Here is a 224,076-nt window from a genome sequence, read left to right as displayed (position 1 = left end):
AGCTCGGCCGGGTAGCGGTCGAGGTCGGCCGCCCAGGCCGGCAGCGCGGCTCGGACGGGGGCGACCCCGGCGCGCAGGGCCCCGCCGGCGACGACCACCCCGCTGACCGTGAGCGCCACCGCCGAGGCGAGCTGCGGGCCGCGCCGGGCGGCCTCCGGCACCGCCCGCACGGCGATCCCGGTGACGGTGATGACCGCCGCGATGAGCAGCAGCGCCCGGCCGGGTAGCGCCACCGAGGCGATCCGGCTCAGCGCGCCGATCACGGCCAGGGTGAAGATTCCGGCGCCGAGGTCGGGCAACGGCGGCCGGCGCAGCACCAGCGTCCCGGCCAGGCCCACGGCGGCGGCCAGCAACAGCGCCAGCCCCGCTCCGGTCGCGGCCGGCACGGTGGTCGCCCGCAGCAGGGCGGAGACGGCGTACGCGAGGGCGACGGCGACCGCCACCCCGTGCAGCGTCCAGGTCAGCTCGCGCAGCCACGGCACCGCCCGGGCGGCCCGGGTCGGTGTCGCCTGCTCCGGCGGGTCACCGTCGAGCACCTCGCCGGCCTCCTCCGGGGCACCCTCCGGCCGGCCCTCGGCGCGACGTTGGCGGGGCGTTGCCGGTGCCGCCGACGCGGCGGGGGCGGCCGGCGGCTCGGGCAGGTCCCGGCGTACCGGCCGCTCCACGGTGACCGGTGACCGGGCCAGCCAGAGGTCGAGCACGGCCACCGCGGTCAGCACCAGCGCCCAGCCGCCGGGGCCGGTGACCCGGTCGTACGCGAACAGCGGCAGCACCGGCTGGGCGGCCAGCACGGTGGCGAACCGGGGCGCGCGCAGCCCCGTCCAGCTCGCGTAGCCGAAGGCGACGCCGGCGGTGACAGCGAAGATCACCCCGGCGAAGACGGCACCCGAGGCGCCGCCGTTGCCGATCCGGTCCACCGCCCACAGCGCGTAGCCGGCGAGCGGCACCAGCAGCAGGCCGACGGCGGAGATGGTCTCGGCGGTCGAGGTGAGCCCGCGCCGTGCCAGCACGGGCGGGGCGAGCAGCATCAGCACGGTCGCGAGCAGCAGGACGCCCAGCCGGGCCAGTGCGTCCATCGAGCTGGTGGCCACCGCGGCGAAGACCACCGCGGCGACGGCGAGCAGCAGCGCGCCGAGCCCGAGGGGGATGTTCTGCACCTCGCGGGAGGACGCCTCCGGCGGATGCTCCGGGTCGTCGGCGTCGAGCCAGGTGGCGCCCGGCGGCGGGGGCGGATCCTCCGGGCCGGCCGGGGTGCCCTGCCGGGGCACCCGGGGCGGTGCGCCGGTGGCGGCGGTGGGCGGGCGGCGGCCGGGCCGGCGGCGCAGCACCCGGCGGGGGCGGGTGGCCTGCTTGAGACGTTCCTCACCGGCGTGCGCGAGGATGTCCCGCTGGAAGAGCGCGGCCTGCATCTTGGCGGCGATCTGCCGCTGCTCGCTGGCGATGGCGGCCTCGCGGGCCTTCATCTCCGCGATGGACCGCTCGATCTCCGCCAGGTGCTCGACCCACTGTGGCTGGTGCGCGCCGCAGTGCGGGCAGCTGACGGCCGGTTTGATCTCCTGGCCGCACGAGGAGCACTGAAAGCTCGCCACGACACCCCTCCACCCGCACTGTGGACTCCCACCTTGGCAGCATGCCGAATGCGGGCGCGGATTTCGACAGTTGTCGGCGGGTCCGGGGCAAAGATCGTCCACGCGGACGGCGAACGGCCGGTCGCGGAGCGTGCTCCACGGCCGGCCGTCTCAGCGGTCGATGGTCAGGGGCGGCCCATGCCGCGGTACTCCCAGCCGGCCTGCGTCCACAGTGCCGAGTCCAGGCAGTTGCGCCCGTCGACCACCCGGCGGCCGGCGGCCAGCTCGCCGAGGGCGACGGGGTCGGCGTTGCGGAAGTCGGCCCACTCGGTGAGTACGCAGACGAGGTCGGCGCCGGTCACGGCCTCGTTGATGCCGGGCTCGTAGACCAGCTCGGGAGCCACCGCGCGGGCCCGCTCCATGCCCTGCGGGTCGTAGACGTGCACGTCGGCGCCGGCCTTGCGCAGCAGCGACGCGACGGCGAGCGCCGGTGCGTCGCGTACGTCGTCGGTGTTGGGCTTGAAGGTCGCGCCGAGCACGGCGATCCGGGTGCCGGACAGGTCCGGCCCGGCCGGCCCGGACCGGCGGCCGAGCAGCTCGGCGGCGAGCTGGACGACCCGGGTCCGGCGGCGCATGTTGATCAGGTCGACCTCGTGCAGGAAGCGCAGCGCCTCCCCGGCGCCGAGCTCCTGGGCGCGGGCCTGGAAGGCCCGGATGTCCTTGGGCAGGCAGGCGCCGCCGAAGCCGAGCCCGGCCTGGAGGAAGCGGTTGCCGATGCGGGGGTCGAAGCCGATGGCCCGGGCGAGGTGGGTGACGTCGCCGCCGGCGGCCTCGCAGACCTCGGCCATCGCGTTGATGAAGGAGATCTTGGTGGCGAGGAAGGCGTTCGCGGCGACCTTGACCAGCTCGGCGGTCGCGAAGTCGGTGACCACCAGGGGCACCTCGCGGTCCTCCGTGGCGGCCAGGTCGAAGACGCCCTTGTGGGCGGCGTAGAGCATGCCGTTGGCCCACTCGCTCTTGACGCCGACCACGATCCGGTTGGGCCGCAGCACGTCGTCGACGGCGAAGCCCTCCTGGAGGAACTCGGGGCTCCACGCCACCTCGACGCCGAGGTCGGCGGGGGTGTGCTTGCTCACCAGCTGCTCGACCCACTCGGCGGTGCCGACCGGCACGGTGGACTTGCCGACGATCAGCGCCTTGCGGGTCAGGTGCTGGGCCAGGCTGGTGACCGACGCCTCGACGTACGACAGGTCGGCGCCCATGCCGTCGGCGATCTGCGGCGTGCCGACGCAGATGAAGTGCACGTCGCCGAATTCGGCGACCTCGGCGATGTCCGTGCTGAACCGCAGCCGCCCGGCCGCCAGGTTGCGCTTGAGCAGCTCGTCCAGGCCCGGCTCGTGGATCGGCACCTCGCCGGCGTTCAGCATGGCGATCTTGTCGGCGTCGACGTCGAAGCCGAGGACCTCGTAGCCCAGCTCGGCGTAGCAGATGGCGTACGTCGCACCGAGGTAGCCGGTGCCCAGGAAGGTCACCCGTGGCCGCTGCGCGCCCGAGGGGGGCGTCACCGCGGCGATGGCGGGCATCGGCTGGGTGTTCGGGTACGGGATCGTCACGCCTGTCTTCTCCGCTCGCGCTGGCGCCGCGTCGTCGCGTCGCGTTCTGCTGCGGCGCCTGGGCGGGCACCGGAGGGACTCTATGCCTGTCACTTCCATCATCGCCGGGCGGCGTCGACGCTCGTCGTGCCATAGCCTACGCGGCGGTAACATCGCCTGGGGTTGGTCGCTATCCTTCAGTCTGCGCCGTCGACGGTCACAAGACGCTACAGACTGCGCATGATAGCGGTGAAGGGGAGGGGCCGACATGGCCGCAGAGCAGTCGTTCGACGTCTACCGGTTGCCGGAGGAGCACGAGGCGATCCGGGAGGCGGTCCGTGAGGTCTGTGCGGCCAAGGTGGCCCCGCATGCGGCCGAGGCGGACGAGACCGGTGAGTTCCCGAAGGCGTCCTACGACGCGTTGCGCGCCGCGGACTTCCACGCCCCGCACATCCCCGTCGAGTACGGCGGCGCGGGCGCGGACGCCCTGGCCACGGCCATTGTGATCGAGGAGGTGGCGCGGGCCTGCGCGTCGTCCTCGCTGATCCCCGCGGTCAACAAGCTGGGCACCATGCCGCTGCTGCTGGCGGGCTCGGAGGACCTCAAGCGCCGCTACCTGAGCCGCGTCGCGTCGGGCGACGCGATGTTCTCGTACTGCCTCTCCGAGCCGGAGGCGGGCAGCGACGCGGCCTCGATGACCACCCGCGCCGTGCGTGACGGCGATCACTGGGTGCTCAACGGCGTCAAGCGCTGGATCACCAACGCCGGGGTCTCGGAGTTCTACACGGTCTTCGCGGTGACCGACCCGACGGCCCGGTCCCGGGGCATCTCCGCGTTCGTGGTGGAGAAGTCCGACGCCGGGGTCAGCTTCGGCGCCCCGGAGAAGAAGCTCGGCATCAAGGGCTCGCCGACCCGCGAGGTCTACCTGGACAACGTCCGGATCCCGGCGGACCGCATGATCGGCGCCGAGGGCACCGGTTTCGCCACCGCGATGCGGACCCTGGACCACACTCGGGTCACCATCGCCGCGCAGGCCCTCGGCATCGCCCAGGGCGCGCTCGACTACGCCAAGGGGTACGTGCAGGAGCGCAAGCAGTTCGGCAAGGCGGTCGCCGAGTTCCAGGGCGTCCAGTTCATGCTCGCCGACATGGGCATGAAGCTGGAGGCGGCCCGGCAGTTGACGTACGCCGCCGCCGGCAAGTCGGAGCGCGGCGACGCCGACCTGACCTACTTCGGCGCGGCGGCCAAGTGCTTCGCCTCGGACGCGGCCATGGAGATCACCACCGACGCGGTGCAGCTGCTCGGCGGCTACGGCTACACCCGGGACTACCCGGTCGAGCGGATGATGCGCGACGCCAAGATCACCCAGATCTACGAGGGCACCAACCAGGTGCAGCGCATCGTGATGGCCCGCCAGCTCCTCAAGGACTGACCGGCCGTCGGGCGGGCCGGTCTCCCGGCCCGCCCGACGTGTCACCGGATCTCGGTCGTGTCCTCCGGCCGGTTGCCGGTGCGCGGCGGCGCCGACCACGGCGACTCGCCGCCGGTGCGGCGGGGCAGCGGCTCGGTCGGCGTCGAGTCGTCCGGGTAGCCCAGGGTCAGCGGGGCGGTGTCCTGGTCGGCCGAGCCGGCCGGGGGCCAGTCGGTCAGGGTGAAGTCGTCCCGTTCCGGGCCGGTCGCGGGCTCCGGCGCCACCTCGGCGGCCGGGCGCGGCCACCGGCGCCAGCGCTGCCCGCTGAACGTCGCCATGATCAGCAGCAGGCCGATCAGGAAGAGGGTGCCGTTCTCCACCGGCGCGTGCAGCGGCAGGGGGTCACCGAAGACCTTCCAGCCGTCCGGGATGCGGTCCCGCACCTCGAAGGGCGCGGCGAACATCCCCACGTACGGGGCGGCGAGCAGCAGCCCGGCCACCAGCGGGCCGAGCGGTGAGATGCGCAGCGTGCCGAGCAGGCCGAGCAGGATCCCGCCGACGGCGAGGTAGACGGCAGGCTCGATGAGATTGGCCGAGTTGGACGTGCCGATCTCGACCCAACGGTCGACGGTGCCCGCCGACCCGTCCTGCCCGAGGGTGACCAGCACCCACGTGACGGGTGCCACCACCAGCCCGGCGAGGAAGCTCCAGAGATGTCGCATCCGCGCACCGTACCGTTTCCGACATGACCGAGCACCCCTCCACCGCGCCGGCCGGTAAGCCGACCTCGTACTCCCGGGTCACCCTGAGCCGGATCATGACCGCTGTCGACGTCAACCTCTACGGCACCGTGCACGGCGGGGTGCTGATGAAGTTCATCGACGACGTGGCGGGGGCGGCGGCCGCCCGGCACAGCGGCGGCACGGCGGTCACCGCGGCCATCGACGAGATCGTCTTCGCCGAGGCGGTCCGGGTCGGCGACCTGGTCCACGCACACGCCCAGGTGAACTGGACCGGGCAGACCTCGATGGAGGTGGGCGTCCGGGTGGAGGCCGAGCGGTGGGACTCGGCCGAGGACGAGCCGGTCGGGGTGGCCACCGCGTACCTCGTCTTCGTGGGCGTCGACGTCGGCGGCGCGCCCCGGGCGGTCCGGCCGGTGCTGCCCGAGACCGAGGAGGACGAACGGCGGTTCCGGGAGGCGGAGATCCGCCGGGCCCACCGCCTCGCCCGCCGCCGCGCCATCCAGGCCCACCGCGCCGGCTGAGACGTCGGGAAGGGCTCCTTCCGCCACCGCAGGCGTGCGGAAGGGGCCCTTCCTGGCACTTCCCACACAGGGTGGTGGTGGGGCATGTGGGTTCCGCACGTGCGCCGACGGGGGCCGGGTGCGGAGAATGGCGCTTCGAGGTAGGGCAAGATGGCGCCACGGCCCATTTCACAGTGTCGTGCGGGGCCAGGGGGAGGGTGGAGCAGTGGGTGACGTGCTGTGGACGCCGCCGGCGGACGTACGCGAGCGGTCCCGGATCGGGAACTACCTGCGCTGGCTGCGTGAGCACCGGGGCGTGGACTTCGCCGACTACGACGAGCTGTGGCGCTGGTCGGTCACCGACCTGGAGGCGTTCTGGCGGTCGGTCTGGGACCACTTCGAGGTGGTCGCCCACACCCCGCCGACCGCCACGCTGACCGACCGGGGGATGCCCGGCGCCCGCTGGTTCCCCGGCGCCACCCTGAACTACGCCGAGAACGTGCTGCGGATGCCCGGCCGGGCCGACGACGACCCGGTGGTGATCGCGCACGGCCAGACCCGGGCGCCGGTCACCCTCACCGCCGCCGGGCTGCGCGAGCAGGTCCGCCGGGTGGCGGCCGGGCTGCGCCGGCTCGGCGTCACCGCCGGCGACCGGGTGGCCGCGTACGCGCCGAACATCCCCGAGACGTACGTGCTGCTGCTGGCCACCAGCAGCCTGGGCGCGATCTTCTCCTCCTGCGCGCCCGAGTTCGGCACCCGCAGCGTCACCGACCGCTGGCAGCAGATCGAGCCGAAGGTCCTCGTCGCCGTGGACGGCTACCGGTACGGCGAGAAGCCGGTGGACCGGCGCGGCGAGGTGGCGGCGATCCGGGCCGCCCTGCCGTCGCTGGCGCACACCGTCGGCATCGCCTACCTCGACCCGGCCGGCCCGCCGCCCGAGGGCGCGCTCGCCTGGTCCGACCTGGCCGCCGAGACCGACGAGCCGCTGACCTTCACCCCGGTCGCCTTCGACCACCCGCTCTACGTGCTCTACTCCTCCGGCACGACCGGGCTGCCCAAGCCGATCGTGCACGGCCACGGCGGCATCCTGCTGGAGCATCTGAAGATGCTGGCCCTGCACCACGACCTGGGCCCGGCGGACCGGTTCTTCTGGTTCACCACCACCGGCTGGATGATGTGGAACTTCCTGGTCTCCGGGCCGGCGGTGGGCGCGGCGATCGTGCTGTTCGACGGCAACCCGGGCCACCCCGACCTGGGCGCGCTGTGGCGGCTGGCGGAGGAGACCGGCACCACGTACCTCGGCACGTCCGCGCCGTTCCTGCTGGCCTGCCGCAAGGCGGGGCTGGTGCCGAGGGAGATCGCCGACCTGACCGCGCTGCGCGGGGTCGGCTCGACCGGCGCCCCGCTGCCCGCCGAGGGCTTCACCTGGGTGTACGAGACCGTCGGCGACGACCTCCAGCTCCAGTCGCTCTCCGGCGGCACGGACGTCTGCACCGGCTTCGTGGGCGGGGTGCCGCTGCTGGCGGTGCACGCCGGGGAGATCACCTGTCGGGCGCTGGGCGCCAAGGTGGAGGCCCGCTCGGCCGACGGCACCCCGGTGATCGGCGAGCTGGGCGAGCTGGTGATCACCGAGCCGATGCCGAGCATGCCGGTGGGCTTCTGGAACGACCCGGACGGCGCCCGCTACCGGGAGGCGTACTTCGACCTCTACCCGGGCGTCTGGCGGCACGGCGACTGGATCACGATCAACGACCGGGGCGGCTGCGTGATCACGGGCCGCTCCGACGCCACCCTCAACCGGGGCGGCGTGCGGCTGGGCACCGCCGAGTTCTACTCGGTCGTCGAGGGGCTGGACGAGGTCGTCGACTCGGTGGTGGTGCACCTGGAGGACGACGAGGGCGGCGCCGGCGAGCTGCTGCTGTTCGTGGTGCTCGCCGAGGGCCTGGAGCTGGACGACACGCTGCGGAAGAAGATCTGCCGGGAGCTGCGTACCGCCCTGTCGCCGCGGCACGTCCCGGACGAGATCCACCAGGTCCGCGCCGTGCCGCGCACCCTCTCGGCGAAGAAGCTGGAGGTGCCGGTGAAGAAGATCCTCACCGGCACCCCGGTCGACTCGGCGGCGGCCAAGGGCGCCCTGGCCAACCCGGAGTCCCTGTCGGCGTTCGCCGCGCTCGCCCAGCGCCGCGCCACCCACCCGGAGTCCACCCCCGCCTGACCCGACCGCGTCCACCCTGCCGGGCCAGCGCCCCCGGCAGGGGCGGGGTCAGGCAAGGGCGCGGGTGACCTTCTCCGTGGTCGTGCGGGAGGCGACGCGGGACCGGTCGAGGTTGGCGCAGAGGACCGAGCTGGCACCGGCCGCCAGCGGGGCGAGCAGCCAGTCGACCGGGTCGGGGTGCGCCCCCGTGTCGACCAGGACGCGGTCGTCGCGGGCGATGCCCAGCTCGCCCGCGCGCCGCCGCGCGCGCTCCACCAGCTCCTCGCCGCCGCTGGCGTACGGGGTGAAGTGGTCCCCGTGCGCGCGCACCTCCAGGACGTAGTCGGCGAAGCCGGGCGGCACCTGCCGCATCGGCAGGGCGAACGGGTCGAGGGCGAGGACGTACCGCTCGCCGGCCGACCAGGTGTCCGCCTCGGCGAGCCGCGCGACGGCGGCGAAGAGCACCTCCACGTCGCCCGGCGTGTCGGCCACCCGCAGCCCGGCCGACCAGCATCCGAGCAGCACCGCCGCGGTCTGCCAGTGCGGCGGGAGCAGCACCCCGGCCGTGTCGCCGGGGCCCACGGCCACCTCGTCCACGAGCAGGTTGGCCGTCTTGGCCACCCAGTTCGCCAGCGTCGCGCCGGAGAGTTCGGTCCGCTCGCCGGTGGCGTCGTCGTACCAGGTCAGCAGCGGTCGGGTCGGGTCGGGCGCGATCGCGTCGGCGAACACCCGGGCAATGTTGTCGGCCATCGGCGCGAACGATACGCCCCCGCCGGCCGTACTCGAAGACAACGACAAGTCGGCGTACCGTCGGGTCGCAGTCAGCGTCCGACCCGGGCTCCGGCGTAGGCTTGCCCGGAGTGTTGTTCCCCACAGATCGCAGTGCAAGGAGTCGCCCCGTGACCGCCGGTCGCCCGCCCCGCGTGCTCATCGACGCCACGAGTGTCCCCGCCGACCGTGGCGGTGTCGGTCGATACGTCGACGGCCTGCTCGGCGCCCTCGGCAAGGTGTGCGGGTCGGGGGTGGAGCTGGCCGTGGTCAGCCTCCGCACCGACCTGGAGCGCTACACCCGGATGCTGCCCGGCGCGGAGATCATCCCCGCCCCGGCCGCCGTCGCGCACCGCCCCGCCCGGCTCGCCTGGGAGCAGACCGGCCTGCCGCTGCTCGCCCAGCAGGTTGGCGCGCAGGTGCTGCACTCGCCCTTCTACACCTGCCCGCTGCGCGCCGGCTGCCCGGTCACGGTGACCGTGCACGACGCGACGTTCTTCACCGAGCCGGAGCACTACGACAAGTCCCGGCGCACGTTCTTCCGCAGCGCCATCAAGACCTCCCTGCGCCGCGCCGACCGGGTGATCGTGCCGAGCAAGGCCACCCGCGACGAGCTGATCCGGCTGCTCGACGCCGACCCGACCCGGATCGACGTCGCCTACCACGGGGTCGACCACGCCGCCTTCCACGCGCCCAGCGAGGAGGAGAAGGCCCGGGTCCGCGCCCGGCTGGGGCTCGGGGACAGCAGCTACGTCGCCTTCCTCGGGGCCAAGGAGCCGCGCAAGAACGTGCCCAACCTGATCCGTGGCTGGGCCCGGGCGGTGGCCGACCGGGAGGACCCGCCGGCCCTGGTGGTCGCCGGCGGCCAGGGGCACGACGACGACATCGACCGCGCGGTGGCGGAGGTGCCGTCGCACCTGCGGCTGCTGCGCCCGGGTTACCTGCGCTACGCGGACCTGCCCGGCTTCCTCGGCGGGGCGCTGGTGGCCGCCTACCCGTCCTACGGGGAGGGTTTCGGCCTGCCGATCCTGGAGGCGATGGCGTGCGCCGCGCCGGTGCTCACCACGCCCCGGCTGTCGCTGCCGGAGGTGGGCGGCGACGCGGTGGCGTACACCAGCGAGGCCCCCGACCAGATCGCCGCCGACCTGGCGGCGCTGCTCGACGACGAGCAGCGGCGGTTGTCCCTGGCCAAGGCCGGTTTCGACCGGGCCAAGGAGTTCACCTGGGAGTCCAGCGCCGAGGTGCACATCGCCGCCTGGAGCCGGGCGCGTGCCTGACCCCGGAGCGGCGGGGTGGCAACCCGGCGTCCGGTCGGGCCCGGTTCGGGCATGATGTGCTGATGCTCTACGCCGTCATCCCGGCGGGTGGCAGCGGCACGAGGTTGTGGCCGCTGTCCCGTGCCGGCCACCCCAAGTTCCTCCACCCGCTGACCGGTTCCGCCGTCTCGCTGCTCCAGGCCACGGTCGAGCGGCTGGGCCCGCTGACCACCGCCGAGCGCACACTGGTGGTCACCGGGACCGCGCACGTCGCGGCGGTGGCGCGCCAGCTCACCGGGCTGCCGGAGGAGAACATCCTGGTCGAGCCGTCGCCCCGGGACTCCTGCGCGGCGATCGCCCTGGCCGCCGCCGTCATCGCGCGGCGCGACCCGGAGGCGGTGATGGGCTCCTTCGCGGCCGACCACCTGATCGGCGACCCGGAGCGGTGGCGGGAGGTCGTCCGGGAGGCGGTACGCGGCGCCGAGCAGGGCCTGCTGATGACGGTGGGCATCACCCCGACGCGGGCCGAGACCGGCTACGGCTACCTCCAGACCGGCGACCCGGTCGACGACGGCCCGCTGCGCCCGGTCGCCGAGTTCAAGGAGAAGCCGAGCGCCGAGGTGGCGGAGGCGTACCTGCGCTCCGGGCGGCACCTCTGGAACGCCAGCATGTTCGTCTGGCGGGTCGACGTGTTCCTCGCCGAGCTGGCCCGCCAGCAGCCCGCCCTGCACGCCGGGATCGTCGCGATCGCCGAGGCGTGGGGCACCGAGGGGCAGGACGACGTGCTCGGCACGGTCTGGCCGACGCTGCCGAAGATCTCCGTCGACTACGCGGTGATGGAGGGCGCGGCGACCGCCGGGCGGGTGGCCACGGTGCCGGGCGACTTCGGCTGGAACGACGTCGGCGACTTCCACACGCTGGGCGAGGTGCTGCCGGCCGACCCGGACGGCAACGTGGTGCTCGGCGGCGACGCCAAGCCGGGGGTGCTGCTGCGGGACACCTCCGGGCTGGTGGTGGTGCCGCACTCCGGGCGGCTGGTGGCCACCGTCGGAGTGCACGACCTGATCGTCGTCGACACCCCGGACGCGCTGCTGGTCTGCCCGCGCGACCGGGCGCAGGACGTCAAGAAGATCGTCGACGAGCTCAAGGAGCGGGGCGAAGAGGGGCTCGTGTGAGCGTCGCCAGGGCCGGGGCGACCAGTTTCGCCGTCCCGCCGGCCAGCGGCTCCGGCAGGTGGTCCGGCGGGAACCAGGCCAGCGCCTCGGACTCGTCGCTGACCCGTTCCGTCGCGGCGGGCGGGGCGAGGACGGCGAACCGGACGTCGTAGTGCAGGGAGCCGCCCTGGCAGTTCACCGGGTGGATGTCCACGTCGATCGGGACCGGGTCGATCCGCAGGCCCGCGATCCCGGACTCCTCGCCGGCCTCGCGCAGGGCGGCGCCGGCGAGGGTCCGGTCGGCCGGCTCGCAGTGCCCACCGAGCTGCACCCACTTCCGGAACTTGCCGTGCAGGCAGAGCAGCACCCGCGAGCCGGTGGCGTCGAGCACCAGCGCGCTCGCCGTGACGTGCCCGGCCCGGTGCGCCCGGCTCATCGCCACCGGCCCGGCGGCCAGCAGCCGTACGGTGCGGTCCCGGGCCTCGGCGGCGGCCGGGCCGGTCGGCTCCCAGCGCTCCAGCGTGGCGACGGCGTCGGCGTGCAGCGCCGCGTACGCCTCGGCGTCCGTCGGCGGCGACGTCCGGGGGTCGGCGGCGGCGGTGGGGGATTCGGGCATGGCGACACTGTACGAGCCGGCGCTTCGTACCCTGGCCAGGTGACCCTGCGACTGCTGGAATTCGTCGTGGCCGGCAACGAGGCCAGCGACCTGCTGCCGGTGCGCTCCGTGGCGTTGCTGCGCGCGCACGGCGCCCGGCGCGGCTTCTGGACGGTGCTCGACGAGGGGCCGGTGGAGCGCTGCCTGGCCCTGCTGCTGGAGCGCGACGACGGCGAGTGGGTCGCCCAACACGTGACCGCCGACGCCGGGGCCGAGAACGGCCGGACGGAGGACGGCGAGGCCCTGGCCCACCACGACGGCTGGGTCTACGTCTTCGGCTCGCACTTCGGCTCGAAGGGCGGCCCGCTGCGCCCGCGACGCGCCTTCGTGGCCCGGTTCCGGGAGGACGACGCGGCGGGTGGCGCGCTGCCGGTGCAGGTGGTGCGCAACCGGTTCCGGCTGCACCGGGCGGTCAACGACGCGCTGCTCAAGGCGCCGTTCACCCCGCTGCCGCCGGGCGCGCGGGTGCGGGCCCGGTTCATCGGGGAGACCGTCGCGCGCGGCACCGCCCGGTCGAAGGGCTGGGTCAGCCGACTCGTCCCCGACGACCTGCCGCTGAACGTCGAGGCTGCCGCCTTCACGCCGACCGGCAGCGTCCTGATCGGACTCCGCTTCCCGGTCACGGCCGACGGCGAGCCGATCCTGGTCGAGCTGACCGGCGTGCCGGGCATGTTCGACCCCGTGCCGGCCTGGCCGGAGGCCGTGGGCGCGTACGTGTTGACCGGGGTGACCCCGCCCGGCGCGCTCGCCGGATTCCGGGCGATCGCCCCCACCGACGACGGCTACGCGGCGGTCGTCGGGTCCATCGACGCGCTCGGCAAGGGCTCGGTGCTGCTCGACGAACACCCGACCGGCGGCGACGTCACCTCCCGGCACGTCCGGTTCCCGCCGCCCGGCGACGGGCATCTGGTCCCCGGCGAGCTGGTGGCCGACCTGGCGCCGTTCCACCACGTGGAGGGGCTGGCCGAGCTGGACGGGCGCAGCTTCTACGTCACCGACGAGGACCACCGCGTGGCGCTCTGGGTGGGGTGAACGGGCGGGCGCCGGCCGACGCGGGGAGCCACGGCGGGCCGGCGGCCGGGCGGCACCTCTGCGGAGCAGACCCCGCAGACCCTCGTGGTGCCGCCCGGCCCCGGCCCTCCCCGTCCCCCAGGGCGCCCCGGTCCGCGAGCGCGTCGCCGACGCGCCCGTCCCCGTGTGCGGGCAGTGGAAGCATGCCCAACCGCCACCATGGACGTCGAGGTTTTTCAGCTCAGGCTTAAAGACGGAGATAAGTGCCGCCCGGGTAGGCTGCAACGGTCACCCGGCATCCCCCCGGCCGGGCGACACGGGAGCACTCCATGCTGAAGATCTATTTCTCCGCCGAGGACATCCTCCGGACCCGGGTGGCTCCGGCTGCGGACCCGGTGTGGGAACTGGTCCTCAGTCTGCACCTGCTGCCGGGCCGCGGCCGGGACCCGCTGCTGGCGGGCTGGCGGCGCAGCGTGACCCGGGCACTGCGCCAGGGCGTCGGGTCCCCCGGCCTGAGGCTCCTCCTGTCGCTCAATCCGCCCCGCGGCTACTTCCCCGACTTCCTCACCCCCTACCAGAGCGTGTCCGGGTTCGAGGCCGGCATGGAGGCGGTCCGGAGCACTCCGGTGTCGCTGCTGCAACGCGACCTGTCGCTGCTCGCCACCGGCCACACCCTGCCGGCCGGCGCCGCCGCGGTGGCCCGGGGCGAGCCGGGCACGCTGCGCGACCTGACCGGCGCGATGGCGCAGTACCGCGACCTGGCGATCGACCCGTACTGGGCCCGGATCCAGGCGGCCGTGGAGGCCGACCGGTCCCGGCGGGCCCGGGCGCTGCTCGACGGCGGGGTGGAGGGGCTGCTGGCCAGCCTGCGGCCCGCCATGCACTGGGAGTCCGGGGTGCTCCAGGTCCGCGGCTACCCGCACAGCCGCGAGCTGCACCTGGACGGGCGCGGCCTGCTGCTGGTGCCTTCGTTCTTCTGCGCGCCCACCCCGGTGGCCCTGCTCGACCCGGCGCTGCCCCCGGTCCTGGTCTACCCGGTGGACCGGCTGGGCGGGCTGCTGCCGGCGCCCGCCGAGGGCGCCGGCCCGGGCACGCCGGACACCGGACGGGAGGCGCTGGCCGCGCTGCTCGGCCGCACCCGGGCCGCCGTGCTGGCGGTCAGCGACGACGGCTGCACCACCGGGGAGGTGGCCCGCCGGCTGAACATCTCACCGGCCGCCGCCAGCCAGCACACCACCGTGCTGCGCAATGCCGGCCTGCTGGTCAGCCACCGCGACCGCAACACCGTCCTGCACACCCTCACCCCGCTGGGGCGGGCGATGCTCAACTCCTGAGCGCCGAGCCCGCTCCCGCACCCCGCCCCGTCCACCTTGCGCCCGCCGCGCGGGCGGGGCGGGAAACCGGGGGCGGGAGGCCCGTCAGAGGGCCAGGCAGGCGGCGGCGGGGGCGCCGGCGGGCGGGGGGAGCGGCAGCGAGGCGACGCCCTCCGCCGCCAGGGCGGCGCGCAGGCGGTGCAGGTCGGCGCCGAAGCGGACCAGCTCGGCCGGGCCGGCCGGGGTGGCCGGGGAGCCGAGCACCAGCGCCGTCGCCTCCGCCGGCCAGCCGGGCACGGCGGTGACCATCCCGGCGCGTACGGACTCGTCGGTGACCAGGGTGAACTCCGTGCCGGGCGCGACCACGCCGGCGACCGCGGCGATCGCCCGCCGCACCGCGTCCCGGTCGGGCGGGGTCGGATTGGGGGCGTCCGGCAGGGTGGCGGCGGCGGCCAGCCCGGCCGCCTTCGCCTCGGCGGTGCCCAGCGAGAAGAGGTCCATCGCGGCGTCCCGGACCAGCGTCGCCGCGCCGGCGCCGTCGTCCGGCCGGGGCGCGGTGAGGTAGCCGCGCACCACGGCGACCGGCACCTGGTCGCACTTGCCCTTGATCAGCTCGCCCGCGCCGGCCAGCTCGTCCACGACCGCCATCTGGGTGAGCTGGAGTTCGTTGCCGTACGGGTCGACCTCGCCCCGGTGGTCGCGGATCGCGTCCATGCCGGCGACGCCGAGCGCCACGTCGGTGAGCCCGTTGCGCCAGGGCCGGCCCATCGTGTCGGTGATGATCACCGCGACGTCGACGTGGTGGCGGTCGCGCAGGGCGGCGCGCAGCGCCCGGGCCGAGGCGTCCGGGTCCGCCGGGAGCAGCACCAGCCGGGTCTTGTCGACGTTCGAGGCGTCGATCCCGGCCGAGGCCATCACGAAGCCGTGGTGGGTCTGCACGATCCGGGTCGCGCCCCGGGTCGCCACCACCCGCGCCGTCTCGGCGGCCAGCACCTCGTCCCGCGCGGCGAGCCGCTCCGGCCCGTCCGCCGGGACGTCCACCAGCCGCCCCTCCGACTTCGAGACGATCTTGCTGGTCACCACCAGCACGTCGCCGTCGCGCAGCCACGGCGCGGCGTTCGCGATCAGGGCGGCCAGGTCGTCGCCCTCGGACACGTGACCGATGCCCGGCACCGGCAGGATCTCCAGCCTCATGTCAGCTCCAGCGCGGCGCGGACCATGGCCGCCGTCGCCGTCTCGTCGGTCATCAGCAGCGGCACCGCGCGCACCGTCACCTCCGGCACCACGACGCCGGCGTCCTCCTCGGCGACCAGCCAGCCGTCGAGCAGCCCGCCGGCCGCCCGGCCGCCGTAGAGGCGGCCCACCCCGGCCGCGCTGCACTCGACCCCGAGCACCTCCAGGCAGCGGTCCGCCATGCCGCGTACCGGCGCGCCGCCGATGATCGGTGAGACGCCGACCACCGGGGCGGGGCCGTCGGCGACCGCCTCGCGCAGCCCGGGCACGGCCAGGATCGGGGCGATGCTCACCACGGGGTTGCTCGGCGCGATCAGCACCACGTCGGCCCCGGCGATCGCCGCGACGACGCCGGGCGCCGGCTTCGCCGTCTCCGCGCCGACGAAGACGAACCGGTGGGTGGGGACGTTTCCGCGGTGGCGCACCCACCACTCCTGGAAGTGGATCGCCCGTTGGCCGCCGTCGGGCCCGTCCGCGCCGGACTCGCCCGCGACCGCCGGCCCGCTCACCACCACGTGCGTCTCCAGGCGGTCGTCGGTCGCCGGCAGCAGGCGTACGCCGGGCTGCCAGCGGGTGGCGAGCGCCTCGGTGACCGCGTGGAGCGGGTAGCCGGCGTTGAGCATGGTCGTGCGCACCAGGTGGGTGGCGACGTCCCGGTCGCCGAGCCCGAACCAGGTCGGCTCGGCGCCGTACGCGGCCAGTTCCTGCTTGACCGTCCAGCTCTCGTCGACGCGGCCCCAGCCGCGCTCGGGGTCGGCGCCGCCGCCCAGCGTGTACATGACGCTGTCGAGGTCGGGGCAGACCTTGAGCCCGTGCAGGAACAGGTCGTCGCCGACGTTGACCACGGCGGTCACCTCGGCGCCGACCTCGCGGGCGTACGCCCGGACGCCGAGCAGGAAGCGGGCGCCCCCGATGCCGCCCGTCAGAACCACGATGCGCATGCCGAACATCCTCGCGCACGAGCCGCCTCGGATCCGTCGCTGGCCCGGGAGACTAGGCTCACGTCGGCAACTGTCCGCTTTCGCCCCGAGGGGGATCCCGTGACCAGCCCCGCCGAGCCCGCGTCCACCGACGCGACGCAGGCCAGCCAACTGACCAAGCCGCTGCGGGAACTCGCCGCGCTCGTGCTCCTCGGTGCGAACGCCGTGTTCCTCTTCGTCGGCCTGATCCGGTTGCTGACGCCGGCCGAGTACGTACCCTTCGCGGGCCGGGCGGGCAACGCCTTCCCCGCCTTCGTCGGCATCGAGACGGTGGCCCTGCCGCTGCTGGCCGTGCTGCTCGCCACGCACGTGCGCCCCCCGGCGCCGAAGGCGAAACTGATCACCCAGGTCGCCCTCGGTGAGTACGCGTTCAGCGCGCTGTTCGGCGTGCTGACCTTCCTGGTCTGGACGCTCGAACTGCTGTCCCAGGGCGAGGTCCTCGACGCCTTCCTCGGCCTGCTGTCCCGGGTGGCCTGGCTGGGGCTCCTCGCGCTCGCCGCGTTCGTCGTCTTCAAGATCTGGCGCACCCTGTACTACGTCCCGAAGCCGAAGGCCCAGCCCGGCGTGTACGGCCAGCCGCAGCCCGGTTGGCCGCAGCAGCAGGGCGGCTACCCGGCCCCGGGTCAGCCGGGCCAGCCTGGCCAGCAGATCCCCGGTCAGCCGGGCGCCTGGCCGGCCCCCGGCCCGTACGGCGCCCCGTACGGCCAGCAGCCGGCGCCGTTCGGTGGCCCGCAGGCGACCCCGCCGTTCAACCCGGTGCCGCAGCCGGGCCCGCCGGCCGCCACCGCGCCGCAGTCGGCGCCCCCGTTCGGGCCGTCGCCGACCGCCCCGCCGTTCGGGCCGCCGGCCTCGGCCGAACCGACCCAGGCGATCCCGCGCCAGTCCGTCGAGCCCACCCAGTCGATTCCGCGCCCCACGGACGGGGAGCCGGAGCACACCCAGCGCATCAACCCGGGCGACACCCCCGACGCCCCGCGCTGACCGGGCGGCACCACCGCATCCGAGCGCCCCGCACGACCCCGTGCGGGGCGCTCGCGTTTTCCCCGGACGCCCGGCCCCCAGCCCCCGGCCCCTGCGTCCGGTGCCCGCCTCCGGTGCCCGGTGCCCAGCGTCCGGCCCCCGGCCCCCGGCGTCCGGTGCCCGGCCCCCGGCGTCCGGCGTCCGGCTGGGCGGTCGGTTCGGGGCCGGCCCGGGGCGGGGCGAGGGGTGAGTGCCCATGTTCACGGTGTGGGCCGGGCGGGCGGGATGCGGCCGGCGAGCGCCTAGGCTGGGCGGATGGTTGATCGCATCGAGCCCGGCCCGAGTGACGCGAGCGTGCGGCGGGCGCTGCGCCGGGCGGCGACCGGGCGGGCGCTCGACGTCGACGAGGCCACCGCGCTGCTGAGCGCCCGGGGCGACGCGCTGGACGAACTGCTCGACGTCGCCGGCGCGGTCCGCGACGCCGGGCTGCGCGAGGCCGGGCGGCCGGGCGTGGTGACGTACTCGAAGAAGGTCTTCATCCCCCTCACCCGGCTGTGCCGGGACCGCTGCCACTACTGCACGTTCGCCACCGTGCCGCACCGCCTGCCGGCGGCGTTCCTCGACCGCGACGAGGTCCTCGCCATCGCGCGGGCGGGCGCGGCCCAGGGCTGCAAGGAGGCCCTGTTCACGCTCGGCGACCGGCCGGAGGAGCGCTGGCCGGCGGCCCGGCAGTGGCTGGACGAGCGCGGCTACGACTCCACCCTGGACTACCTGCGCGCCAGCGCGGTGGCGGTGCTGGAGGAGACCGGGCTGCTGCCCCACCTGAACCCGGGCGTGCTGTCCTGGTCGGAGTTGCAGCGGCTGAAGCCCGTCGCGCCCAGCATGGGGATGATGCTGGAGACCACGGCGACCCGGCTCTGGTCGGAGCCGGGCGGCCCGCACTTCGGCTCGCCGGACAAGGAGCCGGCGGTCCGGCTCCGGGTGCTCGACGACGCGGGCCGGGTCGGGGTGCCGTTCACCACCGGCATCCTGATCGGCATCGGCGAGACCCCCGCCGAGCGGGTCCACGCGATCTTCGCCATCCGGCGCGCCAACCGGGAGTACGGCCACCTCCAGGAGGTGATCGTGCAGAACTTCCGCGCCAAGCCGGACACGGCGATGCGCGGGATGCCCGACGCGGAGCTGCACGACCTGGCCGCCACGGTGGCGGTGACCCGGGTGCTGCTCGGGCCGAAGGCCCGCATCCAGGCCCCGCCGAACCTCATCGAGGGCGAGTACGACCTGCTGCTGCGGGCCGGCATCGACGACTGGGGCGGAGTCTCCCCGCTGACCCCGGACCACGTCAACCCCGAGCGTCCCTGGCCCCACCTGGACGAGCTGGCCCGGCAGACGGAGAAGGCCGGGTTCACCCTGCGCGAGCGGCTGACGATCTACCCCGAGTACGTGCGGGCCGGCGACCCGTGGCTCGACCCGCGCCTGCTGCCGCACGTCGGCGCGCTGGCCGACCCGGCGACCGGGTTGGCCGTCGAGGAGGCGCGGCCGGTGGGCCGGCCCTGGCAGGAGCCCGACGAGACGTACGGCGGCCGGACCGACCTGCACGCCACCATCGACACCACCGGGCGCACCGGCGACCGGCGCGGCGACTTCGACCACGTCTACGGCGACTGGTCGGAGGTGGCCGGCAAGGTCACCGCCGGGGGCGGGGGCGGGACCGACCGCGACCTGCGGGCCGGGCTGCGGCTGGCCGCCGACGACCCGGCGGCGCTGCTCGACCCACGGCACGCCGACGCCGCGCTGGCGCTGTTCGCCGCCGACGGGCCGGCGCTCGACGAGCTGTGCCGGCTCGCCGACGACGCCCGTCGGGCGGCAGTCGGCGACGACGTGACGTACGTGGTCAACCGCAACATCAACTTCAGCAACGTCTGCTACGTCGGGTGCCGGTTCTGCGCCTTCGCCCAGCGGGAGCGGGACGCCGACGCGTACCGGCTCTCGGTGGAGCAGGTCGCCGACCGGGCCGAGGAGGCGTGGGCGGCCGGCGCCAGCGAGGTCTGCCTCCAGGGCGGCATCGACCCGAAGCTGCCGGTGACCGTCTACGCCGACCTGGTCCGGGCGATCAAGGCGCGGGTGCCGGGGATGCACGTGCACGCATTCTCGCCGATGGAGATCGTCACCGCCGCCGCCAAGGCCGGCGTGTCCGTGCGGGAGTGGCTGACGGGGCTGCGCGACGCCGGGCTGGACACCATCCCGGGGACCGCCGCCGAGATCCTCGACGACGACGTGCGCTGGGTGCTCACGAAGGGCAAGTTGCCGGCCGCCGCCTGGGTCGAGGTGGTCGGCACGGCCCACGAGCTGGGCATCCGGTCCAGCTCCACGATGATGTACGGCCACGTGGACCACCCCGCGCAGTGGCTCGCGCACTTCCGGGTGCTGGCCGGGTTGCAGGACCGCACCGGCGGCTTCACCGAGTTCGTGGCGCTGCCGTTCGTGCACACCAACGCGCCGATCTACCTGGCCGGCATCGCCCGCCCCGGGCCGACCTGGCGGGAGAACCGGGTGGTGCACGCGATGGCCCGGCTGCTGCTGCACGGCCGGATCGACAACATCCAGTGCTCCTGGGTGAAGCTCGGCGACGAGGGCACGGCGGCGATGCTGCGGGGCGGCTGCAACGACCTCGGCGGCACGCTGATGGAGGAGACGATCTCCCGGATGGCCGGTTCCGGCAACGGTTCGGCGCGTACCGAGGAGCAGTTGATCGCCATCGCGGCGGCCGCCGGACGCCCGGCCCGCAAGCGCACGACCGCGTACGGCAGCCCTCGGCCGTAGGGCCTTCCCTGTTGCCGGCCGGGCGCGGGTTCCCGGGCGCCCGGCCGAGCCTCGATCCATTTCGCACGGTTGGCTTCTTCGAGTTCGGCGACGACGTGCGATACGGGATCCATATCGACAACGACGGTGACGGGCGGCCCGACGTCACCTACCGGTTCGAATTCACCACCGGGATCACGAATCCGAACGGCTTTCTCTGCCGCCGGGGCTGAGCGCCGCCGACGTGACGACGCCGTTCCTCCCCGGCTTGCCCCAAGCGGGTACGCCGGTTCACCAACCCGCCGGCGTCGTCCTCGATCTCGGCGGCGACATCGGCGCCCTGATCATCTCCCCGGGACGAAACCCGCACGGCCGGGAGATCGAGGTGAGCCGGGACGACGAGCCTCGGCGCCCGGGAGCGCCGGGTGCGGGACGGGGCGTTCCACAGTGCCGTACGCCCGGAGCCGCCCGCCGGCGTCCGTACCGTCTGGTGGGACGATCGGCCGCCGGCCGGCCGGGTCGGCGTCGCCGCCGGCGTGATCGCCGGGTTCACGTGGCCGACCAGCGTTCCTCCGGTCTCCGACCGAGCCGGCCGGCGCCGCCCGCGGCAGCGCTCCGTCCACATTGTGGAAGTGATGCCGTCGGTCGTTTCCGGCTCGACGGGCGGCCGACGCGAACTCGGGTTAACCTTGTCCCCCACCAAGATCAACGATGTGGTGGGTGGTCTTTCGGGGGTCTCCATCGGCCTGTCCGGTCGGGCCGGCGGGGAAGCGCCACGGGAGAAAACTCGGGCAACTCGCCGGAGAGGGCGTTACTCGGCCGGGGTCTGAATCGATAGGGCAGGTTGCGAGGCCGGGCGGCCGGGTGGTCGTCCGGAGTGTTGTCGGGAGGGCGACTCCATTATCAAGTTCGGCTTGACGGCGCACGCATTACACGCGTGTAATTTGAATGGGGTTGTTCGCACGGTACGCAACAAATCGGGACCGGACGGACACGCGCGCCTTTCGCGTGGGGGGTTGCAGCGGCGATGACGCCGGTGCGCGACAAGGAGGCATTTGATGGACGGCCAGCTTGAGGTGGCCGACCTGCTCGGAAACGCGCCGGAGTGGCAGGAGCGGGCGCTCTGCTCGCAGACCGATCCGGAGGCGTTCTTCCCCGAGAAGGGCGGCTCGACCCGCGAGGCGAAGCGGATCTGCTCGCGCTGCGAGGTCAAGACGGAATGCCTCGAATACGCTCTCGGGCACGACGAGCGGTTCGGGATCTGGGGTGGGCTCTCGGAGCGGGAGCGGCGCAAGCTCAAGCGGCGGGCCGCCTGAGCGTTGCCGGGCCGGGGCGGTGGGGGCCGCCCGGCTCAGGCGCAGTCCAACCGGTCGCCGTTCGCGGCGGCATCCGGCGGGGCGGCTCAGGCCAGCTCGTCCGGATCGACCCCGAGCAGGTTGGCCACCTGCTCGATGATCACGTCGTGCACGAGATCCGCGAGATCCTCGCGGTCCATGGCGCGGAACTCCAGCGGCCGGCGGTAGAGCACGATCCGCGGGGGCACCTCCTGCCGGCCCGGCCGGCCGGGCAGCAGCCGGGCGAGCGGCACCTCGCCGTCCTCCAGCACGTCGGAGTCGTAGACGTTCAGGTCCGGCGGGACGTCCTCCACCGCGAACTCGACCCCGGCCAGTTCCTTGGCGAACCGCCGTTCCAGGGTCTCGACGGTGTCCAGCACGAGGTCGTCGAAGATCTCCGCCTTCGTCCGCGCCAGCGGCACCGTCGCCGGCACCAGCCGCCCGCGCAGGCCGCGCCCGTGCCGGTCACGGTGGGCGCGCCGGCCGGGACCGGGGCGGCGGTGTTCCGGGCTCGTCATGAGGGACAGGTTAGCTCCCGTACCGACCTGGCCTGCGGCAGCGCGGCGGGTGTGGCGCGGCGCGGGTCGCGTCGGACCGAATTGTGATCACCGTGACGGGCGTGTCGCAACGCGAAGCAGTGCGCTGGACCCGGTAATGGGGATACCCTGCCGCCGTGAGGTCACCACGGCGCTGCTCCCGTAACGGCTGCCCCCGGCAAGCGGTCGCCACGCTGACCTATGTCTACAACGAGTCGACAGCCGTGGTGGGGCCGCTGGCCGCCTTCGCCGAGCCACACACCTACGACCTCTGCGAGCCGCACGCCCGCAGCCTGACCGCGCCACGCGGTTGGGACGTGGTCCGGCACGAGGGCGAGTTCGAGCCCCCGCCGCCCACCACCGACGACCTGGTCGCGCTCGCCGAGGCCGTCCGCGAGGCCGCCCGCCCGGTGGCCCCCCGCCCACCAGAGGGCGACGAGAGCCTCAACACGGCCCCCCAGACGGGCCGCCGCGGCCACCTCCGCGTCATCCCCCCCACCCACTAACCCCTCCCGGCCCCCCGGGCCCCGCCTCCGCGCGTTGATCATGAAGTTGTTGACACGAGCTTCGGGGGCGTGTCGCGGCAACAACCTCATGATCAACGGGTTCAGGGTGGGGTTGGGCGGGGGCAGGGGGTGGGGTTAGTGGGATAGGAGGCGGGTGAGGAGGGTGGCGCGGCGGGAGGGGCGGTCCGTGCGGTTCTCCGCCGCGTCGGCGGAGACCATCAGCCGCAGGGCCGCGTTCACGGCCAGCCAGCGCAGCGGCTCCGGCTCCCACTTCGGGGAGCGGTGGTTCACCCAGGGCAGGGCGGTCAGGTCCGTCCGTTCGCCCCGGATCAGGTCGGCCAGGGTCCGACCGGCGAGGTTGCTGCTGCCCACGCCGTCGCCGACGTAGCCGCCGGCCCAGGCCAGCCCGTCGGCCCGGTCGAAACCGACCGAGGCCGCCCAGTCCCGGGCCACCCCGAGCGGGCCGCCCCAGGTGTGGGTCACCGGCACGTCCGGGCCGAGCACCGGGAACAGTTCGCCGAGCGTACGGCGCAGTGCCGCGAAGACCGCCGGCTCCCGGTCGTGGCCGGGCAAGACCCGGGAACCGAAGTGGTAGGGCGCGCCCCGGCCGCCGAAGGCGAGCCGGCCGTCGGCGGTGCGCTGGCCGTAGACGATGACGTGCCGGTGGTCGGAGAAGGTCTCCCGCTCGGCGAGGCCGATCCGCGCCCAGGTCGCGGCGGGCAGCGGCGCGGTGGCGACCATCAGCGAGTAGACCGGCGCGACGGTGCGGCGCTGCCCCGGCAGGCCGGGCGTGTAGCCCTCGGTGGCCCGTACCACCACCGGCGCGCGCACCGTGCCGGCCGGGGTCACCGCCGCACCGGGCCGGATCCGGGTCACCCGCGTGCCCTCGTGGATCGTCACCCCTCGGCGCTCCACCGCCCGGGCCAGCCCGCGCGCCAGCCGGGCCGGGTGCACCGCCGCGCAGTGCGGGGTGTACGTGCCGCCGCGTACCCCCTCGGCGACGCAGCGGGCGGTGGCCTCGTCGGCGTCGAGCAGCGCCAGGTCCTCCGGCCCGAGCCCGTACGCCCGTGCCTCGGCGACGGCCGCGCGCGCCCGGTCGAGCTGGGGGGTGGTGCGGGCGAGCACCACCGTCCCGCCGTACGCCCAGTCGCAGTCGATGCCCTCGGCCGCGACGACCCGGCCGACCTCGGCGACGGTGGCGTGCATGGCGCGCTGCATGGCGATGGCGGCGTCCCGCCCGTGCCGGCGGGCCAGCGCGGGCAGCGAGGTGGGGAACAGTGCCGAGCACCAGCCCCCGTTGCGGCCGGACGCGCCGTAGCCGGCGACCTCTGCCTCCAGCACGGTGATCCGCAGCGTCGGGTCGGCGACGGCGAGGTAGTACGCCGTCCAGAGCCCGGTGTAGCCGGCCCCGACGATCACCACGTCCGCGTCGGCGTCGCCGGTCAGCGGCGGGCGCGGGGTCAGCGGCTCGTCCACGGTGGACAGCCAGTACGACAGGTCCTGGTAGCGCATCGGCCGCTCCGGGTGCGGAAACGGCCGGGTCGACCACGCGCCGCGGGGCGCGCGGCCGGCCCGGCCGGGTGGACGAGGGTTAGAGGCGCGCCCACGCCTCGGTGAGCACGGCGCGCAGGATCTGCTCGATCTCGTCGAACTGCTGCTGCTCGGCGATCAGCGGCGGCGCGAGCTGCACGACGGGGTCGCCCCGGTCGTCGGCGCGGCAGTAGAGCCCGGCGGAGAACAGCGCGGTGGAGAGGAAACCGCGCAGCAGCCGCTCGGACTCGGCCTCGTCGAAGGTCGCCCGGGTGGTCTTGTCCTTGACCAGCTCGATGCCGTAGAAATAGCCGTCGCCGCGCACGTCGCCGACGATCGGCAGGTCGTGCAGCTTCTCCAGGGTGGCGCGGAAGGCCGCCTCGTTGGCCCGGACGTGGCCGACCAGGTCCTCGCGGGCGAAGACCTCCAGGTTGGCGAGGGCCACCGCGCAGGAGACGGGGTGGCCGCCGAAGGTCACGCCGTGGGCGAACATGCCGGTCTCGGTCAGGAACGGCTCCATCAGCCGGTCGCTGGCGATCATCGCGCCGAGCGGGGCGTAGCCGGAGGTGATGCCCTTGGCGGTGGTGATGATGTCGGGCTGGTAGCCGTACCGGACGGCGCCGAAGTATTCGCCGAGCCGGCCCCAGGAGCAGATCACCTCGTCGGAGACGAGCAGCACGTCGTACGCGTCGCAGATCTCCCGGACCCGCTCGAAGTAGCCGGGCGGCGGCGGGAAGCAGCCGCCGGAGTTCTGCACCGGCTCCAGGAACACGGCGGCGACCGTGTCCGGCCCCTCCCGCTCGATGGCCCGGCCGATCTCCTCGGCGGCCCATCGGCCGAACGCCTCCGGGGAGTCGCCGTGCTCGGGGGCGCGGTAGAAGTTGGTGTTCGGCACCTTGATGCCGCCGGGGACCAGCGGCTCGAAGTCGCTCTTGATGCCGGGCAGGCCGGTGATCGACAGCGCGCCCATCGAGGTGCCGTGGTAGGCGATGTAGCGGCTGACCACCTTGTGCTTGTTCGGCCTGCCGGTGCGCTTGAAGTAGGCGCGGGCGAGCTTCCACGCCGCCTCGACCGCCTCGGAGCCGCCGGTGGTGAAGAAGACCCGGTTCAGGTCTCCGGGGGTGAGCGTGGCGATCCGCTCGGCCAGCTCGACGGCCTTCGGGTGGGCGTACGACCAGAGCGGGAAGTAGGCCAGCTCGCCCGCCTGTTTGGCGGCGGCCTCGGCCAGCTCGGTGCGCCCGTGGCCGGCGTTGACGACGAAGAGCCCCGCGAGGCCGTCCAGGTAGCGGCGGCCCTGGGCATCCCAGACGTACGCGCCCTCGCCGCGCACGATGGTCGGCACCTCGCCGGCGGAGTAGCTCGCCATCCGGGTGAAGTGCATCCAGAGGTGGTCGGTGGCGTCGGCCATGTCAGCCCCATCGGGTCTCGGGCCGGTCAGGGGTGACACCGGCCGCTCTGCCCACGGTTATCCCACAGTCCGGCGGCCAAAAGCAAGTGGGATCGGTGGTGTGTGGTCGATATGGCAACGGAATCAGCGAGTGGCCGCAGCGTGAACGACGGAATCCGTATCGCGAGGGTTGTGAGGTGAGCGGTCGGTGGGATCGCGTTGGACGGACGCTGTCGAGCTGCCCCGTCGGTGAGACCGCGTCGAGCTGCCCGTCGGTATGGCCGCGTCGAGCTGCCCCGTCGGTGTGGCCGCGTCGAGGGGGATCGCGGTGAGGTCGCGTCGAGGGCGTCGCGTTCGGGACACCTTCGGGGCACTTCGGCCGCGCTCGTGGCGCACCTGAGGTGGGCGGAACACATCCCACCGCGACACGCCGGTAGGCGGCGGACGCCGGCACTGAGCGTGGCTATCGTGCGCCGGAGCGTGAACCCGCGTGGAGGGAGGGTCCGATGGCCAACGAGGCGCTGCGGGTGGCGATGGCCGCCAAGGGGGAGACCGTCGAGTCGCTGGCGGAGAAGGTGCGCGTTGATCCGAAGACGGCGGGCCGGTGGCTCACGTCCGGCCGGATCCCGCACCCTAGGACCCGGCTGGCGGTGGCCGAGGTGCTCGACCGCGACGCCGCCGAACTGTGGCCCGATCCGTTCCGCCGCCGCGACCTGCCCTGGTTCCGCCCCTGGGCCGAGCTGGAACAGGACGCCACCTCGATCCGGTCCTACGAGCCGCTGCTGGTGCCGGGCCTGTTGCAGAGTGAGGGGTACGCCCGCGCGGTGCTGGGGACCGGCGGCCTGCTCCCGGCCGCCGAGGTGGACCAGATCGTGGCCGCTCGGCTGGAGCGTCAGGAGATCCTCTGTCGGGAGGAGTCTCCGCAGCTCGTCGTCGTGATCGACGAGGTGGTGCTTCGCCGGCCGGTCGGCGACCAGGCGGTGATGGCCGAGCAACTGACCCATCTCGCTGCGATGGCGCAGCGGGAGCACGTGCAGATCCGGGTGATCCCGGCCGAGAGCCCGTGGCACACGGGGTTGGCCGGGCCGTTCGTGCTGGCCCGACTCCGGGACGGAGCTGAAGTGGCCTATCTGGACAATCAGCTCCGTGGTCAGATGGTGACCGACGGCATCGATATTGCTAGCCTGGGTCGGAGGTGGGAGAGCGTCACCGGCGAGGCGCTTCCCTGCCGCCGGTCGATCGCACTGATCCGAGAGGTGGCGCAGACATGGACCTGACGGAAGCCCGCTGGCGCACCGCCACCCGCAGCAGCAACAACGGCGGCAACTGCGTCGAGGTGGCCGACAACCTGCCCGGCCGGGTGCTGGTCCGGGACAGCAAGGACCGTGCCGGCGGCACCCTCAGCTTCGCGCCCGACGTCTGGCGGGCGTTCGTCGCGTCGGTCGGGCGTGACCGGGGCGCGCGCTGATCAGGCGGTGCCCCAGGTGTACGTCTGCTTGCGCAGCTTGAGATAGACGAACGCCTCGGTGGAGAGCACGCCCTCGACCGACCGCAGCCGCTGGAGGATCTCCAGCAGGTGGTCGTCGTTGCGGCAGACCACCTCGGTCAGCAGGTCGAACGAGCCCGCCGTGATCACCACGTAGTCGACCTCGTCCAGTTCGGCGAGGCGGTCGGCCACGGCCTCCAGGTCGCCGTTCGTACGCAGGCCGATCATGGCCTGGCGGGGGAATCCGAGCTGGAGCGGGTCGGTCACCGCGACGATCTGCATCACCCCGGCGTCGAGCAGCCGCTGCACCCGCTGGCGCACCGCCGCCTCCGACAGCCCGACCGCCTTGCCGATGGTCGCGTACGGTCGGCGGCCGTCCTCCTGGAGCTGCTCGATGATCTGCTTCGCCACGTCGTCGAGCAGTGCGTGGCTGGCCCCCTCGCGGACGGTGACCCTGCGTCCGCCGTTGCCGTTGTCGTGCTGCCGGTTCGTCATCGACCGCTCCCCATGTCCGTGCCCGGGCTGAGCCTAGTGCCCCCGGGCAGTCTGGCGTATTTCGTCGTGCAGAGCTATTCCGGCAACGGAATCCCTTGTAAGGAAGGTCACCTCATGTCAGGATCAGTCGTCCACCGCACCTGACCCTCCCGCCGGCGCGCCACCCCCGTTCCCGCCGCCGACGATGACCCCTAGGAGTCGTCACATGCGTACTCCCTTTCGGCCCCTCACCCGGCGTGGACTCCTGACCGGCACCCTCGGCTCGGCCGCGCTGCTCGCCGCCGGCGGCTCGCTGGCCGGCTGCGGCACCAAGGCCGCCACCCAGACGGAGGCCGGCTGCGTCAGCGAGGACCTGTCCGCCACCGAGAAGAAGCTGGCCTTCTCCAACTGGCCGCAGTACATGGACGTGGACGAGAAGGACGAGTCCAAGCGGCCGACCCTCGACGCGTTCGTCGCCCAGAGCGGCATCCAGGTCGCCTACACCGAGGACGTCAACGACAACAACGAGTTCTTCGGCAAGGTGCAGAACCAGCTCGCGGGCTGTCAGGGCACCGGCCGGGACGTCATGGTCCTCACCGACTGGATGGCGGCGCGCATGATCCGCCTCGGCTGGGTCCAGAAGCTCGACAAGTCGAAGCTGCCCAACGTCGAGGCCAACCTGCTGCCGTCGCTGCGCAACCGGTCCTTCGACCCCGAGAACCAGCTCGCCATCCCGTGGCAGTCCGGCCTGGCCGGGCTGGCCTACAACGGCAAGGTGACCAAGGAGATCCGGACGGTCGACGAGCTGCTCACCCGCCCCGACCTCAAGGGCAAGGTGACGGCGTTGTCCGAGATGCGCGACACCATGGGCCTGCTGCTCCAGTCGAACGGCCACGACCCGGCGAACTTCACCGGCCCGCAGTTCGACGACGCGCTCAACAAGCTCAAGAAGGCCGTCGACTCCGGCCAGATCCGCCGGTTCACCGGCAACGACTACGCGCCGGACCTCGCCAAGGGCGACATCGCCGCGTGCATCGGCTGGTCCGGCGACGTCATCCAGCTCGGCTTCGAGGACGACAAGGTCAAGTTCGTGGTGCCCGAGTCGGGCGTGATGCTCTGGTCGGACAACGTCCTCGTGCCGAACAAGGCCACCCACAAGGGCAACGCCGAGCAGATCATCAACTACTACTACGACCCGGCGGTCGCCGCGAAGCTCGCCGCGTTCGTGAACTACATCTGCCCGGTCCAGGGCGCCAAGGCCGAGATGGAGAAGATCGACCCCGAGCTGGCCGCCAACCCGCTGATCTTCCCCGACGACACCATGCTGTCGAAGTCCAAGGTCTTCATGGCGCTGGACGAGAAGCAGGAACGCGAGTACGAGAGCAAGTTCCAGCAGGTCATTGGGGCGTGAGCGGCATGGGCGGGGCGACTGTGGGGCGCGAGACACCGGCCGGCGACCTGCGGCTGGCCAACCTCACCAAACGGTTCGGCATCTTCACCGCCGTGGACGACCTCAGCCTGACCATCCCGCAGGGCTCGTTCTTCGCCCTGCTCGGGGCGTCCGGCTGCGGCAAGACCACCACCCTGCGGATGATCGCCGGGCTGGAGGAGCCGACCAGCGGGCAGGTGCTGCTCGGCGACCGGGACATCGCCCGGCTGCGCCCGTACAAGCGGCCGGTGAACACCGTGTTCCAGAGCTACGCGCTCTTCCCGCACCTGAACGTCTTCGAGAACGTGGCCTTCGGGCTGCGGCGGCGCGGCATCCGATCGGTCGACGACCAGGTCAGGGGCATGCTCGCGCTGGTGCAGCTCGACGACTACGGCCACCGCCGTCCCGCCCAGCTCTCCGGCGGGCAGCAGCAGCGGGTCGCCCTGGCCCGCGCCCTGGTCAACCGTCCGCAGGTGCTGCTGCTCGACGAGCCGTTGGGCGCGCTCGACCTGAAGTTGCGCCGGCAGATGCAGATCGAGCTGAAGCGGATCCAGACCGAGGTCGGCATCACGTTCGTGCACGTCACCCACGACCAGGAGGAGGCCATGACGATGGCCGACACGGTCGCGGTGATGAACGCCGGGAAGATCGAGCAGCTCGGCGCACCCGCCGACATCTACGAGTTCCCGGCCACCGCGTTCGTGGCGAACTTCCTCGGCCAGTCCAACCTGCTCGCCGGCGAGGCCGCCGGTCCGGGCGGCGGCGAGGTGGCGGTCTCGGCGCACGGCAACCGCTTCTCGGTGCCGGCCGGCCGGGCCCGGGTCGACCGGGGGCCGGTCCACCTGGGCGTACGCCCGGAGAAGCTGCACCTGGTCGACTCCGTCGACCAGGTCCCCGCCGGGCACCAGCACGTCACCGGGTTGGTCACCGACGCCTCCTACGTCGGGGTCAGCACCCAGTACCTGCTGCGCACCGGCTGGGGCAGCGAGCTGTCGGTCTTCGTGGCCAACAGCGGCGTGACCGGCCCGCTGGCGGTGGGCAGCGAGGCGGTGGCGCACTGGGACCCGCGGCACGCCTTCCTGCTGCCCCGGGCGCCCGGCGAGCACGACCGGACCACGCCGGTCCTGGACGAGCCGGTGGGTGCGTCCTCGTGACCGCCCTCGCGCACATGCCCGGTTCGGGGCGGTCGGCGGCGCCCCCGCCGGCCCGCCGGTCCGGTCGGCACCGGTTCCTGCCGTACCTCCTCCTGCTGCCCGGCGCGGCGTGGCTGTTCCTCTTCTTCGCCGTGCCGCTGTTCCAGCTCGCCGCCGCCAGCCTCTACGACCCCGCCGGCTCGCTCGCCACCGGGTACGCGCTGACCTGGGCGGTCGGCAACTACCCGGACGCGCTCGCGGCGTACTGGCCGCAGTTCACCCGGTCCTTCGTCTACGCCGGCATCGCGCTGGTGCTGGCGCTGCTGATGGGCTACCCGCTGGCGTACGCGATCGCGCAGAAGGCCGGCCGGTGGAAGAACCTGCTGCTGGTCTGCGTGGTCGCGCCGATGTTCACCAGCTTCCTGGTGCGCACGCTGGCCTGGAAGACGATCCTGTCCGACAACGGCTGGGTCGTCGGGCTGCTGCGCGACGTGCACCTGCTCGCCCCCGACGGCCGGCTGCTGGCCACCCCGGTCGCGGTGGTGCTCGGCCTCACGTACAACTTCCTGCCCTTCCTGGTGCTGCCGCTGTACGCGAGCCTGGAGCGGCTGGACCACCGGCTGCTGGAGGCGGCGAGCGACCTCTACGCCAGCCCGCTGCGGGTGTTCCGCCGGGTCACGCTGCCGCTGTCCATGCCGGGCCTGGTCGCCGGCACGCTGCTGTTCTTCATCCCGGCCAGCGGCGACTACATCAACGCCGAACTGCTCGGCACCCCCAACGAGTACATGATCGGCAACGTCATCGACTCGGCGTTCCTGGTCCGGCTGGACTACCCGCAGGGCGCGGCGCTGTCCTTCCTGCTGATGGCGGCGATCCTCGCGGTCGTCTTCGTCTACCTGCGCCGGGCCGGCACGGAGGAGGTGCTGTGACCGTGGGACACCGCATCGGTCGCTGGCTCGCCGAGCGCTGGGTGATGGGCGTGGCGCTGCTGGTGCTCGGTTACCTCTTCCTGCCGATCGCCGTGGTCGCCGCCCTGTCCTTCAACCGCCCGTCCAGCCGCCTGTCGTACGACTTCAACGAGTTCACCCTCGACAACTGGCGCAACCCGTGCGCCACGTCCGACATGTGTGACGCGGTGGTGCGCAGCGTCCAGATCGGCTTCATCGCCACCGTGGTCGCCACGGTGCTCGGCACCCTGATGGCGTTCGCGCTGGTGCGGCACCGGTTCCGCGGCCGGTCCGGGATCAACGTGCTGATCTTCCTGCCGATGGCCACCCCCGAGCTGGTGATGGGCACCTCGCTGCTCGCCCTCTTCGTCTCCGCCGGGGTGCCGCAGGGCTTCTGGACCATCGGCATCGCGCACGTCATGTTCTGCGTGTCGTTCGTGGTGGTCACCGTCAAGGCGCGGCTGGCCGGGATGGACTCCCGACTGGAGGAGGCCGCGATGGACCTGTACGCCAGCGAGTGGCAGACCTTCCGGCTGGTCACCCTGCCGCTGGTGCTGCCCGGCATCGTGGCCGCCGCGCTGCTGGCGTTCTCGCTGTCGTTCGACGACTTCATCGTCACGAACTTCAACGCCGGCACCACCGTCACGTTCCCGATGTACGTCTGGGGCGCCGCCCAGCGGGGCATCCCGCCGCAGGTCAACGTCATCGGCACGGCGATGTTCGTGGTCGCGCTGCTGCTGGTGCTCGCCAGCACCCTGCGCGGCCGGCGGGCGAAGCGGCTGCCATGACGGCCCCGCCCACCGGCCGGGCGCTCGCCGACGCGGCGCCCGTGCCGTACTGGCTGGACCGCCCGGAACGCCCCGACCCGCTGTCGCCGCTGCACGGCGGCACCGACACCGACCTGCTGGTCGTCGGCGGCGGCTACAGCGGCCTCTGGACGGCGCTGTTCGCCAAGCAGGACGACCCCGGCCGGGACGTGCTGCTGGTGGAGGCGGGCACCTGCGGCTGGGCGGCGTCCGGGCGCAACGGCGGGTTCTGCGCCGCCTCGCTGACCCACGGCCTGGCCAACGGCGCCGAACGCTTCCCCGACGAGATCGACGTGCTGGACCGGCTCGGCCGGGACAACCTGGACGCCATCGCCGCCACCGTTTCCGCGTACGGCATCGACTGCGAGTTCGAGCGCACCGGCGAGCTGTCCGTGGCGGTCGAGCCCCACCAGCTCGGCGGGCTGGCCGCCGACGTCGACCTGGCCCGCCGGTTCGGCCACGACGTGCGGCTGCTCGACCGCGACGAGGTACGCGCCGAGGTGGACTCGCCGACGTACCTCGGCGGGCTGTGGGACCGCGACCGGGTGGCGATGCTGGACCCGGCGAAGCTGGCCTGGGGCCTGCGCCGCGCCTGCCTCGACCTCGGCGTGCGGATCCACGAGCACACCCGGGTCACCGGGCTGCGCCGCGACGGGGCCGCGCTGCGCGCCACCACCCGTGGCGGACCGTCCGGCGCCCCCGGGGCCGACGAGCCGGGGCCGGGCGGCCACGGCGCCCCCGGCTCGGTGCGTGCGCGGCGGGTCGTCCTCGCCACCAACGCGTTCCCGCCGCTGCTGCGCCGGCTGCGGGCCTGGCTGGTGCCGGTCTACGACTACGCGCTGACGACCGAGCCGTTGACCGCCGCGCAACGCGAATCGATCGGCTGGCGCAACCGGCAGGGGCTCGCCGACACCGGCAACCAGTTCCACTACTACCGGCTCACCGGCGACGGGCGGATCCTCTTCGGCGGCTACGACGCCGTCTACCACTACGGCAACCGGATGGCCCCCGAACTGGCCCAACGGCCGGCCACCTTCACCGCCCTCGCCCAGCACTTCTTCGCCACGTTCCCGCAGCTCGCCGACGTGCGCTTCAGCCACCGCTGGGGCGGCGTCATCGACACCTGCACCCGGTTCTGCCCGTTCTTCGGCACCGCGTACGACGGCCGGCTGGCGTACGCGGCCGGCTACACCGGCCTCGGCGTCGGCGCCACCCGGTTCGGCGCCCGCGTGGTGCTCGACCTGCTGGCCGGCGGGCAGACCCCGCTGACCCGGCTCGACCTGGTGCGCAGCAAGCCGCTGCCGTTCCCGCCGGAGCCGTTGCGGGCCACCGGCATCCACCTCACCCGCTGGTCCCTGGCCCGGGCCGACGCGCGAGCGGGACGGCGCAACCTCTGGCTCCGTACGCTCGATCGTCTTGGTTTGGGGTTTGATTCCTGATGCGGATCCTGCTCGTCGGCGCCGGTGGGGTCGGCTCCGCCGCCGTCGCCATCGCCGCCCGCCGCTCCTTCTTCGAGACCATGGTCGTCGCCGACCGCGACGCCGCCCGTGCGGCGCGGGCCGTGGCCGGCCACGGCGACCGGTTCGTTCCCGCCGCCGTCGACGCCTCCTCGGCGGACGCGGTCGCCGCACTGTGCCGCGAGCACCGGATCAGCCACGTGCTCAACGCGGTCGACCCGCGCTTCGTCATGCCGATCTTCGACGGGGCGTTCGCGGCCGGCGCGGACTACCTCGACATGGCCATGTCGCTGTCCCGGCCGCACCCCGACCGGCCGTACGCCGAGACCGGGGTCAAGCTCGGCGACGACCAGTTCGCCGCCGCCGACCGCTGGTCGGCCGCCGGCCGGCTGGCGCTGTGCGGCATCGGCGTCGAGCCGGGCCTGTCGGACGTCTTCGCCCGCTACGCCGCCGACGAGCTGTTCGCCGAGATCGACGAGATCGGGGTACGCGACGGCGGCAACCTCACCGTCGACGGCTACGACTTCGCGCCGTCGTTCTCCATCTGGACCACGATCGAGGAGTGCCTCAACCCGCCGGTGATCTGGGAGGCCGGCCGCGGCTGGTACACCACCCCGCCGTTCTCGGAGCCGGAGGTGTTCGACTTCCCCGAGGGCATCGGCCCGGTCGAGTGCGTCAACGTCGAGCACGAGGAGGTGCTGCTGATCCCGCGCTGGGTCGCGGCGAAGCGGGTCACCTTCAAGTACGGCCTCGGCAACGAGTTCATCGAGGTCCTCAGGACCCTGCACAAGCTCGGCCTCGACGCGGCGTCCCCGGTGCGGGTGAGCGGTGTGACCGTCGCGCCCCGCGACGTCGTGGCGGCCTGCCTGCCCGACCCGGCGACCCTGGGCGACCGGATGCGCGGCAGGACCTGCGCCGGCACCTGGGTGCGTGGCACGGCGCGCGGCGGCGGGCCGCGCGAGGTCTACCTCTACCACGTCGTCGACAACGAGTGGTCCATGGCGGAGTACGGCCACCAGGCCGTCGTCTGGCAGACCGCCGTGAACCCGGTCGTCGCCCTGGAACTGCTCGCCACCGGCGCGTGGTCCGGGTCGGGGGTGATCGGCCCGGAGGCGCTGCCCCCGCGCCCCTTCCTCGATCTGCTCACCGGTTACGGCTCACCCTGGGGGATGCAGGAGCGATGACCCGCTACGGCCCGATGTTCGGCCCCGACGTCACCTTCCTCGGCGTCGACCGCTGCGCCCTCGACGACCCGTCGTCCTTCGCCGACGCCGACATCGTGATCGTCGGCGCGCCCTTCGACGGCGGCACCTCGCACCGGCCGGGCACCCGGTTCGGCCCGTCCGCCATCCGGCAGGCCTGCTACCTGCCGCACGACGGCTCCCGCCCGTCTCTCGCGCTGCGCGTCGACGCGCTGCGCGACCTGCGGGTGTACGACGCCGGCGACGTCGAGATGTTCTCCGGCGACATCGAGCGGTCCCTGGCCGCCCTGGAGTCGGCGGTTTTCGCGGTCGCCTCGGCCGGGGCGATCCCCGTCGTGCTCGGCGGCGACCACTCCATCGCGCTGCCCGACGCGACCGGTGTCGCCCGTCACCACGGGCTGGGCCGGGTGTCGCTGGTGCACTTCGACGCGCACGCCGACACCGGGGACATCGAGTTCGGCAGCCTGCACGGGCACGGCCAGCCGATGCGCCGGCTCATCGAGTCCGGCGCCGTACGCGGCGACCGGTTCCTCCAGATCGGCCTGCGCGGTTACTGGCCCGGCCCTTCCGTGCTGTCCTGGATGGCGGAGCAGCGGATGCGGTCGTACGAGATGACCGAGCTGGTCGCCCGGGGCCTGGACGAGTGCCTGACGGAGGCGTTCGGGATCGCGGTGGACGAGTGCGAGGGGGTCTTCCTCTCCGTCGACGTGGACGTGGTCGACCCGGGCATGGCACCCGGCACGGGCACCCCGGAACCCGGCGGGCTGACCTCCCGGCAACTGCTCGACGCGGTGCGGCGCTGCTGCTACGAGCTGCCGGTCGTCGGCGTCGACGTGGTCGAGGTCGCCCCGCCGTACGACCACGCCGACATCACCGCGTACCTGGGCAACCGGGTGGTGCTGGAGGCGCTGTCGGCGATCGCCCGCCGCCGCCGCGACGCCGCCGGCCACCCGCCCTGGACCCCGACCCAACCCCTTCTCGACTCCCGCTGATCGCAGATCACCTCGTTCGGACGCCAGGGAGCCTGTTTAGTTCGAGCTATAGTTGCATCATGAGTGCTCTGGCCGGGGGGCATTGGCCCGTGCGGGTCACCGGCGAGGTCCGGCAGTGGCTCCGGGAGCTTCGGCGTACCGATCCGGAGACGTACCGGAGCGTGAGTGTGGCCGTCGACATGCTCGCGGAGGTCGGGCCCGGGCTGGGGCGTCCGCTGGTCGACACGCTGCGGGGTAGCGCCATCAGTAATCTCAAGGAGTTGCGTCCCAGGTCGGGACGGGACGTCGCGGTCCGGGTGCTGTTCGTCTTCGATCCCTGGTCCCAGGCCGTCCTGCTCGTGGCAGGCAACAAGGCGCACAACTGGACGCGCTGGTACCACGACCACATTCCACTGGCGGAGGTCGCTTACAAGGCTTGGCTCGACCACGAGCGCAGGCGAAGGGGGGAGTCGTGACCGAGTTCCACGACTGGGAAGACGTCCGTGACGAGCTTCGTGACGACGAGACGGAGCACGAGAGGGAGCGGGCGCGTACCGAAGCGTGGGTGAGCGCGTTCCACCTGGCTGAGGAGCGTAAGCGACTGGGGCTGACCCAGCGCCAGGTGGCCGAACTGATGGGCGTCACCCCGGGACGGGTCAGTCAGATCGAGAACGGTCACCTCGATGTCAACGAGGTCGCCACGCTGAGCCGTTACGCCACAGCCCTGGGCGCTCGGCTCCGCATCATCTTCGACTACGGCAACGACCTGCGGCAGATCGCCTGACCGCCCGCCTCCCGACCCGACCCGACGGCGCCGGATCCCCCGGGCGGATGACCCGGGGGACCGGTGTGCGTGTGACGTCGCCTCAGGATCAGGCGCCGCCACTGAGTCGTACCGGCTCGGTGGTTTCCGCGACGGCGGTGGTGTCGACGACGAGCCGGGCGCTGGCGGTGGCCTGGCCGCCACGGAACGCGCCGTTGCTGGCCGGGACCGTCGCCGTCCACGTGCCGGAGCTGGTGTCGTCGGTGCACTCCGGGATCTCGGTGAAGGCCGAGCCGGTCACCGTGGATACCCGACCGACGCGCTGACTGAGGTTGACCTCGATGAAGGCGAAGCCCCTCGCGTCACCGCAGTCGTAGGTGCCGCTGATGGTGGCGGTGCCCGACTGGGCGTCGAAGGTGCCGACCGGGTCGACCGTGATCGCCGCGCTCTGGGCGAGTGCGGCGCCCGGCGAGACGCCGAACGTCGCCGCGGTGGCGAGGCACGCAACGAGGGCGAGTCTCCCGAGTTGTCTGACGGATCGCATCTCCTGCCTCCTGTCCGTCTGCGCTGGTCAATGCCCCTTGCCGGCCCCTCCGCCAGCCATTGCACCACCGTTTGCAGATCAGGAGGTGGCCAGATTTCGGACACAGCGAGCGCCGTAGATGGATGACCATGCTTGCGGCGTTGTTCCCTGCCTCGTTGGGCGATATGCCGGTGAGGCGGGAATGTGCCTCACCGGCATATCGGCTCACGATGGTGTGCCGCGCCAGACATGGCGGGCGGTCAGCGGAAGGCCGCGGCGTGGGGGTGGGCCCAGGTGGCGAACGGGCGGGGCGGGCGGCCGGGCATCCGCTCGACGGTGTCGGTGACCGGTTGCGCCACCAGGGGTGGGTTGCCCTGCCAGGACGCGAGCAGGGTCGACCAGCTCGTCGTCGTAGCCCGCCTGCCGCCACCGGTCGCGGCCTGGCCGCTCGCCGTCGAGGGTGCAGGAGGGCCCCTCGCCGCGACGGCGAGGGGCCCTTGGGTGGCGGCCCGACGGGCCGTCCGTTCCGGAGACCCTAGAGGGTCAGCGTCCAGGTGTCGATGTAGCCGGTGTCGCCGGAGGCGGCGTCCTGGACGCGCAGGGTCCAGTTGCCGTTACGGGTCTCCGAGGAGAGGTTGACCGTGTAGGTCTGGTTGATGTTGTCGGTGGAGCTGCCGCTGCGGTTGTGCAGGGTGTAGGCGCTGCCGTCGGGAGCGACGAGGCTGACGACCAGGTCCCCGATGTACGTGTGCACGATCTGCACCGCGACCTTGCTGCTGGACGAGGCGGTGCCGGTGCAGCCGCTGATCGCGACGGTGCTGGTGGCCGTCGCGTTGTCACCGACGGTCACGTTGGTGCCGTTGGTGCCGGTGCACTGCTGCGTGCCGGAGCCACCCAGGTTGAGCGTCCAGCTGTTCAGGTAGCCGGTGTCGCCGGCGCCGGCGTCCTGGACGCGCAGCTTCCAGGTGCCGTTGGCGACCTCGGCGGACAGGTTGACGGTATAGGTCTGCTTGATGTTGTCGGCGGAGCCGCCACCGCGGTTGTGCAGGGTGTAGGCGCTGCCGTCCGGGGCGACGAGGCTGACGACGAGGTCACCGATGTAGGTGTGCACCAAGTCCACGGCGACCGTGCTGGTGGCGCCCGCGTTGCCCGTGCAGCCCGCGATGGTGATGGTGCTCTCCACCGTGGCGTTGTCCCGGATCGTCACGTCGGTGCCGTTGGTCTGGGTGCAGCCGGTGGTCGGCGGGGGCGTGGTGCCGCCGTCGCCGAGGTTGAGCAGCTTGTTGGGCGAGCCGGTGCCGGGGCTGGTCACCACGTTGCTGGTGGCGTCGGCGACGAGCTTGTCGCGCACCTGCTGCGGGGTGAACGTCGGGTTGGCGGCGAGCACGAGCGCGGCGGCGCCGACCACGTGCGGGGTGGCCATCGAGGTGCCGCTGATGGTGTTCGTGGCGGTGTTGCTGGTGTGCCACGCCGAGGTGATCGAGCTGCCGGGGGCGAAGATGTCCAGGCAGGTGCCGATGTTGGAGAACGACGAGCGGGCGTCGGTGTTGGTGGTCGAGCCGACGGTGATCCCGGCGGGGGTGCTGGCCGGGGAGCTGTTGCAGGCGTTCGCGCCGCTGTCGTTCCCGGCCGCGAGGCCGTAGCTGACGCCGTCGGCGATGGAGCGGGCCACCGCGTCGTTGAGGGCCTGGCTGAAACCGCCGCCGAGGCTCATGTTGGCCACCGCGAGCTGGCCGGCGGCGTGGTCGCCGGTCACCCAGTCGACGCCCTGGATGACGCCGGCGTCGGTGCCGCTGCCCTGGCAGTCGAGCACCCGGACGCCGACGAGGGTGACGCCCTTGGCCACGCCGTAGGCGCTGCCGCCGACCGTGCCGGCCACGTGGGTCCCGTGCCCGTTGCAGTCGTCGGCGCTGCCGCCGTCGATCGAGTCGAACCCGGTGACCGCCCGGCCGCCGAAGTCGCCGTGGCCGAACCGGATCCCGGTGTCGATGATGTACGCCTTCACGCCCGAGCCGGTGTTCGGGTAGGTGTACGAGTTGTTCAGCGGCAGCGCGCGCTGGTCGAGCCGGTCCAGGCCCCAGGACGGCGTGGGGCTCTGCGTACCGCTGATCCGCACGGTGTGGTTCTGCTGGACGTAGCTGATCGACGGGTCGGCGGCGAGCCGCTTGGCCTCGGCCTCGGACATCCGGGCCTCGAAACCGCGCAGCGCGTTCTGGTACGTCCGGTTGACCGCGCCGCCGTGCCGGCCGGCGAGGTCGCGCGCCCGCTTCGTGACGTCGGCCCGTCCCACGGTGGCGTCCTTGAACACGACGATGTACGACTCGTCGACGGCGGTGGGGCCGCCTGCCAGGAGGATCTGCCCCTCGGCGGGGGCGGCCGTCGCGGGTGCGCCGAACGCCACGGCGGTGGCGACGGCGGCGGTCATCACGCCGAGACGCCAGCGGCGCGCGGCAAGGTGGGGAAGTGTCATCCCTCGGGTGTTCCTCTCGCTCCACGACGGCGGGTCCCGCCATCGATCGCAGTTGATCAAAGTGAGCAAGAGCGTAGATCGTTTGCAGCGCGATGTGTAGATCTATCGATGTTTGGTTACTCGGGGGAAACAAAGATAGGGGGTGGGTGCGGCGCCGCCTCGCGCCCGCGCCGCTACGTGCCGAAAGCCTCGTCCAGGATGTCCAGCCCTCGACGCAACTCTGTGTCGGAGATCACCAGCGGCGGCAGGAAGCGCAGCACGTTGCCGTACGTGCCGCAGGTCAGGGTGAGCAGGCCGGCGGCGTGACAGGCCGCCGAGACCGCCGCCGTGGCGACCGGGTCGGGCGTCAGGGTGCCGGGCCGGACGATCTCCACGGCGAGCATCGCGCCCCGGCCACGTACCTCGGCGATGCGGGGATCGCGGTCCGCCACGGCCCGCAGGCGCGCCGTCATCGCCGCGTCGATCCGGCGGGCCGCCCCCGCCAGGTCCAGCTCGTGCATGGTCGCGATCGACGCGAGCGCCGCCGCGCAGGCGATCGGATTCCCGCCGTACGTGCCGCCGAGCCCGCCGACGTGCACCGCGTCCATCAGGTCGGCCCGGCCGGTGACCGCGGCCAGCGGCAGGCCGCCGGCGATGCCCTTGGCCAGGGTGACCAGGTCCGGTTCCACGCCCTCGTGCTGGCAGGCGAACCAGTCGCCGGTGCGGCAGAACCCGGTCTGGATCTCGTCGGCCACGAACACCACCCCGGCCGCCGTCGCCCACTCCCGCAGCGCCGGCAGGAATCCCGGCGCCGGTACGACGAACCCGCCCTCGCCCTGGATCGGCTCGATCAGCAGCGCGGCGACGTTCTCCGCGCCGACCTGCTTCTCGATCGTCTCGATCGCGCGGGCCGCGGCGGTCGACCCGTCCAGCCCGCCGTCGCGCAGCGGGTACGACATCGGCACCCGGTAGATCTCCCCGGCGAACGGCCCGAACCGGTGCTTGTACGGCATGTTCTTCGCGGTCAGCGCCATGGTCAGGTTGGTCCGGCCGTGGTACGCGTGGTCGAACACCACCACCGCCGGCCGCCCGGTGGCGTGCCGGGCGATCTTCACGGCGTTCTCCACCGCCTCGGCACCCGAGTTGAACAGCGCGGACCGCTTGTCGAACGCGCCCGGGGTGAGCGCGTTGAGCTGCTCGCAGACCGCCACGTACGACTCGTAGGGGGCGACCATGAAGCAGGTGTGCGTGAAGCGCTCGACCTGCGCCCGCACCGCCTCGACCACGCGCGGCGCGGAGTTGCCGACGTTGGTGACGGCGATGCCGGCGGCGAAGTCGATCCACTCCCGGCCGTCGACGTCGACGATGGTGCCGCCCGACGCGCGGTCCACGTAGGACGTCATGGTGCTGCCGACGCCGCGGGCCACCGCCGCGCCGCGCCGCTTGTGCAGTTCGTCCGAGGAGGCCATCGCGCTCAGCCCTCGATGTTGTGCATGACGTGCTTGATCCGGGTGTAGTCCTCCAGGCTGTAGACCGAGAGGTCCTTGCCGTGGCCGGAGTGCTTGAAACCGCCGTGCGGCATCTCCGAGACGAACGGGATGTGCGTGTTCACCCAGACACAGCCGAAGTCGAGCCGGCGGGTCATCCGCATCGCCCGGCCGTGGTCCTTCGTCCAGACCGAGGCCGACAGGCCGTATTCGACGCCGTTGGCCCAGCGCACGGCCTCGTCCTCGTCGGAGAACCGCTGCACGGTGATGACCGGCCCGAACACCTCGTCCTGGATGATCTCGTCGGACTGGCGCAGCCCGCTGACGACGGTCGGGGCGTAGAAGTAGCCCCGCTCGCCGACCTGCGAGCCACCGGTCTCGACCTTCGCGTGGTCGAGCAGCCGGTCCACGAAGCCCCGCACCCGGGCCAGCTGGTTGGCGTTGTTGAGCGGGCCGTAGAGCACGTCCGCGTCGTCCGGCGCGCCGGTCTTCGTGTTGCGGGCCTGCTCGGCCAGCGCCGCCACGAAGTCGTCGTGGACGCCGGGGCCGGCGAGCACCCGCGTCGCCGCCGTGCAGTCCTGCCCGGCGTTGAAGTAGCCGCCGACCGCGATCGCCTCGGCCGCCGCCGCCACGTCCGCGTCGTCGAAGACCACCACCGGGGCCTTGCCGCCCAACTCCAGGTGGGTCCGCTTGAGGTCGGGGGCCGCGGCGGAGGCGACCTCCATGCCCGCGCGGGTCGAGCCGGTGATCGACACGAGCTGCGGGGTCGGGTGCGACACGAGCGTACGACCGGTGTCCCGGTCGCCGCAGACCACGTTGAACACCCCCGGCGGGAAGAACTCCGACGCGATCTCGGCCAGCAGCAGCGTCGACACCGGCGTGGTGTCCGACGGCTTGAGCACCACCGTGTTGCCGGCGGCCAGGGCCGGGGCGATCTTCCAGACCGCCATCATCAGCGGGTAGTTCCACGGGGTGACCTGCGCGCAGACGCCGATCGGCTCGCGCCGCACGTACGACGTGTGCCCCGCCATGTACTCGCCGGCCGAGCGCCCCTCCAGCATCCGGGCCGCCCCGGCGAAGAAGCGGAACTGGTCGACCGCCGGCGGCAGCTCCTCCTCGGCGGTGAGCTGACGCGGCTTGCCGGTGTTGCGTACCTCGGCGTCGACCAGCTCGGCGGCGCGGGCCTCGACCGCGTCGGCGAGCCGGAGCAGCGCCTTCTGCCGCTCGGCCGGGGTCGTGTCCCGCCAGGTCTCGAAGGCGTCGGCGGCGGCCCGCATCGCCGCGTCCACGTCCCCGGGCCCGGACACCGGGGCCTGCGCGAAGACCTCTCCGGTGCACGGGTCGACCAGGTCGGCGTAGCCGCCGTCGGTCGGCTCGACGTAGTCGCCGTTGACGAAGTTGCGCAGCTGCTGCTGGTCACTCATGACGGGCTCACTCCGAGAGGGGGTGGTCTGCGGCGGTTATCGCAATCTGACTGCCATCTTGGCCACTGAATTCGCGGCAGACAAGGGTTGACGCGACTGTTTCCGTGGACGGGTTGGTCGTCTACGCTGCTCCACGTGGAGTCCGCAGCCTTCTATGTCGCCTCCCGCCCCGCCCACGGCGAGGGCGAGCTGACCGTCCACCACCCTTACGACGGGCGCGCCGTCGGTCGTACCACCCTCGCCACCGCCGCCCAGGTCGAAGCGGCCGTCGCGGCAGCCGCCGGGGTGGCCGCGACGGCCGCGGCCCTGCCCGCGCACGCCCGCGCGGCGGCCCTGGACCACGTGTCCCGGCGGCTCGCCGAGCGGGCCGACGAGATCGCGCGGCTCATCACCGCCGAGAACGGCAAGCCGCTCAAGTGGGCGCGGGCCGAGGTGGGCCGGGCCGTCTCCACCTTCCGTTGGGCGGCCGAGGAGGCGCGGCGGTTCTCCGGCGAGCTGCAACGCCTCGACACCGATCCCGCCGCCAGCGGGCGGATCGCCCTGGTCCGGCGGGTGCCGAAGGGGCCGGTGCTCGGCATCGCGCCGTTCAACTTCCCGCTCAACCTCGTCGCGCACAAGGTCGCCCCGGCGATCGCGGTCGGCGCCCCGATCGTCGTCAAGCCCGCCCCCGCCACCCCGCTGTCCGCGCTGCTGCTGGGCGAGCTGCTCGCCGAGACCGACCTGCCGGAGGGGATGTTCTCGGTGCTGCCGCTGCCCAACGAGCGCGCCGCCGAGCTGGTCGCCGACCCCCGGCTGCCGGTGGTGTCGTTCACCGGCTCCGGGCCGGTCGGCGCGGCGATCCGCCGGTCGGTGCCCGACAAGCACGTCACCCTGGAGCTGGGCGGCAACGCCGCCGCCGTGATCTGCGAGGACTGGAACACCGACGAGGACCTGACCTTCGCCGCGCACCGCACAGCGACGTTCTCCAACTACCAGGCCGGGCAGTCGTGCATCGCCGTGCAGCGGGTCTACGTGCACGAATGGCTCTACGACGCGTTCCTGCCCCGGCTGGTCGCGGCCGTGCAGAAGCTGCGCACGGGCGACCCGTCCGACGAGCTGACCGACGTCGGCCCGCTGGTGTCCGAGGAGGCCGCCCGCCGCGTCGAGGCGTGGGTGGACGAGGCGGTCACGGCCGGCGCCACCATCGAGGTGGGCGGCCGGCGCGAAGGCGCCACCTACCCACCGACCGTGCTCACCGGAGTGCCGGCGGACGCCAAGGTCTGCACCGAGGAGGTCTTCGGGCCGGTGCTGGTGGTCGCCCCCGTCGAGCACGACCAGGCCGCGTTCGCCGCCGTCAACGACTCGGCGTACGGGTTGCAGGCGGGCGTCTTCACCCATCGCCTGGACGTCGCCTTCGCCGCGCACCGCGCCCTGGAGGTCGGCGGGGTCATCGTCGGCGACGTGCCGTCGTACCGGGCCGACCAGATGCCGTACGGCGGGGTCAAGGGCAGCGGCGTCGGGCGCGAGGGACTGCGCAGCGCGATGGAGGACTACACCGACCCGCGCGTCATGGTGCTGACCGGGGTGACTTTGTAGCTCACCAGGTGCCGTCGTCGCGGACGCGGGCCGGGGCACGGCCGAGCAGCAGGGTGGTCAGCGCGGCGTCGACGTCCGCGCCGAGGAACCACTCGCCGGCCTGGTCCAACGCGAACACCCGACCCCGCTCGTCGACAGCGAGGATGCTGTCCTGCCGCTCGGTGCCGATGGGAAAGAGCCGCGCTCCGAGGACGGCGGCGAAGTCGGCCAGGGTGTCGGCGGTGTGGGCGACCTGACGTGGGCGGATGTCGAACCGGGAAATCCACACCTGCTCGCCAGGACCGCGCCGAGCGCCTACCAGGCTGGGGAAGGCGGTGAGCGTCGCGAGGGCGGCCGGGAAGCTGGCGTGGGTGGACGTCCTGCCCCGGACAGCGCTCACGTCCCTGATGGCGGACATGGCGACGACCTCGTCCCCGAAATGAGGCCGCCAACCGGCCGCGACGAGCGCCTGCGCGACCTCGGGCGGGAATCGGCCGGGGTCGGGATCCGGCTGCGGATCCGGCTGCCACGGCATCGTGAAGGCCCGGTCGGACCAGGGAAGAAGGTTGAACTCCACGAGCAGATCCACGCAGGAATCGCAGGGGCGGTCCGCAGGGCCGCCGTTGGGATCCCCCGGCTCGCGCACCCGGAAGACCTCGAATCGCGCGCTCTGCAGGAGATCCTTTGCGTCGGCCATGTTCAGTGGGGCGATGCCCTCGGCGGCACGGCGGTGGTCGAAGTCGTGCAGGGCGTCCGAGACGACGATCAGCTCGGCGTGCCGGTCGCCGCCGCGCGCCAGGTGGCCGGCGGGCAGCTCGTCCAGATAGGCGCGGACCAGTGGGTGGTGGTGCAGCTCGACGTCGCCCTTGGCCCCCTGCGCGCGGAACAGCCGGCCCTCGACGGTCAGGTGCGCCGCCGTGCCGGGGGTCGGTAGCCGGCGGATCTCGCGGAGCAGTTGGCTCGCCGGATCGACCGTGCGCGGCGCGCCGGGACCCTCCGTCCGGCTCGTGCGGTACATCTGCTCGACGATCTCCACCGGCACGCGTGGCCAGGTGGTCACCTCACCGGTCTGCTTGTCCACCACGGTGGTCGGCAGCTCGCCCGGCACCGTCCTCGCGTCGACGGACACAGTGGACGTGATCACGTAACCGAGGTCGAACTCGTCGACCGTCGGGCGGCACTCGTGTCCCAGGCGCTGCGACTCGCGGAGGGCCCACACGGCGGCGAGTTGCTCGGCCTGCTGGCGATCGATCACGGGCTCGAAACTACCGGACCCCACGGAATCGTGGCGGCCGGTATGGTTCGCCCTACTGACGGTGACCGGGGAGGGTGGCGTTGGGCGAGAGCGTGGACCGGGACGCCAATCGCGCGCTGCGGGCGCGGTTCGACGAGGTGTACGGGGACTACCGGCGACTTCGGTCCGGTTTGGACGAGCTGCGGGCCCGGCTCGCCGAGCTGCGGGTGACGGAGCGCTCCGATGACGGTCAGGTGACCGCGACGGTCGGGGCCCGCGGCGACCTGATCTCGGTGGAGCTGCACCCCTCCGTCTACCACGACCGGGACGCGAAGGCGTTGAGCCGGAAGATCACCACCACGATCCACCGGGCCGGTACGACCGCCGCCTCGGCCACCCAGGAACTGGTGGCCGGCTACCTGCCCGCCGGCTCCGGAGCGGTCGACTTCCTGCGTACGGGTGACTTCGGGTCGTTGCTGGCCCGGGCGGACTCGGCGCTGCGCCGGGGCGAATGATGGACGGCCAACTCTGGCTCGACCCGCAGCGTGCCCGGCGCGGCGGCACGGACCTCTCGCTCGCCGGCGAGGCCGTCGGCGCACGGCGCCGCGAGGTGGGCGGGGCCATAGCGGCGGCGAGCGCATCCCGGCCGTGGGGCAAGGACGACATCGGCGCGGCCTTCGAGCAGAAGTACCGGGGCTTCGAGGAGCTGGTGCTGCGCGTGTGGGAGGGCGTAGGGCGGCACCTGGAGGGCCTCGGCGCCGACGTGGTCCGGTCCGTCGACGCCAACCTCCGCACGGACGCGTCGAGCGCCGGCCGGCTCGACCGCGTCGGCGACCGGCACCAGCAGCGCTGATCCGCGGAGGAGACCGGGATGAGTCTGTTGCCGAGCCCCATCCCGCACCCGCTCGACTACTCGCCCTGGGACCTGCCGGGCTGGGTCTACGAGGCCCTCGACTGGGTGATCGGCGTCGAGTGGCCGGAGGGGAACGAGCGGGCGGTCTGGGAGCTGGCCGACCAGTGGTACGCGGTGGCTGCGGCGCTGGCCGGGCCGCACGCCGACGCCGTCACGGCCGCCGCTGAGGTGCGCGGCGGGTACGGCGGCGTCGGGGCGGTCGCCGCCGCCTTCGACACCGCCTGGCGCCGGGTCGCCGAGGGCGACGAGGCGCCGCTGCCCGTGCTGCTCGCCGTCAGCACCGAGCTGGGCCGGCTGGTGGAGGAGTGCGGCTGCGACATCGAGGGCGCCAAGCTCGAGGTCTGGATCGAGCTGGGCATCCTGGTGATCGAGCTGCTGTCGCTGGCGGTCGCCACCGTGCTCACCGCCGGCGCGGCCTCGCCCGCCGCCGGGGCGGCGATCACCGCCACCCGGCTGATCGTGCAGCAGATCTTCAAGCGGCTGATGGCGCAACTGGCCCGCAAGTCGCTCAAGCAGGGGCTCAAGGAGGCGGGCGAGCGGGCGGCGAAGGAGGTCACCAAGGGCGGCGTGCGGGGCCTCGCTCGGCGTGCGGCGCTGGGCGGGGCGTCCGAGGCGGCCGAGGAGAGCGGCATCAACCTCGCCACCCAGGCGTACCAGAACTCGACCGGCCGACGGCACGGGCTGGACATGACGGAGCTGGGCACGACGGCGGTCGGCGGCCTGGCCGGCGGAGCGGTGGCGCCGCTGGCCGGCCTCGGCCGCCATGCCACCGGGCGGGGCGCCCGCATCGGGGAGCACCTGGGCCGCGAGATGACCGGCGAGGTGATGGCCGAGCAGGCCGCGAGCCTCGCCACCGGCCAGGGCCTGACCTCCGTGGAGGACGCGGCCCGGGCGGCCGTGTCCGGTGCCCGTGGCTCCGCCACCGCGCAGGCCGACGCCGCGCTGCAGGCCCGGCTCGACGGCCAGATGAGCGCCCTGGCCGGAATGTCGCTGCCATCGACAGCAGTCAGCGGGCTTTCGGCCCCGCCCGGTGTGCAGCCAGTGGCTGAGTTCTCCGCTGCCGTGCCTGACGCGGCGGGGGTGGAGCCGTCGGCGCATGGTTCAGGGGCGGCGACCAGCGCGACAGGTGAGAGCCAACGAGGTGCGACCGTTGCCGAGGTGGTGCCGGCACCTCGGTCATCGCCCGATAGTCACACAGCACCGGCCGAGCCCGCGACCACGGTCGCCGCTCGTGCCGGAGACATGACCGAGCCTGTGACCACCGCCGGAACCGACCAGGCCGGCGGAACCCTCGCCGGTAGGTCGTCCGCGCCGGAGGCCGCACTCAGCCCGACGCTCTCGTCGGTCACGACCGCGGCGCCGACTCTGGTCAGCGGCGGCACGACCGGCGTGGAGGCTCCGGCGGCCGGTTCCGGGAACGTCCCCACCGGCGGTGGGCCGTCGAACGCACCGGCTACCTCGGCAAGCGGGCTCAGCGCGGGTGTGGGCACGGCGGCGGTCCCACCCGGTCCCGCCTCGCCGCCTGAGCCGAGAGCACCCGGTGCGCCCGTCCCTGGTGCGGGCCACGTTCCGCCGCTCGGCAACCCCGAGGCCGCCGCTCCACGAGGAACCGCAGGAGGGGCGCCCACACATCCGCATCCGGCACCGCCTACCCGGCTACCCCTGCCCGACGCGCCGGCGCCCACGCAGAATCCACATGTCCACGCCGAGACGCCCGCAGCGGCCCGCCGGGATGACGCGGCACTTCCCCCTGTCAGGACGCCAGAGTGGTACGCGGCCAAGTGGGCACTCGACGAGGAGGCGTTCGAGAGACGCCGCTATCGCGGCTACTACGAGTCGCAGCGGGCGTGGTTCGAGGACAACCGCCGCTTCGACGATGCTGCGAGACTCAGGGCTCGCGCCGAGGAGCACGACCAGAGGGCGCGTGACTTCGTCGCTCACGCGCGTCATCTGCGCCAGGCGGGTCAGGCGCGTCAGGCTGACGCGTGGCAGTGGGCAGCTGATGACGAGACGCGTGCATACGGGCAGTGCCTCGACTACGCGGATGCCGTACTGGCCGGCAGTCTCGTACCGTCGGTCATTGGCGTCGTCGACCCTGCGGACTTCCGGCGGATCAACGACGACGTCGGCGACCTGGCACTCGGTGCCGTGGAGACCGCGGACCGCTCGGCGCTGACGAGGGACGACTACCCGCCGCCGATCGACCGGTCGCGGAACTACGGCCAGCCCGGCGGTCTGCGTCCGCCGCTGGCGCTGCACCAGACCGACATCGAGCGGCAGGTGCCCCGCGAGCCCGACGGGAGCGTCAAGCGGACCGCTGATCCGCGACGCGGCGGCTGGTTCGGCTTGGTGAACGACGGCGGGCCGCGAGCCGACCCGACCCGCGCCATCAACTGCATCGACTGCACGCTCTCGCTGTTCGACACCTGGATGCACGGCCGGCCCCGGGTGGCCGCGCCCCGCACCTTCGACGCCTACCTGGCCGGTGACGTCACGCGCCCCATCAACGGTGAATTGGGCGGCATGGGGCGGATCGAGGACGTCACCGGGGGGCGCTTTCAGCGCCTCTGCCAGCCGACGGAGGACGTTCAGGGCGCCGAGCGGCGGCGGGCCGTCGACACCGGCTACGACAACCTTCACTACCAGCTCCGCCTCGGCGGCCACGGCAGCTTCGCCTTCGTCGTCAACAGCTGGGAGCAGGGCGGCTCCCACATCTGGGTCGCCCTCAACCAGCACGGCACGGTGCTCTACCTGGACCCGCAGACCGGAGCCGTGTCGGACGCGCCGCTGTACCGGCACCAGGGCACCCCGCACCCGTACAACGCTGTCGACACCGAGGTTCTGGTGCTGGGACCGGACGCCCGACCGATGCCGCTGGGCGGGCTGCGGCGCGGCCGGTTCAGCGAGCGTCCGGACCTGCCGGACCATCCGCCCGTCGAAACCGACCAGGGGTACGGCGAGCCTTACCTGAACCGCATGTACCTGCTCGACGGCCCCGGGTCGGCCGCCCCGCCCGATGGGCTGCCGTCAAGCCGGCCCGAACAGCCGGGCCCGGCACCCAATCGAGGCGACGCCCCGCCGGAAGATCTGCGGGCCGCACGGGAACGCGCACGGGCGGAACGGGTGGCGAACGGTGGACCCGTGAGCGCCGCCCTGGCCGACGAGCCGGACCTGGAGCGGGTGTTCGCCGCCGGCGTGACGCCGGTCGAGGTGGCCGCCGGGCTCGATGCGCCGGCCCTCCGGCGACTCGTACCGCACCTCGACGAGCCGGCCGCCCGGGACGTGGCGCGGCTGTTCGCGGAGCCGCGCGTGCAGCGAATGCTGGACGACACGTGGCGGACGCCGCCGAAGGACGAGCCGATGCTCGCCGAGACCCTCGTCCGGCAGTTGGTGGAACGTCCCGACCTGGCGCGGATGATCCTCGCTACGCCAGAACTGGCGAACTCGCTGACGGCGCGTCCGGTGACACTGCATCACCTGGCCATTCACCAACAGGCGATCGACGTCCTCGGCTCCGTTCTTGATGAGATTGCGGGTAGGGGTGCCGAGGCCGTTGCGCGCGGACCGTTGCCTACGCCTCAGCCAACGCCTCTCACCGACAATCAGCGAAGGATCAGCGCACTCTTTTCCTCAGGCCGGGAAAGGGCGACCCAGGCCGGGTTTGACGTAGCTCGCAAGAGCGATGCCGAGTATCAGACGAAGTACCTTGACCGGTTGTACACCGATGCGGTTGAGGCGCAGCAGGAGGTTGTCGCTCTCGCGCAGCGTCTGGCTGCCGAATCATCCGGGCCGGCCATGCCTGACGGCCGCCCAGGGCCGAAGGACAGGAAGCGGGCCGAGGACAAGGTTGCTAAGTATCGGGGGGACGTTTCGATGCTGACCGACCTTGCTGCTGCCAAGGTCGCCTTTCGTGAACTCTCAGATCTCTATGCAGCGCTTAAGGTGCTTCGTGGTTACATCGGCGTTGAGGTTGTCGAATTCGAAGACCGCTTCATTGCCCCTCAATCAAGTGGTTATCGGGATATTCAGATGTCGCTGCGAACGTCGAACGGGCACATTGCGGAATTCCGCCTGCACCTCCAGGCATTGGACGACGTGGCATCCTGGGAGCATGCCCTGTACGAAGTTCGGCGGGACCTCAAGGCGGTGGCCAAGGATCAGGGCCGTACGATGTCGCAGGTGGAGCGTGCCGTCTGGAACGGCGTCCTCAAGGAAGAACAGCGATATTTCTGGCAGGCGCTGCAGACAACGTTGGGCGGAGGCTCGTAGGGTGACCGAGATGCCTGGGTTGGTGCTGCCGGCCTACTTCAGCTATTACAAGTCGCCGGTCAAAATGGTCGGCACGCCTGAGGGTGGTATCAAGGCTTGGCGGCTGTCCCATGACACGGGCGGGTGGGAACCCGCCGATGACCTGATTGAGGAGATCCTGTTCGCTGTCGGTGGCGAGATCAGTTCCTTGACGGTGGACTCCTTTGTTGAGTGGACGGAGCATGACCGCGGTCGCTACCTGCGGGGAAGGGGGCCCGTTTTCGCGTTGTACGAAACGATCAGGGGCATCGTGGAAAATGCTCAGGCCGAGGGGCGCCAGTTGACCACAAAGGAACTGGCGTTGGTCCGGGGCATCAGGCGCCGGACTTTCGTGATGTTCGAGGAGGAGCTTCAGCGAGCGGGCGATCCTGCTGCCGATCCTTCGCTGGCTGAGCAGAGCAGCTGAGTCCGCGGCCACTGAGCCTGGTGCCCCGCGAGCTGGAAACCTGTTGCGACCCCGGTCCGGCGTCGGTCAGGGTCGCTCGTATGGCTGAATCCGCCGCCGACCGCCCCACCCAGAACTTCGCCTGGTCGAACATGTTCGTCCACCCGGACGACGACCCCCGCTCCGACGGCAACCACTACGACGAGCGCACGATCCTCGTCGAGTACCTGCGCGACCAGCGGCTCACCCTGGAACTCAAGTGCGCCGACCTGGACGCCGAGGCGCTGGCCCGGCGGGCCGTACCGCCATCGAAGTTGTCGCTGCTCGGCCTGGTCCGCCACCTGGCGGAGGTGGAGCGGGGCTGGTTCCGGCGGACGATGGCCGGTCAGGACGCGCCGAAGCTCTACTGCTCGAAGGCCGACCCGGACGGCGACTTCGACGGCGCGGTCGGCGACCCGGAGGTGGTGGCCGAGGCGTGGCGCACCTGGCGGGCGGAGGTGGAGTTCGCCGAGCGCTTCGTCGCCGAGTCCGACGACCTGGGGGTCACGGGCCGGCACGGCGACGGGGAGGTCTCGCTGCGGGAGCTGCTGGTGCACATGATCGAGGAGTACGCCCGGCACAACGGCCACGCCGACCTGCTCCGCGAGTTGATCGACGGCCGCGTCGGCCAGTAGGAGCGTCGCCGTTCACCGTGGACGGGATGGTTTGTGGGGCCGGAATAGCATGGCGAAATGGCTGAACCAGACACCGACCAGCGGTCCGCCGGCCAGCAGAGTGCCGGCAGGCAGGCCACCGGCCGGTTGTCGTGACGACGGACGGATCGGGGATCGCGCAGGTCGGCATGTCTGAGGTGTCCGGTGGGCCCGTTGCTGTGCCGGGCAGCGTGGCGGAGGCGTTGGCCGTACAGGAGCGGTTGCGGCCGCTGGTCGACCTGGTCGGGCCGGGGCCGGCCGAGCCGGCGACGGTGGCCGGCCTGGACGTCGCGTACGCCGAGAGTGGCGACCGCCTCGCGGCGGCCGTGACGGTGCTGGACGCACGGACGCTCGCGGTGGTCGACTCGGCGGTCAGCGTGGGCCGGCCCGCCTTCGACTACGTCCCGGGGCTGTTCGCGTTCCGCGAGCTGCCCGCCTTGCTCGACGCGCTCGACCGGCTGACCGTGCGGCCGGAGGTGCTGGTCTGCGACGGGCACGGGCTGGCCCACCCGCGCCGGTTCGGGCTGGCCTGCCACCTGGGCGTGGTGACCGGCCTGCCGGCGATCGGGGTGGGCAAGACGCCGCTGCTCGGCGAGTGGGCCCCGCCGGCCGACGAGCGCGGCGCGTGGACGCCGCTGCGCGACGGGGACGAGATCGTGGGCCGGGTGCTGCGTACCCGGGCCGGCGTGAAGCCGGTCTTCGTCAGCGTCGGCCACCGGATGAGCCTCGACAACGCGACGGCCCGGGTGCTCGCGTTGACGCCGCGCTACCGGCTGCCCGAGACCACCCGCACCGCCGACCGGCTCTGCCGCGACGCGCTGGCCGCCGCCGCATCGGGCTGACGCCCGCAGGCGCCCCGCCCGCCCGGGACGCGGTGCGCGCCACCGGAAGATGTCGACACCCGAGGTCCCGTCCGCCGACGAATGTCAGGTGCAGCGACGCGACCACGGGGGTAATACGGCGCACATCCGGAGCGCTCTATGACCGGGCCTCACCCGGCGGCGGTAGTAGCCTACCGGCGGACCCCCGTCGGGGGAGGAACGGCGAGGTGATCATGGCGGTACGTCGGCACGCGGCGCGGCTCGCGACGGTCTGCGCGTTGCTGGGTGGCCTGGTGGCGCTCGGCGCGACGCCGGCGCTCGCCGACGACGACTCGGTCCGGGTGCGGTCGGCCGGCAGCTTCACGGCCGGCGGTTCCGCCGAGGGCGTCTCGATCGAGGTGCGCAAGCGCAGCGACGGCTGCGTGCTGCTGCGTACCACTCTGGGGCTGCGCCTGGGCGGTCTGCGCGCCGACCAGGTCAGGGCGCAGGTCAACGTGGGCGGCCACTGGTTCCCGGTGTCGCTCTCCGGGGGCGGGGGCAGCGTGGCCACTCCGGCCACCTCGCCGGCGAACCCGCGGCTGTGCAAGGGCAAGGGCATCACGGTGCGCTACCGGGTGGCGTTCGTCCAGGGTGCCCCGGGCGGCCGGCTGACGGTCACCGGCGCGGCCAGCAACGCGCTCGGGCAGCTGCTGGGCCGGGGCGCCGAGGCGTCCCGGGTGGTCGGCGGCCGGGCCTCCGAGTCGCCGTCGCCGACGCCCTCGAAGAAGGCGTCGCCCACCCCGAGCGCGCTCGCCTCGCAGGCGGAGACCGCCGGGGAGTCGCCGGCCCTGGCGGCCGTCGCCGGGCAGGGCGCCGGCGCCACCGTCAACGCCGCCGAGGAGGAGTCCGGCGGCGGCTCGGTGGTCATGTTCTTCGGCATCGCCATGGTGGCCGTCGGGATCCTGCTCATTCTCCTGATCTTCCGCCGCTCCCGGGCGGACAAGGAACCCGCCGACGACCTGCCGCCCGTCCCGCTGCCCCGCAGCAACCCCGGCGGCACCACCTACCGCTCCGCGCAGGGCCCGGGCGCCGCCCCCGTCCCGCCCGGCCAGGTGTACGGCCAGCAGCCGCCCGTCCCCGGCGTGTACGGGGGCGCCCCGGCCCCGCGTCCGGCCGGCGCCGTGTACGGCAGCCGCCCGGCCCCGGAGGCCACCCAGGTGGTGCCCGGCGGGTCCACCCCGCCGCCGGTGTCCGCCCCGCCCGGGAACCCGACGTCGACGCCGCCCGCTCCTGGGCAGTACGGCCGGCCGGCGTCGGCTCCGCCCGCCACCGGGCGACCCGGTGACCCGCCCCCGGAGGCCGGCGGTGGCGACCACACCAGGTTCATGCCCCGGCTCCCTGGCTGAGCCGGGGCACCCCGCGCCCCTCCGATACGCTCAGGCCGTTGACGACCTGCGGCGCGAGGAGCGATACCGGTGTCTGATCTGTCCCAGATCGTGAAGGCCTACGACGTCCGTGGGACGGTGCCGGACCAGTGGGACGAGCGGGCCGCCGAGGCCCTCGGCGTGGCCTTCGCGCAGGTGCTGGACGCCTACGGCGAGGGCGGCGACGCGGTGCTCACCGCGCACGACATGCGTGCCACCGGTCCCGGTCTGGCCGCCGCCTTCGCCGCCGGAGTGCGTGCCGAGGGGCGCTCGGTGATCGAGCTGGGGCTCGGCTCGACGGACATGCTCTACTACGCCTCCGGCGCGTTGGGGCTGCCCGGCGCGATGTTCACCGCCAGCCACAACCCGGCGCAGTACAACGGCATCAAGATGTGCCGCTCCGGAGCCCGGCCGATCGGGCAGGACAGCGGGCTGGCCGAGATCCGCCAGCGGGCGCAGGCCCTGCTGGACAAGGACGAGGCCCGTCCGGCCGGCGAGCCGACCGCGCCGGCCGAGCGCCGCGACCTGCTGGCCGGCTACGCGGCGTACCTGCGCGAGCTGGTGGACCTCTCCACCATCCGCCCGCTGAAGGTCGTCGTCGACGCCGGCAACGGCATGGGCGGCTACACCGTCCCGGCCGTGCTCGGCGACGCCGTCCTGCCGGCGCTGCCGCTGGAGATCGTGCCGCTCTACTTCGAGCTGGACGGCACGTTCCCCAACCACGAGGCCAATCCGCTGGACCCGGCCAACCTGGTCGACCTCCAGCGCGCGGTGGTCGAGCACGGCGCCGAGATCGGCCTGGCGTTCGACGGCGACGCCGACCGCTGCTTCGTGGTCGACGAGCGCGGCGAGCCGGTCTCCCCGTCGGCGATCACCGCTCTGGTGGCGGCCCGAGAGCTGGCCAAGCACCCCGGCTCGACGGTGATCCACAACCTGATCACCTCCAGCGCCGTGCCGGAGATCATCCGCGAGCACGGCGGCGACCCGGTCGTCGCCCGGGTCGGGCACTCCTTCATCAAGGCGGAGATGGCCCGCACCAACGCGATCTTCGGCGGTGAGCACTCCGCCCACTACTACTTCCGGGACTTCTGGTTCGCCGACACCGGCATGCTCGCCGCGTTGCACACCCTGGCCGCCCTGGGCGAGCAGTCGCTGCCGATGTCCGTGCTGGCCGGCGAGTACGAGCGGTACGTCGCCTCCGGCGAGATCAACTCGACCGTGGCCGACCAGGCCGCCAAGGTGGCCGAGGTGCGGGCCGCGTACCCGCAGGCCGAGGCCGACGAGCTGGACGGCCTCACGCTGCGCTTCCCGGACGGCGCGTGGTTCAACCTCCGCGCCTCCAACACCGAGCCGTTGCTGCGGCTCAACGTCGAGGCCCCGACCCGGGAGCGGATGACCTCGCTCCGCGACGAGGTGCTCGACCGGGTTCGCCGATAAGATCGCCTGCGCCGGTCGGCACCGCCGATCGGTGAAACCGCATACGTGGAAGGAGCCGCGCCGTGGCCCTGGACCCGCAGTTGCTGGAAATCCTCGCCTGTCCGGACACGCATCACGCCCCGCTCGACTACGACGCGGAGGCGCAGACGCTGACCTGCACCGAGTGCGGTCGGATCTTCGAGGTCCGCGACGACGTGCCCGTGCTGCTGCTGGACGAGGCGCGCGGCGGCCCCGCGGAGCGGTCGTGATCGAGGGTACGGCCGGGGTCAGCGGCCGCCGCGATCCCGACGAGGCCCTGCTCGACGACCAGGACGCGCTCGCCGAGCACGACCCGGGCGGCATGCTGCGGCACACCGCCTCCGCCGGGGCGCAGGTCCGCGAGTCGGCCGCCCTGGCCGCCGAGGCGAACCTCCAGGTGCTCGCCGACGAGGGCCGGCCCCGCGCGGTCGTCATCGCCGGCATCGGCACCGCCGGCCGTACGGGTGACGTGCTGGCCACCGTCGCCGGGCCGCGCTGCCCGGTGCCGGTCATCCCGCACCGCAGCGCCGGCGTGCCCGGCTGGGTGGGGGCTGCCGACGTGGTCATCGCCGTGAGCGCCTCCGGCCGCAGCCCCGAGGCGCTGGGCGCCGCCGAGGCCGCGCACCGGCGGGGCGCCCGGCTGGTCGCCGTCGGCGCGCCCGACTCGCAGTTGCAGTCGGTGGCCGAGCGGGCCCGGGCGCCGTTCATCCCGGTGCCCCGGCGCGCCCCGGCCCGGGCCAGCCTCTGGGCGCTCACCGTGCCGGTCCTGCTCGCCGCCCGTACGCTCGGCCTGGTGAAGGTCAACGAGGCGGACCTGGCGGAGACCGCGGCCCGGCTCGACGCGGACGCCGACCGGTGCCGCCCGACGGCCGAGTCCTTCGTCAACCCGGCGAAGTCGCTCGCCCTGGGCCTGGCCGGCTCGGTGCCGATCGTCTGGGGCTCGTCGCCGCTCGCCACCGTGGCGGCCCGCCGGTTCGGCGACACCCTGTCCGCCAACGCCCGCTACCCCGTGGTCAGCGGGGCGCTCGGCGAGGCCGGGCGGGGGCGGGTCGGCCTGCTCGACGGCGTCTTCGGCGGCCTGGCGGAGGGGGAGCGGGACATCTTCGCCGACCCCGACGACGAGGCGCCGGCCGGCACCCGGCTGCGGCTGGTGTTGCTGCGCGACGGCGGGCTGAACCCCGAGGACGACGCCGACGAGCCGCTCGACGTCGAGGAGCGCCGCGCGGACGCGGTGCAGACCCTCGCCGAGCGGCGCGGTGTGCGCTGCGACGTGGTGACCGCCGAGGGCGGCTCCGCGCTGGAGCGGCTCGCCTCGCTGGTCGCCGTGCCGGACTTCGCCTCGGTCTACCTCGCCCTGGCACACGGACTGGATCCGATGGCCGTTCCGGCCATCACCGAGATGAAGGAGCTGGCGAACCAGTGAGCGATAGCAGGGAGCGGGTCGAGCGGCGCGGCGCGCCGGTGCCCGGCGGCGCCGCGCGACGGAACGGGGCGGCGGCGTGAGCGCCAACGGCGGGACGAAGGCGATCGTCGCCGCGCTGCTGGCCAACGTCGGCATCGCCGTCACCAAGTTCGTCGCGTTCCTGCTGACCGGGTCGTCGTCGATGCTGGCCGAGTCGATCCACTCGGTCGCCGACTCCGGCAACCAGGGACTGCTACTGCTCGGCGGCCGGCGGGCCAAGCGGGCCGCCACCCCGCAGCACCCCTTCGGCTACGGCCGCGAGCGCTACATCTACGCGTTCATCGTGTCCATCGTGCTGTTCAGCGTCGGTGGCCTGTTCGCCCTGTACGAGGCGTACCACAAGTGGTCGCACGCGGAGCCGATCACGAGCTGGCACTGGGTGCCGGTCGTCGTGCTGGTGGCCGCGATCATCATGGAGTCGTTCTCCTTCCGCACCGCCATCAAGGAGTCCAACCTCGTCCGGGGCGACCAGTCCTGGGTGAAGTTCGTCCGCCGGGCCAAGGCCCCGGAGCTGCCGGTGGTGCTGCTGGAGGACCTGGGCGCGCTGGTCGGTCTGATCTTCGCGCTGTTCGGCGTCGGCATGACGCTGATCACCGACAACGGCCGGTGGGACGCCGCCGGCACCGCGATGATCGGCGTGCTGCTGGTGGCCATCGCGATCGTCCTGGCCGTCGAGACCAAGAGCCTGCTGCTCGGTGAGGGCGCCGAGGCGCACGACGTCGCCGCGATCGAGAAGGCGGTCACGGACGGCCCGGAGGTGGAGCGGATCATCCACATGAAGACGCTCTACCTGGGCCCCGAGGAGCTGATGGTCGCCGCGAAGATCGGCGTGCCGGCCTGCGACAACGCCGAGGAGCTGGCTCGCGGCATCAACGTCGTCGAGGCCCGGATCCGCGCCGCCGTGCCGGCCGCCCGGGTGATCTACCTGGAGCCGGACATCTACAGCGCCGCCGCCGAGCGGGCGGGCAGCGGGAGCGCGGCGCACACCGCCGTGCCGGGATCCGAGCCGGGCGAGGCCACCGGGCGGCCCGGGAGCTGACCGGTGGAACTGCTGTACGGACCGATCAGGGACTACGCGTGGGGGTCCCGCTCGGCGATCGCCCAGTTGCAGGGCAGGCCGGCGCCGAGCGACGGCCCGGAGGCCGAGCTGTGGCTGGGCGCCCACCCGGGCGGCCCGGCCACGGTCGACCGCGACGGCAGCCGGATCGACCTGACCGACCTGCTGCTCGCCGAGCCGGACCACTGGCTCGGCGAGCGGGTCGTCGGCCGGTTCGGCACCCGGCTGCCGTTCCTGCTCAAGGTGCTCGCCGCGGATGCCCCGCTGAGTCTGCAGGCGCACCCGGACGCCGAGCAGGCCCGTGCCGGGCACGCCGCCGACGCCGGCCGCCCCGACGGGCAGCGCAACTACGTCGACCCGTACCACAAGCCGGAGCTGCTGGTCGCGCTCTCGCCGATGGAGGCGCTCTGCGGGTTCCGTGACCCGGTCGCCTCGGCGGAGGCGCTCGCGGGGTTCGGCGTACCCGCGCTGGAGCCCGTGCTGGCGGCGTTGCGCACCGGCCCGTCGGGGCTGCGCGACGCCGTACGGCTGCTGCTGACCTGGCCCGCCGACGAGCGCGACGTGCTGGTGCGGGCCGCGGCGTCGGCGGCGGTCGCGGGGCCCGACGCGGAGCTGGCCCGGGAGCTGGCCGCCGCCTACCCGGGCGACCCGGGGGTGCTGGTGGCGATGCTGCTCAACCGGGTGCGGCTGGCGCCCGGGGAGGCGATCTGGATGCCGGCCGGCAACCTGCACGCCTACCTGCGGGGCACCGGCGTGGAGATCATGGCGGCCAGCGACAACGTGCTGCGCGGCGGTCTGACGCCGAAGCGGGTGGATGTCGACGAGCTGCTCCGGGTGCTGCGCTTCGAGGTGCTCCGGGAGCCGGTGGTGCCGCCGCTGGAGGTCGACCCCGGGGTGGTCACCTGGCCGGTGCCGGTGGACGACTTCGCGCTGCACCGGGTGACGGTGGGCGCGGCGCTGCCGGCGGTGACGCTGTCGGTGCCCGGGCCACGCGTGGTGCTCTGCTGCGCGGGGGAGGTCTCGGTCGACGACGGGACGGGCGCGGTGACGCTCGGGCGGGGGCAGGCCGCGGTCGGCACGGCCGCCGCCGGGCCGCTGCGCGTGGCGGGCGCGGGCGAGGCGTACGTGGCGAGCTGCGGCCTGGGCTGAGCCGGTCGTCCGCCCGGCGGTCGCCGGGCAGGGCAAGTCCGACTTTCCCGGAATGGCTTGACGCTGCGACTTCGCAGTGTGACTCTATGGGTACGCAGCGTTATCGCGACGACGGTCCGAGAACGCGCGCGAGGGATCCAAACCGGGGGGATGCACGGGGCGGGCGGCTGGTGGACGGAGAGTCCGTCCACGACCGACCGCCCCGTGCGCTGCCCGCTTCTGTCTTCCTGCTCTCTTCACCGGCCGGTCCCTTCCGCGGCGGCCCGCGCGCGTAAGGTGGAGGGTCGCGCAGCACATCGTCCGACAGGAGCTTCCATGACCAGCACCCTCCCGGCGTCCGCAAGTGGAACGCCGTCCGAGGCCCGGCCGAGCACCCTCGCCGAGGGCGACTACAAGGTGGCGGATCTGTCGCTCGCCGAGTTCGGGCGCAAGGAGATCCAGCTCGCCGAGCACGAGATGCCCGGCCTGATGGCGATCCGTCGTGAGTTCGCCGACGCCCAGCCGCTCGCTGGCGCCCGGATCACCGGGTCGCTGCACATGACCATCCAGACCGCCGTCCTGATCGAGACCCTGGTCGCGCTCGGCGCGCAGGTCCGCTGGGCGTCCTGCAACATCTTCTCCACCCAGGACCACGCCGCCGCCGCGATGGTGGTCGGTCCGACCGGCACCCCGGAGGCCCCGGCCGGCGTCCCGGTCTACGCCTGGAAGGGCGAGAGCCTGGAGGAGTACTGGTGGTGCACCGAGCAGGTGCTCGCCTGGCCCGACGGGCAGGGCCCGAACATGATCCTCGACGACGGCGGCGATGCCACCCTGCTGGTGCACAAGGGCGTCGAGTTCGAGAAGGCCGGGGCCGTCCCGCCGGTCGAGTCCGCCGACTCCGAGGAGTACGCGGTCATCCTCGGTGTGCTGCACCGCTCGCTCGCCGAGGACGGCCAGCGGTGGACCCGGATCGCCGCCGGCATCAAGGGCGTGACCGAGGAGACCACCACCGGCGTGCACCGGCTCTACGAGATGCACCGCGCCGGCACCCTGCTCTTCCCCGCCATCAACGTCAACGACTCGGTGACGAAGAGCAAGTTCGACAACAAGTACGGCTGCCGCCACTCGCTCATCGACGGCATCAACCGGGCCACCGACGTGCTGATCGGCGGCAAGATGGCGGTCGTACTCGGCTACGGCGACGTCGGCAAGGGCTGCGCCGAGTCGCTGCGCGGCCAGGGCGCCCGGGTCGTGGTCACCGAGGTCGACCCGATCTGCGCCCTCCAGGCGGCGATGGACGGCTACCAGGTCGCCACCCTGGACGACGTGGTCGAGCAGGCGGACATCTTCATCACCGCCACCGGCTGCTTCGACGTCATCACCAACGAGCACATGGCCCGGATGAAGCACCAGGCCATCGTCGGCAACATCGGCCACTTCGACAACGAGATCGACATGGCCGGCCTGGCGAAGCGGTCCGACGTGGAGCGGGTCAACATCAAGCCGCAGGTCGACCTCTGGAAGTTCGCCGACGGGCACGCGATCATCGTGCTGTCGGAGGGCCGCCTGCTGAACCTGGGCAACGCCACCGGCCACCCGAGCTTCGTGATGTCGAACTCGTTCGCCAACCAGACGATCGCCCAGATCGAGCTGTTCACGAAGACCGAGGAATACCCGACCGGCGTCTACGTGCTGCCGAAGCACCTGGACGAGAAGGTCGCCCGGCTGCACCTGGAGGCGCTCGGCGCCAAGCTGAGCACCCTGACCAAGGAGCAGGCCGCCTACCTCGGCGTCTCCGTCGAGGGCCCGTTCAAGCCGGAGCACTACCGGTACTGAGCCGACCCGCACCGACCGGGCCGGCCCGCGCCAGCGGGCCGGCCCGTCGGCGTCTCCGGCGACTGCGGGCGAGCGGCCGGTCGGCGGGCCGCGGCGGGCGTGGGCCAGTCGGGGCGGAAGCCCTCGGGGCCGGGGCCGGCCGGGGCGGGAGCGGGGTCAGTCCGGGCGGGAGCGGCGGCGGGCGGGGCGGACCCAACTCCACACGCACCAGGCGAGCCAGGCCAGCGAGACCACCGTGGCCAGGGCGCGCAGGCGCAGCGCGCTGAGCAGCAGCACCACCGCCAGGACGGCCAGCCACGGCCCGAACGCCCTCACGACCGCCACCGCCCACGCGCGCTCCCGACCGCCACCGTCCGCACCGCCCTCACGACCGCCACCGGCCGAGGACCATGCGGCGGACCAGCGGCGGGGCGATCCACGACCAGACGCAGAAGAGCGCCCACGCCACGCCGAACAGGCCCGCGAGCAGGTCCAGCCCGGCGAGGTTGAGCAGCACCACCACGCCGATCGCGAGCAGCCAGGTGCGGAGGATCCCCAGCCGGTAGAGCGGCCGCAGCGGCAGCAGCAGCGGGTGGGTGTACACCCGGCTCTCCCAGGCGGCCTCGGCGTAGTCGGCGTCGGTCGGGTCGTGCGCCACCGCCTGCCCGAAGGCACGGTGCGCGGTGCCCACCCGGCCGCGCCGGGCCGCGGCGACGCCGTGCAGGGCGAGCGCCGCGGGGTTGGCCGGCCACGCCCCGAGGAACTCGCGGGAGATGCGCTCGGCGGCCCGGTCGTCGCCCCGGGCGTACGCGAGTTGGAAGCGGGAGGCGAAGACGGCCGGCGCGTCCGGGACGATCGCGGCGGCGCGGGCGACCAGGCGTTCCGCCTTGCCGGTCTGGCCCACGGCCGAGCAGAGGTCGGCGTACTGGCAGAGCAGCCACGGGTTCTCCGGCTCGATGGCCAGCGCGTCGAGCAGCGCCCGCTCGGCGGGGGCGAACTCGCGGTGGTGGCGCAGCGCGAGACCCAGCCGGCCGAGCAGCTCCGCGTCCGGGCCGGTCTCGGCCAGCCCCTGACGGGCGACGGCGACCACCTCGTCCCAACGGTCCAGCCCGGTCAGCGCCGCCGCCCGCAGCCGGAACGCGGCGGGGCTGGCGGCCAGCGCGGCGGGGAGCCGGTTCACCTCGTCCAGGGCCTGTTCCAGCCGGTTCAGCTCCAGGAGCTGGGCCACCCGGGCGAGCTGGGTCTCCGGGGCGGTCACGCGGCGGCCACCAGCACGATCAGCGCGGCCTCGGCGAAGCCGAACAGGAGCACCGCCCCGACGCCGGGCAGCCACAGCGACGCCGGCGCGCCGCCGCGCAGCTCGTACGCCCGGAACCGGCGCTTCTGCGTGGCGGAGGCAGCGAGCCAGACCAGCGCGCCGGCCAGCGCCCCGATCAGCCGGACGGGCCGGTCGGCCCCGTCGTCGAAGACCACGAGCGTGACCACCAGCCGGGCCACCAGCCCGGCCAGCCCGACGCCGAGCACCGCCAGGTGCGTCCGGCGGGGCAGGCCCAGCCGGTGCCCGTTGACCAGGGCCAGCACGGTGGCCGCCGTCGGGCCGCCGAACACGGCGGGGAAGATCAGCGAGTGCGGTCGCCACGGCGGGCGACGCGCCTCGTACGCCGCCGGCGCGATGGTGGGGGTGAACAGGTCGTCGGCCACGGTGTTCCCGTCTCGGTAGGGGCGAGCGAGCCGGATCCTGCCATAGCCGGGCGACGGTCGGTGGTCCCGCGCCCGCCGCCCGGGTGCCCGCGCCCGCCGGTCAGGTGCCGGCGTCGGGCGTGGACATGGCGCTCGCCGGCGCCGAGGTGGACCGCGGCGTCGACGCGGTCGCCGCCGCGACCGCCGGCCGTACCGCCGCGACGGGCTGCGCCGGCACGGCGGCCGGCGCGCCGCCGGGCACCGCCGGACGGATCGTGCCGGGTGGCGCGGCGACCTCGGGCGGGGCGGCGGCCGGGACCGCGCGGGGCGGCGCGGGCGGGCCGGGCGTCAGCTCCGGCCAGAGCGTCGCGGCGACGGCGCGACCGCGGCCCAGCCGGTGCCAGGCCCGCCGGTGCCGCTCGCCGAGGACCGCGGCCAGGTAGACCGACTCCGGCAAGCCCGGCGGCGGGGGTGGCGTGATCACCGCCGAGATCTCGGCCCACAGGCCGCGGCCCAGCCGCCCGCGGGCCGGCTCCGCCAGGTGGCGCACCCGGGCCAGGTACTGCCGGGCGGCCAGCGCCAGGCCGTCGTCCAGCCGGCTCAGGTCCAGCGTGTGCGCCCAGCCGACCAGCACGGGCACCGCCGTCGGGACCGGCCGCCAGGCGGTCGCCGTCCGGGTGTGCACGACGAGCGTGCCCGCCACGAGGTCGCCCAGCCGGCGCCCCCGCCGGTCGGTCAGCATCACGGTCACGCCGGCGACCCAGCTCAGCAGCGGCAGCACCAGGCCCGGCCACTCCACCGCCACGCCCACCAGCGCCCGGGTCAGCGACTGCCGCAGCCCCACCGGGGCGCCGTCGGCGCTGACCACCCGCAGCCCGACCGCCAGCTTGCCCAGCGTCCGGCCGTGGTTGAACCGCTCGCAGAGCACCGGGTAGCCGACCAGCACCAGGACCAGCCCCACCGTCGCGAGGGCACCGGCCAGCGCCTTGTCGACCAGCCCGGGCGGCAGGTTGCTGAGCACGATGCCGGCGGCGATCGACAGCACCAGCACGAGGACCAGCTGGGCCAGGATGTCGAGCATCAGCGCGAGCACCCGGGAGCCGATCCGGGCGGCCCGGACGTCCAGCTCCACGGCCTCCCCGCTGACCAGCCCGGCGTCGCCCCACGGGGCGGGTCGGGCCGGCGGTCGTGGTTGCGCTCTCATCCCGACAGTGAACACTATGATCGCCGGACGGGGGTGACGGTGGATCTCGACGCGTACGTCGCGGAACACGGCGGGGAGTGGCGGCGGCTGGAGGAACTCTCCCGGCGCGGCCGGCTCGACGCCGCCGAGGTCGACGAACTCGTCGCCCTCTACCAGCGGGCGACCACCCAGCTCTCGGTGCTGCGCAGCCGCTCACCCGACCCGGCGCTGGTCAGCCAGCTCTCCCAGGTGGTGCTGCGGGCCCGGGCCCGGCTCACCGGCCGCCCGCGGCCGTCCTGGGCGGCGGTCGGCAGGTTCCTGCTGGTCGGCTTCCCCGGCGCGGTCTACCGCGCCTGGCCCTGGTGGTGCGGGGTGGCGACCGGCTTCACCCTGCTCAGCTTCTTCCTCATCTGGTACGTGGCGGGCAACCCGGAGACGGCGGGCGCGTTCATCGGCGAGGAGGCGGCCGCCGACCTGGTCGAGTCCGGCTTCGCCGGCTACTACACCGAGTTCGCCGCGCCGACCTTCGCCTTCCACCTGTGGACGCACAACGCCTGGCTCGCCGCCCAGTGTCTCGCCGCCGGGGTGCTCATCGTCCCCGTGCTCTACCTGCTCTGGCAGAACGCGCTCAACATCGGCGTGGTCGGCGGGGTGATGGTCGCCTACGGCCGGGCGGACGTCTTCTTCGGACTGATCACCCCGCACGGGCTGCTGGAGCTGACCGGCGTCTTCGTGGCCGCCGGGGTGGGCCTGCGCGTCGGGTGGGCGTGGATCGCGCCGCCCGCCCAGCTCACCCGGGGGCAGGCGGTCGCCCGGGCGGGCCGCGAGGGCGTCCTGGTCGCCGTCGGCCTGGTGGGGCTCTTCGCGGTCTCCGCCGTCATCGAGGCGTTCGTGACGCCCGCGCCCGTGCCGGTCCCGCTCCGCGTCCTCGCGGGCGCCGCCGTCTGGCTCGCCTTCCTGGCGTACGTCGTGGTGCTCGGCCGCCGGGCGACCGCCGCGCGCGAGGGCGACGACGTCCTCGACCCGTACGCCCGCCGCTGACCGCCCGCCCCGACCGTCCCGGGGGATCAGAGCTGGCCGAGGGACTTGAGGCGCAGGTAGGTGTCGGCCAGGGTGGGGGCCAGGCGACCCGCCGGGGCGTCGACGACCGTCACCCCGTGCCGGCCCAGCGCGGCGCGGACCCGGTCGCGTTCGGCCAGCGCCCGCCAGGCCGCCGCCGCCGCGTAGGCGTCGCCGGGGCGCTGCGGGACGGCCGTGGTGAGCGCGGTCAGCACCGGGTCGTGCGTCGCGGCGATCACCACCTTGTGCCGGGCCGCGACCCGGGGGAGCACCGGCAGCAGCCCCTCGCCGAGGGCGCCCGCCTCCAGCGCGGTGAAGAGCACCACCAGGCTGCGCTGGCGCTGCCGGCGCAGCAGCTCACCGGCGATCAGGTCGAAGTCCGTCTCCGCCAGCGCCGGTTGGAGCGGGGCGAGGGCGTGCACCAGCCGGGAGAGCAGGGCCGGCCGGCCGGTGCCCGTCACCGTGGCCCGGACCGCCGTGTCGGCGGCGAGCAGGTCGACCCGGTCACCGGCGCGGGCGGCGAGAGCGGCGAGCAGCAGCGCGGCGTCGATCGCGGTGTCCAGCCGGGGCTCGTCGCCGACCCGCACCGCCGACGTGCGGCCCGTGTCCAGCACGCAGACCAGCCGGCGGTCCCGCTCAGGCCGCCACGTCCGCACCAGCACGTCGGCCCGGCGCGCGCTCGCCCGCCAGTCGATCGACCGGACGTCGTCGCCCACCACGTACTCGCGGAGGGTGTCGAACTCGGTGCCCTGGCCGCGCCCCCGGCTGACCTGGGTGCCGTCGATCACGCGCAGCCGGGCCAGCTTCTCGGGCAGGTGCCGGCGGGAGTCGAAGCGGGGGAGGACGCGCAGCGTCCACGGCGGGGTGGCCGGGCGGCCGGAGCGCTGGCGGAAGCCCAGCCCCATCGGCCCGAACGAGCGCACGGTCAACGCCGCCGCCGGCCGGTCGCCCCGCCGCAGCGGGGTGAGCCGGCTGGGCAGCGCCACCGTCCCGCCCGGCGCGACGCGCACGAGCTGCGCCGGGGGCACGTCGGGGCGGGCGCCGGCCGAGGGCACCCAGGCGTCGCGGACCCGGGCGCGCAGCGTACGGCCGGTGGGGTTGTGCAGCAGCAGCGCGACGGTGGCGGTGCCGCCGAGCCGCACCGCGCGGTCGCCCTCCCGGGTCGCCGCGAGCGCCCCCGGCGGCGCGGCCAGCGCCCGGTCGACCAGCACGAGCAGCAGCACCCCGCCGGTCATCACCAGCAGGCCGACGAACGGCGCCGGCCAGGCCGGCAGGGTCAGCGCGCCCGCCGCCAGCAGGAGCGCCGCCCGCCAGGTCATCGCGGCGTCGGCACGGTGGCCAGCACCGTGTCCAGCACCGCGTCCACGCCGACGCCCTCCAGCTCGACCTCGGGGCGCAGCCGCAGCCGGTGCCGCAGCGTCGGTCGGGCGACCGCCTTCACGTCGTCCGGGACGACGTGGTCGCGGCCGGCCAGCCAGGCCCACGCCTTGGCGGTGGTGAGCAGCGCGGTCGCGCCCCGGGGCGAGGCGCCCAGCTCCAGCGCCGGCGTGCTGCGGGTGGCCCGGCACAGGTCGACGATGTAGCCGAACAGCGGCTCGGCCATGTGCACCCGGCCGACCGCCGCCCGGGCGGCAGCCAGGTCGGCCGCGCTGGCCACCGGCCGTACGCCGGCGGCCGTCAGGTCGCGCGGGTCGAAGCCGGCGTGGTGCGCGCGCAGCACCCCCAGCTCCTCCTCCCGGCTGGGCAGCGGCACGGTGAGCTTGAGCAGGAACCGGTCGAGCTGCGCCTCCGGCAGCGGGTAGGTGCCCTCGTACTCGATGGGGTTCTGGGTGGCGGCGACGATGAACGGGTCGGGCAGCGGACGCCGGTCGCCCTCGACCGAGACCTGCCGTTCCTCCATGACCTCCAGCAGCGCCGACTGGGTCTTCGGGGGCGTCCGGTTGATCTCGTCGGCGAGCAGCAGGTTGGTGAACACCGGCCCCTCGCGGAAGGTGAAGGCGGCGGTGCGCGGGTCGAAGATCAGCGAGCCGGTCACGTCCCCCGGCATCAGGTCCGGGGTGAACTGCACCCGCTTGGACCGCAGGTCGAGCGCGGTGGCCACGGTGCGGATCAGCAGGGTCTTGGCGACGCCCGGCACGCCTTCCAGCAGCACGTGCCCACGGCAGAGGAGGGCGATCACCAGGCCGGTGACGACCGCGTCCTGCCCCACGACCGCCTTGGCGACCTCGGCGCGCAGCAGGTGCAGGGCGGCACGGGGGTCGGCGGGGCCGGCGGTCAGCGGATCGGCGGTTCCGGCGGGTCGGGTCACCGGGGATCTCCTTCGGATCGGTGCGGGTGCGGTGCGGCTGCCGCTGGCGGCCCGTCGGCGAGGTGCGGCGCGGCGGGGTGCGAAGCGGTGGCCGGGGGCGTGAGGTGCGGCCCGGCCGGGGAGGCGGGGTGCGGCCCGTCGGGCGGGTGCGGGGCGACCGTGCGGGTCAGCCGGTCCAGCGCGCGGGCCAGCTCCAGCAGGTCCTGGTCGGTGTCGGGTGTGCCGCCGTAGAGCAGTTCCTCCGTCCGCCCGGGGCCGTCGCCGGTGCGGGCGGCGACCGCGGCGGCCACCTCGGCGGGCGGGGCGGTCGGCGGCAGGTTCAGCCGGGGCAGCAGGCGGTCCCGGGCGGCGGTGCGCAGCGTCCGCGCGGCCGCGTCCCGGGCGCCGGCCTTCTCGTAGAGCCGGGCCCGGCCGAGCACCGTCTCCGCCGAGCGGACCGTCACCGGCAGCGGCTCCGGCGCCGGCGGGCCAAGCCGGCGGGCCCGCCAGAGCGCGGCCAGCAGGGCGGCGACGGCGAGCTGCACCAGCAGCGCCCAGAACCAGCCGGGGAAGGCGGACCAGAGCGGGTTCGGCGGGTCGGAGCTGTCGGCGTGGGAGTCGTCACCGTCGTCGTCGGAGCCGCCGCCCGGGCCGCCGGGGTTCCCGTTGCCGCCGCCGGGGCCGCCGGGGCGGCCGCCGCCCGGCCCGCCGTACTCGGTGGAGCCGCCCGGGGTGGGCGACCAGGCCGGGCTGCCGCTGGTGCCGGAGCCGAAGGTCGGCGGGGGCGCCTGGCCGTCCAGGTCGAGCCACACCACCCGGCCGGCCCCGCCGAGCAGGGCGGTGGCGAACGCCCGGTTGTCCCACTCGTCGATCCGGTCGTTGCGGAACGGGTCGCTGGCGCCGACCACCACCACGCTCTCGGGGACCCGGAGCAGCCGGGCGAGCCCGCCGTCGAAGCAGAACTGCACGGGCGCCGACCCGCCCGGGGTGACCGCGTAGCGTTGCAGCCCGACCGCCGCCCGTCCGAGCTGGCGCAGCTCGGGCATCGGGCAGGGCAGGCCCCGCGCGTCGGGCTCCACCGCCTGCGCGGCCCACCGCCGGCCGGCCGGCTCCACCGGCAGCGGGATCGCGTCCAGCACCCGCCGCGGCGGGTCCACCAGCACCAGCCGGGTGGCCGAGGGAAGCGAGCCCAACGCAAAGACCGTGTCCGGGTGCAGCAGCGCCGGCGCGGGCACGAAGAGCGTGGCCGGCCCGCTGCGGGCGGCCAGCAGCGCGCGCAGCGTGTCCGTCTCGCGCTGCACCGTGACGCCCCGCTCCCGCAGCGCCTCGGCGAGCCGGCTGCCGCCGTCGTCCCCGGTCGCGACGGGGGAGAGGAACCCCCGGTCGGTGGGATCGGGCTGGTCGACCGCGTGGGTGACCAGGGTGGTGGTCAGCAGCAGCGCGGTCAGGCCCAACGGGATCAGCAGCCGGTGCCGGCGGCGACGTCGCCGGGGGGCGTCGCCGGCTTTCGGGGCCGGCTGGGCGGCGGTGGCCTGTGCGCTCATGGTCGTGGCCCGTCCTCGGGTCGGCCGGTCAGCAGCCGGTCCAGGTCGGCGGCGTGCTCCCGCATCCGCCGGTCGTGCTCGGCCGAGGCGGGGCGCTGGCCGTACCAGAGTTCGGAGAAGATCGCCCCGGCGGCGCCCAGCGGCGGGCCGACCTGCGGACGGCTGGCCGTCGCGGCCCGCACCACCTCGACGACGGTCATGCCGGGCTGCGGCTGGAGCATCCCCCGGGCGACCAGCTCGCGGATCATCGCGCGCAGCCGTTCCCGGACGGCCTCGGCGTACCGGCCCTCGGCGGCCAGCCGGTCGGCGAGGGAGACGTACGCGGCGGCCGGCAACTCCGGCTCCGGCTCGCGCGGCGCGGGTACGACCGGCGCGGGGGCGTCCACCGGCCCGGGCTTCCGGCGGCGTCGACGCAGCCGGGGCAGTCGGGGCAGCCGGCGGGGCACCCAGGCGGGGTACGTGTACCAGCCGACCGCCACCAGCACCGCGGCGAGCACCAGCAGCAGCGCGGCCAGGGGCAGCGGCACCCGGTCGCCGAGCGCGGCCGTGGTCTCGGTCCACCACCGGCTGAAGCTCATCGGTCGGCCGCCAGCAGAACGGCCTCCGGCGTGCCCGTCCGGGCCCGGGAGAGGCGGATGTCCAGCCCCTCGGTGCGCATCCGGGTCTCCAGGTGCAGCACCGCGTCGAGGCAGGCCAGCGCCGGGTACGCGACGCCGTTGACGCCCGCCCAGACGGCCAGCGACAGCCAGGGGGCCCAGGTCCGGTCGACCAGGTCGAGCGCGTCCAGCCCGTAGTAGACGCCGATGCCGAGGCCGAGGCGGACGATCCACCAGGACAGGTAGCCGAGCAGCCGGATCCCGCCGGCCCGGCCGCCGCCGCGTACGGCCAGGGTGGCGGCGCGCAGCGGGGCCCGCAGCGGGTGCACCCGGTCGACGACCAGCGCCGGCGCCACGGCGCCGAGCAGGGCGAAACCGATGAACCAGGCCGGCCCGAACAGCGCGGCCACCAACATCACCAGCCCGACCAGGGCGGTGAGCAGCACCGTGGCGCCCCAGCGGGCGCCGGCGGGACGGAACACCTCGCGCGGCCCGACCGTACGGCCGAACAGCGCGCCGCCGGCGGCCCGGGCGGCCGGGTTGCCCAGCAGCGTGATGATCATCGCCTCGGTCGCCGCGCCGACGGCCAGCAGCAGCCAGTACGCCCCGAAGTGATCGAACTCCACGAACCAGACGGGGGGCTCGACGTCGGCGGCGAGCCGCAGCGGGTAGAGCAGGAGCTGCTCGCCGACGGCCAGGGCGAGGGCGAGCGGGACCAGCACCCGGGCCTGGCCGCGCAGCAGCAGGACCGCGGAGTCCAGCAGCTCGCCGACCGTGAGCGGGCGGCGCGGGAGCACGGCGGTCGGGCCGGCGTCGGGCACGCGTACTCCTGGGGACGGGCGACGGTGGCGCGTGACGGCGCACGCGGGGATCATGGTGACACGCGCGGTCCGATCGGGTGGACCCGCACGCCGGGGCGGCGACGCCGGCGTCGGTTGCTGGGCGGCGGCGTCCCACGGCAGTACCGTGCCGGGTGACGCGGATCCCACCGAAACTGAACGGGATGGAAACATTAACCCCATGAGAGCCCGGGTACTGGTGGTCGACGACGACCCCGCGCTCGCCGAGATGCTCGGCATCGTCCTGCGCAGCGAGGGGTTCCTGCCCTCGTTCGTCGCCGACGGGGAGCGGGCCCTGGCCGCGTTCCGCGAGAACCGGCCGGACATCGTCCTGCTCGACCTCATGCTCCCCGGCATGAGCGGCATCGACGTGGCGCGGTCGATCCGGGCCGAGTCGGGCGTGCCGATCGTCATGCTGACCGCCAAGAGCGACACCGTCGACGTGGTCCTCGGCCTGGAGTCCGGGGCCGACGACTACGTGGTCAAGCCGTTCAAGCCCAAGGAGCTGGTCGCCCGGATGCGGGCGCGGCTGCGGCGCGGCGAGGACGTGGCCCCCGAGATGTTGACCATCGGGCCGCCCGGCAACCAGATCACCATCGACGTGCCGGCGCACACCGTCAGCCGCAACGGCGAGGAGGTGAAGCTGACGCCGCTGGAGTTCGACCTGCTGGTGGCGCTCGCCCGCAAGCCGCGCCAGGTGTTCACCCGCGAGGTGCTGCTGGAGCAGGTCTGGGGCTACCGGCACGCCGCGGACACCCGGCTGGTCAACGTGCACGTGCAGCGGCTGCGCGCCAAGATCGAGCCGGATCCGGAGCGACCGGAAATCATCCTCACCGTGCGGGGCGTGGGCTACAAGGCGGGCACCGGATAGCCTGGTCACACTGTGGCCACCTCCCCGATTCCGGACCCCCAGCCGACAGCTCCGCGCTGGCGTGTCGCCGCCGTGCGGGAGCTGTGGCGCGGCCTGAGCGGCCGGTCCGCGCGCCTGCTGGCCGGGCTGCACCAGACCTGGCGGCGGTCACTGCAGCTGCGGGTGGTGACCATCACACTGGTCGCGTCCAGCCTGCTGGTGGGCGGTTTCGCCTACCTGATCGCCGACAAGATCACCAGCATCCTGGTGGACAACGCCGAGACCGACGTGCGGGTGCGGCTGGACAGCGGCGCGGCGTACGCGGCCAAGCAGTTCGGTCTCTACAACCAGCCGCAGGACGCGCAGTTCCAGGAGACCGTCGACGGCACGGTCAACTACCTCGCCGGCGGTGACCCGCAGCAGACCACCGGCGTGATCGTGGCGCTCACCGCCGACAACCACACCGGCGTCATCCAGCCGCGCTCCTCGCCCGCGGTCAACGTCCGGCCGCTGATCAGCAGCGAGCTGCGCGCCACGGTCGCCGGGGGCAAGATGGCCAGCCAGATCCGCACCGGCCGGCTGGACGGGGAGCGCACGAAATACCTGGTCTACGGCTCGCCCGTGCCGACCAAGTTCGGCCAGGTGGAGCTCTACTACCTCGTGCCGCTGACGCGGCAGGACGACACGGCCGCCGACGCCCGCGCGACGGTGGTCGCCACCGGCGCGGCCCTGGTGATCCTGCTCGGCCTGCTCGCCGGCCTGGTCACCCGGCTGGTGGTGACCCCGGTGCGGGTGGCCGCCCGGACGGCCCAGCGGCTCTCCGCCGGCCTGCTCGACCAGCGGATGGCGGTCAACGGTGAGGACGACCTCGCCCTGCTCGCCGCGTCGTTCAACCAGATGGCGACCAACCTCCAGCGCCAGATCCTGCGGCTGGAGGAGATGTCCCGGCTGCAACGCCGCTTCACCTCCGACGTGTCGCACGAGCTGCGCACGCCGCTCACCACGGTCCGGATGGCCGCCGACCTGATCTTCTCCGAGCGGGACGAGTTCGATCCGGCGGTGGCGCGCAGCGCCGAGCTGCTCCAGGCCGAGCTGGACCGCTTCGAGGAGCTGCTCACCGACCTGCTGGAGATCAGCCGCTTCGACGCCGGCTTCGCGATGCTGGACGCCGAGCCGACCGACCTGGTGCCGGTCGTGCACCGGGTGGCCGACCGCCTCGCCGGACTGGCCGAGCGGGTCGGGGTGCCCATCGAGCTGGACGTGCCCGCCACGCCGGTGATCGCCGAGGTCGACCCGCGGCGGGTCGAGCGCGTGCTGCGCAACCTGGTCGGCAACGCCGTGGAGCACGGCGAGGGCAAGCCGGTGCTGATCACCCTGGGGATGGACGACACGGCCGTCGCGATCACCGTCCGCGACCACGGGGTGGGCCTCAAGCCCGGCGAGGAGAAGCTGGTGTTCAACCGCTTCTGGCGGGCCGACCCGTCCCGGGCGCGGCAGACCGGCGGCACCGGGCTGGGGCTGTCGATCAGCCTGGAGGACGCCCGGCTGCACGGCGGCTGGCTGGAGGCGTGGGGCGCGCCCGGGCAGGGCGCCCAGTTCCGGCTCACCCTGCCGGCCCGCGCCGGCGACCGGTTGACCACCTCGCCGCTGCGGCTGGTCCCGGCCGACGCCGCCCTGCCCTTCGGCGGCCCCCGCGAGGGCGGGCTGCTGGCCATCGGCCCGGGCAGCGGCGGCGTGCTCGCGGTCGGCCCGGCCGACGGCGCGGTGGCCGCCGGGCCGGGGCGGCAGGGGACCGGGGGACGCGCGGAGGTGGGATCGTGAGGCGGCACCTGCTCGCCGTGGTGCTCGGCGGCGCACTGCTGCTGGCGGGCACGGCCGGCTGCGGCATCCCGGCCAACACCGAGGTCCGGGTGGAGGGCGCCGGGCCGGCGGCCGAGGCCGGCTCCACCAGCGGCATCCGGGGCGAGCCCCCGAATCGCAGCGCGAGCGGCGGCGAACCGGAGCAGTTCGTCAAGAACTTCCTCTCCGCCGCCGCCGGCGAGCCGGACGGGGCCTACCAGCGGGTCCGGCAGTTCATCACGCCGGAGGACCACGACCGCCTCCAGGTGAAGGAGGGCAGCGAGGTCGCGCTGACCGTCGTCCGGCTCACGGAGGCGCCGGTCATCGTCAACGACCCGAACAAGACCGACGTCACCCTCAAGGTGCAGCAGGTCGGCCAGCTGCGCGCCGACGGCACGTTGGCCCCACCGGAGACGAGCACCACGTCGTACACGTTCGAGCTGCGCACGCAGGAGGGCCGGGCGAACGCGGGCCTGTTCGTGGCCAACCCGCCGAACGTGCTGCTGCTCAGCGTCGACGCGCTCGAGGCGTACTACCAGAGCCGGACGATCTACTTCTGGAACTCCGGCCGCACCCGGCTGGTGCCCGACCAACGCTACCTGCCCCTCGCCGTGCCCGACGAGCGGCTGGTCAGCGAGGTGGTGAAGTGGCTGACCGCCGGCCCCTCCCCCTGGTTGCGCTCCGCGGTCACCGGGCTGCCGGACGGCACCCGCCTGATCAACAACGCCACCCGGACGGAGGGCCGCTGGGAGGTCGACCTGGAGATGCCGGACGAGAAGGTCCGCCTGGAGCAGCTCGCCACGCAGCTCGCCTGGTCGCTGCCCGACGTCGACGGGCAGCTCGAGATCAAGATCCGTACCCAGCCCCGGAAGGACATCCCCGACCTGGAGGCGCACCGGCAGGCGAACCCGGTGTACCGGGTCGGTGGCGGCTTCCAGCGGTTCTGCGTCTACGAGGGCGCCGTCCACCCGCTGTCCGACGCCGCCGGAACGATCGTCACGGTGCCGGTGGCGGCCGAGGAGAACAGGAACGTCGTGACGGCGGGGCTCAGCCGCGCCGAGGACCAGATCCGGGCGGCACTGGTGGTCACGGAGGCCGGCCGGCAGTGGCTGTCCGTCGGCGCCGGGCTCGACCCCGTCGCCGTCTTCCACCGCAGCGCGAAGGGCTACGGCACGATCGGCCGGCCGGTCTGGCTGCGCTCGACGGACCGGGGCGAGCCGGCCGGGTTGGTGGTCGCCGACGGCGCTCTCTACCGGTTCGACGCCCAGGCGCAACTCACCCCCGTGTCGCTGGGCGTCTCCGGCACGGTGACCGCGGTGGCCGCCTCGCTGGACGGGCACCGGATCGCCGTCATCGCCGGCGGCGGGCTCTACGTCGCCGCCCTGAGCCCCACCGAGGGCGGGGTCACCCTCGGCCCGGCCCGTCGGCTGCCCACCCGGCTGACCGGCCTGTCGGCCGTCGACTGGTACGGCGAGGACAAGCTGCTCCTCGCGGGGGAGGTCGGCCGCCCGGCGGTCTACGAGGTCAGCGTGGACGGCACCCGGGACACCCGGGTGGAGGACAAGATCGGCGCCCGGGTGACGCACCTCGCCGCGTACCCGGCCAACACGGAGGTGCCGCGCGGCGCGGCGATGTACGAGGCGAACGGGGTGGCGTACGGCAGCGCTCCGTTCGAGCGGATCCAGCCCGAGCAGGTGCAGGTGTCGCCGCCCTCGACCGGGACGCGTGCCGGCAACCCGACCGCCCCCTTCTTCCTCTACTGATGCCGGGCCTCGGCGGGCTCTGGTCGGACCTCACCGACCTGGTGCTGCCGGTGGAGTGCGCCGGTTGCCGGGAACGCCGGCCGGGGCTGCGGCACGGCGTCTGTCCGGAGTGCGTGGCGGCGCTGGACGCGCTGCGGCCTCGGGCGGTACGCCCCACCCCGGCCCCGCCCGACCTGCCGCCCTGCGTCGCCCTCGGCCCGTACGCGGGCCCGCTGCGGGAGGCGCTGCTCGCGTACAAGGACCACGGCCGGCACGGGCTGGCCCGGCCGCTCGGCGCGCTGCTCGCCGAGGTCGTGGCGGCGGCGGTCGGCGAGACACGGCCGGTGACGCTGGTGCCGGTGCCGGACACCGCGGCGGCGGCCCGCGCCCGGTACGGCGACCACCTCGGCCGGCTGACCCGGCACTGCGCGGACCGGCTGCGCCGGGCGGGCTGGCCGGTGCGGGTGCGCCGGCCCCTGCGCGCCCTGCCCTGCCCCGACTCGGTGACGCTGGACAGCGCCGGGCGGGCGGCGGCGGCCGAGTCCGCCTTCCGGGTCCGCCCCCGGGTCGCGCCCGCCCCGGACGGGACCGCGGTCGTGGTGCTCGACGACATCCTCACCACCGGGTCGACCCTCGCCGCGGTGGCACGCGCGCTGACCGTGAGCGGGCTGTCGCCGACGGTCGCCGCCGTGCTCGCCGCGACCGAGAAACGGCACCGGTCGTAACCGATCGTGTTTCCGTTTCACCCGTTGGTGTATGAGGTGTGAAAAATTTCTGGCCGTCTCCGCGACCGGGGGTGACGGCCGGGCGAACAGGAGTTAGCGTTTGCCTGTCGGGGGTAGGAGGGTCTTCCCACCCGCTCCCGGCGGTGAAAGGAGGCGTAGCCGCACTGACCGGTCGACGCCGAGTGGGACCTCCCCCAGATGCGCGCGACCGGATGCCGGATCGAACGACCGTCCGAACTAGGGAGGTCACGTGGACATCGTGGTCAAGGGCCGTAACGTCGAAGTGCCGGACCATTACCGGGTGCACGTAGCGGAGAAACTCGCAAAGATCGAACGCTACGACCACAAACTTATTCGTGTCGATGTCGAGCTTTTTCACGAGCGGAATCCCCGCCAGGCGGACCACTGCCAGCGCGTCGAGATCACCTGCGTCTCCCGGGGCCCGGTGATCCGGGCGGAGGCGTGCACGAACGACTTCTACAGCGCGCTCGACGCGGCCATCGCCAAGCTCGACACCCGGTTGCGCCGGGCGGCCGACCGCCGCCGCGTCCACCGGGGTCGGCACGCCCCGCTCTCCGTCGCCGCCGCCACCGCCGGCCTGCCGGTCGCCGACCTCGACGCGCCCCTGGGGGCGTCCGTCGATGGCGCCCGCGCCGGCACGGCCACGGCCGTGGCGGAACGGGTCGAGGAGGAGCACGAGGATCAGCCCTGGCACATCGCGCGGGAGAAGGTGCACCCCGCCGAGCCGATGACCGTCGACGACGCCCTGTTCCAGATGGAACTCGTCGGCCACGACTTCTACCTGTTCCAGGACAAGGAGTCCGGCCGACCGAGCGTCGTCTACCGGCGACACGCCTACGACTACGGCATCATCTCCCTCGCCCTCTGATCCTCCGACGCCGTGGTGGCGGCCCGTGCCGCCACCACGGCCGACGGACGTCGGGCCTCCGGCCCACCGCACGGCCTGAGGTGCGACCAGGCGCGGGTCAGCGGATTTCGTCGGGGAGCAGCCCGAAGACCAGGTCGTCGATCCGGGTGCCCGCCAGCCCCGGCAGCCGCCCGCGCAGCAGCCCCTCCCGGCGGAAGCCGACCTTCTCCAGCACCCGCTGCGACGCGACGTTGCCGGGCAGGGTGGCGGCCGTCAGCCGGGCGGCCCCCGCCGGCCCGAACGCCCAACCGGCGAGGAGCCGCACCGCCCGGGTGGCCAGCCCACGACCCCGCGCGGCGGGCAGCAGCGCGTAGCCGACGCCCGCCTCCCCGGCGGCGGCGTCGAGGTAGGACATCCCGCAACTGCCGACCGGTTCGCCGGTGGTCGCGTCGAGGATCAACAGCCGGGCGATGGTGCCGGTCAGCCACCCGCTCTCCGACAGCCGGCAGCGTCGCGTGATCGCCTCCCGGGTGGGCGGCACCGGCGGGGCCTGGTTCGCCACCACCTCCGGCAGGGTGTGCAGGTGGTACATCAGGTCGACGTCGTCCGGGCCGAGCGGGCGCAGGGTCACCACGCCGTCGGTGAGCCGGCCGTCGGGCAGGTCGGGCAGCAGCCGGGGGGTGGGGCCGGGCGGGTCGTCGGCGAGGCGTACCCAGGCCATCAGGTCCGACCGGCCGCCGCCGCGGAGCTGGCCGGCCGCCCGGCGTACCCCCTCGTGGCGGAAGCCGGCGGCGAGCGCCACCCGCTGGCTGGCCGGGTTCTCCGCGTGGGTCAACAGCTCCAGCCGGTCGAACCCGCACCGGAACGCCGAATCGGCCAGGGCCCGCGTCGCGGCGGTCGCGACGCCGCGACGCCGCGCCCAGGGCGCGACCCAGTAGCCCACCTCGGCCTGCCGGCGCGGCGTCACGACCTGGCCGAGGCCCGCCCCGCCGACCAGCCGGTCGGTGGCGCGGTCGGCGATGGCGTACGCGGCCCCGCCGGCGGTCCAGGCCGCCGGGGCGCCCTCGGTGATCCACCAGTGGGCGTCGGCCTCGGTGTACGGCTCCGGCATGCCCGGGTTGAACCGCAGGTTGACCGGGTCGGCGCAACCGGCGGCCAGGTCGGCGGCGTCCTCGGGGCGGAACGGCCGCAGCCGCACCCCGTGGGCGTCGATCACCTCGGGCGTCACGTCAGGTCCCCGGCGAGCAGCGCGCCGCCCCAGGCGTCCACCCGTTCGCCCCGGTGCGTGAGCCCGCCCCGGGCGGTGCCCTCGACCGTGAAGCCGGCCTTCTCGGCGACCCGGCGCGAGGCGGTGTTGCCGACGTTGGCCCGCCACTCGATCCGGGCCAGGCCCAGCGTGGTGAAGCCCCAGGTGGCGAGGGCGGTCAGCGCGGCCGGCATGAAGCCCCGGCCCCGGCTCGCCGGCGCGGTCATGAAGCCGACGTCGGCCAGCAGCGGGTCGACGGGGGAGAGCCGCAGGTCGATCGAGCCGGCGTACCGGTCGTCGGCGTCGGCGATCACGAAGCAGGCGCTGGTGCCGGCCGCCCAGGTGCCGCGCGAGTAGACCAGGTAGGACTCGGCGTCGGCGGGATCGTACGGGTCGGGCACGGTGGTCCACCGGATGGTCTCCGGGTCCCGGCAGGTCTCGACGACCGATTCGAGGTCGCGCTCCTCCATCGGGCGCAGCCGCAGCTCACCGCCGCCGGCGGTGGCGAAGAGGACGGGCTGGGGGCGGCCGAGGACGGCGGCCCGCCGGGTCTCCAGGGTGCCGGGCCCGGCGGGCCCGGTCTCGCCGGGGGCGGGCACTTCGCCGGGGAACAGCGAGCCGATCCAACCGTCCGGCCCGCCGTCCGGCGCGGGGTTGGCCAGCCGCAGTTGCCCCTCGACGCGGAAGCCCGTCCGGAGCGCGACCAGGCGGGAGGCGTGGTTGCCGACCTCGGCCTGCCAGATCAGCCGGCGCAGTTTCCGCGTGTCGAAGGCCCAGCGCGCGACGGCCCGGGCGGCCCGTACGGTGACGCCCCGGCCCCGGGCCCAGGGCGCGGTCCAGTACCCGATCTCGCCCGTGCCGAGGCCGGGGTCGATCGAGACCAGCCCGCAGGAGCCGAGCACCTCGCCGGTGGCGGGGTCGCAGACCGCGAACGGCGCCCCGGTGCCGGCCGCCCAGTCCCCCGGGGCCACCTCGGTGACGAACCTGTGCGCGTGTTCGGGCAGGTACGGGCGAGGTACGGTGGTCCAGCGCTGGATGTCCGGGTCCTGGCACGCCCGGTGCACCGCGTCGGCGTCGGTCGCCCGCCAGGGTCGCAGCAGCAGGCCGTCCTCGGTGATCTCCACGGGTTCCACCCGAGCCATCGTGCCGGATCGTTCGCGTACGGCGTAACCGGATTACGGCGGAGGCGGCGCGCGTCGAGCGAGTTATGTCGGTTTCGCCGGGTCGGAGGGCCGCCACCAGTGACCATCGCGCCGATGGAGCGCCTACGATGGTTCGAGACTGTCTAGGGGAGCGTTGATCCGTGTCGATTCTGGAAAGGGTCCTCCGCGCGGGCGAGGGCCGTATGGTGCGCCGGCTGAAGGCCATCGCCGCCGCCGTCAACTCGATCGAGGACGACTACGTCAACCTCAGCGACGACGAGCTGCGCGGCATGACCGACCAGTTCAAGGAGCGGCTCGCGGACGGCGAGACCCTCGACGACCTGCTGCCGGAGGCCTTCGCGGTGTGCCGGGAGGCGGCCGCCCGGGTGCTCGGCCAGCGCCCGTACGACGTCCAGGTGATGGGCGGCGCGGCGCTGCACTTCGGCAACATCGCCGAGATGAAGACCGGTGAGGGCAAGACGCTGACCTCGGTCATGCCGGTCTACCTCAACGCGCTCTCCGGCAAGGGCGTGCACGTCATCACGGTCAACGACTACCTGGCCCAGCGCGACGCCGCCTGGATGGGGCGGGTGCACGAGTTCCTCGGCCTCACCGTCGGCGTGGTCCTGCCCAACCGGCCGGCCGTCGAGCACCGCGCCGCGTACGAGTGCGACGTCACCTACGGCACGAACAACGAGTTCGGCTTCGACTACCTGCGCGACAACATGGCCTGGTCGCGGGACGAGCTGGTCCAGCGCGGCCACAACTTCGCGGTGGTCGACGAGGTCGACTCGATCCTGATCGACGAGGCTCGCACCCCGCTGATCATCTCCGGCCCGGCCGAGCACTCCGCCCGCTGGTACACGGAGTTCGCGGGCGTGGTGGCCCGGCTCCAGCCCGGCAAGGACGGCGAGGGCGACTACGAGGTCGACCACGCCAAGCGGACCATCGCCGTCACCGAGCGCGGCGTGGCGAAGGTCGAGGACCGGCTGGGCATCGACAACCTCTACGAGTCGGTGAACACCCCGCTGGTGGGCTACCTCAACAACGCCATCAAGGCCAAGGAGCTCTTCAAGCGCGACAAGGACTACATCGTCAGCGACGGCGAGGTCCTGATCGTCGACGAGTTCACCGGCCGCATCTTGCACGGACGCCGCTACAACGAGGGCATGCACCAGGCGATCGAGGCCAAGGAGGGGGTGGAGATCAAGCAGGAGAACCAGACCCTCGCCACCATCACCCTCCAGAACTACTTCCGCCTCTACGAGAAGCTCTCCGGCATGACCGGTACGGCGCAGACCGAGGCCGGCGAGTTCAACAAGGTCTACAAGGTCGGTGTCGTCACCATCCCGACCCACCGGCCGATGGTCCGGCAGGACCGGCCGGACGTGATCTACAAGACCGAGAAGGCCAAGTTCAACGCCGTGGTGGAGGACATCGCCGAGCGGCACGCGGTGGGCCAGCCGGTGCTCGTCGGCACCGTCTCGGTGGAGAATTCCGAGATCCTCTCCCAGCTCCTGCGCCGCCGTGGCATCCCGCACTCCGTGCTGAACGCCAAGTTCCACGCGCGTGAGGCCGAGATCGTCGCCCAGGCCGGCCGCAAGGGCGCCGTCACCGTCGCGACCAACATGGCCGGCCGCGGCACCGACATCCTGCTCGGCGGCAACGCCGAGTTCCTCGCCGCCAACGAGCTCCGCCAGCGTGGCCTCGACCCGATCGAGCACGAGGAGGAGTACGCCAAGGCGATGGAGGAGGTCCTGCCCAAGTGGAAGCAGGCCTGCGACGTCGAGGCGGAGGAGGTCGCCGACGCCGGCGGCCTCTACGTGCTGGGCACCGAGCGGCACGAGTCCCGCCGGATCGACAACCAGCTGCGTGGTCGTTCCGGCCGGCAGGGTGACCCGGGCGAGTCCCGGTTCTACCTGTCGCTCCAGGACGAGCTGATGAAGCGCTTCCGCTCCGGGGCGGTCGAGGCGGTCATGGAGCGCTTCAACATCCCGGAGGACGTGCCCATCGAGTCGAAGATGGTCACCCGCCAGATCAAGAGCGCCCAGGCCCAGATCGAGGGCCAGAACGCCGAGATCCGCAAGAACGTCCTCAAGTACGACGAGGTGCTCAACAAGCAGCGCCAGGTGATCTACGCCGAGCGCCTGCGGGTGCTCAACGGCGAGGACCTCTCGGACCAGGTCCGCAACATGATCGACGACGTCGTCGAGGCGTACGTGCGGGGGGCCACCTCCGAGGGCTACGGCGAGGACTGGGACCTGGAGCAGCTCTGGTCCAGCCTCAAGCAGCTCTACCCGGTCGGCGTGACGATCGATGAGCTGGAGGAGGAGGCCGGCGGGTCCCGGGCGGGCATCGACGCGGACTTCCTGCTCGCCCGCCTCAAGGAGGACGCGCACGCCGCGTACGACCGGCGCGAGGAGCAGCTCGGGGCGGAGGGCACCCGCGAGCTGGAGCGGATGGTCCTGCTCCAGGTGATCGACCGCAAGTGGCGCGAGCACCTCTACGAGATGGACTACCTCCAGGAGGGCATCAGCCTGCGGGCGTACGCCCAGCGCGACCCGGTGGTGGAATACCAGCGCGAGGGCTTCGACATGTTCGCCACCATGATGGACGGCATCAAGGAGGAGACGGTCGGCTTCCTCTACAACGTCGAGGTCCAGGTCAACGAGCCGGAGCCCGCGGCCGAGGAGGTCAAGCTGCTCGACAAGCCGGTCGAGATCCGGGCCAAGGGCCTGGGCCGGTCGCCGCAGCAGCAGGGCCTCCAGTACTCGGCGCCGACCATCGACGGCGAGGCCGGCGCGGGTGCGGTGGCCGTCGAGCGCGCCGACGAGCAGGCGCCGGCGCTCGGCGTCGGCCGGCCGGAACCGGCCGCCCCGGCCGCACCGGGGACGACGGCCCCCGCGGCGCCGCAGCGCCCGGCGACGGGCCTGCGCGGCCCGGCCGTCGCGGCGAGCGCCGCGCGGCGTCCGGCGCCGGGGCAGGCGGAGGCCGGCAACGGCCCGTCCCGCAACGCGCCGTGCCCGTGCGGTTCCGGTCGCAAGTACAAGCGCTGCCACGGCGCGCCCAACGGCGGCGCCTGATCGACAGGTGAGCGGGGCTGCGCCCCGCCGGAGCGAATCGAGCCGCGGTCCTCGCCGACCGCGGCTCGATCCGTGTTTCAGAGCACCTGGAGGGCGGTGCAGAGCCAGGTGCCGCGGCGGTGCTCCAGGCGCAGCGCCATCGCCCAGGTGCGCCCGCCCGCGCCGGCGAGCACCGCGGCCGCCTCCACGGCGGCGGCGCGCGGCTCGCAGACCCGCAGCCGACGTAGTCGTACGGCGGGCCGGGTGGACCGGCGACGCGCCGGGCCGGACCGGGCGGTGGCGCGGGCGAGCTCGGGCAGCAGCCCGGCCGCCCTGGCCGGGTCGAGCAGCGGGCGGAGCTGCCCGGGCGGACGGTAGCCGTTGAGCACCTCCAGGCAGGTGCTCACGAAGCGGTGGGCGGCCCGGGTGGCCTCGGGGGTGGCGGTCACCAGCGCGCCCGGGGGCAGCGGGGCGGCGGGCCCGCGGCCGGGTCCCGCCGGGGCGGGCGACACCCGCGCCCGGCGGCCGGGCGGCCGGTCGGGGTCGCGGCGGGCCGGCTCGAACAGGTCGAGGACGAGTTGGGCGTGCGCCGGGGCGGGCCAGTGTGCGGCGTCGTCATCGGCGAACGGCGGCTCGAACGAGGGCGCGGGGCGCAGCCGGACGGGAGGGCGCGGCGGGCCGGGACGGCGCGAGTCGGTCATCCGGACCTCCCATGATCTTGCGTTTACCTACGTTTGCCTTCGACTGGCTCCATTCTCGGACACGGCAGAGCCGATGGTCAATGGCTGGGGGCGTTCGGGTGGTTACTCCGGGTCGCGTTCGGCCAGCGGGTTGCTCCGCACCCACTCGGCGGTCTCGGCGTACTTGCGCTCGATGTACTCCTCCAGCCGGGCACGCTCCACGCGCCACTGGCCACGCCCGCCGATCTTGATCGCCGGCAGCTCGCCGCTGCGCACCATGTGGTAGACCTGCGAGTCCGACACGTTCAGCTCGGTGGCCACGTCGGAGAGCAGCAGGAACCTCGGTTCCACGGAAACTCCCGGGGTCGGCGTCGTTTGGCTCAGTTTGCCACCGACTGCCGACGTCGCCCAGCCGGCGGACGGGACCTGCGGCGACGCGTCCGGCGGGACACACCGGCCGGGAGCTTCCGTCGCGCAGGTGCGAGGTGTATGACGGTCACGGCGTACGGCATGATCGGCGGCGGACCGGCGGAGGCCGGCGGCGGACCTGAGCGGGGGAGACGACCGGTGACCGAGGAGCTTGTCCGGGTGTACGTGCCGGCGACCGTCCCGATGCTGACCCTCCTGCGCGGGCCGGGGCTGCCCGTGGCCGCCGCGCACGCGGTGACCCCCGCCCTGCGCGAGTGGTACGCCGAGGGCGACGAGGAGGAGTTGGAGTACGTCGCCTTCACCCGCGCCGCCCAGGACGCGCTGCAACTGCTCCGGGCCGATCCCGACGCGCCCCGCCGCCGCGTGGTCGTCTCGGTGGACCTGCCCGCCTCGGCGGTGGGCCGGGGCGACGGGGAGCTGGGCTCCAGCGCGGTCGAGCTGAGCGCGCCCGTGCCCGTCGCCGCCGTCGCCGCGATCCACGTGGACGGCGCCGACGCGGTCGAGGACGTGGCCGCCGCGGCGGAGGTGGTCACCGAGGCCCTCGCCGGCGACCCGGACGCCCAGTTCACGGTCGACGGGGCCGAGGACCACGAGCTGGAGTGGTACGACGTCTCCGAGCTGGACCTGCTGCTCCGCGCCGCCTCCTGACCCCCCGTCAGCGGGTGGGGGCGGCCTCGGCCGGCTCGTCGTCGTCGGCGTGGGCCGGGCCCAGGGTGCGGCCGAAGGCGATCATGGCGGTCAGCGCGCCGACGAAGAGCACCCAGATGCCGTTGTCGACCCGGGAGGTGCCCAGCGAGGTCTGCGCCACCGCGTCCGCCTCGCTGAGGGCGCCGGCCAGGTCGAGCAGGGAGCGCCCGCCGACCCGGATGATCACTTCGGCGAGGAGCAGGAGCAGGCCCGGGCCGGCCCCGGCCAGCAGGTACGCCGGCCAGCGCGGCGCGGGCGTCGCCGCGTCCCGCCGGGCGGCCTGGCGCCGGGCCCAGGTCAGGTAGCCGAAGGCGAGCAGCCCCGCCACCAGGCCGGCGAGCAGCGACTCGGTGCGCGACACCCACTTGGCGGCGGTGAGCAGCGACTCCTGGCTGTCGCCGGCGCCGAAGAGGTCGAACAGGGGGTCGCGGGCCCGGCTGAAGGCCACCACGAAGACGAGCGTGCCGAGGGCGGCGGCGACCACGGCACCGACCACGGGCGCGCTGCGGGCGCCGGCGATGGCGCCGCCGATCGTCGCCGCGGCGGCGGTGGTGCCGGCGATCACGTTGGTGGTCGCGTTGTCGGCGTACGTCAGGTTGATCGCGAACGCGGCGGCCAGCGCCACCAGCAGGCCGGTGCCGATCGCGGCCACGAAGCGCAGGGTCACCCGGTCGCTGCCCCGGCGGGCGAGCAGGTCGACGCCGAAGAGGGCGAAGGCGGCGCCGGCGACCAGCGCGGCCGAGATCACCCCCGGCAGGGCGAACGCGGAGAGGCTGATCGCGGTGATCCCGGCGGCCGCCGAGTCGATCGCCTCGCGGGTCGACCAGAGCATCGCGGTCAGCCAGCCGAGCGCCAGGAGCGCGAGCACCGGTGCGCCGGGCGCGAGCGCCGGAGCGACCCCGTCGCCGTCGGCGGCCGGCCGGTCCGACCCGTCGGCGTCGGCCGGGCCCGGCTCCCGCCCCGGTCCGGCAGCGGTGGCGTCGTCGGCCGGAACCGGCTGGTCCGATTCCGCGGCGGCGGAGCTGCCGGGCTGCTTGGTCATCCTCATCCCTCCGACGGACGCCCGGCCCTCGGCGGGCCGGCAGTTCACCGGCCACCCAGCGTACGCGCCCGCCGGGCCCGCCCCGGTCGGTCGGTGGTGGGGGTGGGGTGAGGGCCGCGCCGTGAAACAATCGGGCGAGGTCCCGCCGCCGCGACCGGTCCACCCCCGCGGCGTCCGGCGCCGGTCGTCCGGCCGGTGCCCGCGGGTCCGATTTCGCCACCGCTGTCGAGATCGCCAGGAGCCCTGATGGACGCCGTGTTCTCCGTACCCGAGCCGCGCAACGAGCCGGTGCGCAACTACGAGCCGGGCAGTGTCGACCGGGAACGGCTCCAGCGGCGGCTGGCCGAGCTGGTCGCCGAGCCGATCGACCTGCCGATGACCATCGCCGGTGAGCAGCGGATGGCCGGCGGCGAGTCGATCGACGTGGTGCAGCCGCACAAGCACGCGCACGTGCTGGGCGTCACCGGGCACGCCGACCACGAGGACGCCCGCGCGGCGGTCAAGGCCGCCAAGGACGCCGCCCCGATGTGGCGGGCCCTGCCGTTCGAGGAGCGCGCCGCGATCTTCCTGCGCGCCGCCGAGCTGCTCGCCGGCCCCTGGCGGGACACCCTGAACGCGGCCACCATGCTCGGCCAGTCGAAGACCGCCATCCAGGCCGAGATCGACTCGGCCTGCGAGTTCGTCGACTTCCTCCGGTTCAACGTGTACTTCGCCCGGAAGCTGCTGGAGGAGCAGCCGATGTCGTCGCCGGGGGTGTGGAACCGCTTCGACCACCGCCCGCTGGAGGGCTTCGTCTACGCGATCACCCCGTTCAACTTCACCGCGATCGCCGGCAACCTGCCCTCGGCGCCGGCCCTGCTGGGCAACACGGTGGTCTGGAAGCCGGGCCCGACCCAGCAGTTCGCCGCGCACTTCACCATGCGGCTGTTCGAGGCGGCCGGCCTGCCCCCCGGCGTGATCAACATGGTCACCGGGCGTGGCGAGGAGGTCTCCGACGTCGTGCTCGCCGACCCGGACCTGGCCGGCATCCACTTCACCGGTTCCACCAAGGTCTTCCAGCACCTGTGGAAGACCGTCGGGGAGAACATCTCCCGCTACCGGGGCTACCCGCGCCTGGTCGGCGAGACCGGCGGCAAGGACTTCGTCGTCGCGCACACCAGCGCGGACGTCGACGCCCTGCACACCGCGCTGATCCGGGGAGCCTTCGAGTACCAGGGCCAGAAGTGCTCGGCGGCCTCCCGGGCGTACGTCCCGCGGTCGCTCTGGGAGGGCGGGCTGCGCGACCGGCTGGCCGCCACCACGGAGTCCCTCACCTACGGCGACGTCACCGACTTCGGCAACTTCGGCGGCGCGGTGATCGACGCCAAGGCGTTCGATCGGCACACCGCCGCGCTGGAGCTGATCTCCGACGACGACGCCTGCCGCGTGCTGGCCGGCGGCACCGCCGACGACTCCGTCGGATACTTCGTCCGGCCGACGCTGTTCGAGTGCACCGACGCGGCGCACGAGACGTTCACCACCGAGTATTTCGGGCCGATTCTCGGCGTGCACGTCTTCGACGACGCCCGCTTCGACGACGTGGTCGCGCAGGCCGAGTCGATCGCGCCGTACGCGCTGACCGGGTCGATCTTCGCGACCGACCGCCGGGTGGTCGACGCGGTGGCCGAGAAGATGCGGTACGCCGCCGGCAACTTCTACATCAACGACAAGCCGACCGGCGCGGTGGTCGGGCAGCAGCCCTTCGGCGGTGCCCGGGCCAGCGGCACCAACGACAAGGCCGGCTCCTGGCACAACCTCGTCCGGTGGATGTCGCCCCGGACGATCAAGGAGACCTTCGTCGCGCCGACCGACCACACGTACCCGCACATGGGCTGAGGCGTCAGGAAGGGCCCTTCCCGCCGTTCCCGGACGGGAAGGGCCCTTCCCCGCACGGTGGCGGGGAGAGGCGGGGGCGGCCGGGCGGCGGTACCGTGGCCGCTGTGACCCACCCCACCCCCGCGCACGACCCCCGCTTCGGCGAGCAGGGTGGCCTGCTCACCTACAGCGACTATCTGCGGCTGGCCGACCTGCTCGCGGCACAGGTGCCGGAGTCCGACCCGGCCTCCCACGACGAGCTGCTCTTCATCACCATCCACCAGGTCTACGAGCTGTGGTTCAAGCTGCTGCTCGCCGAGCTGACCGACGCCCGGGACCGGATGCTGGCCGGCGAGACCTACCTGCCCCGGGTGCGGCTGGAGCGCTGCCACGCGGTGGAGCGGGTGCTGATCGGCCAGGTCGACGTCATCGACACGATGACCCCGCAGGATTTCCTGGCCTTCCGCACCAAGCTGGCCCCGGCGTCGGGCTTCCAGTCCGCCCAGTTCCGGGAGATCGAGTTCCTCTCCGGCCTGAAGGACCCGGACTACCTGCGCCGGTTCCGGGGGCTGCCCGCCGTCGAGCGGGAACGGCTGGAGCGGCGGCTGGCCGAGCCGAGCCTCTGGGACGGCTTCCTGGCCGTGCTCGGCCGGGCCGGCTTCGATGTCTCCGAGGCGGAGGCGCGCTTCGCGGCGTACGCGACGATCGCCGCCGACCGGGAGCGGTTCGGGCCGCTGTGGGACCTCGCGGAGGCGCTGGTCGCGCACGACCAGGCGTTCTCGCTGTGGCGGGCCCGGCACGTGCTGATGGCCGAGCGGCAGATCGGCACCAAACCGGGCACCGGGGGCTCGGCCGGCGGGGCGTACCTGCGTTCCCGGGTCGAGAGCCGCTTCTACCCCGAGCTGTGGGAGCTGCGCAGCCGGCTCTGAGACATCGACGCTCCGGCGCGGACTGTCTCGCGCCGACAGTGCACATAGGAAGCCCTACCGGGTGGCGAAACCGTGAAATCCTGGACGCCACGTCAGCAAAGTGGCAGCGTGATGGGCATGGCGGATTCCGGAGTCAACCCCACGGCGGCGGCCCTGCTCGGGCTGCTCCATGAGGGCCCCATGACAGGTGGCCAGTTGATGGCCGCCGCCGAGCGCCGGCTGGCGCCGTACTGGTCGATGACCCGTAGTCAGGTCTACCGGGAGCTGCCGGTGCTGGCCGAGCGGGGTCTCGTCCGGATGGGCAAGCCCGGGCCGCGCTCCAGCCAGCCGTACGCGATCACCGCAGCCGGAAAACGGACATTTTCCCGCTGGTTGACGGAGGACCCGGGGCGGGACACGATCCGCAACCCGGTCGCCATGCGGATCGCCTTCGGCGACCTGCACTCCGCCAGCCAGCTCAAGAACCTCCAGGCCGCGGCCAACGAATACCACACCGAGGCGCTCGCCAAGGTCCGCGAGCAGGTCAAGAACGCCAAGAAGGAAGGCGAGACGTACGACGCCAGCGCGCTGGAGTTCGCCGTCGCCTACCACAAGGCGGCCCTGTCCTGGCTGAAGAGCGCCCCGGTCGGCTGACCGGGCTCGCAAGCTCATTCTTCCCACGAGCGGGTCATCTTTTCGCTCGTGACTGCGGGGCTCGCAGGCTCACTCCTCGCACGAGCGGAGTTATCTTTTCGCTCGTGACTGCGGGGCTCGCAGGCTCACTCCTCGCACGAGCGGAGTTATCTTTTCGCTCGTGACTGCGGGGCTCGCAAGCTCACTCCTCGCACGAGCAGTACCCTTGTCTGTCGTGACCGCTGCCGATTACGCCGAACAGCTCAAGGACCTCGACGCCACCCTGCGCAACATCGAGTCGGTGCTCGACGTCGACCGCCTGCGGGAGGACAAGGCGCGCCTGGAGCAGGAGGCCTCCGCGCCCGACCTGTGGGACGACCAGGCCAAGGCGCAGCAGGTGACCTCCCAGCTGTCGTACGTCAACGGCGAGATCAACAAGCTCTCCACCCTCCGCTCCCGCCTCGACGACGCCGGGGTGCTGCTGGAGCTGGCCGAGGCCGAGTCCGACCCCGGGGTGCTCACCGAGGTCGAGTCGGAGATCGCCGGGCTGACCAAGGCCATCCAGGAGATGGAGGTCCGCACCCTGCTCTCCGGCGAGTACGACTCCCGGGAGGCGCTGGTCGCCATCCGGGCCGGCGCCGGCGGCGTGGACGCGGCGGACTTCGCCGAGATGCTGCTGCGGATGTACCTGCGCTGGGCCGAGCGGCACGGCTACCCGACGGAGGTCTACGAGACCTCCTACGCCGAGGAGGCGGGCCTCAAGTCGGCCACCTTCACCGTGAAGGTGCCCTACGCCTACGGCACGCTCAGCGTCGAGTCGGGCACCCACCGGCTGGTGCGGATCAGCCCGTTCGACAACCAGGGCCGCCGGCAGACGAGCTTCGCCGGGGTCGAGGTGCTGCCGGTGGTGGAGCAGACCGACCACATCGACATCCCCGAGAACGAGATGCGGATCGACGTCTACCGCTCCTCCGGCCCGGGCGGGCAGAGCGTCAACACCACCGACTCCGCCGTCCGGATCACGCACATCCCGACCGGGATCGTGGTCACCTGCCAGAACGAGAAGTCCCAGCTGCAGAACAAGGCGTCCGCGCTGCGGGTGCTCCAGGCGCGGCTGCTGGAGGTCAAGCGCCAGGAGGAGCAGGCCAAGCTCCAGGGCCTGAAGAAGGAGACCACCGGCGCGTGGGGCGACCAGATGCGCTCGTACGTCCTGCACCCCTATCAGATGGTGAAGGATCTGCGGACGGAGCAGGAAACCGGCAACCCGTCCTCGGTCTTCGACGGCGACCTGGACAGCTTCATCGAGGCCGGGATCCGGTGGCGTAAGCAGCAGGAGCTGGCCGGCGACACTGCGTGATCAGCCGCGGGCGGAACGCGTCTTCGATCTCCGCGTAACCCCGCAAATAGATGACGCGACTCGCAACGGCGGGGCGTGGGGCTTGGCTCCACGGTTACACCGCGTAGACTCACCACCCGTGATTCAGCTTGAGCAAGTGACGAAGACGTACCCGAAGGCGTCCCGGCCTTCGCTCGACAACGTGTCCGTCTCGATCGAGAAGGGCGAGTTCGTCTTCTTCATCGGTCCATCCGGCTCCGGCAAGTCCACCATCATCAAGCTGCTGCTGCACGAGGTCTCGCCCAACAAGGGCCGGGTCATCGTCAACAGCAAGGACGTCACCTCGATGCGTTCCTGGAAGCGACCCCACTTCCGGCGCTCGATCGGCTGCGTCTTCCAGGACTTCCGGCTGCTGCCGAACCGCACCGCGTACGAGAACGTGGCGTTCGCCCTCGAGGTGATCGGCAAGACCAAGGCGGTCGCCCGCCGGGTCGTGCCGGAGGTGCTGGAGTTGGTCGGGCTCGGTGGCAAGGAGCACCGCTACCCGCACGAGCTCTCCGGTGGTGAGCAGCAGCGGGTGGCCGTCGCCCGGGCGTTCGTGAACCGTCCGCTGATCCTGCTCGCGGACGAGCCGACCGGAAACCTCGACCCGGACACCTCGATCGAGATCATGCGCCTGCTGGACCGGATCAACCGCACCGGCACGACCGTCGTGATGGTCACGCACGACTCCAACATCGTGAACCAGATGCGCCGCCGGGTCATCGAGATCGAGAGCGGCCGCATCGTGCGCGACCAGGCCCGCGGCGTCTACGGCTGAGCCGACGCCACCCCTGCGCAGCCTGACGACGAACACCTCATGCCGGAGACCCGGAGGAAATCCCGATGCGCGTGAAATACGTCCTGTCCGAGGTACTGGTCGGACTGTGGCGCAACGTGACCATGACCATCGCGATGATCATCACGATGGCTGTCTCGCTGACCATGCTCGGCGCCAGCGGTCTCATGTACCGCCAGGTCGACGACATGAAGGACCTCTACTACAAGAACATCCAGGTCTCGATCTTCCTCGACCAGGAGGTGACCCCCGCGCAGCGTGACGCCCTGGACGGCCAGCTGAAGGGTGACCCGCTGGTCAAGGAGGTCATCTACGTCAACAAGGACGAGGCGTACAAGCGCTTCCAGGAGATGTTCCAGGACGCTCCGGACCTGCTCAGCGCCGTCAAGGCGGACAGCCTGCCCGAGTCGTTCCGGCTCACGCTGAACAACCCCGAGCAGTACAAGAGCATCTACGACCAGTACAAGGACGCCGAGGGCGTCGACGAGATCGTCGACCAGAGCCGGCTGCTGGACAAGATCTTCGACATCCTCACCTCGATCCAGAACATCGCCCTGGCCGCCGCGATCGTGATGGCCGTCGCCGCGCTGCTCCTGGTCGCCAACACGATCCAGGTCGCCGCGTACAGCAAGCGGCGTGAGGTCGCGGTCATGAAGCTGGTCGGCGCGTCGAACTGGTTCATCCAGGCGCCGTTCGTGCTGGAGGCCGTGGTCGCGGGCCTGATCGGCTCGCTGCTCGGCCTGGTGGCGCTGATCGCGGCGAAGTACCTCCTCTTCGACGGATCGTTGCAGGCGCTACAGGGCCTGCTCTCCCCGGTGGGCTGGGGCGACATCCTGGTGATGTTCCCGCTGATGGCCGGCGTCGGCGGCCTGGTCAGCGCGGTCACCGCCTGGGTCACCCTCCGCTTCTACCTGCGGGTCTAGCTTCCGTACGGCTCGACGGGCCCTCTCGCGCCAGGAATAAACGGCGCGGGAGGGTCCTTGTCGTTCGGGTAGCATGATCTCCGCCCTGCGGCCGGTCACTCCGGGCGCGGTCACACGGAAAGGGGGTGGCGCCGATGCCACGGGAGAAGGGGCGCAAGGTCGTCGCCTCCAACAAGAAGGCCCGGCACGACTACTCGATCCTCGACACCTACGAGGCGGGTATGGCGCTGACCGGCACCGAGGTCAAGTCGCTGCGGGCCGGGCGCGCGTCGCTGGTCGACGCGTTCGCCCAGGAGCGCAACGGCGAGCTCTACCTGCACGGGATGCACATCCCGGAGTACACGCAGGGCACCTGGACCAACCACGAGCCGAGGCGGACCCGCAAGCTGCTGCTCAAGCGGCTGGAGATCGACCGGCTGATCGGCAAGACCCGCGAGGGCGGCCTGACCATGGTGCCGTTGCAGGTCTACTTCTCCGACGGCTGGGCCAAGGTCGAGATCGCCCTGGCCAAGGGCAAGAAGTCGTACGACAAGCGGCAGGACCTCGCCAAGCGGGACGCGGACCGGGAGATCGCCCGGGTCACCGGCCGGCGCGGCAAGGGGATGGATGACTGATCTGTCTGCTTTGTCCGGGTCGGCACGCCGGCCAGGGGCTCGGGATGAAACCCGTTGCGGCAGGCGTTAGGCTTGGTGGAGCCGCCACAAGGGCGGCCCGTCGAGGGGGTGACTGGTTTCGACTTCGTACGTTGCGGCAGGGGAAGCGAGCCGAGGAAGCCGACGTCGTCTCGAGAATCGTTCGTCGGAAACCAATAAGCGCCAAGAACAATCGCGCTGACTTCGCTCTCGCCGCCTGAGGCGAGTAGCAAGTCTGTCGGCCTGGGAGCGCCTTCGACCCAGTTAGCCGGCATCAGCTAGAAGGCTGGCCAACCGGACCCGGTCGCGGGGTCCGTGCGGCGAGATCAATCAGCGACTGGGCCCGTCACACCGACTCGCTCGCGTGATCGGAGGGGCCGAGTAGAGGCACAGCGAGCTGCGCTCGGAGAAGCCCTGACAAGGCGGCGAAGGACCCGGGTTCGATTCCCGGCACCTCCACCACCAGTCGATGCGCCCCGGTCCACCGGACCGGGGCGCATCGTCGTCTCCGGGCGGGGACGGAGGCCTGGACGCGGGGACGGGAGGGCCCGGGCGCGGGGACGGAGGGCCTGGACGCGGGGCCAGTGGGGCGTGAGGGGCTGCTGCGGCTGACGGGGCGGATGAGGTGCCACCGCCTCTGGACAGGGCAAACGCGCCGGGTCCACCATCGCTGTACGGTCAGACGCGACGCGGGAGGTGCCCATGGTCACCGGTCCGATCCAGCAGCCGTCCACCGTCCCCGGGGCGCTCCGGCCGCCCGCCGCCCGCCGGCCCCCCGCCACCCTGCTCGGGGACCTGCACGCGCTCACCCGGGCCCTGGCGGCGCCGCCGGCCGAGCCGCGCTGGCGGGAGCGGGTCCTGTTCCGGCTGGGGCCCGTGCGGCAGGGCTTCGCGGAGCACGTCCGGGTCACCGAGGGGCCCGCCGGACTCTACGCCGAGCTGCTCGGCCAGGCGCCCCGGCTGGAGCACGGGGTGCGGCTGCTGGCCCGGGAGCACGCCGCCATCGCCGCCGCGCTGGCCGCCCTGCACCGGGCGGCGGAACTGCCGGAGGCGTCGGCCGACGACCTCCTCGGCCGGGCCGGGCACCTGGTGCGCGCCCTCGCCCGGCACCGGCAGCGCGGCGCGGACCTCATCTGGCAGGCGTACGAGACGGATCTCGGCGGGGAGACCTGAGCGCGCGGGAACCGGCGGCGGCGCCCCGGCGTCCAACCGACATGCGCCGTACCGCCGCCCTGCTGGGCCTGCCGCTGTTGATGATCGTCGCCGGGTGCGCCCCGGCCGGCTCCGAGCCGGTCGCTCCCGCCGGCTCCGATTCCCGCCGGGACGCGTTCACCCAACGGGCCACCGAGGTGGCCGAGGCGTGGCGACCGGCCCCGGCGTGGAAGACCGGATACGTGCCGGTGCAGGACCCGACGGTGCTGCTCGGCGATCCGGGCTTCACCGAGGCGACCAGGACGGCCTTCCAGAGCGGCTGGTACCGCGACCAGGTCGACCTGCCCGCCGACCTGCCCGCCGACGGCACCATCCGGTTCCCGGACGGCACGCTCACCGTGCCGCTGATCAGCGCGGCCACCGCCTACGGGCAGCTCGACCAGGGCGACCCGCCGCCGTGCGGGGGCCGGCCGAAGGGCCCTGCCGGGCCGAACGGCCCCGGCCGGCCCGGCCCCGGTGGCCCCACCATCGAGCCCGGCCCCGACGGACCGGTCAGCAGCACCGCGCAGACCGCCTGCGTCCCGCTGACGGTGACCGCCGTGAAGCTGGGCACGGCGCCGGTGCGCACCAGCCGTGGCGAGGCGCAGGTGCCGGCGTGGCTGTTCACCGTGGAGGAACTCTCCGCGCCGGTGGCGCGGGTCGCCGTGGCGCCTTCGGCCGTCACCGCCCTGCCTGAGCCGGCCGCGCCGGCGAGCCCGGCCCCGCAGGGCGTGGTCGGCGCCCAGGACCTGCGGTCCGTCGACGGCGCCACGCTGACCTGGCGGCTCGGCGTGGGCAGCTGCGACACCGGGATCACCCCGCTGGTGCAGGAGCGCGACGACGTGGTGGTGGTCGGCGGCGGCGTCACCACCGCCACCGGCGAGTGCATCATGCTGCTGAAGCTCGAGCCGGTCACCGCCACGCTGAAGGCGCCGCTCGGCGACCGGCCGGTGCTCGACGTGCTCACCGGCGCGCCGCTGCGACTCACCACGAGCTGACGCGGCGCCGGCACGCGGCAGACGGGCCGGTGCTGACGGGGTGGCGACTCACGGCCCAGTTCGTCGCTGCCCCGCCGGCGGGTCACAGGAGCCGGGGCACCTCGGTGCTGACCGGCACCGGCAGCACCGTCGGGCCGTCCGCCCGCAAACCGGCGACCAGGGCGTCGCCGAGCTGGTCCGGGTCTGTCACGACGGTGGTCGTGCAGCCGTAGCCACGGGCGATGGCGGTGATGTCCAGCCCCGGCAGGTCCAGCCCGGGCACCCCGGGGGTGTCCTTGAAGTCGGCGAACGACTTCAGGATGGCGTACTGCTGGTTGACCGGCACCACGACGACCAGCGGCAGGCGCAGCCGCGCGGCGGTCCAGAGGGCCTGCACCGAGTAGTGGAACGAGCCGTCCCCGATGACCGCGACCACCGGCCGGCCTCGGCCGGTGTCGCGCTGCGCCAGCGCGATGCCGACGGCCGCCGGCAGGCCGTACCCGAGACCGCCGCTGGCCATGGTGAAGTAGGACCCGGGCCGGGTGCTGCGCAACCGGCGGCGCAGCGCCGGCAGGTTGGACGGCGACTCCTGGACCAGGATCCCGTCGGCGGGCCAGTGCCGGGCCAGCGCCGCGAAGAGCGCGTCCGGTGCCGGCGGCAGCCCGCCCGGCGGCGGTGGCGGGTCGGGGCGCGGCGGCGGCGCCGGCCGGTCGGCCGCCGGCAACAGGTCGACCAGGGCGGCCAGGGCCAGCCCCGCGTCACCGAGCAGGCTGTCGCCCACCGGGGCGCGGGCCGCCTCCTCGGGGTCGTCGGTGACGTGCAGCAGGCGGGCGCCGTCGGGCAGATGGTCGCCCGGCACGTGCGGGTAGTACCGGAACACCGGCGCGCCGACGACCAGCACGGTGTCGCGCCCGTCCAGCGCCTCCGCCAGCGGCCCCGTCGCGAACGGCAGCACCCCGCGGAAGTGCGGGTGGTCCTCCGGGAACGCGGCCCGCTCCGGCGCGGGGGCCGACCAGACGGGCGCGGCGAGCCGCTCCGCCAGCGCCACCGCGGCCGGCCACCCGCCGGCCCGGTCCACGGCCGCGCCGAGCACCAGCGCGGGCGCGCGACTGCCGGCCAGCACGGCGGCGAACTCCCGCAGCCGCTGCGGGTCGGGCGCGAACCGGGTGGCCACCGTCCGCACCGGCGGGGGCGGGTCGGCGGGCTGCGCCCAGTCGTCGAGGGGCAGGGAGAGGAAGACCGGCCCGGCGGGCGGCTGCACCGCGGTCGCGTACGCCCGCATCAGCGCCGCCGGGACGTCCTGCGCGCGGACCGGCTCGTGGCTCCACTTCACGTACGGCTGGGGCAGCTCGGTGGCCCGCCTGCTGGTCAGCCGGGGCTCGAGCAGCAGCATCTCCCGGGTCTGCTGGCCGGCGGTGACGATCAGCGGGGTCCGGTTGTGCCACGCCGTGACGAGGTTGCCCATGCCGTTGCCCGTGCCGGGCGCGGTGTGCAGGTTGACGTGCGCCGGCCGGCCGGTGGCCTGCGCGTAGCCGTCCGCCATGCCGACCGCCGACGCCTCGTGCAGGGCGAGCACGTACTGGAAGTCGTCCGGGAAGTCCCGCAGGAACGGTTCCTCGGTGGAGCCCGGGTTGCCGAAGACGGTGGTCAGGCCGAGGGCACGGAGCAGGTCGTACGTGGTGTCGCGGACCGTTGCCATCGCCCCCCAATCTATCGGGGCTCCCCGGGCATCTCGGGCTTTTCGCCGCCTCCCCCCGTTAGGGGAGCGTGATGGGGAGGGTGATGCCGTCCAGCGCCCGCCCGCAGTCGCAGTCCCGTTCGGCGGGCAGCGCGGCGACCGCGTCCAGCAGGAGGCCCCGCAGCCGGTCGGTGTTCTCGCCGAAGACCCGGAACACCTCCTCCTGGGTCACCGCGCCGCCACCTTCCACGCCGGCGTCGTGGTCGGTGACCAGGGCGATCGAGGAGTAGCAGAGGGCCAGCTCGCGGGCGAGGACCGCCTCCGGGTGCCCGGTCATGTTGACCACCGCGCCGCCCATCGAGGCGAACCAGCGCGACTCGGCGCGGGTGGAGAAGCGGGGGCCCTCGACCACCACCACCGTGCCGCCGTCCACCGCCGGGACGTCCCGCCGCGCCGCCGAGGCGAGCAGCGTGCGACGGCCGGCCGGGCAGTACGGGTCGGCGAACGAGACGTGCACCGCGCTCTGGTCGTAGTAGGTCTGCGCGCGCCCGCTGGTGCGGTCGATGAGCTGGTCCGGCACCACGAACGTGCCCGGCCCCAGTTCCGGCCGCAGCCCGCCCACCGCGCACGGGGCGAGCACCTGGCGTACGCCGAGGGAGCGCAGCGCCCAGAGGTTGGCCCGGTACGGGATCAGGTGCGGCGGGTGGCGGTGGTCCCGGCCGTGGCGGGGCAGAAAGGCCACCCGCCGGCCGCCCACGTCGGCGATGGTGACGGCGTCGGACGGCGGCCCGTACGGCGTGTCCACCTTGTGCTCGGTCGCGCCGTCGAGCAGCGCGTAGAGCCCAGAGCCCCCGATCACCGCGAGTTCCGCCGTGACGCCCATCGGTCCTCCCTCAGGTCTGTCGATCACCCGACCGTCAGACCTTAACCACCGCCCCGGGGGCAAGCTATGGTGCCAGGCATGGCGTTGACAGCGCGCACGGCACCGGTGCCCCCGGGCGTCCTGGTGCGGTCGGTCTGACGGGGGTCCGGCATGCAGGGAGAGGGGCAGGCGATCGGCGGGCGGGCTACGGGGTCGATGGCCGGGCGGTTGCTGGTCGCGACGCCGGCGCTGAAGGACCCGAACTTCGACCGCACCGTCGTGCTGCTGGTCGCGCACGAGCCCGGCGGCGCCCTCGGCGTGGTGCTCAACCGGGCGACCGAGGTGCCGGTCGCCGACGTGCTGGGCGACTGGAGCGACCTGGCCCGCGATCCGGCGGTGCTCTTCGAGGGCGGGCCCGTGCAGCCCGACTCGGCGATCTGCCTGGCCCGGATGCGCCACCCGGTGCAGCGGCTCAAGGGCTTCCACCCGATCTCCGGCGCGGTCGGCACGCTCGACCTGTCGGTCGACCCGGAGCGGCTGCGGGAGGGCATCAGCGGCATCCGCGTCTTCGCCGGCTACTCCGGCTGGGGCTCAGGCCAGTTGGAGCAGGAGATCGAGGACGGCTCCTGGTTCTCGCTGGACGCGCTTCCCGGCGACGCCTTCGTGGACCGGCCCGACGACCTGTGGCCGATGGTGCTGCGCCGGCAGGGCGGCATGATGGCCGCGGTCGCCCACTTCCCGCCGGACGTGGCGCTCAACTGAGCCACCGGCGGGGTGGGGACCCCGCGAGATGACCATGCGGCGGGGCGTGTGTATAGTTCTCTCGTGCCCGGGCGACCGGGACGAGGCAAGGGGCCGTGGCGCAGCTGGTAGCGCACCACACTGGCAGTGTGGGGGTCAGGGGTTCGAGTCCCCTCGGCTCCACCCTTGCGAAACGCCCTAGTGGGGGACATAATCCCCCCACTAGGGCGTTTTCCGTTCGCGCCGCTCTCGGGGCGCTACGTGCCAGATCCATACTTCCGGAACGACCTGAACCTCGCCGGACCCCACCCGACGTCGGCACACCGGATGACCGGAGGCACCGACGTCGGGTGGGGCACGTCGTGGCTCGGCTGCCCCCGGTGTCAGCCGAACCAGCGCACCCCCTGCGCGATCCGTACGAGTTCCGGAGTGACGGCGGCCGGGTCCGGCGGGGATGACACCCGGACCGGCACGGGGCTGGACCCCGACACCACCAGTTGCCCGCCGTGGAAGCCCTCCAGCACCAGGGCCCTTCCCTGGTTGGTCAGGTAGGTCGGCAGTCCCTGTACGTCCCCGACCCGCTCGTCCGGGTTGAGCGGGAACCTGTTCGCCGCGTCAGCGCTCCAGCTGATCCGGTACGTGGTGCCGACATCGATCGTCGGCAGGTCGGTGACCACCCCGTCCTCGGTGATGCCCTCCGCCGCGCCATGCGGCCGGCCCGAGCCGTCCTGGTACGCCACCCCGAAGTGCAGGCCACCGCCGTGCGTGACCATGGCGAGGCGCTGCCCGGCCGGCAGGTAGGCCGGGGCGAACGGAGCGCCGAGCGGCCCCGACGGCGTTTCAGTCAACTGCTCGGCGATCCGCCGGGCCGTGGTCTCCAGCCCCTTGGCCGCTGGACCGCCCGGAGTGCCGACGCCGTACTCCAGCGAGGCCCAGCGGCCCGACGGGAGTGGGAACTCGACGAACGACCGGGTCGCCCGGGTGACCGTCCGCCCGGGGCGGCCGTTGACGGCGACAGGCTTCCATCCGCGCGTTGTCGGCGTGCCCTGCCGGCCCGACTGGTCGATGCTCACGCTGAGGTACGCGCCGCCGCTCATCGGATAGAGGATGCTCTGCGCGGCGGGGCCGCAGCTCCGGATCGGCGTGGACAGTCCTGTGGGGAGCCAGCCGAGGCTGAGCCGGCACTCCTGCGGCGGCACCGGGGTCGCTCGCCCGGACGGGGACGCGCTGTCGGCCGGACGGGACAGAAACCCCTCGTCACCGCCGATGAGCACCGTCGTGCCGGTCAGGCCCAGCGTGGCGACCGCGGCGAGCCCGACGGTCGCGTACCGTCGTCGCCGGGCGGAGCGGGCTATCCCGACCCGCACCTCGGCCAGCACGACCTCGGTGTCGGGAGTGTGCCGTTCCCCCTCGGCAAGGGCCCGGAACAGTCGTGCGTTCATCGGCTCTCCTCCAGTTCCAGCTCAAGCCTGAGAGCGGCGAGGGCCCGGGCCCGGTAGACCCGGACCGACGCGACCGCGCACCGCAGCACGTCGGCGATCTCGACATCGGAAAGGTCCTCGTAGTAGCGCAGCACAACCACGGCCCGCTGCCGGGGCGGCAGCGCCGCCATTCGCGCCCACAGGTCGTCGCGCTCGGCGTGGCCGACCGCGTGATCGGGGCCGTGCTCCTCGACCGGTCGGCGTGCCTCGTCCAGCGCCGCCCGTCGGGCTCGGCGCCGCCGCAGGGAGAGGTACTCGGTGAGCACCATCCGGCGCAGGTACAGGTCGGGTCGGTCCATCCGACCGATCCGGCCCCACCGGGCGTGTGCCCGGATCATCGCGTCCTGGACCACGTCCTGGGCGAGGTCCCGGTCGCCGGTCAGCACGGCCGCGTACCGCAGCAGGGTCGGCAACCGGGCTGCCATCACGTCATCGAAACTCTCCACCCGCGCACCTCCTGCCCAGAAGAACGCCACGGGCTCCCCGGGGTGTGACACGGCTCGACGGTCGACCTTCGGCGACACCGTCCTCACGCGACCGAGGGGGTGGAGGCAGGTTCGGGCCGAAGTTGCGCCACAGCCCGAGCGAGATCGCCGGCAGCCGCAAGTGGACCGAGGTGAGGAGGGGGACAATGGCCGGCTAAGCCAGGCGTGCCAGATCCGTGCCAGTACGGCCGGTCGATGCGGGTAGTAGCGGGGAGTCAAGGGCGTACGGCCTATCGTGCCATCCTGACCGGCCAGGGTGGCGGCGGAGATCCAAGATCCCCCCTGGCAGTGTGGGGGTCAGGGGTTCGAGTCCCCTCGGCTCCACCCTTGCGAAGCGCCCTGGTGAGGGACATCCTCCACCAGGGCGTTTCGGCGTTCCTGCGGCTCTTGGCCCGCCACGTGCCCCAGCTGTGCCAGTTGGCACCGGCAGGTGCCGGCTGGCCTTGGTGCGGCGTTTCAGGCGGATGTGACCCGGTATCCGCCGCTTCGTACCGTGAAGAACGGCGCGGGTGCCATGACGGGTGCGTTCGGGCTCCCGGCCATGCACGTGGCCAGGTTCTCTACCGGTCCTGTCGAACCCAACTGGTCGAGGCTGCGCCCGGAATCGTCGTCACCGCCGTCGAAGACGGTGAAGCCGAGGTGCCTGCCCAGCCAGCTCTGAGTCAGCTCGGGCGAGGTCTTCGTGACGATCGCGGTCAGTGTCGAGGCTCGGCCGCTGGTCATCACGCAGTTCACCGCTCCTTCGGCCCAGAGGGTGAGATTCAAGGCGGCCACCCGGTGGTAGACGCGGACCGTTCCCTCGGCATCGGCAGGGTGAGGGACCTGACCTGCGGCGGGGGAGACGGCGTGGGCGTCGAAGGTGAAACGGACGTCGTCGTCGGGCGCCTGGGGGTAGAAGACCCGTGCCGACCCGGTCACGCGCGCGATCGACTGCGTCCGGGTGGAGGCCGCCCCCGGAGAAGCGGCCGGGATGGCGGACGCGGTCACCGTCGCCATGCTGAGGGCCGCCAACGTGCGGAAGCCTGCTCTGGTCATGCGTTCTCCTGGTGTGAGCGGATTGTGCTCTCGACTCGCAGCATCACAAGTCCTCTCGGGCCGCCGCCTCCCCTGCACGAGTGATCTGTGGCAGCGGCAGAGTTGGTCGTGTGATTGGTCATAATCAAAGAACGTCAATGAAAGCGCCGTGCCACCGCTGGTGAAATGGTCGGGGTGGCCGTCGGGCACACATCGATGCCGTTGTGGTGTCTGGTCCGGACATACATCGCTGCGTGCCGGAATTGCCATTCTGTCCCGGCAACCAGATCGCTCGGTGAAGGGGGAGAACGGGTGTTCCGAATGATGCGGAGAATGGCGGTCGCGGTGACGGCGGCGGCGGCCCTGGTCGGGGTGGTGGGTGCCCCGGCGCAGGCGGCGGTCAACCCGTACACGCCGGAGGCGGTGTGCGGCGTCGGCTACACGCGGATCGACCAGGACCCGATCCGCAAGGACACCGGCGAGCTGCTGGGCACGGTCCACCTGCTGCGCAACAACCTGACCGGCTACGCGTGCGTGGTGACGATCAAGTCGGCGTACGCCGGGGTGGCGACCCGCACCGGGGTCTACGCCGACACGGACTACGCGTCGCCGGTTCAGGACGAGGGGCTGAAGTTCTACTACGCCGGGCCGGCCAAGACGTACGTGGGCCTGGGCGGCTGCGTTCTCTGGGGCGGCTCGATGGCCGACTCGTCCGGCACCGTCTGGTACCACGCTCGGGCCAACCCGGCCATCGGTGGAATCGTCACCTGCGGGGACGTCTCGCACCCGCAGTAGATGAACTGCTGAGTGCGTGGACGGGCCGGTGGTGCGATTCCACCGGCCCGTCCGGCAATCACGTCGACGCCATTTCCAGACTTCCCGGGAACCGGTGCGGCTCAGCCGAGGCGGCGCTCGATCTCGGCCAGTTCCTCGGCGGTGAAGTCGAGGTTGTCCAGCGCGGCGATGTTCGCCTCCAACTGGGGCACGCTGCTCGCCCCGATGATCAGGCTCGTCATCCGCGGATCGCGCAGCGCCCAGGCGAGCGCGAGCTGCGCCAGGGACTGGCCGCGCCGCTCGGCGATCGCGCCGAGCGCCCGGATGGTGGCCATCTTCTCCTCGCCGAGGTCGCTCTCGCTGAGGAAGACGCTGGTGCGCACCCGGGAGTCCGCGGGGATCCCGCCGAGGTAGCGGTCGGTGAGCAGGCCCTGGGCGAGCGGGCTGTAGGCGATGCAGCCCGCGCCGACCCGCTCCAGCGTGTCGAGCAGGCCGTCGTCCTCCGCCCAGCGGTTGAGCATGGAGTAGGACGGCTGGTTGATCAGCAGCGGCGTGCCCAGCTCGCGCAGGATCGTGGCGGCCCGCTCGGTCTGCTCCGAGTCGTAGTTGGAGATGCCGACGTAGAGCGCCCTGCCGGAGCGGACGACGGCGTCGAGCGCGCCCATCGTCTCCTCCAGCGGGGTGTCCGGGTCGAAGCGGTGCGAGTAGAAGATGTCGACGTAGTCCAGCCCGAGGCGGCGCAGCGACTGGTCCAACGAGGAGACCAGGTACTTGCGGGAACCCCATTCGCCGTACGGGCCCGGCCACATCAGGTAGCCGGCCTTGCTGGAGATCACCAACTCGTCCCGGTACGCCCTGAGGTCCGTGGCGAGCATCCGGCCGAAGTTCTCCTCGGCGGCGCCCGGCGGCGGGCCGTAGTTGTTGGCCAGGTCGAAGTGGGTCACGCCGAGGTCGAAGGCGCGGCGGACGATGTCCCGCTGCCGCTCGTAGGGCCGGTCCGGGCCGAAGTTGTGCCACAGCCCGAGCGAGATCGCGGGCAGCCGCAGCCCGCTGCGCCCGCTGCGCCGGTAGGCCATCGTCTCGTAACGGTCGTCCGCTGCCAGGTACGTCACGCCCCGACCCTAGCCTCCCGCCCGATCCGACGCGGAGGTCAGAGGTCGAAGCGGAGGCGGGGCAGGGTGCGGCCGGTGGAGGGGGAGACGCAGGTGCCGGCGGGTACCGCGCCGACGTGCCGGTAGAAGGCCTCGGCGCCCGGGTCCGCCTCGATCCACAGCGTACGGGCGCCAGCGGCGCGGGAGGCGGCCACGGCGTGGTCGAACAGCACCCGGCCGGCGCCGGTGCCGATCGCCGGCGGGTCCACGAAGAGCATGTCCAGTTCTAGTTCGGGCGGCGCGCCGGCGAGCACCACCAGGCCCACCACCCGGCCGTCCCGCTCGGCCACCGCCACGTGTCGGGCAGTCACGTCCGCCGGCGTCAGCGTCAGCTCCGTACGGCAGCGGGCCAGGAACTCCGTGTCGTATCCCCAGTGGCCCTTGGAGCGCAGCGCCAGCTCGGTCAGCTCGGTCGCCTCGTCGGGCCGGGCGGGCCGGATGAGGAATCGCACCCGCCCATTGTGCCGGAGGTGCGGCGAGCGGCACCGGGGCGGCACCGGGGCGCTGCCGCTCCTTGCGCGAGCCCGAACGGGCGTACCGTCCCTCTTGTCCGGGTAGGTTCGGTGACATGCGTCTCGTCCAGCTCGACACCCCGAAACCCCTGTCCACGATCGGCCTCGGCACCTGGCAGTTCGGGTCCCGGGCGATGCCCCGCCTGCTCCGGGCCCGAACCGGAAAGTGAGCCCGATGGACGACATCACCTCGCTGATCCTCGACGACCACGCCGCCTTCCGGCGGGGCTTCGCCCGCCTCGACGACGCCCGCGACGAGCACGAGCTGCTGGCGATCTGGGACGCGCTCGCCCTGCACCTCGACATCCACGCCGAGGCGGAGGAGGCGATCCTCTACCCGCACCTGGTGCGCCACGGCGACGACGGCGAGGCCGAAACCGTCGACGCCATCGGCGACCACAACAAGATCCGCGACGCGGTGGCCGAGTCCAAGCTGCACCCGGTGGGCTCCGACCAGTGGTGGGCGGCGGTGCGTACCGCCCGCCGGGAGAACAGCGAGCACCTCGCCGAGGAGGAGGACGAGGCGCTGCCCGACTTCCGCCGGCACGCGAGCGACGAACTGCGCGCCGAGCTGGGCCGCCGCTGGCTGACCTTCTACGGCGAGCACAGGAACGGCCGCGACCTGCCCTTCACCGACAAGGACCCGCAGCGCTACGTCGACGAGCACCGCTGACGCGCCCCTCGTCCGACCGGCGGCCGGGCCACCGATCTCCCCGACGTGGGGGAGTCGGCGCGGGGCGGCCCCGGGACAGAATGGGCGGGTGAAGCCCCGCACCGCCCTCGCCCCGCTGGTGGCCGGCAGCACCTGGCGGCGCGGAGTGTTCCTGCTGCTCGGCGGGGTGCTCGTGCTGCCGTACGTGCTGCTGGCGGTGGTGTTCGCGCAGATGCTGACGCAGCCCGACGTGCCCCGGCCGCTGGTGCTGGGGCTGCTCGTCGTCGCGGCGACCATCGCGGCGGTCCCGGTCTTCCTCGACGGCCCCCGGGCGCTGGAGATCGCGGCCGCGCGGGCCCTGCTCGGCGTCGACCTGCCCGACCCGGCGCCCGGGCACGCCGCCGACCGCGAGACCCGACTGCGTTCGGCGCTCTGGATCGGGCTGCACCTCGTCAGCGGCGGGCTGGTGGTGGCCGCCCTGTTCAGCGCGGTGCCGATGGCGCTGGCCTTCATCGGCCAGCAGTTCGGCCTCGACATCGGGATGACCGGCGGAGAGCGGTTCGGGCCGTTCGACGGGCGGGACACCGGCTGGCTGACCCTTACGGGCATCGTGGTGCTGGTGGCGCTCGGCTACGCCGTCGCCGGGCTGGGCGCGCTGGCCGTGTCGATGGCCCCGGTGCTGCTCGGCCCGGCCCAGGCGGAACGGATCGCGGCCCTGGAGGCCCGGGCCGCCCGACTCGCCGAACGCAACCGGCTGGCCCGGGAGCTGCACGACTCGGTGGGGCACGCGCTGACCGTCGCCACCCTCCAGGCGGGGGCGGCCCGCGAACTGCTCGACCGGGACCCGGAGTTCGCCCGGCGCGCGCTGACCGCGATCGAGGAGGCCGGGCGCACCGCCATGGACGACCTGGACCACGTGCTCGGGCTGCTGCGCGAGCCCGCGGGCGGGCGGGCCGCGCCCGCCCCGCAGCGTACGCTCGCCGACCTGGACCGGCTGGTGGCCGACACCCGCGCCGCCGGCCTGCCCGTCGACGCGCGGTGCGCCGGCGACCTCGCCGACCTGCCCGCGGCCGTCTCCCGGGAGGGCTACCGGATAGTCCAGGAAGGGTTGACCAACGCCGCCCGGTACGGTCGGGGGCCGGTCACGCTGCGCCTGGGCGTGCACGCCGACGCGCTGGAGCTGGAGCTGGACAACGCGGTGGGCCGCCGGCGCCGTGCCGACCCGGGCCGGGGCGGCCGGGGCCTGGACGGGATGCGGGAGCGGGTGCTGCTGCTCGGCGGCCGGCTGACCGTCGGGCCCGACGGCGACCGCTGGCGGATCCGGGTACGGCTGCCATTCGAGGGGACCTGATGACCGACACCGCGACGACCACCACCGGCGTGCTGATCGTCGACGACGACGAGCTGATCCGGGTGGGGCTGCGGGCCATCCTCGACGCCCAGCCCGACCTGCGGGTGCTCGGCGAGGCCACCGACGGCGCGGAGGTGCCGCCGCTGGTCGCCCGGCTGCGCCCCCAGGTGGTGCTGATGGACGTGCGGATGCCCGGCATCGACGGCATCCAGGCCACCCGGCGGCTGCTCGCCACCTCCGCCGACCCGCCCCGGGTGCTGGTGGTGACCACGTTCGCCAACGACGAGTACGTCTACGACGCGCTCCGCGCCGGAGCCAGCGGGTTCCTGCTCAAGCGGGCCCGGCCGGCGGAGGTGGTGGAGGCGGTCCGGGTGGTCGCGCGCGGCGAGTCCCTGCTGTTCCCCGCCGCCATCCGCCGCCTCGCCGGGGCGTACGGGGGGCGGGGCGCCGACCGGCTGGAGGCCGCCCGGCTCACCGACCGGGAGGCCGAGGTGCTGCGGCTGATGACCACCGGCCTGTCCAACCCCGAGATCGCCGCGCACCTCGTGGTGGGCGTGGAGACGGTGAAGACCCATGTCGGCAACGTGCTGGCCAAGCTCGGCGTGCGCGACCGCACCCAGGCGGTGATCGCGGCGTACGAGTCGGGGTTCGTCACCCCGTCGGGCTGAACGGCCCTTCCGGGTCAAGCAGGTGGTTCCCTCCGCAGGGGGAGTGGGTTCACCGCCGCACGGGAGGGAACGCGGGGCCCGCCGGCCGAGGCTGAAGGCATGACGACGACCCTTCCGCACACCCGCCGGCCGGCCGTGCACCGGTCAGCACGGCTCGCCCCGCTCGCCGCCGCCTGGCTCGGCCTGTGGGGCGTGCTCGCCCTCGTCTCCACCGCCACCGGCGCCGGCTACCCGTTCGGCGCGAACGACCCCGGCGGGGACCTGAACCTGCTGCGGCTGGTCCCGACCGCCGCCGGGCCGCCGCTGTTCGCCGCGCTGCTGCTCAGCGCCGCCGTCGCCGCGCTCGCCATGGCCGGCCCGCAGCGTCCGGGCCGGCCGCTGCGCGCGCTGCTGTCGGCGTACGCCTGGACGGTCGCGTTCCTGCTGGCCGTCGTCGTGCCGGACGTGGGAGTGCTGACCATCCTCGGGTACGCCCCGATCCTGGTCATCGGCGCGCCGTTCGGCTGGCCGCCGGTGGACTACGCCGACATCTTCACCTGGGCGCTGTTCGCCCGGTTCGCGGCCGTCGTCGGCGGGGTGCTGCTCGCCGGGGCCGTGCTGGGCTGGCAGCGGCGCACCGCCGGCGCCTGCCCGGGGTGCGGACGCGACGGCACCGACCACGGCTGGACCTCGCCCGCCTCGGCCACCCGCTGGGGGCGCTGGGCGGCCTGGGTCGCGGCCACCATCCCGGCCCTGTACGCCGTCACCCGGCTCGCCTGGGCGGCCGGCATCCCGCTCGGCATCGAGCAGTCGTTCCTCGACGAGATGCGGGCGAGCGGGCTGGTGTGGGCGGGCGCCGGGCTGGGCGGGTTCGCGCTGGTGGGCGCGGTCCTCACGCTGGGCCTCGTGCAGCGCTGGGGCGAGCGGTTCCCGCGCTGGATGGCCGGCCTGGCCGGGCGGCCGGTCCCGGTAAGGCTCGCCGTGGTCCCGGCCACCCTCGTCGCGGTGGCGGTCACCGCGGCGACGCTCGGGCTGCTCGCCAGCCCCGCCTTCTGGGACTTCGGCGAGGTCAGCCTGGCCACCGCGCCGATGCTGCTGTGGCCGTTCTGGGGCGTCGCCCTCGGCGCGGCCACGTACGCGTACCACCTGCGCCGCCGGGGCGCCTGCGGGGACTGTGGCCGAGGCTGAGCCGTACCGACGGCGGGGGCGCCCGGTCGACGGACCGGGCGCCCCCGGCTCCGTGAGCTAGCGTGGTTGGGGTGACTGCGCCTTCCCCGGTTACCCCGGTCCCACCGGCCGACCTACCCGGCACGCTCGGCGCGCTGCGGGCGGCCGGCCACGCGTACCGCACGGTCAAGCAGGAACTCCGCGACAACCTTCTGGCCCGGATGCGCTCCGGCGCCGACCGCTTCCCCGGCATCGTCGGCTACGACGACACGGTGCTGCCCGAGGTCGAGCGGGCGCTGCTCGCCGGGCACGACATGGTGCTGCTCGGCGAACGGGGCCAGGGCAAGACCCGGCTCATCCGCTCGCTGGCAGGGCTGCTCGACGAGTGGACCCCGGTGATCGCCGGCTCGGTGCTCAACGAGCACCCGCTGCACCCGCTCACCCCGGCCTCCCGGGCGCTGGTCGCCGAGGCCGGGGACGACCTGCCGGTCGCCTGGCTGCACCGCTCGATGCGCTACGGCGAGAAGCTGGCCACCCCGGACACCAGCGTCGGCGACCTGATCGGCGACGTCGACCCGATCCGGGTCGCCCAGGGGCGCACCCTCGGCGACCCGGAGACCATCCACTTCGGTCTCGTACCGCGCACCAACCGGGGCATCTTCGCGGTCAACGAGCTGCCCGACCTGGCCGAGCGGATCCAGGTCGCGCTGCTCAACGTGCTGGAGGAGCGGGACATCCAGGTCCGCGGCTACCAGCTGCGGCTGCCGCTGGACCTGTTCCTGGTGGCCAGCGCCAACCCGGAGGACTACACCAACCGGGGCCGGATCATCACCCCGCTGAAGGACCGCTTCGGCGTGGAGGTCCGCACCCACTATCCGGCCGACCTCGACCTGGAGCTGGCTCTGATCCGGCAGGAGGCCGACCCGGTCGCCGAGGTGCCGGAGCACGTGCTGGAGGTCCTCGCGCGGTTCGCCCGCGCCGTGCGCGAGTCGCCGTCGGTGGACCCGCGCTCCGGCGTCTCCGCCCGGTTCGCGATCGCCGCCACCGAGACGGTCGCCGCCGCCGCTCTGCGCCGCGCCGGCCTTCTCGCCGCCGGTGCCGACGGGGGGCGCCCCGAGGCGCCGGTGGCCCGGGTGGGCGACGCGGTGTCGGTGACGTCGACACTGCGCGGGAAGGTGGAGTTCGAGAGCGGCGAGGAGGGGCGGGAGGTCGAGATCCTCGGCCATCTGCTGCGGACCGCGACGGCCGAGACGTTCCGGGCCCGGCTGGCGGGGCTGGACCTGTCCGGCTTCACCGCCCTGGTCGACGAGGACGCGGTGATCGAGACCGGCGAGCTGGTCAGCTCGGCGGAGCTGCTGCGCCAGGTGGGCACCGTTCCCGGGCTCGCCAAGGCGCTGGACCGGCTCGGCCTGGGCGACGCGCCCACCCCCGAGCAGGCCGCCGCCGGCGTCGAGTTCGTCCTGGAGGGGCTGCACCTGACCCGCCGGCTCGGCAAGGACGTCACGGACTCCGGCCGGACCCGCTACGGCGGCCGGGCCTGAGCATGGCCGGCAACCGGTTCCGGTACGGGCAGTGGCGCGGCGGCCCCGACCCGCTCGCGCCCCCGTACGACGTGCGGGGCGCGGTGGACGCCGTCGGCGCGGAGGTGCTGGCCGGCGGCAGTCTCCGGGAGGCGTTGCGCGACCTGCTGCGCCGGGGCCCGCACGGACGCGGCGGCCTGGACGACCTGGCCGCGCGGGCGAGGCGGCTGCGCCGGGAGGCGCTGCGGCGGGGCGACCTGGACGGGGCGGTCACCCGGGCCCGGGCCCTGCTCGACCAGGCGCTCGCCGCCGAGCGGGACGAGCTGCGCGGGCGCGACGGCGACGCCGCGCGGTTCGCCGAGGCGGTGCTGGACAACCTGCCCCGCTCGACCGCCCGGGCGGTGGCGGAGCTGGCGGGCTACGGGTGGGCCAGCGACGAGGCGCGCCGGACGTACCAGCGGATCCTGGACGGGCTCCGCGACGACGTGCTGGGCCAGCGCTTCGCCGGGCTGCGGGACGCGGTGCGGGCCTCGGCGGACCCGGCCGCCCAGCGGCGGCTGGCCGAGATGATGCGCGACCTGAACGACCTGCTGGCCCGGCACGCCCGGTCCGAGGACACCACCGACGCGTTCGCCGAGTTCATGCGCCGGCACGGCGAGTTCTTCCCCGAGCAGCCGGCCGACGTCGACGAGCTGGTCGACGTGCTGGCCCGCCGGTCGGCCGCCGGGGAGCGGCTGCTGCGCTCGCTGTCCGACCGGCAGCGGGAGGAGCTGGCGGGCCTGATGCGGCAGTCGCTCGGCGACCGGCTCGCCGGGGAGTTGGCCGCGTTGGACGCCAACCTCCGTGCGCTCCGGCCCGACCTGCACGGGGGCCGTGGCGAGCGGGTGCGCGGCGACCGGCCGCTCGGCTACGGCGAGGCCGCCGGCGCGCTCGGCGAGATCGCCGAACTGGACGGGCTGCTCGACCAGCTCGACCAGGAGCACCCGGGTGCCACCCTGGACGACGTCGACGTCGACGCGGTGGCCCGGACGCTGGGCCGGGACGCCGCCGACGACGTACGCCGGCTGCGGGAGCTGGAGCGGGAACTGCGCCGGCAGGGATGGGTGAGCCGGGACGCCGACGGGTTGACCCTGAGCCCGAAGGCGCTGCGCCGGCTCGGCGGCACCGCGCTGCGGCGGGTCTTCGCCGACCTGACGGCCGGGCCGCGCGGCCAGCACGACCTGCGTTCGGCGGGCGCCGCCGGCGAGGTCAGCGGGGGCTCCCGCCCGTGGGAGTACGGCGACGAGCAGCCCCTGGACGTGGTGCGGACGCTGACCCGGGCCGTCCGTCGCGCCGGGACGGGCGTGCCGGTGCAGTTGGCCGTCGAGGATTTCGAGGTGGTGGAGACCGAGCGGCGGGCGTCGGCGGCGGTGGCGCTCTGCGTCGACCTGTCCTACTCGATGATCTCGCAGGGCCGGTGGGGCCCGATGAAGCAGACCGCGCTGGCGCTGGCGCACCTGATGGCCACCCGGTTCCCGCAGGACGCGCTGCAGATCGTCGGGTTCGGCCGGGAGGCGCTGCCACTGACCGAGCAGGAGTTGGCCGCCGTCGAGCCGGACATGCAGCAGGGCACGAACCTTCAGCACGCGCTGCGGCTGGCCGGCCGGCACCTGCGCCGGCATCCGGGCGCCGAGCCCGTGGTGCTGGTGGTGACCGACGGGGAGCCGACCGCCCACCTGGACCCGGACGGCGGGGAGGCGCTGTTCCACTGGCCGCCGCTGCCGGAGACGGTCGAGGCGACCGTCCGTGAGGTGGACCGGCTGACCCGCTGCGGCGCCACGCTCAACCTGTTCATGCTCGGCGACGACCCCGGCCTGCGCCGCTTCGTCGACGCCGTCGCCCGCCGTTCGAAGGGCCGCATGTTCACCCCCGACCTCGAGGATCTCGGCGAGTACGTCGTCTCCGACTACCTCCGCGCCCGCCAGCCCCGTCGCCGCTGACCCCGCTGATCCTGCTGGCCGGCTGGGTTGCTGGCCGATTGGTCCGCTGGCCGGGCGGCGCAGCGAAGTCGGACCGCTGGCCTGATTCCGTCCTACGGCTCAGGCTGCGCGGGCTCGACCACCAGTGTTCCTCCGGCCCCGGCCCTCGGCCTCGGCCCCCGTCCGGGTGAACCATGTGCGGGAACGCTGGGGCGGACGGCGCGGGGCGGGATTCACTGAGGGCATGGACAGCGGGGCGTTGCGAGGGGCGTACGAGGAGGTGCTCGCCGAGGTCGACGCGGGCGGGTTCGGGCCACCGCCGGCCGGGCAGCTCAGCGCCGAGCAGATCGTCGCCCACCTCGCCGCCAACGACGAGTTGATGACCGAGGCGACGGAGGCGGTCATCGCCGGTTCGCCGTTCGCGTACTACGACCTGGAGACCATCCACCGTCCGCAGGTGGACGCGCTGGTCGTCGAGTGCGGCGGGCTGGACGGGCTGGCCACCCTGCTGCGGGCCACCAGCCAGAAGCTCTGCGTGTTGACCGAGCGGCTCGGGCCGGCAGCGGAGACCCCGGTCGAGACGCACCTGCGCGAGGGCTTCGACCTGGTCGTCGACGACACCCTGCCCTGGGGCCGCACCCTCGACCTGCACACCCGCGTCCACCTCCCGAAACACCTGGCCCAACTCCGCATGCTCCGCACCCCCTGACCTGACCCGTCCCCACTCCGCGATCTTGCACTTGTCGCCCCCGACAAACCACGTGGAAGAGGGCGAATGCCGGGCCGAAAGCGCAAGATCGCGGGGCGCGGGGAGGGCGCGGGGAGGGAGGGGCGAGGGCGAGGGAAGGGCGAGGGTCAGGGGTGGTGGAAGGTGCGGCGGTAGGTCGACGGGGTCACGCCGATGCGCTGGTGCAACTGTTGCCGGAGCGCCGCGGCGGTGCCGAAGCCGGACCGTCGGGCGACCTGGTCGACGGTGAGGTCGGTCGTCTCCAGCAGTAGCCGGGCGTGGTCGGTGCGCTGCTGGAGCAGCCACTGCGCCGGGCTCATCCCGGTCTCGGAGCGGAAGCGCCGGGTGAAGGTCCGCACGCTCATCCGGGCCTGCCCGGCCAGGTCGCGCAGGCTGACCGGCTCGTGCAGCCGATGGCGGGCCCACTCCCGCGCCCCGGCCGTGCCCGCGTCCGCCGTCTTCGGCACGGGGCGCTCGATGTACTGGGCCTGGCCGCCGTCGCGCCACGGCGGGACCACGCAACGCCGGGCCGCCCGGTTGGCCACCTCGCTGCCGTGGTCGGTGCGGATGACGTGCAGGCAGAGGTCGATCCCGGCGGCCACCCCGGCCGAGGTGAGCACCCGGTCGTCGGCGATGAAGAGCACGTCCGGGTCGAGGTCCACAGCCGGGTGGAGCCGCCGGAAACGGTCGGCGTACGCCCAGTGGGTGGTGGCCCGCCGGTCGTCGAGCAGCCCGGCCGCGGCCAGCACGAACGCCCCGGTGCAGATGGACATGATCCGGGCACCCCGTGCGTACGCCCCGCGCAGCGCGTCCGCCACCGCCGGGTCGAGCGTCCCGTCGCGCATCGGTGGCCCGCCGTGGATGCCGGGGACGACCACCGTGTCGGCGGCCTCCAGCAGTTCCAGCCCGTGGTCGGGGAGCACCTGGTAGCCGGCGGTGCTGCGCACCGGGAGGGCGCCCGCGGTGCAGGTGTCGACCAGGTAGAGCGGCACGTCGTCGGCGTCGCGCGCGGTGCCGAAGACCTGGGCGGGGGTGCCGAGGTCGAGGCCGACGACCTGGTCGGTGGCGAGCACGGCGATTCGGTGCGGGCGGACGGTCATGGCCCGATTATTGCGCATGATGGCTTTCCGGCCACTCGTCGTCGGCCGCCCCGATCCGCAGACTCGACCCGTGACCCGACCTCGTCGCCTGCACCCGGCCTGGACCGTCGCCGCCGTCGCGTTCGTCGCGCTGGTCGGCGCGGCGGGCTTCCGCGCCACCCCCTCGGTGCTGCTGCATCCGCTGCACGCCGAGTTCCGCTGGCCGCTGGCCACCATCTCCGCCGCGGTCTCGGTCAACCTGCTGCTCTACGGGCTCACCGCGCCGTTCGCCGCCGCGCTGATGGACCGGTTCGGCATCCGGCGGGTGGTCACCGGCGCGCTGCTGACGGTCGCGGCGGGCAGCGGGCTGACCGTCTTCATGACCGCGAGCTGGCAACTCGTCCTGTGCTGGGGCGTGCTCGTCGGGCTCGGCACCGGGTCGATGGCGCTGGCCTTCGTGGCGACCGTCACCGGGCGCTGGTTCGTGCGCCGCCGTGGCCTGGTCACCGGCGTGCTCACCGCCGGCGGCGCGACCGGCCAGCTCGTCTTCCTCCCGCTGGTCGCCATGCTCGTCGACGCGCATGGCTGGCGGGCGGCGGCGCTCGTGGTCGCCGGGGCGGCGGTGGCGGTCGTACCGCTGGTGGTGTGGCTGCTGCGCGAGTACCCGGCGGATCTCGGCCTGCCCGCCTACGGCGCGGCCGAGGTCGTGCCCCCGACGCCGCCGGCGGGCGGGGCGGCGTCGCGGGCCGTCGGCGCGCTGGCGCAGGCGGCCCGGACGCGGCCGTTCTGGCTGCTGGCCGGCGGCTTCGCGATCTGCGGCGCGACCACCAACGGGCTGGTCGGCACGCACTTCGTGCCGGCCGCGCACGACCACGGGATGCCGCAGACCACCGCCGCCGGGCTGCTGGCGCTGGTCGGGCTCTTCGACATCGTCGGCACGGTCGCCTCGGGTTGGCTGACCGACCGGGTGGACAGCCGGCTGCTGCTGGGCGCCTACTACGCGCTGCGCGGCGGCTCCCTGCTGGTGCTGCCGGGGCTCTTCGCGGCCACGGCCGAGCCGAGCATGCTGGTCTTCATCGTCTTCTACGGGCTGGACTGGGTCGCCACGGTGCCGCCCACGGTGGCGCTGTGCCGGGAGTACTTCGGCGCGTCCGGCGCGGTGGTCTTCGGCTGGGTCTTCGCCGCGCACCAGGTCGGCGCGGCCGTCGCCGCCACCGGGGCGGGGCTGGTCCGGGACCGGCTCGGCGACTACGCGCCGGCCTGGTACGCGGCGGGGGCGCTGTCGATCGGCGCGGCCGTGCTGTCGCTGCTGCTGCGCCGCCGCCGCGAGGTGCCGCCCGCGCCGGCCCCGGCGGTCGCCGCCGGGGGCCGGCGGGCGTGGAGCTACCGGGACTGACGGTCGGCCGACCGTCCACCGCTGCTCCGGCCGCCGGTGCGGGCGGGTGGCTCAGTCGACGACCCGGACGTCCTTCCAGAACGCGACCCGGTCGCGGACCATCTCCGCCTCCGCCTTCGGGTCGGGGTAGTACCAGACGGCGTCGGGGCTGGTCCGCCCGTCGTGGACGAGCGTGTAGTAGGAGGCGGTGCCCTTCCACGGGCAGACGGTGTGCGTGTCGGACTCCCGGATCAGGTCGTCGCGCAGGGCGGTACGTGGGAAGTAGTGGTTCCCCTCCACCAGCACGGTGTCGTCGCTCTCGGCCACGACCACGTCGTTCCACACAGCTTTCGGCATGGCTCCCACGCTATGCCGCCGGGACCCGCGCGGCCACGCGGTCGTCGGTCCGGAACCGCCGGATCCACCGCCCCGAGGGGCGACGGCGCGGCGGTCGCGGCGCGAAACGGCCACCGTGGACATCCCACAGGGAAGAGCGGCGGGAGCGTACAGTGATCTCATGTGCGCGGCGCGTGTGGATCATCACCCGGTCGACCACGACGGCGCGGTGGCCCAGCTGCGACGGTCGTACGCGGCGGTGCCCGCGGGCGAACCGGTCCGGCTCGCCAAACGCACCTCCAACCTGTTCCGCCCCCGATCCGCCCCCCGCGTGCCGGGGCTAGACGTCAGCGGGCTCACCGGCGTGCTCGATGTGGACCCGGTGGCCCGCACCGCCGACGTGCAGGGCATGTGCACCTACGAGGACCTGGTCGACGCGACCCTGCCGCACGGGCTGATGCCGCTGGTGGTACCGCAGTTGCGCACCATCACCCTCGGCGGGGCGGTCACCGGGCTCGGCATCGAGTCGACCTCGTTCCGCAACGGGCTGCCGCACGAGTCGGTGGTGGAGCTGGACGTGCTCACCGGGTCCGGCGACGTCGTCACGGCCCGCCCGGAGGGCGAGCACGCCGACCTCTTCGCGGCCTTCCCCAACTCGCTCGGCAGCCTCGGCTACGCCACCCGGCTGCGCATCGAGCTGCAGCCGGTACGCCGCTTCGTGGCCCTGCGCAACGTCCGGTTCACCCGGCTGGAGGCCCTCACCGACGCGGTCGCCGAGGTCACCGCGACCCGCTCCTGGGCGGGCGAGGCCGTGGACGCGATGGACGGGGTGATGTTCAGCCCCGGCGAGGCGTACCTGGTGCTCGGCGCCTTCACCGACGACGCCCCGCACGTCAGCGACTACACGGGTCAGGACATCTACTACCGGTCGTTGCGCCGGCGCACAGGCGACGCCCTGACCACGTACGACTATCTCTGGCGCTGGGACACCGACTGGTTCTGGTGCTCGGCGGCGTTCGGCGTGCAGCACCCCGTGGTCCGGCGGATCTGGCCGGCGCGGTGGCGGCGCAGCGACGTCTACCACCGGCTGGTCCGGTTGGAGCACCGGCACGGCGTGGCCGCCCGGATCGACCGGCTGCGCGGCCAGCCGGCGCGCGAGCGGGTGGTGCAGGACGTGGAGATCCCGCTGGACCGGACGGCGGAGTTCCTGCGCTGGTTCGCGAAGGCCGTGGGGATGACCCCGGTCTGGCTGTGCCCGCTGCGGCTGCGCGAGCCGGCCGGCCCGGAATCGGCCCGCGCCTGGCCGCTGTATCCCCTCCGGCCGGGGCAGGACTATGTGAACATCGGCTTCTGGGGGAGCGTGCCGATCGCGGGCGGCGCCGCCGACGGCGACGTCAACCGGGTGATCGAGCGAATGGTGTCGGAGCTGGGCGGGCACAAGTCGCTCTACTCCGACGCGTACTACGACCGGGAATCCTTCGACCGGCTCTACGGCGGCGCGACGTGGCGCGCGGTGAAGGACCGCTACGACCCGGACCACCGGCTCACGGGACTGTACGAGAAGGCGGTAGCACGAAGATGAGCCTGACCGATCGAGACCAGGGAGCGGCGAGCGCTCCCGCCTCCCCGCCGGCGGGGGGCCGACGCCCGGGCCCGAGCGTGGCGGACGTCGTCCGCGCGTTGACCACCGGGGGCCTTCCGGTGCGGGTCACCGGGTACGACGGCAGCGCGGTGGGCCCGGCCGACGCCGGGATCACCCTGTCGATCCGTTCCGAGCGGGGCCTGACCTACCTGCTCACCGCCCCTGGCGACCTGGGCATGGCCCGGGCTTACGTCAGCGGCGACCTGGCGTTGCAGGGCGTGCACCCGGGCGACCCGTACGAGGCGCTGCGGGTGCTCAAGGACGAGCTGCGGCTGCGTACGCCCCCGCTGGCCGAGGCGCTGGCCCTGGTGCGCGGGCTGGGCTGGGAGCGGCTGATGCCGCCGCCGCCCCCGCCGCAGGAGGCGCAGCCGCGCTGGAAGCGGCTGGTCAACGGACTGCGGCACTCCCGGGTCAGGGACAGCACGGCGATCTCCCACCACTACGACGTCTCGAACGCCTTCTACGAGAAGGTGCTCGGCCCGTCGATGACGTACACCTGCGCGGTCTTCCGCTCGCCCGACGACACGCTGGAGCAGGCCCAGGCGGCCAAGTACGACCTGGTGGCGCAGAAGCTCGCGCTCAAGGCCGGGATGCGGCTGCTCGACGTGGGCTGCGGGTGGGGCGGCATGGTCCGGCACGCGGCCCGCGAGTACGGCGTCAGGGCGCTCGGGGTGACCCTGTCCCGGTCGCAGGCCGAGTGGGCCCGGGCGGCGATCGAGCGGGAGGGGCTGACCGGCCTGGCGGAGGTGCGCCACCTCGACTACCGGGACGCGCCGCGCGAGCAGTTCGACGCGGTCTCCTCGATCGGGCTGACCGAGCACATCGGGGTGCGCAACTACCCGGCCTACTTCGCCGCGCTGCGGGACCGGCTGCGGCCGGACGGGCGGCTGCTCAACCACTGCATCACGCGGGCCGACAACCACGCGCCGCACCGCTCGGGCGCGTTCATCGACCGGTACGTCTTCCCCGACGGCGAGCTGGCCGGCCCGGGGCGGGTGATCAGCGAGATCCACGACGTCGGGCTGGAGGTGCAGCACGAGGAGAACCTGCGCCGGCACTACGCGCTGACGCTGGCCGGCTGGTGCCGCAACCTCGTGGAGCACTGGGACTTCTGCGTCTCCGAGGTGGGGCCGGGCACGGCCCGGGTGTGGGGCCTCTACATGGCCGGCTCCCGGCTGGCGTTCGAGCGTAACGGCATCCAGCTGCACCAGGTGCTGGCCACCCGCAACGGCCCGGAGGGGGCGAGCGGCTATCCGCTGCGCCCCGACTGGCTGCCCTGATCCGGACGAAAGCCGCGCCGACCCGGCCGGCGCGGCTTTCGTCGAACCCGTTGACAAACAAATTTTGTACGTACAAACTGATTTTGCCATGAGAGATGTCCTGTACCTGGAGCAGATGGAGCAGGCCGAGGCCCTGCTCAAGCCGCAGCGCGTCGAGGTGCTGCGGCAACTGGCCGAGCCGCGCACCTGCACCGAGGTCGCCGCCCGGCTGGAGCAGACGCCGCAGCGCGTCTACTACCACGTCAAGCAGCTCGTCGCCGCCGGGCTGGCCGAGCAGGTCAGCGAGCGCAAGGTCCGCGGCATCACGGAGGGCATCTACCAGGCCGCCGCCCGGTCCTACTGGCTGTCGCCCCGGCTCGTCGGCCGGATCGGCCTGCGCCGGGCCCGCGACGAGCTGAGCCTCGGCTACCTGCTGGACCTGATGGAGGAGGTCCAGGCCGACATCGCCGGGCTGGACCGCGCCGCCCCCGAACTCCCCTCGGTGGGGGTGGCCGGCGAGATCCGGGTGCCGGCGGAGCAACGCCAGCAGTTCCTGCACGACCTGCAGACGACTCTGCGGGACCTTTTCACACGCTACGGGGGCGCCGAGGGCGACGCCTTCAAGCTCGCCGTGGCCTGTTATCCGAAGGGGAAAGACCGTGAGTGAACCGATGAAGCTGCCCGCCCGCCTCGCCGCGCCGATCGCGACCGTCCGCCGCGCCCTGACCGACCCGGCCGAGTTGCGCGTCTGGCTCGCCGAGCACGCCGAGGTCGAGCTGCCGCACCGGTACGAGTTCTGGGGCCGGCACACCCCCGAGGGCGACGCGCCGCACCAGCGGCTGCTGCACGTCGACGACAACACGCTGCGCTTCGCCTGGCTGCTCGACGGGGTCGAGACCACCACCGAGTTCGACCTGCGCGCCGAGGGGCCCGACAGCACCGTCCTGACGCTGGTCCAGAGCCACTTCGACTTCGCCGAGGCGATGAGCGGCAGCACCATCCGCGGAGTCCTGCAGACCTTCTGGAGCCTGTCCATCGCCAACCTGGCCGCCCACCTGGAGGGCGCCCCGCTGCTGCCGAAGGTCGACTTCACCTCCGCCGAGCTGCGCGGCGAGCTGCTGATCGACGCGCCGATGGCCAAGGTGTACGAGTCGCTGACCGACTCCGAGCAGGCCAGCGCCTGGTTCGGCTACCCGATCGGCATCGAGCCCTGGGTCGGCGGCCGTTACGCGATGGGTGGCTTCGAGGCCGGCTACGCCGCCAAGGTCGTCGACCTGGAGCCCGGCCGCAGGGTGTCGGTCGACTGGGGGCCGACCGGTGTCAGCACCTGGGAGCTGGCCGAGTCGCAGGGGAAGACGAAGCTGACCTTCGTGCAGTCCGGCTTCGACGAGCAGAACCCGCCGTACGGGGCCTGGGCCGGGTCGCTCTCGGGGCTGTTCGAGCTGCGCCGCTTCCACGAGATGAAGGACTGGCAGCCCATCTGGCTTCCGGCCGAGGTGCCGGGCCTGGAGCCGGAGGTCGCTCAGGCGACGAGCTGAGCCCGGGAGCAGGAGCCCCCTGTCACCCCATCGGGGTGCAGGGGGCTCTTGCCTGTCCAAGCGCCGCAGAGCCGGTGTAGGCGGTCCACAGGTCGCGAAAGTCTCTCACGGTCGGATCGGGGAAGCCGCGACGGCATATGGGGAATATGGGACAATTTCACCATAGGGGCGCCTGCTCAGCCTGAGCCGTCGGCATCGTGACTCCGTTCTCGGCTGAACGGCGCCTTCCGCCTGCGCCTCCGACGGATCGGTCGACGGCCGTCCGCGAGCTTGGGCCAGGCATCGCCTAGGAAGGAGCAGCAGTGATGGTGGGACGTACTCGACTGTGGGCAGTTGCGGTGGCGGCCGGCGCGGCGGTGGCGGCGGTCGCCGCCGGAAACGCCGCCATGGGCGACGGACGGGACGACTCGCGCGACAAGCACGAGTCGCGCGAGTCGCAGAACTCGTGGGACTGGGACGACTCGCGGCGCGGTGAGGACACCGTGCGGGCGAAGCTCAGCGGCTACCAGGAGGACCCGCTCACGATCTCCACGCCCGGTTCGGGCCGGTTCGAGGCGCACATCGACGAACGGAACAAGGAGATCAAATGGCGGCTGAGCTACGACGACCTGAAAGACGTCGAGCAGGCGCACATCCACTTCGGAGGAAGACACCAGAGCGGCGGTATCGCCGCCTTCCTCTGCTCGAACCTCAAGGACGCGAAGGGTGGCGCGCCACAGGGCGTCCAGGCCTGCCCTCCCGCCCCAGCCAAGATCGAGGGGACCATCCGGCCCGCTGACGTGGTGGGCCCCGCCGACCAGGGCATCGAGCCCGGGGAGTTCGACGAGCTTGTCGACGCGATCGAGGCCGGCGTCACGTACGCCAACGTGCACACCAAGAAGTACCCGAAGGGCGAGATCCGGGGCCAGATCAAGAGCGACGAGCGGGACCACGACAAGCGTGACGACTGGGGTCGCGACGAGGAGCGTGACGAGTGGGGCCAGGACAAGGGTGACGACTGGGGCCACGACAAGCGTGACGATTCGGGTCGCGACGAGGAGCGTGACGAGTGGGGCCAGGACAAGGGTGACGACTGGGGCCACGACAAGCGCGACGATTCGGGTCGCGACGAGGAGCGTGACGAGTGGGGCCAGGACAAGGGTGACGACTGGGGCCACGACAAGCGCGACGACTCCGGCGAGCAGAAGCGCGACGACTGGGACCGGCAGATGAGCGACGCCTGACAGCGACGTACTCATCGTCGGCCGTCGTGCCTGTGCGAGCCTGCCGTCGCGGCGGGCGGGCCACGGGACCGGCAGGGGCATCCGCTCGTTCTCGACGAGCGGATGCCCCGGTGTCGGCCGGTCGTGGCGCCCTCACGATCATCTACAGTCGACGGAATCCGTCGACTGTGGAGGGTGAGAGGGCGGGCATGAAGATCGGCATCAACACGTGGGCGTGGGTCGCGCCGCTGACCGACGAGGCGCTCGCCCGGCTCGCCCCACGGATCAAGGCCTGGGGCTTCGACGCCGTCGAGCTGCCCATCCAGGCCCCGGGCGACTGGGACCCCACGGTGGCCGCGGAGCTGCTCGCCGGGCTGGACCTGGCCCCCGCCGTCTGCGCCGGCCTGCTGCCCGACCACGACCTGCTCGCCGACGACGAGCAGGTCGTGCGGCTCACCGAGGACTTCGTCCGGCACTGCCTGCGGGCCGCGGACCAGGTGGGGGCCGCCGTCGTGGCCGGCCCGCTCTACGCGCCGGCCGGTCGGACCTGGCTGCTCGACCCGGACGCGCGACGCGCCACCACGGCGCGCCTCGTGGACCGGCTCCGGCCGCTGGCCGCCGAGGCCGCCGAGCGGGGCGTGACGATCGCCCTCGAACCGCTCAACCGGTTCGAGACCAGCCTGCTCAACACCGTCGAGCAGGCGTTGGAGGTGGTCGACGGGATCGACGGCCTGGGACTCGCGCTGGACACCTTCCACCTGAACATCGAGGAACGCGACCTGCCGGCGGCCATCCGGACGGCCGGTGACCGGCTCGCCCACGTGCAGGTGTGCGGCAACGACCGCGGCGCGCCCGGCGGGGACCACCTCGACTGGCCGGCGATGCTGGCCGCCCTCGCGGACATCGACTACTCCGGCCAGCTGAGCATCGAGTCGTTCACGGCGCCGGCCCTGGCCGTGCCGATGTCCGTGTGGCGCCCGCTCGCCACCGGCCCCGACGCGCTCGCCGTCGAGGGATTGGCCTTCCTGCGCGGGCTGCCGGCCGTACCGTCCGCCGGGAATTCCCGCTCCTGACGCCGGTCGGGGGGTGATTGCGGGCCCGGCAGTGGGTACTGCCGGGCGATGTTCTTCATCTTCGGGCTCCGCACCAAGGTCAGCCGGTCGGGCGTGGTGCGGCAGGTCTGCCGCAACTGCGGCAACCACGCCGCCCAGGTGATCACCCGCCGGTCGACGAAGTTCAGCCTGTTCTTCGTCCCGATCATCCCGGTCCGCACCCGCTACGTGCAGCAGTGCACCTTCTGCGGCGCCCAGTACGACATCGCCAAGTCCGACGCCCAGCGCCTCGCGGTCGGCTGAGCCCACCGATGGCCCGCTTCCTCTGCTGGCTGATCGGCCGGCAACCCGCCGCGCCCGCCCCGGCGCCCGTGCACACCGTCTCCCGGCCGCCCTGCACCCCGGGACGCCGCCGGCGTCGCCGAGACCGCCGCCCGACGGCCGGCACCGCCCTGCCCCGCTCGCCCTGGAACCGCTCCTCCGGCCGTTGACCGCCACGTGACCCGTGGGCGTCGGCGTCAGCCGGCCCGACAGCGCGCGCCCCGGCTCACGTGCCGGGGCGTGCCAGGATGTGGCGATGTCGTATCCCCCTCACCCGTCGTACCCGCCGGGGCCGGGCGCGGTCACCCCGCTGGTCGCGTACCCCCACCCGATCCCGCCGCCCCCGGGCCACGCCGTGCTGGCCGTCTCGGTCAACCGCGGGCCGTACCTCGTCCCCGCCCCCTCGACCAGCAAGTTCAAGGTCGACCGCCAGGCCGTTCCGATTCCCGGCGAGGGCACCTGGCACGTGGCCGTCCCGGCGGGCCCGCACGACGTCCGCTACACAGACTTCATGGGCGTTCCCGTGATGACCACCGCGCTCGTCGCCCATCCCGGCGCGGTGCACCACCTGTCGTTCCGCTTCGGCGGATGGCGCAACCGCGTCCACGACGGGCAGGGCACCGACGTGACGAAGTTCGGGATGTGGTCGAACTACAGCATCCTGCTGGTCATCCTCCTCGTGCTCGGCGTGGTCTGCTGCGGCGGCTCCGCGCTCCTGGCCGGTCTCTCCGGCACGGCCTGACCGGGCTCCGGCTCGGTCAGGCCGGGCACGCGCGCACCGGGCGGCGTCCCGCGCTCCTCCCGCCGGGGCGTCGCCCGGCGCGACCGGCGGGGACCGCCTATCGTGGCGGATCGTGACGAGCAGCGAGGAGCGACTGGCGGCGATCCGCGGCGGTGTGCCACCCAGGCGGCACAACGCCCGCACCATCGCCGCGCTGACCGGCAACCCGGGCTGCACCCGGCGGGCCGTGCTGGACGGCGCCGGGGTGGACAAGCCGAAGCTGGCCGAGCGGATCGGTTTCCCCGCCCGGTTCGGGCAGTCCCGGTTCGCCATCACCCGCGGCAACGCCTTCGAGGCGCAGGTCAAGGCCGACGGCGGGGCCGAGCTGCTGCGGCTGGTCGCCGAGCGGTTGGGCGTACCGGTGCCGGCGGCGGCGACCTGGACGGACCTCGGCGACGGCGTCGAGGACGACACGGCGGCCCGGCACCGGCGCTCCGCCGAGCTGCTGACCGGGGCCACGCCCGGCGACGGGACGGGCGACGCCGCCGCGCTGTTCGACCATCCCCTGCTCGGCCTGGACGTCGCCGGCCGCCGGGTGCACCTGGAGCCGGACCTGGTCGCCGCCCGGCTCGCCGGCCGGTTCCACGTGGTCGAGATCAAGTCGTTCCCGGTGGTCGACGGTCAGGCCGACGCGGCCAAGGTGTCCGCCGCCGCGACCCAGGCCGCCGTCTACGTGCTGGCCCTGCGCGAGCTGCTCGCTTCCGCCGGCCACGACCCCGAGCTGGTGTCGCACGACGTGGTGCTGGTCTGCCCGCGGGACTTCGCCAACCAGCCGGTGGCCAGCCTGGTCGACGTGCGCAAGCAGTTGCTGGTGCTGCGCCGGCAGCTCGACCGGATGGCCCGGCTCGACGCGCTGCTGGCCGCCGTGCCCGAGGACTTCACCGCCGACCTGGCCGCCGAGCCCGCGGCGCTGCTCGCCGCGCTGTCCGGGGTGGAGGCCCGCTACGCGCCGGAGTGCCTGGCGGCCTGCGAGCTGGCGTACTTCTGCCGGCACGAGGCGCGCGGCCACAGCGGGGCGCTGGGCCGGCCGGTCCGGGAGGCGCTGGGCGGGATCGCGGACGTCGACGAGGTGCTGGCGCTGGCCGCCGGTGAGCGCACGCCGGACCCGGGGCAGGAGGAGGCCGCCGCGCTGCTGCGGGCCGCCGCCCGGCTGCGCGCCGACGCCCTCGCCGGGACCTCCGCATGAGTACGCTCCGCGCGCTCGCCAGGGCGCAGGCGCTCGCCGCCGGGGTGGCCCAGCCGGTGGCGACCGTCCGGCACCTGCACCTGGCCGAGCGCCCGCTGGTGCTGGTGCCGCTGGCGATGGCCGGCGAGGCGAACGCCCCGCTGGCGGCGCTGGTCGGCGACGCGCCCGACGCGGCGCGGCTGCTGATCGTGCCGCAGCCCCGCAACCGCGACCAGCGATACCGGTTCGCCGCCGAACTGGCCGCGACCGTGCTGCCGTACCTGGACGGGTTCCGGGGGGTCGCCGAGGCGGTGCCGATCGACCGGGGAAAGGACGTGCGGTACCGGTACGTCGACGCCCCGCAGCTGCTGGTGCCGAACCCCGCCGGGGTGACCTTCCTGCGGCTGCTCGGCCGCTCCACCCGCTTCCGCCGCCCCGACGGCGAGTACCCGGTGCACCCGTCGGTGCCGGTGCTCGGGCGCTGGCTGACCTTCTTCGCCGAGCGGGCCGAGCATCCCGGCTCGTCGGCGCTGGTGGCGATGACCGACGCGCTGACCCTGCACTGGGCCACCGGGCAGAGCGTGGTGGAGGACCTGCACCTGCCGGCGCTGCTCGGCTGGATCGACCCGCCGGCCGGGCTCACCGGGCCCGAGGCGGCGGCCCGGGCCGAGGACCCGGCGCTCTGCCCGCCCGCCGGTCCGGCCACCGACCCCGACTTCGACAACCACCGCCTCGCCCCGGCCATCGCCGCGTACGCCGCCGCCGAGGACGACGCGGAGGCGCGCGCCGGGGCGTACGCGGAGCTGGAGCGGCTGCTGCGCGACCAGCTCGTGCCCACCTGGGAGCTGATGTGGCGCGGCGTGGGGTTGCTGCGCGGCCTGCCGCCGGGGGCCCGGGTGGCCGGCCGGTGGGACGGCGACAAGGACGCCTTCACCGGGTACGCCGAGCACGTCGACGCGGGTGGCCCGCCGCAGCCCCGCCGCGACGGGGCGGTGGCCGCCGCCCAGCGGCTGCACCGGCTGGAACGGGCCCTGACCTCGTACGCCGTCCAGCGAGCCTACGACGACCCGCTGGTGATGGCGGAGCACCGGCTGACCGGCGAGGCGTTCGTGGGCGAGGTGATCCTGGCCGACCCGAAGCGGGTGGACGACACCGGGAAGCGGCCGGTGCTGCGTCCCCGCGTCCAGGTCGTCACCACCGAGCCGGTGCCGATGCCGGTCGGCGCCACGCTGTACTCGCCGGCCCGGCCGGCGCAGAAGGCCAAAGTGGTCTTCGTGACCCCGGCGGCGGACGGCAAGACCGAGGTGGTGCTGGAACTCTCCGGCGGGATGGGCCGGGGGCTGACGGCCCCGCCGGGCACCGTGCCCGAGGTGGGGGAGCGGCTCTGCTACACCACCCTGTCGGACTCCTTCATGCCGGCGGGGACCTTCCCTGCCGTCGAGGAGACCCCGTGGACCCACGGGGGCCCACCGGTCCCCGCGCCGGCGCCCGCGCCGCCCGGCCCCGGCCCGGCCCTTGCGCCTGGGTCGCACGGCCCCGCCTCGGGCTCCACCGACCGCGCGGTCGCGGCGGCCTCTTCGTCCGACGTGTACGGCGACCCCGACGAGGAGTGGGCCTGACCGGCCCGACGCGTCGGTCTCCCGCCCGCCCGGACCCAGGCTGGGCTCCCGCCACCGGTCCAGCGCCAGCTGACCGGAACTTGCCGCCACTCTCCGTTGCCCTCGTGCGTGGCGTGACGCTGCATGACGACGGGTGTTAGGTCGCGATGGGTGATGGTGGGGCGGCGCGCAGGACGGTCCGATGGGCGGCGTCGAGCGCCTCGGCCGCGGGCACCTCGACGTCCGGAACGACGCCCGTGCCCTCCCAGTTGGTGCCGGAGACCGGGTTGACCGGGCTGGCGACCGGCACCGAGAGGTGCAGGTGCGGGTGGACGGGGAACCCCGTCCGGGGGTGGGCGCCGCCCCCGGTCCGCTCTCCGACGACCGTGGCCCGGCCGTGCTGCTGAAGCGCGTAGGCGAGCGACTCGCCCCCGGAGAAGGTCGTCGCGCTGGTCAGGACGGCCAGCGGCCGGTCGCCGCCGAAGCGGGCTCCGGCCAGCGGCGCGGGGCTCCAGAACTGACGGTCGGGCAGGTGGCGTTGGCGCATGGTGTAGAGCTGTGTCGGGCGGTCGAAGAGGTGCCCGCAGACCAGCGCCTCCATCTCCGGGTCGCCGCCGATCGTCTCGCGCAGGTCGATGATCAGGGCGTCGGCGTCGGCGACCAGGCGCAGCGCGGCGGTCATCGCCTCCCCGGCCAGGGCGGGGGAGAACAGCGCGGGCTCGATCCGCAGCAGGCCGACGTTGTCGGGCAGCCGCTCCACCCGGTGGATGCCGCCCAGGCTGGCCCGGGCCATCCCGGGCAGCCCGTCGGCGAGCGGATCCCCGCCGTCCTCCGGCAGCGGCCGGTCGTGGAATCTCACCCCCAGGTGGCGGTCGCCGTTGATCGACTGGAGCGTCCGGGTGAGCGTGTCGGCGAGCGTCGACCAGGACCGTGCCTGCCGGTGCCGGTCGGTCTCCGCCCGCAGGAGCCCGGCGAGCCGGGCTGCGACGTCGGCGAAGACGTAGTGCTCGCCGACCAGTTGGGCCGTGCGCTCGACGACCTCGGTGATCTCGATCTGTGATGCGGGTTGTTCCCGTGTGTCGAGGCTTGTCATGTCCGCAGTAGAGCAGCGCTTTGACAAAGCGTCAAGAGACGTAGACACTTTAGTCATGACGCCGACGCCCGCGGAGCAGCCGCTCGACGATTTGCTGGAGGTCACCACCCCGGCGCAGTTCAAGGCGCTCGGGCACCCGCTGCGGCAGCGGCTGCTCTTCGCGCTCGGGCAGCGCCCCGCCACCATCAGCCAACTCGCGGCGGCGCTCGGCGCGGCCAAGGGCAACGTGGCCCACCACCTCAAGGTGCTGCGCGACGCCGGCATGGTCCGCGTCGCCCACACCCGCCAGGTCCGTGGCGGCACCGAGCAGTACTACCAGCGCAGCGCCCGACGGATGCGCGTGGCACCCGGCCACGCCGCCGCGACCGCCGCGATGCTCGGGGCGGTCGCCGAGGAGGTCTCCGCGGCGCCAGGCGAGCCGCTGCTGCACCTGCGCCACCTGCGCCTCACCGCGGCCCAGGCCGAACGGCTCGGCGCCGCGCTCAGCGAGCTGCTCGACACCGCCGAGGACGCCGGCGAGGGCGAGGAGCGCTACGGCGTGCTGGTCAGCCTCTACCGGCAGACCCCGCCGCCACCGGCCTGACCGGTCCCGCCGGCTGGACGTCGCCCGCGGGTCCAGAATCGGGCTTGACCCTCACGTAACGGCAGGCGGGAGCCTCGTTGGCGGAAGGGAGGGAAACCATGGCGTACACGGTGGGACAGGTGGCGAAGTCGGCCGGGGTGACCGTGCGGACGCTGCACCACTACGACGAGATCGGATTGCTCTCGCCCAGTGGCCGCAGCGGCACGGGCTACCGGCGCTACGACGACGCCGACCTGGAGCGGTTGCAGCACATCCGTTACTACCGGGAGCTGGGGTTCCCGCTGGAGGAGATCGCCGCGATCCTCAACGACCCGGCGAGTGACCCGGCGGCGCACCTGCGCCGCCAGCACGAGCTGCTGACCGTACGGATCAAGAGGCTCCAGGAGATGGTCACGGCGATCGAGTTCGCGATGGAGGCGAGCAAGTTGAACATTCCACTGACCCCGCAGGAGCGGTTCGAGGTCTTCGGCGACTTCGACCCGGACGCGCACGCCGAGGAGGCCGAGCAGCGGTGGGGCGGCACCGAGGCGTACCGGGAGTCGAACCGGCGCGTGTCCCGCTACACCAAGGACGACTGGCTGCGGAACAAGGCCGAGAACGAGGACTGGGGGCGGCGGTTCGTCGAGGTGATGTCCTCCGGCGCGCCGGCGGACAGCCCGGCGGCGATGGAGCTGGCCGAGGAGCACCGGCAGATCATCAGCCGCTGGTTCTACGAGTGCTCGTACGAGGTCCACACGGGGCTGGCCGACATGTACGTGGCGGACGAGCGGTTCACCGCGTACTTCGAGAGGATCAGGACGGGGATGGCGGCGTACCTGAGCGAGGCCATCCACGCCAACGCGATCAGCCGCGCCTGATCGTGCGGTCCGTCCGCTCCCTGGAGGTACCCAGTGCTCATCGTCGCCGGCAGTCTCTACGTCGACCCTGACCAGCGGGACACCTACCTCGCCGACTGCGTCGAGGTCGTCCGGCAGGCGCGGTCCGCGCCGGGCTGCGTCGACTTCGCGATCAGCGCCGACCTGGTCGAGCCGGGCCGGATCAACGTCTACGAGCGCTGGGAGTCCGACGCGCAGCTGCTGGCCTTCCGGGGTGCGGGGCCGGCCGGGGAGCAGGCGGTGGCGATCCGTGGCGCCGAGGTGCACCGGTACCGCATCTCCGGCGTCGAGGCTCCCTGACCGGGTCGGCCGGACGCAGCTGCGGCGGCCGACCCCGGAGACGGCCGGGTTCGGCCGGCCGCGCCCGGCTGACCCGCGCGGCCCCGCCGGCCGGAGCGGGGCTCACCGCCCCTCGGCGACGTAGTCGTAGACGGTGCGGGCGAGGCGGCGGACCACCTCGTCGCCGGTGGCGATCGGGCCGGAGGTGAGGAACGCGACCGCGACCTCGGAGCCGGGGATCAGGTAGTACCCCACGTCGTGCGAGGCGTCCGGCAGGTCGCCGGTCTTGTGGGCGACCGGGACGCCGGGCGGCAGCGCGGCGGGGATCTTGGTGTTCAGGGTCTGCCGCCGCATGAAGTCGATCAGCAGGTCCCGGGAGCCGGGCGTGAGGATCTGCGCGTCCCAGACCGCGCCGAGCAGCGAGACGACGTCGTCCGGGCTGGTGTAGTTCTCCTCGCCCCGCCGGGCGGCGTCCTCGTCGAGGAACTTGCGGGCCAGGATGGTCTGCCACTGGTTCATCGAGTCCGCCAGGGCGTTGACCGGCCCGAACCCGCGCAGGTAGCCGATCAGCACGTTCGCGGCGGTGTTGTCGCTGTAGACGATCGTGTACTCGGCGAGCCGACGCAGGCTCACCACCTGCGGGAACGTCTCGTGCTGGAGCTCGCCCGTGCCGTCGACCACGTCGGCCGGGGTGACCAGCACGCCCTCGTCCAGCGACACCTGGCCGCAGTCGACCCGGCGCAGCAGCTCCACGAGGATCCACAGCTTGATCACGCTGGCCGCCTTCGGCCGGAACGTGCCGTTCACCGCGACCTGCTGGTCGCCGTACCGGCCGGAGAGGTCGCGGACCGCGACGCCGGCCGGGTTGGTGCCGGCCGTGGCGTCGACCACCTGCCGGAGCCGGTCGGTCAGCGGCAGCAGCCGGCGGCCGGCGACCGGATCGGTGGGCGGCGGAGGGTCGGTGACCACCGGGCCGGCCAGCCGCTGCGGCCGGGCGCCGGGGCGGGCCACCTCCAGGAAGCCCCACCGGCGGCCGACGAGCGGGACCTCGTAGGCGTAGGTCGTACCGTCGAGGGTCAGCGCGCCGCGCGCGGACCGGCCGACGACCCGCATCTCCGGGTCGGTGGCGCGGCCGGTGTCGCCGTCGCAGGCCCGGTAGCGCACGGTGCGCGTGCCGGTGTCCACCGAGAACACCCCGCCGGGGAAGGGCAGCCAGGCCGCCGTGCTGGCCGGCGCGTGCCCGGGACCCGGCTCGGGCCCGCCGCCGTCCGCCGCCGCCGGCCCCGCCGCCAGCGCCAGCAGGGTGACGACCGCCAGCGGTACGCGCACCGCGCCCAGCAAGGAAGATGAGCGCCTCTTGTCGGTTTTCCTCACGTTTGTACGATATGGAGGCGGACTGGGTGGCCGGCATCGCGCCCAGCGGTGTCACCCGTCCGGGGGCGCGGGCGGTGGCTACCGCGGCGGCGGTTCCGGCGGCAGGCCCGGGGCGAGCCGGCGCAGCGAGGTGAACGTGGGGACCAGCGCGTTGTACAGCTCGGAGAACAGCGGCAGCAGGGCGGCGTACGTGGCGGCGGCGGCCGGGTCGGGGCGGACGGTCTCCCCGATGTGCACCAGGTCGGCGGCGACGTCGACGGAGGCGACCAGCCCCAGCGCCTCCATGCCGAGCAGCGCCGCCCCGAAACTGGAGCCCTCGCGCTCGACGGGGAAGCGCACCGGCATGCCGAGCACGTCGGCGAGCATCTGCCGCCACAGCGGGCTGCGGGCGAACCCGCCGCTGGCCCGGATCTCGAGCACCTCGTTGCCGGCGGCCCGCACCGAGGCCAGCACCAGCGCCAACTGCTGGCAGACCCCCTCCAGCCCGGCCCGCACCAGGTGGGCGCGGCGGTGCCCGTGGGTCAGCCCCACGTACGCGCCGCGTGGCAGCGCGCTCCAGTGCGGCGCCCGCTCGCTCAACAGGTACGGCAGCATGATCAACCCGCCGGAGCCGACCGGGGCCTCGGCGGCCACCGCCAGCAGCTCCTGCTCGGCGTGCTCGCCCAGCTCCGGGGCGAGCGCGTCGCCGGCCCAGTCGAGCACGATGCCGCCGTTGTTGATCGCGCCCCCGACCACCCAGCGCTGCTCGGTCAGCGCGTAGCAGAACACCCCGCCGAGCGGGTCCACGCCGGGGCGTTCCACCATCACCCGCATCGCGCCGCTGGTGCCGATCGTGCAGGCCATGACGCCCGGGGCGACCGCGCCGAGCCCGAGGTTGGCCAGCGGGCCGTCCCCCGCGCCGACGACCACCTTCGTGTCGGGCGGCAGCCCGGTCGCGGCGGCCGCCTCGGCGGTGAGCCCCGGCAGCACGGTGGTGGTGGACACCAGCTCGGGCAGTTGCTGCTCGGTGATCCCGGCGACGCCGAGCGCCTCGGAGTCCCAGGAGAGCTGCTGGATGTCCATCAGGCCGGTGGCCGAGGCGACCGAGTGGTCGGTCACCAGCTCCTCGCACAGCCGCAGCAGGATCCAGTCCTTGATGCCCACCCAGTACGCCACCCGCCCGAACAGCTGCGGATCCTGCTCGGCGAACCAGAGCAGCTTGGGCAGCGGCGCCATCGGATGGACCGGGGTGCCGGTGCGGCGGTGCAGCGCCAGCCCGGACGGGACCGCCCGCAGCCGTTCGGCCTGCCGGCTGGCCCGGGAGTCGGCCCAGGTGAGCGACGGGGTGAGCGGATGGCCGTCGGCGTCCAGCCCGATCAGGCTGTGCATCGCGGTGCTGAACGCCAGCCCGGCGATCGGCCGGCCCAGCTTCGCCACGGCCCCGCGGATCGACTCCAGCACCGCCGTGTGGATGCGGTGCGGATCCTGCTCGGCCCAGCCGGGGTGCGGCTCGTCGAGCGGGTAGCCGACCGAGTGGTGCACGAGCTGGTTGCCGTCGACGTCGTACGCGACCGCCTTGGTGCTGGTGGTGCCGATGTCGACGCCGACCACGACGGCGGGGAGCGGCTCGCTCACCGACTCCACCCCCTCGCTGACCCTGGGTGCCGCCGACGTTACCCAGCATCCGGGCGGCCCGTAGGGGGAACAACCCGTTTCCCGGTCGGGTCTTCCCCGGCGCCCCCGCCCGGCACGAGAATGCCCATCAGCGTGAATGTCCTGCACGTTCACCACGACGGGGAGGAAGACACGATGAGGTTGAAGCCGGCCGGCGCGGTGCTCACCGCACTCGCCACGGTCGTCACCACGGTGGTCACCGGCGTCCCGCCGGCCGCCGCGCAGCACGGCGACGGCGGCTACTCCGCGGAGATCCGCCGGGCGTCGTACGGCGTCCCCCACATCACCGCCCGCGACTTCGCCTCCCTCGGCTTCGGCGTCGGTTACGCCCAGGCCGAGGACAACATCTGCGTCATCGCCGAGAAGATGGTCACGGTCGGCGCCGAGCGGTCCCGCTTCTTCGGCGCGACCGGCCCGACGGACGCGAACGTGCGCAGCGACCTGTTCTTCCGCAAGGCCATCGACGAGCGCACCGCCGAGCGGCTGCTCCAGGGGCCGCGTGACGGCGTGCACTCCCCGTCGGACGAGGTCCGCGACCAGATCCGCGGCTTCGTCGCCGGCTACAACCACTACCTGCGCCGCACCGGCGCGGCGAACCTCACCGACCCGGCGTGCCGGGCGAAGCCGTGGGTGCGCCCGCTAACCGAGCTGGACGTCTGGCGCGCGAGCTGGGCCAGCATGGTCCGGGCCAGCTCGCGGGCGGTGCTCGACGGGATCGTCGCCGCCGCCCCGCCGACGGCGACCGGCCCGGCCGCCGCCCTGGACGCGCCGGGCGCGGCGGCGGTGGTCGCCTCCGCCGACGGCGCGCCCGCCGGGGTGGGCAGCAACGCGTACGGGCTGGGCGCGCAGGCCACCACGAACGGCGGCGGGATGGTGCTGGCCAACCCGCACTTCCCGTGGGAGGGCGCCGAGCGCTTCTACCGGATGCACCTCAAGGTCCCCGGCCGCTACGACGTGGAGGGCGCGGCGCTGGTCGGCGACCCGATCGTCGAGATCGGGCACAACGGCACCCTCGCCTGGAGCCACACCGTCTCCACCGCCCGCCGCTTCGTCTGGCACCGGCTCGCGCTGGTCCCCGGCGACCCCACCTCGTACTACGTGGACGGTCGGCCCCGGAAGATGACCACCCGCACCGTCACCGTGCGGGTGCCCGGCCCGGGCGGCGGGACGGTGCCGGTCAGCCGCACCTTCCACGACACCCACTTCGGGCCGGTGGTCGTGGTCCCCGGCACGTTCGACTGGACCGCCACCAGCGCGTACGCGATCACCGACGCCAACGCGACCAACAACCGCGCGTTCGACGGCTGGCTCCAGATGGGCCGGGCGAAGACGGTGCGGGAGCTGAAGCGGGTGCTCGACCGGCACCAGTTCCTGCCCTGGGTGAACGTGATCGCCGCCGACGCCCGCGGCGAGGCGCTCTACGCCGACCACTCGGTGGTGCCCCGGGTCACCCACGAGCTGGCCGCCGCCTGCATCCCCGCGCCGTTCCAGCCGCTCTACGCCGCCAGCGGCCAGGCCGTCCTCGACGGCTCCCGGTCGGCCTGCGCGCTCGGCCGGGACCCCGACGCGGCCGTGCCCGGCATCCTCGGCCCGGCCAACCTGCCGGTCCGCATCCGCGCCGACTACGTGACCAACTCCAACGACAGCCACTGGCTGGCCAACCCGGAGGCGCCGCTGGAGGGCTACCCGCGCATCATCGGCAACGAGCGCACCGAGCGCAGCCTGCGCACCCGGCTCGGCGTGGAGCAGGTGCGGGGGCGGCTCGCCGGCACCGACGGGCTGCCGGGACGGGGCTACACCACGTCCCGGCTCTGGCAGACCGTCTTCGGCAACCGCGCGTACGGCGGCGAACTCGTCCGCGACGACCTGGTGGGGCTGTGCACCGCGCACCCCACCGCGACCGCCTCGGACGGGACCACGGTCGACCTGCGCGACGCCTGCGCGGCGCTGAGGGGCTGGGACCTGCACGTCGACCTGGACAGCCGGGGCGCGCACCTGTTCACCGAGTTCGCCCTGTCCGGCGGCATCCGCTTCGCCGACGCGTTCGACGCCGCCGACCCGGTGCGCACCCCGAGCCGGCTGAACACCGCCGACCCGCGCGTGCTCACCGCGCTCGCCGACGCGGTCCGCAGGCTCGCCGGCATCCCGCTCGACGCGCGCCTCGGCGACGTCCAGACCGAGCCGCGCGGCGACGGGCGCATCCCGATCCACGGCGGGCGCGCCGAGGCCGGCGTCTTCAACATGATCATCAGCCCGCTGGCGCCCGGTGTCGGCTACCCCAAGGTGGTGCACGGCTCGTCGTTCGTGATGGCCGTCGAGCTGGACCGGAACGGCCCGTCGGGGCGGCAGATCCTCACCTACTCGCAGTCGAGCAACCCGAACTCCCCCTGGTACGGCGACCAGACCCGGCTCTACTCGGGCAAGGGCTGGGACACGATCAAGTACACGGAGGCGCAGATCAAGGCCGACCCCAACCTGCGCACCTACCGGGTGGGGGAGGGCCACCGCCACTGACCCGTCCCCGCGCCGCGTCTCGCGCCCGCCGGATCACCCGGATCCGGCGGGCGCGAGGCCGGGTGTCGGCGCGACCGCCCGGCGACACGCCCGACGGGTGCGGTTCGGCCCGCCGAAACCCACCTATCGTCCGATTTGGTCCGCCGTTCGGCCATTTTGCCCCGCTGCGTCGTGTCCGCGCCGGCCGTTGTCACCGTTGACACGGGTGACACCCCGGTTGGTGGCCTGCGCGGCGAAGGAGTCGGCGTGGCAAAGACTGATTCGACGGGTTCCACGTGGCGGTACCGGTGGGCGCACCGGCAGAACGAAATGCTGCGGCGCGAGTTCCGTGGCGCCGAGCGGGCATGGCGACGACGCGACGACGAACTGCGCCGCCTGCGTACCCTCGCCGAGGAGTTCCACGGCTCGACCGCCGCGGGCGCGGGGCTGCCCCTGGAGCTGGCCCCCGAGGAGGTGGTCTTCTGGGTGCTGCCGGCCGCGCAACTGGTGGAGGTCCGGCACACCGCCGTGCTGCCCGCGCCGGACCTGACAATCGCCCCGGAGGCCGCCCCGCTGCGCGCTCGCAGGCCCGACGGCGTCCGTGTCGCCGACGCCGGGATGGCGGTGATCACCAACCGTCGGCTCGTGCTGCTCGGCGGGCGCGGCCGGCGCGACTGGGCGTACGGGAAGATGACCGGCCTGGCCCACGACCCGCACGCGCCGGTCACCCTGATGCAGGTGCTGGACCGGCGGCGCACCTCCGGGCTGATGCTCCCCGCCGACGTCGCCGCCGACTTCCGGTTCAAGCTGACGCTGGCCTTCGCCGACGCCATCGAGCAGCGCGGCGCGGTGCTCGACCAGCTCGACGAGGCGATCGCCGCGCACGCGCAGCTCAAGCCGTTCCGGCCGGTGATCGCCACCCCCGGGCAGGCCCGGCCTTTCGCGTTCGTGCCCGGCGGCCGGCGCACCGTGGCCGTCGCCGCCGGCATCGCCCTGCTGGTGCCCGCCGCGCTGCTCGACACCGACCCCGCCGACCCGACCGGCTCCGAGGTCGCCGTCGCGGCCACCCCCGCGCCCAGCGGCACCGCCGCCCCGAAGATCGTGCCGCCCGTCGCCCCGCCGAAGGCGGCGAGGGTGTCCGCGCCGCGCCGCGACACCACGTCGCCCTCGCCGACGCCCGCCCGGGAGCGGCGGTGCGGCGCCCCCGCCAACCCGATGGGGTACGACTTCTGCGGCGGCAACCGCATCCGCAAGCCGGCGTCGGAGATCTGCGACTGGTTCGACTGCGTCCCCGAGTTCTGGGCCGGGCGGGGCTACCTGGTGCAGTGCCGCGACGGCTCGGTCAGCCTCACCGGCGGGCGGCGCGACGCCTGCGCCGAGCACGATGGGGTGCGCCGCACGGTCTGGAGCTGACACCTCGGCGGGTGTGGCGCGGCCTGCGGCTCGGCCCCGCTGCTCAGCTCAGGCGCCGCAGGAGGAAGCAGGCCCGAGAAAGGCCGCTCAGCCCAGGCGTTGCAGGGGGAGCAGGCCGGCGAGGATCACCGCGGCGGCGAGGGGCAGCAGGTCCAGGTCCGGCACGAGTCTCGTCGACGTCCGCGCATCGGTGTCAGTCATCCACCCAGCGGCGCGGCCTGACCGGCCGCGCTCCATCCGGGACTTCCCGCGTCGGCCCCCGACCGACCATCCCCGAGCGCCTGCCCGAGGGCCGAGGGTGGCGCGGCCGTCGCATCATGTTTCCCGTGATCAACCCGAAGCACGACCAGCACCGCAAGAAGAAGAAGCGCGACTACTGCGACGGGTGTAGCTGCGACGTACCCAACTGCGACGTGCCCAGCTGCAACTTCGGGCTCTTCTCCACCCTGCTCACCCTCGGCGCGCTGCTCGCCCGGCTCGTCGCGCCCGGTCGGGCATCGGCACCCACGACCGCTCCCGCAGGGCGGGCGTCGCTGGCCGCTGCCCGCGGGCGGGCGCCGCTGGTGGACCGGGCCGGCCGGGCCGCGATCCTCGGCTACCGGCGCTGGCTGTCGCACCGCTGGCCGGGGCAGTGCCGCTACACCCCCACGTGCAGCGCGTACGGGCTGGCCGCCGTGGAACGGTACGGGCTGGCCGTCGGCGGGCGGATGGCCGCCGACCGGGTGCGTCGCTGCCGTCCCGACGTGCCGCGCGGCACCCACGACCCGGTGCGCTGACCCGGAGATGTCCCTGACCTGCGGAATATCCCGCCCGCCGACGTTCCCGGTTCGGCCATGATGGGGCCATGGAGATCCGCTCCGACGACGGCGCCCGGGTCAGGATCCGGCCGGTGGGCTACCAGCCGGGAGTCGAGCCGCCGGACGACCCGGACGAGGCGGCGGACTGGGACGACTGGCTGCTCGTCGAGACCGACGCCCGCACCGCCGACGGTCAGGCGTGGTCGCACTACACGCCCTGCCTGACGGTGTCCGAGGCGTACGCGCTGGCGGGCTGGCTGCGGCAGCAGGCCGAGACGACCGGCGACCCGGCGGAACCCTTGGCGGTGGTGCGCTTCACCGAGCCGAACCTGGCCTTCCGTACGCGGGTGCTGCGCCGCCGCCGGCTGGCGCTGACCGTCGAGTTCTCGTACGAGTCGCTGCCGCCGTGGATGCGGCGGCAGCCGCTCAGCGCGGTCTACCCGCTGACGCTCACGGTCTCCGCCGACGCCCTCGCGGTGGCGGCGGAGCAGTGGGCGCGGGAGGCCGGGGCGTACCCCCGCCGGGTCGCCGCCTCCTGACTGCCGCCGACCCGGCCGCGACCGGGTGCGCCGCTGCCGTCCCGACGTGCCGCGCGGCACCCACGACCCGGTGCGCTGACGAGCACCGGGCGTACGGCACGCTGCCTGAATTCTCTTTCCGGAACAATGGGGCGCATCGATCAGCGCGCGTTTCCTCAGTGAAACGCGAGCGGTTGTACGGGGTGTGATGGCGAAGTCACCCGCGATCATCGTGACGCCGGCGGCGCGCCCCCGCTGGCGGATCACCTGGGCGGAACGCGAGAACGAGCGGCGGCGGCGCGGGCACGACGCCGAGGCCGAGGCATGGCTCCGGCTGACCGTCGCACCGGACAGCGTCGGCGCACGCGGCCACCCGCTGCCGAAGGGCCTGCGGGTCCTCGACGCCGGCATGGCCGTCGTGACCAACCACCGGGTGGCCTTCTCCGGGCGCACAGGTCGGCGCGAGTGGGCGTACGCGGAGATGGTGGGGCCCGCCCATCATCCCGACGTCCCGGTCACCCTGCTGCACACCACCGACGGGGGCCGGCTGGCCGGGCTGCGGGTGCCAGCCGCCGCCACGGTGAACTTCCGCTTCTACCTCACCCTCGCCTTCGCCGACGCCACCGGGCAACGCGCCGCCGTCGCCGCGCAACTCGACGACCTGGCGGCCGCCCACCAGGACACGCGGCCGGTGCCACCGCCGCCCGCCGACCCGGACCAGGCCCCACTGACCGCGGTGCGCCCGGGGCGCCGGGCGGCCAGCGTCGCCGCTGTCGCCGCCGTGGCGTTCGCGACGCTGACGGCCAGCGCATTCGGGTCGGAGCAGGCCGGCATGCCGTACCGGGCCGACATGGGCGGAAGCGGCGTCGTCGCCTCCGAGGCGCCGAGCGGCACCAGCGCCACCGCTCCGTCCACCGGCGGCGGGCCGGAGCCGCCGCGCGGAGGCACGGCAGCGCCGGGGACCAGCGTGGTGGGCGTACCACGAGAAGACGTGTCGAGTGGGCCGCCGGGGCTGGCTGGCCCGGGCACGCGGGTGCCGCCCACGGTCGCGGCGCCGGGTTCCGGGTCGCGCCCGGCCCCGATCACCGGCCCGGCCCCGACCACGACTGCGCCCGCGCCGGAGCCCACCGTGGTCGGCCTCTGCGGGGCGCCGGACAACCCCTACGGCTACAACTACTGCGGCGGCTCCTACATCCACCAGCCGGCCTCCGACGTGTGCAGCTACTTCGCCTGCGTCGCCGACTTCCGGTCCGGGGCCGGCTACCTGGTGCGGTGTGAGGACGGCATGATCGGAATGGTCGGCGGCAAGTCGGGTTCCTGCGCCGACCATCGTGGGGTCAAGAACCCGGTCTACAGATAGCCGCGCGCTGGCCCGGCCGCGCGGAACTGACCGCGGTCCACCCGATGGCGCTCATGGTCTCCGCCGGGGCCCTCGCGGTGGCGGCGGAGCAGTCGGCGCGGGAGGCCGAGGCGTACCCCCGCCGCCCCACCTGCTGACGGCTCAGCCCGGTGGGGTGAGGTCGGGGACGGTCAGCGAGCCGTCGTCGGCGAGGGGGAAGCCCGGGTTGCAGGCGATCTCCCAGACGTGCCCGTCGGGGTCGGCGAAGCAGCCGGCGTAGCCGCCGTAGAAGGTCTCGCGGGCCGGCCGGGTCACCTCCGCGCCGGCGTCGGCCGCCGCCGCCAGCAGGTCGTCGACCTCGCCCCGGGACCGGACGTTCTGCGCCAGCGTCATCCCGCCGAACCCGTGCCCGTCGGTCACGCCGGCGTCGGCGGCCAGCTTGTCGCGGCCCCACAGCACCAGCGCCAGGCCGCCGGCCTGGAAGAAGACGGTCTCCTCGACCTCCTGGCCGCGCCAGCCGAGCCGCTCGTAGAAGGCGCGGGCGCGGGCCACGTCGGCGACGCCGAGGGTGACCAGGCTGATCCGCTGCTCCATCGCCCGGCCCCGAGGGTCGTCGCCCGGGTCGTTGACGTCATCGATCATCGCGGGAACCTCCAGGGGACGACCGGCATCGCCGCCACCGTAACGCGGGCTCACGACAGGCCGGGTCGGCGGCACGCGAACGGATGGTGCCGCCACCGGGGGGGCGGCGTCCTGCCGGGCACCGTGGATCCGACGCCGCAGGGGCGGGCCTCCGGTCAGTAGTCCCGGAGGCCCGCCCCCTTACGGCGGTGCCGCGCTCAGCGCAGGGTGGCCGCGCCGGCGTTCGCGTACTGCTCGTCGAGGTCGCCGGAGGGCGCGCCGCCGACGCCGATGGCCCCGACGACCTGCCCGTCGGCGCTCACCGGCACGCCACCGCCGAGGAACAGCGTCCCCGGGATGTCGCGCAGGGTGGCGCCCGCCCCGGTCACCCGGCCGGCCAGCGCGGAGGTGGGCTGGCCGAAGGAGACGGCCGTGAACGCCTTGCGGTGCGCGGACTCGGCCGTCTGCGGGCCGGCGCCGTCGCCCTTGAGCTGCACCTGCACGGTGCCCGACCGGTCGAGGACGACCACGGTGACCCGGTGGCCACCCTTCTCGGCGGCCTTCACGGTCGCCTCGGCCGCACGCAGCGCCGCGTCGAGGTCGAGCGACGGGTTCGCCACGACGTTGCTCTTCGCGGCGGTCGCGGCCTGCGGCTTCGCCACCGGCTCGGCGGCGGACGCGGTGACGGCGACACCGGTGACGGCGGCCACGGCCACGGCGCCGGCGCCCAGGCCGAGCGCCATCCGGCGGCGGAAGTTGTGGATCATCACGATGCTCCCTGAGGTCTTCGGATCGAGGTGACTGTCCCCAGCCTGGCCGCCGCGCGCGGCGCGGTCATGGCACGCCGGATGCAACCGGGATACCTCGAATGGTTGAACCGGCCACCCCGTTCCTGCCGTACGCTGGACAGTTGTCAAGATCAATTGATCGGAGGTGGGCGGTGGGACGGCAGGACCGGCTGCGCCCGGCGATGCGGTGGGGCTTCCTGCTCCTGCTCGCCGCCGCCGCCTCCCGCTACGGCCTACGCCACGGCTGGGGCGCCGACACCGGCGTGGTGCTGGCGCTGGCCGGGGTGCTGCTGGCCGCGTACGCGATCAACGAGCTGGGGCGGCGCGCGCCCGGCGCGCGCTTCGCGGCGGTGCTCGTCGCCTTCCTCGCGCTGGTGCTCGCCGCGCCGAGCTTCGCCCTGGTGGCGATCCCGCTGTTCTTCGTCGGCCTGCGCCAGCTCCCGCGCCGCGCGGTCTGGCCGCTGGTCGGGCTGCTGACCGGCGCGGTCGTCGTCGCGCAGATCCGGCTGGCCGACCACCTCGACCCCAGCCTGGTGCTCGGCCCGGTGGGCGTCGCCGCCATCACCACCGTCGTCTTCCTCGAACTCGACCGGCAGAACCAGGCCCGGCAGCGCGCGCTCGACGACCTCCTGGCCGCGCGCGACGAACTGGACCGCAGCCAGCGCGAGGCCGGGGCGCTGGCGGAACGCGCCCGGCTGTCCCGGGAGATCCACGACACCCTCGCCCAGGGCCTGTCCAGCATGAACCTGCTGCTCGAGGCGGCCGACCAGGAGTGGGACGCCGAGCCCGGGCAGGCCCGCGCGCACGTGCGGCAGGCCGCGGCGACCGCCCGGGAGAACCTGGCCGAGGCCCGCCGCTTCGTCCGCGGCCTGGCGTCCCCGGCGCTCGACGGCGCCACGCTGACCGACGCCCTGCGCCGGCTGTGCGCGGCGACCGAGCGCGACACCGGCATCCCGGTCCGGTTCGCCGTCGTGGGGACCGTCGCGCCGCTCGGCGTCGACGACGAGGTGGCCCTGCTGCGGGTCGCCCAGGGCGCCCTGGCCAACGTGCGCCAGCACGCCCGCGCGCGGCGGACCGCCGTGACACTGACCTTCGGCGACCAGGAGGTGACGCTCGACGTGTACGACGACGGAACCGGCTTCGACCCCGCTGCCGTCACCGGATTCGGGCTGACCGGCATCCGGGAGCGGATCACGCAGCTCGGCGGCACCGTCGCCGTCGAGAGCGCACCCGGCGAGGGCACCGCGATCGCGGTCAGCCTCCCGCTGCGGGAGGCCCGATGAGCACGCCGCTGCGGCTGATCCTGGTCGACGACCACCCGGTGGTCCGCGCCGGACTGCGGGCCCTGCTCGGCGGCCGGCCCGACATGACCGTGGTCGCCGAGGCGGCCACCGCCGGGGAGGCGCTGCGGCAGGCCGCGGCGCTGCGCCCCGACGTGGTGCTGATGGACCTGCAACTCGGCGACGGCGTCGACGGCGCCGCGGCCACCGCCAACCTGCTCGCCCTGCCGGAGCCGCCGCGCGTGCTGATCCTGACCACGTACGACAGCGACGAGGACATCATGCGCGCCGTCGAGGCCGGCGCGACCGGCTACCTGCTCAAGGACTCCCCGCCCGACGAACTCTTCCGCGCCGTGCACGCCGCCGCAGCCGGGCAGACCGTGCTGTCCCCGCCGGTCGCCGCCCGGCTGATGGGCCGGATGCGCGGCCCGCAGCCCACCCTCAGCGCCCGCGAGGTGGAGATCCTCACGCTGCTCGCCCGCGGCCTCGCCAACAAGGAGATCAGCCGTCAACTCTTCATCAGCGAGGCCACCGTCAAGACCCACCTGGTCCGCATCTACGCCAAGCTCGGCGTCGACTCGCGGACCGCGGCGGTGCACGCCGCCGTCGAGCGGAAGCTGATCCGCCGGTGAAGCGCCGCGCCCTGCTCGCCCTCGCCCTCACCCTCGCCACGGCCGCCGGCTGCGCCCGGCCCGCCCCGACACCACCCCCGGAGAAACCCATGCCCCGCCCCGCCGACCAGGACCTGCTCACCGCCGCCGACGCCGGGGACCCCACGGCGGTACGCGCCGCGCTGGCCGCCGGCGCCGACATCGAGACCCGCGACGCCCGACGGCGTACGCCGCTGCTGCTGGCCGCCGCGAACGACCACGTCGAGGTCGCCCGGATCCTCGTCGAGGCGGGAGCCGACCCGGACGCGCTCGACGACCAGCACGACACCCCGTGGCTGGTGACCGGGGTGACCGGCAGCGTGGCGATGCTGGAGGTGCTGCTGCCCGCCGACCCCGACCTGACGATCGTGAACCGCTACGGCGGGATCTCCGTCATCCCGGCAAGTGAACGCGGCCACGTCGAGTACGTCCGGCGCGTGGTCCGCACCGGCATCGACGTCAACCACGTCAACAACCTCGGCTGGACCGCGCTGCTGGAGTGCGTGATCCTCGGCGACGGCAGCCGGCCGTACCAGCAGATCGCGGAGATCCTGGTCGGCGCCGGGGCACGCGTGGACGTGCCCGACCGGGACGGCGTCGACGCCCGGGAACACGCCCGCCGGCGCGGGTACGCCGAGATCGTCGCCATCCTGTCGCGCTGAGCGGCGGCCGGGGCGGGCAGCCGCAGCGTGTCCCCGCCGCGCCACCTGACCTGCGGGGCCCCGCCCCTCCGTTGCCCCGTGGACGGCCCCGCGAGTCAGGACATCGCCGGCGCGGGCACCCCGGACGCGGCGACCATGGCAGCGAACCGGCCACCGGCTGCGACGAGCTCCGCCGGGGGACCGCATTCCACCAGGCGACCCCCGTCGAGCACGAGCACCAGATCCGCGTCGACGACCGTGGAGAGCCGGTGGGCGATGACCACGCGGGTCATCGGCAGGGACCGCAGGTTCCGCTCGACGGCCGCCTCGGTGACGACGTCGAGGGCGCTGGTGGCCTCGTCGAGGATCAGCACGGCCGGCTCGTCCAGCAGCGCCCTGGCCAGGGCGAGCCGCTGGCGCTGCCCACCGGAGAGGCCGGAGCCGCCGTCGCCGAGGTGGGTCTGGAGACCCATCGGCAGGGCGTACAGCTCGTCGCGGATGGCGGCCAGGGCGAGCGCGCGGTCGATCTGCGCGGCGGTGGCGTCCGGGCGGGAGAGCAGGAGCGCCTCCGCGACGGTGCCCGCACCCACGTACGGGTCCTGGAGCACGACTCCCAGTTGGCGGCGCAACGACGACAGGTCGACCTCGGCCACGTCGTGCCCGTCGTAGCGCACCGTCCCCTCGGTGGCCGTGTGCAGGCCGGTCAACAGGGACACCACGGTGCTTTTGCCGCTGCCGGAGCCGCCGACCACCGCCACCTTCGTGCCTGCCTCGATGGTCACCGTGACGTCCCGCAGCGCGTACGGCGAGCGCCGGTCGTAGCGGAAACCGACCCCCTCCAGGGTGATCCGGCCGGTCAGTCGTGGGGCCGGCGGCCGTGGTCGGGGCTGCTCCGCCGGGGCCTGGGCGATGTCGGCCAGCCGTTCGAGGGTGGGCGCGAGCACCGCGAACGCCGGCAGCCGCATCGCCAGCATGGCCGCCGGGGCGGTCGCGGCGCCGGCGAGCGCGGCCAGCCCGACGGCGGTGCCGGGTGAGGTGGTGGTGCGTGCGGCGACCAGCAGGATCAGGACCGGGCTGGCCACCTGCCAGGCGGAGAGCACCGCCGTCGACACGGCCTCCATCCGGCTCTTGCGGTGGTCGGCGGCCAGGCCCCGGTCGAATGCCCGGGACCAGCGGTGCAGGACGCGATTCTCCGCGCCGACCGCTCGGATGGTGGCGATCCCGCGTAGCGCGTCGCTGAGCTGACCGGCCTGCTCCCCGCTGGCGAGCAGCTCCTCCCGTTGCAGCGCGGCGATCCGGTGGGACAGCCACGCCGCGACCACGAGTTGCACGACCATGCTGACCGCTGTCATCGCGGCGACGGCCGGGGCGAGGACCGCCACGACGACCAGGTAGCCGGCCGCCAGCAGGGCGTCGATCCCGCTGGCGATGAACTGGGACGCCAGCAGGTGACGGATCCCGAGCGACGACTGGACCCGGTCCACGAGGTCGCCGGCGAAGCGCCGGCCCAGGAACCGGTAGCTGGCGCGGAACAGGTGCGCGACGGCGTCCCGGCCCAGCTGCGCGCCGATGCGCCGCTGGAGCAGGGCGACGCACAGGCCCCGGGCCAACGACAGCGAGCCCATGGCCAGCGCGAGGGCGGCGACGGCCGCGAACCAGACGGTGTGCGGGGCGTCCTGCCGGGTGAGGCTGTCGACGATCGTCTTGGTGGCCAGCGGCACGGCCAGGCCGAGGACGGCCATGAGCACCGAGGCGGCGGCGAGGAGGGCGAGCAGTCGCCACTGGCGGCGCAGCAACGGCACGGCGAGCAGGCGGACGGCGCCGGCCGGCCGGGCCGACGACGCCGGCGCCGGGCCGTCCGGCGCGAACAGCAGGACGGCGCCGGTGACCCCGGCGGAGAACTCGTCGAGGGTGAGGCGCCGCCGGCCGACGCCCGGGTCGATCACGTCGACGTGGCCGCGCCGGGCCCCTGTCACGACGACGTAGTGGTCCCCGCGCCAGTGGGCGATCAGCGGCAGGGCGAGTTCCCGGACGCGTTCCGGTCGGGTGCGCAGGGCGGCCAGCGCGACGGCCCGGCAGCGCAGGCCGTGGTCGACGGCCGCCGCGCGCAGGTCGCGCATGCTGAGGCCGTCGCGGCCGACGTCGAGGTCGGCCCGCAGGTGCGCCACGGGTACCGGCCGCCGGTGCGCCGCCAGGATCATGGCGAGGGCCGCGACGCCGCAGTCGGAGTCCGCGGTCTGCAGGATCACCGGTACGCGGCGGCGCATCAGGCCCCTACCGCGGCCGTACGCTCGGCGTCGAGCCAGCACCATTCGATGTCGGCGCCGACGCGCGCGTCGGCGAGCCACTGGTCGAACACCGCCCGCTCGGCGTGCCGGCGGGCCGCGTCGTCCAGCTCGGCGGGCAGACGGTCGAGGACGACGGCGTGGGCGGGCGTGCCGTGGATGCGCGTCGTGACGGGCGCGCCGACGGGGGCCGACCGCAGCTCCTCGGGGGCGTCGACGGCTGCCAGGCGCAGCAGGCCAGCGGATTCCCCGCGCTGGATCGCCTCCGTGACGGCGGCCAGCGCGGCGGCCCGGTCCGCCGGCATCGGCGCCGGTCCACTCGTCTCCGACGCGGCGATCCAGGCGACGGAGAGGGTGGCCAGCTCCTCGCGGTGTTCGGCGAGCCACGACTCGATCCGGCCGGCGGTCACGCGTCGCCGCAGAGCGGCGGCCTGTGCCGTGTGCCTGACCAACTCGACGAAGCCGTCCTGGTCGAGCCCGACGGCGTCGAGCCACCGGCGGGTCCGCTCGGCGTCGAGCAGGCCCTTGGCCCGGCGGAACGCGTCGGCGGCGTGCTGGATCTGGGCGTCGTCGAGCGGGATCGGCGCACGCTCGAGTTCCGCCTTGATGATGCAGGTGTCGATCAGCCGGGCCAGCACCTCGGCGTCGCCCCAGAGGTAGTCCAGCGCGCCCAGGCCCTCGCCGACACCGAGGCGGGTGGTCCCGACCCGGAGCAGGGTGCCTTCCGTGTAGTGCATGGCGCCGCGCAGCGGCCAGGGCTGGGCGGGCGCGGGACTGAACGCGACGGAGACCGTGCCGGCGGCGCCGCGGATGAGCAGGTCGTAGCTGACCGTGCCGTCCGCCGCACGGTCGTGGACCAGGTCGAGTCGGGCATCGGCCCACCGGGAACGCAACCCGGCCACGGCCGAGGCGGCCCGGTCGCCGCTGCCGTCGCCCGCGACCTCGGACAGCCGGATCATCGTCTCGACCGCGTCGGCGAGCATCGCCGGATCCGGTGCCGCCGTCTGCTCCGGCGCCGCCGTCTCCTCCGGCAGGGTAGTCGCGGCCATCACCTGCTGTGCGGGCGTCCGGTCGATGGTGCTGGTCACGAGTTTCCTCCGGTTGTCGCGGTGGCCGTCGCCGACATCAGCAGGTCGACGATCGCGGCCGTGATGGGCAGGCCGGTGGCGTCCTCGACCCACAGGTACTGGCCGCTGGGGTTGATCTCCAGGAACACGTACCGGTCGTCGGGGGTGAGCACGAGGTCGATGGCGCCGTAGCGCAGGCCCAGTCGTCGGGTCAGTTCGACGCACCGGGCGGCGACGTCCCCGGGCAGGTCCCAGGGGCGCATCCGGCTGTTCTTGTCGTCGTAGCGACGCCAGTCGTAGCGGGTGTGGTGGGCGTGCTGCGAGTCGATGGCCGCCGCGTAGACCCGCTCACCGACCACCGTGACGCGCAGCTCCAGCCGTTTGGGCACGTACGACTGGACGATGACCGGGCACTGCCGGATGCCCTCGACGTGCACCAGGTCCCGGTGGCGTACCGGCTCGGTGTAGCGCACCAGGCCGCCGCCCAGCCTGTTCAGACCGACCTGTTTGCTGATGAGGTGCCCGCCGTGGGCGTTGAACAGGTCGAGTACCGCGTCGGGGTGGTTGCCCGCGACGGTCTCCGGCAACTCGAAACCGAGCTGGGCGGCGAGCTGCAGCTGACGAAGCTTGTACTGGGCACGTTGGACCACCGGGCGTGGCGCCGGCACGGCCAGCACGTCGAGGGTCTCCCACGCGTCGCCCACGAAGGTGGCGCTCTCGCCGGCGACGAAGTCGGCCAGGTACCCGGTCAGGTGCGCGGGCGGCACCGGACGGCCGGGCCGACGGAACCACACGGCGCTGACCTCGTCGAGGTCCACCTCCCCGCCGTCGTGGTGCAACGTCCGCCGTACGCGCCCGTCGGCGAAGTGGACGGCGATGCTCGCCCTGGTGGGCACCTGCGCGGGGTCGAACCGCAGCCAACGGGCGTCACGGCGGCCCAGTTCCGCCTCGGCCGCGTCGGCGTGCACATCGTCGGCCTGGGTCAGGATCAGAATCATCGGTTGGTTTCTCCTGCCGGCGGTGCGGGACGGTCCCTTGCGGCCCGCCCTGCCCGAGCGTCGTGGACGGAAACTGCCGGTGGCCGGTGTCGAGCGGCCAGCCGGCCGGCACTCGCTGCTGCGCTGCGGGCACCGGCCGGCTGGACTCGACCCGGTGACGGGATCAGAAGTCCTCGTCGGTGTCGGTGTAGCCGGGGTCGATGTTGATGGTCTTCGACGACCGGTGCCACGACGGCGGGAGACCGCCGATCAGGTTGGCCAGCTCGTCCTCGGTGAGCTCGATCCCGTCGGCCGGGATGTCGTCGATACGCACGGACTTGCCCATTCCGTTTCCTCCATGGTTGTTCGGGGCGGTCGTCGCCGCCCTCGACTGCCGGCTGAGCCAGCCCAGCCGGTGGACGTTGCCGGCGGGCATCGCCCCCCATCCCGCCGGCGCAATCGAGTCTCTGCATCCCGATATCCCAAGGCCAATGGGCTGTCGTCCCGGGAAAATCGGGACTCCGTCCCGGATCAGCCAGGAACCGTCCCCGACACCTGGCGGGTGCGGGTCGCAGTCACGGAGTTCTCGAGTCGCGGGGCGTCGACGACAGAGACGCTAGGGGGCGCGGTACGCCGTGGTCTTCGGTCCGCAGGCTGATCGGCGGGTGGAGATCAGCTTCAGCCGATCAGCCCGCGGGTGGAGGGCACAACCAGGCGTTCCACCCGTGGGTGGAGCGGGCTTGGGGCCGGCCTCGGTGCTCCGTGCCGCTCGCCTAGTCGGTACGGCGTGCCGGGCAAACCCGGTCGCTGCGGCCGGTTGTCCGGCGGTAGCGTGCCGGCGTGTCCCGCACCGTGACCCTCGTCTTGGTCGATGCCGCCGGAGCGCTGCTGGGCGCCCTGCCGCCGTTCGACGTGCCGTCGCCCTGGTGGCAGGACGTCGGCCCGGTCGTCGACGAGGCCCGCGAGCGGTACGGGGTCGAGGTCGCCGTGCTCCGCCTGCTCGGCGGGGACGACACCCGCACCGTCGGCGGCGCGGTGACGTACCTCGGACAGGTGAGCGACCCGCCCGCCACGCCGCTCGTCCCGGCGCAGGTGGACCTGTCGGCGGACCCGCTGCGCGCCCCCTACGCCGAGCCCGGCGGCCCGGCCCGCAGCCTCGCCTGGGCGACGGGGGAGCTGGAGCGGCTCGGCCGGCCGGTGGAGACGGTTGCCCAGCAGCGCACCTGGAACCTGTCGGCGATCTGGCGGCTCGACGGGCCGGGCGGGACGGCGTGGCTGAAGCAGGTGCCCGTGTTCTTCCGGCACGAGGCCGCCGTGCTGCGCTGGCTCGGGCGGGCGGTGCCGGGGAAGACGTCGACGCTGCTCGCCGACGACGGCGACGGGCGTATGCTGCTCGACCACGTGCCGGGCGAGGACCGCTACGGGGCGCCCATCGAGGAGCGGCTGGCGATGGCCGCCGACCTCCACCCGGTGCAGGTGCGGTCCGTCCCGGACGTGGCGGAGCTGGTGGCGGCGGGCGTGCCGGACCTGCGTGCCCCGCAGCTCGCTGGCTGGATCCGTGACCGGCTCTCCGGGCACGACACCTCGTCGGTGGAGCCCCTGCTGACCGGGCTGGAGGCGCGGCTGGACGAGGTGGCCCGGTGCGGGCTGCCGGAGACGTTGGTGCACGGGGACCTGCACCCCGGCAACGTCCGGGCTTGTGCGGGGCGGCATGTCGTCATCGACTGGGGCGACGCGTTCGTGGGGCATCCCGCGTTCGACGCGCTGCGGCTGGCCGAGGGGCTCGACGCGGCCGCCGCCGGGTCGGTCTTCGAGGAGTGGTGCGCGCGGTGGCGGGCCGACGTGCCGGGGTGCGAGCCGGAGCGGGCCGTCGAGCTGCTGCGGCCGGTCGCGGCGCTGCGGATGGCCGCGGTGTACGCGATGTTCCTGGACGGGATCGAGGCAAGCGAGCGGGTCTACCACGCGACGGACGTCGACGCCTGCCTGAAGCAGGCGCTCGGGGCCGTGGCCGCGTCGGCGTGACACGCACGTCCGGCCGGACCCGCCGAACGCGATCCACTCACTCGGGCTCGGCGCCCTCGTCACCCCAACGCGCCAGTGTGGCGGAAAGCTCCTCCAGCAGCGCGTCGACCTGTGCGCAGTTGTATCCGCGCGTGGCGACAGGCAGGGCGATGCGCGCCTTGTCGAGCTCGGCCTTGGCCGCGTAGCGCTGCGACGTCTGGCCCGAGATCAGCGCGTCCTGACCCCGCCGGATCAGCTCGTCCACCCGCGCCGGGTCGTAACCTCGCAGCCCGATGGTGAAGTCGGGCGAGTCGAACCGCTCCCGGCGTAGTTGCCGGACGTCCGTGAAACGACTCCCTCCGAAGCGGGTCAGGGCGGCTGCCACCTCGTCTGCCGGCTGCCGGACGTCATCGAGGTCGAGAAGTACCAGGGCAGGCCGGCCGTCGAGCGGGCTCCGGCCGGTGCGCGGGTGATCGATGGTCGACCCGGTGGCCGGCACCAGCAACAGCGACGGAGACGTCGGCTTCCTGCCGCCGGGCGTCGGTACCGGCTCGTCGAGGATGACGGAGTCGATCTCCGCCCACGGCACGAGCCGGTCGAGCCCGGTCAGCCGCAGGGTCAATCCGTCGGCCCCGATGTGGAACCTGAACGGCTTGAGCTCGCTGACGGCGAACGCGCCGCCCATCAGCGCCGCGACTCCACCGAAGAGCCACGCGCCGACGGAAGGGGACGAACTGCCCGCTGCGCACAGCAGCACGAGTACGCCGAACGCCAGGAACACAATGCCCGCCACCAGCAGGCGCCGGCTCTTGCGCAGCTCCATGCCCATACCTCGATCTCGTCAGGCCGCCGTGGAGAGCATCGCAGGGCGACTCAAGCGACCGGCTGGCAGATTTTGCGCCCCGAGGCGGGATGCTGGGGTCAGTCCCGGTAGTAGTCGGCGTACATGGCTGACCGCCCGGTGACCGAGAACCCTTCGAAGTCGCCAGTCTCCTCACAGCCCTGCAGCCACTCCAGCGCGTCGGCGGCCTCCATCGACGGGTGCGCCGCGAGGTAGGCCTTCGTCTCGGCCAGGCCGGCGCCGCAGAGCAACTGCACGTCGATCGAGCAGTGCGCGTCGAAGCTCGACTCCTTCGCGTCCCAGATGCGCAACACGTCGTCGAGGTGCCCGGCATTGAAGAGCTGGACGCAGCACAGCCGCATCAGGAGCGTGTCGGCTTCCCAGCCCTGCTCGCCCAGCTCGGCCAGCAACTCGCGTACCGGGCCGAGGTCGGCCGGGTGCAAGCCGTGGCGACGGAACCACTCCTCCTCATCCATCCGCCGTACGTTACGGGTTGGGCGCGCGGTGGCGTGACGCCGTCCGGCTACGCCAGAACGAACCGACGGCGGTGGACCGCCCGCACCCTGAACCACCGACTCGGCGAGGGTGGGCGTTCGAGCGTGCCGGCCGGGGCAGGCATGGTTGGCGAGGCTGCCGTGAGGCACCATGACCTTCATGGTCATAAAGCGCGTAATGCCCGACCTCGCAACCGAAGACATCGCGACGGCCACCGCCTTCTACGTCGAGGTGCTTGGCTTCGAGGTCGTCATGGACATGGGCTGGATCGTCACCCTGAGCGATCGCGCCAACCCGAAAGCCCAGCTGAGCCTCATGACCCACGACGCCACTGCGCCGGTCATCCCCGACGTGTCCGTGGAGGTCGATGACGTCGATGCCGCGTATCAGGCCGCCCGAAACGCCGGCGCCGAGATCGTGCACCCACTCACCGACGAACCATGGGGCGTCCGACGCTTCTTCATGCGCGACCCGAACGGCAGGGTCATCAACGTCCTCACCCACAAGAGCTGACGACCCGTGAGCGGCGGCGGTGCGGAGTCGAGGTAGCTGGTTAGGCTCGGACCATGCCCCTTACCGCGGACGATGTCGACCGGTTCGTGGCTTTCAGGCCACGCCTGGAGGCCATCGCCTACCGCCTCCTCGGCTCAGCGGGGGAGGCCGAGGACGCCGTGCAGGAGGCATTCCTGCGCTGGCAGGCCGCCGACGTTGACCGCATCGAGGTCCCCGAGGCGTGGCTGACGAAGGTTCTCACCAACCTGTGCCTCAACCAGCTCACCTCCGCACGGGCGCGCCGCGAGACCTACGTGGGTCAATGGCTCCCCGAGCCGCTGCTCGCCGGGGACCCCATGCTCGGCCCGGCCGACACCGCCGAGCAGCGCGAATCGGTCTCGTACGCGGTCCTCACCCTTCTGGAGCGCCTGTCCCCGAACGAGCGGGCGGTGTACGTGCTGCGGGAGGCCTTCGACTACCCGCACCGGGAGATCGCGGAGATCCTCGACATCACCGAGGCCGCCAGCCAGCAGATCTTCCACCGCGCCAAGAAGCACGTCGCGGACGGCAAGGCGCGCACCGAGATCGGCGAGGCCGCTGCCCGGCGGATCGTCGAGGAGTTCCTGTCGGCCGCCACCAGCGGCAAGACCGAGCCGCTCGTGCGCCTGCTCACCGCGGACGCCATCGCGATCGGCGACGGCGGTGGGAAGGTTCCGGCCCGCGCCAAGGCGTTCGAGGGCGCCGTCGCGGTCGCGAAGTTCCTGCGGGGCCTGTTCAAACCCGGCGAGGTCAAGCGTGCCCTGGTCGGCGGCGCGCCCGAGGTCTACGCCTGGACCGCCAACGGTGACCCCGCCGTCGTAGCCGTCGTGGGCGGCCGGGTCATCGGCGTCATCTGCCTGGAGGTCACCGCCGAGGGCATCGCCGCCTTCCGCAGCCAGGTCAACCCCGACAAGCTCGAACGCGCGACCGCGCGCTGGGCGGCCGCCAACCACGGGGAGCCCCTGTTCAACGCCTTCTGACCATCGTGTGAGCTGCTTCACATCCTGTTCCTGTCAGGAAGCGGCGGCCCGTCCGGTTCAAGTGGCGAACCCGCGGAAGACAGGAGCAGGAAAATGCAGCACCGCATCATTGTTCTCGGAGCCGGGTACACCGGAGCCGTCGCCGCCGGCCGGCTCGCCAAGCGGCTCCGCCGCGAGGACGTCGCCGTCACCCTCGTCAACGCCGAACCCGACTTCGTCGAACGCGTCCGGATGCACCAGTTGGCGGTGGGCCAGGACCTCAAGCCCCGGCCATTCAGCGACATGTTCGCGGGGACCGGCGTCGAACTGAGGCTCGCGAAGGTCACCGGCGTCGACGTCGACCGCAGGACCGTCGCCGTCACCGGCGCGAACGGCTCCGAAGAACTCTCCTATGACACGCTCGTCTACGCCCTCGGAAGCGGCTGGAACGCCCAGGGCGTCCCCGGGACCGTCGAGCACGCCTATGAGATCGCCAGCCGTCCCGGAGCACTCCGGCTGCGCGAGCGCCTGGCCCGTCTCGACGCCGGGCAGACCGTGGTCGTCGTCGGCGGCGGCCTCACCGGCCTGGAGGCCACGACCGAGATCGCCGAGGCCCGCCCCGACCTCGACGTGGCCCTCGCCGTCCGCGGCGGCCTCGGTGACTGGCTCTCGCCCAAGGGCCGCGCGCACCTGCGAAAGGTCTTCGGCAAGCTTGGGATCACCGTGTACGAGCACGCCGCCGTCACCAGAGTCGAAGCCGACCGCGTCGCCACGGCCGACGGCAAGACCATCCCGGCCGCAGTCACCGTGTGGACCACCGGCTTCGCGGTGCATCCAATCGCGAAGGCGACCACCCTGGAGGTCGCCGGCACCGGCCAGATCGTGGTCGACGCAACCATGCGCTCGGTCTCGCACCCCGACGTGTACGCCGTCGGCGACGCGGCCCACGCGATGGGACCGGGCAACAAGCCGTTGCGGATGTCGTGCGCCTCGGGCATCCCCACGGCGTGGCAGGCCGCCGACGCGATCGCGGCCCGCCTGACCGGCGGGAAGCTCCCGGACACGCCGCTGCGCTACTTCAACCAGTGCATCTCGCTGGGCCGCAAGGAGGGCTTGATCCAGTACGTCACCGCCGACGACCGCGCCGTGCAGGCGGTCCTGACCGGGCGACTCGCCGCCCTCTACAAGGAACTGGTCTGCAAGGGCGCCGCCTGGGGCGTCGCCAACCCGACGCTCGGGCTGCCGACCCGGCGCCGCGTCACGCGGGAGCGGGCCGCGAGGGGCCCGGCCGTCGAGGCGCTGGGGTAGGGCTCGACGCGGGCGGGCGCCCGCCGGAGTGTGCGTTAGCTCGGTCGCCGACCTTCGGGTTGAAGATCAAGTTAGGCGGCGAGGGATTCGCCCTTGAACACCTCACGACGGTGCCAGGAGATGTGTTCGACGGCGGGCACCTGCGTCCCGGGGCGAGGCCGCAACATCCTGCCGTGCAGGTCATAGGTCGACCGGCCGGCCGGCGTACGAGCCGTGAAGGCGGCCGACACCTCGATCCGCAGGTCGGCGTCGAGCCCGAGCGCGCCGAAGTCGAACAGCTTGTGGTGCAGCACGCAGAGCGCCAGGCCGTTGTCGGGGCTGTCCGGGCCGTCGAAGGCCCACCAGCGCACGTGCGCGGCCTCCACGCCGACGGAGGCGTGGCCGAGCTGGCCGTCGTACCCGCAGAACGCACACTGCCGGTCCCACGCCTGGAGCACCGCCACCCGCCAGGCCGCGTCCCGCCGCCGCGCGGGGACCGGGGTGATGCCCGGCGCCTGGAGGATGTCGTCCGGGTCTAGGCCCGCCGCGGCCAGCACGTCGGGCGCGATGGTGGGCGGAAAGTGCTGCTCCACCAGGGCGCGGGCGACCCGCCGCACCAGCTCGGGGTCCCGGCGCAGCGCCGATTCGGTGGCGGCGTCGAGACGCCCCGCCACGTCGTGCGTCGCCAACGGCCCGACCAGATCCATTGGTACGTCCCGGCTCAGCGTCCACACGCCGTCGCTGCGGAGCCGGGTGAACGGGTACGCGGCACTCTGCGCCCGCCCGGTCTTTGACGCCGGCCCGAACTCGGCGATCAGGTCGCTCAGCCGTTCCTGAACCGCCGACCACGGCAGCTCGCTCGACCCTCTCCGAGTGAGCTGCCCGAGCGCCAGCAGCACCAGCAGTGGCTTGTGCGGCGCGCGCCGCCCGCGCTGCTGGTGCAGCCGCAGCGAGGTCAGCCGGTCCAACACCTCCTGCCGCGTGCTCATGCGGCGATGGCCCGGGCGGCGGCGTACATGTCGGCGGGGAGCGCGTGGTGCAGACGCCAGATGATCCGCATGGGCCGGTCGCCGGTGTGCTCCCGATAGGTCATCGGGCCGGCGTAGAGGTAGGCCGGCGCGCCCAGGTCCCGGTCGGCGACCCGGGTCTCCCGCACGAAGAGGTGCACCGTCGACCCGCGCGAGGCGTGGTGGATGTAGCGCTGGCCGGTCGCCGACGCCGACGACGTGGTGCTCTGCGACTCCCACTGGAACAGGGTGTCGGTGATGGCGCGGTCGGCGTACATGGTGGTGGGGGAGTAGTGGGCCTCCGACTTAACCAGGGTGACGAAGAAAAGGTCGGCTTGGGCGTCCGGGAGCCACTTCACGCCCTCGCGCAGCGACCCCGGGTTCGGCATGCCGAAGGCGGCGCACGCCTCGTTGCGGCTGTATCGGGCGTGCACCCGCAGCGGCACCGCCGCCGACAGCGGCTCCGGCGTGACCCGGTGGATCCGGTCCCGCAGCACCTCGGCCACCTCGCGCAGCTCGGCGCAGCGGGCCAGCTCCGCCCGGAGCCGCGTCAACCGCTCCTCCCGAGAGTTCAGCGGGGCGTTGGGACCCCACAGGTCGAAGTGCAGCATGTCCCACAGCCGCCCATCGCCCGGCCGCTCGCCCGCCGCCACCCGGGCCAGCAGGTCCAGCCGGTCCGGGTCGTCGAGGTGCAGCATCCGCCCGATGGCCCGGCCCAGCTCCCGGTCGTCCGGCCCGGGCGTCGAGGCTTCCAGCCCGGCGAGCCGGCGCAGCCCGGTCCAGCCGCCGACGCTCGCCGACCGGTACACGTCCTCGATCTCCACGCCCGTCTCGCGCAGGAACTCGCCCAGGCTGACGTCCCCGAGCAACCTCAGCTCGGCCACCAGGCCCCGCTTCGACGTGGGCAACGCCGAGCGCAGGTTGCCGAGCACGATGTCCTTGGCCACCCGGTCCAGCTCGATGTGGCAGCCGCTCGGCAGGCTCGGGAAGTCCTGGTCGACCGCGTCATAAACGGACTTCCGGCTCACCCCGGTCAGGGCCCGCCAGCGCAGGTCGAAGCGGAAGTTGGCGTGCTGCCCGCCGATGAAGTCGAGCACGGTCAGGCAGGGCTTGTCGTCGTCCAGGCGCAGCCCGCGGCCGAGCTGCTGAAGGAAAATGGTCGCGCTCTCGGTGGGCCGCAGCATCAGGATCGTGTCGACCATCGGCAGGTCGACGCCCTCGTTGAACAGGTCCACGGTGAAGAGCACTCGCAGCGTGCCCTTGCGGAACTCGGCGAGCAGCGCGTGCCGGCTGGGCGTGTCGACCTGTGAGGTCACCGCCGCCGACGGCACGCCGTGCTTCGTGAACCAGTCCGCCATGAACCGGGCGTGCCCGATGCTCACGCAGAACCCGAGCGCCCGCATCCGGACCACGTCGACCTTGTCGCGTACCGCCCGAAGCACCGCCCGTGCCCGCGCGTGGTTGCCGGTGTAGACGACGTCCAACTCCGCCGGGTCGTACCCCTGCCCGCGCTTCCAGCGCAGCTGCGACAGGTCCACGTCGTCGTGCAGCCCGAAATACTGGAACGGAGCCAGCAACTGCCGCTCCAGGGCGTCCCACAGGTGCAGCTCCACGGCCGTGCGTCCGCCGAAGTGCCGGCGCACGTCGCCGCCGTCGGCCCGGTCGGGAGTCGCCGTCAGCCCCAGCAGTACGCGCGGCCGCAGCCGCTCCAGGAGGCTGGCGTACGTCGGTGCCTCCGCGTGGTGGAACTCGTCGACGATCACCATGTCGTACGCCTCGGGGTCGATCTCCCGCCGATGCAGCGACTGGATGGAGGCAAAGACGTGCCGCCAGTGCGTCGGCTCCTTGCCCCCGACCAGCATTTCACCGAAGCTGCCGGCGCCCATCACCTGCCGGAACGTTGCCAGGCTCTGCCGCAGGATCTGCTCCTGGTGGGCGACGAAGAGCAGCGAGTCCGCCTTGCCCGCCTTGTGTAGCCGGCGGTAGTCGAGCGCGGCGACCACCGTCTTGCCGGTGCCGGTGGCCATGACGACGAGGTTGCGCCAGCGGCCGTGCACGTGTCGCTCGGCGTCCAGGTCGGCCAGGATCTCGGCCTGGTACGGGTACGGCCGCACGTCCAGGTTGGCGATCTGGATCGGCGCCTCGCCGGGACGCTCCCCGCTGAGTGCGTGCCTGAGCCGCTCCGCGTCCCTGCCGGCGTCGTAGTCCTCGAACGCCGCGTCGTTCCAGTAGTCCTCGAACGTGGCCGTGAACGTGTCGATGACGTGCGGCTGCTCGACGGTGGAGATCCGTACGTTCCACTCCACGCCGTCGACCAGCGCGGCCTTCGACAGGTTGGACGAGCCGACGTACGCGGTGGTCATGCCGTTGTCCCGGCGGAACAGCCATGCCTTGGCGTGCAGCCGGGTGGTCCTGGTCTCGTAGGACACCTTGATCTCGGCACCCAGCTCGGCGAGCCGGTCGAGGGCCCGCTGATCGGTCGCCCCCAGGTAGGTAGTGGTGATGACGCGTAGCTTGCCGCCCCGGGCGATCAGGTCACGAATGGCCGGCTCGACGATGCGCAGGCCGTACCACTTGATGAACGCGCAGAGCAGGTCGACGGAGTCGGCGGAGGCCATCTCGTGGGTGACTTCGTGGCCGATGCGCGGCTGGTGGCGGCCGTTGACCAGCAGCGCGCCAGTGGAGAGCGGGGTGGTGGGACGCTGCGGGAAGGCCGGTTGCGCCGGTGGAGCCGGCGGGGCGGCGATGGCGTGCAGGAGGTGCTTGGCGTCGCTGACCTGGTCCTGTGCTGTGGCCGCCTGGGGGCTCATGGCGGTGATGGCGTCGGCGATGCGGTTGGCCAGGTCGACCTGACGGGCGAGCTTGTCGTCGCCGCCGGGGAGGGCGTGCAGGGCGCGACGGGCCAGGGCTGCGAGGTGACGGGCGAGGGTGTCGGGGGCGTCGGCGGGGTCGAGCTTGTGGTGCTGAACGAGGGAGGGGTCGACGTGCTGGAGGCGGTCGGCCAGTTCGCGGGTGATGAGGTGCTCATAGATGCCCCGCTCAAGATCCGTCACCCTGGCAAGCTTGCCATCTGCGTTCGGTGCTGTCCCTGCCAGGTTGGCTCACGCTGGTGTCGGCTCTATGACAATTCCGTTGCTTTCATTTGCTGTTGCCACGGCCGTCGGCTGTCGTTGGCGGCTGACTGGAGCGAGCGTCCACTGCCTGAGCTGCGGAAACACCTGCGTTGCTACGAGCTGTTACCTGTGCTCACATTAACTCCGAAGACTATTGACAGGGAAAACAGGCGAGGTGCGCCTGGCTAAAAGGGTGGATGTTCAGGGTCTCGCTGGCAGGACTTTGGCCGGTAGTGTCCTTGGCACGCCTTACGGGGAGGTGGGGGCGATGCGTGCCAGGCCCACGAGGCCATCGGCAGTCGAAGCGGAAGCATTCGTCTGTGTCATGCCGCTCCGCACCTCGTGGCCTGTCGCCGATCGCGCTCTATACGGCGGTTCATGCGTCGATAAACGATCATGGGCAGGGATCCGCTGAACAGCTATGAGCGCATGCCTCGGGCTTTACTGTACGGCGCGGATCTCGTCTGACTTGGAGGTACCCGGTGGTTGACCCCGGCATCGAAGCGCCCCCCCCGCTGTATTCCGCTGAGTCGGATGTGGGATCGCGTTGATGTGACCCGTACTGATTCTGAGACCGCCTTGATGTTCGATCTTCTTTGTGCTGGTGAAATGGCCGTTAAGCTAGCAGTTGCTGGCCTCGTGTCCGGAATTGATGAAGAGCGTGATCGCCACAGATATAGGCTCGAGCATTCCCTGGTAAGGGCGAGCGGTGTAGGTGATTGGGTAAGGGCGCTAACAGACGCGCTCACGGGGCCAGCGAGTCAGCACTTGACCGATGCTGCTGGGATCGTAAGGCGCGATTTTACACAGAATTTTTCCGGGGTCGACGATTCCTGGCAGCGATCCTGCATGGAAGACCTGGCGGAAGTTTGTCGAGTGCTTGGCGATGATTTTCCGCCGCTCGCTCCCAAAGCCTCCCTTCGGTGGTGGTTCGAAGCGTTTGCTTGGCTCCGGAACAGAACGCGCGGTCACGGTGCGACAAAGTCCTCGGACGCCGTAAAGATCTGCGGGAGCTTAGAGTCGTCGCTACGCAAATTAACCGATAACCTATCCATATACCGGCTTCCTTGGGCTTACCTGCATCGAACCCTTAAGGGAAAATTTCGTGTAATATCAGTTGCCGGAGACGTGGCCTCCCTAGATTACTTGAAGAGTGAAAAGCATCATGACTATCAAGACGGCCTTTATGTCGATCTTGGCGGGCTGCGAAAAGTTAATCTCGTTCAGACCGATCTGGACCTATCCGACTTCTTCCTCGCGAATGGTGGGTTCAAGCAGACTGCATCACGGGTCGTATACGAGGTCCTGTCGTATATATCAGATAGTCGTCAACAGGTAGACGGCACTGTCTTTCTTTCCCCGCCCACCCCGCTTCCGCCAAGTGAGACGGAGGGTGGTGGACGGCTGGAAATACTTGGCAAGTCCTTTGTCAACATCCCCCCTAAGACTCGGGATTACGTCGCTAGATCTGAATTGGAGTCCGAACTCTCTGACCTGCTGAAAAATGACCGCCACCCGATTGTCACTTTGGTTGGCAGGGGGGGTATTGGTAAGACCTCCCTAGCTTTGGAGGTCGTGCATCAGCTGGCCGAGAAGGGTGAGTTTCTTGCGATCGTATGGCTAAGTGCTCGGGATATTGACTTGCACCCCGAGGGTCCGAAGGTGGTTGTACCTAAGGTCCGCACGGTTCAAGAGGTGGCGACGGAGTTTGCGAGCCTTGTTTCGTCGAAGGAGGCCTCAACCCGGGGCTTTAAGGCGGTCGAGCATCTGACCCGAGCCATGTCCGAATCCGGCGAAACTGCGCGAACCCTATTTGTTTTCGATAACTTTGAAACCATGCACAGTCCGGCGGAGATGTACCAGCTTATCGATACATATATCAGGCTCCCAAATAAAGTTCTGATCACTTCCCGCAGGCGCGAGTTTAAGGCAGACTATCCGGTCCATGTCGGCGGCATGAGGCGGGCGCAGTTCGAGGAATTGGTTAGAACTACGGCGACCAAGCTTGAAATAAATCGCCTTCTCACAAACTCCTACCTCGAGGAGCTATTCGATGAATCCGATGGTCATCCCTATGTGGTCAAGGTGATCCTTGGAGATGTAGCTCGAACGCGGCAAGTCAATAAAGTGCGGAGAGTTATTGCCAGCCATGAAGGCATCCTTGATGCGCTCTTTGAGCGAACCTTCTCGTCTGTGTCACCCGCTGCGCGCCGCGTATTTTTGACGCTTTGCAATTGGAAGTCAATGGTTCCAAGGTTGGCGATTGAGGGGACGTTGCTTCGTCCTAGTAACGAACCTATGGATGTCGAGGAGGCAATTGACATTCTGGAGCGGGCCTCCTTGATCGAGATACTTCGAGAAGAGAGGGCGGGTCAGCAGTTCATTCAAGTCCCTCTTGCTGCGCAGGTCTTCGGGATGCGTAAGTTGCGAGTGAGTCCTATGCGCCCCGCCGTCGATGCCGATACGGAAATCTTGCAGAGCTTCGGTGCCATGCAGGCGGTTGATGTCGCCAAGGGGCTTGATCCGCGAATTGAAAGAATGGTCCGTGGGCTATCAGAACAGATGCAAAACGAGAAGTCCGTTGCTGATCGGATTGCGGTTCTTGAATACCTCGCTAGTCACTACCCTAAGACGTGGCTAAGCATTGCGCGGTTGTACTTCGAGGCACCTACTCTGGATCTACAGCGCAAATCGCTTGTCTCCGTGGAGCGGTATCTCGAAATCAATCCGCAGGACGTCGAGGCGTGGCGGTTCTACGCCAAGATTGCAAGGCATGTCAAGGACCCTGCATGCGAAATTAATGCCTTGTTTAGGATTGCCGAGCTCCCCGATGCGGCTTATGACGATATAAGCGTTACGGCGAACGTTCTTAACCGATATCTCAGTGAGCGCCTGTTGATCGTTGATGGTGACGAGAAGAAGGCGATGATAAACCGCATTTCTCGTCTTATGCGTTCAAGGCTTAGCGAGGCGAACGCCACTGACTACTCGCGCCTTGCCTGGCTGCACCTGAATCTGGGCGAGGTTGAGGAAGCGATGTCGCTTGCAGCGCAAGGCCTGGACCTGGATCCCGCCAACACTCATTGTCTACGTTTGACGCAGCGTGCGCGGTTCTCGGTGTCGATTCCGGGACAAAGAAGTGGTGCGGAGTCGGACTAAGTGCCGGGCTTCTTGCGAGGGCGCCGTGGTGGCCGGTCTGTGGGGTCGGGCCGATGTCAAATGGTCAACTTAGGCTGGCTGCTGCGGCGCCTGAAATTAGTTGCACGATATAGTTTGCGCGGACTTTAGGGGATGTTTCGGATACGTCAGCGCATCTGCGCCTCACTCTGACTCATGCCCCTCGCTAGATTAATTACATCCGCTGCCAGCGGTGGCGTAACTCCTAGCGTAATCTGCGACCTCGCATCATGTCGGGTTCCGTCCCAGTCCACCACCTGAGCTCCTGCCTCCCGTGCGATGGCAACTCCTGCTGCCATGTCCCACGGATGGTTGGACAGGGTAAGCGCAGCATCGAGTTTTCCCTCTGCCAGCCACGCCAGGTCCAGCGCCGCAGTGCCGGTCATCCGCACCCGCTGCACAGACTCGGCGAGCCGAGCGGTCAGTGCGAGCCGGAGTTGGTTCTTGGCCGGAGCATCTTCGCCCACGGCGTAGTCGCCGATGGCCACGATCGCCTCGCTCAGCCGGTCCGTCCTGCTCACCTGGATCGGCTTGCCGTCGACAGTGGCACCGTCGCCCTGGGCGGCGGCGTAGCGGTTGCCGAGGAAGGGCAGCTCGATGACGCCGAGAACGGCCTCACTATGGTGCAGCAGCCCGAGCGACACCGCGCAGAGGGGGATGCTTCGCACGAAGTTGGCCGTCCCGTCGATCGGGTCCAGCACCCACTGCATGTCACCCGACCCGCTGACGCCGTGCTCCTCGCCGAGGAATCCGATTTCGGGAGTCGCGACGCGAAGAAGCTCACGGATGTCGCGTTCGATCTCGTAGTCGAGCGCGGATGCGATGTCGCGGTCACCCTTGACGGTCAGCGCGCCCGGTGGCCGACGTCGCATTGCCTCGGCCGCCCGCGTAACTGCCTCGATCGCAACAGGCAACAGGTGCCCGTAGTCGCTCACAGTTGCCGCCCCCGTTGCCACTCTGTCTCGAAGAACTGCTCGAACACCGAATACAGCCCACCCCGGCCCGGTCTCCGCCTGACGACGAACGCGGGGGAGTCGACTCCTCGACTCTCCGCCAAGTACGGCTGGGTGACGCAGAGATCGTCGACCAGGACCACGTTGAAGCGGAGCGTGTCGTCGTAGACGGCCAGTTCCATGCGGTCCTGGAGCCCGGCGGGTAGCCTGTCGCGTACCCGCATCAGGGTTTCGATGTTGAGCTTCGTCAGCCCGGACAACTGCCCCGCCGGAAAGCCCTCCTCCGCCTCGCGCGCCTGAACGGCCTGCCCGTCGGGGTCGAGGAACAGAAGGCGGACGTGTGCACCGGCCGCGACCAGATCGTGCCACCGGCGATCGGCATAGCCCTGCGATAGCAGGTTGAGTGACAGCCCGATCGCCCGCACCTCCTGCGCTCCGCCGAGCAGTTGGTCAGCTGGCAGGTCTGTGGAGAACTCGGACCGGTTCGGGTAGACGGCAACGAGGTCACCAAACCGGCCTGTGTCCTCCTTAGCGGCGGCGGACGGGCCGAGAATCGTGGAGAGCGCGAGCACGACGTCCCCGGGTGGGACCAAGTTCGTTTCCCAGCTGGTGATGTCATCGCCGGTGGGCTGCCACGTCAGCGTGCGGGACAGCGCGACGGCGAAGTCATCGGCGCTCAGGCCGAGGGCCTGACGAGCCCGTGCAACCTGCTCACGTGCGGCGGTCCGCAGGTCGCGTCCTCCAGGCGTGCCTGGTGCGGTCGTCTCCTGCTGGTGCAGCGCCGATGCGAACCGGCGTCGCGCCTCCTCGGCGGCTTGGGCGAGGGCGGTGTCCAAGGCCGACTGCATCTCAGGGCGGGGGTTCACGCTCTCCCCGCCGGCTTCCCACTTCGAAACGGTCCGTTCGGCCACGCCGAGATGCACGGCGAAGTCACGAATGCTCATGCGGAGCGCGTGGCGGAGTGCCTTGGTTTCACGGCCGGTCCATCGCTGCACGGGTGTCATCGTGCCGCCTTCGATCATGTGGAGATCGGTCGTCGTGCACATTACCGGCAGCAGATGCAGCGCAGTTACCGGCCAAGTGCAGTACGTGGTCATTCCGGCCTTTTCGCAGCTCCGAGAGGGTGGACGCATGGCCCGGGGCGGGTGCTGGCTCCGGAACTGCGTCGACCCGAACGACGCAGCTCCGCTCCCGCCCGCCCCGGCGCCGTTCCACAAGCCGCAACCCGAGGGGCAACAGAACGTGACCACCCTGCTCGACGACTTCCCGGTCCTCACCCCCGTCACCGACGAGGATCTCGCCACCGCCGTACGGGCCGTGCGCACCCACGTGCCGGAGAGCTGGCCGGAGGGCGAGCTGTGCCGCAGCGAGCGGGTGCCGTACCCGTGCCGACTCGCACGCTGGGGCCGGGCCACCCTGGCAGCCGCCGGCCTCACCGAAGCCGAGGTCGAGGCCGAGCAGGGCGGCTGGGCATGACCGCACAGAAGGCAGTCGGCCAGTGGCTGCGGCTGGTGGTGGCGGACGCGGAACTGTCGCCGTACCTCATCGGGGTCGACCTGGACCGGCTCGGCGCGCACCTGGCGGCGAGCCTCGCCGCGGCCCTCGATGGCCAGCCAATCCCGGACCCGTGGCGCGGGATCGGCCTGTCGGAGGCGCAGCACCGGCGGATCGTCGACTACCTGGCGGGCGTCCTGTGGGCGCTCGGCCTGTCGGACGACCGGGTCGCCCGCGCACGGCGCGCCTTCGCCGGCGAGGTGGGCGAGTGACCCTCACCGCCGCCTGGGAGGCGGCCGTCGACAAGGGCGCCGACGACTTCTGGTGCACGCTGGAGGACGGCCGCCCCGGCGTGCTTCCCGAACCGGACGCGCCGCTGCTCTTCGCCGCGCTCGGCCGCCTGATCAGCGGCGGCGACGACCTCGCCGGGCGGGCGGCGCTGCTGGCGGTGCTCGGCCGCGCGTACCGTCGGCACGACCTGCTGCCGCACGAGGCCGCGATCGGCGAAGCGCTGCTCGCCGCCGTCGCCCGGCAGGCCCGCCCGCTGTGGACGCCGCTGCTCGCCGATGCCTGGGAGCGCGCCGGACGCCGCGCCGCCGAGGCCGTGCGCGACGCCGCCGCCCGCGCCGACGACGGGCCGGCGTGGTGGCCCGCCGAGGTGATCGACCGTGACCAGCCGTGCGACACCGTCGCGATCCTGACCGTACGCCCCTGGCGGCGCCTGCCCCACCGGCCCGGCCAGGCCGTCCCGGTCTGCACGCCGCGCCGGCCCGGCCGTTGGCGCTGGCTGTCCCCGGCCAACGCCCCGCGCCCGGACGGCACCGTCGAGCTGCACGTCCGCGCCCTCGCCGCCGGCACCGTCTCCCACAGCCTCGTCCACGACGTACGCCCCGGCGAACTGCTCTGGCTCGGCCCACCGCGCGACGCCGGCCTGCCCCTGGACCTGCCCCTGCGGAGAGATCTGCTGCTCGTCGCCGGCGGCACCGGCCTGGCGCCGCTGCGCGCCCTGGTCGAGCAGGTCGCCGCCGCGCTGGACGGTCGGCGGGTCACCTTGGTCGTCGGCGTCCGCAGCTTCACGGACCTCTACGACGCGATCGCCCTCGACCGGCTCCAGCATGCCCACGACTGGCTGACCGTCGTGCCCGCCTTCAGCCACGACCCCTGCGCCGAGCCGGCCGAGCAGGGCGACGCCCTCACCATCGCCCTCGACCACCAGCGTCCCGACCAGGACGTGTACGTCTGCGGCCCGCCGCCGATGCTCGCCGGGGCGCGGCTGCGGCTGCTCGCCGTCGGGGTGCCCGCCGACCGCATCCACCTGCCGACGGAGATGGTGCCCTGATGGCCGTCTACCGCAGCCGGCACGCCCCGCCCGGCCCGCTGACGCCGGACCGGATTCTCGGCGTCGCGCTGCAGCGCACGTCGTTCTGCCGGCGGGGCTACCGGGTCGACGAGGTCGACGCCCTGCTGCACCGCCTCGCCCACGAGCTGCGCGACCGCACCCGCCAGCTCGACCTCAGCCGGGCGGAGAACCAGCGCATCAAGGAGGCGCTCCGCACCTGGCAGACCCGGCACGCCGGCCGAACGACCGAAGGGCGCTGGCGTCAGTAGTCTCCAGGGATGGGCGACGCCATCCACGACGACCTGTTGGCCGACTTCACCCCGGCCCAGCCGTACACCACGGAGGTCGCGGCCGCCGCGCCCCGGTCGCCGGGTGTGCACGTGGTCCTTGAGGACGGGAAGGTCGTCTACGTCGGCTTCACGGGCAACCTGCGCAACCGGCTCCGGCAGCACCTGACCGGCAACCGCGAGTCCTCGGTGCTGCACCAGCAGGTCGGTCACGAGCTCGACAAGCTCGGCCCGGTGGCGTCGGCCACGGACATCGCCGACTGGCTGGGCCGGTGCGAGGTCCGCTGGCGAGAGGACGACAACCCGCAGGGCGCGAAGGAAGCCCTGGTCCTGGCCCTGAAGCCGCGTTTCAACCGACAGGTGCCGAAGCCCCGCCCTGCAACTCGCGCGGCAGATTAGGGACGGCCCCAAGGGCGGCCTGGTCGGCCCTCAGTCTGCTGCGGGGCGGGTAGTCGTCTTGCGCTCGGGCACCCGGATGATGTCCGTGTCGATGCCTGCTCGCCGCGGGACGTAGAACCAGCCCTCCTCGGTGTCCGGGTCGTAGTGCAGAACGGTGTTCTCCCTCGCGAGCCGCTTGAGCCAGGCGTCCAGCTTGACTTTCTCCTCCTCACGCAGTTGCTTGCCGGCGCGGCGGCGCGCTTCGGTGCGCAACATCTGGATCGGGAAGAGCCACCGGTGCTCGTCCTTGAGAAGCCACGGGATCAGGTCGTCGTCGCGGATCGTCCGCCGCTGGAGTCCTCGCCGTCGGCGGAAGTTTCCCCAGAGCGAGGGCACGGTGTCGATGCCGTACTTGCGGCGGTACTCCTCCACCATCCACTGGTAGCTTCGGCCCTCCTCGAACCATCGCAGGACCTCTTGCTCATTCTGGATCTTGCTAGCGGGCATCCCGATTCGTTCGGCTTTCTTCCTGGCTGGGCGCGCCAGCTGATCAACAACCTGCGGGGAGAGTGAACATCCGGGTGGTCCACACGTCAACCACGGTCAGTAGGCTGCGGTGCAGCATCGGCGACATGAACAGGAACGGTTGTGAAAGTCACCATCACCGTGTGTGACGTGTGTCAGGACAGGCAGCGTGAGGCCAAGACGTACGAGGTCGTGTCGGAGGGCCGGACTGCGGAGACCGACCGCTGCGCGGAGCATGCGGCTCCGTTCGAGGCGCTGTTCGCAGTGACCGAGCCGCGCCCGGGGCGACGCCGGTATCAGGTCACCACGATGGAAGAAATCGAGGCGCGTAAGGCGAGCCAGGCCGGCACCCGCGCGCGGGCCTGAGCAAGCCGGTCATCACACCCTCGGAGTTCAGGGGCCGCCCGCACCTGCCGTGCCTCTGCTCACTTGCGCCAGGCGGGGGCCATCCGTTCGGACATCTCGCGCCAGAAGGTCCGCAGGTCGTCTCGGTTGACCGCCTGCCAGTCCGCCCGCCCCGGCGAGCGGAACCAGCGCCCCACGAGGTCGATCTGGTGGGCGCAGAACGCCTCGTCCATCTGGTACGGCAGCTCGTCGCCCTTCGGCGGCAGCGGGCACAGCCGGAACGGGCAGTCGTCGATGCAGGTGGAGCCCGGCTGGACGTCGTGGGCCTGGCGGCGGCTGAGGGTGACCCGCATGGCGGTGCGGTCGATGGTGAGGCACGGGGGCAGGTCGGCGCGGCTGGCCCGGCTGAGCCGACGCGCCCGCTCGTCGTTGTCCCGGCCCCGGTCGGCGAGGTTGAGCAGCAGCATCACGTCGGCCAGCAGCCGTTGGGCCCGCGGTTCCAGGACGGCCCAGCCGTGCGACGGCGGCAGCCAGGAGCCCTGGAGGCGGCGGATGCCCGGCTGCGGGCTGACCGCCCCGACCCGGCCGACGATCTCCCGCTCGTCCACCCAGCAGTGGCGTTCGGGGTGGCGGTCGATGAGCGCCTCGACGCACAGGTCCGCGACCTCGAGGACGAGCGGGTGCGCCGTACCGCTGCCGGGCTGCGGGGCGCGGTACCCGCCGCCCGCGATCGAGGTCCAGAAGGCGACCAGCCCGCGCGGGTCCGAGCCCTGGCCCCGCTCGTGCAGCGTCTCGCCGGGGTCGCGGGGCAGGGCCAGCAGGGTGAGCGCCTGGATGAGTACCAGGTGGGAGTACCAGAACCGGGAGTGCCGCAGCGCCTTCTCGGCCTCCTCGACGAGCAGGCTGCGGTGCGCCGGGTACGTGCGGCAGTTGGCGGCGAGCCGGAACCCCTGGGCGAGGGTGAGCTCGTAGACGCGGGCCCCGTCGGTGGCGTCGGTGGCCAGGCGGTGCACCCAGCGGCGCACGGTCTCCCGGGCGACGTGCTGCCAGTGGGGTTCGCCGGGGGCGTGCGTGCTGTCGGCGTAGAGGAACAGCGACGGCGCGATCCAGGTGCGCAGCTCCTCCAGGCGTTCCCGGCCCGTCGGGTCGGCCGCGTGCGGCGGCTCGTCGAGCAGGTCGCGCAGCGCGCGGACGGCCGCGTTGCCGCCGCTGGCGATCTCGCGGGCCGCGGCGAGCCGGGGGAGGTACGACGTCTCGTCGGCCATCATCTGGAACAGCTGCCGGTACTGCGGCGTGGGCTGCCGGGACCGGAGTCCGGTGGGCTCGGGCGGCCGGTCGGCGAGTTGCCGGGCGGCGTCGCCGTACCGGTGCACGAGGGCGATCTTGGCGTCCTCGAGGGGGCGGTCGGTGACGGACCCGTCCCCCTGGTAGCGGGGCCAGGCGTTGCGGATGGCGTCGGCCACCTGCCGGTGCGAGGCGTGCCCCGTGGCGACGTCCATCTCCAGCGCGGCCGCGAACATCTCCAGCGCCCGCGTGCGGTTGTGCGTCCCGGTCGCCGCGTCGAGAAGCCGGTGCACGAGCGCGATCGACCGGTTCCGGGTGGCCTTCTCGTCCCGGTCGCTGGTGGGCAGGCCGACCGTCCGCCGGGCGGCGTCGGCGAGACGGATCAGGTCGGCGCGGTGGACGGTGGCGCTGCGCCGCCCGTCGAGTCTTTCGAACGCGCCCGCGCTGCGGGTGTGCAGGGTGAGGGCGGTCAGCAGTTCCCGCCCGGGGCCGTTGTTGCGGGCGAAGGCCTGGGCGAGGAAGTCGTCGTCGCGCATGGCGGCGGTGAGGAAGCGCGAGCCGAGGTACGCCTGGACCACCCCGTGCTGGAAACGTACCCCGTCCTGCCGCTTCACCACGATGTTCAGCGCGACCCCGGTGGTCTCGGCGAGCCCGATGTCCTGCGGGTTGTCGGCGCTGAGTTTGTGCAGCCGGGCTCGTAGCTCGGTCAGGATCCACTGCCGGCCGGCGTCGGTCGTGGCGTCGCCGCTGGTGAGTTCCGTGGTACGCACCGACAGCCGGTTGTTGCGCAACCCGATGCAGGCGAGGGCGGAGAGCACCTCGATCGCGTCGGACCGTTCGGTCTGCGGCATGCCGTAGTCCTCGTACAGGTCGCCGGCGACGGTGGCGTCACACCACTCCTCCAGCAGGCTCCAGCGCAGCGCCGACCTGCCGGGGCCCGCCGGGTCGACCCGGTCGAGGCGGTCGACCTCGTGGAGCTGCCCGATGACCCGCAGGAAGAACGGTGAGTCGGCGACGTCGGCGGCCTTGACCAGCCCGGTGATGCGGTCCCACCGGTGCCCGGTGTCCGAGCGGCGGCTGTGGGCCTGCACGTACTCCAGCGCGGCGCCCTGGGAGAGCGGTTCCAGTTGCAGCAGCAGCGCGTCCAGGCCGCGCAGCGGGTCGTCGGGCCGCGACGCGACCACCAGGGGGAGGCGCTCGCGGACCGCGCCGCGGACCGCCTCCCGGAGCACGCTGTCCCGGTCGGCGGGCTGGTCGGCGTCGGCGAGGACCTCCTCCAGGCCGTCGGCGAGCACCACGATGCGGTTGTCCAGCCAGAGCCGCCGCCACATCCGGTCCGCCTCGCCCGCGGCGTGCAGCCTGGTGTCGATGGTGCGCTGGAACTGTTCGAGGGCGAGCTGGTGGAAGTTCAGCTTCTCCGGATCGGTGACCGTTCGCAGGTCGATCCCGATCGGCACGACGTCGGCGGCCATCAGCATGTCCGCGAGGCGCGCCAGGGTGGCCGTCTTGCCGGTGCCGATGCCGCCCACCAGCAGCAGCGGGCGCCGGGTCGCCTCGTCGCGGAGCCGCTGCATCATCAGTTCGCACAGCTCGTCGCGGCCGACGACGTTGCGCGGGTCGAGGTCGGGTTCGGCGGTGGGCAGCAGGATGCGGGTGTTGCGCAGGACGTTGCGCCGGTACCAGCGACGGACCGGGACGTAGCGCCAGAAGAGGAAGAGCGCCAGGCCCAGTGCCGCGACCATCGGGGGCTTGACGAAGCCCTCCACCTGCCCGCAGTAGTACGACCTCGGCGGTTCGCCCGCGCACCACTGCGACACCCGGAGGAAGCCGGGCTCGGTGTCGAGGATCATCAGGACCAGGGAGAGGGCGGTCCACGCCAGGAACACTCCGGCAATGGCGACGATCGCCCACCGCAGCCCGCGGTGGTGCCGCCAGCTCATCCGCTGGTCGGCCCGCTGGTCCGTACGCCGGCGGCGGTTGCGTTCCGCCTGGCGTTCCCGTCGGGTGCGCCACCGACGCCGCCGCTGGCGCAACCACAGCTGGGCCGCCCAGACCGGACCACGTTTCGGCCCGTGCATGGACACCCCCATGATCGACATGGTCGGCTACCGGACGGCGGTGCCTGCCCTCCACTCCTCGCCAACGCTAGTGCCGTCGCGGCAGGCCAGTGCCCGGTTCCGGCATTCCCGCGCCGGCCCCTCGGCCCCGGTCCTCGCCCGCCGTCGGTGGTCTGGCGTAAGGTCCCGTAGACCTCGTTGGGGGAGGTGCAGACGATGCGTACCGGGTTGGCGATGCCGCCCGCGGTCGAGGCGGAGCGGGTCATCACGGCCGTGCTGGCCGACCTGCGCTCGGGCGACCATCGGGGCGTCGTGGTGGACTCCCCGCCCGGGGCCGGCAAGTCGACCCTGGTGGTGCGCGCGGCCGGCGAGCTGGCCGCCGCCGGCGAGCCGCTGATCATCGTCGCGCAGACCAACGAGCAGGTCGACGACCTCATCGACCGGCTGGCCCGCAAGGCGCCGGAGCTGCGGATCGGCCGCCTCTCCGCCGCCGACTACAAGCCGTCCGGGCGGGTGCGGGGCCACGAGACGGTCCGGGTCGCCGCGAAGGTCGCCGACCTCGGTGGCCCGGCCGTCATCATCGGTACGGCCGCCAAGTGGGCCACGGTCGCGGAGGGCTCCTGGCCGTGGGCGATCGTGGACGAGGCGTACCAGATGCGCTCGGACGCCCTGCTGCGCGTGGCCGGCAGGTTCGAGCGGGCGCTGTTCGTCGGCGACCCCGGTCAGCTCGACCCGTTCTCGACGGTGGAGACGGCGCGGTGGACGGGGCTGACCTGGGATCCGATGCAGTCGGCGGTGGCGGTGCTGCTGCGGCACAACCCGGAGCTGCCGGTGCACCGGCTGCCGGTGTCGTGGCGGCTGCCCGCCTCGGCGGCCCCGGTGGTGGCGGCGGCGTTCTACCCGTTCACCGGGTTCCGCGCCGGCACGTCCGCGCCCGACCGGGCCCTGACCTTCACCGAGTCGGGGCCGGGGGACGCGCTGGACCGGGTGGTGGACCTGGCGGCGTCGACCGGCTGGGCGCTGCACGAGCTGCCGGCCCGGCACACGCTGCGTACCGATGCGGAGGCCGCCTCGGCGTGTGCGGCGCTGGCGCTGCGGGTGTTGCGGCGCGGCGCGGTCGCCGTCTCCGAGCACGCGCCGGCGGGCGCGCCGGTCACCGCGGACCGGATCGCCGTCGGGGCCGCCCACCGCGACCAGGTCGCGGCCATCCGCGCGCACCTGGGCGAGGCCGGAGCCGGCATCACGGTGGACACCGCCAACCGCCTCCAGGGGCGGGAGTACGACGTGACGATCGTGCTGCACCCGCTGTCGGGGCGGCGGGACGCCACCGCGTTCCACCTGGAGTCGGGGCGGCTCTGCGTGCTGACGTCCCGGCACCGGCACGCGTGCATCGTGGTGGCGCGCGCCGGCATCGGCGAACTGCTGGACGCCCACCCGTCCACCGAGATCGTGCACCTCGACGTGCCGGTCAAGTTCCCGGACGGCTGGGAGGCGAACCAGACGATCCTGACACTCCTGGCCGGCGTGGCGACCCCGGCGGACGCCCTCAACGGATCGGGGAGCCGCGCCGCCCGGTGACGAGGACCAGGCGACCCGACGCCCGGCCCGGAGCCCCGGATGCGGGAGGGAATGTGCGGGTCGCAAGGTGCCGACGGGCGATAACTTTCCAAATGGCCGTTGTCAGCATGGTGCGCAATCACTGTCAGGACATTGATGGTGATCAGCGCCTATCGCTTCCTATCCTGACCATGGCGCCACCCGCCGCCACAGCCCGACCTGCGGCCTGCCGGCCCACCTGACCGGCGGCCCTTCGCTCGTCCCCTGCGCGCCCACATCGCGAGGTGTCGAATGGTCAGTGCACTCCGTGTCCGCGCCGCACTCGCGGCGGTGCTCGCCTGCGTCCTGCTGGTGGTGACGACGCCGGCATCGGCGTGGGCTGCCGTACGCGACCGGGCCGCCGCCCGCGAGGAACTGCGGCGGTACCTGTCCGCCCATCCCGGCGGCACCCCGATCAACGACAACGAGATCAGCTACGGCGGGGGCGCGCTCGTCGTCACCCTCCGCGCCCCGGTCGGCACGTACGGCATGGCCGACTGCCCCCTGGGCTGGTTCTGCTTCTACGAGTGGCCCAACTACGGCTACCCCCGGGGCCGCCTCTCCGACTGCGGCCGGCAGAGTCTCTTCACCTGGCAGTGGCAGTACCGCGTCGAGTCGGCCCACTACAACCTCGGCAGCGGCTCCGTCTCGTTCTACTACTACGGCACCCGCCTGTTCGACATCGGCGCGGCGAACCGGGTCCGCAGCGACGCGAGCCCCTACCGGAACTGGGCCAACTACGTCGAGCGCCGCTGTGGCTGACCGTGCGCCGCGTGCTGCCGGTGCCGCCGCTCAGCCGCAGCTCGGGCCGCCGACCGTGTCGGTGCGACCGCGGCTCAGGAAGACCTGGTGGCCCAGGACGACGCTGTCGGCCACCCGGGTCGTCTCGTGGCTGAGCAGCTCGCCACTGCCCGGATCGAACAGCAGTGTCTCCCGGCGACCCTGCCGGTCGTCGGCGCTGAACGCCAGCCCCGGCCGGCCGGCGCGGTCCGGGTAGGCGCCCCGTTCCGCGATGCCCGGCGTGTCGGCCAGCTGGTGCAGCAGCGCGGAGCGTTCCGCCGGGCCGAGCGGGTGGTAGCGGTTCAGTCTCGCGATCGCCTGCAGGGTGCCGGCGGCGCCGCGCTGCTCCGGAGGTAGCGCGGCCAACTCCTGTGCGAGCTGGTCGCGCAGGTCCGCCGGGTCGGCCGACGGCCGTGGCGGGATCTCGGTCAGGTCACCCTCGCCGTAGCGGATGACCGACGGGTCCGGCGACCGTCGCCCGTCGGTGACGGGGGTGACGGTCCGGCGGCCGGCCAGGCGGGAGTTCCACGCCAACCACTCGTCGCGGTAGCTGCGCAGGTCGTCGGTGCCGGCCACCAGGTCCGCCGGAGACCAGACCCGCAGGCAGACGAAGGCGTACGCCCCGTCGACGCGCGGCTCCACCAGCCGGGCGACCGACTGCGCCAGGTCGGCCAACGGCCGCCGCGCGCCCGCGTGGTCGGGCGACGTCGGCGAATCGTCCTTCGCCGGTGGGATGGGTGACTCCCGGCGGCCGAACACCGACGGGGGGGTCGCGGCGATGGCCGGTACGAGCACCCCACCGAGCACGACCACCACCCCGAGCAGGACGGTGACCCGCGCCCGCGCCCGGACCGCCGTCCGGGGCGGGTCCACCGGGAGGCTCTCGCCGCGGGGGGCCGGGCGGGAACGGGGCACGAGCCGGCCGCGGGCCGCGACGAGATGGCGCGGTGCCGGCCTGCTGCGGAACAGTCGAGAGCCGCGCGACGACGACCGGGTGGGCGGCGCGGACGCGTTGTCGGCGACCGGCCGGGGGCGGAAAGGCGGCCGGTTCCCTCCCCGGTCGGGACACAGTGGAACGGCCGGGTCCGCGCCGAGCCGGGGCGCCGGGGCGGCTCCGGTGCCGTGCCACCCGGCCGGGCCGTCCGTGGTCGGCGGCGCCACGGAGAGCGCGGCGCGCGGCGGCTGCCACGACAGGTCCACCTGCGTACGGGCCAGCGGCCCGCGGCTGTTGGACTGGCCCGGCCGCTCGTAGCGGGACCGGTCGTTGTTGTCGAGTGCCACGACCGTCGCCGACTCGTTGCGGCCGGTCCCGTTCCTCGACGTGACCCCGGCCAGGGGCGGCTCGACCAGCGGGTGGAACTCGCGGCGGTACGCCTCCAGCGCCCACGCCGCCAGCACGAAACACCACCGCCGCGCCGCCGGTGGGACGTTGTCGTAGGTGCAGCAGGTCAGCGCCTGGCACAGCAGCGAGAGCAGGTACTGGGCCCGCCACTCGGAGACCCAGTTGTCCGTCCGGGCGAACGCGTCGCCGACCTGGTGCCCGGCCTCGACCAGTTCGGCGAGCACCGGGGGCAGTCGTCGCGGGTGCCGGGCGGTCGGGAAGATGAGGTGGCGGGTCAGGGCCTCCGCCTGGTCGGACGGCAGGTCCGCGACGTGCCGCAGCACCGTGGTCAACATCAGGGTGGCCAGGTCCCGGGTCAGCGGCGCGGCGCTCTCGAAGGTGTTGAGGTCCACCAGGCGGAAGGCGCCGGGCACGAGCTGCCCCTCCGTGTCGCGCGGCACGAGGACGTTGCCGCCGTGCAGGTCTCCGTGGGCGTTGCCGTACAGGTAGTCGATCTCCTCGGTGCCGAAGGGCGACGCCGGCTCGATCGTCTGGAGCGGATTGGGCAGCACCATCTCGCCGGACCACACCAGCCAGCGCGTTTCCTCGCCGGGCAGGCCGAGGTCACGGGCCGCGTCGTGGATGCTGTCCAGGGCGTCGAGGGCGGCGAGTTCGCGCTGGACGTACTCGGCGACCGTGGCCTCGGCGGTCTGCCGGCCACCGCTGTTCCAGTCGTTGAGCACCCGGTCGGACACGGTGCGGATGACGGGGACGATCTCCTCGGCGTCGAGGTCGTGCAGCGTCACCATGTCGTCCGCCCCGTTGGCGATCTCCTGGAACATCAGGTAGCGCCCGTCGGCCAGCGGATGTGGTGGGTAGGGCTGGCGAACGAGGTGGCGCTCGGCGAAGCCGGGGCAGGACTGCGTCGCCCGCTCGTGCCGCCCGGGCTCCCGCCGGGCGGCGGCCGCGGCCGGCAGCACCTTGACCAGCAGCTTTCGCCCGGTGAAGCGCCCCGGGCCGCCGGGCACCTTGAGGATGATCGTGAACAGCAGCGCCGGCGTGTATCCGCGGGCGCGGCGGGGCCGGCGGGGCCGGTGCACGGTGCCGCCCAGGTGACCGGCCCAGTCCCGCAGCGCCGCCGCGACTGTCGCATCCGGCACGTAGTTTTCGAGGTCGTCGAGACCGTCGCCCATGTCCGTCGTTGGACCTTCCACGAGGAGTGAAAGAGGGGTTGGACGAGCGGGGTGGATCGTCCGAAGGGGCTGCGCTGGTGAGCGCGAAGGCAAAGTTACCTCAACTTTCGGGCGAACGGGGCAGTAGGCAGCGCTCCGCCACGAACTTACCCAAAAGTAACTGCCAGGTTACCCTGCGACGCAGGATCCATGCGGTCGGTGATATCCAGCCCGCTGGATATAGAATCGGTCACCCGAGTGGGAGGCTGCGATGACGGAGTGCACCGATTCCCTGCTCAAGCGTCAGACGCGGCCCGAGATGATGGCCCTGCTCCGGGCGATGTCGGTCTGCCACTCCCGGGCCCAGCGGCTGGACAACCTGCGGATGGGGCTCTCCGTCGCCCTCGGTGTGGCCGGAGCCGTGGTGGCCTTCACCGGCGTGTCGGCGACCGCCGTCACCGCGGTCGGCGCGCTCTGGGCGCTGGTCAACGCGGTGGGTCTCGCCTCCTGGTCGCGCGGGCAGATCCGGCGCGCCGCCGTCCTCCAGGAGATGTTCGATGTCCGCCTCTTCGGTCTCGCGTGGAACACCGTCGCCGTGGGTGACGGGCTCAGCACCGAGGAGGTGAGCCGGCTGGAGCGGGCCTTCACGGGCGACGAGCAGTACCTCCGCGACTACTACGAGGTTCCACCCCTGCCCCACCCGTACGACGTGCTGGCCTGCCAGCAGCAGAACCTCGGCTGGGGCTCCCGGCTGCGCCGCCGCTACGCGTACACCGTGCTGGCCGGCGTCGGTGCGTGGACGGCGGCCGGCATCGTGTTCGGGGTGGCGGCCGGCCTGACGGTCGCCGACCTGCTGTCGCGGTGGTTCGTCCCGTCGCTGGGCGCGCTGCTGCTCGGCCTGGAGATCTATCGGGGTCAGCGGGACGTCGCCGCCGAGCGCGACCGGGCGATGTCCGTCGTGCAGCGGCACATCGCGGCGGCGGTCTCCCACGATGACACCGCCGCCTCGGTCGGCGAGTCGATGGTCCTCGCCCGGCAGGTGCAGGATCTGGTCTTCCACACCAGGCAGATGCAGGCGCGGGTGCCCGACTGGTTCTTCCGGCGGTACCACTCCAGGGACCGCGTCGACTTCCGGGCCGCCATGGCCAACCTCGCCGAGCTGCTGAACGCCCGCGGCCCGGCCACGAGAGCCGACTGAGCCCGGCGCGCCCCGCCGGGTGTCCGCCACCGCGACGGGCCGGCCGACGCGTGCCGCGCCGGCCGGCCGAGCGCGCCTGGAGCGTCAGCGGCCCGGGGGCTGGTATTCGAGCTGCTCCCGGGTCGCCTGGTCGATCTCCGCGGCGGTCAGCACCGGCGTGACCCGGGTGTCCACCCCGCCCGCCGCCCGGATGTCGATGGCGAGAGCGGCGGCGGTCTTGTGGTCGGGCAGATCGCACACTATGTAGGTGTCGTCCGCGCCGAACCCGAAGTACATCGACTCCATCCGCCCGCCGGCACCTTCGATCATCTTCCGGACGACCTCGACGCGCTTGCTGCCGCCGTCGGTGGTGAGCCCCTTGATCCCGTCGATCGTGTAGGTCGACTTCAGCAGGAACTTGGCCACGCCGCCATCACCTCCCCGCATTCATCGCCGGGCTTCAGCGTGTTCCCTGTCGTTGGATCCGCTCGGCGCCCTCGACCTTGGCCCGTCCCTGGTCGCGTTCCGTGCCGGCCGATCCGCTGGCGGTGCGCAGGTGGCGGGCCTTCGGCGAGTGCTCGGTGGACGAGCCCTGGTGGCCAGGCGCGCCGCTGCCGGGATGTCGCCGGCCACGCGCCGACTCGCCGCCGGGATCGTGCTTGTTCTCCTTGTGACTACCCATGCGCCGCGCGTACCCGGTCCGCCGATGGCTAGTCCTCGACACGCGGTCAGCCGCCGGCGGGCGGTTGGGGCGGCGCGGCGGGGCGCGGGGCGTTCAGCGGCGGGGCGCGGAGCGTTCGGCGGCGGGGTCGGTGGTCCTACCGGCGGGGCAGCTCGACAGCGCGCGAGAAGCGGGCATCCGACCCGGTCCGGGCACAAAGCCGACCGACAGCACAAGACCCGTGTCCACGCCGCCGTCGATCACCGGAATTCGAGTCGGCCTACCGATAGAACGACGATTCATCTGATCAATATCGGTCGATAGCGTGACGGGCAAAGGCCGTCCATGAAAGGCGGGCCATGACACATCCCATCACCTCACCGTCTCGGCGGCGGGTCCTGCTCGGCGCCGCCGCGGCCTCGGCGGTCACCGTCACCGGGGCGAGCGCCGCGCACGCCGCACCACCCACCGCACCACCCGCCGGGGGAGCATCCCCGGCGCGACCCACCCAGCCCCTCGTGGCCTGGGACCGGGTCGCCACGGCACGGCTGGCCGGCGGGCCGGCCCGCTTCCAGGCCGACTTCCACGAACGCCTCGACGCCTGGCTGGCCTTCTGGTCGGCCAACTCGCCCCGGAGCTGGAGCACGCCGGTGGAGGTCGAGGGCACGGTGAGCGCGGACGGCGACGCGTTCACGCTGCACACGATCCGGATCAGCCGCGACGACCAGACGCGGGACGCCTTCGCCGCCCGGCGGGTGGACGCCGCCCACCTGGCCACCCTCGCCAGCCTGCACCACCACTTCCCGTCGGTCCGCGTCGAGGCCGGCGGCGCGTTACGGGTGACCGACGGCCCCGCCGGCTGGACCGGCTCGGCCGAGCAGGTCGCGTTCGCCGTCACCGCCTGCCGGGAGCTGTGGGGGCTGCGCCCCGCCGACGCGACCACCTGGCGGGCGCACGCGAGCCGGGCCGGGCTCGCGGCCGACCCCGCCTCCCGCTCCGGCTGGGCGGCATTCACCAGGGCGAGTCTGCGGCACGGGCTGCGGACCGAATCGTACTGACCTGTGGAGGTAAGGACATGGCACGAAGCGAATTCCGGTTCGTCGTCGACGGCGTCGAGCTGACCACCGAACAGCAGAGCCTCATCGCCGGCGAGATCCAGAAGGCGGGCCTCAACGCGCTGTCGGTGGCCGGCAGCAAGCTGACCAACCCGCTCGCCGTCGGGCACGCCAACATCAAGCTCCGGCCCGAGTGGTACGGACTGTGGCTGATCGACGGCCCGTTCGCCGAGGAACTCGGCCAGAAGATCAACGACATCGGCTTCTGGATGCAGCGGTGACGGACCCCGTCCACCGGCCGGACCCGCCGGAGCGGATGTGCCCGAGCACCCCCGCGGCCAACGCCACGGTCTTCCTCGGCATGATCACTCCGGCGGGTCGGGTCGCCTACGTCACGCCGCCGCTCCCGGCCGAGGTCGCCCTCGCCCAGGCCGGCCCGGACGCGCCGGTCGAGTCCCGGTACCGGCTCGCCGGCCCGTGCGTCACCGCGAAGTGCGGCTTCTGGACCGGCGAGCACTGCGGCCTCGGCGAACGCCTGGTCGCCTCCTACCAGGAGACGGCCGGTACCCCCGAGACCACCCTGCCCCGCTGCGCCATCCGCCGGACCTGCCGCTGGTACGCCGAGCAGGGCGCCGCGGCCTGCGCCGCCTGCTCCCACGTCATCACCGACGCCCACTGACGACGCAGGCGCGTGAGGGCCGGGCCGTCCGGGCCCGGCCCGAGAAACCGTCTGGGCCAACGAGATTCGCTGCGTTTCACTACTGTCACTGCGGTGACGGGGATTAGGCTGCGCCGTGCCGGTCGGCTGGGTTTCGTGCTGTTCGCCCTCGTGGCGTTCGGGCTGTTCACGCTGCCCTGGTTCCGCGGCGACGGCGGAGACGTGATCATCGGTCTTGACCTGGGCTACGTCGAGTCCGAGCTGCCCGGCACCCCGAGCCCGTTGACGCAGTACTTCCTGGAGATGGCGCCGCTGCCGGCGTACCTCGGGCTGTTGCTCGCGTTCACCGTGGCGGTGCAGCGGCGCAGGGCGCGGACCGTCGCGGTGGTGGTCGTCGTGTCGGCCGCCGTGCTGACCGTGGCGGCGGCGGCCGGGCTGCTCACCAGCGTGGAGGACTACTGGGAGCCTGCCGAGGTGAGTCGCTACCGTCTGTTCGCGCTGGTGACCGCCGCGCTGGCGGCGCTCCTGCTGGCCGCCGCGGTTGCGCTGGCGGTCGGGTTGCGCCAGGTGTACCACGGGGTCGTGGTGGCGCTGCTGCTCGCCTTCACCGCCTTCCACCTGGTCAACGTCGCGATCCTCGCCGGACAGGGGGTGGGCGAGACGATGACCGTGGCGGCGTGGCTGCCGGCACCGGCGTACCTGCTGGCGGCGGGCTGCGTGGTCCTCGCCGCGACCGGCGTGGCGGTGGCCGAGCGGTCGGAGTCGGCCGCCGCCCCCGCGTCAGTCCCTCAGCCGACGGCACGCGCGTAGCTGAGCACCAGTGCGCCGCCGCTGGTCGACCGGTTGCCGGCCAGGGCGAACGACCGCAGCGCACCCGCCCGGGCTGGCACCCTGGCGCCGGTAACGGCCTGGCCCGTCGGCTCACCCCGCCTCACATGGTGTTGACGATCAGCCCGATGTGGGTGAAGTAGTTCAATGCTCCGAAGAGAGTGAAGATGGCGCCGGCGATCGCCCACACCACGCCGATGATCCCCAGCAGCACGCGGTTCAGTTTGAGCAGGGCGAACGGGGCGAGGACCGAGCCGATCCCCACCAGGACGTACAGGCCGGAGATGAAGGCGGCCTCGACCTCCGGGTACTCCGCGAACTCCCCCGAGATCGGCTCCTGCGGCGGCGCCGCGAAGAGCGTGTACGTCCAGCCGGCTGCCGCGATGCCGAAACAGGCCAGGCCGAGCGCGAACACGAAGATCGAGATCGGCCACAGCAGCCGGCGCGCCTGCTCCGTCCGGATGCCGCCGTTCTCCAGCGACGCCTCGGCGAAGATCTCACCCCGCCGCCACAGGATGATGGCCGCCCCGAGCATCAACACCCCGAAGCCCAGGGACGGCTCGCCGAAGATGATGTTGTCGAAGGCGAAACCCCCGGGTGCCAGCGGCCAGGTCAGCGTCATGTGCAGGCCCGTGAGGGTGAGGATCGTGCCCAGGATCGCGAAGGCGATCGCCCACCCTTCGGTGGCGAGCGGTCTGTCCTTCATCATCTGCCAACCGAGGGCCACGACCAGCAGCAGGCCGACCCCCGCGGCGAGCGCCATGATCGTGTTGTAGGTGGGCATCTGCGCCCAGTCGATCTTCAAGTCCTCCTGGGCGACTATCTCGAACATGGCGTCTCCCTCCGTTCGCCGCTCTCGGCGCAGGTCGGCACGACCGCACGACAAAGCGGGCGCCACGGCGACTTCCCCTGATCGCGCCGCGGAAACGCCACGCCGGAGCCGCCGGGGGCCTGCCGGTGGTACGCCGAACGGGGCCGGGTGGCCCGCGCCGCCTGCTCCCACGTGGTACCGGCGCCCGGCTGGCCGGGCGCGGGCCGACGAAGCCCGCCGCCAGACGATCCGCTCGCCGGGTCGGAGGCGGCGGGATGTCCGACGGTTCCGCTACGGTCGGGGCGTCATGGAGCCGCGGTTCGGCGAGGTCGTCATCGGGCGGGAGCACCCCGCGGGCCTGCTGCGCGCCGAGGTCGACCGGGCGGCCGCCAGCCACGGCGGCCTCGTCCTGGTCGCCGGCGAGCCCGGCATCGGCAAGACCACGCTGGTCACCGCCGCCGCGAGGGAGGCCCGCCAGCACGGCGCCCTGGTGCTCGGCGCGGCCTGCTGGGATTCCGACAGCGCGCCCGGCTACTGGCCGTGGGTGCAGGTGCTGCGCGCGCTGCGCCGCTCGCCCGACGACTGGGCGGTGGCGCGGGAGGCCGCCGAGCCGGGCCTGGCCGCCCTGCTCGGCGAGACGACCGGCGCGGCGGCCGACCGGGCCATCCGCGAGACGATCCGCGAGGCGATCGGCGGGCCGGCCGGCGGCAGCGGGGACGACCAGGCCGACCGGGAGGAATTCGACCTCTACGACGCGGTGACCGCCGCGCTCGTCGCGGTCTCCCAGCGCCGGCCGGTCATGGTCGTCCTCGACGACCTGCACTGGGCCGACCCGGCGTCGATGCGGCTGCTCCAGTTCGCCGCCCAGCACACCTGGTTCGAACGGCTGCTGCTGGTCGGCACCTACCGCGACGCCGAGGTGGAGGCCGCCGACCACCCGCTGCGCCCGCTGCTGATGCCGCTCGTGGCGAAGGCGACCAGCATCACCCTCACCGGCCTGTCCCGCGACGAGGTGGGCGCGCTGATGGCCCGCACCGCCGGCCGCGAGCCGGACGTCGACCTCGTCGACGAGGTGCACCGGCGCACCGGCGGCAACCCGTTCTTCGTGGAGCAGACCGCCCGGCTGTGGCGCGCCGACGGCCAGGTGAGCACGATCGCGCCCGGCGTACGGGAGGCGGTGCGGCGGCGGCTCGCCCAACTGCCCGCGACGGTGACCGACCTGCTCACCGTCGCCGCCGTGCTGGGCCGCGAGTTCCACCGCCAGGTCCTCGCGGCCACCGCGGGCGCCCCGGCGGCGCAGGTCGACCGCCTCCTCGACCGCGCGGTGACCGCCCGGCTCGTGCTGGCCCGCAACGGCGGTCGCTTCGCCTTCGCCCACGACCTGGTCCGGGAGACCCTCTACGACGGGCTCGCCGACGACGACCGGCGGGCCCGGCACGCCGCCGTGGTCCGGGCGGTCGACGGGTCGGCGGCGCTCGCCGAGCGGCTGATCCCGGCCGACCTGGCCCGCCACGCCCACCTCGCCGGCGACGCGCTCGCACCGGCCCGAGCGACCGAACTGCTGGTGGCCGCCGCCAGGGACGCGAGCGGCCGGCTGGCCGTGGACGAGTCGATCGTCCACTTCCGCAGGGCGCTGGAGGTCGCCGACGACCCGACCCGGCGAGTGAAGATCATGGTCGAGCTGGGCCAACTGCTGCACCACTGCGGCGACAGCGCCGAGGCCAGACACCTCGTCGCCGAGGCCGCCACGCTGGCCCTGACGGTCGACGACCCGGTGGTGCTGGCCCGCGTCGCCCTGACCGTCCACCGGCACCGCCACCAGTCCGGCTCCGCGCGCACGCCGGACGCGGACGGCCTGTTGCGGGAGGCGTACCGGCGGCTGATCGGCGAGCCGGCGGCCACCCTCGCGGCCGGCACACTCGTCACCGACCTGATCACCGCCACCGAGTCGCTCGCCCGGCGCGGCCGGGACGACGAGGCGCTCACCTTCAGCCTGTGGGCCCGGCACGACACCACCTGGGGGCTCGGCACGGCCATCGACCGGGCCGCGATCACCGCCGAGATCCGCGAGGTGGCGCGGCGGACCGGCGACCGGGAGACCCAGCTCTGGGCGACCTCGCTGCGCTGGGTGGCGCTGCTGGAACTCGGCGATCCGCGATACCACGACGAACTCACCACGTTCGTCACCGGAGCACGCGAGGGCGACGCCCGGCACCGGATCGGCGCGACCATCGACGACGGCATCATCGCCGGGTTCCGGGGCGACTTCACCCGCGCCGGCGAGCTGCTCGCCGAGCTGGACGAGCTGTCCGAGTGGGACCACTCCGAGAGCGCCTTCATGGGCCATCACCTGCGCTGGTCGTGGCTGCTGCTCCAAGGCCGGCACGACGAGGCCGACGCACTGCTCGACGGGCTGGACCCCGGCGACCACCCCTACCTGCAGGTCGTCCGGGCCATCACCGCGGCCGAGCGCGGCGACGGCGCGACGGCACTGCGACTGACCGCCGGGATCGAGGCCGACGGCACCACGTACAGCCGGATGGTGGCGCCGCTGTGGCTGCGGCTGCGCGCCCAGGTCGCCGCCGCCACCCGCGACCCCGACCGCTGCGCCGAGGCCCGGCAGGCCCTGCGGCCGCACCGCGGGCAGTGGATGACGGCGCTGTTCGGCTGCGACGTCAGCGGCCCGGTCGACCACTGGCTCGCCGCCGTCGACGCGGCGGAGCAGCGCTGGGACGACGCGGTGGCCGGGTTCGCCGCGGCCCGCGACACCGCCGACCGGATGGGCGCCCGCCCCTGGTCGGTGCTGGCCCGCGCCGCGCTGGCGGACGCGCTGGCCGGGCGCGACCGCCCCGGCGACGCGACCGCCGCCACCGCGCTGCGCGCCGCCGCCGCCCGGGACGCCGCCACGATCGGCATGCGCCAGGTGGCCGGCCACCCGACCGGGGCGCCCACGCCGGTCCCGGCGGCGCGGCAGCACCCGGCCGTCGCGGATGGGCGGCAGCACGGGGTCGCCGCGCCCGTGCCGGCTGTCGCGTCCGTGCCGGCGGTTCCGGGGCCGCAGGGGCGGCTCCCGTCCGCCGGGCCCGTCGTCGGGCAGCCGTCCGTCGAGGCGTACGAGTTCCGCCGCGACGGCCCGGTCTGGCAGCTCGCCTACGCCGGCACGGTCGTGCACCTGCCCGACGCGAAGGGCCTGCACGATCTGCACCTGCTGCTGGCCCGGCCCGGCGTCGACGTCCCGGCGGTCGAGCTGCTCGACCCGGCGGCCGGGCCGGAACTCGTCGCCGCCCGCCGGATGGGCGGCGACCCGGTCCTCGACGACGAGGCGAAGGCCCGCTACCGCCGGCATCTGGAGCGGCTGGACGCCGAGATCGACCGCGCCGCCGGGCGCGGCGACGAGGCGAAGGTGGCCGCCCTCGACGCCGAGCGGGCGGCCCTGCTCGCCGAGCTGCGCGCCGCCGCCGGGCTGGCCGGCCGCAGCCGCCGCCTCGGCGACGAGGCCGAGCGCGCCCGCAAGACGGTGACCGCCCGCATCCGGGACGTGCTGCGCAAGCTCGACGACCGGCACCCGGCGCTCGCCGCCCACCTGCGCGACACCGTCTCCACCGGCGGCACCTGCCGCTACCTCCCGCCCGAGCCGCTGCCCTGGCGCCTCTAGATCCGGCGTCGACTGTCGACTTGGAGGACAGGTAAACCTCGCGGCCCGCTGCGGTGTCTTGCTGACTGACGAGACCAGGAGGCCAGATGCGAGACGCGCGTGGCGCGGAGTTCGACGACTTCGTCCGTACCCGGTCGGTGGCGCTGCTGCGGGTCGCCTACCTGCTGACCGGTGACCGGCACGCGGCCGAGGACCTGCTCCAGGAGGTGCTGGAGCAGGTGTACGTGCGCTGGCGTCGGGTGCAGGCGTCGCCGGAGGCGTACGCCCGGCGGGCGTTGGTGAACCGGTCGATCAACCGGTGGCGGTGGCGCGCCCGGCGGCCGGAGCAGGCGTTGGGTGACAACGACGGGGTCGCCCGGGATCACGCCGACGACATCGCGCTCCGCCAGGCGGTCGTCGCGGCGCTGCGTACCCTGCCGCCCCGGCAGCGCGCCGCCGTCGTGCTCCGCTACCTGGAGGACCTGTCGGTCGCCGACGTCGCCGCGACGCTGCGCTGCTCCGAGGGGGCGGTGAAGAGCCACGCCTCCCGCGGGCTGGCCCGCCTCCGGGAGGCGCTGGCCGGATCGAGTCTCGTCCTGCCCTTTCCGACCGGCACCAGGAGTTCGCGATGACCATCAACGAGAGTGATGTCCGGGCCGTCCTGCACCGGGTGACCGATGACCTCACCGGCCCGCCGACGCTGCTGGACGACGTACGGCGGGGTGGGCGTCGCCGGCTGCTGCGACGCCGGGTGGTGCTGGCCGCGGCGTGCGCGGCCGTGTTGGCAGTACCCGTGGGAGGTGCGCTGCACCTCACGGACCGCGGGGCCACGGTCGAGGTCGCCTCCCCGCTGTTCGACGAGCCCACCCGCGGCGACCTGGCCGGCGACGAAAGGTACCTGCGGCAGGCGCGGGAGGCGTGGCGGCAGCGGGCGCGGTCGACCGGCACCTACCTCCGGGGCGATCCGCACGTGATCTGGGCGGGCAACACCCCGGCCGGCCCCGCGGCCTACGTCGCCCAGCGGACCCACAGGAACCCGGTGGTGTCCGAGCCGTCCGGCGACCGCATGATCGGTCTGGGCGGGTTCGTCGAGCCCACCGTCGACGGGCCGCAGGTCATGACGGTCGAGACCCTCACCGACGCCGGAACGGAGGGCAACTCCCAGGCCGCGCTGGTCGGGCCACAGCGGGACGTGCTGGTCGTGCTCGACGCCGGAGCACAGGTGGAGTTCTCCCCGACGTTCCGGTACGCCGCCGACGGCCGGATCGAGCGCACCTTCCAGCGGGTCACGTTCCGGGACGGGGCCGCTGTCCTGCCGGTGCCGTCGCAGCGCCACAGGTTGACCGTCGCCCTGTCGCGGCCGCCGGTCAGCGTGGAGAACACCGTGCACATCAGCAACGCGAGCCAGATCCTCTTCCCCGACGGGCAGGACAGCCCTCAGCCGCGCCAGCTCATCCACACGTTGCCCGGCGCGGAACGGGCCTGGGGCCCCAACCCCGCCGGGCAGGCTGACCCGGCGGCTCACTACGCGGACCCGCTCGCCGCCTACATCGACGCTGGCGGCAACCACCGAGTGGGGGATTCACCCCTGTTCACCCTCTACGGGGCCACGCCCGACGGTCGGCGGCTGCTGCTCCAGACCATCCAGTACGACGACGACCCCGCCCGCGTGATCGCCCTGCTCGCCCGCGACGGCGCCCCCTTCCAGGCGGCGGCGAGCGGGTTCGTCGACTGGCAGGCCCCGCTGCCGGTGCGGCTGCGGCTGCCGGACGGGCAGGGTGTACTCGTCGCCGCCGAGGGTGCGGGTTTGAGCTACCGGATCGGCTCCGGGCGGTGGCAGGACGCCGGGCGGGACGCGGCGCTGCTACCCGCCGACGCCACCGAAGTGCGCGTCACCGCCGCCGGCGGCGAGGTCGTCACCGTTCCCGTCGGCCCCTAGCCGGCCATCGAATCGGCGCCGGGCACCACCACACGTCCGTGGTGGTGCCCGGCGCCGTGAGGATCAGCGGCGGTTGTAGCGGTACATCGTCAGGACGCCGAAGACCACCAGGAACCCGGCGCTCCACACCAGCGTCCACATCGTGCTCGACGCGTCGGGCGTACCCGACATCACGCCCCGCACCGACGCCACCAGCTGGGTGATCGGGTTGACCTTCACGAACGCCTGCAACCAGCCCGGCATGGTGGCCGGCTCGACGAAGACGTTGCTCAGGAAGGTCAGCGGGAACAGCACCATCATGCTGACCCCCATCACCGACTTCTCGCTGCGCAGCACCAGGCCGAAGAACGTCCAGACCCAGGAGAACGCGAACGAGAAGACCACCAGCAGGCCGATGCCGCCCAGCACGCCGAGCAGCCCGCCGTCGGGGCGGAAGCCCAGCACCAGCCCGACACCGAGGATGACCACGGCGGCCAGCACGTACCGCAACACGTCGCCGAAGATCATGCCGACCAGCGCGGCGGGCCGCCACACCGGCAGCGTCCGGAACCGGTCGAAGACGCCCTTCTCGATGTCGGTGTTCAGGCCCACCCCGGTGTACATGGTGATCATCACGACGCTGGTCACCATGATGCCGGGCAGGAAGAACTGCAGGTAGTCCCGGGGGCTGTCGGCGAGGGCGCCGCCGAACAGGTACGTGAACATCAGCACCATGATGATCGGGAACGCCGTCACGTCGAACAGCTGCTCCGGCACGTGCTTGATCTTCAACATGGCCCGCCAGCCGAACGTCAGCGACGCCGACAGCGGGCTCGGGCGGGACGGCCGGGTGCCGGGCGCGAGGACGGTCGCCAGCGCATCCGCCGACGGTACGTAGACCGACGGGGCCGGCCCGGTCGTGGTGGTGGCGTTGCTGCTCATCGGGCTGCCTCCAGCTGCTCGTCCCATTCGTCGGCGCCGACCGCGGCGTGGTCGGTCAGGGCCAGGAAGACCTCGTCCAGGCTCGGCTGGCCGAGGGAGAAGTTGTCGACGACGATGCCGGCGCGGGCCAGGTCGCCGAGGACCCGCGCGGCCTGCTCGCTGGCGTCGAGGTCGCCGCCCTCGCCGCCGACCCGGGCGGTCAGCGCCACCGGGTCGGGCTCGAGCTGCACCGGCACGCCGAGCACCGCGTGCAGCAGCCGTTCCGCCTCGGGCCGCTGGTGCGCGTCCCGCAGTCGCAGGTGGACGGTGCCGGAACCGACCGAGGACTTCAGCTCGCCCGGGGTGCCCTCCGCGATCACCCGGCCGTGGTCCACCACCGCGATCCGGCCGGCCAACTGGTCGGCCTCGTCCAGGTACTGCGTGGTCAGCAGCACCGTGGTGCCGTGCGCCACCACGGCCCGGACGATCTCCCACACCTGGTTGCGGCTGCGCGGGTCCAGCCCCGTCGTCGGCTCGTCGAGGAACAGCAGGTCCGGGGTGTTGAGGATGCTCGCGGCGATGTCGATGCGCCGCCGCATGCCGCCGGAGTACTTCTTGACCTGCCGGTCGGCCGCCTCGGTCAGCCCGAACGCGGCGAGCAGCCCGTCCGCCCGCTGCCGCGCGGCCGGCTTGCCGTGCCCGAGCAGCCGACCGAGCAGGATCAGGTTCTCCAGCCCGGTCAGGTCCTCGTCCACCGAGGCGTACTGGCCGGTGAGGCTGACCCGGGCCCGGACGGCGTCGGCCTCGTGGACGACGTCGTGGCCGAACACCCGCGCCCGCCCGCCGTCGGGGCGCAGCAGCGTGGCCAGAACCCGTACCGCCGTGGTCTTGCCGGCGCCGTTCGGGCCGAGCACCCCGTAGACGGTGCCGGCGGGCACCGCGAGGTCCAGGCCGTCCAGCGCCCGGGTGTCCCCGAACGAGCGGCTCAGCCCCTCGGCCTCGATGGCCAGGCCGGTGCTGCGTCTATTCATGATCCCTACCTTCCTTCGCGAGCTGTCAGGAGACGTACGGGCGAGCGGCGCGGCCGTCGCGCAGGGCCAGGCCCCACCAGCAGAGCTGGTCGAGCAGCACGCGGGCGGCCCGGCGCAACTGGTCGGTGGCCAGCGGGGTCGGCTCGCCGCAGAGCAGGTCCACGCCGACGATGTCACGCATCGTGACGGCGTGCAGGGCGGTGAAGACCGTCCGGAGCTGGTCGACGGCGTGCAGGCCGACGGAACCACAGCCGTACGACACGAAACCGACCGGCTTCGCCTGCCACTCGTCGTACGCGTAGTCGATCGCCTGTTTCAACGACGCGGGGAAGCTGTGGTTGTACTCCGGGGTGACCACGACGAACGCCTCCGCCCGCCCCACCTGCCCGGCGAACGCGCGCATCGCCGGGGTCGGCTCGGCCGGGTAGCCGGCGGGAAAGTCGTAGTCGGCGAGGTCGACCACGCTGACCGCCAGCCCGTCGTGCCGGTCGGCCCGGTCGACGAACCAGCGGGCGACCCGGTCGCCCACCCGCCCCTCCCGGGTGCTGCCGATGATCACGGCCAGTCGCAGTGGGTCCACGCTTCCTCCTCCCGGCCGCTCCGGTCCCACCCGTCAGGCGCGAGACGGCGGCCGGCGGTCCGCGAGATCCGATCTAGCGGCCCCGCGAGGCACCGCCAGGTCGGGGAACCGGAGTGTCGGTGGGCGCTGTTTGACTGCACCGGCGGGGAAGAGGGGGGCACGATGACCGACGTGCGCATCGAGCCGTGGAGCGAGGGCGACCTCGACCTGCTGCGGCGGCTCAACGCGCCGGAGATCCGGGCGAGTTCCCGCCCGGGCACCTCATGCGTTCCAACGACTGGCGCCTCGACCTGACCGCATAGCCCGGGCGGCCCGACGGATCGTCACGCGATTTTCGGCGACACCGCTCAACCTTGCGGCCCGGCCCGTCGTCCTTGGAGGCGACGGAAGGAGAGCCCGTGCGCTGGAGGAAGAGCTTCGAGGGGTTGGACACCCTCGTGGCTGAACGGGGCGACGCCCTGCTGGCCACAGCGGTGCTGCTGATCGGCAGCCGTACCGCCGCGGAGGACCTGCTGCAGGCGGCGTTGGAGCGGCTGATGCGGCACTGGAACCGGGTGCGCGGCGACAGGGAGGGATACCTGCGCCGCATCATGTACCACCTCGCGGTCGACCAGTGGCGCAGCCGCAGGCGACGGCCGGAGGTCCTGGCCAGCGTGGAGCCGCCGGCCCGGCCCGACGGCACTGACGCACTGCACCTGCGGCAGGCGCTCGTCCAGGCGCTGGCCACGCTGCCGCCGCGTCAGCGGGCGGTGCTGGTGCTGCGGTACTGGGAGCAGTTGACCGAGGCGGAAGCCGCCGAAACGCTTGGGTGCTCGATCGGCACCGTCAAGTCCACCGCCTCCCGGGGGCTGTCCCGCCTCCGCGAGGTCATGGCTGCCTGGGCGGTCGACGACGCCCTGGCCTGGAAGGGAACGGGAAGATGACCACTGACATCGAAGACCGGCTGGTCGACGGCATGCGCCAGGAGGTCGCCGGCATCACGCTGACCTCGGACGTGCTCGGCGCGGCGCGGCGACGCCACCAGCGGCGGACGGCCCTGCTGCGGGCGACGTACGCCATGGGTGTGCTCGGGCTGGCAGGGGTGACCGCCGCGGTGCTGACGGTCGGCGGGGCCGGGCAGCCGGGCCCGACGGCGGGCCGGCCGCCGGTCGCCCACGCCGCGTCGCCGCACATGGAGTTGGTCGCCGCGGTCACGGCCAGCGAGAACATCAGCTACCGGATGCGGCTGACGACCAGCGCCGGGTCGGGGCAGAGCAGACTGACGTACGAGGGTGCGTTCGACCCGAGGACGGCTACCGGCTATGTCCGGCAGCCGCAGGACGACTCGGTCATGACCGAGTTGCTGATCAACGGCACCAGGTACGTCGGCGGGGAACCGCCGCGCGGCCCGCTGCCCGCCGACAAGGGCCCGGGCGAGACGTATGGCCGCTACGGGCAGTACCCGGGCAGGCACGGCCGGCTGTCCCTCTACGGTGGTCCCGACACCGTCCTGGGCGCCGCGGCGCCCGACCCGGCGGCGCTGTTCAAGCTGTTGAAGGACACGAACGCGACCGTCACCGAGAACCCGGACGGCACGCTGCACTTCGCGTACGCCACGCAGTTCGGCGACGGGTCGACCAGCACGTCCGGCGACGTCACGCGCGGCGCCGACGGCCGGGTCGCGAAGGTGGCGCTCACCGGCACGTGGCAGTCGACGGCGAAGGGCCGGCTCGACACCGGCACGTACGCCGCTGTGCTCGAACTCTACGACTACGGCGTCGAGGTGAAGGTGGAGCGCCCGACCGACGTGGTCATGGCGAAGTAGGTCCACCCTGGGGACGCGCCTGCCGTGGTCGTCCCCGTTCCACGGCAGCGCTGCCTGCGATCGGACGGATCGCGGGCAGCGCTGTCGTACCGGCCGGTGGGGGCGGGCGGATCAGTGGACCGCCGGGTCGGGGGAGTCGGCGCGGTACGCGGCCAGCCGTGCCTGGGCGGCCGTCACCAGCGCCTCCGGGTCGTCGGCGTGGGCCAGGCCCCGCGTCATGTCGTCACTGAGCACCACGACCAGTTCGAGGACCCGGTCGAGCGCGGCCGTCCACCGTCCCGCACCAGCCATCGTTACCTGCCTTCATAGCGAGCCTCGCTCACTATGACGCCGCCACACTGGTGAGCCGGTGCGAGCGGTCACCAGGGCAGCGGGCCGTAGCCCCCGCCGGCGTCCATCTGGTGGCCCCAGAGCAGCCCCGTCGGCCCGTCCGCCGGCAGCGTCGCCAGGTGCACGCTCACCTCCGCGCCCTGCTCCGCCGTGCGGAAGCCGCCGTGCCCGTTGAGGTCCGTGGCGCAGTAGCCGGGGTTGGCCGCGTTCACCTTGATCGGGGTGTCCCGCAGCTCCTTGGCGTACATCGCGGTGACCATGTTCAGCGCCGTCTTCGATGACGGGTACGGCACCCCGGTCAACGCGAAGAAGGACCCCTGCGGATCGGTCATCGTCGTGATGGAGCCGACCTCGCTGGAGACGTTCACGATCCGCGCGGCCGGCGCCCGGCGCAGCAGCGGCAGCAGCGCGTTCGTCACCGCCACCACGCCGAAGACGTTCGTCTCGTAGACCCGGCGCAGCGTGGCGACGGTGGACTCGCTCGGCAGTCCCCGGTCGCCGTCGGCGAGCACGATGCCGGCGTTGTTGACCAGCACGTCGAGCCGGCCGTACTCCTCCTCGACCAGCTTGGCGGCCCGCGCCACCGACGCGTCGTCGGTCACGTCCAGTGGGACGTGGCGGGCGTCGACCCCGCCGTCGCGCAGCTTCCGCTCGGCGGCCAGGCCCCGCTCGGCGTCCCGGGCGCCCACCAGCACGGTCATCCCGCGCGCGCCGAGCTGCCGGGCGGTGGCGAAACCGATTCCCTTGTTGGCCCCGGTGACCAGGGCGATCATGTTCGTCGTCATGCCGTCGACCCTGCCGGCCGGGCCGGGCGGCGGGGAGAGACCGGCCGAGGCTGGGACCGGCGGTACCACCCTCGCCGCCCCCGCGTACGGCAGGCTGGAGAGCATGACGACGACCGGGCTGCGCCGCGACGAGCTGGCGGCCTTCCTGCGCACCCGCCGCGCCCGGCTGCGCCCCGCCGAGGTCGGCCTCCCCGACGGGGTACGCCGCCGCACCCCCGGCCTGCGCCGGCAGGAGGTGGCCCAGCTCGCCGGGATGTCGGTCGACTACTACGTCCGCCTGGAGCAGGGCCGCGGCCCGCACCCGTCCGGGCAGGTGCTGGCCGCGCTGGCGCGGGCGCTGCTGCTCAGCCGCGACGAGCGCGCGTACCTGTTCCGGATCGCCGGCCAGAGCCCGCCGCCCACGGCCGGGCCGAGCCGCGAGGTGGACCCGGGACTGCGCCACCTGATCGACGCGATGACCGACACCCCGGCGTACGTCGTCGACGCCCGGTACGACGTGCTGGCCTGGAACCGGCTGGCCGAGCACTTCTTCGGCGGGTTGTCCACGGTGCCCGGCGCCGACCGCAACATGGTCCGGGCGATGTTCCGTCGGCCCGCCGACGACCCGCACTGGTCCGACCCGGACACCCTGTGCTTCGTCCGCAGCACGGTCGCCGACCTGCGCGCCGCCTACGGCCGCCACCCTGCCGACCGGGGCCTCGCGGAGCTGGTCACGGAGCTGCTCGGCACCGCACCCCGGTTCGCGCGGTTCTGGGCCGAGCACGATGTCGAGGAGCGCCGCCCGTTGGTCAAGCGGGTGACGCACCCGGAGACCGGGCCGCTGGAGTTCGAGTGCCGCGTGCTGCACGTGCCGGATACCGGGCAGCGGCTGATCGTCTACGTCCCCGAGCCCGGCTCGCCCACCCAGGCGGTCTTCCGCCGGCTCGCCGGGCCCGTCGGCTCCGGCTGGCAGCCCACCAACTCCTCCCCGCCAGCCGTGCGCCGGTAGAGCACGCTGTGCCGGTCCCGGCGTCGGAGCACCAGACCGGACCGCAGCAGCACCCCCAGGTGGTAGGAGACGGTGGCCGGGGCCAGCCGGTGCCGCTCGCTGAGCTGCCGGGTGGAGCGGGGCACGTTCAGGTCCGCCAGGATTGCGGCCCGGCTCGCGCCGACCAGCTCACCGAGCCCGCCCCGGCGCTGGTCGGCCCGCCCGGCGGCGAGCGGGTAGACCAGCACGGCGTTGCCGGCATCGCACATCTGCGTCGAGACGTGCGGCCAGGCCAGCACGGACGGCGCGAGCACCAGCTCCGCCTCGGCGAGCGTCGTGGTGATCCGGTACGAGCTGTCGACGGGCAGCGCCCGGCCGGTCCAGGCCACCCTCGGGTGCAGGCTGTTCAGCACGCTGCCGACCCCGGTGGTCGCCATCGTGGTGGCCCGCAGGGCCAGCTCCGCCTCCAGCATGGCGCGCAGCGCCGGCCACTGGTCGGCCAGCGCGGCCCGCCAGAAGTGCCGGGGGAGGGGCGGGCGCGGTCGCTGCCGCGCCCGCCCCGCGGCGGGTGCTCGGGTGGCCTGCCGCCGCGCGGCGGGTGCTCGGGTGGCCTGCCGCCGCGCGGCGGGTGTTCAGGCGGCCTTCTCCAGTGCGGCGGTCGCCAGCGGGGCCACCTTGGCGAGCAGCGCGGTGCCGGCGGCCAGGTCACCGTCGGCCGCCGAGACGTCCACCTGGACCACGAAGTTGCCCCGGGCCAGCAACAGCGTGCACTGGTGGCGCGTGGCCTGGCCGATCAGCTTCTCGCAGAACGTGACGACGTCCGGGCCGTTCGGCGCCGGCGGGGGCGACGGCTGCACGATCACCGACGTGCGGCCGTCGTCCGGCACCTCGTACTTCTCGCACGTCTTCAGGACGGCCCGCAGTTCGTCGGCGAGTTTGCGGCCGGGCACCTTGAGGTAGCCGACCACGTACTGCCGGATCCACACGGTCTCGCCGTCCCAGATCCGCTCCCGGTGGGCGGTGCGCCTGCGGTCCGAGGGCAGGGCGTCCCGGCACAGCGAGATCAGCTTCCACGCGTCGCTGTTCTCCTCGGTGTGCTCCGACGTCTCCGGGTGGAACTCCGTGCCCAGCGTCAGCATCGCCGCCGTGACCCGGCTGCGTACCTCGGCGGTGGAGGTCGGGGCGGGGCGCGGCGGCGACGCGGTCGGCGAGGCCGACGCCGACGCCGGCGCGGACCAGCGGGGGGCGTCGGCGGCCCGACTGGGGGCGCAGGCGGCGGACCCGGCCAGGGCCAGCAACGAGAACAGGACCAGAGGAGTGCGGCGCATCATCGCGGCGGCGCTGTCCTTTCGTACGGTGGGAGAGGGCCGTCCGGCCCCCTCTACCTGCGCCGTCCCGCCGTGTCGTGTTACGCCGGTAGGTAGTCGAAGGTGTCCGGATGCCCGCCCTGGCGGCCGGCCTCGCCCCGGTCCAGCCCGGTGATCCGCTCCATCGCCGCGTCGTCCAGCTCGAAGTCGAAGATGCGGACGTTCTCCTCGATCCGCTCCGGGGTGGTCGACTTCGGGAAGACGATGTCGCCGCGCTGCACGTGCCAGCGCAGCACCACCTGGGCCGGGGTCCGGCCGACCAGGTCGGCGACGTCGATCACCGTCGGGTCGCTCAGCACCTTGCCCTGCGCGATGGGCGACCACGCCTCGGTGAGGATGTTGTGCCGGTGGCCGTACGCGCGCACCTCCTCGTTGCCGAAGTACGGGTGGACCTCGACCTGGTTGACCGCCGGCACCACGTCCGCCTCGGCGGCCAGCCGCTCCAGGTGCGGCACCTGGAAGTTCGACACCCCGATCGAGCGGGCCCGGCCGTCGCGCTGGAACTCCTCCAGCGCCTTCCACGTCGAGACGAAGTCGCCGCCGTAGAGGGTGGGCAGCGGCCAGTGGATCAGGAACAGGTCGATGTGGTCCATCTTCAGCGCGGCCAGCGTCGACTCGAACGCCTTGCGGGCGTCGTCGGGCCGGTGGAAGGCGTTGCTCAACTTGCTGGTCACGAAGACCTCGTCGCGGTCCAGCCCTGACTCGCGGACCGCCTGGCCCACCTCCGCCTCGTTGCCGTACATCTCGGCGGTGTCGATGTGCCGGTAGCCGGCCTCCAGGGCCTTGCGGACCGCGGCGACGGTGTCCTTCGGGTCGATCTGGAACACCCCGAAGCCGAGCTGCGGGATGGTGTTGCCGTCGTTCAGGGAGACGATGGGGATCGCGTTGGCCATCGGGGCTCCTTCGCCGGTCGTCACGAAGCCGGGTACGCGGAACGGCTTCCACGCCCGGCGGGCCATCCCCTGGCGTACCCCTGAACCGAGGTGTTCCAACCGGTGATCCCGGCCTCAGGTCGGCTCGTCGAAGAGCACCGGCCAGGGCCGGGGCGCCGGCACGGGCGGCGGCGCCGGGGGCGCGGACCCGTCGGCCAGCACCTCTGCCGCGAGCTGCCCGAACATCGGCGCGGCCGGGTGCGCGGACCGGCGCGGCCAGGCCGCCGACGTGCGCTTGACCAGCGGCGACCCGGCGATCGGCCGCCAGGCGATCCGGGGTTCCCGGCGGGCCGTCGCCGCGGGCTCGACGGCGACCCCGCCGCCGGCCAGCACCAGCCCGAAGAGGAACTCGGGGTTGCGCGCCGGGCGGACCCGCGCCGGCGCGAAGCCGTGCCGGCGGCAGACGTCGAGCAGGTGGTCGTGCCAGCCGGGCGCGGTGGCCCGGGGCGCGGTGACCAGGTCCAGGCCGGCCAGCGCCGCCAGCTCCACCTCCCGTCCCCGGGCCAGCGGCGACGCCCGCGGCAGCAGCACCCCCAGCGGTACGTCGACGGCGGCGCCGAGGCGCAGCCCCTCGTCGGTGACGGGGTGGTGGAGCAGGCCCACGTCCAGCCGCCCCTCGGCCAGCATCCGCTCCTGCTCGCCGCTGGTCAGCTCGTGCAGGTCCACGTCGAGCCCGGGCGCCCGGTCGGCCAGCCGGTCGAGCAGCTCGCGCAGGGTCACCGCGGGAGTCTCCGGGGACACCCCCGCCCGGAGCACCCCGGACACCCCCTCGCGCACCTGGCGCATCAGGTTGCGCAGCCGGCCCTCCCCGGCGAGCAGGTCCTCGGCCTCGCCGAGCAGCAGCTGACCGGCGGTGGTCAGGCGCACCTGGCGGCGGGACCGGTCGAACAGCTCGACCGCCAGCTCCCGCTCCAGGCGCTGCACCGACTGGCTCAGCGGCGGCTGGGCCATGCCGAGCAGCTCGGCGGCCCGGCCGAAGTGCAGCTCGCGGGCGACCACCACGAAGTGCCGCAGGTGCCGGAGCAGGTCCACGGCCGGACCCTACGCCAGTGCCCCGACGCGGGCGGCGGCTACCGTGCGTAGCGTGGTGACGGAGCGGATCGCGGAGATCTTCGAACGGGTCGGGGTCACCGGCAGTCTGCACGTGGTCGACCTCGACGCGGCCGACGACGGCGCGGGGCAGCCCGGCGGCCGGCGGGAGGTGGCGGTCCGGGCCGACGAGCAGGTGGTGATCGCCTCGATCTTCAAGATCCTGTTGGTGCTGGAGTTCGCGCGGCAGGTCGTCGCCGGCCAGCTCGACCCGCAGGAGCGGGTGCTGGTCACCGCCGCCGACCGGCTCGGCGGGTGGGGGATCGCCGGCTGCGCCGACGACGCCGAGGTGTCGCTGCGGGACCTGGCCTACTTCGCCATGTCGGTCAGCGACAACACCGCCGCCGACCTGCTGCTGCGCCGGGTCGGCGCGGACGTGCTGCCGATGCTCGCCGCCGAGCTGGGGCTGCCGCGCACCCGGATCGTCGGCGGCCCCCGGCACCTGGTGGAGACGATGCTCGCCGACGTCGGCGCGCGCACCGAGGCGGACTTCGCCCGGATCTTCCCCACCCTGTCCGCCGAGCGGGTCCGCGCGATGCGGGTGTTCGACCCCGCGCACACCACGTCGAGCACCGCCCGCGAGATCACCCGGCTGCTCGGCCTGGTCTGGCGGGACGAGGCCGGCCCGCCCGGGGCCTGCGCGATGGTCCGGGGCTGGATGGCCCGGCAGCTCTTCTGGACCCGGCTGGCCGCCGGCTTCCCGCCCGGGGTGCGGGTGGCCGGCAAGACCGGCAGCCTGCCGGGGCTGCACCTGGAGGCCGGCGTGGCCGAGTACCCCGACGGCGGCCGGTACGCGATCGCCGTCTTCGCCCGCGCCGCCCACCTCGCCACCCGCCGCATCGACGTCGACCTGGCGATGGGCGAGGCGGCCCGCACCGCCGTCGAGGCGCTGCGCGCCCGCTGATTTCCGGCCGGAACGAGCGGCGCCGGGCCCCGCTGAGCTGGTCCGATATGCCGGCGGGTATCGGCCGTTCCGGCCGTGGATCTTGGACCGGGCGGGGGGCGTGCTGATTGGCTCGGCACCGACCGATCAGCACCACGACGGGGAGAGTTCCGCATGCCCAACCTCGACCGCCGCCGCTTCCTCCGCGACGCCGCCGCCAGCACCGCGCTGGTCTCCGCCGGCGGGCTCGCCGGCGCCGCCCTGGCCGGCCCGGCGCAGGCCGCGCCGCCGGCCACCGCCCCGGTCGCCGCCGCACCGGCCGGCCGCCGCCGCGGCCCGGTCAGCTTCCGCTGGTGGGGTACGACGGCCTGGCGCATCGACATCGGCGACCGCACGGTCCTGGTCGACCCCTTCCTCAGCCGCATCGACACCGGGCTGTTCAAGGGCGCCTTCGACACGGCCGCGCCGCTGAAGGTCCGCACCGACGTGGTGGACTCCCTCGTGGACCGGGCCGAGACGGTGCTCGTCACGCACACCCACTGGGACCACTACATGGACGTGCCGCACATCGCCGGCCGCACCGGCGCCCGGGTCGTCGGCACGCTGACCGCCTACCACCTCGGGCTGGCGTACGGGCTGCCGTCGGGGAAGCTCAGCCCGGTCCGGGGCGGGGAGGTGCTGGACTTCGGCGCCTACACCGTGGAGGTGGTCAGCTCGCTGCACAGCCGCAACGCGTCGTACTCGATGGCGTTCCCCGGCGTACGGGTCAGCCAGCCGGCGCAGCCGGCCACCATCGCGGACCTGCCGGAGGGGGACACGCTGGCGTACCAGGTGCGGGTGGCCGACGGACCGTCGGTGTTCTTCATGGGGGCGAGCGACTTCGTCGCGCGGAACCTGACCGGCCTCGCCCCCGACGTGGCCATGGTGGCGCTGCCGAGCACCACCGCCACCGCCGACTACGTCGAGCGGCTGCTCGACGCGCTGGACCGGCCGAAGGTCGTGGTGCCGGTGCACTTCGACAACTTCGAGACGGAGCTGCGCAACCCGGTGACCGTGGAGCCGAAGGACCGGGAGCGGCTCGACGGGCTGATCGCGGCGGTGCGGCGGGTCTCCCCGCGCAGCCGGGTGGTCGTGCCCGAGTACCACACCGCGTACCACTTCTGAGGGGGACAGTGCGGTGGGGGGGCGGGGGGGGCGCCCCCCCCGCCCCCCCCGCCCCCCCCCCCCCCCCCCCCACGACCGCTCCGTCACCCCGTTGACGGCCGACTCTCCCGGCCCTAGGGTTCCCCGTTAACGGTCAGGGCCGTAACCGTGGAGGCTTTGGTCGTCTCAGGGTGAACCCAGCCGGAAGGGCGCATGATGTCGGGAAATCTCTCGCGGCGGGCACTACTCGCCGGGCTCGGTGCGGTAACGGCGGCAGCCGTATCTCCTCGGGCGGCCCTCGCCGCCCCGGACGGCGAACCCGGCGAGACGTTCGACGTCGCCATCACCGACCTCGGCGCGGCCTCCCGGGTGCTCAACTTCGGCAACGGCGTCCGCGTCGGCAACGAGATCTGGTTCGCCACCCGGCAGATCCTGCCCACCCGGGTGGCCGCGTACGACCTGACCCAGCGACGGATCACCAAAACCGCCCTCATCCCCGGCGTACCCGGCCTGTGGGGCATCGACGCGGTCGGCACCGACCTCTTCGTCTCCTCGTACTCCCCGGGCCTGCTGTTCAAGGTGGACACCGTCACCCTGGAGGTGACCCGGGTGCTCGACCTGAAGGAGGAGGTCGGCTGGACCGTCAAGGCGTCCCCGGACGGCCGGGTCTTCGTCGGCACCTACCCCTCGGCAAAGCTCTGGGAGTACGACCCGGCGACCGACCGGGCCACCGACCACGGTCGGATGGATCCCGACGACACCTACGTCCGCGACCTGGTCGCCACCGACACCACCGTCTACTGCGGCATCGGGTCCCACGCCGGGCTCGTCGCCTACGACCGGGCCACCGGCACCCGCGCCGACATCCTCCCCGCCGAACTGCGCGACCGCACCTTCGGCGCGGTCTGCCACCTCGCCGGCGACCACCTCGTCGTCGGCATCTCGCCCACGGCCGAGATCCTCGTCGTGGACACCCGCGACCACAGCCGCCACCAGATCCTCAAGACCCCGAACGACTCGTTCGTCGTCGGCATCACCAGCCGCGGCGACGAGATCTTCTACACCACCCGCCCGAGCGGCTCGCTCTACCGGTTCCGGCTCGGCGACACCGCGCCCACCCTGGTCGGCGTCCCGATCGCGGAGGCGTCGAACGTCCGGATCGGCTTCCTCGACGACGGCCGGCTCTGGGCCGTGCAGACCGCCGGGGGCATCTTCTACGACCTCGACACCCGCACCACCGAGGCGCTGGACATGAGTTCGCCGGACCTCGCCCCCACCCCCGAACGGCCGATGTCCCTCTGCCACGCGGGCGACCGGATCGTGGTCGGCGGCACCCTCGGCGTGCAGGTCGTCTCCACCGAGGCCACTGCGGCCTTCGACACCTTCCGGGTGCCGTTCGGCGGCGAGGCGAAGGACATGGAGACGTACGGCGGCGTGGTGCACATGGGCGTCTACACGCTGGCCCGCTACCTCACCCTGCCCGTCGACGGACGGGCCGCCACCGAGGTGGCCCGGGTCGACGCCGGGCAGGAACAGACCCGCCCGACGTCGCTGACCGTCGACCGGCGCCGCGGCCTGGTGCTGATGTCCACCGAACCGGACTACGGCCGCTGGGAGGGCGCGCTCAACATCTACGACGGGCAGCGGATCCGCAGCTGGCGGGGCATCCTGCCGGACCAGACCGTGCAGTCGCTCTGCCCCGACCCGCACGGCGTCTTCCTCGGCGGCAGCATCCGCAACGGCTACGGGACCACCCCGACGACCAGCCGGGCCAGGCTCGGCTACTTCGAGTACGGCAGCGAGCGCCTGGCCTGGCTCGTCGAGCCCACCTCGGGCGGCGTCATCGTGGACCTGAAGCTGATCGGCCGGGTGCTGGTCGGCGTCACCAGCGAGGGCGAACTCTTCGCGCTGGACTCGCGTACCCGCGAGGTGCTCTGGCGGATCGACGTCGGCGCGGCCGGCGGCAAGCTGGCCGTCATCGACGACCGGGTCTTCGGCGTCGACGGCACCCGCCTCTGGACCGTGCCGGTGGGCCGCCGCCAGCCGACGCTGACGGTGCTGGCGGACGGGCTGAACCAGTCCTGGTTCGGCGCCCCGGAGGTGGTCACCGACGGCGTGCGCGCCCTCTTCACCACCCGCGGCACCAACCTGATCCGGGTCGACCTGAGCTGACCGGTCCCCGGCATCCGCTCGGGGCGCGCCGCTGACAGGGGGCGGCGCGCCCCGACCATGCCCGGTCGGGTCAGGGTGTCGCCAGCTCGGCGAGGGCGCGCACCGACCGCCAGTTGCGGGTGGTCGCCACGACGCCGAGCTTCTTCTCCAGGTAGTTGTTCGTGAACTTCGACCGGCCGTAGCCGCCGTCGGGGTAGTGCAGGTAGACCTCGCGCCCGGTGACCGTGAACGCGACGTTCTCGCCGCCGGGCACGGTCAGCGCGTCCACGGCGGACTTCTTGGGTGCGGTCGCGAGGAAGGCGACCAGCAGCCGCGTCGGGTCGTCCTCCCCGTCGGCGTACGGGTTGCCGCCGGCCACCGCCGCCAACTCCCGGCCGCCGCGCACCAGCACCGGCACCGTCAGCCCCAGCTCGTCGGCGATCGCCCGCTCGATGCCCCGCGCCAACGCGTCGGCGTCGCGCACGGTGCTGCCGAAGACCACGTTCCCGCTCTGGAGGTAGGTCTTCACGTCGTCATGCCCGAGGCCGGCTACCAGCCGGCGCAGGTCGGCCATGCCGACCTTCGCACCGCCGACGTTGACCCCGCGTAACAGCGCCACCCACCTGTCCATGCGACCTCCTCGACCCCGGTACGGGCCAGCCTAGGGGCCGGCGGCCCACCGGTCGGCCCGCGCGCCGGCCCAGCGTCGGCCCGCAGGCCGACTCAGCGGCGGCGGATGGCGGTGGAGTCGAGGCGGAAGCCGATGGTGCGGTCCACGATCCGGTCGACCAGGTCCGCCTTGCGCAGCCCGGCGACGCCCCGCAGCTCCAGGCCAGCGGCCAGCGCCCGCAGGTCGCGGGCGGTCCAGCCGGAGAGGTACGCCGTACCGTCGGCGCGGCGGGACATGGCGGCCAGCGCGGCGCGGGCACGGGCCGGGTCGGTCGCCGGCACCGCCCGCCGGGCGGACCGCGCGGCCGGGCCCGCCGGATCCGCGGATGGGGCGACCGGACGTGCCGGCCGGCCGGCCGGATCCGCGGGTGGGCCGGACCGGCCCGCCGGCTGGCCGGCCGGACGCGGGGGTACGGCGGCCCGACGGGCGTGCTGCACCGGGCGCGCGGCGGTGGGCGGACCGGGCGCGGCCCCGTCGAGCGGCACCACCGCGAGCCGGGCACGCCCCTCGACCAGGGCGGCGAGGTCGGCAGCCGGCAGGTCCCGTAGCAGCGCGGTCAGCAGGTCGGTGACGTCGCGACCCGGCCCGGTCACGCCACGACCCGCTCGGGCTGGAGGTGTTCGAGGAACTCCGTGGCGAGCTGACGAAGTTCGTCGCGGACCACCGGGGTGGTGATCCGGTCGCGCAGCACCACCGGCACGCCGCGCGGGGTGTTCGTGGCGAACGCCGTGACGTTCTCCCGCAAAGCGGTGGGGAAGACCGGCAGGCCGAGCGCGCGGACCTGGTCCATGTAGCCCTGGTGCGCGGCGATCGGCCGCTGCGCCATCAGCTGGATCATGGTGAACACCACCCCGGCCACGCCGGGGGCGACCTTGTGGTGCCGGCGGGTGGTGGCGAACCGGCGGGCGTCGGCGTTGTAGTGGTCGACCAGCTCCCGGACGTTGCCGTGCAGGTAGTCGATGCCCAGCGTGGAGAGGTAGTCCGCCTTCGCGGGGATGAGCAGGTGGTCGCTGGCGATGATGGCCGACTGGGTGACCACGTTGAAGTTCGGCGGGCAGTCGATGAGCACCAGGTCGTAGCCGCCCAGCGCGTCGTCGTGCAGCCCCTCGGCGAGGGAGCCGCGCACCCGGAACAGCTCGGCGTCGTACTCCTCGCCGTCGGCCACGCCCCGGGCCAGGGTCAGGTCGATGTCGACGAGCTGGAGATGGGACGCGATCAGGTCGAGGCGGCCGGCGCCGGTGAGCCGCGCGTTGGCCGGCCCGGGGGAGACGACCAGCTCGCCCAGGGTCACCGCCGGGGTGTCCCCGCGCAGCCCGTCGTACCAGCGCTTCACCGTCCGGCCGTCGCGCAGCCGCTCCCGCCAGTCGTCGGGTTCGTAGAAGCCGAACGTCAGGCTGGCCTGCGGGTCGAGGTCGATGAGCAGCACCTTCATGCCCCGGTTGGCCAGTTCGGCCCCGAGGTTGGCGGTGACGGTGGTCTTGCCGACCCCGCCCTTGTAGTTGATCACGGACACCACGTACATCGGCGGCACCTCCCCGACCGGGAACGGTAGCGGGCGGGCGATCTTCGTGCGGAACCCGCTCCGGCCCACGCGGCCACTGGGCGGGCAGGGCAGTCGACGCGGCCGGGGGCCAGAGATTCCGCGCCTGATCGGCCACCGGGTGCCGATCTCTCCGGCTGTTAGAGTCTGCGCTGCTCAAGTGCGCGGTGTGGGGGAGGGATCGACGGTGGTGCCGTTCCGGGTCGCGCTGTCACAACTGCTCAAGGCGCGCTTCCCGATCCTCTACGTCGAGTCGTTCGAGGAACAGCGGGTTGTCGCCGAGGTCTGCGCGGTCGCCCAGGACGCCCTCGCGGTCCGCACGCCCCGCGCGGTGTGGACCTGGTCGCAGACGACGGGGCTCGTGCAGCCCGACGGCGTCGCCCGCAAGGGCACGACCGACCCCGCGGACGCGCTCGACGCGGCGCTGCGGGTCGACCACCCGAGCGTACTGATCTTCAAGGACCTGCACCCCGCGCACGGCGGCTACCAGCGGGGCGGCCCCGGGGTGGTCCGCCGGCTGCGGGACCTGGCGGCGGCCTTCAAGGCCGGGCCGGTGCCGCGCACCCTCGTCCTCGTCTCGCCGGTGCTGCACATCCCGGTGGAGCTGGAGAAGGACGTGACCATCGTCGACTTCCCGCTGCCCACCGAGGCGGAGATTCGGCGGGTGCTGGACGGGATGATCGCCGCCAACTCGGCCAGCGGCCGGATCCGGATGGGCCTGGACGACCTCGGCCGGGAACGGTTCGCCAAGGCCGCGCTCGGGCTCACCCTGCACGAGGCGGAGAACGCGTTCGCCCGCGCCATGGTCAACGACGGGGTGCTCGACGACGGCGACCTCGCCGTGGTGCACGAGGAGAAGCGGCAGACCGTACGCAAGTCGGGGCTGCTGGAGTTCGTCGACGTCACCGTCGACCTCGCCGACGTCGGCGGGCTGGAGAACCTGAAGCGGTGGCTGGCCCGGCGGGACGGTTCCTGGCTGGCCGAGGCGGCGGCGTACGGGCTGCCCGCGCCCCGGGGCGTCCTGATCACCGGCGTGCCCGGCTGCGGCAAGTCGCTGACCGCGAAGGCGATCGCCGCGGCCTGGGGCCTGCCGCTGCTGCGGCTGGACGTCGGCCGGGTCTTCGCCGGGCTCGTCGGGTCCAGCGAACAGAACATGCGCACCGCCATCCGGACGGCCGAGGCGACCGCGCCGTGCGTGCTGTGGGTGGACGAGATCGAGAAGGGCTTCGCCGGCGGCGCCGGCGACTCCGGCACCTCCGCCCGGGTCTTCGGCTCCTTCCTGACCTGGATGCAGGAGAAGACGCGGCCCGTCTTCGTCATCGCGACCGCCAACGACTTCGAGGGGCTGCCCCCGGAACTGCTCCGCAAGGGCCGCTTCGACGAGATCTTCTTCGTCGACCTGCCGACCCGCGCGGAGCGGGCGTCGATCTGGCGGGTCCACCTCGCCCGGCGGCTGCGCAACCCGGCCGTCGCCGGTGGCCTGGCCCTCGACGACGCCCTGCTCGGCGAGCTGGCCGGGCTCAGCGAGGGCTACTCGGGGGCCGAGATCGAGCAGGCCGTCGTCGGCGGCCTCTTCGACGCGTTCGCCGAGCGGCGTCCGCTGCGCCGCGACGACCTGGTCCGGGCGCTGGTCAGTATGGTGCCGCTCAGCGTCACCCAGGCGGAACGGATCGACTCCGTACGCTCCTGGGCCGACACCCGTGCCGTCGCCGCCACCGCGGCCGAGGACTGGGACCTCGGCGGCCGTCCCGGCGGCCCGCGCTCCCGCCCCGGCCCTCCCCCGCAGCGGGGGCAGGGCGGACGAGCGGTCGAGTTCTAGTGTGTGCCTCGACTGGAAGGAGAGGTGCCCGATGAGCGTCTCACTGATACTCCTGCCGCTGGCCGTCGCCGCCGTCGCCGCGACCCATGGCGCCACCGCGGGGCGGGACCGGGAGGGCCGCGTCGTCTGCCAGGTGCAGACCCGGATGCGGGACGAGACGCTGCTCGCCGCGGCGCTGCGCGACACGGATGCGGTGGTCGGCACCGACGGGGACGCGATCACCGCGGAGTGGGCCGGCGTGCGGGCGAGCTTCCGGCGCGGCGAGGACGGCGTCTGGGCGGCGCACTTCACCGGTGAGGTCGACGAGCAGCGGGCGGTCGAGGTGGTGCGGGCCATCGACGCCGCCTACGGTCGGCAGGTCCAGCGGGCCGTGCTGGCCCGGCTGCGCGAGCAGGCCCCCGTCGCCGGCCTGCGCCTGGAGTCCGAGCAGGTCACCGAGGACGCGAGCGTCCGCCTGGTGTTCGCCGTGGAGGGCAGGTCCTGATGAGTGGGCAGCCGCGGATCGTGGTCACCGTCTCCAGCGAGGGCGTGGTGAGCGCCGAGACCCGGGACGTGCTCGGCGACCGCTGTCTCGACTACGTTGCCGTGCTGGAGGACCTGCTGGCGGCGCGGGCGGTGAGCAGCGCGTACACGGCGGACCACGCCCGCGCCGCCGTGACCGAACGGCAGGAGCAACGCGATGTCGAGCGCGCCTAGCCCGGGCTGGCCGCACCCGACCGCCCCGGGCCCGGCCGGCCCGGTGGGGAGCCTGAGGTGGCGGCTGCTGCACAGCTGGTGGCTGCTGCTGCCGCTGTTCGGGTGCAGTTGCCTCGGCGGCTTCGGGTTCATCTACGTGGGGCTCCGTGCCGGGCGGCCGGCCTGGTGGATCCCCGGCATCGTCTACACCGTGGTGGGCTGGACCGCCTTCGTCGTCGTCGGCGAGACCGACAAGGAGGCCGCCGCCAGCGACTGGGCCGTCGGCGCGCTGCTGGCCGTCACGGCGGCCGGCATCCTGCACGCCCTGCTGGTCAACTCGGCGTGGCTGCGCTGGCGGGCCGGCTACCGCCCCTGGTACGCCCCGCAGCCGGGGGCGCCGTGGCCCGGCGGCCCGTACCCGCCCGGCCCGCTGGCCCCGCCCCCCGGGGCGGCCCCCGCCGGTGCGTTCACGCCCGCCACCGGGCCCTACCCGCCCGGGGCGCCGGTCCACGCGCCTGCGTCGCCGGCGTACCCGCCCGCGTCGCCGGCGTACCCGCCCGCGTCGCCGGCCTTTCCGCCGGGGCCGCCCGGATATCCGTCGGCGCCGGCGTACCCGCCTTCCGCGCCGACCCACCCGCCCGTACCGGCGGGGTCGCAGCCGCCGGCCGACCCGACGATGGTGCCGTACCAGCCCGTCGACTACTACGGGACCGGACCGGTCGCGGCTCCCGTGCCCCGGCCCGGCCAACCGGTCACGGCCCGGCCCTCCGGGCCGGTGGACGTCAACGCCGCCGGCCACGACGACCTCGCCGCGCTGCCGGGCTTCGACCCGCACCGTGCCCGGCAGGTGCTGGCCGAGCGGGACCGGCGGGGCGGGTTCGGCAGCCTGGCCGAGTTCGCCGCCGCCGCCAACCTGGCCCCCCACGAGTACGCGCGCCTGCGGGACGTCCTGGTCTGCGCCCCGCCCGCCAGCCCGGCGCCGGGGCAGCAACCGCCGCTCGGCCGGGTCCTCGATGTCTGAGAGCTCCCCGGCACCCGGCGCGGTACCCGAGCCGGCGCTCGGCCCGGCGCCCCGCGCGGCGGGCGGGGCGGAGACCGTCGCCGTGGCCCGGTTCCTCGGCGCCACCCGGGCCGAGGGGCCGGGCGAGCGCACCGCCGTCTGGGTGCAGGGCTGCGCCATCCGCTGCCCCGGCTGCTTCAACCCGCACCTGTGGAGCTTCCGGGGCGGCGAGCGGGTGGCCCCGGCCGACCTGGTGCGGCGGGTGCTCGACGCCGGCACCGAGGGGCTGACGCTGCTGGGCGGCGAGCCCTTCGACCAGGCGGCCCCGCTGGCGACCGTCGCCGCCGGGGTACGCGCCGCCGGGCGCTCGGTGATGACCTTCACCGGCTACACCAGAGCACAGCTGGACCAGGCGGTCGACGCCGGTCGGGACGACGTCGCGGCGCTGCTCGCGGCGACCGACCTCCTCGTCGCCGGGCCGTTCCTGGCCGACCGGCTCGACACCCGGCGACCCTGGGTGGGCTCCACCAACCAGGAGTTCGTGCTGCTCAACGACCGCTTCCCGGGCCTGCTCGACGCGGTGTCGCACAGCCCGGACCGGGTCGAGGTGACCGTCGACGCCGCCGGCGGGATCGCCGTGAACGGCTGGGCGGAGGTCGACGCCCTCGACGAACTGCTGGCGTCGGTGGCCCGTCCTCAGCCCCGCCGGGCGAGCTTCGAGCGGCGGTAGCCGTAGAAGGCGTAGATCAGCGCGCCGAGCACGAACCAGACCGCGAAGCGCAGCCACGTCACCGGGGCGAGGAAGGTGATCAGCCAGAGGGAGAAGAGGGCGCCGATCGCCGGCACCACCGGCATGCCCGGCAGCCGGAACGTGCGTGGCGCGTCGGGGCGGCGGTAGCGCAGCACGATCACCGCGACGCAGACCACCACGAAGGCCAGCAGGATGCCGATGTTGGTCAGCTCAGCGGCCTCCCGGATCGGCAGGAAGCCCGCGATCAGGGCTGAGCCGACGCCGACGATCCAGGTGACCCGGCTCGGCACCCGGCGGACCGGGTGCACCTTGGCGAACCAGCCCGGCAGCAGGCCGTCCCGGCTCATCGAGAACCACACCCGGGTGACGCCGAGCATGAAGGTGAACATCACGGTCAGGATGCCGATGATCGCGCCGACGGCGATCACGCTGGCCAGGCCCGACAGGCCGACGGAGGCGAACGCGGAGGAGAAGCCGCTCTCCGGGTCGATGTCGCGGTAGTTCTGCATGCCCGTCAGCACCAGGGTGGCCAGCACGTAGAGGACCATCGAGATGGCCAGCGAGTAGAGGATCGCCTTGGGCATGTGCCGGCGGGCGTCCTTCGACTCCTCGGCGGCGGTGCTCATCGCGTCGTAGCCGAAGACCGCGAAGAAGACCGTGGCGGCGCCGGTGAACGCCCCGCTCAGCCCGAACGGGAAGAACGGCGAGTAGTTCGCGGTGTGGACGTGGAAGAAACCGACCACGATGACCAGCAGCACCACGGCGACCTTCAACGCGACGACGAACGTCTCGAAGCGGGCAGCGGACTTGATGCCGAGGTTCAGCAGGAACGCGATGAACAGGCAGAGGATCACCGCGAAGAGGTCCACCACGTGCCCGTCGCCGGTGCCCGGGGCGCCCAGCATCCAGGCCGGCAGCTCCGCCCCCAGCTCGGTGACGAGGAACGAGAAGTAGCCGGAGATGCCGATGGCCACCACGGCCACGATCGCCGTGTACTCCAGCAGCAGGTCCCAGCCGATGAACCAGCCCACCGCCTCGCCGAGCACCGCGTACCCGTAGGTGTAGGCCGAGCCGGCCTTCGGGATCATGCCGGCGAACTCCGCGTACGACAGGGCGGCGGCCGCGCTGGCGAGCCCGGCGATCAGGAACGAGATCAGCACGGCCGGGCCGGCGGTCTCGTTTGCCACCGCCCCGGCCAGGGCGAAGATGCCGGCGCCGATGATGCCGCCCACCCCGATGGCGGTGAGCTGCCAGAGGCCGAGGGATCGGGCCAGCCCGCCGCCGCGCTCGTCGGCGATCTCCTCGACCGGCTTGCGGCGGAAGATGCCCGTGCCGCCGCCGCCCGCGGCGCTTCCCGCGGAGGTCATCGTCGTCCCCCTTCCGAACCCGCCCGGGCGGTCACCCGTGCGTCCCCTGCCGGTACCCGCGAACGACGCGGGTAAATCTCCAACGAGGACGCCCGTGCCGGGGTGCGGCACGGGCTCACTCGGCGACCGGCAGCACCACCTCGTTGTGGCGCAGGAACCAGGGCTTCCACGGCGGGTCGAAGCGCGCGTACCGGACCGCGTCGGTGGGGCGCAGCCCGGCCGCGGTGACCGCCCGGCCGAGCGCGGTCGCCCGGCGGTCGAACGCCCGCGCCGTCCACCGGCCCCGGAACCGGGCCGCGGCGGCGAGCTGCGCGGGGACCTGCCGGGTGCGGACGCGGGGGTCCGTCGGCTCGGGCAGCGTGTCGGGGGCGCAGGCCGCCGGCAGCACCAGCCGCAGCAGCCAGCAGCCCGGCCGGTCGGCCTCCTCCTGGAGGTACGGCGCGGTCATCGCGATCGTCTCCGGGCCGGCCTCCCGCGCCGCGTTCCCGCTCGCGGCGCGGGGCCGGTTGGCACCCCCGACGTACGCGGCCAGCGGCCGGAAGCCGTCCCGGGCGGCCTGCTCGAACGTTCCCTCGACCTGCACCTCGGCGACGAGGTACGGCGGATAGCGGCGCAGCTCGAAGCCGGGGTGCCGGGTCACCACCCGGTACGGCTGCTGCTCGGTCATCGCGCGCTCCCCGTGCCCAGGGCCCCGTCGAAGGCAACGCTACCGTCCGTCGACCTCCGGCTCAGGCGAAGTCGCGTCCTCCGGCCGGTTACGCACGGCCGACCGGGTCAGCCGCCAGTACTGCCGTCTGCGCTCGTCCCGGACCACCACCCCGGAGCGGGCCAGTTCGCCGCGCAGCTCCCGGGCCTCGCCGCCCCGGTCGTCGTCGAGCGCCTTCTGCCGGGCCCGCAGCAGCGCGTCCGCGCCGACGGGCAGGCCGGGCAGCCCCGGCACCCACCGCCGGTACGCGTCCCGGTGCGGGTCGGCCTCCGCCCACGGCCAGCCGTGCGCGCGGAAGGCGGCGCGCAGCCGGTCGGGGGCCAGGTCGGACTTCTCCCGGACCAGTTCCCCGTCGTCCGGGCCGAGCAGCACCAGGTCCCTGCCGTCGAGGAACACCGCCCGCACTCCCCGCCGCTCGACCTCCCGGCGGGTGCCGCCGCGGCGCAGCGCCACCCGCTCGGCGCCGACGGTGACGGCGAGCCGCTCGGCGGTGCCGATGGCGGCGACCAGCAGGCCGCCCAGCGCGCCGACCGCCAGCCCGCCGATGCTCGCCTGCGGGTCGGGCAGCCCGGAGACCAGCCCGAACAGCTTCTGCGCCGGGGCCCAGGGCAGCTCGGCGAGCCACCCCGCGCCCGCGGCGAGCAGCCACCCGGCACCCGCCCCGAGCGCCGGAAAGCCGCCCCAGAACAGCGCCAGCTCCGCCACGCCGCCGTCGACGACGGTGGGAGCGCCGTGGCCGACCACCGTCACGACACCTCGCGGCGCAGCGTGCGGACCAGCCCGGCGACCAGCGGTACGACCAGCCAGACCAGCAGCGACACGCCGAGCCGCGCCCACTGCCCGGCGGTCACGTCCGGGGTGAACAGCGGTTCCATGGTGCGGCCCGTGTCCAGCCAGCCCGCCGGACCCTCCAGGTGCCGGATCAGCCCGCCGAGGATCGACCAGAGGGTCGGCAGCAGCAGGTAGCCGACGATGGCCAGCGGCGTGTTGAGCAGCAGCAGGCCGAAGCCGGCGCCCATCAGCACGCTGGCCACCTGGAGCACCACCGCGTGCAGCAGCAGCGACCCCTCGAAGCGCCAGGTACCCGCGCCGCCGGTGACCCCGGCGACCAGCGTGCCCGCGGCGGCCACGCCGAGGCTGACCAACACCGAGGCCAGGGCGGCCAGCACCATCGCGGCCAGCTTGGCCGCGATCACCCGCCCGCGGCGGGGCACCAGGGCGAACGTGGCCAGCGCGGTGCGCTGCGACCACTCGGCGGTGACCGACAGGATGCCCAGCACCGGCAGCAGCACCCCGACCGGCAGCAGCGTCGGGAGGAAGAAGTTGGCGAAGGTCTGGTCGGCGTCGGCCGTCCAGACGAGCTGGACCACGACGAGGGTGGCGGCGAGCAGCCCGATGGTGATCAGCAGCCACAGCCCGGCCCGGGTGTCGACGAGCTTGCGCAGCTCCACCCCGGTGAGCCGGAGCAGCGACGGTCGGCGTACCGCCGGACGACGGTGGGGTGCGACGGTGGGCGGGGTGGCGGCGGTGGTGGTGGTCATCGGACGGCCTCCCGGGTCGACGCGCCGGCGGTCAGGGTGAGGAAGAGCTGTTCCAGGCCGCCGCTGCCGGCGGCGCGCAGCTCGGTGAGAGCGACGCCGACGTCGGCGGCGGCCTGCCCGACCGCCGCGGCGTCGGCGCGGACCAGCAGCCCGTCGGTGCCGTCGGTGACCGGGAGCCCGGCCCGGTCCAGCGCGCTGCGCAGCGCCGCCGCGTCCCGCGCCCGGACCAGGGTGCCGCCGCCGGCCAGCAGCTCGTCCTTGTCGCCCTGGGCCACGATCCGGCCGCCCCCGATGACCACCAGCCGGTCCGCGACCGCCTCCACCTCGCGCAGCAGGTGGGAGGAGAGCAGCACGGTGCCGCCCCGGTCGGCGAAGTCGCGCAGCAGGCCGCGCATCCAGAAGATCCCCTCCGGGTCCAGGCCGTTGGCCGGCTCGTCGAGGATCAGCACCCGCGGGTCGCCCAGCAGCGCGTGTGCCAGGCCGAGCCGCTGCCGCATCCCCAGCGAGTACGCCCGGACCCGGCGCCTGGCCGCGACCGCGTTCAGCCCGACCAGGTCGAGCGTGGCGGCCACCTGCCGGCGGTCCACGCCCATGGTCGCGGCGGCGACGGCCAGCGCCTCCCGCCCGGTGCGCCCGGCGTGCTGGGCCGAGGCGTCCAGCAGCACGCCGACCTCCCGGCCCGGGTTGGGCAGCTCCCGGTACGGCCGGCCGGCGACCGTGGCACCGCCCCCGCTGGCCGGGGTCAGGCCGCAGATCATCCGCATGGTGGTGGACTTGCCGGCGCCGTTCGGCCCGAGGAAGCCGGTGACGGTGCCCGGCTCGCAGCGGAACGACACGTCGTCGACGGCCGTGTGCCGCCCGTACCGTTTGGTGAGGTGTTCCACGTCGATCATGTCGGTCAGGCTGCCCGCGCCGGCCGGCTGTCCGCAGCGGCCGAGGGTCTCGCCCGGCGGCTACCTAGGTCGACGTCGAGGTCTCGACTTTGGTAGCTGGCCGGCGTCCGGGGCGGCTGCCTAGCATGGCGGCGTGACCAGCGCGGCCGTACCCGACCATCCCTGGCTGCTGCCGGGGTCCCTCGCCGGGGCGGCCGGGCGGAGTCGGCGGACCACCCGGGACTGGCTCGTCGACAGCCTCTGCTTCCTGCTCGCCCTCGGCTGGGTCCTGCTCGTCACGGCGGACGCCGCCAGGCCCGACCCGCAGTTCGCGACACCACTGCCGCAGCGCTGGATGGTCCCGGTCGACGCCTTGCTCGGGCTCGTCTGCTGCGTGCTGCTCTGGGTGCGGCGCCGGTGGCCGTTGGGGCTGGCCGTCGCGACCCTGCCACTGACCGCCTTCTCGATGGCGTCGGCGGTCCCGCTGCTGATCATCTACTTCACCGTCGTGGTGCACCGCCGCACGGCCGTCGCGCTGGGGATCACCGCCGCCGGTCTGGTCACCAACTTCTTCTTCAGCTACCTGCGTCCCGACCCAAACCTGCCGTACTGGGTGGCGACCGTCTGGGGCGTGGTGCTCAGCCTCTCCGTGCTCGCGTGGGGCATGTTCGTCCGGGCACGGCGGCAGCTCGTCGTGTCGCTGCGGGAGCGCGCCGAGCGGGCCGAGGCGGAGCAGCAGTTGCGGGTGACCCAGGCCCGGCACCTGGAACGCACCCGGATCGCCCGGGAGATGCACGACGTGCTGGCGCACCGGATCTCGCTGCTCAGCCTGCACGCCGGAGCGCTGGAGTTCCGGCCGGACGCCGCGCCGGAGGAGGTGGCGAGGGCGGCGGGCGTGATCCGGGACAGCGCGCACGCCGCGTTGCAGGACCTGCGCGAGGTGATCGGGGTGCTCCGCGCGGAGACCACCGCCGAGGAGGACCCGGAGCGCCCGCAGCCCACCCTGGGCGACCTGCCGGCGCTCATCGAGGAGTCCCGGTCGGCCGGGGTGCGGGTCAGCGTCCGCGACGTGGTCACGGCGGCGGAACAGGTGCCCGCGGCGGCGGGGCGCAGCGTCTACCGGATCGTGCAGGAGGGGCTGACCAACGCCCGCAAGCACGCCGCCGGGGCCGCGGTCACCGTCGACGTCGGCGGCGGCCCCGGCGACGGGCTGACCGTGGAGATCCGCAACCGGTGGCCGGTCGGCGCCATCACCGGCCCGGAGATCCCCGGCGCGGGCACCGGCCTGGTCGGCATCGCCGAACGGGTCAGCCTGGCCGGCGGTCGGCTGGAGCACGGGCGGGACGACTCGGGCGACTTCCGGCTGACCGCCTGGCTGCCGTGGCCGGCGTGACCGGGCCGGCGACGGCCGCCACCGAGGGTCCGGTGCGGGTGCTGATCGTCGACGACGACGCGCTGGTCCGGGCCGGGCTGTCGATGATCCTCGGCGGTGTGCCGGACGTGCTCGTGGTCGGCGAGGCCGCCGACGGCAGCGAGGTGCCCGACGCGGTGGCCGCGTGCGCGCCGGACGTGGTGCTGATGGACATCCGGATGCCCCGGCTCGACGGGCTCGCCGCCACCGAGGCGCTGCGGGCGTCCCCCGACCCGCCGGAGGTGCTGGTGCTGACCACCTTCGACGCCGACGAGCAGGTGCTCCGGGCGTTGCGGGCCGGGGCCGGCGGCTTCCTGCTCAAGGACACCCCGCCCGCCGAGATCGTGCGGGCGGTACGCCGGGTGGCGGCCGGGGAGGCCACCCTATCCCCGGCGGTGACCCGCCGGCTGATCGACCACGTGACGGCCCCCCGCGCGCCCGCTGGCCCCGACCTCCGCCGGGAGCGGGCGCTGCGGCAGCTCGCCGGGCTCAGCGAGCGGGAGCGCGAGGTCGCCGTCGCGCTCGGGCAGGGCCGGACCAACGCCGAGATCGCGGGCGAGCTGTTCATGAGCGTCGCCACCGTCAAGGCGTACGTGTCGCGGCTGCTGGTCAAGCTCGACCTGAACAACCGGGTCCAGGTCGCCCTGCTGGTCCACGACGCCGGCCTGGTCTGACTCGGGCCGGCTCGCGGCGACCCGGGGCAGCACGACGCCGGCCCGGGGCGCGGGGATTTCCCTATCCGCGCTCCGGGCCGGCGTCGCCGTGACGTCCCACCTGTCCGGCCGTTCCCGGCCGGCGCGTTCCACCTGTCCGGCCGTTCCCGGCCGGCGTCGCCGTGCCCGTCCTACCGATCCGTCTCTCCCTGGGCGGCTCGGGCGTTGGCGGCGCCGATCCCGCAGTCCGGCGCGGACCAGCTGGTGGTGTTCGAGGTGCGGTCGCTGTCGTTCTCCCGCCGCGAGTCCACGTGCACGTGGTCGTCGTGGTCCGGGTAGCCCGGCCCGTAGATCCCGCTGAAGCCCCGGTTGCGGGCGTCCCGGGCCACCTCGCACAGCGAGCTGGTGCGGGAGACCACGTCGGCGGCGTTGCCGTAGAGGTGCTGGCTGTCCGACGCCCCGCCGACCTGGTCGTTGCAGGCGCGGCTGCGGAAGCCGCTGCTCACGTAGAGCGGCTTGTCACCGAGGCTGCGCCGCATCGCCTCCAGCTTCCACATCGTCTGCAGGGCGTTCTGCCGGGTCTGGGCGGCCGACAGCGGGCCGCCGGTCCACCCGCCGCGGCCGCAGCCGTCGTCCATCTCCGCGAAGCTGAAGTGCCGCGGGGTGCAGTCGTTGTCCTGCAGCTCGTAGATCTTGGCGTACGTCTGCGGCCCGGCGACGCCGTCGACCCGCAGCCCGTACGCGGCCTGGAACCGCCGGACCGCGGCGGCGGTCTTCGGCCCGAAGCGGCCGTCGAGTTCGACGATGTCCCGGTTGCCGGCCCAGCCGGCGACCCGGATCTGTAGCTGGCGGACGTCCTCGCCGGAGCGCCCCTGGTAGAGGTTGCGGTTCCACGTGTAGCAGGCGTCGGCATGGGCCGCCGGCGCGGCGACCACCGTGGCGATCGCGGCTCCCGGCATCGCCAGGGCGAATGCGACAAGCGCCCGTTTCAGGGTGTTAACGCGCACAGAAGTCCTCCCGATAGGAGTGCGATTGGGGTGGCTTTCGGGACATCGACCGGGGCGTCCCGCGTTTCCACCCTGACACCTGGGCGGCCCTTTGGCGGCAATAACGAGAATTGTCCTCACGATTGGCGGTTCCGGGGTCCTGCCCGGGCATCGGGCCCATTTGCGAAACGCCCAATCGCTGCGAACCGGCCGCAGAAAACCGCGAACGGCACGCGGCGTCGCAATCGGCGACACGGAGGGTGATGTTCCGCGGGCGGTTCGACGCGGTAACGTCAGCGCCGGCGGGAACGGGGAGGTGGCGGCGTGGCGCGCGGTGGCGTCTTCTGCGTCGAGGGCCAGTGGCACCGGGACCTCAACGAACGCGGCTCCGTCCTGCCCACCCTCGAACTGCTCGAACGGCTCGGGAAGATCCGCTTCATCCACAAGGACGCGGCGACCCGCGACGAACTCTTCTACTTCGTCGACCGTTGGTTGCTCAAGCAGTACGCCGACCACCGGGTGGGCTTCTTCGCGATGCACGGCGAACCGAGCCGGCTCTGCCTCACCGACTGGGAATCCGTCGAACTCGCCGACGTCGCCGAACTGATGGCCGGCCGTTGCGAGGGCCGACGGCTCTATTTCGGCAGCTGTTCCGTGCTGCGCGCCTCCGACGCCGCGCTGCGGGACTTCCTGGCCGCCACGGGAGCGGCGCTGATCTGCGGTTTCACCCGGGAAGTGGACTGGGTGGAATCGGCTGCCTTCGAAACCGTACTGCTCGACGTGCTGGCCAACGGGCAGCGGCACAACGCCGCCGAGCTGCGGATGGGCTCGGCGCACTGGGCGCCCCTCGCGTCGTACCTCGGTTTCCGGATCATCTACGCCAACGGCCGCGCCTGGCGGCCCTCGGTCCGCCCCCGCGTCCCCGCCCAGCCCGCCGCCGGCCGCGCCGCGCCCCGCCCACGCCGACTGACTGACTGACAGTCACCCGGGTAAGCCAAGGCACCTTCAGTACGCGGCGGTGAACCGCTCGTTCGTGTGGCGCGGGGTCTCGATCTCGTCGACGATCGCCACCGCCAGGTCCTCGTAGCTGAGCACCGAGCGGCCCTCGTCGTCGGTGACCGGCTGGTCGCCGCCCGTGCGGTAGTGCCCGGTGCGCTCGCCGGGATGGAACTCCAGCGGCGGCGGGGAGACGTACGTCCAGGTCACCCCGTCGGCCGACGAGCGGTAGAAGTCCAGGGCGTCGGCCTGGCCCAGCGCGGCGTTGCGGTACTCGTCGGGGAAGTCCGGCTCGTCGAGGTAGCGGGTGCCCTTCGGGGTGAGCAGTGTGGACCCGCCGCCCACGTGGATGATCCGGGGCGCGGCCGGCAGGTTCCGCAGCGTGCCGACCAGGGTCCGCGCCGCGTTGAGCCAGAGGCCGCGCTCCCCGCCGCCGATCGCCACCACCATGACGTCGGTGTCGGGCGCCAGCTCCCGCACGCTCAGTTCGGTGGTGGCGTCGCCGGTGACCAGCTTGACCGACGGCGGCAGGTACGCGGTGGCCTCCGGGCGGCGCACCGCGGCGGTGACCCGGTGCCCCCGGCCGACCGCCTCGGCGGTGATCCGCGAGCCCGCGGTGCCGCCCGCCCCGAACACGACGATGTTGCTCATGACCGCCTCCCGCCCCCGTCCGGCCGGGGCGGTGACCGTCTGCCTGCCCGCCCGCCGGGTTGCCGTCCGCCTCCCAGGTTATGGAGCGGGTGGCCCGGCCGGTGCGGTAACCGGCGATCCGACCGTGCCCGGCCGGCTCAGTCGACCAGGGCGGAGTAGACGAGCTGGCGCAGCTGCGGCCGCAGCGGGTAGGTGCTCGACGGCATGAGCTGGGTGAAGAGCAGCGCGGTGACCTCCTCGGCCGGGTCGACCCAGAACGCCGTGCTCGCCACCCCGCCCCAGTAGTACTCGCCGACGCTGCTCGGCACCCGGCTGGGAACCGGGTCCTCCACCACCGCGAAACCCAGCCCGAAGCCGATCCCGTCGAAGGTGGTCTCGGCGAAGCCGCCGGTGGAGAGGGTCCCCAGGTCCTGCCCGCCGGGCAGGTGGTTGCGGGTCATGAAGCGCACCGTGCGCGGCCCCAGCAGGCGCGCCCCGTCCAGCTCGCCGCCGCGCAGCAGCATCTGGGTGAACCGGTGGTAGTCGGCGGCGGAGGAGATCAGGCCGCCGCCGCCGGAGAGCAGCAGCGGCTTCTCGTACGCCAGGGCGCCCAGCTTGTCGTAGCGGAACGCGCGGCCGGTGCGCGGGTCCGGCGCGTAGAGCGCGGCGAGCCGGTCGGCGGCGTCACCGTCGGCCCACCAGTGGGTGTCGGTCATGCCCAACGGGCGGAAGATCCGGTCGGCGAAGAAGGCGTCCAGGCTCTGCCCGGAGACCACCTCGACCAGCCGGCCCAGCACGTCGGTGGCGACGGAGTAGCCCCAGGCGGTGCCGGGCTGGAACAGCAGGGGCAGCTCGCCGAACGCCTGGCAGGCGGTGGCCAGGTCGACGTCCGCCGGCGGGTAGATGTCGTAGCCGGCGGCCCGGTAGAGGCCGTCGACCACCGAGGTCTGCATGAAGCCGTACGTCAGGCCGGCGGTGTGGGTGAGCAGGTGCCAGACCCGGATCGGCTCGATCGCCGGCACCGTGTACGGCTTGAGGGCCGAGCCCTTGCTGTAGACCCGCAGGTCGGCGAACTCGGGCAGCCAACGGCTGATCTCGTCGGTCAGCTCGAAGCGGCCCTCCTCCCAGAGCATCATCGCGGCGACCGAGGTGACCGGCTTGGTCATCGAGTAGATCCGCCAGAGCGTGTCCGCCTCGACGGGTGCCCCCGCCTCGACGTCGCGCAGCCCGTACGTCGACGAGTGGGCGATCTCGCCGCGCCGGGTGACCACCACCTGCCAGCCGGCGAGCCGGCCGTCGTCGACGTACCTGCCGAAGTGCTCGTCGATCCGCGCCAGGCGCGCCGGGTCGAAGCCGATCTGGTCCGGGTCGATGCTGCGTGCCACACTCACGCCGCCGAACCTACTAGTCGGTACCTCGCACCGGAAGGGTCGGCCACCACACATGTCGTACCCGCTCAGTAGCCTGGCCCGATGCCCGAGCTGACCGAGGACGCGACCTTCCGCAACGAGGACTGGTACGGCGAGGAGCTGGTGGACCGGCACTTCGTCGGCTGCGCGTTCTTCCACGTCGACCTGACCGAGGCGGTCAGCCAGGGCGCGGTCTTCGACGGGTGCACCTTCGGCAACGTGCGGTTCAACGCCTCCCGGCACACCGACTCGGCCTTCACCCGGTGCACCTTCCAGCGGTGCAACTTCTTCGAGGCCGAGTTCACCGGCTGCAAGCTGGTGGGCAGCACGTTCGCGCAGTGCGACCTGCGACCGTTGACGATCTCCGGCGGCGACTGGTCCTTCGTCGCGCTGCCCGGCGCCGACCTGCGCGGCGTGCGGATCACCGACGTACGGATGCGGGAGGTCGACCTCACCGGGGCCAACCTGACCGGCGCCACCGTCACCGGCGTGGACCTCTCCGCCGCGCAACTGCACAGCTCCCGGCTGTCCGGCGCCGACCTGCGCGGCAGCGACCTGACCGCGCTCGACCCGACCGTCGTGGAGCGGGCCGGGGCGATCGTCGACCCGGAGCAGACCGTGGTGATCGCGCAGGCGCTCGGGTTCGAGATCCGCTGAGGAAAGCCGCCACGGGTTGTCCGGATTGGCTGCCACGCTCGACCCATGACATGGTGGTCCGACCTCCTCCGCGAGGAACCCGAGTTCGCCGAGCGGGTGCGTGCCCGCTTCGCGGTCCGCAAGCACGGCACGATGGCGACGCTGCGCCGGGACGGCTCGCCCCGGATCAGCGGCACGGAGTTCGACTTCGGCCCCGAGCACCTGCGGCTGGGCAGCATGGCCGGCGCGCTCAAGGCCCTCGACCTGCGCCGCGACCCACGGGTGGCGCTGCACTGCCCGACGGAGGACGCTCCCGAGGACGATCCGCACTCCTGGGGCGGCGACGCGAAGATCGCCGGCCGGGCGCACGAGGAGCCGCCCGGCGACGACGGCTCCCACCGGTTCCGGATCGAGCTGACCGAGGTCGTCCTGACCCGGGTGGGCGATCCGCCGGACCACCTGGTCATCGAGAGCTGGCACCCCGGCCGCGGGCTGCACCGCCGCCAGCGGCACTGAACCCCGCGGAAGGCCCTGGGTGTTCGCCCGGTGGCCGGCCGCGTCCGGGGGTAGCGTGAGCGCGACGAGGAGCGACGCGGACGAACGGGAGGGCGGATGACGTCGGGCGAGCAGGTGCTGGACAGCCCGCAGGGGTGGGTGGCCGACCACATCCGGCGCTACGTCGACACCGACGGCGCCGAGGGCCACGAGTGGCGGCCGGGCGTCTTCACGCTGCTGCTGACCACCCGGGGCCGGCGCAGCGGGAAGCTGCGGCGCACCGCGCTCATCTACGGCCGCGACGGCGACGCGTACCTGGTGGTCGCCTCGCAGGGCGGCGACCCGAAGCACCCGGCCTGGTACCTGAACCTGCTCGACGAGCCGCTGGTCGAGGTGCAGGTGGGCGGCGAGCGGTTCACCGCGCGGGCGCGTACCGCGACGGCCGAGGAGAAGCCGCGGATGTGGTCCACGATGGCCGCCATCTGGCCGTCGTACGACGAGTACCAGGCGAGGACCGACCGGGACATCCCGGTCGTCGTGCTCGACCGCCTCTGACCAGGGGCGGCGGGTCGCCGTTACCCCGTGGGTAATCGACGCCGGGCGGGCGCCGACGCGAGACTCGGCGTACCGCACCGGCGACCCGGCCGGGCGGAACGGCCCACGGGGAGGACCCCATGCCCGCGTTCGCGCTCGCCCACCTGTACGCACCGCAGATCAACGAGGACGTCCTGACCTACATCGAGCGGATCCAGGCCACGCTGGACCCGTTCGGGGGCCGGTTCCGGGTGCACGGCGCCGAGGTGGAGGTCAAGGAGGGCGACTGGCCCGGCACCGTGGTCATCGTGGAGTTCCCCGACCTGGAGCGCGCCCGGGCCTGGTACGACTCGCCGGCCTACCAGGAGATCATCGCGCTGCGCACCCGGCACATCCCGGGCGCGACGCTGATCGTCGACGGGGTCGCCCCCGACTACGACGCCCGCCGCACGGCGGCCCGGCTGCGGGAGCGCGCCGCCCGCTGACCCGGCGAAGTCCGAGCCTGACCAGAGTCGTTCATCTGGGTCGGGACAGTTTGTCCGTCGCGCTGCGTTGGTCGTGTCGTAACTTTCTGCTGTCCACGTCCGACAATCCTCTGTGGAGGCTCGACCGATGAGCAGCACCATCGCCCGCACCGTCCGTCCGCCCGCCCCACGCGGCGCCGGGGAGCCGTCCGGGGAGGTGCTCCGGGAGATCCCGCTGCCGCTGTACGTCACCGCCGAGGACGCGCAGTTCGCCGTCCGGGCGGTGGTGGTGCACGCGCCCCGAAGCTGGTCCGGCGGGACGGTCTGTCGCAACGACGCCAGCCCGCACCCGTGCCGGCTGCACCGCTGGGGCGTCCGGGTGCTGGCGCAGCGCGGCCTGCGCCCCGCCGACATCGCCGCGCTGATCGCGCAAGGCGACCCGACCGCCGAGCCGCCGCAGCGCCCGGGCGCCTGAGCGCCGGCGGGGCCCTCGCACCCGGCCCCGCCGGCCCGTCGGCGGGGCCCGGCCCGGGCCCCGCCGCCCGTCAGCAGGCGACGGGTTTCACCCAGGAGCACTCACGGCCCTCGGGGACCCGGGGGGCGTCGGGCGCCGTCGGGGGCGCGACCCGCGCCGCGGCGGCGCCCTTCTCGGTGTACGAGGCGAGCGCGATCGCGATCTGGTCCTCCAGCCCCTTCACGGACGAGGCCAGGTAGTTGTTGAGCAGGATCGAGAACGCGAGCACCCGCCCGTCGGCGTCGGTGACGTAGCCGGAGAGGCCGGAGACGCCCGTCAGGCTGCCGGTCTTGGCGTGCACGTTGCCCGCCGCCGGGGTGCCGCGCATCCGACTGCGCAGCGTTCCGCCGACGAAGCGGTCCGCGTCGCCGGCGACCGGCAGGGCGGCGTACCACGTGTCGAACCAGGGCTCGGCCCGGACGGCGGTGAGCAGGTCCACGAACTCGTCGGCGGGGATCAGGTTGCGCCGGGAGAGCCCCGAGCCGTCCCGCTGGCGCAGCGTGCCGGTGTCCATCCCCGCGTCGGCGACGTACTCGCTGATCGCCGTCAGCCCGGCCGTCCAGGTGCCGGTGCCGGAGAGCACCCGGCCGATCTCCTTGGTCAGCACCTCGGCGTGCCCGTTGTTGGACAGCTTGAGGAACGGCACCATCAACTGGGCCAGCGGCATCGACTCGTGCCGCCCCACCTCGGCCGCGTCCTCCGGGGTGGCCTGGCCCAGCACGGTGCGGCCGAGCACCCGCACGCCGTGCTTGCGCAGCGCGGAGCGGAAGACGTCGGCGGCGTAGCCGGTCGGCTCCCAGACGGTCACCCAGTCGCTCTCCGGCGCGTCGCCGAGCGCGATCTGCCCGGTGACCACGACCGTGTTGCCGCCGTGCGTCCGTTCGAAGGAGATCGACGTCTCCCCGTCGGCGACCGTCTGGGCCCGGTTGTCGATCTTCAGGTACCCGGTGGCCGGGGTCGTGGTGACGACCGGGCGGGCGCCGGCGCTCGCGCCGGGTGCGGCCTGCACGATGACGGTGCCCGCGTCGTAGTCGGTGTCGGGAGCCACGGTCAGGGCGGAGACCTGCGCCGCGTAGTAGTAGGGCTCGTCGTCCCAGGTCCAGTCGGGGCCGAGGCGGGTGCTGTCGTAGCGGGTGTCGTCGGCGACCAGGTTGCCGGTGACGACCCGTACGCCCTTGGCGGCGACCTGCGCGGCCAGCGCGTCGTAGTCGGCGGCGAGCATGGTCGGGTCGCCGCCGCCGCGCAGGTAGAGGTCGCCGGAGACCAGGCCCGCGCGCCGGGTGCCGGTGGTGTGCACCTCGGTGGCGAAGCGGTGCCCGGGCCCGAGCAGTTCGAGCGCCGCGGCCGAGGTCAGCAGCTTCGTGTTGGAGGCGGGCACCAGGCGGCGGTCGCCGTTGCGGTGGTAGACGGTCTCGCCGGTGGCCGCGTCCTTCACGACCACCGATGCCTGCGCCCCGGCCAGCCGGGAGTCGGCGAGGATCGCGTCGATGGTGGCGTTCAGGCGGGTCGCCGCGGGGGTCGGCGACTCGGCGGTGGCGGTCGGGGCGCCGGCCGTGGCGGCGGCGGCCACCAGCGCCGCCAGCGCGAGCGTCCGGGGGAAGAGACGACGATGCATGCGCTGATGCTGCCACGGAGGTATTCGCCAGAGAAGACCGCCAACCCAAAGAAAACTTCCGTTCAGCCGTCGAGTGGCGCGGCGGTGACCGGCCCGCCGGACGCCTCCGGGGTGAGGACGGCGACCGCCCGGTCGACCAGCCCCTCCGCCACCAGCACCAGCCGCCGGCACTCGGAGTCGCCGGTCCGGTCGGGGAGCCGACCGGCCAGGGCGCGCACCTTCTCGGCCGAGGAGTCGTCCAGCACGAACCCGTCGGCCCGCCACCGCCCGTCGACGCTGAAGAACGCCTTGCTGTCGCGCTCCAGGTCGCCGTTGAGCACCACCGTCCGGTCCCCGCCGCTCAGGTCGCTCGACGCCTCGTTGAGCCCCCACGCCTCGTACGACGCCCTGCCCTCGGTCGGCGCCTCGGCCACCCCGACGCCCGTGCAGCCGCTCAGCAGCACGCCCAGCGCCGCCGCCGGCAGCAGCGCCCGCCATCCCCGCCGTCCACCCATTCCGCCTCCCGCCCGAGCCCGGCCCGTACGCCGATCAGACTCCGGGCGAGGCGGCCCGGTTCCTACCCGGGCCGGAACGCCACGACGCCGGCGGCGCGGTGCGCCGTGTGAGCGGCGAGACGCCACCCGGCGGGCAGTAGGACCGGGCGTGCGTTGTTGTACCCGGCATGGACGAGCGCTCCGTCGACGTGCTGGTGATCGGGGCCGGCCAGGCCGGCCTCTCCGCCGGCTACCACCTGCGCCGCGCCGGTTTCGCCCCCGGTGACGGCTTCGTGATCCTCGACGGGGACGACGGGCCCGGCGGGGCGTGGCGACACCGCTGGCCGACGCTGCGGCTCGACCGGGTGCACGGCTTCCACGACCTGCCCGGCCTGCCGTTCCCGGCGGCGGATCCCGACCGGCCGGCGGCCGAGGTGGTGAGCGCCTACTTCGCCGCGTACGAGCGCGAGTTCGCCCTGCCGGTACGGCGTCCGGTGCGGGTCCGCGAGGTGCGCGACCGGCCCGACGGCCGGCTGGACGTGCTGACCGACGGGGCTGCCTGGTCCACCCGGGCCCTGGTCAACGCCACCGGCACCTGGACCCGGCCGTTCTGGCCGCACTACCCGGGCCGGTCGGAATTCCGGGGCCGCCAGCTGCACACGGCCGACTACCGGGGTCCGGCGGAGTTCGCCGGCCGGCGGGTCGTGGTGGTCGGCGGCGGGACGTCCGCCGTCCAACTGCTCGCCGAGGTCTCCGCCGTCGCGGCCGGCACCACCTGGGTGACCCGGCGCCCGCCCGACTTCCGCGACGAGGAGTTCACCCCCGAACGGGGGCGGGCGGCGGTGGCCCTGGTCGACGCGGCGGTCCGCGCCGGCCGCCCGCCGGCCAGCGTGGTCGGGGTGACCGGGCTGCCGCTCACGCCCGAGCTGCGCCGGCTGCGCGAGCGCGGCGTGCTGGACCGGTTACCCGTCTTCGACCGGATCACGCCCGACGGCGTGGCCTGGGACGACGGCAGGTTCGTGCCCGCGGACGTGATCCTCTGGTGCACCGGCTTCCGGGCCGCGCTGGACCACCTCGCGCCGCTGCGACTGCGCGCGCCGGGCGGCGGTATCACGATGGACGGCTCCCGGGTGGTCGCCGACGAGCGGATCCACCTGATCGGGTACGGACCGTCGGCGAGCACCGTCGGCGCCAACCGGGCCGGCCGCGCGGCGGTACGCGAGATCCGGGCACTGCTCGCCCCGGCCGGCGCCGGGCACTGATCACGCTCTATTTGACGGATGCCCCGACAGGGGGCAACGTAGGCCGTGGAGGGGCCCTGACCTGCCCCTGACCTGCGACGGCGATGTGCGTGTCGCCCTTCCATCGCCTCCCACGTGCGCTCGTGCGCGGGCCGAATCCCGGTCCGCACCGCGTATCCGAGAATCCACGAGGAGTTCCGCCATGCTCACCATGACCGACAACGCCGTGATGGTGATCCGAGACCTCGCCAACCAGCAGGACGTCGCCGAGGACGGCGGGGTGCGGATCGCCGCCGACACCCAGGCGGGCTCGCTCACCGTCGAGCTGGTCGCCGAACCGGTCAAGGGCGACCACGTGGTCGACAACCAGGGCGCCCGGATCTTCCTGGACTCCGACGCCGCCGAGCTGCTCGGCGACGCCTCCGTCGATGCCACCGTCGACGACGAGGGCATCGTGCAGTTCGGGTTCACCGAGAAGTAGTGACGTGCCCCGTGCGGGTCGACGGCGCTGAGGTAGCGGGTCAGCCGGCCCGGCGGGTCTCCCCGCCCCGGTGCGGCCGGGCGGGCCGCCCCCGCTCGGCGGCCGGCTGACCGGAGCGCCACGGCCCCGGGCGGGCCTCCCGCCCGGGGCGGGCCAGCGTCGCCAGCACGTGCGCCAGGTGGTGCGACGTGCTCCACGCCGCCCAGTTGCTGGCCGAGCCCGCACCGGCGCCCCGTCGGGCGCGCCGGACGATCTCGTGGTCGCCCCAGGAGAAGTCGGCCCCGGCGGCCGGCCAGTGCGGCGCCGAGACCAAGGCGCGGCACAGGTCCGCGAACCTGTCGTCGCCCCGCCCACCCCGCCGCGACCAGCGGTACACCCACCAGGCGTCGTCGGTGGTGTAGCGCACGGTGGGCAGCCGGTCGCCCGGCTGGTCGGCGCCGGGCACCGCCGAGCCGACGCCGTAGTCGCCGTACCCGACGCCGAGGTCCGCCAGCCGCTGCCAGAGCCGCCAGTCCCAGCGGTCGAGGCGTACCGGCTCGTCGGTGGGGAGGCGGGACACCGCGGGCGGCATCCCGCCGGCCGCCACGCTCACCGACCGCCAGGCGTGCCGGCGGGCCCACTCCAGCAGCCGGCGCAGCCGCGGCTCGGCGAGCCGCACGTCGGCCGCGCAGCACACGTCCCCGGCGTCGAGGAGCAGGTCGCACTGCTCGGGGACGAGGCGCGTGAGGCGCCAGACGCGCTCCACCGCCGCCGTGGTCGCGTCCGGGCCGGCCCGGTCCTGGCCGACCCGCAGCCGGACCACCGCCCGGTGGGCGTGGCCCCGCGCCGCCGCGCCGTGCGCCACCAGGCGCCGGTCGCTGTCCGCGAATCCGATCACCGGCACCAGCGGTACGCCCCAGCGGGCCAGCTCGGTCTCCGGAGCGTCGGGCAGACCGGTGACGTCGACGGCCGGCAGCAGCCCGGTGGGCAGCCGACCGAGAAAGTCCAGTGTGTACGAGTCCAGGATGGACACCTGGAGAACCGGGGCGAGCAGGGGAGTGACGACGTCGTCGAGATGACCGAGCGCCTCCAGCTCGCCCCGCCGGCTGGCGAGGATGGGGCGGTAGACCGGTTCCGCCGCCCGGCCTCCGTGGGCGGGCACCATACCCCAATGTAGCCAGACATCGGTGTCGGTCACAGGGTCGATCGGCCCGCCCTGGTACGCCCCGGAACGCCGTCCGCCGACGCCCGCCACCGGACGCCCGACGTCTCACGCCGTACGCGGCACGCCTGACGCCGTAGGCGGGACGCCCGACGTCCGCCGTTGGCGGCAGGTCCGGACGCTACCCGGCCGGCCGACGACGCCGCCGCCCCCCTGACGTGGGAGGCGGCGGCACCGGGGTCAGTCGTCGTCGGAGTCGTCGTCGCGGTCGTCATCGTCGTCGTCGCGGTCGTCGTCATCGTCGTCGACGGGCTCCTGCTCGGCCTTGACCACGGTGCCGTTCTCCCGGTCGACGTCGATCTCGTGCTCGGTCTGCCCGGCGACGATCTCCACGCTCCACACGGGCCGACCGTGCTCCTGCTCGGCCTCGATCTCGACGACCTGGCCGCCGCCCGCCCGGGCGAGCGCGATCTCGCGGGCCCGCTGCTCGCTGACGGCGTCCCCGCCGGTCGCCGGGGCTCCGCTGCCCGACGGCGTGCCGGGGGCCGCCGAGGTGCCGCCGGTCGCCGGGGCGCTGTCGTCCGGGGTCGCGGCAGTGGTCGGGGCGGTCGTGGCGGCGGTCAGCGTGGTCGCCCGGGCGGGACCGCTGTCGGCGGCCGTGACGCCGAGGGTCGCGCCGGCTACGGCGAGCACGGCCATGCCGCCGACCGACGCCAGGATCAGGGGGTTGCGCTTCATCTCGTTCGCCTTTCCTCGGTTCCTGACCACGAGGATCGCGCCGGGCCGGATAGCGGCACGCTGCCCGAACGCTAAGCCCGGGTTAAGGTCGCCGCGTCCGGTCGCCGCGTCCGGTCGCCGCGTCCGGTCGCCGCGTCCGGCCGCCGGGACCGCGACCGCCCGCCCGGCGCGGCGCGAGCTGCCCGGTCAGGGCGTCGGCGGGCCGAGTTCGAGGCGTACCTCGGCGCCGCCGGAGGGCGCGGTGTGCAGGGTGAGGCGGCCGCCGGCGGCCTCGGCGGCGCGCCGGGCGATGTCCAGGCCGAGTCCCGTGGAACCGGCGGTGCTGGCGCCCCGGTCGACGGTGTCGGGCGCGATGCCCGGCCCCTCGTCCGCCACGGTCAGCACGGCCCGGCCCGCGCCGGCCGTCAGCCGGACGGCGAACGCCGTGCCGTCCGGGGTGTGCGCGAAGACGTTGCCGAGCAGGGCGTCCACGGCCGCCGCCAACTCGTCGGCGGGCACGCCCACCGGCAGCGGTCCCGGCGCCAGGTCCAGCGTGACCGCGCGCCCCGTGTCCTCGGCCAGCACGGACCAGAACGCGACCCGTTCGGCCACCACCGTGGCCGCGTCCGCGCTGGCCGCCCCGGCTGTCGGCGCCCGCCAGCGGGCCTGCCGGATCAGGCCGGTGACCGCCCGCTCCAGCCCGTCCACCGCCGCGGTCACCCGGGCGGCGTCCTCCGGGTCGCGCAGCGACTCGGCCTCGAGCCGCAGCGCGGTCAGCGGGGTGCGCAGGCGGTGGGACAGGTCGGCGACCTCCTCTCGCTCCTGCGCCAGCAGCACCTGGATCCGCCCGGCGAGGTGGTTGAGGGCGCCGGCCACCTCACGCAGCTCCGGCGGCCCGGCGGGCGTGACGCGCGCGTCCAGTTCGGCGTTCGCCAGCCGGTGCGACACCGCGGAGAGCTCACCGATCGGCCGGACCAGGGTGCGGGCCAGCCGGTCGGCGACGGCCAGCCCGATCAGCACCAGCAACACGCCGAGCAGGGCCAGGACCAGCCAGGAGCGGGTCACCCCGGCGGTCAGCTCCTCGGGCGGGACCACCGTGCGGATCACCCCGGTGCCGTCGGGGCGGCCCTGCACCGCGATCACCACCTCGCGCCCCCGCCCCGACTCCGCGGTGAGGCTCTGCCCCCGCGCCGCCAGCGCCACCGCGGGCGTCCGCGGGGCCGGGGTGCCGAGCACGGTGCCGTCGGGCAGGAAGACGCTGACCGGCCGGTCGGACTCCGCGGCCAGTTGCTCCACCGTCAACCGGATCGTCGCGGTGTCGGCGGTGCCGACGACGGTGACGAGGCTCTGCGCGTCGGCCGTGGCCCGCACCGTGGCCCGGTCCTCGGCGACGGTCCGCACCAGCAGCGCCAGCGGCACCAGGAAGGCGACGAGGGTGAGCACGCTGACCGCGGCGACCAGCAGGGCCAGCCGCGCCCTCATCCGGCGCTCCCGGGCGCTTCGAGCCGCACCCCGACACCCCGGACCGTGTGCAGGTAGCGGGGCGCCTGGGCGCTCTCCCCGAGCTTGCGGCGCAGCCAGGACAGGTGCACGTCCACGGTCTTGTCGGCGCCGCCGTACGGGATCTGCCACACCTCGGCGAGCAGCTCCCGCTTGGTGACCACCTGGCCCGGCCGGCCGGCGAGGTGGTGCAGCAGGTCGAACTCGCGCGGCGTCAGCTCGACGGGCTCGCCGTCCAGGGTGACCTGCCGCGACCTCGGGTCCACCCGCAGCCCGCCGACCACCAGCGCCGGGTCCTCGGGGACGGGCCCCGCCCCGCGCCGGAGCACCGCCCGGATCCGCGCGTCGAGCTGCGCCGCCGTGAACGGCTTCACCACGTAGTCGTCGGCCCCGGCGTCGAGCACCCGGACGATCTCGGTCTCGTCGTCGCGGGCAGTGGCCACGATCACCGGCACGACGCTGACGGCGCGCAGCATCCGCAGCAGCTCCCGGCCGTCCAGGTCGGGCAGGCCCAGGTCCAGCACGACGAGGTCGGGCCGGTCGTCCAGCGCGTCGCGCAGGCCGTCCATCGCCGTCGAGGCGGCGGCCACCGCGTGCCCCCGTTCGCGCAGCGCCCGCAGCAGCGGCGTACGGATCGTCAGGTCGTCCTCGATGAGCAGCAGGCGGGCCACAGGGGGCAGGGTAGCCGCCGCCGGACGCGCCGGCCCGGGTCCTTAACCGTCCCTTAGCCTCGGCCAGGGCTCGGCCCAACCCGGGATCGGGGACACTCGGTGGATGCGCCGCCGTTCGTTCCTCGCTGTCGCCGGTTGGCTGGCCACCGCCGCCGTCGCCACCCTGATCGGGGTGGCCGCGATCCGGTGGGTGGGGGAGAGCATCGCCGGCACCCCGGGCGGCGTCGTGCTGAGCCAGGAGGAGGTCGAGCGCGCCCTGGCCTCGCCCGAGTCGACCGCCACCGGCGCGGGGCCGTCGTCGCCGGCACCGACCGGCTCCGCTCCGCACGGCGAGCGCCGGGCCTTCGTCACGGCGGGCGGCACGGCCGTGGCCGAGTGCGGGCCGGACGGGGTGCGTTTGGTCTCCTGGGCCCCGGCGCAGGGTTACCGCGTCTCCGACGTCGACCGGGGGCCGGACGACGACGTGGAGGTCGCGTTCGCCGGCCCGGCCGGCGAGTTCGAGCTGAAGGTGCGCTGCGTCGGCCGGGAGCCCGTGGCGGCCGCGGACGACGACTGAGCGCGCCACGGCCGTCGAGGAGCGCGTGACGACGGGCGTTCCGCCCTGGCGCGGGACACGAGCGCGCGGCGCCGCTCAGACCCCTCGGGATCGGAACGTCGCCGCGCTCTGGCCGTCTCCCACCACCGCAGCCGTACGGCGGTACGTCAGCGGGGACCTGGCTCGACCGGCGCCGTGCGCCCGTCCCTGTCTCGATCCCCGCCCACGGGGGCGCCAAACCTGGGATCAGTGGGGAATTCCATCATCTGCACGTCTCGGCGTGGCGTCGCTCCCGAGCGGGTATGTGCCTCGGCATGGAGCATTACACGATCGCGACCGTCGCCGAGAAGAGCCCGGATTTCCGGCGGGTGCTGTGGACCGGTGAGCACACCCAGCTGGTGATCATGACGATCCCGCCGGGTGGTGAGATCGGCGAGGAGGTCCACGAGGACATCGACCAGATTCTCACCTTCGTCAGCGGCACCGGCGAGGCCCGGGTGGCGGGGGAGAAGCGCGAGGTCGTCCAGGGCGACCTGGTGGTGGTGCCGGCCGGCACGAAGCACAACTTC

216 protein-coding genes, 1 tRNA gene and 1 other RNA gene (2 of these 218 only partly in view) are annotated in these 224,076 nt (G+C 73.5%); 132 read left to right on the top strand and 86 right to left on the bottom strand.

All coding sequences use genetic code 11. The features are described from left to right. Positions 1-1,589 carry the 5' portion of an SCO7613 C-terminal domain-containing membrane protein gene (locus ABT006_RS05635; protein ID WP_350703285.1) on the bottom strand. 3,328 nt of this gene lie to the left of the window's left edge, so only the first 1,589 of its 4,917 coding nucleotides appear in the window; it begins with the start codon at positions 1,587-1,589; the stop codon falls past the left edge of the window. Between the two features lie 164 nt (positions 1,590-1,753). Next, positions 1,754-3,181 (bottom strand): UDP-glucose dehydrogenase family protein, encoded by a 1,428-nt coding sequence (locus tag ABT006_RS05630; protein WP_350703284.1) that lies wholly within the window; start codon positions 3,179-3,181, stop codon positions 1,754-1,756. A gap of 247 nt (positions 3,182-3,428) precedes the next feature. Between ABT006_RS05630 and ABT006_RS05625 the strand changes: the two genes are divergently transcribed. Next, positions 3,429-4,592 carry an acyl-CoA dehydrogenase family protein gene (locus ABT006_RS05625; RefSeq protein ID WP_350703282.1) on the top strand — a complete coding sequence of 388 codons (1,164 nt, stop codon included), beginning with the start codon at positions 3,429-3,431 and terminating at the stop codon, positions 4,590-4,592. Between the two features lie 41 nt (positions 4,593-4,633). Here the strand turns inward: ABT006_RS05625 and ABT006_RS05620 are convergent, their stop codons facing one another. Continuing rightward, positions 4,634-5,293: a hypothetical protein gene (locus tag ABT006_RS05620; RefSeq protein WP_350703280.1), complete on the bottom strand. Its 660-nt coding sequence runs from the start codon at positions 5,291-5,293 to the stop codon at positions 4,634-4,636. Between the two features lie 23 nt (positions 5,294-5,316). Here ABT006_RS05620 and ABT006_RS05615 point away from each other — a divergent pair, with 23 nt between their 5' ends. Then, the gene (locus tag ABT006_RS05615; protein WP_350703278.1) at positions 5,317-5,835 is read left to right on the top strand and encodes an acyl-CoA thioesterase; all 519 of its coding nucleotides are present in this window, start codon (positions 5,317-5,319) and stop codon (positions 5,833-5,835) included. Between the two features lie 205 nt (positions 5,836-6,040). Continuing rightward, positions 6,041-8,029, top strand: coding sequence for an acetoacetate--CoA ligase (locus ABT006_RS05610; RefSeq protein ID WP_350703276.1), 1,989 nt, complete (start codon positions 6,041-6,043; stop codon positions 8,027-8,029). Between the two features lie 48 nt (positions 8,030-8,077). On the opposite strand, the gene ABT006_RS05605 is transcribed toward ABT006_RS05610, so the two are convergent. Then, entirely contained in the window at positions 8,078-8,758 is a 681-nt protein-coding gene (locus ABT006_RS05605; RefSeq protein ID WP_350703274.1) for a TIGR03089 family protein, read from the bottom strand. A gap of 149 nt (positions 8,759-8,907) precedes the next feature. Here ABT006_RS05605 and ABT006_RS05600 point away from each other — a divergent pair, with 149 nt between their 5' ends. Both ABT006_RS05600 and ABT006_RS05595 read left to right on the top strand, forming a co-directional pair. Continuing rightward, positions 8,908-10,053 carry a glycosyltransferase family 4 protein gene (locus tag ABT006_RS05600; RefSeq protein WP_350703273.1) on the top strand — a complete coding sequence of 382 codons (1,146 nt, stop codon included), beginning with the start codon at positions 8,908-8,910 and terminating at the stop codon, positions 10,051-10,053. A 62-nt stretch (positions 10,054-10,115) separates the two neighbouring features. Beyond that, positions 10,116-11,207: a mannose-1-phosphate guanylyltransferase gene (locus ABT006_RS05595; RefSeq protein ID WP_350703271.1), complete on the top strand. Its 1,092-nt coding sequence runs from the start codon at positions 10,116-10,118 to the stop codon at positions 11,205-11,207. Here ABT006_RS05595 and ABT006_RS05590 read toward each other — a convergent pair. Beyond that, positions 11,176-11,802, bottom strand: coding sequence for an NUDIX hydrolase (locus ABT006_RS05590; RefSeq protein ID WP_350703269.1), 627 nt, complete (start codon positions 11,800-11,802; stop codon positions 11,176-11,178). The two genes, ABT006_RS05595 and ABT006_RS05590, sit on opposite strands and share 32 nt — an antisense overlap. Before the next feature lie 39 nt (positions 11,803-11,841). Between ABT006_RS05590 and ABT006_RS05585 the strand changes: the two genes are divergently transcribed. Both ABT006_RS05585 and ABT006_RS05580 read left to right on the top strand, forming a co-directional pair. Continuing rightward, positions 11,842-12,873: a hypothetical protein gene (locus ABT006_RS05585; RefSeq protein WP_350703267.1), complete on the top strand. Its 1,032-nt coding sequence runs from the start codon at positions 11,842-11,844 to the stop codon at positions 12,871-12,873. A gap of 308 nt (positions 12,874-13,181) precedes the next feature. Next, entirely contained in the window at positions 13,182-14,186 is a 1,005-nt protein-coding gene (locus ABT006_RS05580) for an ArsR/SmtB family transcription factor (protein WP_350703265.1), read from the top strand. Between the two features lie 84 nt (positions 14,187-14,270). Here the strand turns inward: ABT006_RS05580 and ABT006_RS05575 are convergent, their stop codons facing one another. Continuing rightward, complete coding sequence (locus ABT006_RS05575) at positions 14,271-15,359, bottom strand: coenzyme F420-0:L-glutamate ligase (RefSeq protein ID WP_350703263.1); 1,089 nt, start codon at positions 15,357-15,359, stop codon at positions 14,271-14,273. Further along, positions 15,356-16,339, bottom strand: a complete 984-nt coding sequence (gene cofD / locus ABT006_RS05570; protein WP_350703261.1) for a 2-phospho-L-lactate transferase — start codon at positions 16,337-16,339, stop codon at positions 15,356-15,358. The genes ABT006_RS05575 and cofD overlap by 4 nt, the downstream gene beginning before the upstream one ends. 99 nt (positions 16,340-16,438) lie before the next feature. Here cofD and ABT006_RS05565 point away from each other — a divergent pair, with 99 nt between their 5' ends. From ABT006_RS05565 to ABT006_RS05550, 4 genes are all read left to right on the top strand, one after another. Further along, on the top strand, positions 16,439-17,359 hold the full coding sequence (locus ABT006_RS05565) for a hypothetical protein (RefSeq protein WP_350703259.1): 921 nt from the start codon (positions 16,439-16,441) through the stop codon (positions 17,357-17,359). A gap of 294 nt (positions 17,360-17,653) precedes the next feature. Then, the gene (locus ABT006_RS05560; RefSeq protein WP_350703257.1) at positions 17,654-20,161 is read left to right on the top strand and encodes a bifunctional FO biosynthesis protein CofGH; all 2,508 of its coding nucleotides are present in this window, start codon (positions 17,654-17,656) and stop codon (positions 20,159-20,161) included. A gap of 11 nt (positions 20,162-20,172) precedes the next feature. Next, positions 20,173-20,373, top strand: a complete 201-nt coding sequence (locus ABT006_RS05555; RefSeq protein WP_502890855.1) for a DUF4331 family protein — start codon at positions 20,173-20,175, stop codon at positions 20,371-20,373. An 825-nt stretch (positions 20,374-21,198) separates the two neighbouring features. Next, a complete protein-coding gene (locus ABT006_RS05550) occupies positions 21,199-21,456 on the top strand; it encodes a WhiB family transcriptional regulator (protein WP_007455784.1) in 258 nt (85 codons plus the stop codon). Between the two features lie 86 nt (positions 21,457-21,542). On the opposite strand, the gene ABT006_RS05545 is transcribed toward ABT006_RS05550, so the two are convergent. Next, a complete protein-coding gene (locus ABT006_RS05545; protein ID WP_089001916.1) occupies positions 21,543-21,992 on the bottom strand; it encodes a metallopeptidase family protein in 450 nt (149 codons plus the stop codon). Positions 21,993-22,147: 155 nt separating this feature from the next. Between ABT006_RS05545 and ABT006_RS05540 the strand changes: the two genes are divergently transcribed. Beyond that, positions 22,148-22,516, top strand: a complete 369-nt coding sequence (locus ABT006_RS05540; RefSeq protein WP_350703254.1) for a DUF3499 domain-containing protein — start codon at positions 22,148-22,150, stop codon at positions 22,514-22,516. Positions 22,517-22,651: 135 nt separating this feature from the next. On the opposite strand, the gene ABT006_RS05535 is transcribed toward ABT006_RS05540, so the two are convergent. Together ABT006_RS05535 and ABT006_RS05530 are read right to left on the bottom strand one after the other, a co-directional pair. Continuing rightward, complete coding sequence (locus ABT006_RS05535; protein ID WP_350703253.1) at positions 22,652-24,028, bottom strand: NAD(P)/FAD-dependent oxidoreductase; 1,377 nt, start codon at positions 24,026-24,028, stop codon at positions 22,652-22,654. Between the two features lie 79 nt (positions 24,029-24,107). Beyond that, on the bottom strand, positions 24,108-25,454 hold the full coding sequence (locus ABT006_RS05530) for an aspartate aminotransferase family protein (RefSeq protein ID WP_350703251.1): 1,347 nt from the start codon (positions 25,452-25,454) through the stop codon (positions 24,108-24,110). 485 nt (positions 25,455-25,939) lie between these two features. Between ABT006_RS05530 and ABT006_RS05525 the strand changes: the two genes are divergently transcribed. Together ABT006_RS05525 and ABT006_RS05520 are read left to right on the top strand one after the other, a co-directional pair. Further along, a complete protein-coding gene (locus ABT006_RS05525; RefSeq protein WP_350703249.1) occupies positions 25,940-26,710 on the top strand; it encodes a Scr1 family TA system antitoxin-like transcriptional regulator in 771 nt (256 codons plus the stop codon). Next, a complete protein-coding gene (locus tag ABT006_RS05520) occupies positions 26,701-26,901 on the top strand; it encodes a DUF397 domain-containing protein (RefSeq protein WP_350703247.1) in 201 nt (66 codons plus the stop codon). The genes ABT006_RS05525 and ABT006_RS05520 overlap by 10 nt, the downstream gene beginning before the upstream one ends. On the opposite strand, the gene ABT006_RS05515 is transcribed toward ABT006_RS05520, so the two are convergent. Beyond that, positions 26,902-27,414 carry an Lrp/AsnC family transcriptional regulator gene (locus ABT006_RS05515; RefSeq protein WP_350703245.1) on the bottom strand — a complete coding sequence of 171 codons (513 nt, stop codon included), beginning with the start codon at positions 27,412-27,414 and terminating at the stop codon, positions 26,902-26,904. Positions 27,415-27,619: 205 nt separating this feature from the next. On the opposite strand from ABT006_RS05515, the gene ABT006_RS05510 reads away from it, so the two are divergent. The 9 genes from ABT006_RS05510 (at position 27,620) to ABT006_RS05470 (ending at position 36,122) form a co-directional block, all read left to right on the top strand. After that, positions 27,620-28,804, top strand: a complete 1,185-nt coding sequence (locus tag ABT006_RS05510; protein WP_350703243.1) for a polyamine ABC transporter substrate-binding protein — start codon at positions 27,620-27,622, stop codon at positions 28,802-28,804. Between the two features lie 5 nt (positions 28,805-28,809). Next, the gene (locus ABT006_RS05505; protein ID WP_350703241.1) at positions 28,810-29,976 is read left to right on the top strand and encodes an ABC transporter ATP-binding protein; all 1,167 of its coding nucleotides are present in this window, start codon (positions 28,810-28,812) and stop codon (positions 29,974-29,976) included. After that, positions 29,973-30,884 (top strand): ABC transporter permease, encoded by a 912-nt coding sequence (locus tag ABT006_RS05500; protein ID WP_350703240.1) that lies wholly within the window; start codon positions 29,973-29,975, stop codon positions 30,882-30,884. Before ABT006_RS05505 ends, ABT006_RS05500 begins: the two co-directional genes overlap by 4 nt. Then, positions 30,881-31,690 (top strand): ABC transporter permease, encoded by an 810-nt coding sequence (locus tag ABT006_RS05495; protein WP_350703238.1) that lies wholly within the window; start codon positions 30,881-30,883, stop codon positions 31,688-31,690. The genes ABT006_RS05500 and ABT006_RS05495 overlap by 4 nt, the downstream gene beginning before the upstream one ends. Further along, positions 31,687-33,147 (top strand): NAD(P)/FAD-dependent oxidoreductase, encoded by a 1,461-nt coding sequence (locus tag ABT006_RS05490; RefSeq protein ID WP_350703237.1) that lies wholly within the window; start codon positions 31,687-31,689, stop codon positions 33,145-33,147. The genes ABT006_RS05495 and ABT006_RS05490 overlap by 4 nt, the downstream gene beginning before the upstream one ends. Next, on the top strand, positions 33,147-34,349 hold the full coding sequence (locus ABT006_RS05485) for a saccharopine dehydrogenase family protein (RefSeq protein WP_350703235.1): 1,203 nt from the start codon (positions 33,147-33,149) through the stop codon (positions 34,347-34,349). Before ABT006_RS05490 ends, ABT006_RS05485 begins: the two co-directional genes overlap by 1 nt. After that, positions 34,346-35,359, top strand: coding sequence for an agmatinase (gene speB / locus ABT006_RS05480; RefSeq protein WP_350703233.1), 1,014 nt, complete (start codon positions 34,346-34,348; stop codon positions 35,357-35,359). The genes ABT006_RS05485 and speB overlap by 4 nt, the downstream gene beginning before the upstream one ends. Before the next feature lie 68 nt (positions 35,360-35,427). Continuing rightward, positions 35,428-35,814: a type II toxin-antitoxin system RelE/ParE family toxin gene (locus tag ABT006_RS05475; protein ID WP_502890865.1), complete on the top strand. Its 387-nt coding sequence runs from the start codon at positions 35,428-35,430 to the stop codon at positions 35,812-35,814. Further along, complete coding sequence (locus ABT006_RS05470) at positions 35,811-36,122, top strand: helix-turn-helix domain-containing protein (protein ID WP_350703229.1); 312 nt, start codon at positions 35,811-35,813, stop codon at positions 36,120-36,122. The genes ABT006_RS05475 and ABT006_RS05470 overlap by 4 nt, the downstream gene beginning before the upstream one ends. Before the next feature lie 88 nt (positions 36,123-36,210). On the opposite strand, the gene ABT006_RS05465 is transcribed toward ABT006_RS05470, so the two are convergent. The 4 genes from ABT006_RS05465 to ABT006_RS05450 form a co-directional block, all read right to left on the bottom strand. Next, the gene (locus ABT006_RS05465) at positions 36,211-36,645 is read right to left on the bottom strand and encodes a DUF6299 family protein (protein ID WP_350703227.1); all 435 of its coding nucleotides are present in this window, start codon (positions 36,643-36,645) and stop codon (positions 36,211-36,213) included. Positions 36,646-37,159: 514 nt separating this feature from the next. Continuing rightward, entirely contained in the window at positions 37,160-39,094 is a 1,935-nt protein-coding gene (locus ABT006_RS05460; RefSeq protein ID WP_350703225.1) for a proprotein convertase P-domain-containing protein, read from the bottom strand. Between the two features lie 173 nt (positions 39,095-39,267). Next, positions 39,268-40,542 carry a 4-aminobutyrate--2-oxoglutarate transaminase gene (gene gabT, locus ABT006_RS05455; RefSeq protein ID WP_350703224.1) on the bottom strand — a complete coding sequence of 425 codons (1,275 nt, stop codon included), beginning with the start codon at positions 40,540-40,542 and terminating at the stop codon, positions 39,268-39,270. Between the two features lie 5 nt (positions 40,543-40,547). Beyond that, a complete protein-coding gene (locus tag ABT006_RS05450) occupies positions 40,548-41,984 on the bottom strand; it encodes a gamma-aminobutyraldehyde dehydrogenase (protein ID WP_350703222.1) in 1,437 nt (478 codons plus the stop codon). 135 nt (positions 41,985-42,119) lie between these two features. On the opposite strand from ABT006_RS05450, the gene ABT006_RS05445 reads away from it, so the two are divergent. Then, complete coding sequence (locus ABT006_RS05445) at positions 42,120-43,559, top strand: aldehyde dehydrogenase family protein (protein WP_350703220.1); 1,440 nt, start codon at positions 42,120-42,122, stop codon at positions 43,557-43,559. A 1-nt stretch (position 43,560) separates the two neighbouring features. On the opposite strand, the gene ABT006_RS05440 is transcribed toward ABT006_RS05445, so the two are convergent. Continuing rightward, positions 43,561-44,793, bottom strand: a complete 1,233-nt coding sequence (locus ABT006_RS05440) for an SUKH-3 domain-containing protein (RefSeq protein ID WP_350703218.1) — start codon at positions 44,791-44,793, stop codon at positions 43,561-43,563. A 74-nt stretch (positions 44,794-44,867) separates the two neighbouring features. Here ABT006_RS05440 and ABT006_RS05435 point away from each other — a divergent pair, with 74 nt between their 5' ends. The 13 genes from ABT006_RS05435 (at position 44,868) to ahcY (ending at position 60,232) form a co-directional block, all read left to right on the top strand. Next, positions 44,868-45,287 carry a YbaB/EbfC family nucleoid-associated protein gene (locus ABT006_RS05435; RefSeq protein WP_350703216.1) on the top strand — a complete coding sequence of 140 codons (420 nt, stop codon included), beginning with the start codon at positions 44,868-44,870 and terminating at the stop codon, positions 45,285-45,287. Continuing rightward, positions 45,284-45,625, top strand: coding sequence for a hypothetical protein (locus ABT006_RS05430; protein ID WP_350703214.1), 342 nt, complete (start codon positions 45,284-45,286; stop codon positions 45,623-45,625). Before ABT006_RS05435 ends, ABT006_RS05430 begins: the two co-directional genes overlap by 4 nt. Positions 45,626-45,643: 18 nt before the next feature. Then, positions 45,644-49,954, top strand: coding sequence for a toxin glutamine deamidase domain-containing protein (locus ABT006_RS05425; protein ID WP_350703212.1), 4,311 nt, complete (start codon positions 45,644-45,646; stop codon positions 49,952-49,954). 10 nt (positions 49,955-49,964) lie between these two features. After that, positions 49,965-50,399, top strand: a complete 435-nt coding sequence (locus ABT006_RS05420; RefSeq protein WP_350703553.1) for a hypothetical protein — start codon at positions 49,965-49,967, stop codon at positions 50,397-50,399. 80 nt (positions 50,400-50,479) lie between these two features. Next, positions 50,480-51,052 carry a DinB family protein gene (locus tag ABT006_RS05415; protein ID WP_350703210.1) on the top strand — a complete coding sequence of 191 codons (573 nt, stop codon included), beginning with the start codon at positions 50,480-50,482 and terminating at the stop codon, positions 51,050-51,052. A 167-nt stretch (positions 51,053-51,219) separates the two neighbouring features. After that, positions 51,220-51,912, top strand: a complete 693-nt coding sequence (gene nfi / locus ABT006_RS05410) for a deoxyribonuclease V (RefSeq protein WP_350703208.1) — start codon at positions 51,220-51,222, stop codon at positions 51,910-51,912. 212 nt (positions 51,913-52,124) lie between these two features. Then, positions 52,125-53,276, top strand: a complete 1,152-nt coding sequence (locus ABT006_RS05405; protein WP_350703206.1) for a hypothetical protein — start codon at positions 52,125-52,127, stop codon at positions 53,274-53,276. A 69-nt stretch (positions 53,277-53,345) separates the two neighbouring features. Further along, on the top strand, positions 53,346-54,731 hold the full coding sequence (locus ABT006_RS05400; RefSeq protein WP_350703204.1) for a phosphomannomutase/phosphoglucomutase: 1,386 nt from the start codon (positions 53,346-53,348) through the stop codon (positions 54,729-54,731). 62 nt (positions 54,732-54,793) lie between these two features. Then, positions 54,794-54,979: a Trm112 family protein gene (locus ABT006_RS05395; RefSeq protein WP_350682673.1), complete on the top strand. Its 186-nt coding sequence runs from the start codon at positions 54,794-54,796 to the stop codon at positions 54,977-54,979. After that, positions 54,976-56,172, top strand: a complete 1,197-nt coding sequence (locus ABT006_RS05390; protein WP_350703202.1) for an SIS domain-containing protein — start codon at positions 54,976-54,978, stop codon at positions 56,170-56,172. The genes ABT006_RS05395 and ABT006_RS05390 overlap by 4 nt, the downstream gene beginning before the upstream one ends. Positions 56,173-56,248: 76 nt before the next feature. After that, entirely contained in the window at positions 56,249-57,250 is a 1,002-nt protein-coding gene (locus ABT006_RS05385; protein ID WP_350703200.1) for a cation diffusion facilitator family transporter, read from the top strand. 3 nt (positions 57,251-57,253) lie between these two features. Then, complete coding sequence (gene manA, locus ABT006_RS05380) at positions 57,254-58,417, top strand: mannose-6-phosphate isomerase, class I (RefSeq protein ID WP_350703198.1); 1,164 nt, start codon at positions 57,254-57,256, stop codon at positions 58,415-58,417. Positions 58,418-58,732: 315 nt separating this feature from the next. Then, entirely contained in the window at positions 58,733-60,232 is a 1,500-nt protein-coding gene (gene ahcY, locus ABT006_RS05375) for an adenosylhomocysteinase (protein ID WP_350703196.1), read from the top strand. 156 nt (positions 60,233-60,388) lie between these two features. Here the strand turns inward: ahcY and ABT006_RS05370 are convergent, their stop codons facing one another. The 4 genes from ABT006_RS05370 to ABT006_RS05355 form a co-directional block, all read right to left on the bottom strand. After that, positions 60,389-60,547, bottom strand: a complete 159-nt coding sequence (locus ABT006_RS05370; protein ID WP_350703194.1) for a hypothetical protein — start codon at positions 60,545-60,547, stop codon at positions 60,389-60,391. 49 nt (positions 60,548-60,596) lie between these two features. Beyond that, a complete protein-coding gene (locus ABT006_RS05365) occupies positions 60,597-61,469 on the bottom strand; it encodes a tetratricopeptide repeat protein (RefSeq protein WP_350703193.1) in 873 nt (290 codons plus the stop codon). Further along, positions 61,466-61,912: a hypothetical protein gene (locus ABT006_RS05360; protein WP_350703191.1), complete on the bottom strand. Its 447-nt coding sequence runs from the start codon at positions 61,910-61,912 to the stop codon at positions 61,466-61,468. Before ABT006_RS05360 ends, ABT006_RS05365 begins: the two co-directional genes overlap by 4 nt. Positions 61,913-62,012: 100 nt before the next feature. Continuing rightward, on the bottom strand, positions 62,013-63,095 hold the full coding sequence (locus tag ABT006_RS05355; RefSeq protein WP_350703190.1) for an RDD family protein: 1,083 nt from the start codon (positions 63,093-63,095) through the stop codon (positions 62,013-62,015). A 33-nt stretch (positions 63,096-63,128) separates the two neighbouring features. Between ABT006_RS05355 and ABT006_RS05350 the strand changes: the two genes are divergently transcribed. Continuing rightward, positions 63,129-64,115 (top strand): stage II sporulation protein M, encoded by a 987-nt coding sequence (locus tag ABT006_RS05350; protein ID WP_350703188.1) that lies wholly within the window; start codon positions 63,129-63,131, stop codon positions 64,113-64,115. Between the two features lie 26 nt (positions 64,116-64,141). Here ABT006_RS05350 and ABT006_RS05345 read toward each other — a convergent pair whose 3' ends face one another. The 5 genes from ABT006_RS05345 to ABT006_RS05325 are packed head-to-tail and all read right to left on the bottom strand — an operon-like array spanning position 64,142 to position 69,381. Beyond that, complete coding sequence (locus tag ABT006_RS05345; RefSeq protein ID WP_350703186.1) at positions 64,142-65,452, bottom strand: DUF58 domain-containing protein; 1,311 nt, start codon at positions 65,450-65,452, stop codon at positions 64,142-64,144. Further along, a complete protein-coding gene (locus ABT006_RS05340; protein WP_350703184.1) occupies positions 65,449-66,441 on the bottom strand; it encodes an AAA family ATPase in 993 nt (330 codons plus the stop codon). The genes ABT006_RS05345 and ABT006_RS05340 overlap by 4 nt, the downstream gene beginning before the upstream one ends. After that, a complete protein-coding gene (locus ABT006_RS05335; RefSeq protein ID WP_350703183.1) occupies positions 66,438-67,964 on the bottom strand; it encodes a DUF4350 domain-containing protein in 1,527 nt (508 codons plus the stop codon). Before ABT006_RS05335 ends, ABT006_RS05340 begins: the two co-directional genes overlap by 4 nt. Beyond that, positions 67,961-68,542: a DUF4129 domain-containing protein gene (locus ABT006_RS05330; RefSeq protein WP_350703181.1), complete on the bottom strand. Its 582-nt coding sequence runs from the start codon at positions 68,540-68,542 to the stop codon at positions 67,961-67,963. The genes ABT006_RS05335 and ABT006_RS05330 overlap by 4 nt, the downstream gene beginning before the upstream one ends. After that, the gene (locus ABT006_RS05325) at positions 68,539-69,381 is read right to left on the bottom strand and encodes a hypothetical protein (RefSeq protein WP_350703179.1); all 843 of its coding nucleotides are present in this window, start codon (positions 69,379-69,381) and stop codon (positions 68,539-68,541) included. Before ABT006_RS05325 ends, ABT006_RS05330 begins: the two co-directional genes overlap by 4 nt. A 199-nt stretch (positions 69,382-69,580) precedes the next feature. On the opposite strand from ABT006_RS05325, the gene mtrA reads away from it, so the two are divergent. From mtrA to hpf, 5 genes are all read left to right on the top strand, one after another. After that, complete coding sequence (mtrA, locus tag ABT006_RS05320) at positions 69,581-70,270, top strand: MtrAB system response regulator MtrA (protein ID WP_089001893.1); 690 nt, start codon at positions 69,581-69,583, stop codon at positions 70,268-70,270. Between the two features lie 12 nt (positions 70,271-70,282). Then, complete coding sequence (gene mtrB / locus ABT006_RS05315) at positions 70,283-72,070, top strand: MtrAB system histidine kinase MtrB (protein WP_350703177.1); 1,788 nt, start codon at positions 70,283-70,285, stop codon at positions 72,068-72,070. Then, positions 72,067-73,851: an LpqB family beta-propeller domain-containing protein gene (locus ABT006_RS05310; protein ID WP_350703175.1), complete on the top strand. Its 1,785-nt coding sequence runs from the start codon at positions 72,067-72,069 to the stop codon at positions 73,849-73,851. The genes mtrB and ABT006_RS05310 overlap by 4 nt, the downstream gene beginning before the upstream one ends. After that, complete coding sequence (locus ABT006_RS05305; RefSeq protein WP_350703173.1) at positions 73,851-74,555, top strand: ComF family protein; 705 nt, start codon at positions 73,851-73,853, stop codon at positions 74,553-74,555. Before ABT006_RS05310 ends, ABT006_RS05305 begins: the two co-directional genes overlap by 1 nt. Before the next feature lie 250 nt (positions 74,556-74,805). Beyond that, the gene (gene hpf / locus ABT006_RS05300) at positions 74,806-75,444 is read left to right on the top strand and encodes a ribosome hibernation-promoting factor, HPF/YfiA family (protein WP_350703171.1); all 639 of its coding nucleotides are present in this window, start codon (positions 74,806-74,808) and stop codon (positions 75,442-75,444) included. A gap of 97 nt (positions 75,445-75,541) precedes the next feature. On the opposite strand, the gene ABT006_RS05295 is transcribed toward hpf, so the two are convergent. Next, entirely contained in the window at positions 75,542-76,651 is a 1,110-nt protein-coding gene (locus ABT006_RS05295; RefSeq protein WP_350703170.1) for a GNAT family N-acetyltransferase, read from the bottom strand. Then, positions 76,648-77,811, bottom strand: a complete 1,164-nt coding sequence (locus ABT006_RS05290; protein WP_502890853.1) for a GNAT family N-acetyltransferase — start codon at positions 77,809-77,811, stop codon at positions 76,648-76,650. Before ABT006_RS05290 ends, ABT006_RS05295 begins: the two co-directional genes overlap by 4 nt. Positions 77,812-77,972: 161 nt before the next feature. Here ABT006_RS05290 and secA point away from each other — a divergent pair, with 161 nt between their 5' ends. Continuing rightward, positions 77,973-80,894, top strand: coding sequence for a preprotein translocase subunit SecA (gene secA / locus ABT006_RS05285; RefSeq protein WP_350703166.1), 2,922 nt, complete (start codon positions 77,973-77,975; stop codon positions 80,892-80,894). A gap of 77 nt (positions 80,895-80,971) precedes the next feature. On the opposite strand, the gene ABT006_RS05280 is transcribed toward secA, so the two are convergent. Then, on the bottom strand, positions 80,972-81,574 hold the full coding sequence (locus ABT006_RS05280; RefSeq protein ID WP_350703164.1) for an Rv3235 family protein: 603 nt from the start codon (positions 81,572-81,574) through the stop codon (positions 80,972-80,974). 102 nt (positions 81,575-81,676) lie between these two features. Continuing rightward, the gene (locus ABT006_RS05275) at positions 81,677-81,904 is read right to left on the bottom strand and encodes a helix-turn-helix domain-containing protein (RefSeq protein ID WP_350685633.1); all 228 of its coding nucleotides are present in this window, start codon (positions 81,902-81,904) and stop codon (positions 81,677-81,679) included. Positions 81,905-82,120: 216 nt separating this feature from the next. Here ABT006_RS05275 and ABT006_RS05270 point away from each other — a divergent pair, with 216 nt between their 5' ends. Next, entirely contained in the window at positions 82,121-82,630 is a 510-nt protein-coding gene (locus tag ABT006_RS05270) for a DUF6912 family protein (protein ID WP_350703162.1), read from the top strand. Between the two features lie 7 nt (positions 82,631-82,637). Here ABT006_RS05270 and ABT006_RS05265 read toward each other — a convergent pair whose 3' ends face one another. Further along, positions 82,638-83,711 carry a hypothetical protein gene (locus ABT006_RS05265; protein ID WP_350703160.1) on the bottom strand — a complete coding sequence of 358 codons (1,074 nt, stop codon included), beginning with the start codon at positions 83,709-83,711 and terminating at the stop codon, positions 82,638-82,640. Between the two features lie 246 nt (positions 83,712-83,957). Between ABT006_RS05265 and pruA the strand changes: the two genes are divergently transcribed. The 10 genes from pruA (at position 83,958) to ABT006_RS05215 (ending at position 93,024) form a co-directional block, all read left to right on the top strand. Continuing rightward, positions 83,958-85,586 (top strand): L-glutamate gamma-semialdehyde dehydrogenase, encoded by a 1,629-nt coding sequence (gene pruA, locus ABT006_RS05260; protein ID WP_350703158.1) that lies wholly within the window; start codon positions 83,958-83,960, stop codon positions 85,584-85,586. Between the two features lie 104 nt (positions 85,587-85,690). Further along, positions 85,691-86,494, top strand: a complete 804-nt coding sequence (locus ABT006_RS05255) for a tryptophan 2,3-dioxygenase (RefSeq protein WP_350703156.1) — start codon at positions 85,691-85,693, stop codon at positions 86,492-86,494. 117 nt (positions 86,495-86,611) lie between these two features. Continuing rightward, positions 86,612-87,127 (top strand): helix-turn-helix transcriptional regulator, encoded by a 516-nt coding sequence (locus ABT006_RS05250; RefSeq protein ID WP_350703154.1) that lies wholly within the window; start codon positions 86,612-86,614, stop codon positions 87,125-87,127. A 214-nt stretch (positions 87,128-87,341) separates the two neighbouring features. Continuing rightward, complete coding sequence (gene prfB, locus ABT006_RS05245) at positions 87,342-88,463, top strand: peptide chain release factor 2 (protein ID WP_350703153.1); 1,122 nt, start codon at positions 87,342-87,344, stop codon at positions 88,461-88,463. Between the two features lie 118 nt (positions 88,464-88,581). Continuing rightward, the gene (gene ftsE, locus ABT006_RS05240) at positions 88,582-89,262 is read left to right on the top strand and encodes a cell division ATP-binding protein FtsE (protein WP_091097362.1); all 681 of its coding nucleotides are present in this window, start codon (positions 88,582-88,584) and stop codon (positions 89,260-89,262) included. Positions 89,263-89,327: 65 nt separating this feature from the next. Further along, complete coding sequence (gene ftsX / locus ABT006_RS05235; RefSeq protein ID WP_350703151.1) at positions 89,328-90,203, top strand: permease-like cell division protein FtsX; 876 nt, start codon at positions 89,328-89,330, stop codon at positions 90,201-90,203. Positions 90,204-90,337: 134 nt separating this feature from the next. Further along, positions 90,338-90,817, top strand: a complete 480-nt coding sequence (gene smpB / locus ABT006_RS05230) for an SsrA-binding protein SmpB (protein ID WP_350703149.1) — start codon at positions 90,338-90,340, stop codon at positions 90,815-90,817. Between the two features lie 104 nt (positions 90,818-90,921). Continuing rightward, positions 90,922-91,297, top strand: a transfer-messenger RNA (tmRNA) gene (gene ssrA / locus ABT006_RS05225). Between the two features lie 240 nt (positions 91,298-91,537). Further along, complete coding sequence (locus tag ABT006_RS05220) at positions 91,538-92,008, top strand: hypothetical protein (protein WP_350703147.1); 471 nt, start codon at positions 91,538-91,540, stop codon at positions 92,006-92,008. A gap of 41 nt (positions 92,009-92,049) precedes the next feature. Next, positions 92,050-93,024, top strand: a complete 975-nt coding sequence (locus tag ABT006_RS05215; protein WP_350703145.1) for a hypothetical protein — start codon at positions 92,050-92,052, stop codon at positions 93,022-93,024. Positions 93,025-93,106: 82 nt separating this feature from the next. Here ABT006_RS05215 and mdlC read toward each other — a convergent pair whose 3' ends face one another. Further along, positions 93,107-94,702, bottom strand: coding sequence for a benzoylformate decarboxylase (gene mdlC, locus ABT006_RS05210; RefSeq protein ID WP_350703143.1), 1,596 nt, complete (start codon positions 94,700-94,702; stop codon positions 93,107-93,109). A gap of 58 nt (positions 94,703-94,760) precedes the next feature. Next, a complete protein-coding gene (locus tag ABT006_RS05205) occupies positions 94,761-95,564 on the bottom strand; it encodes an S-methyl-5'-thioadenosine phosphorylase (protein WP_350703141.1) in 804 nt (267 codons plus the stop codon). A 150-nt stretch (positions 95,565-95,714) separates the two neighbouring features. On the opposite strand from ABT006_RS05205, the gene ABT006_RS05200 reads away from it, so the two are divergent. Further along, positions 95,715-96,305 carry a YqgE/AlgH family protein gene (locus tag ABT006_RS05200; RefSeq protein ID WP_350703140.1) on the top strand — a complete coding sequence of 197 codons (591 nt, stop codon included), beginning with the start codon at positions 95,715-95,717 and terminating at the stop codon, positions 96,303-96,305. Between the two features lie 89 nt (positions 96,306-96,394). Beyond that, positions 96,395-96,467, top strand: a tRNA-Ala gene (locus tag ABT006_RS05195). Between the two features lie 200 nt (positions 96,468-96,667). Here ABT006_RS05195 and ABT006_RS05190 read toward each other — a convergent pair. The 3 genes from ABT006_RS05190 to ABT006_RS05180 all read right to left on the bottom strand — a co-directional run bounded on the left by ABT006_RS05190 (position 96,668) and on the right by ABT006_RS05180 (position 99,237). Then, a complete protein-coding gene (locus ABT006_RS05190; RefSeq protein ID WP_350703138.1) occupies positions 96,668-97,726 on the bottom strand; it encodes a hypothetical protein in 1,059 nt (352 codons plus the stop codon). Next, entirely contained in the window at positions 97,723-98,211 is a 489-nt protein-coding gene (locus tag ABT006_RS05185; protein ID WP_350703136.1) for a SigE family RNA polymerase sigma factor, read from the bottom strand. Before ABT006_RS05185 ends, ABT006_RS05190 begins: the two co-directional genes overlap by 4 nt. 495 nt (positions 98,212-98,706) lie before the next feature. Continuing rightward, complete coding sequence (locus ABT006_RS05180; RefSeq protein WP_350703134.1) at positions 98,707-99,237, bottom strand: hypothetical protein; 531 nt, start codon at positions 99,235-99,237, stop codon at positions 98,707-98,709. Between the two features lie 360 nt (positions 99,238-99,597). Between ABT006_RS05180 and ABT006_RS05175 the strand changes: the two genes are divergently transcribed. Then, on the top strand, positions 99,598-100,059 hold the full coding sequence (locus tag ABT006_RS05175) for a hypothetical protein (protein ID WP_350703132.1): 462 nt from the start codon (positions 99,598-99,600) through the stop codon (positions 100,057-100,059). 101 nt (positions 100,060-100,160) lie between these two features. Here the strand turns inward: ABT006_RS05175 and mgrA are convergent, their stop codons facing one another. Together mgrA and ABT006_RS05165 are read right to left on the bottom strand one after the other, a co-directional pair. Continuing rightward, complete coding sequence (gene mgrA / locus ABT006_RS05170; RefSeq protein ID WP_350703130.1) at positions 100,161-101,150, bottom strand: L-glyceraldehyde 3-phosphate reductase; 990 nt, start codon at positions 101,148-101,150, stop codon at positions 100,161-100,163. Between the two features lie 38 nt (positions 101,151-101,188). Next, positions 101,189-101,641 (bottom strand): GNAT family N-acetyltransferase, encoded by a 453-nt coding sequence (locus tag ABT006_RS05165; RefSeq protein ID WP_350703129.1) that lies wholly within the window; start codon positions 101,639-101,641, stop codon positions 101,189-101,191. 235 nt (positions 101,642-101,876) lie between these two features. Between ABT006_RS05165 and ABT006_RS05160 the strand changes: the two genes are divergently transcribed. The 7 genes from ABT006_RS05160 to ABT006_RS05130 all read left to right on the top strand — a co-directional run bounded on the left by ABT006_RS05160 (position 101,877) and on the right by ABT006_RS05130 (position 109,705). After that, on the top strand, positions 101,877-102,374 hold the full coding sequence (locus tag ABT006_RS05160; protein WP_350703127.1) for a hemerythrin domain-containing protein: 498 nt from the start codon (positions 101,877-101,879) through the stop codon (positions 102,372-102,374). A gap of 88 nt (positions 102,375-102,462) precedes the next feature. Continuing rightward, a complete protein-coding gene (locus ABT006_RS05155; protein WP_350703125.1) occupies positions 102,463-103,704 on the top strand; it encodes a sensor histidine kinase in 1,242 nt (413 codons plus the stop codon). Next, complete coding sequence (locus ABT006_RS05150; RefSeq protein ID WP_350703124.1) at positions 103,704-104,372, top strand: response regulator transcription factor; 669 nt, start codon at positions 103,704-103,706, stop codon at positions 104,370-104,372. Before ABT006_RS05155 ends, ABT006_RS05150 begins: the two co-directional genes overlap by 1 nt. 99 nt (positions 104,373-104,471) lie before the next feature. Then, positions 104,472-105,539, top strand: a complete 1,068-nt coding sequence (locus ABT006_RS05145) for a hypothetical protein (RefSeq protein WP_350703122.1) — start codon at positions 104,472-104,474, stop codon at positions 105,537-105,539. A 71-nt stretch (positions 105,540-105,610) separates the two neighbouring features. Beyond that, entirely contained in the window at positions 105,611-107,059 is a 1,449-nt protein-coding gene (locus ABT006_RS05140) for a magnesium chelatase ATPase subunit I (RefSeq protein WP_502890852.1), read from the top strand. A 2-nt stretch (positions 107,060-107,061) separates the two neighbouring features. After that, positions 107,062-109,017, top strand: a complete 1,956-nt coding sequence (locus ABT006_RS05135; RefSeq protein ID WP_350703118.1) for a VWA domain-containing protein — start codon at positions 107,062-107,064, stop codon at positions 109,015-109,017. Positions 109,018-109,240: 223 nt separating this feature from the next. Then, entirely contained in the window at positions 109,241-109,705 is a 465-nt protein-coding gene (locus ABT006_RS05130; protein WP_350703116.1) for a hypothetical protein, read from the top strand. A 146-nt stretch (positions 109,706-109,851) separates the two neighbouring features. Here the strand turns inward: ABT006_RS05130 and ABT006_RS05125 are convergent, their stop codons facing one another. Further along, positions 109,852-110,823, bottom strand: coding sequence for a GlxA family transcriptional regulator (locus ABT006_RS05125; RefSeq protein ID WP_502890851.1), 972 nt, complete (start codon positions 110,821-110,823; stop codon positions 109,852-109,854). Between the two features lie 70 nt (positions 110,824-110,893). Here ABT006_RS05125 and ABT006_RS05120 point away from each other — a divergent pair, with 70 nt between their 5' ends. Then, positions 110,894-112,198 (top strand): MFS transporter, encoded by a 1,305-nt coding sequence (locus ABT006_RS05120; protein ID WP_350703113.1) that lies wholly within the window; start codon positions 110,894-110,896, stop codon positions 112,196-112,198. A gap of 51 nt (positions 112,199-112,249) precedes the next feature. On the opposite strand, the gene ABT006_RS05115 is transcribed toward ABT006_RS05120, so the two are convergent. Next, positions 112,250-112,534, bottom strand: coding sequence for a DUF427 domain-containing protein (locus ABT006_RS05115; protein ID WP_350682980.1), 285 nt, complete (start codon positions 112,532-112,534; stop codon positions 112,250-112,252). A 160-nt stretch (positions 112,535-112,694) separates the two neighbouring features. Here ABT006_RS05115 and ABT006_RS05110 point away from each other — a divergent pair, with 160 nt between their 5' ends. From ABT006_RS05110 to ABT006_RS05065, 10 genes are all read left to right on the top strand, one after another. Continuing rightward, positions 112,695-114,095: an FAD-binding oxidoreductase gene (locus ABT006_RS05110; protein ID WP_350703111.1), complete on the top strand. Its 1,401-nt coding sequence runs from the start codon at positions 112,695-112,697 to the stop codon at positions 114,093-114,095. Then, positions 114,092-115,435, top strand: a complete 1,344-nt coding sequence (locus tag ABT006_RS05105; RefSeq protein WP_350703109.1) for a class I SAM-dependent methyltransferase — start codon at positions 114,092-114,094, stop codon at positions 115,433-115,435. The genes ABT006_RS05110 and ABT006_RS05105 overlap by 4 nt, the downstream gene beginning before the upstream one ends. A gap of 88 nt (positions 115,436-115,523) precedes the next feature. After that, entirely contained in the window at positions 115,524-116,081 is a 558-nt protein-coding gene (locus tag ABT006_RS05100; RefSeq protein ID WP_350703108.1) for a helix-turn-helix domain-containing protein, read from the top strand. Continuing rightward, entirely contained in the window at positions 116,074-116,952 is an 879-nt protein-coding gene (locus tag ABT006_RS05095) for an SRPBCC family protein (RefSeq protein WP_350703106.1), read from the top strand. The genes ABT006_RS05100 and ABT006_RS05095 overlap by 8 nt, the downstream gene beginning before the upstream one ends. A 305-nt stretch (positions 116,953-117,257) precedes the next feature. Next, on the top strand, positions 117,258-118,175 hold the full coding sequence (locus ABT006_RS05090) for a CHRD domain-containing protein (RefSeq protein ID WP_350703104.1): 918 nt from the start codon (positions 117,258-117,260) through the stop codon (positions 118,173-118,175). 188 nt (positions 118,176-118,363) lie between these two features. Continuing rightward, a complete protein-coding gene (locus ABT006_RS05085) occupies positions 118,364-119,227 on the top strand; it encodes a sugar phosphate isomerase/epimerase family protein (protein ID WP_350703102.1) in 864 nt (287 codons plus the stop codon). Between the two features lie 48 nt (positions 119,228-119,275). Then, positions 119,276-119,509, top strand: coding sequence for a zinc-ribbon domain-containing protein (locus ABT006_RS05080; RefSeq protein WP_350703100.1), 234 nt, complete (start codon positions 119,276-119,278; stop codon positions 119,507-119,509). A 274-nt stretch (positions 119,510-119,783) separates the two neighbouring features. Beyond that, positions 119,784-120,269, top strand: coding sequence for a hypothetical protein (locus ABT006_RS05075; protein WP_350703099.1), 486 nt, complete (start codon positions 119,784-119,786; stop codon positions 120,267-120,269). A gap of 112 nt (positions 120,270-120,381) precedes the next feature. Further along, positions 120,382-121,494 carry a hypothetical protein gene (locus tag ABT006_RS05070; RefSeq protein ID WP_350703097.1) on the top strand — a complete coding sequence of 371 codons (1,113 nt, stop codon included), beginning with the start codon at positions 120,382-120,384 and terminating at the stop codon, positions 121,492-121,494. Beyond that, a complete protein-coding gene (locus ABT006_RS05065) occupies positions 121,491-123,092 on the top strand; it encodes a hypothetical protein (protein ID WP_350703095.1) in 1,602 nt (533 codons plus the stop codon). Before ABT006_RS05070 ends, ABT006_RS05065 begins: the two co-directional genes overlap by 4 nt. 136 nt (positions 123,093-123,228) lie before the next feature. On the opposite strand, the gene ABT006_RS05060 is transcribed toward ABT006_RS05065, so the two are convergent. Beyond that, positions 123,229-124,164: a S41 family peptidase gene (locus ABT006_RS05060; RefSeq protein WP_350703093.1), complete on the bottom strand. Its 936-nt coding sequence runs from the start codon at positions 124,162-124,164 to the stop codon at positions 123,229-123,231. Positions 124,165-124,219: 55 nt separating this feature from the next. Here ABT006_RS05060 and ABT006_RS05055 point away from each other — a divergent pair, with 55 nt between their 5' ends. The 3 genes from ABT006_RS05055 (at position 124,220) to ABT006_RS05045 (ending at position 125,922) form a co-directional block, all read left to right on the top strand. Then, the gene (locus ABT006_RS05055) at positions 124,220-124,747 is read left to right on the top strand and encodes an ArsR/SmtB family transcription factor (RefSeq protein WP_350703091.1); all 528 of its coding nucleotides are present in this window, start codon (positions 124,220-124,222) and stop codon (positions 124,745-124,747) included. A 98-nt stretch (positions 124,748-124,845) separates the two neighbouring features. Next, a complete protein-coding gene (locus ABT006_RS05050) occupies positions 124,846-125,604 on the top strand; it encodes a MerR family transcriptional regulator (protein ID WP_350703089.1) in 759 nt (252 codons plus the stop codon). Between the two features lie 33 nt (positions 125,605-125,637). Further along, complete coding sequence (locus ABT006_RS05045; RefSeq protein ID WP_350703087.1) at positions 125,638-125,922, top strand: putative quinol monooxygenase; 285 nt, start codon at positions 125,638-125,640, stop codon at positions 125,920-125,922. 102 nt (positions 125,923-126,024) lie between these two features. On the opposite strand, the gene ABT006_RS05040 is transcribed toward ABT006_RS05045, so the two are convergent. After that, positions 126,025-127,275 carry a serine hydrolase gene (locus ABT006_RS05040; RefSeq protein WP_350703085.1) on the bottom strand — a complete coding sequence of 417 codons (1,251 nt, stop codon included), beginning with the start codon at positions 127,273-127,275 and terminating at the stop codon, positions 126,025-126,027. 78 nt (positions 127,276-127,353) lie between these two features. After that, complete coding sequence (locus tag ABT006_RS05035) at positions 127,354-128,889, bottom strand: gluconokinase (protein WP_350703083.1); 1,536 nt, start codon at positions 128,887-128,889, stop codon at positions 127,354-127,356. Between the two features lie 174 nt (positions 128,890-129,063). Here ABT006_RS05035 and ABT006_RS05030 point away from each other — a divergent pair, with 174 nt between their 5' ends. The 5 genes from ABT006_RS05030 (at position 129,064) to ABT006_RS05010 (ending at position 135,509) form a co-directional block, all read left to right on the top strand. Further along, positions 129,064-131,442, top strand: coding sequence for an acylase (locus ABT006_RS05030; RefSeq protein WP_350703081.1), 2,379 nt, complete (start codon positions 129,064-129,066; stop codon positions 131,440-131,442). Between the two features lie 246 nt (positions 131,443-131,688). Next, positions 131,689-132,834, top strand: a complete 1,146-nt coding sequence (locus ABT006_RS05025; protein WP_350703079.1) for a DUF3761 domain-containing protein — start codon at positions 131,689-131,691, stop codon at positions 132,832-132,834. A 326-nt stretch (positions 132,835-133,160) separates the two neighbouring features. Next, positions 133,161-133,610, top strand: a complete 450-nt coding sequence (gene yidD / locus ABT006_RS05020; RefSeq protein ID WP_502890850.1) for a membrane protein insertion efficiency factor YidD — start codon at positions 133,161-133,163, stop codon at positions 133,608-133,610. A 68-nt stretch (positions 133,611-133,678) separates the two neighbouring features. Beyond that, positions 133,679-134,170, top strand: a complete 492-nt coding sequence (locus ABT006_RS05015; RefSeq protein WP_350703075.1) for a WapI family immunity protein — start codon at positions 133,679-133,681, stop codon at positions 134,168-134,170. A gap of 187 nt (positions 134,171-134,357) precedes the next feature. Next, positions 134,358-135,509 (top strand): hypothetical protein, encoded by a 1,152-nt coding sequence (locus tag ABT006_RS05010; RefSeq protein ID WP_350703073.1) that lies wholly within the window; start codon positions 134,358-134,360, stop codon positions 135,507-135,509. A 141-nt stretch (positions 135,510-135,650) separates the two neighbouring features. On the opposite strand, the gene ABT006_RS05005 is transcribed toward ABT006_RS05010, so the two are convergent. Both ABT006_RS05005 and ABT006_RS05000 read right to left on the bottom strand, forming a co-directional pair. Further along, positions 135,651-136,130: a VOC family protein gene (locus tag ABT006_RS05005; RefSeq protein WP_350703071.1), complete on the bottom strand. Its 480-nt coding sequence runs from the start codon at positions 136,128-136,130 to the stop codon at positions 135,651-135,653. A gap of 197 nt (positions 136,131-136,327) precedes the next feature. Continuing rightward, positions 136,328-136,876 carry a GlcG/HbpS family heme-binding protein gene (locus ABT006_RS05000; RefSeq protein WP_350703069.1) on the bottom strand — a complete coding sequence of 183 codons (549 nt, stop codon included), beginning with the start codon at positions 136,874-136,876 and terminating at the stop codon, positions 136,328-136,330. 173 nt (positions 136,877-137,049) lie between these two features. Between ABT006_RS05000 and ABT006_RS04995 the strand changes: the two genes are divergently transcribed. The 3 genes from ABT006_RS04995 to ABT006_RS04985 are packed head-to-tail and all read left to right on the top strand — an operon-like array spanning position 137,050 to position 139,489. After that, the gene (locus tag ABT006_RS04995; RefSeq protein ID WP_350703067.1) at positions 137,050-138,180 is read left to right on the top strand and encodes a sensor histidine kinase; all 1,131 of its coding nucleotides are present in this window, start codon (positions 137,050-137,052) and stop codon (positions 138,178-138,180) included. After that, complete coding sequence (locus tag ABT006_RS04990; protein ID WP_350703065.1) at positions 138,177-138,809, top strand: response regulator; 633 nt, start codon at positions 138,177-138,179, stop codon at positions 138,807-138,809. The genes ABT006_RS04995 and ABT006_RS04990 overlap by 4 nt, the downstream gene beginning before the upstream one ends. Beyond that, the gene (locus ABT006_RS04985) at positions 138,806-139,489 is read left to right on the top strand and encodes an ankyrin repeat domain-containing protein (RefSeq protein ID WP_350703063.1); all 684 of its coding nucleotides are present in this window, start codon (positions 138,806-138,808) and stop codon (positions 139,487-139,489) included. Before ABT006_RS04990 ends, ABT006_RS04985 begins: the two co-directional genes overlap by 4 nt. Positions 139,490-139,584: 95 nt before the next feature. On the opposite strand, the gene ABT006_RS04980 is transcribed toward ABT006_RS04985, so the two are convergent. From ABT006_RS04980 to ABT006_RS04965, 4 genes are all read right to left on the bottom strand, one after another. Further along, a complete protein-coding gene (locus ABT006_RS04980; protein WP_350703061.1) occupies positions 139,585-141,735 on the bottom strand; it encodes a peptidase domain-containing ABC transporter in 2,151 nt (716 codons plus the stop codon). Next, a complete protein-coding gene (locus tag ABT006_RS04975) occupies positions 141,735-142,841 on the bottom strand; it encodes a TIGR04500 family putative peptide maturation system protein (RefSeq protein ID WP_350703059.1) in 1,107 nt (368 codons plus the stop codon). The genes ABT006_RS04980 and ABT006_RS04975 overlap by 1 nt, the downstream gene beginning before the upstream one ends. Continuing rightward, on the bottom strand, positions 142,838-143,818 hold the full coding sequence (locus ABT006_RS04970; protein ID WP_350703057.1) for an MvdC/MvdD family ATP grasp protein: 981 nt from the start codon (positions 143,816-143,818) through the stop codon (positions 142,838-142,840). The genes ABT006_RS04975 and ABT006_RS04970 overlap by 4 nt, the downstream gene beginning before the upstream one ends. 163 nt (positions 143,819-143,981) lie before the next feature. Continuing rightward, positions 143,982-144,233 carry a putative ATP-grasp target RiPP gene (locus ABT006_RS04965; RefSeq protein WP_350703055.1) on the bottom strand — a complete coding sequence of 84 codons (252 nt, stop codon included), beginning with the start codon at positions 144,231-144,233 and terminating at the stop codon, positions 143,982-143,984. A gap of 404 nt (positions 144,234-144,637) precedes the next feature. Here ABT006_RS04965 and ABT006_RS04960 point away from each other — a divergent pair, with 404 nt between their 5' ends. Beyond that, positions 144,638-145,819 (top strand): aminoglycoside phosphotransferase family protein, encoded by a 1,182-nt coding sequence (locus ABT006_RS04960; RefSeq protein WP_350703053.1) that lies wholly within the window; start codon positions 144,638-144,640, stop codon positions 145,817-145,819. A gap of 37 nt (positions 145,820-145,856) precedes the next feature. On the opposite strand, the gene ABT006_RS04955 is transcribed toward ABT006_RS04960, so the two are convergent. After that, positions 145,857-146,621, bottom strand: a complete 765-nt coding sequence (locus ABT006_RS04955; RefSeq protein ID WP_350703051.1) for a hypothetical protein — start codon at positions 146,619-146,621, stop codon at positions 145,857-145,859. Positions 146,622-146,719: 98 nt separating this feature from the next. Further along, positions 146,720-147,115 (bottom strand): hypothetical protein, encoded by a 396-nt coding sequence (locus ABT006_RS04950; RefSeq protein ID WP_350703050.1) that lies wholly within the window; start codon positions 147,113-147,115, stop codon positions 146,720-146,722. Between the two features lie 169 nt (positions 147,116-147,284). On the opposite strand from ABT006_RS04950, the gene ABT006_RS04945 reads away from it, so the two are divergent. The 3 genes from ABT006_RS04945 (at position 147,285) to ABT006_RS04935 (ending at position 149,932) form a co-directional block, all read left to right on the top strand. Further along, positions 147,285-147,647, top strand: a complete 363-nt coding sequence (locus ABT006_RS04945; protein ID WP_350703048.1) for a VOC family protein — start codon at positions 147,285-147,287, stop codon at positions 147,645-147,647. Between the two features lie 53 nt (positions 147,648-147,700). Next, the gene (gene sigJ / locus ABT006_RS04940; protein ID WP_350703046.1) at positions 147,701-148,645 is read left to right on the top strand and encodes an RNA polymerase sigma factor SigJ; all 945 of its coding nucleotides are present in this window, start codon (positions 147,701-147,703) and stop codon (positions 148,643-148,645) included. Positions 148,646-148,738: 93 nt separating this feature from the next. Further along, positions 148,739-149,932, top strand: coding sequence for an NAD(P)/FAD-dependent oxidoreductase (locus ABT006_RS04935; protein ID WP_350703044.1), 1,194 nt, complete (start codon positions 148,739-148,741; stop codon positions 149,930-149,932). Between the two features lie 71 nt (positions 149,933-150,003). On the opposite strand, the gene ABT006_RS04930 is transcribed toward ABT006_RS04935, so the two are convergent. Together ABT006_RS04930 and ABT006_RS04925 are read right to left on the bottom strand one after the other, a co-directional pair. Beyond that, the gene (locus ABT006_RS04930) at positions 150,004-150,900 is read right to left on the bottom strand and encodes a phosphorothioated DNA-binding restriction endonuclease (protein WP_350703042.1); all 897 of its coding nucleotides are present in this window, start codon (positions 150,898-150,900) and stop codon (positions 150,004-150,006) included. Further along, a complete protein-coding gene (locus ABT006_RS04925) occupies positions 150,897-153,971 on the bottom strand; it encodes a DEAD/DEAH box helicase (RefSeq protein WP_350703040.1) in 3,075 nt (1,024 codons plus the stop codon). Before ABT006_RS04925 ends, ABT006_RS04930 begins: the two co-directional genes overlap by 4 nt. Before the next feature lie 1,206 nt (positions 153,972-155,177). Here ABT006_RS04925 and ABT006_RS04920 point away from each other — a divergent pair. Further along, positions 155,178-157,190, top strand: coding sequence for a tetratricopeptide repeat protein (locus ABT006_RS04920; RefSeq protein ID WP_350703039.1), 2,013 nt, complete (start codon positions 155,178-155,180; stop codon positions 157,188-157,190). 146 nt (positions 157,191-157,336) lie between these two features. Here the strand turns inward: ABT006_RS04920 and ABT006_RS04915 are convergent, their stop codons facing one another. Further along, positions 157,337-158,143, bottom strand: a complete 807-nt coding sequence (locus tag ABT006_RS04915; protein WP_350703038.1) for an inositol monophosphatase family protein — start codon at positions 158,141-158,143, stop codon at positions 157,337-157,339. Next, positions 158,140-159,258: a DUF5919 domain-containing protein gene (locus ABT006_RS04910; RefSeq protein WP_350703036.1), complete on the bottom strand. Its 1,119-nt coding sequence runs from the start codon at positions 159,256-159,258 to the stop codon at positions 158,140-158,142. Before ABT006_RS04910 ends, ABT006_RS04915 begins: the two co-directional genes overlap by 4 nt. 34 nt (positions 159,259-159,292) lie before the next feature. Here ABT006_RS04910 and ABT006_RS04905 point away from each other — a divergent pair, with 34 nt between their 5' ends. From ABT006_RS04905 to ABT006_RS04885, 5 genes are read left to right on the top strand one after another with little or no spacing between them, the layout of a single operon-like run. Further along, a complete protein-coding gene (locus ABT006_RS04905; protein ID WP_350703034.1) occupies positions 159,293-159,637 on the top strand; it encodes a hypothetical protein in 345 nt (114 codons plus the stop codon). After that, positions 159,634-159,927, top strand: a complete 294-nt coding sequence (locus ABT006_RS04900) for a hypothetical protein (protein ID WP_350703032.1) — start codon at positions 159,634-159,636, stop codon at positions 159,925-159,927. Before ABT006_RS04905 ends, ABT006_RS04900 begins: the two co-directional genes overlap by 4 nt. Then, on the top strand, positions 159,924-160,994 hold the full coding sequence (locus ABT006_RS04895; protein WP_350703031.1) for an FAD-binding oxidoreductase: 1,071 nt from the start codon (positions 159,924-159,926) through the stop codon (positions 160,992-160,994). The genes ABT006_RS04900 and ABT006_RS04895 overlap by 4 nt, the downstream gene beginning before the upstream one ends. Continuing rightward, a complete protein-coding gene (locus tag ABT006_RS04890) occupies positions 160,994-161,263 on the top strand; it encodes a DivIVA domain-containing protein (RefSeq protein WP_350703030.1) in 270 nt (89 codons plus the stop codon). Before ABT006_RS04895 ends, ABT006_RS04890 begins: the two co-directional genes overlap by 1 nt. A gap of 9 nt (positions 161,264-161,272) precedes the next feature. After that, positions 161,273-161,680, top strand: coding sequence for a GIY-YIG nuclease family protein (locus ABT006_RS04885; protein ID WP_350703028.1), 408 nt, complete (start codon positions 161,273-161,275; stop codon positions 161,678-161,680). A 30-nt stretch (positions 161,681-161,710) separates the two neighbouring features. Here ABT006_RS04885 and ABT006_RS04880 read toward each other — a convergent pair whose 3' ends face one another. Beyond that, the gene (locus ABT006_RS04880) at positions 161,711-162,094 is read right to left on the bottom strand and encodes a hypothetical protein (protein WP_350703026.1); all 384 of its coding nucleotides are present in this window, start codon (positions 162,092-162,094) and stop codon (positions 161,711-161,713) included. Positions 162,095-162,307: 213 nt separating this feature from the next. On the opposite strand from ABT006_RS04880, the gene ABT006_RS04875 reads away from it, so the two are divergent. Next, positions 162,308-162,550 carry a hypothetical protein gene (locus ABT006_RS04875; RefSeq protein ID WP_350703024.1) on the top strand — a complete coding sequence of 81 codons (243 nt, stop codon included), beginning with the start codon at positions 162,308-162,310 and terminating at the stop codon, positions 162,548-162,550. A 59-nt stretch (positions 162,551-162,609) separates the two neighbouring features. On the opposite strand, the gene ABT006_RS04870 is transcribed toward ABT006_RS04875, so the two are convergent. Then, positions 162,610-165,903, bottom strand: a complete 3,294-nt coding sequence (locus ABT006_RS04870) for an NACHT domain-containing protein (RefSeq protein ID WP_350703022.1) — start codon at positions 165,901-165,903, stop codon at positions 162,610-162,612. A 183-nt stretch (positions 165,904-166,086) separates the two neighbouring features. On the opposite strand from ABT006_RS04870, the gene ABT006_RS04865 reads away from it, so the two are divergent. Together ABT006_RS04865 and ABT006_RS04860 are read left to right on the top strand one after the other, a co-directional pair. Next, on the top strand, positions 166,087-167,448 hold the full coding sequence (locus ABT006_RS04865) for an AAA domain-containing protein (protein ID WP_350703020.1): 1,362 nt from the start codon (positions 166,087-166,089) through the stop codon (positions 167,446-167,448). Between the two features lie 270 nt (positions 167,449-167,718). Beyond that, complete coding sequence (locus tag ABT006_RS04860; RefSeq protein ID WP_350703018.1) at positions 167,719-168,228, top strand: peptidase inhibitor family I36 protein; 510 nt, start codon at positions 167,719-167,721, stop codon at positions 168,226-168,228. Positions 168,229-168,258: 30 nt separating this feature from the next. Here the strand turns inward: ABT006_RS04860 and ABT006_RS04855 are convergent, their stop codons facing one another. Beyond that, positions 168,259-170,760 carry a hypothetical protein gene (locus ABT006_RS04855; protein ID WP_350703016.1) on the bottom strand — a complete coding sequence of 834 codons (2,502 nt, stop codon included), beginning with the start codon at positions 170,758-170,760 and terminating at the stop codon, positions 168,259-168,261. Between the two features lie 250 nt (positions 170,761-171,010). Here ABT006_RS04855 and ABT006_RS04850 point away from each other — a divergent pair, with 250 nt between their 5' ends. Next, positions 171,011-171,937 carry an S-4TM family putative pore-forming effector gene (locus ABT006_RS04850; RefSeq protein WP_350703014.1) on the top strand — a complete coding sequence of 309 codons (927 nt, stop codon included), beginning with the start codon at positions 171,011-171,013 and terminating at the stop codon, positions 171,935-171,937. 84 nt (positions 171,938-172,021) lie between these two features. On the opposite strand, the gene ABT006_RS04845 is transcribed toward ABT006_RS04850, so the two are convergent. Next, positions 172,022-172,342, bottom strand: coding sequence for a GYD domain-containing protein (locus ABT006_RS04845; protein ID WP_350703012.1), 321 nt, complete (start codon positions 172,340-172,342; stop codon positions 172,022-172,024). Between the two features lie 34 nt (positions 172,343-172,376). Next, the gene (locus ABT006_RS04840; RefSeq protein ID WP_350703011.1) at positions 172,377-172,598 is read right to left on the bottom strand and encodes a hypothetical protein; all 222 of its coding nucleotides are present in this window, start codon (positions 172,596-172,598) and stop codon (positions 172,377-172,379) included. A 338-nt stretch (positions 172,599-172,936) separates the two neighbouring features. On the opposite strand from ABT006_RS04840, the gene ABT006_RS04835 reads away from it, so the two are divergent. The 4 genes from ABT006_RS04835 (at position 172,937) to ABT006_RS04820 (ending at position 175,100) form a co-directional block, all read left to right on the top strand. Continuing rightward, positions 172,937-173,635 carry a hypothetical protein gene (locus tag ABT006_RS04835; protein WP_350703009.1) on the top strand — a complete coding sequence of 233 codons (699 nt, stop codon included), beginning with the start codon at positions 172,937-172,939 and terminating at the stop codon, positions 173,633-173,635. 17 nt (positions 173,636-173,652) lie between these two features. Further along, entirely contained in the window at positions 173,653-173,913 is a 261-nt protein-coding gene (locus tag ABT006_RS04830) for a hypothetical protein (protein WP_350703007.1), read from the top strand. After that, positions 173,910-174,311: a hypothetical protein gene (locus tag ABT006_RS04825; protein WP_350703005.1), complete on the top strand. Its 402-nt coding sequence runs from the start codon at positions 173,910-173,912 to the stop codon at positions 174,309-174,311. Before ABT006_RS04830 ends, ABT006_RS04825 begins: the two co-directional genes overlap by 4 nt. 93 nt (positions 174,312-174,404) lie before the next feature. Beyond that, entirely contained in the window at positions 174,405-175,100 is a 696-nt protein-coding gene (locus tag ABT006_RS04820; RefSeq protein WP_350703004.1) for a hypothetical protein, read from the top strand. A gap of 121 nt (positions 175,101-175,221) precedes the next feature. On the opposite strand, the gene ABT006_RS04815 is transcribed toward ABT006_RS04820, so the two are convergent. Beyond that, positions 175,222-175,950: a DUF981 domain-containing protein gene (locus ABT006_RS04815; RefSeq protein WP_350703002.1), complete on the bottom strand. Its 729-nt coding sequence runs from the start codon at positions 175,948-175,950 to the stop codon at positions 175,222-175,224. Between the two features lie 286 nt (positions 175,951-176,236). Between ABT006_RS04815 and ABT006_RS04810 the strand changes: the two genes are divergently transcribed. The 3 genes from ABT006_RS04810 to ABT006_RS04800 all read left to right on the top strand — a co-directional run bounded on the left by ABT006_RS04810 (position 176,237) and on the right by ABT006_RS04800 (position 181,502). Further along, positions 176,237-179,584: an ATP-binding protein gene (locus tag ABT006_RS04810; RefSeq protein ID WP_350703000.1), complete on the top strand. Its 3,348-nt coding sequence runs from the start codon at positions 176,237-176,239 to the stop codon at positions 179,582-179,584. Positions 179,585-179,670: 86 nt separating this feature from the next. Continuing rightward, complete coding sequence (locus ABT006_RS04805) at positions 179,671-180,195, top strand: SigE family RNA polymerase sigma factor (protein ID WP_350702999.1); 525 nt, start codon at positions 179,671-179,673, stop codon at positions 180,193-180,195. Next, positions 180,192-181,502, top strand: coding sequence for a hypothetical protein (locus tag ABT006_RS04800; protein WP_350702997.1), 1,311 nt, complete (start codon positions 180,192-180,194; stop codon positions 181,500-181,502). The genes ABT006_RS04805 and ABT006_RS04800 overlap by 4 nt, the downstream gene beginning before the upstream one ends. Before the next feature lie 63 nt (positions 181,503-181,565). Here ABT006_RS04800 and ABT006_RS04795 read toward each other — a convergent pair whose 3' ends face one another. The 3 genes from ABT006_RS04795 to ABT006_RS04785 are packed head-to-tail and all read right to left on the bottom strand — an operon-like array spanning position 181,566 to position 184,013. After that, positions 181,566-182,423, bottom strand: coding sequence for an ABC transporter permease (locus ABT006_RS04795; RefSeq protein ID WP_350702996.1), 858 nt, complete (start codon positions 182,421-182,423; stop codon positions 181,566-181,568). Then, the gene (locus ABT006_RS04790) at positions 182,420-183,433 is read right to left on the bottom strand and encodes an ATP-binding cassette domain-containing protein (RefSeq protein ID WP_350702994.1); all 1,014 of its coding nucleotides are present in this window, start codon (positions 183,431-183,433) and stop codon (positions 182,420-182,422) included. Before ABT006_RS04790 ends, ABT006_RS04795 begins: the two co-directional genes overlap by 4 nt. 25 nt (positions 183,434-183,458) lie before the next feature. Further along, entirely contained in the window at positions 183,459-184,013 is a 555-nt protein-coding gene (locus ABT006_RS04785; RefSeq protein WP_350702992.1) for an NADPH-dependent FMN reductase, read from the bottom strand. Positions 184,014-184,175: 162 nt separating this feature from the next. Between ABT006_RS04785 and ABT006_RS04780 the strand changes: the two genes are divergently transcribed. The 3 genes from ABT006_RS04780 (at position 184,176) to ABT006_RS04770 (ending at position 185,817) form a co-directional block, all read left to right on the top strand. Beyond that, complete coding sequence (locus ABT006_RS04780; protein WP_350702990.1) at positions 184,176-184,307, top strand: hypothetical protein; 132 nt, start codon at positions 184,176-184,178, stop codon at positions 184,305-184,307. Between the two features lie 104 nt (positions 184,308-184,411). Then, a complete protein-coding gene (locus ABT006_RS04775; RefSeq protein ID WP_350702988.1) occupies positions 184,412-184,936 on the top strand; it encodes a SigE family RNA polymerase sigma factor in 525 nt (174 codons plus the stop codon). Beyond that, positions 184,933-185,817 (top strand): hypothetical protein, encoded by an 885-nt coding sequence (locus ABT006_RS04770; RefSeq protein ID WP_350702986.1) that lies wholly within the window; start codon positions 184,933-184,935, stop codon positions 185,815-185,817. The genes ABT006_RS04775 and ABT006_RS04770 overlap by 4 nt, the downstream gene beginning before the upstream one ends. Before the next feature lie 111 nt (positions 185,818-185,928). Here the strand turns inward: ABT006_RS04770 and ABT006_RS04765 are convergent, their stop codons facing one another. After that, on the bottom strand, positions 185,929-186,108 hold the full coding sequence (locus tag ABT006_RS04765) for a hypothetical protein (protein WP_350702984.1): 180 nt from the start codon (positions 186,106-186,108) through the stop codon (positions 185,929-185,931). Between the two features lie 68 nt (positions 186,109-186,176). Continuing rightward, positions 186,177-186,932, bottom strand: a complete 756-nt coding sequence (locus ABT006_RS04760) for an SDR family oxidoreductase (RefSeq protein WP_350702982.1) — start codon at positions 186,930-186,932, stop codon at positions 186,177-186,179. Here ABT006_RS04760 and ABT006_RS04755 point away from each other — a divergent pair. After that, positions 186,931-187,920, top strand: a complete 990-nt coding sequence (locus ABT006_RS04755) for a helix-turn-helix transcriptional regulator (protein ID WP_350702981.1) — start codon at positions 186,931-186,933, stop codon at positions 187,918-187,920. The two genes, ABT006_RS04760 and ABT006_RS04755, sit on opposite strands and share 2 nt — an antisense overlap. On the opposite strand, the gene ABT006_RS04750 is transcribed toward ABT006_RS04755, so the two are convergent. The 4 genes from ABT006_RS04750 to ABT006_RS04735 form a co-directional block, all read right to left on the bottom strand. After that, complete coding sequence (locus tag ABT006_RS04750) at positions 187,809-188,402, bottom strand: DUF5937 family protein (protein ID WP_350703551.1); 594 nt, start codon at positions 188,400-188,402, stop codon at positions 187,809-187,811. The genes ABT006_RS04755 and ABT006_RS04750 overlap by 112 nt on opposite strands. A 129-nt stretch (positions 188,403-188,531) precedes the next feature. Next, positions 188,532-189,230, bottom strand: coding sequence for a hypothetical protein (locus ABT006_RS04745; RefSeq protein ID WP_350702979.1), 699 nt, complete (start codon positions 189,228-189,230; stop codon positions 188,532-188,534). A 77-nt stretch (positions 189,231-189,307) separates the two neighbouring features. Continuing rightward, a complete protein-coding gene (locus ABT006_RS04740) occupies positions 189,308-190,159 on the bottom strand; it encodes an aldo/keto reductase (RefSeq protein WP_350702977.1) in 852 nt (283 codons plus the stop codon). A 114-nt stretch (positions 190,160-190,273) separates the two neighbouring features. Next, positions 190,274-191,230: a LysR family transcriptional regulator gene (locus tag ABT006_RS04735; RefSeq protein WP_350702975.1), complete on the bottom strand. Its 957-nt coding sequence runs from the start codon at positions 191,228-191,230 to the stop codon at positions 190,274-190,276. Between the two features lie 52 nt (positions 191,231-191,282). On the opposite strand from ABT006_RS04735, the gene ABT006_RS04730 reads away from it, so the two are divergent. The 3 genes from ABT006_RS04730 (at position 191,283) to ABT006_RS04720 (ending at position 195,485) form a co-directional block, all read left to right on the top strand. Beyond that, a complete protein-coding gene (locus ABT006_RS04730; RefSeq protein WP_350702973.1) occupies positions 191,283-192,191 on the top strand; it encodes a serine hydrolase in 909 nt (302 codons plus the stop codon). 153 nt (positions 192,192-192,344) lie between these two features. After that, positions 192,345-193,334 carry an MBL fold metallo-hydrolase gene (locus tag ABT006_RS04725; RefSeq protein ID WP_350702971.1) on the top strand — a complete coding sequence of 330 codons (990 nt, stop codon included), beginning with the start codon at positions 192,345-192,347 and terminating at the stop codon, positions 193,332-193,334. A gap of 195 nt (positions 193,335-193,529) precedes the next feature. Continuing rightward, complete coding sequence (locus tag ABT006_RS04720; protein ID WP_350702969.1) at positions 193,530-195,485, top strand: hypothetical protein; 1,956 nt, start codon at positions 193,530-193,532, stop codon at positions 195,483-195,485. A gap of 70 nt (positions 195,486-195,555) precedes the next feature. Here the strand turns inward: ABT006_RS04720 and ABT006_RS04715 are convergent, their stop codons facing one another. From ABT006_RS04715 to ABT006_RS04705, 3 genes are all read right to left on the bottom strand, one after another. Beyond that, positions 195,556-196,095 carry a DUF1697 domain-containing protein gene (locus ABT006_RS04715; protein WP_350702968.1) on the bottom strand — a complete coding sequence of 180 codons (540 nt, stop codon included), beginning with the start codon at positions 196,093-196,095 and terminating at the stop codon, positions 195,556-195,558. A 92-nt stretch (positions 196,096-196,187) separates the two neighbouring features. After that, positions 196,188-196,727: a hypothetical protein gene (locus tag ABT006_RS04710; protein ID WP_350702966.1), complete on the bottom strand. Its 540-nt coding sequence runs from the start codon at positions 196,725-196,727 to the stop codon at positions 196,188-196,190. Then, positions 196,724-197,656 (bottom strand): ParA family protein, encoded by a 933-nt coding sequence (locus ABT006_RS04705; RefSeq protein ID WP_350702964.1) that lies wholly within the window; start codon positions 197,654-197,656, stop codon positions 196,724-196,726. The genes ABT006_RS04710 and ABT006_RS04705 overlap by 4 nt, the downstream gene beginning before the upstream one ends. Before the next feature lie 187 nt (positions 197,657-197,843). Between ABT006_RS04705 and ABT006_RS04700 the strand changes: the two genes are divergently transcribed. Genes ABT006_RS04700 through ABT006_RS04680 form a run of 5 tightly spaced genes read left to right on the top strand, consistent with a single transcriptional unit; the run spans position 197,844 to position 201,898 of the window. Beyond that, positions 197,844-199,493, top strand: a complete 1,650-nt coding sequence (locus ABT006_RS04700; RefSeq protein WP_350702962.1) for a Ycf46 family AAA ATPase — start codon at positions 197,844-197,846, stop codon at positions 199,491-199,493. A 31-nt stretch (positions 199,494-199,524) separates the two neighbouring features. Next, positions 199,525-199,977 carry a hypothetical protein gene (locus ABT006_RS04695; RefSeq protein WP_350702960.1) on the top strand — a complete coding sequence of 151 codons (453 nt, stop codon included), beginning with the start codon at positions 199,525-199,527 and terminating at the stop codon, positions 199,975-199,977. Beyond that, entirely contained in the window at positions 199,977-200,189 is a 213-nt protein-coding gene (locus ABT006_RS04690; protein ID WP_350702959.1) for a DUF2997 domain-containing protein, read from the top strand. Before ABT006_RS04695 ends, ABT006_RS04690 begins: the two co-directional genes overlap by 1 nt. Beyond that, positions 200,173-201,189, top strand: coding sequence for a ComEA family DNA-binding protein (locus tag ABT006_RS04685; protein ID WP_350702957.1), 1,017 nt, complete (start codon positions 200,173-200,175; stop codon positions 201,187-201,189). The genes ABT006_RS04690 and ABT006_RS04685 overlap by 17 nt, the downstream gene beginning before the upstream one ends. Then, complete coding sequence (locus ABT006_RS04680; RefSeq protein WP_350702955.1) at positions 201,182-201,898, top strand: 4Fe-4S single cluster domain-containing protein; 717 nt, start codon at positions 201,182-201,184, stop codon at positions 201,896-201,898. Before ABT006_RS04685 ends, ABT006_RS04680 begins: the two co-directional genes overlap by 8 nt. Here ABT006_RS04680 and ABT006_RS04675 read toward each other — a convergent pair. From ABT006_RS04675 to ABT006_RS04655, 5 genes are all read right to left on the bottom strand, one after another. Further along, positions 201,865-203,286: an amino acid permease gene (locus ABT006_RS04675; protein WP_350702953.1), complete on the bottom strand. Its 1,422-nt coding sequence runs from the start codon at positions 203,284-203,286 to the stop codon at positions 201,865-201,867. The two genes, ABT006_RS04680 and ABT006_RS04675, sit on opposite strands and share 34 nt — an antisense overlap. 115 nt (positions 203,287-203,401) lie before the next feature. Continuing rightward, entirely contained in the window at positions 203,402-203,953 is a 552-nt protein-coding gene (locus ABT006_RS04670) for an SOUL family heme-binding protein (RefSeq protein WP_350702951.1), read from the bottom strand. A gap of 39 nt (positions 203,954-203,992) precedes the next feature. Further along, complete coding sequence (locus ABT006_RS04665) at positions 203,993-204,742, bottom strand: YqeB family protein (RefSeq protein WP_350702949.1); 750 nt, start codon at positions 204,740-204,742, stop codon at positions 203,993-203,995. Further along, positions 204,739-205,533: an ABC transporter permease gene (locus ABT006_RS04660; protein WP_350702947.1), complete on the bottom strand. Its 795-nt coding sequence runs from the start codon at positions 205,531-205,533 to the stop codon at positions 204,739-204,741. Before ABT006_RS04660 ends, ABT006_RS04665 begins: the two co-directional genes overlap by 4 nt. Then, the gene (locus ABT006_RS04655) at positions 205,530-206,426 is read right to left on the bottom strand and encodes an ABC transporter ATP-binding protein (protein ID WP_350702945.1); all 897 of its coding nucleotides are present in this window, start codon (positions 206,424-206,426) and stop codon (positions 205,530-205,532) included. The genes ABT006_RS04660 and ABT006_RS04655 overlap by 4 nt, the downstream gene beginning before the upstream one ends. A gap of 133 nt (positions 206,427-206,559) precedes the next feature. Between ABT006_RS04655 and ABT006_RS04650 the strand changes: the two genes are divergently transcribed. Both ABT006_RS04650 and ABT006_RS04645 read left to right on the top strand, forming a co-directional pair. After that, positions 206,560-207,798: a sensor histidine kinase gene (locus ABT006_RS04650; protein ID WP_350702943.1), complete on the top strand. Its 1,239-nt coding sequence runs from the start codon at positions 206,560-206,562 to the stop codon at positions 207,796-207,798. Continuing rightward, complete coding sequence (locus ABT006_RS04645; RefSeq protein WP_502890863.1) at positions 207,777-208,490, top strand: response regulator; 714 nt, start codon at positions 207,777-207,779, stop codon at positions 208,488-208,490. The genes ABT006_RS04650 and ABT006_RS04645 overlap by 22 nt, the downstream gene beginning before the upstream one ends. 170 nt (positions 208,491-208,660) lie before the next feature. Here ABT006_RS04645 and ABT006_RS04640 read toward each other — a convergent pair whose 3' ends face one another. Next, entirely contained in the window at positions 208,661-209,476 is an 816-nt protein-coding gene (locus ABT006_RS04640; RefSeq protein ID WP_350702938.1) for a D-Ala-D-Ala carboxypeptidase family metallohydrolase, read from the bottom strand. A 303-nt stretch (positions 209,477-209,779) separates the two neighbouring features. Between ABT006_RS04640 and ABT006_RS04635 the strand changes: the two genes are divergently transcribed. Then, positions 209,780-210,433: a DUF6642 family protein gene (locus ABT006_RS04635; protein ID WP_350702936.1), complete on the top strand. Its 654-nt coding sequence runs from the start codon at positions 209,780-209,782 to the stop codon at positions 210,431-210,433. Between the two features lie 27 nt (positions 210,434-210,460). Here ABT006_RS04635 and ABT006_RS04630 read toward each other — a convergent pair whose 3' ends face one another. Both ABT006_RS04630 and ABT006_RS04625 read right to left on the bottom strand, forming a co-directional pair. Further along, positions 210,461-211,102, bottom strand: coding sequence for an NAD(P)-dependent oxidoreductase (locus ABT006_RS04630; protein ID WP_350702934.1), 642 nt, complete (start codon positions 211,100-211,102; stop codon positions 210,461-210,463). A 137-nt stretch (positions 211,103-211,239) separates the two neighbouring features. Further along, positions 211,240-212,472, bottom strand: a complete 1,233-nt coding sequence (locus tag ABT006_RS04625) for a serine hydrolase domain-containing protein (RefSeq protein ID WP_350702932.1) — start codon at positions 212,470-212,472, stop codon at positions 211,240-211,242. Between the two features lie 81 nt (positions 212,473-212,553). Here ABT006_RS04625 and ABT006_RS04620 point away from each other — a divergent pair, with 81 nt between their 5' ends. The 5 genes from ABT006_RS04620 to ABT006_RS04600 all read left to right on the top strand — a co-directional run bounded on the left by ABT006_RS04620 (position 212,554) and on the right by ABT006_RS04600 (position 215,094). Continuing rightward, on the top strand, positions 212,554-213,147 hold the full coding sequence (locus tag ABT006_RS04620; protein ID WP_350702930.1) for a pentapeptide repeat-containing protein: 594 nt from the start codon (positions 212,554-212,556) through the stop codon (positions 213,145-213,147). 45 nt (positions 213,148-213,192) lie between these two features. Then, the gene (locus tag ABT006_RS04615; RefSeq protein WP_350702928.1) at positions 213,193-213,642 is read left to right on the top strand and encodes a pyridoxamine 5'-phosphate oxidase family protein; all 450 of its coding nucleotides are present in this window, start codon (positions 213,193-213,195) and stop codon (positions 213,640-213,642) included. A 96-nt stretch (positions 213,643-213,738) separates the two neighbouring features. Then, complete coding sequence (locus tag ABT006_RS04610) at positions 213,739-214,176, top strand: nitroreductase family deazaflavin-dependent oxidoreductase (protein ID WP_350702926.1); 438 nt, start codon at positions 213,739-213,741, stop codon at positions 214,174-214,176. 119 nt (positions 214,177-214,295) lie between these two features. Beyond that, positions 214,296-214,640 carry a DUF1330 domain-containing protein gene (locus ABT006_RS04605; protein ID WP_350702924.1) on the top strand — a complete coding sequence of 115 codons (345 nt, stop codon included), beginning with the start codon at positions 214,296-214,298 and terminating at the stop codon, positions 214,638-214,640. Positions 214,641-214,767: 127 nt separating this feature from the next. Continuing rightward, positions 214,768-215,094: a hypothetical protein gene (locus ABT006_RS04600; RefSeq protein WP_350702922.1), complete on the top strand. Its 327-nt coding sequence runs from the start codon at positions 214,768-214,770 to the stop codon at positions 215,092-215,094. A gap of 70 nt (positions 215,095-215,164) precedes the next feature. Here the strand turns inward: ABT006_RS04600 and dacB are convergent, their stop codons facing one another. Together dacB and ABT006_RS04590 are read right to left on the bottom strand one after the other, a co-directional pair. After that, positions 215,165-216,748, bottom strand: a complete 1,584-nt coding sequence (gene dacB / locus ABT006_RS04595; RefSeq protein ID WP_350702920.1) for a D-alanyl-D-alanine carboxypeptidase/D-alanyl-D-alanine endopeptidase — start codon at positions 216,746-216,748, stop codon at positions 215,165-215,167. Positions 216,749-216,810: 62 nt separating this feature from the next. Further along, positions 216,811-217,242, bottom strand: coding sequence for a hypothetical protein (locus ABT006_RS04590; protein ID WP_350702918.1), 432 nt, complete (start codon positions 217,240-217,242; stop codon positions 216,811-216,813). A 167-nt stretch (positions 217,243-217,409) separates the two neighbouring features. Between ABT006_RS04590 and ABT006_RS04585 the strand changes: the two genes are divergently transcribed. Both ABT006_RS04585 and ABT006_RS04580 read left to right on the top strand, forming a co-directional pair. Then, a complete protein-coding gene (locus ABT006_RS04585) occupies positions 217,410-218,483 on the top strand; it encodes an NAD(P)-binding domain-containing protein (RefSeq protein ID WP_350702916.1) in 1,074 nt (357 codons plus the stop codon). 181 nt (positions 218,484-218,664) lie between these two features. After that, positions 218,665-218,943, top strand: a complete 279-nt coding sequence (locus ABT006_RS04580) for an adhesin (RefSeq protein WP_350702914.1) — start codon at positions 218,665-218,667, stop codon at positions 218,941-218,943. Positions 218,944-218,983: 40 nt separating this feature from the next. Here the strand turns inward: ABT006_RS04580 and ABT006_RS04575 are convergent, their stop codons facing one another. The 4 genes from ABT006_RS04575 to ABT006_RS04560 form a co-directional block, all read right to left on the bottom strand. Beyond that, positions 218,984-220,087, bottom strand: coding sequence for a beta family protein (locus tag ABT006_RS04575; protein WP_350703549.1), 1,104 nt, complete (start codon positions 220,085-220,087; stop codon positions 218,984-218,986). Between the two features lie 237 nt (positions 220,088-220,324). Next, positions 220,325-220,822 (bottom strand): PepSY domain-containing protein, encoded by a 498-nt coding sequence (locus tag ABT006_RS04570; RefSeq protein ID WP_350702912.1) that lies wholly within the window; start codon positions 220,820-220,822, stop codon positions 220,325-220,327. A 186-nt stretch (positions 220,823-221,008) separates the two neighbouring features. Then, entirely contained in the window at positions 221,009-222,283 is a 1,275-nt protein-coding gene (locus tag ABT006_RS04565) for a sensor histidine kinase (protein ID WP_350702910.1), read from the bottom strand. Continuing rightward, positions 222,280-222,972, bottom strand: a complete 693-nt coding sequence (locus tag ABT006_RS04560; protein ID WP_350702908.1) for a response regulator transcription factor — start codon at positions 222,970-222,972, stop codon at positions 222,280-222,282. Before ABT006_RS04560 ends, ABT006_RS04565 begins: the two co-directional genes overlap by 4 nt. A gap of 103 nt (positions 222,973-223,075) precedes the next feature. On the opposite strand from ABT006_RS04560, the gene ABT006_RS04555 reads away from it, so the two are divergent. After that, positions 223,076-223,528 (top strand): septum formation initiator, encoded by a 453-nt coding sequence (locus ABT006_RS04555; protein WP_350702906.1) that lies wholly within the window; start codon positions 223,076-223,078, stop codon positions 223,526-223,528. Between the two features lie 281 nt (positions 223,529-223,809). Further along, on the top strand, positions 223,810-224,076 hold the 5' portion of the coding sequence (locus tag ABT006_RS04550; RefSeq protein WP_350702904.1) for a cupin domain-containing protein. Its footprint extends 138 nt past the window's final position; 267 of the gene's 405 nt are visible here — the first part of the coding sequence; it begins with the start codon at positions 223,810-223,812; the stop codon falls past the right edge of the window.

The sequence above is a fragment of the Micromonospora sp. NPDC002717 genome (assembly GCF_040295705.1).
In the GTDB taxonomy this organism is placed as follows: domain Bacteria; phylum Actinomycetota; class Actinomycetes; order Mycobacteriales; family Micromonosporaceae; genus Micromonospora.
This window is presented reverse-complemented; position numbering and strand designations above follow the sequence as displayed.

Excerpts from the sequence above, each read along its gene's own strand:
- ABT006_RS05625 (WP_350703282.1), top strand. The coding sequence starts at position 3,429 with ATGGCCGCAGAGCAGTCGTTCGACGTCTACCGGTTGCCGGAGGAGCAC.
- ABT006_RS05620 (WP_350703280.1), bottom strand. The coding sequence starts at position 5,293 with ATGCGACATCTCTGGAGCTTCCTCGCCGGGCTGGTGGTGGCACCCGTC.
- ABT006_RS05615 (WP_350703278.1), top strand. The coding sequence starts at position 5,317 with ATGACCGAGCACCCCTCCACCGCGCCGGCCGGTAAGCCGACCTCGTAC.
- ABT006_RS05605 (WP_350703274.1), bottom strand. The coding sequence starts at position 8,758 with ATGGCCGACAACATTGCCCGGGTGTTCGCCGACGCGATCGCGCCCGAC.
- ABT006_RS05595 (WP_350703271.1), top strand. The coding sequence starts at position 10,116 with ATGCTCTACGCCGTCATCCCGGCGGGTGGCAGCGGCACGAGGTTGTGG.
- ABT006_RS05590 (WP_350703269.1), bottom strand. The coding sequence starts at position 11,802 with ATGCCCGAATCCCCCACCGCCGCCGCCGACCCCCGGACGTCGCCGCCG.
- ABT006_RS05580 (WP_350703265.1), top strand. The coding sequence starts at position 13,182 with ATGCTGAAGATCTATTTCTCCGCCGAGGACATCCTCCGGACCCGGGTG.
- ABT006_RS05575 (WP_350703263.1), bottom strand. The coding sequence starts at position 15,359 with ATGAGGCTGGAGATCCTGCCGGTGCCGGGCATCGGTCACGTGTCCGAG.
- cofD (WP_350703261.1), bottom strand. The coding sequence starts at position 16,339 with ATGCGCATCGTGGTTCTGACGGGCGGCATCGGGGGCGCCCGCTTCCTG.
- ABT006_RS05560 (WP_350703257.1), top strand. The coding sequence starts at position 17,654 with ATGGTTGATCGCATCGAGCCCGGCCCGAGTGACGCGAGCGTGCGGCGG.
- ABT006_RS05550 (WP_007455784.1), top strand. The coding sequence starts at position 21,199 with ATGGACGGCCAGCTTGAGGTGGCCGACCTGCTCGGAAACGCGCCGGAG.
- ABT006_RS05545 (WP_089001916.1), bottom strand. The coding sequence starts at position 21,992 with ATGACGAGCCCGGAACACCGCCGCCCCGGTCCCGGCCGGCGCGCCCAC.
- ABT006_RS05535 (WP_350703253.1), bottom strand. The coding sequence starts at position 24,028 with ATGCGCTACCAGGACCTGTCGTACTGGCTGTCCACCGTGGACGAGCCG.
- ABT006_RS05530 (WP_350703251.1), bottom strand. The coding sequence starts at position 25,454 with ATGGCCGACGCCACCGACCACCTCTGGATGCACTTCACCCGGATGGCG.
- ABT006_RS05525 (WP_350703249.1), top strand. The coding sequence starts at position 25,940 with ATGGCCAACGAGGCGCTGCGGGTGGCGATGGCCGCCAAGGGGGAGACC.
- ABT006_RS05520 (WP_350703247.1), top strand. The coding sequence starts at position 26,701 with ATGGACCTGACGGAAGCCCGCTGGCGCACCGCCACCCGCAGCAGCAAC.
- ABT006_RS05515 (WP_350703245.1), bottom strand. The coding sequence starts at position 27,414 with ATGACGAACCGGCAGCACGACAACGGCAACGGCGGACGCAGGGTCACC.
- ABT006_RS05510 (WP_350703243.1), top strand. The coding sequence starts at position 27,620 with ATGCGTACTCCCTTTCGGCCCCTCACCCGGCGTGGACTCCTGACCGGC.
- ABT006_RS05505 (WP_350703241.1), top strand. The coding sequence starts at position 28,810 with ATGGGCGGGGCGACTGTGGGGCGCGAGACACCGGCCGGCGACCTGCGG.
- ABT006_RS05490 (WP_350703237.1), top strand. The coding sequence starts at position 31,687 with ATGACGGCCCCGCCCACCGGCCGGGCGCTCGCCGACGCGGCGCCCGTG.
- ABT006_RS05485 (WP_350703235.1), top strand. The coding sequence starts at position 33,147 with ATGCGGATCCTGCTCGTCGGCGCCGGTGGGGTCGGCTCCGCCGCCGTC.
- speB (WP_350703233.1), top strand. The coding sequence starts at position 34,346 with ATGACCCGCTACGGCCCGATGTTCGGCCCCGACGTCACCTTCCTCGGC.
- ABT006_RS05465 (WP_350703227.1), bottom strand. The coding sequence starts at position 36,645 with ATGCGATCCGTCAGACAACTCGGGAGACTCGCCCTCGTTGCGTGCCTC.
- ABT006_RS05460 (WP_350703225.1), bottom strand. The coding sequence starts at position 39,094 with ATGACACTTCCCCACCTTGCCGCGCGCCGCTGGCGTCTCGGCGTGATG.
- gabT (WP_350703224.1), bottom strand. The coding sequence starts at position 40,542 with ATGGCCTCCTCGGACGAACTGCACAAGCGGCGCGGCGCGGCGGTGGCC.
- ABT006_RS05450 (WP_350703222.1), bottom strand. The coding sequence starts at position 41,984 with ATGAGTGACCAGCAGCAGCTGCGCAACTTCGTCAACGGCGACTACGTC.
- ABT006_RS05430 (WP_350703214.1), top strand. The coding sequence starts at position 45,284 with ATGATGGACGGCCAACTCTGGCTCGACCCGCAGCGTGCCCGGCGCGGC.
- ABT006_RS05425 (WP_350703212.1), top strand. The coding sequence starts at position 45,644 with ATGAGTCTGTTGCCGAGCCCCATCCCGCACCCGCTCGACTACTCGCCC.
- ABT006_RS05420 (WP_350703553.1), top strand. The coding sequence starts at position 49,965 with ATGCCTGGGTTGGTGCTGCCGGCCTACTTCAGCTATTACAAGTCGCCG.
- ABT006_RS05415 (WP_350703210.1), top strand. The coding sequence starts at position 50,480 with ATGGCTGAATCCGCCGCCGACCGCCCCACCCAGAACTTCGCCTGGTCG.
- nfi (WP_350703208.1), top strand. The coding sequence starts at position 51,220 with ATGTCTGAGGTGTCCGGTGGGCCCGTTGCTGTGCCGGGCAGCGTGGCG.
- ABT006_RS05405 (WP_350703206.1), top strand. The coding sequence starts at position 52,125 with ATGGCGGTACGTCGGCACGCGGCGCGGCTCGCGACGGTCTGCGCGTTG.
- ahcY (WP_350703196.1), top strand. The coding sequence starts at position 58,733 with ATGACCAGCACCCTCCCGGCGTCCGCAAGTGGAACGCCGTCCGAGGCC.
- ABT006_RS05355 (WP_350703190.1), bottom strand. The coding sequence starts at position 63,095 with ATGAGAGCGCAACCACGACCGCCGGCCCGACCCGCCCCGTGGGGCGAC.
- ABT006_RS05345 (WP_350703186.1), bottom strand. The coding sequence starts at position 65,452 with ATGACCTGGCGGGCGGCGCTCCTGCTGGCGGCGGGCGCGCTGACCCTG.
- ABT006_RS05335 (WP_350703183.1), bottom strand. The coding sequence starts at position 67,964 with ATGAGCGCACAGGCCACCGCCGCCCAGCCGGCCCCGAAAGCCGGCGAC.
- ABT006_RS05330 (WP_350703181.1), bottom strand. The coding sequence starts at position 68,542 with ATGAGCTTCAGCCGGTGGTGGACCGAGACCACGGCCGCGCTCGGCGAC.
- mtrA (WP_089001893.1), top strand. The coding sequence starts at position 69,581 with ATGAGAGCCCGGGTACTGGTGGTCGACGACGACCCCGCGCTCGCCGAG.
- ABT006_RS05305 (WP_350703173.1), top strand. The coding sequence starts at position 73,851 with ATGCCGGGCCTCGGCGGGCTCTGGTCGGACCTCACCGACCTGGTGCTG.
- ABT006_RS05290 (WP_502890853.1), bottom strand. The coding sequence starts at position 77,811 with ATGGCTCGGGTGGAACCCGTGGAGATCACCGAGGACGGCCTGCTGCTG.
- ABT006_RS05280 (WP_350703164.1), bottom strand. The coding sequence starts at position 81,574 with ATGACCGACTCGCGCCGTCCCGGCCCGCCGCGCCCTCCCGTCCGGCTG.
- ABT006_RS05265 (WP_350703160.1), bottom strand. The coding sequence starts at position 83,711 with ATGACCAAGCAGCCCGGCAGCTCCGCCGCCGCGGAATCGGACCAGCCG.
- pruA (WP_350703158.1), top strand. The coding sequence starts at position 83,958 with ATGGACGCCGTGTTCTCCGTACCCGAGCCGCGCAACGAGCCGGTGCGC.
- ABT006_RS05250 (WP_350703154.1), top strand. The coding sequence starts at position 86,612 with ATGGCGGATTCCGGAGTCAACCCCACGGCGGCGGCCCTGCTCGGGCTG.
- ftsX (WP_350703151.1), top strand. The coding sequence starts at position 89,328 with ATGCGCGTGAAATACGTCCTGTCCGAGGTACTGGTCGGACTGTGGCGC.
- smpB (WP_350703149.1), top strand. The coding sequence starts at position 90,338 with ATGCCACGGGAGAAGGGGCGCAAGGTCGTCGCCTCCAACAAGAAGGCC.
- ABT006_RS05220 (WP_350703147.1), top strand. The coding sequence starts at position 91,538 with ATGGTCACCGGTCCGATCCAGCAGCCGTCCACCGTCCCCGGGGCGCTC.
- ABT006_RS05215 (WP_350703145.1), top strand. The coding sequence starts at position 92,050 with ATGCGCCGTACCGCCGCCCTGCTGGGCCTGCCGCTGTTGATGATCGTC.
- mdlC (WP_350703143.1), bottom strand. The coding sequence starts at position 94,702 with ATGGCAACGGTCCGCGACACCACGTACGACCTGCTCCGTGCCCTCGGC.
- ABT006_RS05205 (WP_350703141.1), bottom strand. The coding sequence starts at position 95,564 with ATGGGCGTCACGGCGGAACTCGCGGTGATCGGGGGCTCTGGGCTCTAC.
- ABT006_RS05200 (WP_350703140.1), top strand. The coding sequence starts at position 95,715 with ATGCAGGGAGAGGGGCAGGCGATCGGCGGGCGGGCTACGGGGTCGATG.
- ABT006_RS05190 (WP_350703138.1), bottom strand. The coding sequence starts at position 97,726 with ATGAACGCACGACTGTTCCGGGCCCTTGCCGAGGGGGAACGGCACACT.
- ABT006_RS05175 (WP_350703132.1), top strand. The coding sequence starts at position 99,598 with ATGGCGGTCGCGGTGACGGCGGCGGCGGCCCTGGTCGGGGTGGTGGGT.
- ABT006_RS05160 (WP_350703127.1), top strand. The coding sequence starts at position 101,877 with ATGGACGACATCACCTCGCTGATCCTCGACGACCACGCCGCCTTCCGG.
- ABT006_RS05150 (WP_350703124.1), top strand. The coding sequence starts at position 103,704 with ATGACCGACACCGCGACGACCACCACCGGCGTGCTGATCGTCGACGAC.
- ABT006_RS05145 (WP_350703122.1), top strand. The coding sequence starts at position 104,472 with ATGACGACGACCCTTCCGCACACCCGCCGGCCGGCCGTGCACCGGTCA.
- ABT006_RS05135 (WP_350703118.1), top strand. The coding sequence starts at position 107,062 with ATGGCCGGCAACCGGTTCCGGTACGGGCAGTGGCGCGGCGGCCCCGAC.
- ABT006_RS05130 (WP_350703116.1), top strand. The coding sequence starts at position 109,241 with ATGGACAGCGGGGCGTTGCGAGGGGCGTACGAGGAGGTGCTCGCCGAG.
- ABT006_RS05125 (WP_502890851.1), bottom strand. The coding sequence starts at position 110,823 with ATGACCGTCCGCCCGCACCGAATCGCCGTGCTCGCCACCGACCAGGTC.
- ABT006_RS05115 (WP_350682980.1), bottom strand. The coding sequence starts at position 112,534 with ATGCCGAAAGCTGTGTGGAACGACGTGGTCGTGGCCGAGAGCGACGAC.
- ABT006_RS05110 (WP_350703111.1), top strand. The coding sequence starts at position 112,695 with ATGTGCGCGGCGCGTGTGGATCATCACCCGGTCGACCACGACGGCGCG.
- ABT006_RS05105 (WP_350703109.1), top strand. The coding sequence starts at position 114,092 with ATGAGCCTGACCGATCGAGACCAGGGAGCGGCGAGCGCTCCCGCCTCC.
- ABT006_RS05100 (WP_350703108.1), top strand. The coding sequence starts at position 115,524 with ATGAGAGATGTCCTGTACCTGGAGCAGATGGAGCAGGCCGAGGCCCTG.
- ABT006_RS05090 (WP_350703104.1), top strand. The coding sequence starts at position 117,258 with ATGGTGGGACGTACTCGACTGTGGGCAGTTGCGGTGGCGGCCGGCGCG.
- ABT006_RS05085 (WP_350703102.1), top strand. The coding sequence starts at position 118,364 with ATGAAGATCGGCATCAACACGTGGGCGTGGGTCGCGCCGCTGACCGAC.
- ABT006_RS05080 (WP_350703100.1), top strand. The coding sequence starts at position 119,276 with ATGTTCTTCATCTTCGGGCTCCGCACCAAGGTCAGCCGGTCGGGCGTG.
- ABT006_RS05075 (WP_350703099.1), top strand. The coding sequence starts at position 119,784 with ATGTCGTATCCCCCTCACCCGTCGTACCCGCCGGGGCCGGGCGCGGTC.
- ABT006_RS05065 (WP_350703095.1), top strand. The coding sequence starts at position 121,491 with ATGAGTACGCTCCGCGCGCTCGCCAGGGCGCAGGCGCTCGCCGCCGGG.
- ABT006_RS05060 (WP_350703093.1), bottom strand. The coding sequence starts at position 124,164 with ATGACAAGCCTCGACACACGGGAACAACCCGCATCACAGATCGAGATC.
- ABT006_RS05055 (WP_350703091.1), top strand. The coding sequence starts at position 124,220 with ATGACGCCGACGCCCGCGGAGCAGCCGCTCGACGATTTGCTGGAGGTC.
- ABT006_RS05050 (WP_350703089.1), top strand. The coding sequence starts at position 124,846 with ATGGCGTACACGGTGGGACAGGTGGCGAAGTCGGCCGGGGTGACCGTG.
- ABT006_RS05030 (WP_350703081.1), top strand. The coding sequence starts at position 129,064 with ATGAGGTTGAAGCCGGCCGGCGCGGTGCTCACCGCACTCGCCACGGTC.
- ABT006_RS05015 (WP_350703075.1), top strand. The coding sequence starts at position 133,679 with ATGGAGATCCGCTCCGACGACGGCGCCCGGGTCAGGATCCGGCCGGTG.
- ABT006_RS05010 (WP_350703073.1), top strand. The coding sequence starts at position 134,358 with ATGGCGAAGTCACCCGCGATCATCGTGACGCCGGCGGCGCGCCCCCGC.
- ABT006_RS05005 (WP_350703071.1), bottom strand. The coding sequence starts at position 136,130 with ATGATCGATGACGTCAACGACCCGGGCGACGACCCTCGGGGCCGGGCG.
- ABT006_RS05000 (WP_350703069.1), bottom strand. The coding sequence starts at position 136,876 with ATGATCCACAACTTCCGCCGCCGGATGGCGCTCGGCCTGGGCGCCGGC.
- ABT006_RS04990 (WP_350703065.1), top strand. The coding sequence starts at position 138,177 with ATGAGCACGCCGCTGCGGCTGATCCTGGTCGACGACCACCCGGTGGTC.
- ABT006_RS04980 (WP_350703061.1), bottom strand. The coding sequence starts at position 141,735 with ATGCGCCGCCGCGTACCGGTGATCCTGCAGACCGCGGACTCCGACTGC.
- ABT006_RS04970 (WP_350703057.1), bottom strand. The coding sequence starts at position 143,818 with ATGATTCTGATCCTGACCCAGGCCGACGATGTGCACGCCGACGCGGCC.
- ABT006_RS04965 (WP_350703055.1), bottom strand. The coding sequence starts at position 144,233 with ATGCCCGCCGGCAACGTCCACCGGCTGGGCTGGCTCAGCCGGCAGTCG.
- ABT006_RS04955 (WP_350703051.1), bottom strand. The coding sequence starts at position 146,621 with ATGGAGCTGCGCAAGAGCCGGCGCCTGCTGGTGGCGGGCATTGTGTTC.
- ABT006_RS04950 (WP_350703050.1), bottom strand. The coding sequence starts at position 147,115 with ATGGATGAGGAGGAGTGGTTCCGTCGCCACGGCTTGCACCCGGCCGAC.
- ABT006_RS04945 (WP_350703048.1), top strand. The coding sequence starts at position 147,285 with ATGACCTTCATGGTCATAAAGCGCGTAATGCCCGACCTCGCAACCGAA.
- sigJ (WP_350703046.1), top strand. The coding sequence starts at position 147,701 with ATGCCCCTTACCGCGGACGATGTCGACCGGTTCGTGGCTTTCAGGCCA.
- ABT006_RS04935 (WP_350703044.1), top strand. The coding sequence starts at position 148,739 with ATGCAGCACCGCATCATTGTTCTCGGAGCCGGGTACACCGGAGCCGTC.
- ABT006_RS04930 (WP_350703042.1), bottom strand. The coding sequence starts at position 150,900 with ATGAGCACGCGGCAGGAGGTGTTGGACCGGCTGACCTCGCTGCGGCTG.
- ABT006_RS04910 (WP_350703036.1), bottom strand. The coding sequence starts at position 159,258 with ATGACCACGTACTGCACTTGGCCGGTAACTGCGCTGCATCTGCTGCCG.
- ABT006_RS04905 (WP_350703034.1), top strand. The coding sequence starts at position 159,293 with ATGGCCCGGGGCGGGTGCTGGCTCCGGAACTGCGTCGACCCGAACGAC.
- ABT006_RS04900 (WP_350703032.1), top strand. The coding sequence starts at position 159,634 with ATGACCGCACAGAAGGCAGTCGGCCAGTGGCTGCGGCTGGTGGTGGCG.
- ABT006_RS04890 (WP_350703030.1), top strand. The coding sequence starts at position 160,994 with ATGGCCGTCTACCGCAGCCGGCACGCCCCGCCCGGCCCGCTGACGCCG.
- ABT006_RS04885 (WP_350703028.1), top strand. The coding sequence starts at position 161,273 with ATGGGCGACGCCATCCACGACGACCTGTTGGCCGACTTCACCCCGGCC.
- ABT006_RS04880 (WP_350703026.1), bottom strand. The coding sequence starts at position 162,094 with ATGGTGGAGGAGTACCGCCGCAAGTACGGCATCGACACCGTGCCCTCG.
- ABT006_RS04870 (WP_350703022.1), bottom strand. The coding sequence starts at position 165,903 with ATGGGGGTGTCCATGCACGGGCCGAAACGTGGTCCGGTCTGGGCGGCC.
- ABT006_RS04865 (WP_350703020.1), top strand. The coding sequence starts at position 166,087 with ATGCGTACCGGGTTGGCGATGCCGCCCGCGGTCGAGGCGGAGCGGGTC.
- ABT006_RS04860 (WP_350703018.1), top strand. The coding sequence starts at position 167,719 with ATGGTCAGTGCACTCCGTGTCCGCGCCGCACTCGCGGCGGTGCTCGCC.
- ABT006_RS04855 (WP_350703016.1), bottom strand. The coding sequence starts at position 170,760 with ATGGGCGACGGTCTCGACGACCTCGAAAACTACGTGCCGGATGCGACA.
- ABT006_RS04850 (WP_350703014.1), top strand. The coding sequence starts at position 171,011 with ATGACGGAGTGCACCGATTCCCTGCTCAAGCGTCAGACGCGGCCCGAG.
- ABT006_RS04840 (WP_350703011.1), bottom strand. The coding sequence starts at position 172,598 with ATGGGTAGTCACAAGGAGAACAAGCACGATCCCGGCGGCGAGTCGGCG.
- ABT006_RS04835 (WP_350703009.1), top strand. The coding sequence starts at position 172,937 with ATGACACATCCCATCACCTCACCGTCTCGGCGGCGGGTCCTGCTCGGC.
- ABT006_RS04830 (WP_350703007.1), top strand. The coding sequence starts at position 173,653 with ATGGCACGAAGCGAATTCCGGTTCGTCGTCGACGGCGTCGAGCTGACC.
- ABT006_RS04815 (WP_350703002.1), bottom strand. The coding sequence starts at position 175,950 with ATGTTCGAGATAGTCGCCCAGGAGGACTTGAAGATCGACTGGGCGCAG.
- ABT006_RS04810 (WP_350703000.1), top strand. The coding sequence starts at position 176,237 with ATGGAGCCGCGGTTCGGCGAGGTCGTCATCGGGCGGGAGCACCCCGCG.
- ABT006_RS04805 (WP_350702999.1), top strand. The coding sequence starts at position 179,671 with ATGCGAGACGCGCGTGGCGCGGAGTTCGACGACTTCGTCCGTACCCGG.
- ABT006_RS04800 (WP_350702997.1), top strand. The coding sequence starts at position 180,192 with ATGACCATCAACGAGAGTGATGTCCGGGCCGTCCTGCACCGGGTGACC.
- ABT006_RS04795 (WP_350702996.1), bottom strand. The coding sequence starts at position 182,423 with ATGAGCAGCAACGCCACCACCACGACCGGGCCGGCCCCGTCGGTCTAC.
- ABT006_RS04790 (WP_350702994.1), bottom strand. The coding sequence starts at position 183,433 with ATGAATAGACGCAGCACCGGCCTGGCCATCGAGGCCGAGGGGCTGAGC.
- ABT006_RS04780 (WP_350702990.1), top strand. The coding sequence starts at position 184,176 with ATGACCGACGTGCGCATCGAGCCGTGGAGCGAGGGCGACCTCGACCTG.
- ABT006_RS04770 (WP_350702986.1), top strand. The coding sequence starts at position 184,933 with ATGACCACTGACATCGAAGACCGGCTGGTCGACGGCATGCGCCAGGAG.
- ABT006_RS04765 (WP_350702984.1), bottom strand. The coding sequence starts at position 186,108 with ATGGCTGGTGCGGGACGGTGGACGGCCGCGCTCGACCGGGTCCTCGAA.
- ABT006_RS04755 (WP_350702981.1), top strand. The coding sequence starts at position 186,931 with ATGCCGTCGACCCTGCCGGCCGGGCCGGGCGGCGGGGAGAGACCGGCC.
- ABT006_RS04760 (WP_350702982.1), bottom strand. The coding sequence starts at position 186,932 with ATGACGACGAACATGATCGCCCTGGTCACCGGGGCCAACAAGGGAATC.
- ABT006_RS04745 (WP_350702979.1), bottom strand. The coding sequence starts at position 189,230 with ATGATGCGCCGCACTCCTCTGGTCCTGTTCTCGTTGCTGGCCCTGGCC.
- ABT006_RS04740 (WP_350702977.1), bottom strand. The coding sequence starts at position 190,159 with ATGGCCAACGCGATCCCCATCGTCTCCCTGAACGACGGCAACACCATC.
- ABT006_RS04725 (WP_350702971.1), top strand. The coding sequence starts at position 192,345 with ATGCCCAACCTCGACCGCCGCCGCTTCCTCCGCGACGCCGCCGCCAGC.
- ABT006_RS04720 (WP_350702969.1), top strand. The coding sequence starts at position 193,530 with ATGTCGGGAAATCTCTCGCGGCGGGCACTACTCGCCGGGCTCGGTGCG.
- ABT006_RS04715 (WP_350702968.1), bottom strand. The coding sequence starts at position 196,095 with ATGGACAGGTGGGTGGCGCTGTTACGCGGGGTCAACGTCGGCGGTGCG.
- ABT006_RS04705 (WP_350702964.1), bottom strand. The coding sequence starts at position 197,656 with ATGTACGTGGTGTCCGTGATCAACTACAAGGGCGGGGTCGGCAAGACC.
- ABT006_RS04695 (WP_350702960.1), top strand. The coding sequence starts at position 199,525 with ATGAGCGTCTCACTGATACTCCTGCCGCTGGCCGTCGCCGCCGTCGCC.
- ABT006_RS04690 (WP_350702959.1), top strand. The coding sequence starts at position 199,977 with ATGAGTGGGCAGCCGCGGATCGTGGTCACCGTCTCCAGCGAGGGCGTG.
- ABT006_RS04685 (WP_350702957.1), top strand. The coding sequence starts at position 200,173 with ATGTCGAGCGCGCCTAGCCCGGGCTGGCCGCACCCGACCGCCCCGGGC.
- ABT006_RS04680 (WP_350702955.1), top strand. The coding sequence starts at position 201,182 with ATGTCTGAGAGCTCCCCGGCACCCGGCGCGGTACCCGAGCCGGCGCTC.
- ABT006_RS04675 (WP_350702953.1), bottom strand. The coding sequence starts at position 203,286 with ATGACCTCCGCGGGAAGCGCCGCGGGCGGCGGCGGCACGGGCATCTTC.
- ABT006_RS04670 (WP_350702951.1), bottom strand. The coding sequence starts at position 203,953 with ATGACCGAGCAGCAGCCGTACCGGGTGGTGACCCGGCACCCCGGCTTC.
- ABT006_RS04660 (WP_350702947.1), bottom strand. The coding sequence starts at position 205,533 with ATGACCACCACCACCGCCGCCACCCCGCCCACCGTCGCACCCCACCGT.
- ABT006_RS04655 (WP_350702945.1), bottom strand. The coding sequence starts at position 206,426 with ATGATCGACGTGGAACACCTCACCAAACGGTACGGGCGGCACACGGCC.
- ABT006_RS04630 (WP_350702934.1), bottom strand. The coding sequence starts at position 211,102 with ATGAGCAACATCGTCGTGTTCGGGGCGGGCGGCACCGCGGGCTCGCGG.
- ABT006_RS04620 (WP_350702930.1), top strand. The coding sequence starts at position 212,554 with ATGCCCGAGCTGACCGAGGACGCGACCTTCCGCAACGAGGACTGGTAC.
- ABT006_RS04615 (WP_350702928.1), top strand. The coding sequence starts at position 213,193 with ATGACATGGTGGTCCGACCTCCTCCGCGAGGAACCCGAGTTCGCCGAG.
- ABT006_RS04610 (WP_350702926.1), top strand. The coding sequence starts at position 213,739 with ATGACGTCGGGCGAGCAGGTGCTGGACAGCCCGCAGGGGTGGGTGGCC.
- ABT006_RS04605 (WP_350702924.1), top strand. The coding sequence starts at position 214,296 with ATGCCCGCGTTCGCGCTCGCCCACCTGTACGCACCGCAGATCAACGAG.
- ABT006_RS04600 (WP_350702922.1), top strand. The coding sequence starts at position 214,768 with ATGAGCAGCACCATCGCCCGCACCGTCCGTCCGCCCGCCCCACGCGGC.
- dacB (WP_350702920.1), bottom strand. The coding sequence starts at position 216,748 with ATGCATCGTCGTCTCTTCCCCCGGACGCTCGCGCTGGCGGCGCTGGTG.
- ABT006_RS04590 (WP_350702918.1), bottom strand. The coding sequence starts at position 217,242 with ATGGGTGGACGGCGGGGATGGCGGGCGCTGCTGCCGGCGGCGGCGCTG.
- ABT006_RS04585 (WP_350702916.1), top strand. The coding sequence starts at position 217,410 with ATGGACGAGCGCTCCGTCGACGTGCTGGTGATCGGGGCCGGCCAGGCC.
- ABT006_RS04580 (WP_350702914.1), top strand. The coding sequence starts at position 218,665 with ATGCTCACCATGACCGACAACGCCGTGATGGTGATCCGAGACCTCGCC.
- ABT006_RS04575 (WP_350703549.1), bottom strand. The coding sequence starts at position 220,087 with ATGGTGCCCGCCCACGGAGGCCGGGCGGCGGAACCGGTCTACCGCCCC.
- ABT006_RS04570 (WP_350702912.1), bottom strand. The coding sequence starts at position 220,822 with ATGAAGCGCAACCCCCTGATCCTGGCGTCGGTCGGCGGCATGGCCGTG.
- ABT006_RS04565 (WP_350702910.1), bottom strand. The coding sequence starts at position 222,283 with ATGAGGGCGCGGCTGGCCCTGCTGGTCGCCGCGGTCAGCGTGCTCACC.
- ABT006_RS04555 (WP_350702906.1), top strand. The coding sequence starts at position 223,076 with ATGCGCCGCCGTTCGTTCCTCGCTGTCGCCGGTTGGCTGGCCACCGCC.